This window comes from Natronococcus sp. A-GB1, from assembly GCF_029688845.1.
Taxonomy (GTDB): domain Archaea; phylum Halobacteriota; class Halobacteria; order Halobacteriales; family Natrialbaceae; genus Natronococcus.
This window is the reverse complement of record NZ_JARUKW010000007.1, coordinates 1-214,503: the sequence shown is the minus strand read 5'-3', so window position 1 is coordinate 214,503 and position 214,503 is coordinate 1. Positions and strand designations below refer to the sequence as shown.

Annotated in this window: 217 protein-coding genes and 4 tRNA genes; 110 read left to right on the top strand and 111 right to left on the bottom strand. The window is 64.9% G+C overall.

Going from position 1 to position 214,503, the window contains the following annotated elements; all coding sequences use genetic code 11:
* The first annotated feature begins 137 nt into the window (after positions 1-137).
* Positions 138-938, top strand: a complete 801-nt coding sequence (locus QA600_RS10475; protein WP_278291880.1) for an NAD(P)-dependent oxidoreductase — start codon at positions 138-140, stop codon at positions 936-938.
* Positions 939-992: 54 nt separating this feature from the next.
* The gene (locus tag QA600_RS10470; RefSeq protein ID WP_278291879.1) at positions 993-1,217 is read left to right on the top strand and encodes a hypothetical protein; all 225 of its coding nucleotides are present in this window, start codon (positions 993-995) and stop codon (positions 1,215-1,217) included.
* Between the two features lie 38 nt (positions 1,218-1,255).
* On the opposite strand, the gene QA600_RS10465 is transcribed toward QA600_RS10470, so the two are convergent.
* Positions 1,256-2,263, bottom strand: a complete 1,008-nt coding sequence (locus QA600_RS10465; RefSeq protein ID WP_278291878.1) for a glutathione S-transferase family protein — start codon at positions 2,261-2,263, stop codon at positions 1,256-1,258.
* Between the two features lie 47 nt (positions 2,264-2,310).
* Positions 2,311-3,297, bottom strand: coding sequence for a calcium/sodium antiporter (locus QA600_RS10460; RefSeq protein ID WP_278291877.1), 987 nt, complete (start codon positions 3,295-3,297; stop codon positions 2,311-2,313).
* A 110-nt stretch (positions 3,298-3,407) separates the two neighbouring features.
* On the opposite strand from QA600_RS10460, the gene QA600_RS10455 reads away from it, so the two are divergent.
* From QA600_RS10455 to QA600_RS10445, 3 genes are read left to right on the top strand one after another with little or no spacing between them, the layout of a single operon-like run.
* A complete protein-coding gene (locus QA600_RS10455) occupies positions 3,408-4,979 on the top strand; it encodes a Na+/H+ antiporter NhaC family protein (protein ID WP_278291876.1) in 1,572 nt (523 codons plus the stop codon).
* Positions 4,976-5,251, top strand: coding sequence for a TRAM domain-containing protein (locus QA600_RS10450; RefSeq protein ID WP_278291875.1), 276 nt, complete (start codon positions 4,976-4,978; stop codon positions 5,249-5,251). The genes QA600_RS10455 and QA600_RS10450 overlap by 4 nt, the downstream gene beginning before the upstream one ends.
* A gap of 51 nt (positions 5,252-5,302) precedes the next feature.
* Positions 5,303-6,334 carry a DNA methyltransferase gene (locus QA600_RS10445; protein WP_278291874.1) on the top strand — a complete coding sequence of 344 codons (1,032 nt, stop codon included), beginning with the start codon at positions 5,303-5,305 and terminating at the stop codon, positions 6,332-6,334.
* A gap of 126 nt (positions 6,335-6,460) precedes the next feature.
* Here QA600_RS10445 and QA600_RS10440 read toward each other — a convergent pair whose 3' ends face one another.
* Complete coding sequence (locus QA600_RS10440) at positions 6,461-7,123, bottom strand: TrkA family potassium uptake protein (protein ID WP_278291873.1); 663 nt, start codon at positions 7,121-7,123, stop codon at positions 6,461-6,463.
* A 172-nt stretch (positions 7,124-7,295) separates the two neighbouring features.
* Here QA600_RS10440 and QA600_RS10435 point away from each other — a divergent pair, with 172 nt between their 5' ends.
* Both QA600_RS10435 and QA600_RS10430 read left to right on the top strand, forming a co-directional pair.
* Positions 7,296-8,777 (top strand): NCS2 family permease, encoded by a 1,482-nt coding sequence (locus QA600_RS10435; protein WP_278291872.1) that lies wholly within the window; start codon positions 7,296-7,298, stop codon positions 8,775-8,777.
* Positions 8,778-8,847: 70 nt separating this feature from the next.
* A complete protein-coding gene (locus QA600_RS10430; protein ID WP_278291871.1) occupies positions 8,848-9,093 on the top strand; it encodes a glutathione S-transferase N-terminal domain-containing protein in 246 nt (81 codons plus the stop codon).
* Positions 9,094-9,138: 45 nt separating this feature from the next.
* Here the strand turns inward: QA600_RS10430 and QA600_RS10425 are convergent, their stop codons facing one another.
* Positions 9,139-10,260 carry an MBL fold metallo-hydrolase gene (locus QA600_RS10425; RefSeq protein ID WP_278291870.1) on the bottom strand — a complete coding sequence of 374 codons (1,122 nt, stop codon included), beginning with the start codon at positions 10,258-10,260 and terminating at the stop codon, positions 9,139-9,141.
* Positions 10,261-10,354: 94 nt separating this feature from the next.
* Positions 10,355-11,542 (bottom strand): MFS transporter, encoded by a 1,188-nt coding sequence (locus QA600_RS10420; protein WP_278291869.1) that lies wholly within the window; start codon positions 11,540-11,542, stop codon positions 10,355-10,357.
* Between the two features lie 339 nt (positions 11,543-11,881).
* Between QA600_RS10420 and QA600_RS10415 the strand changes: the two genes are divergently transcribed.
* The 3 genes from QA600_RS10415 to QA600_RS10405 all read left to right on the top strand — a co-directional run bounded on the left by QA600_RS10415 (position 11,882) and on the right by QA600_RS10405 (position 14,677).
* On the top strand, positions 11,882-12,742 hold the full coding sequence (locus QA600_RS10415) for a ParA family protein (RefSeq protein ID WP_278291868.1): 861 nt from the start codon (positions 11,882-11,884) through the stop codon (positions 12,740-12,742).
* On the top strand, positions 12,739-13,119 hold the full coding sequence (locus QA600_RS10410; protein WP_005555918.1) for a hypothetical protein: 381 nt from the start codon (positions 12,739-12,741) through the stop codon (positions 13,117-13,119). Before QA600_RS10415 ends, QA600_RS10410 begins: the two co-directional genes overlap by 4 nt.
* 292 nt (positions 13,120-13,411) lie before the next feature.
* On the top strand, positions 13,412-14,677 hold the full coding sequence (locus QA600_RS10405; protein WP_278291867.1) for an MFS transporter: 1,266 nt from the start codon (positions 13,412-13,414) through the stop codon (positions 14,675-14,677).
* 32 nt (positions 14,678-14,709) lie between these two features.
* On the opposite strand, the gene QA600_RS10400 is transcribed toward QA600_RS10405, so the two are convergent.
* The 4 genes from QA600_RS10400 to QA600_RS10385 all read right to left on the bottom strand — a co-directional run bounded on the left by QA600_RS10400 (position 14,710) and on the right by QA600_RS10385 (position 20,193).
* Complete coding sequence (locus QA600_RS10400; RefSeq protein WP_278291866.1) at positions 14,710-16,140, bottom strand: FAD-dependent monooxygenase; 1,431 nt, start codon at positions 16,138-16,140, stop codon at positions 14,710-14,712.
* Between the two features lie 53 nt (positions 16,141-16,193).
* A complete protein-coding gene (locus tag QA600_RS10395) occupies positions 16,194-16,736 on the bottom strand; it encodes a cupin domain-containing protein (RefSeq protein ID WP_278291865.1) in 543 nt (180 codons plus the stop codon).
* Positions 16,737-16,935: 199 nt separating this feature from the next.
* Positions 16,936-17,604, bottom strand: a complete 669-nt coding sequence (locus tag QA600_RS10390; RefSeq protein WP_278291864.1) for a helix-turn-helix domain-containing protein — start codon at positions 17,602-17,604, stop codon at positions 16,936-16,938.
* A 444-nt stretch (positions 17,605-18,048) separates the two neighbouring features.
* On the bottom strand, positions 18,049-20,193 hold the full coding sequence (locus tag QA600_RS10385) for a bacterio-opsin activator domain-containing protein (protein WP_278291863.1): 2,145 nt from the start codon (positions 20,191-20,193) through the stop codon (positions 18,049-18,051).
* Positions 20,194-20,379: 186 nt separating this feature from the next.
* Between QA600_RS10385 and QA600_RS10380 the strand changes: the two genes are divergently transcribed.
* On the top strand, positions 20,380-20,727 hold the full coding sequence (locus QA600_RS10380) for a hypothetical protein (protein WP_278291862.1): 348 nt from the start codon (positions 20,380-20,382) through the stop codon (positions 20,725-20,727).
* 194 nt (positions 20,728-20,921) lie between these two features.
* Here QA600_RS10380 and QA600_RS10375 read toward each other — a convergent pair whose 3' ends face one another.
* Entirely contained in the window at positions 20,922-21,887 is a 966-nt protein-coding gene (locus QA600_RS10375; RefSeq protein ID WP_278291861.1) for a transcriptional regulator, read from the bottom strand.
* A gap of 160 nt (positions 21,888-22,047) precedes the next feature.
* Between QA600_RS10375 and QA600_RS10370 the strand changes: the two genes are divergently transcribed.
* Positions 22,048-23,340, top strand: coding sequence for a tRNA(Ile)(2)-agmatinylcytidine synthase (locus QA600_RS10370; protein WP_278291860.1), 1,293 nt, complete (start codon positions 22,048-22,050; stop codon positions 23,338-23,340).
* 41 nt (positions 23,341-23,381) lie between these two features.
* On the opposite strand, the gene QA600_RS10365 is transcribed toward QA600_RS10370, so the two are convergent.
* Positions 23,382-23,585, bottom strand: a complete 204-nt coding sequence (locus QA600_RS10365) for a hypothetical protein (protein WP_278291859.1) — start codon at positions 23,583-23,585, stop codon at positions 23,382-23,384.
* A gap of 173 nt (positions 23,586-23,758) precedes the next feature.
* Between QA600_RS10365 and QA600_RS10360 the strand changes: the two genes are divergently transcribed.
* From QA600_RS10360 to QA600_RS10325, 8 genes are all read left to right on the top strand, one after another.
* Positions 23,759-24,874, top strand: coding sequence for a GTP-binding protein (locus tag QA600_RS10360; RefSeq protein ID WP_278291858.1), 1,116 nt, complete (start codon positions 23,759-23,761; stop codon positions 24,872-24,874).
* A 113-nt stretch (positions 24,875-24,987) separates the two neighbouring features.
* The gene (locus QA600_RS10355; RefSeq protein WP_278291857.1) at positions 24,988-26,730 is read left to right on the top strand and encodes a Na+/H+ antiporter NhaC family protein; all 1,743 of its coding nucleotides are present in this window, start codon (positions 24,988-24,990) and stop codon (positions 26,728-26,730) included.
* 83 nt (positions 26,731-26,813) lie between these two features.
* Positions 26,814-27,611, top strand: coding sequence for a VOC family protein (locus QA600_RS10350; protein WP_278291856.1), 798 nt, complete (start codon positions 26,814-26,816; stop codon positions 27,609-27,611).
* Between the two features lie 100 nt (positions 27,612-27,711).
* A complete protein-coding gene (locus QA600_RS10345) occupies positions 27,712-28,461 on the top strand; it encodes a phosphatase PAP2 family protein (RefSeq protein ID WP_278291855.1) in 750 nt (249 codons plus the stop codon).
* Between the two features lie 5 nt (positions 28,462-28,466).
* Complete coding sequence (locus tag QA600_RS10340; protein ID WP_278291854.1) at positions 28,467-29,069, top strand: hypothetical protein; 603 nt, start codon at positions 28,467-28,469, stop codon at positions 29,067-29,069.
* Entirely contained in the window at positions 29,053-29,556 is a 504-nt protein-coding gene (locus QA600_RS10335; RefSeq protein ID WP_278291886.1) for a metal-dependent hydrolase, read from the top strand. The genes QA600_RS10340 and QA600_RS10335 overlap by 17 nt, the downstream gene beginning before the upstream one ends.
* Before the next feature lie 382 nt (positions 29,557-29,938).
* Entirely contained in the window at positions 29,939-32,368 is a 2,430-nt protein-coding gene (locus QA600_RS10330; protein ID WP_345782017.1) for a BGTF surface domain-containing protein, read from the top strand.
* A gap of 909 nt (positions 32,369-33,277) precedes the next feature.
* Entirely contained in the window at positions 33,278-33,475 is a 198-nt protein-coding gene (locus QA600_RS10325) for a hypothetical protein (RefSeq protein WP_278291852.1), read from the top strand.
* Positions 33,476-33,477: 2 nt separating this feature from the next.
* Here the strand turns inward: QA600_RS10325 and QA600_RS10320 are convergent, their stop codons facing one another.
* Together QA600_RS10320 and QA600_RS10315 are read right to left on the bottom strand one after the other, a co-directional pair.
* Positions 33,478-34,842, bottom strand: coding sequence for an FAD-dependent oxidoreductase (locus QA600_RS10320; protein WP_278291851.1), 1,365 nt, complete (start codon positions 34,840-34,842; stop codon positions 33,478-33,480).
* A gap of 68 nt (positions 34,843-34,910) precedes the next feature.
* A complete protein-coding gene (locus QA600_RS10315; RefSeq protein WP_278291850.1) occupies positions 34,911-36,206 on the bottom strand; it encodes a TIGR00341 family protein in 1,296 nt (431 codons plus the stop codon).
* 93 nt (positions 36,207-36,299) lie between these two features.
* On the opposite strand from QA600_RS10315, the gene QA600_RS10310 reads away from it, so the two are divergent.
* From QA600_RS10310 to QA600_RS10295, 4 genes are all read left to right on the top strand, one after another.
* A complete protein-coding gene (locus QA600_RS10310) occupies positions 36,300-36,587 on the top strand; it encodes a DUF357 domain-containing protein (protein WP_278291849.1) in 288 nt (95 codons plus the stop codon).
* 177 nt (positions 36,588-36,764) lie between these two features.
* Complete coding sequence (locus QA600_RS10305) at positions 36,765-37,742, top strand: transcription initiation factor IIB (protein WP_278291848.1); 978 nt, start codon at positions 36,765-36,767, stop codon at positions 37,740-37,742.
* 97 nt (positions 37,743-37,839) lie between these two features.
* Positions 37,840-38,019 (top strand): hypothetical protein, encoded by a 180-nt coding sequence (locus QA600_RS10300; RefSeq protein ID WP_278291847.1) that lies wholly within the window; start codon positions 37,840-37,842, stop codon positions 38,017-38,019.
* Between the two features lie 281 nt (positions 38,020-38,300).
* Positions 38,301-38,537 (top strand): UPF0058 family protein, encoded by a 237-nt coding sequence (locus tag QA600_RS10295; protein ID WP_005555888.1) that lies wholly within the window; start codon positions 38,301-38,303, stop codon positions 38,535-38,537.
* A gap of 107 nt (positions 38,538-38,644) precedes the next feature.
* Here QA600_RS10295 and QA600_RS10290 read toward each other — a convergent pair whose 3' ends face one another.
* Complete coding sequence (locus QA600_RS10290) at positions 38,645-39,118, bottom strand: DUF555 domain-containing protein (RefSeq protein ID WP_278291846.1); 474 nt, start codon at positions 39,116-39,118, stop codon at positions 38,645-38,647.
* Between the two features lie 124 nt (positions 39,119-39,242).
* Here QA600_RS10290 and QA600_RS10285 point away from each other — a divergent pair, with 124 nt between their 5' ends.
* On the top strand, positions 39,243-40,124 hold the full coding sequence (locus QA600_RS10285) for a DNA glycosylase (protein WP_278291845.1): 882 nt from the start codon (positions 39,243-39,245) through the stop codon (positions 40,122-40,124).
* 2 nt (positions 40,125-40,126) lie between these two features.
* On the opposite strand, the gene QA600_RS10280 is transcribed toward QA600_RS10285, so the two are convergent.
* Positions 40,127-40,375, bottom strand: coding sequence for a hypothetical protein (locus QA600_RS10280; protein WP_278291844.1), 249 nt, complete (start codon positions 40,373-40,375; stop codon positions 40,127-40,129).
* A gap of 103 nt (positions 40,376-40,478) precedes the next feature.
* Between QA600_RS10280 and QA600_RS10275 the strand changes: the two genes are divergently transcribed.
* The gene (locus tag QA600_RS10275) at positions 40,479-40,757 is read left to right on the top strand and encodes an acylphosphatase (protein WP_278291842.1); all 279 of its coding nucleotides are present in this window, start codon (positions 40,479-40,481) and stop codon (positions 40,755-40,757) included.
* Here QA600_RS10275 and QA600_RS10270 read toward each other — a convergent pair.
* Entirely contained in the window at positions 40,751-41,272 is a 522-nt protein-coding gene (locus QA600_RS10270; RefSeq protein WP_278291841.1) for a hypothetical protein, read from the bottom strand. The two genes, QA600_RS10275 and QA600_RS10270, sit on opposite strands and share 7 nt — an antisense overlap.
* A gap of 75 nt (positions 41,273-41,347) precedes the next feature.
* On the opposite strand from QA600_RS10270, the gene QA600_RS10265 reads away from it, so the two are divergent.
* Together QA600_RS10265 and moaC are read left to right on the top strand one after the other, a co-directional pair.
* Positions 41,348-42,775, top strand: a complete 1,428-nt coding sequence (locus tag QA600_RS10265; protein WP_278291885.1) for an NAD(P)H-hydrate dehydratase — start codon at positions 41,348-41,350, stop codon at positions 42,773-42,775.
* Positions 42,768-43,307, top strand: a complete 540-nt coding sequence (gene moaC, locus QA600_RS10260; RefSeq protein ID WP_278291840.1) for a cyclic pyranopterin monophosphate synthase MoaC — start codon at positions 42,768-42,770, stop codon at positions 43,305-43,307. Before QA600_RS10265 ends, moaC begins: the two co-directional genes overlap by 8 nt.
* Before the next feature lie 166 nt (positions 43,308-43,473).
* On the opposite strand, the gene QA600_RS10255 is transcribed toward moaC, so the two are convergent.
* The 5 genes from QA600_RS10255 to QA600_RS10235 form a co-directional block, all read right to left on the bottom strand.
* The gene (locus QA600_RS10255; RefSeq protein WP_278291839.1) at positions 43,474-44,217 is read right to left on the bottom strand and encodes a beta-ketoacyl-ACP reductase; all 744 of its coding nucleotides are present in this window, start codon (positions 44,215-44,217) and stop codon (positions 43,474-43,476) included.
* A gap of 139 nt (positions 44,218-44,356) precedes the next feature.
* Positions 44,357-45,742, bottom strand: a complete 1,386-nt coding sequence (phaC, locus tag QA600_RS10250; protein ID WP_278291838.1) for a class III poly(R)-hydroxyalkanoic acid synthase subunit PhaC — start codon at positions 45,740-45,742, stop codon at positions 44,357-44,359.
* Positions 45,739-46,284, bottom strand: coding sequence for a poly(R)-hydroxyalkanoic acid synthase subunit PhaE (locus tag QA600_RS10245; protein WP_278291837.1), 546 nt, complete (start codon positions 46,282-46,284; stop codon positions 45,739-45,741). The genes phaC and QA600_RS10245 overlap by 4 nt, the downstream gene beginning before the upstream one ends.
* A 42-nt stretch (positions 46,285-46,326) precedes the next feature.
* Positions 46,327-46,812, bottom strand: a complete 486-nt coding sequence (locus QA600_RS10240; RefSeq protein ID WP_278291836.1) for a hypothetical protein — start codon at positions 46,810-46,812, stop codon at positions 46,327-46,329.
* The gene (locus QA600_RS10235) at positions 46,809-47,129 is read right to left on the bottom strand and encodes an AbrB/MazE/SpoVT family DNA-binding domain-containing protein (protein WP_005555868.1); all 321 of its coding nucleotides are present in this window, start codon (positions 47,127-47,129) and stop codon (positions 46,809-46,811) included. The genes QA600_RS10240 and QA600_RS10235 overlap by 4 nt, the downstream gene beginning before the upstream one ends.
* Positions 47,130-47,362: 233 nt before the next feature.
* Between QA600_RS10235 and QA600_RS10230 the strand changes: the two genes are divergently transcribed.
* From QA600_RS10230 to cdd, 7 genes are all read left to right on the top strand, one after another.
* Positions 47,363-47,992: a MaoC family dehydratase gene (locus tag QA600_RS10230; RefSeq protein ID WP_278291835.1), complete on the top strand. Its 630-nt coding sequence runs from the start codon at positions 47,363-47,365 to the stop codon at positions 47,990-47,992.
* A gap of 222 nt (positions 47,993-48,214) precedes the next feature.
* Positions 48,215-49,582 carry a phosphomannomutase gene (locus QA600_RS10225; protein WP_278291834.1) on the top strand — a complete coding sequence of 456 codons (1,368 nt, stop codon included), beginning with the start codon at positions 48,215-48,217 and terminating at the stop codon, positions 49,580-49,582.
* A 186-nt stretch (positions 49,583-49,768) separates the two neighbouring features.
* Positions 49,769-50,821 (top strand): BMP family ABC transporter substrate-binding protein, encoded by a 1,053-nt coding sequence (locus tag QA600_RS10220; RefSeq protein WP_278291833.1) that lies wholly within the window; start codon positions 49,769-49,771, stop codon positions 50,819-50,821.
* 7 nt (positions 50,822-50,828) lie between these two features.
* Positions 50,829-52,439, top strand: coding sequence for an ABC transporter ATP-binding protein (locus QA600_RS10215; protein ID WP_278291832.1), 1,611 nt, complete (start codon positions 50,829-50,831; stop codon positions 52,437-52,439).
* Positions 52,439-53,665: an ABC transporter permease gene (locus tag QA600_RS10210; protein ID WP_278291831.1), complete on the top strand. Its 1,227-nt coding sequence runs from the start codon at positions 52,439-52,441 to the stop codon at positions 53,663-53,665. Before QA600_RS10215 ends, QA600_RS10210 begins: the two co-directional genes overlap by 1 nt.
* The gene (locus tag QA600_RS10205) at positions 53,658-54,734 is read left to right on the top strand and encodes an ABC transporter permease (protein WP_278291830.1); all 1,077 of its coding nucleotides are present in this window, start codon (positions 53,658-53,660) and stop codon (positions 54,732-54,734) included. The genes QA600_RS10210 and QA600_RS10205 overlap by 8 nt, the downstream gene beginning before the upstream one ends.
* 48 nt (positions 54,735-54,782) lie before the next feature.
* Positions 54,783-55,172, top strand: coding sequence for a cytidine deaminase (gene cdd / locus QA600_RS10200; RefSeq protein ID WP_278291829.1), 390 nt, complete (start codon positions 54,783-54,785; stop codon positions 55,170-55,172).
* Between the two features lie 15 nt (positions 55,173-55,187).
* On the opposite strand, the gene QA600_RS10195 is transcribed toward cdd, so the two are convergent.
* Together QA600_RS10195 and QA600_RS10190 are read right to left on the bottom strand one after the other, a co-directional pair.
* The gene (locus tag QA600_RS10195) at positions 55,188-55,922 is read right to left on the bottom strand and encodes a glucose 1-dehydrogenase (protein ID WP_345782016.1); all 735 of its coding nucleotides are present in this window, start codon (positions 55,920-55,922) and stop codon (positions 55,188-55,190) included.
* A gap of 83 nt (positions 55,923-56,005) precedes the next feature.
* A complete protein-coding gene (locus tag QA600_RS10190; RefSeq protein ID WP_278291828.1) occupies positions 56,006-56,434 on the bottom strand; it encodes a DUF488 family protein in 429 nt (142 codons plus the stop codon).
* A 58-nt stretch (positions 56,435-56,492) separates the two neighbouring features.
* Here QA600_RS10190 and QA600_RS10185 point away from each other — a divergent pair, with 58 nt between their 5' ends.
* Positions 56,493-57,317, top strand: a complete 825-nt coding sequence (locus QA600_RS10185; protein WP_278291827.1) for a nucleoside phosphorylase — start codon at positions 56,493-56,495, stop codon at positions 57,315-57,317.
* 57 nt (positions 57,318-57,374) lie between these two features.
* On the opposite strand, the gene QA600_RS10180 is transcribed toward QA600_RS10185, so the two are convergent.
* Both QA600_RS10180 and dacZ read right to left on the bottom strand, forming a co-directional pair.
* Complete coding sequence (locus QA600_RS10180) at positions 57,375-58,139, bottom strand: mechanosensitive ion channel domain-containing protein (RefSeq protein WP_278291826.1); 765 nt, start codon at positions 58,137-58,139, stop codon at positions 57,375-57,377.
* Between the two features lies 1 nt (position 58,140).
* Complete coding sequence (gene dacZ / locus QA600_RS10175) at positions 58,141-58,965, bottom strand: diadenylate cyclase DacZ (RefSeq protein ID WP_278291825.1); 825 nt, start codon at positions 58,963-58,965, stop codon at positions 58,141-58,143.
* Between the two features lie 153 nt (positions 58,966-59,118).
* Here dacZ and QA600_RS10170 point away from each other — a divergent pair, with 153 nt between their 5' ends.
* Positions 59,119-60,345 (top strand): type I restriction endonuclease, encoded by a 1,227-nt coding sequence (locus QA600_RS10170; protein WP_278291824.1) that lies wholly within the window; start codon positions 59,119-59,121, stop codon positions 60,343-60,345.
* Between the two features lie 117 nt (positions 60,346-60,462).
* On the opposite strand, the gene QA600_RS10165 is transcribed toward QA600_RS10170, so the two are convergent.
* The 5 genes from QA600_RS10165 to QA600_RS10145 all read right to left on the bottom strand — a co-directional run bounded on the left by QA600_RS10165 (position 60,463) and on the right by QA600_RS10145 (position 62,751).
* Positions 60,463-60,951 carry a Pycsar system effector family protein gene (locus tag QA600_RS10165; protein ID WP_278291823.1) on the bottom strand — a complete coding sequence of 163 codons (489 nt, stop codon included), beginning with the start codon at positions 60,949-60,951 and terminating at the stop codon, positions 60,463-60,465.
* A 3-nt stretch (positions 60,952-60,954) separates the two neighbouring features.
* Positions 60,955-61,707 (bottom strand): adenylate/guanylate cyclase domain-containing protein, encoded by a 753-nt coding sequence (locus QA600_RS10160; protein ID WP_278291822.1) that lies wholly within the window; start codon positions 61,705-61,707, stop codon positions 60,955-60,957.
* Between the two features lie 395 nt (positions 61,708-62,102).
* Entirely contained in the window at positions 62,103-62,324 is a 222-nt protein-coding gene (locus QA600_RS10155; RefSeq protein ID WP_278291821.1) for a hypothetical protein, read from the bottom strand.
* A 122-nt stretch (positions 62,325-62,446) separates the two neighbouring features.
* A tRNA-Leu gene (locus QA600_RS10150) sits at positions 62,447-62,531 on the bottom strand.
* A 46-nt stretch (positions 62,532-62,577) separates the two neighbouring features.
* The gene (locus QA600_RS10145) at positions 62,578-62,751 is read right to left on the bottom strand and encodes a hypothetical protein (protein ID WP_169330925.1); all 174 of its coding nucleotides are present in this window, start codon (positions 62,749-62,751) and stop codon (positions 62,578-62,580) included.
* Positions 62,752-63,004: 253 nt separating this feature from the next.
* Here QA600_RS10145 and QA600_RS10140 point away from each other — a divergent pair, with 253 nt between their 5' ends.
* Complete coding sequence (locus QA600_RS10140) at positions 63,005-63,313, top strand: transcription initiation factor IIB family protein (protein ID WP_278291820.1); 309 nt, start codon at positions 63,005-63,007, stop codon at positions 63,311-63,313.
* A 139-nt stretch (positions 63,314-63,452) separates the two neighbouring features.
* On the opposite strand, the gene QA600_RS10135 is transcribed toward QA600_RS10140, so the two are convergent.
* Positions 63,453-63,938, bottom strand: a complete 486-nt coding sequence (locus tag QA600_RS10135) for a phosphopantetheine adenylyltransferase (RefSeq protein ID WP_278291819.1) — start codon at positions 63,936-63,938, stop codon at positions 63,453-63,455.
* A 135-nt stretch (positions 63,939-64,073) separates the two neighbouring features.
* Between QA600_RS10135 and QA600_RS10130 the strand changes: the two genes are divergently transcribed.
* The 3 genes from QA600_RS10130 (at position 64,074) to QA600_RS10120 (ending at position 68,274) form a co-directional block, all read left to right on the top strand.
* Complete coding sequence (locus QA600_RS10130) at positions 64,074-66,332, top strand: NADP-dependent malic enzyme (protein WP_278291818.1); 2,259 nt, start codon at positions 64,074-64,076, stop codon at positions 66,330-66,332.
* 79 nt (positions 66,333-66,411) lie between these two features.
* On the top strand, positions 66,412-67,830 hold the full coding sequence (locus tag QA600_RS10125; RefSeq protein ID WP_278291817.1) for a PQQ-binding-like beta-propeller repeat protein: 1,419 nt from the start codon (positions 66,412-66,414) through the stop codon (positions 67,828-67,830).
* Positions 67,831-67,902: 72 nt separating this feature from the next.
* The gene (locus QA600_RS10120) at positions 67,903-68,274 is read left to right on the top strand and encodes a 30S ribosomal protein S8e (protein WP_005555833.1); all 372 of its coding nucleotides are present in this window, start codon (positions 67,903-67,905) and stop codon (positions 68,272-68,274) included.
* Positions 68,275-68,338: 64 nt separating this feature from the next.
* Here QA600_RS10120 and QA600_RS10115 read toward each other — a convergent pair whose 3' ends face one another.
* A complete protein-coding gene (locus QA600_RS10115) occupies positions 68,339-68,563 on the bottom strand; it encodes a hypothetical protein (RefSeq protein WP_278291816.1) in 225 nt (74 codons plus the stop codon).
* A gap of 149 nt (positions 68,564-68,712) precedes the next feature.
* Positions 68,713-69,708 carry a phosphate uptake regulator PhoU gene (locus tag QA600_RS10110; RefSeq protein ID WP_278291815.1) on the bottom strand — a complete coding sequence of 332 codons (996 nt, stop codon included), beginning with the start codon at positions 69,706-69,708 and terminating at the stop codon, positions 68,713-68,715.
* Between the two features lie 199 nt (positions 69,709-69,907).
* Here QA600_RS10110 and QA600_RS10105 point away from each other — a divergent pair, with 199 nt between their 5' ends.
* The 7 genes from QA600_RS10105 to QA600_RS10075 all read left to right on the top strand — a co-directional run bounded on the left by QA600_RS10105 (position 69,908) and on the right by QA600_RS10075 (position 76,369).
* A complete protein-coding gene (locus QA600_RS10105; protein WP_278291814.1) occupies positions 69,908-70,882 on the top strand; it encodes a PstS family phosphate ABC transporter substrate-binding protein in 975 nt (324 codons plus the stop codon).
* Positions 70,879-71,889: a phosphate ABC transporter permease subunit PstC gene (gene pstC, locus QA600_RS10100; RefSeq protein ID WP_278291813.1), complete on the top strand. Its 1,011-nt coding sequence runs from the start codon at positions 70,879-70,881 to the stop codon at positions 71,887-71,889. The genes QA600_RS10105 and pstC overlap by 4 nt, the downstream gene beginning before the upstream one ends.
* Positions 71,886-72,818, top strand: coding sequence for a phosphate ABC transporter permease PstA (pstA, locus tag QA600_RS10095; RefSeq protein WP_278291812.1), 933 nt, complete (start codon positions 71,886-71,888; stop codon positions 72,816-72,818). The genes pstC and pstA overlap by 4 nt, the downstream gene beginning before the upstream one ends.
* A gap of 204 nt (positions 72,819-73,022) precedes the next feature.
* A complete protein-coding gene (gene pstB / locus QA600_RS10090) occupies positions 73,023-74,018 on the top strand; it encodes a phosphate ABC transporter ATP-binding protein PstB (protein ID WP_278291811.1) in 996 nt (331 codons plus the stop codon).
* 176 nt (positions 74,019-74,194) lie between these two features.
* Entirely contained in the window at positions 74,195-74,866 is a 672-nt protein-coding gene (gene phoU, locus QA600_RS10085; protein WP_278291810.1) for a phosphate signaling complex protein PhoU, read from the top strand.
* A 600-nt stretch (positions 74,867-75,466) separates the two neighbouring features.
* Entirely contained in the window at positions 75,467-75,934 is a 468-nt protein-coding gene (locus tag QA600_RS10080) for a hypothetical protein (RefSeq protein ID WP_278291809.1), read from the top strand.
* 3 nt (positions 75,935-75,937) lie between these two features.
* Positions 75,938-76,369, top strand: a complete 432-nt coding sequence (locus QA600_RS10075) for a hypothetical protein (RefSeq protein WP_278291808.1) — start codon at positions 75,938-75,940, stop codon at positions 76,367-76,369.
* A gap of 87 nt (positions 76,370-76,456) precedes the next feature.
* Here QA600_RS10075 and QA600_RS10070 read toward each other — a convergent pair whose 3' ends face one another.
* From QA600_RS10070 to QA600_RS10050, 5 genes are all read right to left on the bottom strand, one after another.
* Entirely contained in the window at positions 76,457-76,846 is a 390-nt protein-coding gene (locus tag QA600_RS10070) for a hypothetical protein (RefSeq protein ID WP_278291807.1), read from the bottom strand.
* Positions 76,846-78,516, bottom strand: coding sequence for an FAD-dependent monooxygenase (locus QA600_RS10065; protein WP_278291806.1), 1,671 nt, complete (start codon positions 78,514-78,516; stop codon positions 76,846-76,848). The genes QA600_RS10070 and QA600_RS10065 overlap by 1 nt, the downstream gene beginning before the upstream one ends.
* Positions 78,513-80,093: an electron transfer flavoprotein subunit alpha/FixB family protein gene (locus QA600_RS10060; protein ID WP_278291805.1), complete on the bottom strand. Its 1,581-nt coding sequence runs from the start codon at positions 80,091-80,093 to the stop codon at positions 78,513-78,515. The genes QA600_RS10065 and QA600_RS10060 overlap by 4 nt, the downstream gene beginning before the upstream one ends.
* Before the next feature lie 2 nt (positions 80,094-80,095).
* On the bottom strand, positions 80,096-80,959 hold the full coding sequence (locus QA600_RS10055; RefSeq protein WP_278291804.1) for an electron transfer flavoprotein subunit beta/FixA family protein: 864 nt from the start codon (positions 80,957-80,959) through the stop codon (positions 80,096-80,098).
* Between the two features lie 248 nt (positions 80,960-81,207).
* Positions 81,208-82,086, bottom strand: a complete 879-nt coding sequence (locus tag QA600_RS10050) for a polymer-forming cytoskeletal protein (protein ID WP_278291802.1) — start codon at positions 82,084-82,086, stop codon at positions 81,208-81,210.
* A 123-nt stretch (positions 82,087-82,209) separates the two neighbouring features.
* Here QA600_RS10050 and QA600_RS10045 point away from each other — a divergent pair, with 123 nt between their 5' ends.
* Positions 82,210-82,419 (top strand): DUF5800 family protein, encoded by a 210-nt coding sequence (locus QA600_RS10045; RefSeq protein WP_005555805.1) that lies wholly within the window; start codon positions 82,210-82,212, stop codon positions 82,417-82,419.
* A gap of 72 nt (positions 82,420-82,491) precedes the next feature.
* Here QA600_RS10045 and QA600_RS10040 read toward each other — a convergent pair whose 3' ends face one another.
* Positions 82,492-83,037: a hypothetical protein gene (locus tag QA600_RS10040; RefSeq protein WP_278291801.1), complete on the bottom strand. Its 546-nt coding sequence runs from the start codon at positions 83,035-83,037 to the stop codon at positions 82,492-82,494.
* 103 nt (positions 83,038-83,140) lie between these two features.
* Here QA600_RS10040 and QA600_RS10035 point away from each other — a divergent pair, with 103 nt between their 5' ends.
* Entirely contained in the window at positions 83,141-83,494 is a 354-nt protein-coding gene (locus QA600_RS10035) for a DUF192 domain-containing protein (RefSeq protein WP_278291800.1), read from the top strand.
* Here QA600_RS10035 and hpt read toward each other — a convergent pair whose 3' ends face one another.
* Complete coding sequence (gene hpt, locus QA600_RS10030) at positions 83,495-84,055, bottom strand: hypoxanthine/guanine phosphoribosyltransferase (RefSeq protein WP_278291799.1); 561 nt, start codon at positions 84,053-84,055, stop codon at positions 83,495-83,497.
* A gap of 243 nt (positions 84,056-84,298) precedes the next feature.
* On the opposite strand from hpt, the gene QA600_RS10025 reads away from it, so the two are divergent.
* Positions 84,299-85,825, top strand: a complete 1,527-nt coding sequence (locus QA600_RS10025) for a (R)-citramalate synthase (RefSeq protein WP_278291798.1) — start codon at positions 84,299-84,301, stop codon at positions 85,823-85,825.
* A 184-nt stretch (positions 85,826-86,009) separates the two neighbouring features.
* On the opposite strand, the gene QA600_RS10020 is transcribed toward QA600_RS10025, so the two are convergent.
* The 4 genes from QA600_RS10020 to QA600_RS10005 all read right to left on the bottom strand — a co-directional run bounded on the left by QA600_RS10020 (position 86,010) and on the right by QA600_RS10005 (position 89,331).
* Positions 86,010-86,207 carry a hypothetical protein gene (locus tag QA600_RS10020; protein WP_278291797.1) on the bottom strand — a complete coding sequence of 66 codons (198 nt, stop codon included), beginning with the start codon at positions 86,205-86,207 and terminating at the stop codon, positions 86,010-86,012.
* 46 nt (positions 86,208-86,253) lie between these two features.
* A complete protein-coding gene (locus QA600_RS10015) occupies positions 86,254-87,675 on the bottom strand; it encodes a 4Fe-4S ferredoxin N-terminal domain-containing protein (protein ID WP_278291796.1) in 1,422 nt (473 codons plus the stop codon).
* Between the two features lie 738 nt (positions 87,676-88,413).
* A complete protein-coding gene (locus QA600_RS10010; RefSeq protein WP_278291795.1) occupies positions 88,414-88,773 on the bottom strand; it encodes a hypothetical protein in 360 nt (119 codons plus the stop codon).
* Between the two features lie 473 nt (positions 88,774-89,246).
* Positions 89,247-89,331 (bottom strand) — tRNA-Ser (locus tag QA600_RS10005).
* A gap of 125 nt (positions 89,332-89,456) precedes the next feature.
* On the opposite strand from QA600_RS10005, the gene QA600_RS10000 reads away from it, so the two are divergent.
* Entirely contained in the window at positions 89,457-90,428 is a 972-nt protein-coding gene (locus tag QA600_RS10000) for a MoxR family ATPase (protein WP_278291794.1), read from the top strand.
* A 226-nt stretch (positions 90,429-90,654) separates the two neighbouring features.
* Here QA600_RS10000 and QA600_RS09995 read toward each other — a convergent pair whose 3' ends face one another.
* Positions 90,655-91,065: a hypothetical protein gene (locus tag QA600_RS09995; RefSeq protein ID WP_278291793.1), complete on the bottom strand. Its 411-nt coding sequence runs from the start codon at positions 91,063-91,065 to the stop codon at positions 90,655-90,657.
* A gap of 190 nt (positions 91,066-91,255) precedes the next feature.
* On the opposite strand from QA600_RS09995, the gene QA600_RS09990 reads away from it, so the two are divergent.
* Positions 91,256-91,483 (top strand): hypothetical protein, encoded by a 228-nt coding sequence (locus tag QA600_RS09990; protein WP_278291792.1) that lies wholly within the window; start codon positions 91,256-91,258, stop codon positions 91,481-91,483.
* Between the two features lie 23 nt (positions 91,484-91,506).
* On the opposite strand, the gene QA600_RS09985 is transcribed toward QA600_RS09990, so the two are convergent.
* The 5 genes from QA600_RS09985 to QA600_RS09965 all read right to left on the bottom strand — a co-directional run bounded on the left by QA600_RS09985 (position 91,507) and on the right by QA600_RS09965 (position 99,849).
* On the bottom strand, positions 91,507-92,160 hold the full coding sequence (locus QA600_RS09985) for a DUF3267 domain-containing protein (protein WP_278291791.1): 654 nt from the start codon (positions 92,158-92,160) through the stop codon (positions 91,507-91,509).
* A 153-nt stretch (positions 92,161-92,313) separates the two neighbouring features.
* The gene (gene ppc / locus QA600_RS09980) at positions 92,314-95,004 is read right to left on the bottom strand and encodes a phosphoenolpyruvate carboxylase (protein ID WP_278291790.1); all 2,691 of its coding nucleotides are present in this window, start codon (positions 95,002-95,004) and stop codon (positions 92,314-92,316) included.
* 575 nt (positions 95,005-95,579) lie between these two features.
* Positions 95,580-96,554 (bottom strand): electron transfer flavoprotein subunit alpha/FixB family protein, encoded by a 975-nt coding sequence (locus tag QA600_RS09975; RefSeq protein ID WP_278291789.1) that lies wholly within the window; start codon positions 96,552-96,554, stop codon positions 95,580-95,582.
* Positions 96,551-97,318 carry an electron transfer flavoprotein subunit beta/FixA family protein gene (locus QA600_RS09970; RefSeq protein ID WP_278291788.1) on the bottom strand — a complete coding sequence of 256 codons (768 nt, stop codon included), beginning with the start codon at positions 97,316-97,318 and terminating at the stop codon, positions 96,551-96,553. Before QA600_RS09970 ends, QA600_RS09975 begins: the two co-directional genes overlap by 4 nt.
* 2 nt (positions 97,319-97,320) lie before the next feature.
* Positions 97,321-99,849 carry an FAD-dependent oxidoreductase gene (locus QA600_RS09965; protein WP_278291787.1) on the bottom strand — a complete coding sequence of 843 codons (2,529 nt, stop codon included), beginning with the start codon at positions 99,847-99,849 and terminating at the stop codon, positions 97,321-97,323.
* A gap of 306 nt (positions 99,850-100,155) precedes the next feature.
* Between QA600_RS09965 and QA600_RS09960 the strand changes: the two genes are divergently transcribed.
* On the top strand, positions 100,156-101,871 hold the full coding sequence (locus QA600_RS09960) for a formate--tetrahydrofolate ligase (protein WP_278291786.1): 1,716 nt from the start codon (positions 100,156-100,158) through the stop codon (positions 101,869-101,871).
* Between the two features lie 4 nt (positions 101,872-101,875).
* Here QA600_RS09960 and QA600_RS09955 read toward each other — a convergent pair whose 3' ends face one another.
* Complete coding sequence (locus tag QA600_RS09955) at positions 101,876-102,448, bottom strand: hypothetical protein (RefSeq protein ID WP_278291785.1); 573 nt, start codon at positions 102,446-102,448, stop codon at positions 101,876-101,878.
* A gap of 122 nt (positions 102,449-102,570) precedes the next feature.
* On the opposite strand from QA600_RS09955, the gene fdhF reads away from it, so the two are divergent.
* On the top strand, positions 102,571-104,706 hold the full coding sequence (gene fdhF / locus QA600_RS09950) for a formate dehydrogenase subunit alpha (protein ID WP_278291784.1): 2,136 nt from the start codon (positions 102,571-102,573) through the stop codon (positions 104,704-104,706).
* Positions 104,707-104,772: 66 nt separating this feature from the next.
* On the opposite strand, the gene QA600_RS09945 is transcribed toward fdhF, so the two are convergent.
* Complete coding sequence (locus QA600_RS09945) at positions 104,773-106,629, bottom strand: BCCT family transporter (RefSeq protein ID WP_278291783.1); 1,857 nt, start codon at positions 106,627-106,629, stop codon at positions 104,773-104,775.
* An 80-nt stretch (positions 106,630-106,709) separates the two neighbouring features.
* A complete protein-coding gene (locus QA600_RS09940; protein ID WP_278291782.1) occupies positions 106,710-107,936 on the bottom strand; it encodes an NAD-binding protein in 1,227 nt (408 codons plus the stop codon).
* Positions 107,937-108,097: 161 nt separating this feature from the next.
* On the opposite strand from QA600_RS09940, the gene QA600_RS09935 reads away from it, so the two are divergent.
* The 4 genes from QA600_RS09935 to QA600_RS09920 all read left to right on the top strand — a co-directional run bounded on the left by QA600_RS09935 (position 108,098) and on the right by QA600_RS09920 (position 109,849).
* Positions 108,098-108,535 (top strand): universal stress protein, encoded by a 438-nt coding sequence (locus tag QA600_RS09935; protein ID WP_278291781.1) that lies wholly within the window; start codon positions 108,098-108,100, stop codon positions 108,533-108,535.
* A 441-nt stretch (positions 108,536-108,976) separates the two neighbouring features.
* A complete protein-coding gene (locus QA600_RS09930) occupies positions 108,977-109,147 on the top strand; it encodes a hypothetical protein (protein ID WP_278291780.1) in 171 nt (56 codons plus the stop codon).
* A 37-nt stretch (positions 109,148-109,184) separates the two neighbouring features.
* The gene (locus QA600_RS09925; RefSeq protein ID WP_169331733.1) at positions 109,185-109,340 is read left to right on the top strand and encodes a hypothetical protein; all 156 of its coding nucleotides are present in this window, start codon (positions 109,185-109,187) and stop codon (positions 109,338-109,340) included.
* 86 nt (positions 109,341-109,426) lie between these two features.
* Complete coding sequence (locus QA600_RS09920; protein WP_278291779.1) at positions 109,427-109,849, top strand: universal stress protein; 423 nt, start codon at positions 109,427-109,429, stop codon at positions 109,847-109,849.
* A 94-nt stretch (positions 109,850-109,943) separates the two neighbouring features.
* On the opposite strand, the gene QA600_RS09915 is transcribed toward QA600_RS09920, so the two are convergent.
* A complete protein-coding gene (locus QA600_RS09915) occupies positions 109,944-111,740 on the bottom strand; it encodes a BCCT family transporter (protein WP_278291778.1) in 1,797 nt (598 codons plus the stop codon).
* Positions 111,741-112,046: 306 nt separating this feature from the next.
* Positions 112,047-112,352 (bottom strand): hypothetical protein, encoded by a 306-nt coding sequence (locus tag QA600_RS09910; RefSeq protein WP_278291777.1) that lies wholly within the window; start codon positions 112,350-112,352, stop codon positions 112,047-112,049.
* A 229-nt stretch (positions 112,353-112,581) separates the two neighbouring features.
* Between QA600_RS09910 and QA600_RS09905 the strand changes: the two genes are divergently transcribed.
* Positions 112,582-113,952: an aminomethyl transferase family protein gene (locus tag QA600_RS09905; RefSeq protein WP_278291776.1), complete on the top strand. Its 1,371-nt coding sequence runs from the start codon at positions 112,582-112,584 to the stop codon at positions 113,950-113,952.
* Entirely contained in the window at positions 113,952-114,818 is an 867-nt protein-coding gene (locus QA600_RS09900) for a methylenetetrahydrofolate reductase (protein ID WP_278291775.1), read from the top strand. Before QA600_RS09905 ends, QA600_RS09900 begins: the two co-directional genes overlap by 1 nt.
* Here QA600_RS09900 and epsC read toward each other — a convergent pair whose 3' ends face one another.
* Complete coding sequence (epsC, locus tag QA600_RS09895) at positions 114,819-115,676, bottom strand: serine O-acetyltransferase EpsC (protein WP_278291774.1); 858 nt, start codon at positions 115,674-115,676, stop codon at positions 114,819-114,821.
* Positions 115,677-115,785: 109 nt separating this feature from the next.
* Between epsC and QA600_RS09890 the strand changes: the two genes are divergently transcribed.
* Entirely contained in the window at positions 115,786-116,667 is an 882-nt protein-coding gene (locus QA600_RS09890; RefSeq protein ID WP_278291773.1) for a tetrahydrofolate dehydrogenase/cyclohydrolase catalytic domain-containing protein, read from the top strand.
* Here QA600_RS09890 and QA600_RS09885 read toward each other — a convergent pair.
* Complete coding sequence (locus QA600_RS09885) at positions 116,664-116,834, bottom strand: hypothetical protein (RefSeq protein WP_278291772.1); 171 nt, start codon at positions 116,832-116,834, stop codon at positions 116,664-116,666. The genes QA600_RS09890 and QA600_RS09885 overlap by 4 nt on opposite strands.
* A gap of 325 nt (positions 116,835-117,159) precedes the next feature.
* Here QA600_RS09885 and QA600_RS09880 point away from each other — a divergent pair, with 325 nt between their 5' ends.
* The gene (locus QA600_RS09880; RefSeq protein WP_278291771.1) at positions 117,160-117,615 is read left to right on the top strand and encodes a hypothetical protein; all 456 of its coding nucleotides are present in this window, start codon (positions 117,160-117,162) and stop codon (positions 117,613-117,615) included.
* On the opposite strand, the gene QA600_RS09875 is transcribed toward QA600_RS09880, so the two are convergent.
* Positions 117,600-118,289: an O-methyltransferase gene (locus QA600_RS09875; RefSeq protein WP_278291770.1), complete on the bottom strand. Its 690-nt coding sequence runs from the start codon at positions 118,287-118,289 to the stop codon at positions 117,600-117,602. The genes QA600_RS09880 and QA600_RS09875 overlap by 16 nt on opposite strands.
* Positions 118,290-118,333: 44 nt before the next feature.
* Positions 118,334-119,599, bottom strand: a complete 1,266-nt coding sequence (locus tag QA600_RS09870; RefSeq protein ID WP_278291769.1) for a Zn-dependent hydrolase — start codon at positions 119,597-119,599, stop codon at positions 118,334-118,336.
* An 89-nt stretch (positions 119,600-119,688) separates the two neighbouring features.
* Between QA600_RS09870 and QA600_RS09865 the strand changes: the two genes are divergently transcribed.
* Both QA600_RS09865 and QA600_RS09860 read left to right on the top strand, forming a co-directional pair.
* A complete protein-coding gene (locus QA600_RS09865; RefSeq protein WP_278291768.1) occupies positions 119,689-120,159 on the top strand; it encodes a dCTP deaminase in 471 nt (156 codons plus the stop codon).
* A gap of 301 nt (positions 120,160-120,460) precedes the next feature.
* Positions 120,461-120,979, top strand: coding sequence for a hypothetical protein (locus tag QA600_RS09860; protein WP_278291767.1), 519 nt, complete (start codon positions 120,461-120,463; stop codon positions 120,977-120,979).
* Between the two features lie 123 nt (positions 120,980-121,102).
* On the opposite strand, the gene QA600_RS09855 is transcribed toward QA600_RS09860, so the two are convergent.
* The gene (locus QA600_RS09855; RefSeq protein ID WP_278291766.1) at positions 121,103-122,164 is read right to left on the bottom strand and encodes a DMT family transporter; all 1,062 of its coding nucleotides are present in this window, start codon (positions 122,162-122,164) and stop codon (positions 121,103-121,105) included.
* Positions 122,165-122,402: 238 nt separating this feature from the next.
* On the opposite strand from QA600_RS09855, the gene QA600_RS09850 reads away from it, so the two are divergent.
* Positions 122,403-123,017: a universal stress protein gene (locus QA600_RS09850; protein ID WP_005555743.1), complete on the top strand. Its 615-nt coding sequence runs from the start codon at positions 122,403-122,405 to the stop codon at positions 123,015-123,017.
* A 28-nt stretch (positions 123,018-123,045) separates the two neighbouring features.
* Here QA600_RS09850 and QA600_RS09845 read toward each other — a convergent pair whose 3' ends face one another.
* Positions 123,046-123,684 (bottom strand): hypothetical protein, encoded by a 639-nt coding sequence (locus QA600_RS09845; RefSeq protein ID WP_278291765.1) that lies wholly within the window; start codon positions 123,682-123,684, stop codon positions 123,046-123,048.
* Positions 123,685-123,920: 236 nt separating this feature from the next.
* Between QA600_RS09845 and QA600_RS09840 the strand changes: the two genes are divergently transcribed.
* The 3 genes from QA600_RS09840 (at position 123,921) to QA600_RS09830 (ending at position 127,027) form a co-directional block, all read left to right on the top strand.
* The gene (locus QA600_RS09840; RefSeq protein WP_005555739.1) at positions 123,921-124,322 is read left to right on the top strand and encodes a MoaD/ThiS family protein; all 402 of its coding nucleotides are present in this window, start codon (positions 123,921-123,923) and stop codon (positions 124,320-124,322) included.
* Positions 124,323-124,666: 344 nt separating this feature from the next.
* Complete coding sequence (locus QA600_RS09835) at positions 124,667-125,767, top strand: TIGR04053 family radical SAM/SPASM domain-containing protein (protein ID WP_278291764.1); 1,101 nt, start codon at positions 124,667-124,669, stop codon at positions 125,765-125,767.
* Positions 125,768-125,806: 39 nt separating this feature from the next.
* Positions 125,807-127,027, top strand: a complete 1,221-nt coding sequence (locus QA600_RS09830; protein ID WP_278291763.1) for an FAD-dependent oxidoreductase — start codon at positions 125,807-125,809, stop codon at positions 127,025-127,027.
* Here the strand turns inward: QA600_RS09830 and kynU are convergent.
* Positions 127,024-128,319: a kynureninase gene (kynU, locus tag QA600_RS09825; RefSeq protein WP_345782018.1), complete on the bottom strand. Its 1,296-nt coding sequence runs from the start codon at positions 128,317-128,319 to the stop codon at positions 127,024-127,026. The genes QA600_RS09830 and kynU overlap by 4 nt on opposite strands.
* Positions 128,320-128,438: 119 nt before the next feature.
* Between kynU and QA600_RS09820 the strand changes: the two genes are divergently transcribed.
* A complete protein-coding gene (locus QA600_RS09820; RefSeq protein WP_278291761.1) occupies positions 128,439-129,398 on the top strand; it encodes an alpha/beta hydrolase in 960 nt (319 codons plus the stop codon).
* A 14-nt stretch (positions 129,399-129,412) separates the two neighbouring features.
* On the opposite strand, the gene QA600_RS09815 is transcribed toward QA600_RS09820, so the two are convergent.
* The gene (locus QA600_RS09815) at positions 129,413-130,081 is read right to left on the bottom strand and encodes a type 1 glutamine amidotransferase (RefSeq protein WP_278291760.1); all 669 of its coding nucleotides are present in this window, start codon (positions 130,079-130,081) and stop codon (positions 129,413-129,415) included.
* A gap of 237 nt (positions 130,082-130,318) precedes the next feature.
* On the opposite strand from QA600_RS09815, the gene QA600_RS09810 reads away from it, so the two are divergent.
* On the top strand, positions 130,319-130,525 hold the full coding sequence (locus QA600_RS09810; protein ID WP_278291759.1) for a dodecin family protein: 207 nt from the start codon (positions 130,319-130,321) through the stop codon (positions 130,523-130,525).
* 60 nt (positions 130,526-130,585) lie between these two features.
* On the opposite strand, the gene QA600_RS09805 is transcribed toward QA600_RS09810, so the two are convergent.
* From QA600_RS09805 to QA600_RS09790, 4 genes are all read right to left on the bottom strand, one after another.
* Complete coding sequence (locus tag QA600_RS09805; protein ID WP_278291883.1) at positions 130,586-132,415, bottom strand: acetyl-CoA carboxylase biotin carboxylase subunit; 1,830 nt, start codon at positions 132,413-132,415, stop codon at positions 130,586-130,588.
* A gap of 109 nt (positions 132,416-132,524) precedes the next feature.
* Positions 132,525-133,283, bottom strand: coding sequence for a hypothetical protein (locus QA600_RS09800; RefSeq protein WP_278291758.1), 759 nt, complete (start codon positions 133,281-133,283; stop codon positions 132,525-132,527).
* Positions 133,284-133,480: 197 nt separating this feature from the next.
* On the bottom strand, positions 133,481-133,798 hold the full coding sequence (locus QA600_RS09795) for a hypothetical protein (RefSeq protein WP_278291757.1): 318 nt from the start codon (positions 133,796-133,798) through the stop codon (positions 133,481-133,483).
* A 1-nt stretch (position 133,799) separates the two neighbouring features.
* Entirely contained in the window at positions 133,800-135,344 is a 1,545-nt protein-coding gene (locus QA600_RS09790; RefSeq protein WP_278291882.1) for an acyl-CoA carboxylase subunit beta, read from the bottom strand.
* Between the two features lie 157 nt (positions 135,345-135,501).
* Between QA600_RS09790 and QA600_RS09785 the strand changes: the two genes are divergently transcribed.
* Both QA600_RS09785 and QA600_RS09780 read left to right on the top strand, forming a co-directional pair.
* The gene (locus tag QA600_RS09785; RefSeq protein WP_278291756.1) at positions 135,502-136,875 is read left to right on the top strand and encodes a sodium-dependent transporter; all 1,374 of its coding nucleotides are present in this window, start codon (positions 135,502-135,504) and stop codon (positions 136,873-136,875) included.
* 198 nt (positions 136,876-137,073) lie between these two features.
* A complete protein-coding gene (locus tag QA600_RS09780) occupies positions 137,074-138,330 on the top strand; it encodes an ABC transporter substrate-binding protein (RefSeq protein ID WP_278291755.1) in 1,257 nt (418 codons plus the stop codon).
* Positions 138,331-138,403: 73 nt separating this feature from the next.
* On the opposite strand, the gene QA600_RS09775 is transcribed toward QA600_RS09780, so the two are convergent.
* From QA600_RS09775 to QA600_RS09750, 6 genes are all read right to left on the bottom strand, one after another.
* Positions 138,404-139,108: an ABC transporter ATP-binding protein gene (locus QA600_RS09775; protein ID WP_278291754.1), complete on the bottom strand. Its 705-nt coding sequence runs from the start codon at positions 139,106-139,108 to the stop codon at positions 138,404-138,406.
* A complete protein-coding gene (locus tag QA600_RS09770; RefSeq protein WP_278291753.1) occupies positions 139,108-139,959 on the bottom strand; it encodes an ABC transporter ATP-binding protein in 852 nt (283 codons plus the stop codon). Before QA600_RS09770 ends, QA600_RS09775 begins: the two co-directional genes overlap by 1 nt.
* A complete protein-coding gene (locus tag QA600_RS09765) occupies positions 139,952-141,385 on the bottom strand; it encodes a branched-chain amino acid ABC transporter permease (RefSeq protein WP_278291752.1) in 1,434 nt (477 codons plus the stop codon). Before QA600_RS09765 ends, QA600_RS09770 begins: the two co-directional genes overlap by 8 nt.
* On the bottom strand, positions 141,382-142,527 hold the full coding sequence (locus QA600_RS09760; RefSeq protein ID WP_278291751.1) for a branched-chain amino acid ABC transporter permease: 1,146 nt from the start codon (positions 142,525-142,527) through the stop codon (positions 141,382-141,384). Before QA600_RS09760 ends, QA600_RS09765 begins: the two co-directional genes overlap by 4 nt.
* 109 nt (positions 142,528-142,636) lie before the next feature.
* Complete coding sequence (locus QA600_RS09755) at positions 142,637-143,359, bottom strand: SDR family oxidoreductase (protein ID WP_278291750.1); 723 nt, start codon at positions 143,357-143,359, stop codon at positions 142,637-142,639.
* A gap of 71 nt (positions 143,360-143,430) precedes the next feature.
* Positions 143,431-143,931 carry a response regulator gene (locus QA600_RS09750; RefSeq protein ID WP_278291749.1) on the bottom strand — a complete coding sequence of 167 codons (501 nt, stop codon included), beginning with the start codon at positions 143,929-143,931 and terminating at the stop codon, positions 143,431-143,433.
* Between the two features lie 216 nt (positions 143,932-144,147).
* On the opposite strand from QA600_RS09750, the gene QA600_RS09745 reads away from it, so the two are divergent.
* Positions 144,148-144,816: a glycerophosphodiester phosphodiesterase gene (locus QA600_RS09745; protein WP_278291748.1), complete on the top strand. Its 669-nt coding sequence runs from the start codon at positions 144,148-144,150 to the stop codon at positions 144,814-144,816.
* Here the strand turns inward: QA600_RS09745 and QA600_RS09740 are convergent.
* The 5 genes from QA600_RS09740 to QA600_RS09720 form a co-directional block, all read right to left on the bottom strand.
* Entirely contained in the window at positions 144,813-145,823 is a 1,011-nt protein-coding gene (locus QA600_RS09740) for a HEAT repeat domain-containing protein (RefSeq protein WP_278291747.1), read from the bottom strand. The two genes, QA600_RS09745 and QA600_RS09740, sit on opposite strands and share 4 nt — an antisense overlap.
* Before the next feature lie 65 nt (positions 145,824-145,888).
* Complete coding sequence (locus QA600_RS09735; protein ID WP_278291746.1) at positions 145,889-147,916, bottom strand: SpoVR family protein; 2,028 nt, start codon at positions 147,914-147,916, stop codon at positions 145,889-145,891.
* Positions 147,909-149,243, bottom strand: a complete 1,335-nt coding sequence (locus tag QA600_RS09730; protein WP_278291745.1) for a YeaH/YhbH family protein — start codon at positions 149,241-149,243, stop codon at positions 147,909-147,911. The genes QA600_RS09735 and QA600_RS09730 overlap by 8 nt, the downstream gene beginning before the upstream one ends.
* The gene (locus QA600_RS09725) at positions 149,234-151,519 is read right to left on the bottom strand and encodes a kinase anchor protein (RefSeq protein ID WP_278291744.1); all 2,286 of its coding nucleotides are present in this window, start codon (positions 151,517-151,519) and stop codon (positions 149,234-149,236) included. Before QA600_RS09725 ends, QA600_RS09730 begins: the two co-directional genes overlap by 10 nt.
* A 1-nt stretch (position 151,520) precedes the next feature.
* Positions 151,521-153,593: a serine protein kinase PrkA gene (locus tag QA600_RS09720; RefSeq protein WP_278291743.1), complete on the bottom strand. Its 2,073-nt coding sequence runs from the start codon at positions 153,591-153,593 to the stop codon at positions 151,521-151,523.
* A gap of 555 nt (positions 153,594-154,148) precedes the next feature.
* On the opposite strand from QA600_RS09720, the gene QA600_RS09715 reads away from it, so the two are divergent.
* Positions 154,149-154,559 carry a DUF5820 family protein gene (locus QA600_RS09715; RefSeq protein ID WP_278291742.1) on the top strand — a complete coding sequence of 137 codons (411 nt, stop codon included), beginning with the start codon at positions 154,149-154,151 and terminating at the stop codon, positions 154,557-154,559.
* 229 nt (positions 154,560-154,788) lie between these two features.
* Here the strand turns inward: QA600_RS09715 and QA600_RS09710 are convergent, their stop codons facing one another.
* Complete coding sequence (locus QA600_RS09710) at positions 154,789-155,112, bottom strand: hypothetical protein (protein ID WP_278291741.1); 324 nt, start codon at positions 155,110-155,112, stop codon at positions 154,789-154,791.
* Here QA600_RS09710 and QA600_RS09705 point away from each other — a divergent pair.
* The 3 genes from QA600_RS09705 (at position 155,102) to QA600_RS09695 (ending at position 156,467) form a co-directional block, all read left to right on the top strand.
* Complete coding sequence (locus QA600_RS09705; protein ID WP_278291740.1) at positions 155,102-155,224, top strand: hypothetical protein; 123 nt, start codon at positions 155,102-155,104, stop codon at positions 155,222-155,224. The genes QA600_RS09710 and QA600_RS09705 overlap by 11 nt on opposite strands.
* A complete protein-coding gene (locus tag QA600_RS09700; protein WP_278291739.1) occupies positions 155,221-155,538 on the top strand; it encodes a DUF5783 family protein in 318 nt (105 codons plus the stop codon). Before QA600_RS09705 ends, QA600_RS09700 begins: the two co-directional genes overlap by 4 nt.
* A gap of 77 nt (positions 155,539-155,615) precedes the next feature.
* Positions 155,616-156,467 carry a translation initiation factor eIF-2B gene (locus QA600_RS09695; protein ID WP_278291738.1) on the top strand — a complete coding sequence of 284 codons (852 nt, stop codon included), beginning with the start codon at positions 155,616-155,618 and terminating at the stop codon, positions 156,465-156,467.
* A 36-nt stretch (positions 156,468-156,503) separates the two neighbouring features.
* Here the strand turns inward: QA600_RS09695 and QA600_RS09690 are convergent, their stop codons facing one another.
* The gene (locus tag QA600_RS09690; protein ID WP_278291737.1) at positions 156,504-157,199 is read right to left on the bottom strand and encodes a ThuA domain-containing protein; all 696 of its coding nucleotides are present in this window, start codon (positions 157,197-157,199) and stop codon (positions 156,504-156,506) included.
* A gap of 330 nt (positions 157,200-157,529) precedes the next feature.
* On the opposite strand from QA600_RS09690, the gene QA600_RS09685 reads away from it, so the two are divergent.
* Positions 157,530-158,663, top strand: a complete 1,134-nt coding sequence (locus tag QA600_RS09685; protein ID WP_278291736.1) for a Gfo/Idh/MocA family oxidoreductase — start codon at positions 157,530-157,532, stop codon at positions 158,661-158,663.
* 352 nt (positions 158,664-159,015) lie between these two features.
* On the opposite strand, the gene psmB is transcribed toward QA600_RS09685, so the two are convergent.
* Both psmB and QA600_RS09675 read right to left on the bottom strand, forming a co-directional pair.
* The gene (gene psmB / locus QA600_RS09680) at positions 159,016-159,747 is read right to left on the bottom strand and encodes an archaeal proteasome endopeptidase complex subunit beta (protein WP_278291735.1); all 732 of its coding nucleotides are present in this window, start codon (positions 159,745-159,747) and stop codon (positions 159,016-159,018) included.
* Positions 159,748-159,918: 171 nt separating this feature from the next.
* Complete coding sequence (locus QA600_RS09675; protein WP_278291734.1) at positions 159,919-160,092, bottom strand: hypothetical protein; 174 nt, start codon at positions 160,090-160,092, stop codon at positions 159,919-159,921.
* A gap of 272 nt (positions 160,093-160,364) precedes the next feature.
* Here QA600_RS09675 and QA600_RS09670 point away from each other — a divergent pair, with 272 nt between their 5' ends.
* Together QA600_RS09670 and QA600_RS09665 are read left to right on the top strand one after the other, a co-directional pair.
* Positions 160,365-160,718: a DUF555 domain-containing protein gene (locus QA600_RS09670; protein ID WP_005555691.1), complete on the top strand. Its 354-nt coding sequence runs from the start codon at positions 160,365-160,367 to the stop codon at positions 160,716-160,718.
* A 50-nt stretch (positions 160,719-160,768) separates the two neighbouring features.
* Positions 160,769-161,308 (top strand): CBS domain-containing protein, encoded by a 540-nt coding sequence (locus QA600_RS09665; RefSeq protein ID WP_005555689.1) that lies wholly within the window; start codon positions 160,769-160,771, stop codon positions 161,306-161,308.
* Positions 161,309-161,338: 30 nt separating this feature from the next.
* Here QA600_RS09665 and QA600_RS09660 read toward each other — a convergent pair whose 3' ends face one another.
* Genes QA600_RS09660 through QA600_RS09640 form a run of 5 tightly spaced genes read right to left on the bottom strand, consistent with a single transcriptional unit; the run spans position 161,339 to position 166,079 of the window.
* Positions 161,339-162,037: an ABC transporter ATP-binding protein gene (locus QA600_RS09660; RefSeq protein ID WP_278291733.1), complete on the bottom strand. Its 699-nt coding sequence runs from the start codon at positions 162,035-162,037 to the stop codon at positions 161,339-161,341.
* A complete protein-coding gene (locus tag QA600_RS09655) occupies positions 162,037-162,816 on the bottom strand; it encodes an ABC transporter ATP-binding protein (protein ID WP_278291732.1) in 780 nt (259 codons plus the stop codon). Before QA600_RS09655 ends, QA600_RS09660 begins: the two co-directional genes overlap by 1 nt.
* Positions 162,816-163,931, bottom strand: coding sequence for an urea ABC transporter permease (locus QA600_RS09650; RefSeq protein ID WP_278291731.1), 1,116 nt, complete (start codon positions 163,929-163,931; stop codon positions 162,816-162,818). The genes QA600_RS09655 and QA600_RS09650 overlap by 1 nt, the downstream gene beginning before the upstream one ends.
* Positions 163,928-164,809: an urea ABC transporter, permease protein UrtB gene (gene urtB / locus QA600_RS09645; RefSeq protein ID WP_278291730.1), complete on the bottom strand. Its 882-nt coding sequence runs from the start codon at positions 164,807-164,809 to the stop codon at positions 163,928-163,930. Before urtB ends, QA600_RS09650 begins: the two co-directional genes overlap by 4 nt.
* Before the next feature lies 1 nt (position 164,810).
* A complete protein-coding gene (locus QA600_RS09640; protein WP_278291729.1) occupies positions 164,811-166,079 on the bottom strand; it encodes an urea ABC transporter substrate-binding protein in 1,269 nt (422 codons plus the stop codon).
* Between the two features lie 477 nt (positions 166,080-166,556).
* On the opposite strand from QA600_RS09640, the gene QA600_RS09635 reads away from it, so the two are divergent.
* Positions 166,557-167,969 (top strand): zinc ABC transporter substrate-binding protein, encoded by a 1,413-nt coding sequence (locus QA600_RS09635; RefSeq protein WP_278291728.1) that lies wholly within the window; start codon positions 166,557-166,559, stop codon positions 167,967-167,969.
* A gap of 378 nt (positions 167,970-168,347) precedes the next feature.
* Positions 168,348-169,865: a sodium:solute symporter family protein gene (locus QA600_RS09630; RefSeq protein ID WP_278291727.1), complete on the top strand. Its 1,518-nt coding sequence runs from the start codon at positions 168,348-168,350 to the stop codon at positions 169,863-169,865.
* A 475-nt stretch (positions 169,866-170,340) separates the two neighbouring features.
* Here QA600_RS09630 and QA600_RS09625 read toward each other — a convergent pair whose 3' ends face one another.
* On the bottom strand, positions 170,341-171,453 hold the full coding sequence (locus QA600_RS09625) for an agmatinase family protein (RefSeq protein ID WP_278291726.1): 1,113 nt from the start codon (positions 171,451-171,453) through the stop codon (positions 170,341-170,343).
* 246 nt (positions 171,454-171,699) lie between these two features.
* Positions 171,700-172,734, bottom strand: a complete 1,035-nt coding sequence (locus tag QA600_RS09620; RefSeq protein ID WP_278291725.1) for a phosphate uptake regulator PhoU — start codon at positions 172,732-172,734, stop codon at positions 171,700-171,702.
* A gap of 344 nt (positions 172,735-173,078) precedes the next feature.
* Here QA600_RS09620 and QA600_RS09615 point away from each other — a divergent pair, with 344 nt between their 5' ends.
* From QA600_RS09615 to QA600_RS09575, 9 genes are all read left to right on the top strand, one after another.
* Positions 173,079-173,492, top strand: a complete 414-nt coding sequence (locus QA600_RS09615; protein ID WP_278291724.1) for an urease subunit beta — start codon at positions 173,079-173,081, stop codon at positions 173,490-173,492.
* Positions 173,489-175,195 (top strand): urease subunit alpha, encoded by a 1,707-nt coding sequence (gene ureC, locus QA600_RS09610; protein ID WP_278291723.1) that lies wholly within the window; start codon positions 173,489-173,491, stop codon positions 175,193-175,195. Before QA600_RS09615 ends, ureC begins: the two co-directional genes overlap by 4 nt.
* A 91-nt stretch (positions 175,196-175,286) precedes the next feature.
* Complete coding sequence (locus tag QA600_RS09605; protein WP_005555671.1) at positions 175,287-175,727, top strand: urease subunit gamma; 441 nt, start codon at positions 175,287-175,289, stop codon at positions 175,725-175,727.
* The gene (gene ureG, locus QA600_RS09600) at positions 175,727-176,347 is read left to right on the top strand and encodes an urease accessory protein UreG (protein WP_278291722.1); all 621 of its coding nucleotides are present in this window, start codon (positions 175,727-175,729) and stop codon (positions 176,345-176,347) included. The genes QA600_RS09605 and ureG overlap by 1 nt, the downstream gene beginning before the upstream one ends.
* Positions 176,344-177,273, top strand: a complete 930-nt coding sequence (locus QA600_RS09595; protein ID WP_278291721.1) for an urease accessory protein UreD — start codon at positions 176,344-176,346, stop codon at positions 177,271-177,273. The genes ureG and QA600_RS09595 overlap by 4 nt, the downstream gene beginning before the upstream one ends.
* Positions 177,273-177,953 (top strand): urease accessory protein UreE, encoded by a 681-nt coding sequence (ureE, locus tag QA600_RS09590; RefSeq protein ID WP_278291720.1) that lies wholly within the window; start codon positions 177,273-177,275, stop codon positions 177,951-177,953. Before QA600_RS09595 ends, ureE begins: the two co-directional genes overlap by 1 nt.
* Positions 177,943-178,677, top strand: a complete 735-nt coding sequence (locus QA600_RS09585) for an urease accessory UreF family protein (protein ID WP_278291719.1) — start codon at positions 177,943-177,945, stop codon at positions 178,675-178,677. Before ureE ends, QA600_RS09585 begins: the two co-directional genes overlap by 11 nt.
* Positions 178,678-179,198: 521 nt before the next feature.
* Positions 179,199-179,642, top strand: a complete 444-nt coding sequence (locus QA600_RS09580) for a DUF4870 domain-containing protein (protein WP_278291718.1) — start codon at positions 179,199-179,201, stop codon at positions 179,640-179,642.
* Between the two features lie 753 nt (positions 179,643-180,395).
* Positions 180,396-180,833 (top strand): DUF6653 family protein, encoded by a 438-nt coding sequence (locus QA600_RS09575; RefSeq protein ID WP_345782015.1) that lies wholly within the window; start codon positions 180,396-180,398, stop codon positions 180,831-180,833.
* Between the two features lie 109 nt (positions 180,834-180,942).
* On the opposite strand, the gene QA600_RS09570 is transcribed toward QA600_RS09575, so the two are convergent.
* A complete protein-coding gene (locus QA600_RS09570) occupies positions 180,943-181,917 on the bottom strand; it encodes an aldo/keto reductase (protein ID WP_278291716.1) in 975 nt (324 codons plus the stop codon).
* Positions 181,918-182,187: 270 nt separating this feature from the next.
* On the opposite strand from QA600_RS09570, the gene QA600_RS09565 reads away from it, so the two are divergent.
* On the top strand, positions 182,188-183,225 hold the full coding sequence (locus QA600_RS09565) for a hypothetical protein (protein ID WP_278291715.1): 1,038 nt from the start codon (positions 182,188-182,190) through the stop codon (positions 183,223-183,225).
* 43 nt (positions 183,226-183,268) lie between these two features.
* On the opposite strand, the gene QA600_RS09560 is transcribed toward QA600_RS09565, so the two are convergent.
* The gene (locus tag QA600_RS09560) at positions 183,269-183,649 is read right to left on the bottom strand and encodes a hypothetical protein (protein WP_278291714.1); all 381 of its coding nucleotides are present in this window, start codon (positions 183,647-183,649) and stop codon (positions 183,269-183,271) included.
* Positions 183,646-186,063, bottom strand: a complete 2,418-nt coding sequence (locus QA600_RS09555) for a penicillin acylase family protein (RefSeq protein ID WP_278291713.1) — start codon at positions 186,061-186,063, stop codon at positions 183,646-183,648. The genes QA600_RS09560 and QA600_RS09555 overlap by 4 nt, the downstream gene beginning before the upstream one ends.
* A gap of 133 nt (positions 186,064-186,196) precedes the next feature.
* Between QA600_RS09555 and QA600_RS09550 the strand changes: the two genes are divergently transcribed.
* Both QA600_RS09550 and QA600_RS09545 read left to right on the top strand, forming a co-directional pair.
* Positions 186,197-186,616 carry an SRPBCC family protein gene (locus QA600_RS09550; RefSeq protein WP_278291712.1) on the top strand — a complete coding sequence of 140 codons (420 nt, stop codon included), beginning with the start codon at positions 186,197-186,199 and terminating at the stop codon, positions 186,614-186,616.
* 76 nt (positions 186,617-186,692) lie between these two features.
* Positions 186,693-187,052: a helix-turn-helix domain-containing protein gene (locus QA600_RS09545; protein WP_278291711.1), complete on the top strand. Its 360-nt coding sequence runs from the start codon at positions 186,693-186,695 to the stop codon at positions 187,050-187,052.
* A gap of 236 nt (positions 187,053-187,288) precedes the next feature.
* Here the strand turns inward: QA600_RS09545 and QA600_RS09540 are convergent, their stop codons facing one another.
* Positions 187,289-187,735, bottom strand: coding sequence for a UPF0179 family protein (locus tag QA600_RS09540; protein WP_278291710.1), 447 nt, complete (start codon positions 187,733-187,735; stop codon positions 187,289-187,291).
* A gap of 219 nt (positions 187,736-187,954) precedes the next feature.
* On the opposite strand from QA600_RS09540, the gene QA600_RS09535 reads away from it, so the two are divergent.
* The 4 genes from QA600_RS09535 (at position 187,955) to QA600_RS09520 (ending at position 190,695) form a co-directional block, all read left to right on the top strand.
* Positions 187,955-188,611, top strand: a complete 657-nt coding sequence (locus QA600_RS09535) for a TRIC cation channel family protein (RefSeq protein ID WP_278291709.1) — start codon at positions 187,955-187,957, stop codon at positions 188,609-188,611.
* A 75-nt stretch (positions 188,612-188,686) separates the two neighbouring features.
* A complete protein-coding gene (locus QA600_RS09530) occupies positions 188,687-189,760 on the top strand; it encodes an Mrp/NBP35 family ATP-binding protein (protein WP_278291708.1) in 1,074 nt (357 codons plus the stop codon).
* Positions 189,757-189,987, top strand: coding sequence for a hypothetical protein (locus QA600_RS09525; protein WP_278291707.1), 231 nt, complete (start codon positions 189,757-189,759; stop codon positions 189,985-189,987). Before QA600_RS09530 ends, QA600_RS09525 begins: the two co-directional genes overlap by 4 nt.
* A 57-nt stretch (positions 189,988-190,044) precedes the next feature.
* Positions 190,045-190,695, top strand: coding sequence for a uracil-DNA glycosylase family protein (locus tag QA600_RS09520; protein WP_278291706.1), 651 nt, complete (start codon positions 190,045-190,047; stop codon positions 190,693-190,695).
* A gap of 11 nt (positions 190,696-190,706) precedes the next feature.
* On the opposite strand, the gene QA600_RS09515 is transcribed toward QA600_RS09520, so the two are convergent.
* Positions 190,707-190,925 (bottom strand): hypothetical protein, encoded by a 219-nt coding sequence (locus QA600_RS09515; RefSeq protein WP_278291705.1) that lies wholly within the window; start codon positions 190,923-190,925, stop codon positions 190,707-190,709.
* Between the two features lie 91 nt (positions 190,926-191,016).
* Here QA600_RS09515 and QA600_RS09510 point away from each other — a divergent pair, with 91 nt between their 5' ends.
* On the top strand, positions 191,017-191,754 hold the full coding sequence (locus QA600_RS09510) for a hypothetical protein (RefSeq protein ID WP_278291704.1): 738 nt from the start codon (positions 191,017-191,019) through the stop codon (positions 191,752-191,754).
* Positions 191,755-191,795: 41 nt separating this feature from the next.
* Positions 191,796-191,879 (top strand) — tRNA-Ser (locus tag QA600_RS09505).
* Between the two features lie 332 nt (positions 191,880-192,211).
* Here the strand turns inward: QA600_RS09505 and QA600_RS09500 are convergent.
* The 7 genes from QA600_RS09500 to glmS all read right to left on the bottom strand — a co-directional run bounded on the left by QA600_RS09500 (position 192,212) and on the right by glmS (position 198,334).
* A complete protein-coding gene (locus QA600_RS09500; protein WP_278291703.1) occupies positions 192,212-192,400 on the bottom strand; it encodes a hypothetical protein in 189 nt (62 codons plus the stop codon).
* Positions 192,401-192,481: 81 nt separating this feature from the next.
* Positions 192,482-192,703 (bottom strand): hypothetical protein, encoded by a 222-nt coding sequence (locus tag QA600_RS09495; protein WP_278291702.1) that lies wholly within the window; start codon positions 192,701-192,703, stop codon positions 192,482-192,484.
* 272 nt (positions 192,704-192,975) lie between these two features.
* The gene (gene citE / locus QA600_RS09490; RefSeq protein ID WP_278291701.1) at positions 192,976-194,025 is read right to left on the bottom strand and encodes an L-malyl-CoA/beta-methylmalyl-CoA lyase; all 1,050 of its coding nucleotides are present in this window, start codon (positions 194,023-194,025) and stop codon (positions 192,976-192,978) included.
* Between the two features lie 49 nt (positions 194,026-194,074).
* Positions 194,075-195,157 carry a 2-methylfumaryl-CoA hydratase gene (mch, locus tag QA600_RS09485; RefSeq protein ID WP_278291700.1) on the bottom strand — a complete coding sequence of 361 codons (1,083 nt, stop codon included), beginning with the start codon at positions 195,155-195,157 and terminating at the stop codon, positions 194,075-194,077.
* The gene (locus QA600_RS09480; RefSeq protein ID WP_278291699.1) at positions 195,150-196,427 is read right to left on the bottom strand and encodes a methylaspartate ammonia-lyase; all 1,278 of its coding nucleotides are present in this window, start codon (positions 196,425-196,427) and stop codon (positions 195,150-195,152) included. Before QA600_RS09480 ends, mch begins: the two co-directional genes overlap by 8 nt.
* Positions 196,417-197,868, bottom strand: coding sequence for a methylaspartate mutase subunit E (locus tag QA600_RS09475; protein ID WP_278291698.1), 1,452 nt, complete (start codon positions 197,866-197,868; stop codon positions 196,417-196,419). The genes QA600_RS09480 and QA600_RS09475 overlap by 11 nt, the downstream gene beginning before the upstream one ends.
* A gap of 10 nt (positions 197,869-197,878) precedes the next feature.
* A complete protein-coding gene (glmS, locus tag QA600_RS09470; protein WP_278291697.1) occupies positions 197,879-198,334 on the bottom strand; it encodes a methylaspartate mutase subunit S in 456 nt (151 codons plus the stop codon).
* 137 nt (positions 198,335-198,471) lie between these two features.
* On the opposite strand from glmS, the gene mct reads away from it, so the two are divergent.
* The 8 genes from mct to QA600_RS09430 all read left to right on the top strand — a co-directional run bounded on the left by mct (position 198,472) and on the right by QA600_RS09430 (position 204,899).
* Positions 198,472-199,662, top strand: coding sequence for a succinyl-CoA:mesaconate CoA-transferase (gene mct, locus QA600_RS09465; RefSeq protein ID WP_278291696.1), 1,191 nt, complete (start codon positions 198,472-198,474; stop codon positions 199,660-199,662).
* Between the two features lie 93 nt (positions 199,663-199,755).
* On the top strand, positions 199,756-200,076 hold the full coding sequence (locus QA600_RS09460) for a DUF5785 family protein (RefSeq protein WP_278291695.1): 321 nt from the start codon (positions 199,756-199,758) through the stop codon (positions 200,074-200,076).
* 60 nt (positions 200,077-200,136) lie between these two features.
* Positions 200,137-200,898: a GTP cyclohydrolase III gene (locus QA600_RS09455; RefSeq protein ID WP_278291694.1), complete on the top strand. Its 762-nt coding sequence runs from the start codon at positions 200,137-200,139 to the stop codon at positions 200,896-200,898.
* A 132-nt stretch (positions 200,899-201,030) separates the two neighbouring features.
* Entirely contained in the window at positions 201,031-201,633 is a 603-nt protein-coding gene (locus QA600_RS09450) for a CBS domain-containing protein (protein WP_005555610.1), read from the top strand.
* A gap of 80 nt (positions 201,634-201,713) precedes the next feature.
* Positions 201,714-202,223, top strand: coding sequence for a GNAT family N-acetyltransferase (locus QA600_RS09445; protein ID WP_278291693.1), 510 nt, complete (start codon positions 201,714-201,716; stop codon positions 202,221-202,223).
* Between the two features lie 11 nt (positions 202,224-202,234).
* Positions 202,235-202,308: transfer RNA gene (locus QA600_RS09440), tRNA-Thr, on the top strand.
* Positions 202,309-202,921: 613 nt separating this feature from the next.
* Entirely contained in the window at positions 202,922-204,331 is a 1,410-nt protein-coding gene (locus QA600_RS09435; protein WP_278291881.1) for a hypothetical protein, read from the top strand.
* A 286-nt stretch (positions 204,332-204,617) separates the two neighbouring features.
* The gene (locus QA600_RS09430; protein WP_005555604.1) at positions 204,618-204,899 is read left to right on the top strand and encodes a HalOD1 output domain-containing protein; all 282 of its coding nucleotides are present in this window, start codon (positions 204,618-204,620) and stop codon (positions 204,897-204,899) included.
* A gap of 62 nt (positions 204,900-204,961) precedes the next feature.
* Here the strand turns inward: QA600_RS09430 and QA600_RS09425 are convergent, their stop codons facing one another.
* A complete protein-coding gene (locus QA600_RS09425; RefSeq protein WP_278291692.1) occupies positions 204,962-205,714 on the bottom strand; it encodes a ribonuclease H-like domain-containing protein in 753 nt (250 codons plus the stop codon).
* A gap of 114 nt (positions 205,715-205,828) precedes the next feature.
* On the opposite strand from QA600_RS09425, the gene QA600_RS09420 reads away from it, so the two are divergent.
* Positions 205,829-206,557, top strand: a complete 729-nt coding sequence (locus QA600_RS09420) for a hypothetical protein (RefSeq protein ID WP_278291691.1) — start codon at positions 205,829-205,831, stop codon at positions 206,555-206,557.
* Here QA600_RS09420 and QA600_RS09415 read toward each other — a convergent pair.
* From QA600_RS09415 to QA600_RS09375, 9 genes are all read right to left on the bottom strand, one after another.
* On the bottom strand, positions 206,536-206,946 hold the full coding sequence (locus QA600_RS09415; RefSeq protein ID WP_278291690.1) for a nucleic acid-binding protein: 411 nt from the start codon (positions 206,944-206,946) through the stop codon (positions 206,536-206,538). The two genes, QA600_RS09420 and QA600_RS09415, sit on opposite strands and share 22 nt — an antisense overlap.
* Positions 206,943-208,100, bottom strand: a complete 1,158-nt coding sequence (locus QA600_RS09410; RefSeq protein WP_278291689.1) for a thiolase family protein — start codon at positions 208,098-208,100, stop codon at positions 206,943-206,945. Before QA600_RS09410 ends, QA600_RS09415 begins: the two co-directional genes overlap by 4 nt.
* Positions 208,101-208,193: 93 nt before the next feature.
* Complete coding sequence (locus QA600_RS09405) at positions 208,194-209,447, bottom strand: PQQ-binding-like beta-propeller repeat protein (protein ID WP_278291688.1); 1,254 nt, start codon at positions 209,445-209,447, stop codon at positions 208,194-208,196.
* Positions 209,448-209,507: 60 nt separating this feature from the next.
* A complete protein-coding gene (hflX, locus tag QA600_RS09400) occupies positions 209,508-210,809 on the bottom strand; it encodes a GTPase HflX (RefSeq protein WP_278291687.1) in 1,302 nt (433 codons plus the stop codon).
* Positions 210,810-211,066: 257 nt separating this feature from the next.
* The gene (locus QA600_RS09395) at positions 211,067-211,792 is read right to left on the bottom strand and encodes a ribosome assembly factor SBDS (protein WP_278291686.1); all 726 of its coding nucleotides are present in this window, start codon (positions 211,790-211,792) and stop codon (positions 211,067-211,069) included.
* A 55-nt stretch (positions 211,793-211,847) separates the two neighbouring features.
* Positions 211,848-212,606: an archaeal proteasome endopeptidase complex subunit alpha gene (gene psmA, locus QA600_RS09390; protein WP_278291685.1), complete on the bottom strand. Its 759-nt coding sequence runs from the start codon at positions 212,604-212,606 to the stop codon at positions 211,848-211,850.
* A gap of 4 nt (positions 212,607-212,610) precedes the next feature.
* Complete coding sequence (locus QA600_RS09385; RefSeq protein ID WP_278291684.1) at positions 212,611-213,096, bottom strand: Rpp14/Pop5 family protein; 486 nt, start codon at positions 213,094-213,096, stop codon at positions 212,611-212,613.
* Positions 213,093-213,725, bottom strand: a complete 633-nt coding sequence (locus QA600_RS09380; RefSeq protein WP_278291683.1) for a class I SAM-dependent methyltransferase — start codon at positions 213,723-213,725, stop codon at positions 213,093-213,095. The genes QA600_RS09385 and QA600_RS09380 overlap by 4 nt, the downstream gene beginning before the upstream one ends.
* Positions 213,709-214,413, bottom strand: coding sequence for an RNase P subunit p30 family protein (locus QA600_RS09375; RefSeq protein ID WP_278291682.1), 705 nt, complete (start codon positions 214,411-214,413; stop codon positions 213,709-213,711). Before QA600_RS09375 ends, QA600_RS09380 begins: the two co-directional genes overlap by 17 nt.
* Positions 214,414-214,503: the final 90 nt, after the last annotated feature.

Here is a 214,503-nt window from a genome sequence, read left to right as displayed (position 1 = left end):
CTCTCTAAGCCCGCACAGCAACGGCTGTGTGGGCTTTCCGTATTTATTGCACACTCGAGTAGAGACGACTGCGGATCAGCAGGAGACCGGAACCCGCCGGCCCGACCTATTTGCTGTCGGACGAGGTACGCTCGAGCGTGACAAACATCGCGATCACCGGTGCATCCGGAAGCGTCGGCAGGGAGGCGATCGACGCCCTCTCCGAAGCCGAACTGACGCTGTTTTCCCACAGCGAGTCCGAGGATCTCGAGACGACGCCGATCGAGGTCACTGACCGCGAGGCGGTGTTCGACGCCCTCGAGGGACAGGACGTCGTCGTCCACCTCGCGGCGAATCCCGATCCCAGGGCGGCGTGGGACGAGGTCTCCGGGCCAAACGTCGAGGGAGTCTACAACGTGTTCGCGGCCGCGGTCGAACACGATCTCGAGCGGGTCGTGTTCGCGAGTTCCAACCACGCGGTCAACATGGGAAACACCGTCTCGCCGACGCGCCCGGAGTCGACGAACGGCCAACCCAAGGTCGTTCGCCCGACGGACGAGCCCGATCCCGACACGTACTACGGCGTGACGAAGGTCTTTGGCGAGGCGATGGGGCAGTACTACGCGAACCGCCACGGGCTCGACGTAGTCAACCTCCGAATCGGCTGGCTGCTGACTCGGGACGAACTCAGAGATGCGGTTGCGAACCGAGACGGGGCCGGGGAGCGGTACGCCCGCGCGATGTGGCTCAGTCCGGGAGACTGTCGGCGGGTCATTTACGCGGCGGCAACGCGGACGCTTCCCAAAACGCCGTTGACGGCACACGGCATCTCCGACAACAGCGAGCGGTTCCTCTCACTCTCGGAGACAATGCTCGATCTCGACTATCGGCCACAGGACGACGCTGCGGCGGTTCTGGACGACGACGAGGCCTCGAGAGACGGGCTCGAGACCGCCTGACCGCTCGCTCTCGAGACCGAAAGACCGAATACTAGAACGGTTCTATGCCGACGTATGTCAACCAAGGTGGCGGAGTCGACGGGCTACGGACCGAACAGCCAGATGTCGCTGTTCGGATACATCGTCGCGTTGCTCATCGCTCTCGTTCTGCTTCCACTGTGGCCCGTGTTCGCGCTCGGCTGGCTCGTCTGGCGGGCCTTTTTCGCCGAAGAGGAAGAACACAGGTTCGAGCAGTGGCGCCGCGACCGCGAACCACGCCAGCCCCCAAGTGGCTCCTGAAGGTACGTACTATCGTGCCGAACTAGCGCCGGTCCGTGTCAGTCGTCCGAACTTGCCGCCTCGAGCGCCGTCGGCGGTGAGCCCGGCAGCTCGTCCCGGTCGTGGGGGGCGTCGAACGCGAGATCCGGTCCGCGGGCGACGATTCGATGCGGGTTCACGTCCGGATGTGTCGTGTAGTAGTGTTCGTTGATGTGGTCCATGTCGACGGTGTCGGCGACGCCTGGCGTCTGATAGAGGTCGCGTAGATACGGCCACAGGTTCTCGTAGTCGCGGATCTGGTTGACGTTACACATGAAGTGGGTGTGGTAGACGTTGTCGAATCGGACCAGCGTCGTGAACATCGCGATATCCGCCTCGGTCAGTCGGTCACCCGCGAGGTACCGCTGGTCTTCGAGGATGCCGTTCCAGTGGTCGAGCGCCTCGAAGAGCTCGTCGATCGCCTCGTCGTAGGGATCCTGCTTGGTCGCGAAGCCGGCTCGATAGACGCCGTTGTTGATGGGCTCGTAGATCTCGTCGATAATGCGGTCGACCTCCTCTCGGTAGCCGTCGGGGTAGAGGTTGACGTCCCGGGAAGCGACCGAGTCGAACTCGGTGTCGAGCATCCGCATGACTTCCCTTGACTCGTTGTTGACGATGGTGTCCTCCCGCTTGTCCCACAGTACGGGGACCGTCACGCGGGCGGTAACGTCGGGGTCGGCGCGGACGTACAGCTCGCGGAGGTAGTTGACGTCGTGGACGTGATCGTGCGTGCAGTCCTCCTTTTCGGGAGTGAACTGCCAGCCGTCCTCGCCGCGATACGGGTCGACCACGGAAACCGAGATCGCATCCTCGAGACCCTTCAGCGCGCGCGTCACGAGGGTTCGGTGGGCCCACGGACACGCGTAGGAGACGTAGAGGTGGTAGCGGCCCGCCTCCGGCTGAAACTCGGCGTTGGGGTCGTCCCGGATCCGGTCCCGGAACGTCGTCTCCTGCCGGTCGAAGGAGCCGTCGTCGTCCGTCGCTTCGTAGGCGTCGGTTCGCCACTCGCCGTCGACAAGCATGTTCATACCCGTCGTAGGTCTCGGGGGTACAAAGGCTCGCGCTGACGTCGATGTCACCCGGACGGCCAGCCGACGGCGCTCGCGAGCCAGTAGCTGGCCGCGACTGCGAGCAGGACCGCTCCCTCGGGCCGGGTCAGCCGTCTGCCGGTCACCAACACGACCGTCGTGACCGCGGTGATCGCACCGAGCCAGACGAGGCTGGCGGGTACCGCGGGATCGACAGTCAACGGTCGAATCGTCGCTGCGACGCCGAGAACCCCGAGGAGGTTGAACACGTTCGAACCGATGACGTTCCCGGCCGCTATCGCGACGGCGTTTCGACGCGCGGCGACGATCGACGTTACGAGCTCCGGGACGGACGTGCCAGCGGCGACGACGGTGACGCCGATCGCCCACTCGGAGACGCCGACGGCGAGTCCGAGCGTCGTCGCCGAATCGACCAGCAGGTGACCGCCGCCGACTACCAGGGCGAGTCCGACGAGGAGCCGTCCCGCATCCGGTCCGAGTCGAATCGTCGGTTCAGTGGCCTCGAGTCCGTTCTCCTCCGTTGATTCGGAGGACACCCGGCCGGTATCGTCGGCTTCCCGACGTGCGACAACGCCGAGTACGACGAGGTACCCCGCCAGGAGTGAGACGAGAACGAGACCTTCGGGTCGCGAAACAACCCGATTCGCGAGAAGCCCTGTTGCGACCGCGGTGGCGACGGCCATCGCGACGGCGTCCCGACGGAGCATCGTCTCGGTCGCTCGAAACGGGGCGAGCAGGGCGACAGCACCCAGTACAACGCCGAGGTTGAACACGTTCGAGCCGACGACGTTGCCGACGGAGACGTCGCCGCTGCCCTCGAGGGTAGCGACAATCGAGACGGCGAACTCCGGTGCGGACGTCCCGAACGCGACGACGGTGAGGCCGATCACGAGCGGCGAGATTCCGGCCGCGCTCGCGATATCCGAGGCTGCGTCGACGAGCCAGCGCGCACCGATCCAGAGTCCGAGTACCGCGGCGGACAGGACGACGACGGTCTCGACGGACACCGACACGTCAGCCCTCTCTCGAGGAGAGAACAAAAGTGTACAGTAACGGGTAGCGTTCGGTCAGTATTTGATAACATTTATCCGCCAGAGTTGGGATACTACCGTCGTGTGTTACGATGAGTACTGAGAACGGCGGACCGGGTGAGTCCGACCCGAGCGAGTCGTTCACCCAGGGTACCGAAGACGACGAGCCGCGGATCTCGTTCTACGGCGGACGGGGTATGAGCGCGTTCCCGATCGCCTTTTTCATCCTCTGGGCAGTCGCTCAGACGGCCCTCTGGCGGATCTCCGATACGGGCGGGCTGGTCGTCGGAATCCTGCTCGGGCTGATCTTCGGAATGTTCTTCGTCCGCGGGAGCTGGAAAACGTACGCGAACACGATCTTCGAGGGGATGACCCAACCGGTCGCAGTGACGGCGATCGTCGCCTGGATCTGGGCCGGTATGTTCGCCGAGCTGCTACAGGACGGTGGCTTCGTCGACGGCCTGGTCTGGCTGGCCGACGTCGGGGGGATCGGCGCGACGCTGTTTCCGGCAGCGACGTTCGTCCTCGCGGCGCTGTTTACCACGGGAATCGGGACCGGGTACGGCTCCGCGATCGCGTTCGTCACGCTGTTTTTCCCTGCGGGGCTTCTTCTCGGGGCGAACCCGATCTTGCTGTTCGGCGCGATCCTCTCGGGGTCGATCTTCGGCGACAACCTCGCACCCGTAAGTGACACGACAATCGTCAGCGCCGTCACCCAGGATGCCGATATCGGGGGCGTCGTCGCTTCCCGCTTCAAGTACGTGATCATCGCCGCGATCATCGCGTTCGGCGGCTACCTCGTCGCCGGCCAGTTCATGGGCGGGCTCGAGATCGGCGGCGACGCCCAGGAACTGCTCGTCGCCCAGAGCGAACCGATCGGCCTGATCCACCTCGTTTCGATGGGCGTCGTCATCGGCGCCGCGGTCGCGGGTCGACACATCGTCGAGGCGATCTCGTGGGGGATCGTCGTCGCTGCCGTCTCGGGGCTCACGCTCGGACTGCTCTCGCTCGGAGATATCGTCATGTTCAACGCACCCGAGGACGCCCCGCTCGCCGAGCCCCTCGAGTTCCTCCCGATCCTGACGATCGTCGAGGACCCCGACGCGGTCAACGTCGATGGCAGCCTGATCAACGGCGCGGCGGGCTTCTTCGAACTCGCGATCCTCGTCCTGTTGATCATCGCTGCGGCCCAGATCATGATCCGCGGGGGAGCCTTCCAGGCGATTCTCGACTGGTCGATCGAGAACCTTGCGACGAACGTCCGCAACGCCGAACTCACGATGGTCGGTTCGGCGGCGCTGATCAACGCCGTTATCACGATCAACACGGCCGCCGAGGTCGCGATCGGCCCGTACATCTCGAAGATCGGCGAGCGGTTCAATCTGAACGGCTACCGGCGAGCGAACATCCTGGACGCCCAGACCGCAGCACTGGGGTACATCTTCCCGTGGTCGGGCGGCGTTCTCGCCGGATTTACGGCGATGCAGGATCTCCCCGGCGAGTACGACTGGCTCACGGCTGACATGCTCGCGACGCCGATCGAGGTCGTCCCGTTCGTCTTCCAGGGCTGGCTGCTGGTCGCCGTCTTCGTGGTCGCGGCGATCACCGGATTCGGTCGCGAGTACGTTATCGACCGCGAGAGCGAGGAGGTGGCACGACTATGAGTTTCCTGCAAAAGTATCTCAAGGGCTGGCGGTTCCGCGAGACGAGTCCGTCGCTCGAGGTAGGCGACGTGGTCGACGTCTTCGTGGCGGAGTCGAACGGTGCGACCGAAGGACACGTCTACATCGGCGACACGCACCTGATCGTCGAGGGTGCGGGGCCGGAGACGGTCGAGAAACAGGTTCGCGTTCGGGTAACCGAGTTCGACGGAACGACGTCGACGGGACGCGGGGAGTTCCTCGAGGTCGTCGGCGAGAGCTCCTACACCAGCTAACCCCGCGGAACGCGCTTTTAAGTGGTCCTGGCGAACAGTCGAGGACGTGCCATGGACGACGGGGACTGTCACCGACAGAGCCGACTCGTAACCGACGACGACGGCGCGTTCGACGCCGAGCGCGCCCAGGAGGAGTCGCTGCCGATCGAAGACGGCGAGGTGATCGACACGAGCGAACTGGCCGATCACCAGTGCTACGTCGAGGGCCGGGGCGTCTACGACGAGCGAAACCGGGTCAACGACCTCACCGGCAGGGAGTGGAAGTATGCGACGAAGTCGGTTATCGCCGAGGGGTATCCGCCGGACGTCCAGCACGACCTGCGCAGCGAGCACGGCGGCCAGAAACCGCCGCGGCTCTGTGCCGATCTGATCGACCGGTTCAGCAAGGCCGGCGACACCGTCCTCGATCCCTTCGCCGGCGTCGGCGGCACCCTGCTGGGAGCAAGCTTCTGCGAGCACGAGGGTACCGGACTTCGCGAGGCAATCGGGTTCGAACGCAACGAGCGCTGGGTCGACCTCTACGCGGAGGTCCTCGAGCGCGAGAACGAGGAGCGACGGGCCCGCGGGGAGCCGTCGCTGGCCGAACAGGAGCTGCGATGCGGTGACTGCGCCGACCTGATCGACGGAATCGAGGACGACAGCGTCGACCTGCTGCTCACCGACGTCCCTTACTGGCACATGGACGAACTCGAGCAGACCCGAAACGAGCACGAGACTCGCGAGAGCAAGTTGGGGGCGTTCGACGGCGACGAGGAGGCCGACACGAGCGCGAACGGCGACGGCTCCGGAACGAAGGCAGAGTGGCTCGAGGACATGGCCGCCAAGTTCGATCGGTTCGCCGACGCGGTCACGCCGGAGGGCCACGTCGTCGTCTTCATCGGCGACATGTACCGCGAACAGTCCTACGAGTTCCTCTCGGCGGAGCTGGCGCGAGCGATCGAATCGACGGCCCCGCTGACGCTCGCCGCCAACCTCGTCTGGTACGATCCCACGAAGGATCTGCACGTCTACGGCTACCCGTTCTCGTTCGTCCCCTCGATGGTTCACCAGAACATACTCGTCTTCCGCCTCGAGGATGAGTAGCGTCAGCCGGCCGTCTGACGTGGTTTTATTGGTCGGAGCGTGGACGGATACGACGGACGCGCCGAACGATACCCCATCCCATCTCGACTGCGCGTCCACGGCTCTCTGCGCCGCCCGGTTTTTTGCTCAGGCCGACGCCGGTAGCAGCGCGGCTTGAAGCTCGTCTATTCGTTCGGTTTCCGCGACGACGGCGACCTCGTCGCCAACGGCGAGTTCGGTTCCCGGAAGCGGGATCGTTAGCGCCTCGCGAGCGCGGCCGTGGGCGTAGATCCGGGCGGACTCCGGAAGCTCGAGTTCGCTCATCCGCTTGCCGACCGCGGGGGAGCCCTCCCGGATCTCGAGGACGGTCAGCTGGAGGTTCGCCGCCAGATCGGCGACGACGTTGAAGTCGCCCCCGAGCATGGCCGTCTTCGCACCCGCCGCACCGAGGCGCTCGGGATAGACGATGTCGTCGACGTCCTCGGCGTAGCGCTCGTAGATCTCCTCCCGGTAGTCCTCGTCGATGCGCAACACGGTCCGACAGCCGTGGTGGTTTCCGACCATACAGGCCGCGAAGTTGACGTTGAGATCCGGCGTGAAGGCGCCGATAGCGTCCGCCTCGTCGACCCCTGCCTCGAGCAGTACGTCCTCGTCGGCACCGTCGCCTTCGACGGTGTCGAACCCGTTGTTGGCCGCTCGTTCGACCCGATCGGGATCGTCGTCGACGACGACGAGGTCGTGGCCCTCCTCGTGTAGAATGCGCGCAGTGTGCGAGCCGACTCGACCGTACCCCACGATGACAAACCTCATGATGATCGGATACGATCCCGGGGGTCAAATACGTTCGTTCGGGTTCATCGGGACGATTCGTTTCGGATTTCTCACCCGAGTATCAAAAATGTATACACGGACGTGTATTAGTGAGGTGGATCCAAAGACGTGAACTTTAACTAATCCGTCTGGGTATGCCTGAACATCCAACATGGGGGCTTTCGATCGTATCGGCGCGTACTTCGGGTTCGACGAGCACGACACCGATTTGCGGACGGAACTGATCGCCGGAATCACGACGTTCCTGGCGATGGCGTACATCATCGTCGTCAACCCGACGATCCTCAGTCAGGCGATCCTCTGGGATCACGAGGCCGGCGAGTTCCAGAGCGAAACGACGATCAACGGCACGGTCTACGGCCAGGGTGATGTCATCCAGATGCTCGCCGTCGTCACGATCCTCGCGTCGATCGCCGCGATACTGGTGATGGCGTTCTACGCCAACCGGCCGTTCGGACTCGCCCCGGGGATGGGGCTGAACGCGTTCTTCACCTTTACTGTCGTCGTCATCCTCGGCGTTCCGTGGCAACTCGCGCTGGCGGCCGTCTTCGTCGAGGGCATTATATTCATCGCGCTGACAGCTGTCGGCGCACGGCGGTACATCATCGAACTGTTTCCGGAACCCGTCAAGTTCTCCGTCGGCGCCGGGATCGGCGTCTTCCTGCTCTTTCTCGGCTTACAGGAGATCGAACTCGTGGTGCCGTACGACGCGACGCTGGTCACGCTCGGTAACGTCCTCGAGAGCCCGGTCGCCGCGCTCTCGCTCGCGGGCCTGGTTCTGACGCTGTTGCTCTACGCCAGAGGGCTGCGTGGCTCGATCATCATTGGAATCGTGACGACGGCAGTCGCCGGCTGGGCGTTGACGCTCGCTGGCGTCGTCGGTCCCGACGTCCTCACCCCGGAAGGATCGTACGACGAGGTGACGAACGAGGGACTCGGCTCGATGATCGCGTCCGTCCAGTACGACTTCACGCCGCTGTTCTGGGGGTTCGTCGACGGCCTGGGAATGATCACCGACGACCCGCTCGTGTTCGCGCTGGTCGTCTTTACGTTCTTCTTCGTCGACTTCTTCGACACCGCGGGAACGCTCATCGGCGTCTCCCAGATCGGCGGGTTCCTCGACGAGCAGGGTGATCTGCCCGAGATCGAGAAACCCCTGATGGCCGACGCGGTCGGCACCACGTTCGGCGCGATGATCGGCACCTCGACGGTGACGACGTTCATCGAGTCCTCGGCGGGCCTCGAGGAGGGCGGACGAACCGGCTTTACGGCGCTCGTCGTCGGCGGGCTGTTCGGACTCGCGTTACTCATCGTGCCGCTGATGCAAGCGATCCCCCAGTACGCAACCTACCTCGCGCTGGTCGTCGTCGGGATCATTATGCTTCAGGGGGTCACCGATATCGACTGGCAGGATCCCGCATGGGCGATCAGTGCCGGACTGACGATCACGATCATGCCGCTAACGACCTCGATCGCGAACGGGCTGGCCGCCGGGATCATTAGCTACCCGCTGCTCAAGGCGGCGATGGGCGAGAAACGGGACGTGTCGCTCGGTCAGTGGATTCTGGCGTTCGCGTTCATCGTCTACTTCGTCGTCTACTTCGCCGTCGAGGCCGGCATGGTCGTCTTCTAGACGCGTCGCGGGTTCCGGCAACTCGTCGGCCGACCGGTGGCCTCTTTGGTGTCTATCGGCTACAACAGGTATGTCCGACATCACGCTGTACGAACTGCCAGGCTGTCCGTTCTGTGCGAAGGTTCGAACCAAACTCGACGAGCTCGAACTCGACTACGACGTGATCGAGGTTCCCCGCTCCCACGAGGACCGCACCGAGGTCGAGCGCGTCAGCGGCCAGAACGGTGTCCCGGTCATCTCGGACGAGTCCCAGGACGTCGAGGGAATGCACGAGAGCGACGATATCGTCGAGTATCTCGAGGAGACGTACGCCTGATAGCTCGCCCGGTTCGCTTTCCATCTCCAGAGTCGAGACGCGCCGTCAGTTCGCCGCGCAGTTGTTCGGCCCCAGCTCGAGTTCCTCGACGTCGTCGCCGGGCTGGCTCTTCCCCCAGTTGATCTGCTTGATCTCGTTGTAGTTCGCCGGCTCGTCGGCGAGGCTCTCGACGATTGTCTCGACGAACGCCTCCTCGTCGCTCTCCTCGACGTAGCCCAGCAGCTCGTTCGTCGTCTCCTCGCGGAGCTCGCCGAGACGGGTCGCCAGCGGGCGGATCGACTCGTCGCTGAAGTGACCGGGTAGCACGATCCGGTCGCCCTCGAGTTCGAGCAGCCGATCGAGGCTGTCGAACAGCCGGCTCGAGGCCTTTCGGATCGCGTCCTCGTCGCCGTCCTCTAGGTCGGGTCGACCGACGCTGCGGAGAAACAGCGTGTCCCCGGATAGCAGTGCGTCGCCGAAGGTAAACGAGACGCTTCCGGGCGTGTGTCCCGGGGTATGAACGACCTCGACCGATCGGTCGCCGACGGGGATAGTGTCGCCGTCCTCGAGTTCCACGACTCCCTCGAGCTCGCCGGCGTCGTCCCCGTGGAGGTGGTAGGGGACGTCGAGTTCGCCGGCAAGCCGCCGCGCGCCCGAGACGTGGTCGGCGTGGGCGTGAGTGTCCGCGACGGCGACGATCTCGAGGTCCCGTTCGTCGGCCTCGCTCAGGTAGTAGTCGACGTACTGGCTCGGATCGACGACGACGGCCGCCGTCCCGTCGTGGACGACGTGGGAGACACAGCCCGTCCCGGGACGGACGATCTGGACGACGCCGTCGGCGCCGTTGACCTCGTAGGAGCGATGGACCCGGCCCCAGCCGTTCATCCCGTCGTCGATCGACTTCGCGTCGAACCCGTGCTCGCGCAGGAAGTCGGCGGCTCGTGCCGACGTGATCCCGGCGATACAGACCACGGCGATCTCCCGATCCTTGGGAAGGTCCTCGAGGTGGTCCTCGAGCGTCGAGTAGTCGTGGTCAAGTAACTCGTCGTAGATCGGGAGGTTCGTGCTGTCTTCGATCCGCCACTTCTCGTAGTCGTCCTCGTTTCTGACGTCGAGCACGAAGAGATCCTCGTCCCCTTTGTCGATGCGGCGAGCGACCTCCGCCGGTTCGAAGTCGATGTTGCTCATACACCACAATATTGCGCACGTCGACCCTTAACTTCGCTGCACGAAACCGCCACGACCGACTGTAGTTTGCACCACGTCGAGAACGCGCGTTCGGTCAGTACTCGAGCCCGAGCAGCGAGTTGAGCGCGAGCGCCAGCCCGACCGCACCGAGCAACGCGGCGAGGAAGCCGAAGGAGACGGCCCAGCCGAACAGGTCCGCGAGGGCGCCGACGACGACCGACCCCATCGCGGCCACGATCATGTAGACGGTGCGGACGAGCCCGAAGCCGGCGTTCTGTTCCTCGGCCGAGAGCTCCTGTAAGAATCGGGGCATAAGCGCCGCCCCGAAGCTCATCCCGACCCCGACGAGCACGATCCCGGCGACGATCGGGAGCGTACTCGAGGACGCGATCAGCACCCCGAACCCGACGACGCCAGCGAGCATACAGAGACCGATCGACCGGTCCCGTCCGATCCGATCGGAGAGGGCGCCGACCCCGATCTGGGCGACGCCCTGCACGACGAAGTACGCCGAGAACAGCGCCCCGGCGAACGTCGTCGAGGCGCCCTGGTGTTCGATGAGAAACGTCGGCAGGAACGAGGCGGTTCCCTGCCAGGCGAACTCGCTGACGATCGCGACGAACAGCGTGAACGCGATCGGCGGCCGCGAGAGGAGCTCGAGGACGGGCGCGACCTGAAACCGATCTCGGAGCGGCGTCTCCGGTCGACGGGGCTCGGTTGGACGGACCTTCCAGGCGAAGAGGATCGCCGACGGGATTCCGATCAGCGCCACGGCGGCGACGGCGACTCGCCATCCGAATCGGACGGCCAGCCAGGCGACGGCGACCGGCGTGACGAGCCCGGCGATCGTCGCGCCCGTGTTGTGGACGCCGACGGCGGTACCGACGTTGTCGTAGGTTCGGGCGAGCAGCGTCGTCGCGACGCTGTAGTGCAGCCCGGCGACGGCGCCGAGGGCGATCGTCCCGAGGAAGAACAGCGCGAACGCGGGCGTGAGCGAGACGGCGAGTGCGGCCAACGCCGAGCCGCCGACGGCGACGAGGATGATCAGCCGCTCGCCGTAGCGGTCGGCCAGCACGCCGCTCGGGTACTGCGCGAGGCCGTAGGCGAGCCACATCCCGCTCAGCGAGAGTCCGACGACCGCGTTCGAGACGGAGAACGTGTCGACGATATCGGGGATGATCGGGCTGATCGCCAGTCGCCCCACCATCGTGACGAAAAAGGCGAGCGTACACAGCGCCAGCACCGTCTCCCGGTACCGCCAGCGTGTCGAAATCGTTCCCACTCGTTTCGATCGAAACGTGTACGGCTACTTATCGGACCCGATTCGACGCAACGAGTCGCTTTCCGAGCGGACTGACAGACTCGCTTACCCCCGATGCGAGCCGGCCTCGAGTCGCCGATAGCCGCCTTCGCGAACCCCGTATTTCGATCGTCGGTTTGGATTGTGTATAGCGATATCAGATTTGTCGGCGGATTCCGTGGGTTCGCTTCGGCCGTCTCGAGCCATCGTGTTCGGCCGCATTCGTGGCTCCACGAGCTGTGAGCGATTGCCGAGCGCCGTTCTGTACGCGTCTGACGAGCTTTTATATTAGATGCAAACGCTTGCGCAAACGGATACGGAATGGAAGCCAGCACTAATCGAGCCGCGACCTTTCTCGACAAGGGAGGCACCGGAAAGACGACCTCTGCGGCCCACCTCGGCGTCGCACTCGCCGAAGCGGGTGAGGACGTCCTGCTCATCGACCTCGCCGGCAAACAGGGCGACCTGGCGAAACACTTCGGCGTCTGGTCGGAAGTCCAGGAAGATATCGAGAACGACGACGACTGGCCGAACATCTCGACGGTGTTCGCCGAGGAGTGGGATCAGATCGCCTCGAAACTCGGCGACGCGGCCGTCGACAGCCTGATCGTCGAGACCGACGAGGGCGTGGACCTGATCCCCGCCCACCCCGGGCTCGACTCGCTCGACGCCGACCTCGGCAACATCGACGACGCTCGAGAGCGCTACTCCCGACTCGAGCGGTTCCTCGACGAGTACATCGACGGCCGGTACGACACCGTTCTCATCGATCTGCCGGGACTGACGAACAACGTCACCTACAACGGGCTCTGGGCGACCCGGAACGTCGTCGCGCCTGTCGAGATGGGCCCCTTCGAGAGCGAGCAGGCGACAGCCCTCGAGCGCGATCTGGCGAAGATCGACGACCAGTTCGGCGTCGACGTCGACCTCGCGATGATCCTGCCGAACAAGGTCGACACTCGAACGAAGCTCGCAACCGAGTACCTCGAGGGGTTCGGCGAGGAGTACGAGGGCGCCATCGCACCCGAACACGTCCCCGCGAGCCAGGATATCCGGAACGCCGCTGACGAGGGGCGAACGGTGTTCGCGCTCGAGGAGCCCTCGACGACCGCCGAACGCGCTCGCGAGGCGTTTCTCGACAGCGCCTCGGTCCTCCAGCGGCGACTGGGTGAGCGACAATGAGTGACGAACTCGAGGAACTACGCAAGAAGACCGAGCGCGGCGACCGGAACGACGAGATCAGAACGGAGGCCGACTCCGCGTTCGTCGACGAACTCGTCGATGCCATCGAGGCGGTCGACAGCGGTGAACGCCCGAAGACGGTCGCCGTCCGCGACCAGCCCGTCGCGGCGCTTCTGGCGACTCTCGACGAGGACGACGCGGAGATGACCGCGGTCGGCAACGCCTTAGAGGAGGCGCTCGGACGCGAGTGCTCGGAGGGGTTCGACCGGAGCGAGATCGTCCGACTGGCCGTCCGTGTCGGGCTCGAGACCGCGACGCCCGAGAAAACCGAACAGCTCAGCGACGCGGTCGGGCGCCACGCCCAGCAGAACATCTGAGTCTGTTTGCGGTTGCGATTGCGTTTTCGTTTGCGTTTGCACGCTTCCTCGAGCTGCGGTAGGCTGGACTGACACTGCACTATCTCGACTCATGCTTGTCGGCGCGTCGACGAGGAGCCAATCACACGCCAGTAAACCATATTTCGCTTCACCATCCCGTGTTCCGGGCGAGATCGTAATTGCTTTGAGCGCTAACTGACTAGGCAGTCAGGATGAGGGCCGACGAACAGTTCGAACCGATGCGGACGGGACGCCAGGACCGAACGCACCCGGATAGCAGCAGCGAGACCGGATGAACGGTCCGGTATCGCGATCTATCGACCGGCTGAGCGGAGCGGGTGACGACCGGTATGTCGTTATTGGGGCCGTGATACTCAGTACGTTCTTCATCGGCTTCGGCGGCGGCGTGATCTTCCCGATCCTGCCGAATCTCGGGGTCATTCTCGGCATCTCTCCGTTCATGGTCGGCGTGATCCTCAGCGCGAACCGCTTCTCGAGACTGGTCGCGAACGCGCCCGCCGGAATCCTTGTCGACCGAATCGGGACGCGAACGCCGTTCGTCGTCGGAATGTTCGTCCAGGGGTTCGCCACCCTCGGGTACGTCGTCGCTATCCCGGCGCCCGTTCCCGAGGCGTGGTTTCTGACCGCGCGGTTCCTGTGGGGCGTCGGCAGCGCGCTCGTGTTCGCGACCGCCTACACGATCGCCTCCGACGTCAGCGACGGCGGCTCGAGGGGAACCAGTATGGGGCTCATCAGGGGCGGGGTTCTCTTCGGGGCGCCGACCGGGATGGTCGTCGGCGGCGTCGTCAGCGAGATCGGCGGGGAGATCGCGGCGTTTCTCCTCGCGACGGTGTTCGCGTTCGTTGCCAGCGGTCTGGCGTACGCGACGATCCCGGAGACGCACGTCGAGGGCGACGCTCGCCAGTCGGTGAAGCCGTGGGACGTCGACACGAGCGTTCCCGCAGTGACGGTCGGGCTGATCAACTTCGCCGTACTCTTCGTCTACTTCGGCGTCCTGTTCTCGACGCTGGTCCTCTTTCTCGGCGAGAACGACATCGGGCTGCTCGGCTTCGACGCGCAGGGGACCTCCGGGCTGTTCATGGCCATCACGGTCGTCACCGCGGGGCTGTTCATGTTCCTCGGCGGCTACGTGAGCGACCTGCAGCAGTCGCGGGTCCCGGTGTTGCTGTGCTTTCTCGGGATCCTGTTCGTGGGGTTCGTCCTCCTCGCGTCCGCCGACTCGGCCGGGACGCTCGCCGTCGCCTGTCTGTTCATCGGCGCCGGACAGGGAGGGACGAGCGGTCCGATGATGGCACTGCTCGGCGATCTCACCGACGACGGTCGGATGGGCCGTGCCGTCGGAACGAACAACGTCCTCGGAGACGTCGGCGGCGGCGTCGGCCCGATCGTGTCGCTTCCGGTCACCGAACTCGTCGGATTCGGGCCCGTGTACCTCGCCTGTGCGGCGCTTCCGCTGGTCGCGGGGGTGGTCCTTCTCGGGGGCGTCTACCGGCAGACTGGACAGTTCCTTCCGGCGACCGAGCTTCCGAACCTGTAACGGCGGTGTCCTCTCTCCGACCTACTGTCGGGTCAGCGTCGGTTCGATCGCCGAGGGGAGAGATCCGGTTTCCTCTCGCGAGCCGAAGGCGGTCGGTTCGGAGAGTCTCGAGCCGATCGGTTGCCGCCGTATCTCGGAGCGAGCACGCGCCACGCGACGCTGGCGCGGAGCAGCGAGGACGGAGGCCGTTGCATCGAGAGGACCCCCAGAAAGGCGTCGGTCAGCATTCCGTCGGTGTGGGCCCTCCGAAACAGTCGAGACAGGTACCAGTCGAAGACCGCGGTTCCCCGGGGAACGTCACCCCGCGTCTCGGGAAAGGCGCTGTCGGCCCCGATCGCCAGCATCCATGCGGGGTCGACGATCGCTGCCATGCGGTCGAAAAACCGCATCGGAATCCCGCTTCGCCCCTCTCGGAGCGTGCGCCCGAGCGCCAGTGCCTCGAGCGCGGCCACCGACATCCCCTGGCCATAGATCGGATTGAAGCTGGCGACCGCGTCGCCGACCACGACCAGCCCGTCGGGGAACCGCTCGAGGGCCTCGTAGCGGTAGCGTCGATTCGAGGGGAATGGGTAGTGATGACCCGTCTCCGCCAGCGGCGGACACTCCTCGAGTAACCGGTCGAACGTGGGCGTCGGAAGGGGTGCAACGAACTCGCCGATCCCGTCGACGTCCGTCGGCGGGTGATCCCCGTGGACGCCGTGGACGTTCACGAGCCATCGGTCGCCCTCGACGGGTAACACCGCCCCGCCCCTGGTTCGGGGTGGCTCGGCGAGCATCCCGATCATCCGGCGGTCGTCGGGCGGGCGCTCGAGGGCGACCGTCGTGTAGGCCAGATCGATCGTCACCTCGTCTGTCGGGGGCCGTCCGTAACCGTTTCGCGCCAGCCAGGCCGGGGTTCGACTCTTCCTGCCGGTCGCGTCGACGACCAGCTCTGCCGGACGCACCGTCCGCTCGGCACCTCGAGAGCGAACGCGAACGCCGGTTACGGCCGTTTTGGTTTCGTCGGTTTCGTAGTCGACGAATCGGCAGTGCGGCCGGAGTCTGATTCTCTCGAACTCGGCGACCCGACGCCGGAGGAGCTGCTCGTACAGCGGTCGGCTCGCGGCGTACAGCGGGAAGGACGACGTCCCCGTTGCCAGGAACTCGCCCTGACTGTACAGGTGCAGATTGCGCTGCCCGTCGATGGCCACGCCGCCAGCGGTACGCAGCTCCTCGGTGTACCCCGGAAACAGCTCCTCGAGCGCCGATCGGCCGGCTTCCCAGAGGATGTGAATCTGGTTGGCCTGGGGAACCCCCGACCGTGCGACGGGCTCGTCGGGCAGCGCATCACGGTCGATTACCGTCACTGAATCGAACGAGTCCGCGAGGACGCGGGCCGCAGTCAGTCCGGCGACGCCCGCCCCGACGACGATCGCCCGTCCGCTTCGGTCACCGTCGCCTCGCCGAACAGCCGCGGCGGTCACGGCTCCAGTCCCCCCGTTTCCCGACCGACCGGGTGTGGGTCGCTCGAGGTCATTCAACAGTCGACCGGCTCGACCCACTCGGTCGGCGGCTCGTCCTCGGGAATCCCGAGGAACGTCACGTAGGCGAACGCGCCGTCCTCGCTGTCGGCCCTGTGGACGTGGCCCGGATCGATCCACGCGTCCCCAGCCGCGTACGTCCGGGGGACGCAGTCGTCTTCCATCGTGTGCTCGATCTCGCCCTCGACCATGTGGACGACGGACATTCCCGGGTGGCGATGCCAACCCGACCTCGCCCCAGCCTCCCAGGTCGCCTCCGCGACGACGACCGTCGAGGCGTCCTCGAGTTCGACGACGGTCGGATCGTCCGTCTCGCCGTCCGCGTAGGTGAGTTCGAACGTCGCGGCGACGTCGTCAACGAACGGAGCGTGTTCCCCTAGGACCGTCACCTCGAACCCGTCGGGCTCGTCGACGTCGTTCGTCTCGTCGTCGGTGTCGTCGGCCGCGCTCGCGGAGCCGCTCACCGCGAGTACCCCCGCCGCCGCGCCGGCTTTCAGTACCGTTCTGCGCAGAATTCCGCCCGCCGTGTTCGTGACCATGATGGTTTCCTCACGGGAGAGACGGGCTCGAGCGGCAGATAGCTACCCGATGACGGGTCGCCAGACGGTGGAACTTTTGCAGCCACTGCCGATCGAGCGCCGACTACAGTCGTGACCGCGAAGCTACAAATTGGCAGTCACAGGAGCCGACGATAGCCTTCCGACGGGCTCGAGTCAGAGTGGCAGAATGGTCGTCTTCTTACTCGTCGGGATCGCTCTCCTGACCGATGATGACGGTGTTCTGGACGAGGCTGCGGTGAGCTCGGCGGAGCCGTTCCGAGAGCGCCTGGTGGGAGATACCCATCTCCTCGGCCAGCGCCATCATGTCGGCATCGCGAGGTATCTCGTAGTAGCCGCGCTCGAAGGCCATCTCCAGGGTGTCTTGCTGGTCGTCAGTAAGACCGAACCGCCCCTGACGACCCTCCTCGAGACTGTAGACGGAGTGGAGCTGGAACTGGATCCCGTTCGATCGGCAGTAGTCGTTCGTCCGCGACAGGCTGTCCCGGTCGGGAAACAGCAGCCGGAACCGCCAGCCGCTGGCATCGCCGACCGCCGAGAGCACTGTCCCTTCCTCCTCGACGAGTATCTGTACGAGCGCGTCGACCCGTCGGACCCAGTCCATCTGGTAGAGCTGTTCGCCGTCGACGTCCGCAAGCAGTCGGACGTTGTCGACGGTTTCGTCGTCCTCGAGCACGTCATCGAGCCCCTCGAGGTCGGGCGCGTCGACCCAGAGAAACGGTATGACGTCGCCGTCGCCGTTCGCGACGACTCGTTCGGCCTCGCACTCGAGTCCCTCGACGGCGTTGATCGTCTCCTCGAGGACGAACTCCGAGGGCGAAAGTTCGATCTCCGCAACTGTCCCTCCCATACGTTCGCATAGGATCGAAACGCCTTGGTTTCGTCGGACTCTCGGAGCGGAACCGCCGATCCGCGGAACCGGGACGGCCATCCTCGCAAACGTTTTCGAAAACGTTTGCGTGATCGTTTGCGGTTACTTTCGTGGAGCGGACTCTTCCTCTAGAACGGTGAGTCCGTCGCTCTCGAACCGGAAGTCGGTTCCGTCACAGCCGGGACACGTACGATGTCGCGCCGGTCGCGGTCGCTCGGCGCTCGACGCCAGGAGTATGAAATCGCACTGTGTGCAGCTAATATACCTGTCCATATAGGGTTAAAATACTCTCGAGAGCATAGTTTCGATACCACATCAATTTGGAACTATATTATTGTATTTAAAATGAGCTCTGGTGCGAAGTAGACAAAAGGGTCGCGACCCGAGGGGAGGGGGCATTCAGCATTTCACTCCTCGAGTCGTTCACGATCGCTCCTCCGGCTCGTCCGGCGGCGAAAACAGCGAGTCGAACACCTTCCGTTCGCCCTTCCGAAGGTGCTGGTGGAACGTCGGTGCGGCGATGTCGAGCGAGTCCGCGAGTTCCGCCGCGGACTTCTCGCGGGGCCACTCGAAGAACCCCGCGTAGTACGCCGCGGAGAGGACAGCATGTTGCCGATTGGTAAGTTCGCTAGCGAGACGGCGTTGCACGGGTCGCGGGTCGTCTCGCGGTCGCGTAATCTGGCGGTGACAGCGCAGTTCGGCGTCCGGGTACGCCGACTCGACCGCGTCGACGACGCGGTGAACGTCGACGCTCGGTGCGAGGTGGATCGTCAGTCGAAAGTCACCGTTCTCGACCGACGCGCTATCGATGTATCCACTGAGCGATGCGACAACCGAGAGTACCGGGGGATCGGTCATCCGAATCTCGAACCCGGGAGGGGTCGCTTCCGAGTGGACAGTGACGTCCGTCTCTCCGTCAACCGCCGCTGCGAGATCGTGGACGGTCTCGACGGCGTCCGGCGTGGCGGTGCCGTAGACGAGAAACTCGTCGTCCCCGATCGGGACCGTATGGTCGAACGTGATCTTCCCGGCTGTTTCGTTCGAAACGCCCAACGCTGCGAAGACGTTCCGAATCTGGAATTCGAGTTCGACGAGATCGTCGCTCAACAACGACTGCTTGCGCTCGGCGGCGGCGATCGCGTGACCGATGACCTCGCCGAGCTGTGTGATCTGTCTTCCTTCCTGTCCCTCGAAGGCGTACGGACGCTCCGCGTAGACGTTCAACACACCGTAGATAGCGCCCTCGTGAGTGATCGGGATCGCCGCGGACGACTGAACTCCGTAGGGTTCGATGTAGTCCCGCCAGGGCTCGTACCGAGGATCGGCGTCGACGTCCCGCGTTGTCTGCACCTCACCGAATCGAAACGCACGTCCGGTAGGCCCCCGACTCCGGTCGTCGTCCGGATCGACCGAGATCGTGGTCTCGTCAAGGTAGCCCTCGACGCCGGCTTCGGTTCGGAGATCCACGGTCTGCGTCGCGGTGTCGATCTCTCCGATCCAGGCGAACAGGTACGAATTGGAGTTCGCGAGGTTCTCACAGACCGTGTCCTCGATGTCCGCCCGGGTTGGCTGTCCGATGATCGCATGGATGATCTCGTTTGCGATCCCGCCGATGCTGGTCACCGCCGCCAGCTGCTCGCGCTGGTGTTCGAGTTCCCGTTCGTAGTCGACCCGATCGGTCACGTCGCGGACGACGCCGACGCGTCCGCGCTCGCCGTCCTCGAGTTCGAGCCGACTGAGCCGACTCTCCACGATGAACGACTCGCCGTCGGCGCCGTGTAGCTGCTCCTCGAGGACGGCGACGCTCCGGTCGGAATCGGTCCAGGTCTCCTCGAACTCGCCGCCGAACACGTGTTCGGCGGAGCTCCCGAGTAGCTCCTCGCGGCCGTATCCCGTCATCGAGACGAACGCGTCGTTGACGAACGTAAACCGGTCGTCGCCGTCGAGGACGTAAATTCCGTCGCCGACCGTTTCGACGATGCGCTCGTACCGTTCCAGGGTCCGTTCGCGCGCCTTGCGTTCGGTGACGTCTGTGAAGTAGATCGACAGCCCCGACGGCGACGGGTGGACGATGTCCCGGTACCAGCCCTCGAGTGGCGGAAAGTATGCTTCGACGATGGTTGCCGTCTGAGTCTCCATTGCCTCCCGATAGGCCGTCTCGAAGGCGGTGTCGACCAGTTCCGGCGCAACGTCCCACAGGCGCTCGCCCAGTAGCTCCGACCGAGTTTCGTCGAACATCGACGTGTGGACCTCGTTGAGATAGGTGAGTCGCCACTCGTCGTCGACTGCGAAGAATCCGTCGCTAATCCGGGCGACCACTTCCTCGAGCCCCCTGGAGTTCGCTTCCGTTACCTCACCCGTCGACGGCTGCCACCAGACTCGAGCGTTCGCGCCGACCTTCTTGGTCTCAAGGCAGCCTTGCTCGGCGAGTCGTTCCAGTCTGGCGTACGCGCTTCGTCGACCCAACTCGAGCCGTTCGGCGACCTCGGGTGTGGTCCGGGGTTCGCCCGATCCGTCGAAGACCGCGAGCGTCTCCCGGAGCGCGTCGGTTAGAGATTCCGATCGCATCGTTCCATGTTCCATGCTTTCATGCATCAATATTCCGCCGACGGAGTCAACCGCTCGAGCCCGGCGCGAAACTGCAGTCGAAATCGAAGCCCTCGCTGGCTCCCGCCGGAATTCGACCTAAGTGGTTCTAGTCCGTCGTTATCGTCGAACGACTCGTCATGTAGATCAATCCCAGGTGAGCATGAAGTGGATCGAACCTCGAACGATGCGGCCGACAAGCGTGTAGGGAGAGGTGAGCTATCCGAACGTGAGCGTCACGAACTCCTCGCGGCGGATCGACGCCGAGTCGCAGTCTCGATCCTCGCCGAGCACACCGAGCCGTTCGGGATCGACGAACTGGCCGTCGCGGTCGCGAACCGCGAAGCCGAACTCGAGACCGGCGACGAGGGGAGACCGGCCGTCGAACGGGTCGCGCTTACGCTTCACCACGCACATCTCCCGCGACTGGCGGACGCGGGCGTCATCGAGTACGAGCCCGAGAGCCGACGGATCGATCCCGGAGACTTCTCGCTCGAGTCCCTGCGCCGAAACTGATCGCTCGCGAGTCGCTCGAGCGCCCGATCGATAGTCGACGGATGCGGAAACGTTTTCATTTGCGTAAGCGCAAACGAGTACAGTATAGCTCGAGCCGCTACGCAACAAGCGAAGGCTCCGACCGATCGGCCTGGGCAACACCGTGGCGATCCAGCTCCGATAGTCGACGTCGGGCTATTGTTCCGGGTCGCGTCTCAGACGGCTTCCTCGCGCTCGGCCCGCTCGCGAATCACCGCACGGAGATCGTCCGCATCGCGGAGCTCCTCGAGTTCCTCGCGTTCGACGAGGGCGGTGCCGTCGACGGACTCCTGTTTTGCGCGGTCGACGACGTACACCGACTGCGTACGGGTAACGCGGCCGATCGAACTCATGATCCGGGCCCGCTTCTCGGCAGCCTCGGTAAACTCGGAGTGGCCGGTGAGGACGACGCCGCTGTCGCCCTCGTCCTCGCTGACGGCCTTGAACGGGGAGCGGACAGTGGGATGGACTCGGTAGCCGGCTCGCGTCAGGACGGCGACGACCTGTTCGTCGGTCGGATCGGCGTCAGGATCGTCCGGGGTCGACTCGATCTCGTGAACCTCGTCGGCGCCCTCGAGGACGTCGACGGGACTGGTCAGGGAGGCGTCGAACAGCTCTTCCAGTGCCATCGCGATCTCGACGGAGGCGTTCATCCCGTCCTCGTACTTCGAGACCGTTCGTCGGGAGACGCCGAGCTGGCTGGCGAGCTGTCCGAGGCTGAGTTCGTGACCTTCGCGTTCGTCGGCCAGCAGGTCGCCGTCGATGTTGACGTACAGTCCGCCGGGCGCCGCGTAGATCAGCGGGGGAACGTCCTCGATGAACAGGTTGTACGCCGTGTCGGGGCTGAGGACGGGGACGCCGTGGCGGAAGTAGGTAACGTCGGGTTTGAGATCCTCGTCTCGGCTGCGCAGTCCGATCACCAGCGGCGTCGCCTGCAGGTAGGTTCCCAGGCGCCGCATCTCGTGGCCGGTCTCCTCGTTGAAGGCGTCGATGTTGCCCAGGATCTTCACGAGCAACAGGTTCTCGCCGCGGCGCGCCGCGACGTCGAAGCTCTTCGGGCGGATCGCACACCGGTCGCTGACCACGAACCCCGCGTCCTCTAGCATCGCGGTGACGTTGCCGACCAGTGCCGAACGGGACATAGGGGGATGTAAGTGAGCCCATCTATATGAGTGTTGTCCCGCCGATCACCGGCCGCAGGGTGGCGATTCGACCGGAATCCGACGGATACGCTTTTATACGATCGGAACTCGTCGTCGCCCGTTCGAAAGGGGTTACTCCCCGGCCCGGTAACCTCCGTCGATGACCGTCGTCGGGCTCGACGATACCGACTCCCGCGAGCGAGGGATGTGTACGACCTACGTCGCGAAGACGATCGCCGAGCGACTGGAACGGTCGGGCGCGTCGGTGTCGCGGCTGATCCTCGTCCGGCTCAACCCTGCCGTCGAGTACAAGACCCGCGGCAACGCCGCGCTGGCGATTCACACCGATTGCGCTCCTGCAAGCGCGTTCGAAATCGCCCGCGAACGCCTCGAGCGCCTCGCCGAAACGGCCGACGAGCGGACCCATCCCGGGCTGGTCGTCGCCGACCACGACCCCGAGGAGTCGCCGACGGACGTAAGCGAGTTCTCTCGACTGGCGATCCGAACCCACCTCGAGCGAGCCGACGCGACAGCCCTGATCGACGGCCACGGCTACCGCTCGTGGCACGCCGGCAACGGCCGCGGCCGGATCGGCGCCCTCGCCGCGATCGGCGCCCGGAACGAACTCGAGGAGTGGACCTACGAACGGATCTCCTACCGGGAGTCCGAACGGTGGGGAACGCCCCGCGAGGTCGACGCGGAGAGCATCTTCGCCGCGGCCGACCGCGAGTATCCGAGGGTCTGGGACACCGTCGACCGCGGCGAGGGTGAAACGGTCTGCGTTCCACATACACCCGGTCCAATCCTGTACGGCATTCGGGGCGACGACCCCGACGCAATCAGTCGGGTCGCCGAAGGAATCGAGAGCGAACCCGTCGCCTCGAGCCGGCTGTTCGTCACCAATCAGGGAACGGACGTCCACCTTCGGGACGGATCGATCGAGTCGGTCCGGGACGGGCGAGCCTACCGGGTCGACGGCCGGGTCGCGAGCGAGCCCGAAACCAGGCGGGGCGGCCACGTCTTCGTCACCCTCGACGGACTCGACGACGACCGCGACCGGGACGAACGGCCGTCGCTCGAGTGTGCCGCCTTCGAGCCGACCAAGCGGTTCCGCGACCGAGTGCGAGCGCTGCGAGTCGGCGACCGACTCACGGTCTGCGGGGAGGTCACGCGGGGGACGCTCAAACTCGAGAAGTTCGCTCTTCAAGAGCGCGTCGAGACCGAACGCGTCACGCCGACCTGCCCCGACTGCGGGCGGACGATGGAGAGTGCCGGGCGGAATCAGGGGTATCGGTGTCGCGACTGCAAGACGAGTGCACCGGAGAAGGAGACGGTGGCGCTCGAGCGCGACCTCGAAGAGGGATGGTACGAGGTGCCGCCGTGTGCGCGCCGCCACGTCGCGAAACCGCTGGTTCGGGGCGGGTTCGACGCGCTGACACACCCCGAGCGATAGCCAACGTAGGTTCCGCTGTCCTGCGAGCGTCGGTGTGTCGGCTACTGAACGACGACACCGCGACGAGTGAGGAACTCGCTTACGTCCGTGATCTCGACGGGGCTCCCGATGATCCGGCAGCGATCGTCGTCTTCGGGAACGACGGTGACGGTGAACTCCTCGTCGAGGCGCGACTCGAGTCCCTCGAGGGTTTCACGGGGGAGCACGATCTGGGTGCTGTCTCGCAGCTGTGCCGGTTCCGGCATCTCTGTGCGACGCTACCGCCGCCGACCGTTTATGGGTGTCGAACTTCATCGTCAATCGTGCTGAAACCGAGTGGTACACCTCGGTGGTGGCAGGCTCCGAGGACGATCGGTCGAAGCCGGGGCGCGGGTCGCATGGAAAGCGTTTTTCGGTCCGCCCGGTTGAGTACAGACAAATGGGGCTCGAGGACGATATCGAGGAGATCGAAGAGGAGATCGCCAACACGCCCTACAACAAGTCGACCGAGGCCCACCTCGGCCGGCTGAAGTCCAAGCTCGCCGAGAAGAAGGAGAAACTCGAGAATCAGCAGTCGGGCTCGGGGGGTGGCGGCGGCTACTCCGTGGAAAAACACGGCGACGCGACGGTCGCGCTCGTCGGATTTCCGAGCGTCGGCAAGTCGTCGCTGTTGAACTCGCTGACGAACGCCGAGAGCGAGACGGGCTCCTATGAGTTCACGACGCTGGACGTCAACCCCGGAATGCTCAACCACCGCGGGGCGAACATCCAACTGCTCGACGTCCCCGGGCTGATCGAGGGCGCGGCGTCCGGGAAGGGTGACGGACAGCAGGTGCTCGCGGTCGTCCGCAACGCCGACCTGATCATCTTCGTGCTCTCGGTGTTCGAGATCGACCAGTACGACCGGCTCCAGGAGGAACTGTACGACATCAACATCCGCGTCGACCAGGAGCCTCCGCGGGTGACCGTCCGGCCGAAGATCAAAGACGGGATCAAGATCACCTCGAGCACCGATCAGGATTTAGACGAGGAGACGATTTCGGACGTGCTCCGCGACCAGGGCTACGTCAACGCCGACCTGAACCTCCAGGAGAACGTCACCATCGATCGGTTGATCGACGGGCTGATGGAGAACCGCGAGTACATCCCGTCGATCACCTGCGTCAACAAGGTCGATCTGATCGAACCCGACTACAAGCAGCAGGTCGACGAGCAACTGCGCGAGCGCGGGCTCGACCCCGAGGAAGAGGTGACGTTCATCAGCGCGGAGGCCGAACGCGGTCTCGACGCGCTCAAGGACCGTATCTGGGAGAACCTCGGACTGATCCGGGTCTACATGGACAAACCAGGACGGGGCGTCGACTGGGAGGAACCATTGGTGATCGAGGAGGGATCGACCGTCGGCGAGGCCATCGAGAAACTCGGTGGCGAGATGGAGGAGCGATTCCGATTTGCCCGCGTCAGCGGCCCCAGTGCGACCCACGACGAACAGCAGGTCGGCACGGATCACGTCCTCGAGGACGAGGACGTACTGAAGCTCATTCTGCGGCGGTAGTTGTTAGCTTGATCGGTCCGACTCGACGAGAACGACCCGAGCATCGCGACCTCCCGCTGAAATATTCGCTTTCGTACAACAGTATTATCAAAGGGAGTGTGAAACCGTAGACTATGTCGGAGTTCGGCGCTCTCTCGTTGTTACCGCCGTTGTTAGCAATCGTGTTGGCGATCATCACGCGAAAAGCGGTGCTGTCGCTGTTTCTGGGAATCTGGTCCGGGGGAATCCTCTATGCCGGCGGTCCGAACCCGCTGGCGGATCCAGTCGCCTGGGGAGAAGGCGTCGTCGCCTCCGGATTCGGACTGGTTCCGACGTTCGACTGGATCGTGGGCGCGATCATCGCCGACGACGGCTTTCACGCGCAGATCCTGCTGTTTACCCTGCTTCTGGGCTCGGGCGTCGCTATGATCTGGAACCTCGGGGGATCCTACGCCGTTCGGGATTGGGCGCTCTCGAAACTCGACACGCAGCGCCAGGCGGGCGCGACCACCTTCGCACTTGGCATCCTGATGTTCTTCGACGACTACGCTAACTCCGCGATCGTCGGCAGCACGATGAAAGACGTCTCCGACCAGCTGCTCGTCTCCCGCGAGAAGCTTTCCTACATCGTCGACTCCACCGCCGCGCCGATCGCGACGCTCGCGATCTCCTCGTGGGTCGCGTTCCAGCTCGGGCTCATCGCCGACGCCTACGACGATCTCGGACTCGAGGAGCATCCGTCGGCGTTCGAGGTCTTCCTCAACTCGATACCATACAACATGTACGCGATCCTCGCGATCGTGATGGTCGGGATCATCGTCGCGACCCGACGGGACTACGGCGAGATGCTCGACGCCGAGCACCGGTCGTGGGGGACCGGGAGGGTCTACCGCGAGGACGCCCAGCCGATGCAGGACGTCGAGGCCGATCTCGGTGACCCGGCGGCCTCGAACCCGCGGCTGGTGAGTTTCTTCGGCCCAGTCGCCGTGCTCATCGTCGTCACTGTCGGTGCGGCACTGTTGACCGGGTACGAGCCCGGCGCCGGGCTGTTCGATATGGTTACCGAGGCCGACTACGCCGCGGCGCTGATCTACGGCTCGTTCGCGATGGTCGCGTCCGGGTTCGTCCTCGGGAAAGTATACGGCATCTTCGGTCTGGGCGATGCAACGGACACGACGATCAACGGGTTCGGGATCATGCTCACCGCAGTCTCGATCCTCGTACTCGCGTGGGGGATCGGCGAGGTCGTCGGCGAGGACGCACTCGGGACGGGCGACTACGTCGCCGGGTTCGTCGGCGAGTTCCTCCCGCCCGAGCTGCTTCCCGCCGTGGTTCTCCTGACCGCGGCGTTTATCGCCTTCTCGACCGGGACCTCCTGGGGGACGATGGCGATCCTGACGCCGATCGCAATCCCCGTCGCCTGGGGACTGACGAACGACCACACGATGGTCGCCGCGATCGTGGGGACGATCTTCTCCGGCGCCATCTTCGGCGATCACTCCTCACCGATCTCGGACACCTCGGTGCTGTCGGCGACGTTCACCGGTGCCGACCTCATCGATCACGTCCGCACCCAGCTGTACTACGCGGTCACGGTCGGTCTCGTAGCGGTCGGACTGCTCGTCGTGTGGGGCTACCTCCGGATCACCCCGCTGCTCTTGCTCCCGATCGGCGTCGTGATCCTCGTCGTCCTCGTCTACGGGCTCTCCGAACTCGACGCCCGACGTAAGGGTGTCGAGCCGGTAGCGGTGGCCGGCACTCGATCGGAGCGAGACGATCCGGTGAAACCCGCGGCCGCGTCCTCCTCGGAGCCGCCGTCCGATTTGGACGCCGATCCGACAGACACGACGGACGACGGGACCGACCCTGACGAGTGACGAAACCGGGGAGCTGTCCACGGACGGCCGAGTAGACCGCCGGCTTCGCCACGCTTTTGAGATTTCCCGGCGTTGGTCCGGATATGGAGGGCACGCTCGATCACGTCATGCTTCGCGTCGGCGACCTCGAGGAATCGCTCGACTGGTACCAAACCCACCTCGAGTATGAGGAGAAAGATCGTCACGAGGGCGACGGGTTCACCATCGTCTACCTCGGCCCCGAGGAGATGCACGAGGAGGAGGCGATGCTCGAGCTCACCCACAACGAGGGCGAGGACGACCTCGAGGTCGGCGACGCCTGGGGCCACATCGCCGTTCGAGTGCCGGAGGGCGAACTCGAGGAGCACTACGAGCAGCTGATGGACGAGGGCGTTGACGACTATCGGGACCCCGAGTCCTGTGGCGGCCGGTACGCCTTCGTGAAGGATCCCGACGGCCACGAGGTCGAGATCGTCCAGCGCGATCCCGAGCAGGGCGCGACCTGGTCGCTCGACCACACCATGATCCGCGTCGAGGACGCCGACGACGCGCTGGGTTTCTGGACCCGCAAGTTCGAGTACGAACACACCGGCCGCTGGGAGTCGGACTCGTTCGCGAACTACTTCATGAAACCCGAGGGCGCCGGCGAGGAGGCGATGGCCGTCGAACTCACCTACAACTACGACGGCCGCAGCTACGAGTTCGGGGACGCCTGGGGCCACCTCTGTGTCCGCATGGACGACCTCGAGGAGGACTGGGACCAGCTCATGACGCGCGAAGCGGCGGACTACCGCGATCCCGAGAGCAACGACAACATGTACGCCTTTACGAAAGACCAGGACGGCCACGAGATCGAACTGCTCGAGCGGGATCCCGACGCCGACTCGCTGTTCCCGTTCTAGGTCGTTTTTGGTCCAGATTTTTCGAGCGAGGCTCACGCCACGAGCGCTGGCGCGCGACTGAAACGCGAACCGTTTATCCGGTGGCGTCCCGTCTTGCGGTATGAGCCGCAGCGTCGGCGCGACCGAACTCCTCCGCGACTTTCTCCCCGAGTGGACGACGCTGCTGTTCGTCGCGCTCTCTCACCCCGGGAAGCTGACGCTGCTCGTTCCCGTGCTCGGAGTGTTCTACCTTCAGGACGTCGGCCGAACGCTTCGAGCGGGAGTTTCCGACGGGCGACCGCTCTGTTCCGATCGAACCGCGTACGTTCTCGCGGTCGCGCTCGGGGGGCTCGCGTTCGTCGTTCTGGTCAAGGGGGCGTTCGCGCTTCCCCGCACCGATCCCAGCCTGCACGCGGTGTCCTCGAGCGAGCACGGCTTTCCCAGCGGCCACGTCATGGCGGCGGTAAGTACCTGGGGTGCGCTCGCGCTGTGGACGACCCCCAGTACCCGCGCCCGACGGCTGCTCGCCGCTGTCACGGTGGTCGTCGTCGTCAGCTTCGCCCGACTCGCACTCGGGATCCACTACCTCGTTGACGTCCCCGTGTCGGTCGTCCTCGCCGTCGCGTACCTGGGCGGGATCGCCTGGCTCGCTCGCGGCGACCCCTGGCGGGCGTTTCTCGTGGCGATCGCGATCGCCGTCCTCGCGGTTCTCGTCGACGCCGCCAGCACGAGGGCGCTGCTCTCCCTGGTCGGCACCGTCGGCGCCGTCGTCGGCTGGCGCACCCTCGAGGCGTCCCCGATCCGTCGGCGGCTCCGGGCGCGCTTCGGTGAGGAGAGCGCAACGCCTATGGCGAGTCGCCCCCGCGAGTGAACCGAATGTCGAGCCGAGAGCCGTTCGGGCAGGGCGTTCGCCTCGCCGCGATCGTACTCGTCGTCGCGGCCCTCGCCGGGCTGATCGTCTGGGCCGGCGCCAGCCCCGCCGAGCCGATGGAATCGGAGCTCCCCGACGAGACCGAGGTGCCCAACGACCGAGCCGACTACGTCGGCGAGGAGGTCGTCCTCGGCGGTGAGGTCGTCGAGACCGATCCGGTCGTCATCGCGACGCGCGCGAGTGGTTACGGCCAGTTCACGGTGCTCGAGGCCAACGCGGCCGTTCAGAACACGGACGATCCCCTCGAGGTCGGCGACCAGGTTACGGCCTCCGGGACGCTCGAGGACGAGGAGACCCTCGCCGCGGAGCGGGCGACCGTCCAGGAGCCCGGCGACACGCGGTACATGATGCTGATCTCGTTGCTTGGCGGGTTCCTGGTCGTCGGCCGCGTGCTTCGGGACTGGCGGTTCGACCTCGAGCGACTCGCGTTCGTTCCGCGCGAGCGTGCGCGATCGCGTGGTTACTCCAGTGACTCGGCCGCCGAGGACGGCCGTGAGCGGACCGACGACGCCCTCGAGGCGCCCGCGGGAGGTGATCGCGGTGGCTGACGTCCTTACGCACGTCCTCGTGGGCTACGTACTGGGGATGGTGCTCGCCTTCCGCTACGACTGGATGGGGCCGGCCCACGTCACGATCGTCATGGTCGGCGCGCTCGCACCGGACTTCGTGAAAGCCGAGATCTTCCTGCCCGATGGCCTGATGCAACACCTGCTGGGGATTCCCTTCTCCTGGGCGCCGCTGCACACCCTCGGGGGGACGATCCTGCTCGGGCTGCTGACGGCGCTGTTGCTCGCGCCCGAGTACCGTCGTCAGGCGTTCGCGCTGTTTCTGCTCGGCGCCGCCTCCCACCACGTGCTGGACGTCGCGCTCATCACGCCGTCGGGCCAGGCCTACGCCGTCTTCTGGCCCCTGCTCGACTACCGCCCGCCCGCGGGCGGACTCTACCTGAGCAGCGATCGCTGGCCTGCGCTGGTCGCGGGACTCGCGTCCGTCGCGGTGTGGGCAGCGCATCGGTATCGGGACGCTCGAGGGTAGGCGTCGACGGTCGGCTCTTTTCGCGCGTGGTTTTCTCTGTTCTAGCGGGGGTTGTGGTTGTTTGGTGTTCTCGAGGTGATGGCTCGAGGGCGCCCTCAGTGATTGATGCCATTATTGAACTAACTATAATAGTCCTCTAAAGTTGCATCTAGATCTTAATCATAACTAAGAAATACGTACGCTAGAGGCGTAGAATCAGCCAATCAGTAGTTTACAGTATAGTGCTACAGGATATCCGAAAGACTTCAAAGAAGCCTCAGATGCAACTATCGAACGTTATTGGACATATTAGGAATCAGAGTGGTCGTTCAGAAAGCTTATTACACAGTTGCCAAAAGAGGGGATTACCCCTACCCGGGGCGAGTCGGCTGCGACACCGCTGATGGTTGACTCGCTCTCCGCTCGATCGCACGCAAACCAACCAACAAGACAACAACAAATGACAAGCGAAACTTCATTCCGCGAAAAGGGACGTGCAGTGTTCCTTGCCGCGCTGATGGTTATGTCTGTTTTCGCGATGGCGGCGTCCTTCTCGGGCGCTGTCGCTGCAGACGAGCCTGATGCGCAATTCGATGCAGACGATATCGGAGATGTATGGATTGGACAAGAAGTCGAAATCAGCGGCCTCGACTCGGGCGCTGACCTGATGCAGGGCGACGACGTCGTTGCGAACATCCGTGTCGATGACGATGGTGTTGCAACTCTCGACACGAGCGAACTCGACGAGGCTCGATACCACATCGACGGTGTCGACATCGAGGACTACGACCCTGATACCTCCAACAACTTCTGGGTCAACGAACACGAAATTGACGTTGACTTCTCCGACGATGCCATCGAATCGAGCGACGACGTTACGCTCGATTACGAGGACGTCAGTGAGTACGAGCGAGATCTCGTCGACGTTCACGTGAGCGGTGAACACGAGAACGAGTCGATCGACGAGGACGACCTCGCGGAGATCTTCGACGCTGAGGACGACCAGAAGCTCGAGGATGCGATCCTCATCGAGGACGTTGAGGAGGACGAGAACGACTCCTTCGATGCGGACTTCTCTGACCAGAGCACCGGTGACTACGAGTTCACCGTTGAAGTGACTGACACGACGGCCGAGGACATGGCCGAGATCTCGGTCGGCGAGGAGCCGGAGATTGACGCGCAGTTCAGCGACTCCACCTACGAGCAGAACGTCGGTGACGTCGCCGAGTTCGAAATCGAACACGACGCCACTGACGACCTCACGGTCAACATGACCGACGAGGAAGAATTCTACAACGCCACTATCGAGATCGAAGGCGTTGACGGCGAGGACAACGTGACGGTGCAGTACAACACGTACCTCGCGGGTCAGGGCAACGGTGACGATGTCGTTACCCTCCTCGACGAAGAAGGAGAGGAACTCGACGTTGACGACGTGACTGTTACGGAAGAGTTCGACGGTGACGATGAGGCTACGCTCGAGGATGACGAGCGACTCCTCCCCGGTGACTACGAGCTCGAAGTCACGCCTGACACCGACGAAGAAACTGACGCCGCGGTCCTCCTCCTCGAGGAGCGATCGACCGGTGACATGAGCACGTGGAACCTCGCGGGTGACGAGTTCGATGCGGAAGACGTTGAACTCGACGACATCGAAGACTCCGCGACCTCCACTGACTCCGTCGCCGACGAGGACCTCCTCGTTGTCGGCGTTGAAGCGTCCGGTATCTACGGCTACGCTCTCGACGACGGCGAGTGGGCCGGTGACGACACCCTCGAGCTCGAGTTCGAGGACACTGAAGAACCACGCTACGGTAGCGCTGACAGCTTCACGCTGGACGAGAACCTTAGCAGCGACAACGTCGTTGTCGACGAGGACGAGAACCGATTCTTCGTCGTCGTTGACGCGACCGAGGACGAGATGGACGCTGACGAGACCTGGGACGTGACATTCACCGTCGACGATGAAAACCCGTACGTTGACGAGGACGAGACCGCTGACGCTCAGGTCAACATCGAGGAAGCCTACGTCGAATTCGTCGGCGACCAGGACGAGGACGACCGCTTCCAGATCGAAGCTGACAACGAGTCCGAGCTGACGGCCGAGACGAACCTCGCGCCCAGCACGGACGGTGACTTCCGACTCCGCACGACCTCCGAGGTCTACACCTCCGACGCCGAGGTCGACGGTGACGGTATGCTGATGACGACCTTCAACCTCAGCGAGCACGAGGAAGGTGACGAGATCCGAACCCTCCGCGTGACCGCTGGCGACGAGCCTGAACACGAGGCCGAGGGCGTCTTCGTCTCCGCTGACGACGATGAGGAGGAGAAGAAGGACGGCTTCAAGATTGACGCCGACGCTCCGTCCGAGGTTAACGTCGACGACGACGCCAGCCTCGACGTGACCGTCGTGAACAACAACGACGAGGCCGGCAACGCGACGCTCGAGGCCACCGTCGGTGACGAGGAGTACACCGAGGAGCTCGAGCTCGACGCCGGTGACTCCGTGACCGAGTCCTTCGACTTCGACACCAGCGAGGAAGCTGACATCGACTGGTCCGTCGAAACCGGTGACGACAGCGCATCCGGTACGCTGACCGTCAGCGACGAGGACGACGCGAACGGTGAGAACGGCGAGAACGGCGCCAACGGTGAGAACGGCGAGAACGGTGCCAACGGTGAGAACGGCGAGAACGGTGCCAACGGCGACGACGCCAACGGTGCTGACGACGCCGCCGACGACGACGAGACCGTGCCCGGCTTCGGTGTCGCCGTCGCCATCGTCGCACTGCTCGGCGCCGCGATGCTCGCGCTCCGCCGTCAGAACTAACGCCGACTAACTACCGGACTCCGTCCGGCCCTTGCGATTCGCGGTATTCCGCCTTTTTTGAACCCTCACGTCCCGAAGTGGCGACGCTGCGCAGTAGTTTCCGATTCTGATCACCGAGGCACAGGAGAGTCGTGATTCAAACTTGGTGGACGAAGAGTGCAGACTTGACATCCTCTCCGCCCTGAAGGGCGAAGATTCCCACGGCACCGTACCGCTGAGTTGGGATGTTTAAGGTTTGTAGCGGCCCTGATGACGGCTACTGGCTGTGCCAACCAGCCGTTACTCCTATCCCGGCATGGGAGTCGGAGCTACTTTCTTGCTGCACCCCGAGCCCACAACAGAAAGAGGTTCTTTCTGCGTGAAATCGGGGAATCCCGATATTGTCCGATTAGTGGGGCGGGTAGACCGCCTCGGACACATGATAATCCGCAACCATATGACTTAAAATATCTGTGTAGCACGTCAAACGTGGTTCACGTAGATTTTGTCGGATTCATCCCCGCCGTGAACGGCGGGGCTTTCTCCTCGAACTTCCGTAATGGCTCGATCTACTACTGTGGCTGACAATAGAGTACTGTGGCCGACAATACCGTTCTGCTACTTCTGGACACGCGGGATTGCCACGCCCTCCCCAGCCGATTCTCTCAGTCACTCCGTTCCCTCGTTCATCCCTCACACGATGTTGACGATCAGTTCTCGCTATTGCTCGACCTGATCGCCAGCGCGCGCCACCGCAGTGTGGCCCGGGTAGTCTCGGAGAAGAGGACTGTTCCTTATCTATGCAATCGGTTACCGAACGAAGACCGAGCGGCGAACGTGACGCAGTTCGGACTCGCTCTCGCTGAGACGAACGGATGTTTCCTCGAGCCGACCAGTACCCTCAAGCCGCCGTCGAACCCACGTCCGGTAATGAACGAGACGGGCGAGGCAATGACCGATCGGGAACGGACCGTGAAGGCCCTCGCCGTCGGGCTCGCCTGCGGGGTCGTCATCGCCGTCGGGTTCGTCGCCGTCTTTGACGACCTCCTGTTGGGTGCGTCGTCGGGACTCACGTTCGGCGTCGTAATTGCAGCGTTACTGGCCGATCGCTGGGAAAGCGAGAACTGAGTTCAGTCGTCGGCCGCGGCCGCCTCGGTCTCGGCGCTCGACTCGGCGCGCTCGAGATCCTCGAGGTACTCGTCGGCGTCCAGTGCCGCCTTCGAGCCCATTCCGGCGGCCGTGACGGCCTGCTGGTAGTGGTAGTCGACGACGTCGCCCGCGCCGAAGATGCCGGGGACGTCGGTTTCGGTCTGGCCGCCGCCGTCGCCGCCCTGCGTACGGAGGTAGCCCTCGTCGTCCATCGTGACGCCGGTGCCCTCGAGGTACGCCGTGTTCGGCGTGTGGCCGATGGCGAAGAAGACCGCGCCGACGTCGAACTCGAACTCGTTGGTTTCGGGGTCGTCGAGTCGGTCGGTCGGGTGGCCCTGCTCGTTCTCGACGAGGGTGACGTAGTCGACGCCTTCCTCCTGGGAACCGTGGATCTCGGTGACCTCGGTGTTTTTCATAATCTCGATCTCGCCCTCCTCGACCTTCTCGTGGACGCGGTCGATCCAGTACTGCTCGGCGCGGAACTCCTCGCGGCGGTGGGCGATGTAGACGGTGTCGGCGAACTTTGTGAGGAAGGTGGCTTCCTCCATGGCGGCGTCGCCACCGCCGACGACGAGCATGTCTTCGTCGCGGAAGAACGCGCCGTCGCAGGTCGCACACGTCGAGAGCCCGTAGCCCATCAGCTCGTCCTCGCCAGGGATGCCCAGCGTGCGGGCGCTGGCGCCCGAGGCGGCGATGAGCGCGTCGGCGGTGTAGACGTCGCCGTTCGTGAGTTCGACGCGGAACGGCCGCTGGTCGGCGTTGACCGATTCGATGATGCCGTTTTTGAGCTCGGCGCCGAACTGCTTGGCCTGCTCTTTCATGTTGTTGACCAGGTCGGGACCGCTGATTCCCTCGGGGAAGCCGGGGTAGTTGGCGACGTCGGTGGTGAGGGTGAGCTGGCCGCCCGGCTCGTCGCCCTCGATGACTAGCGGCTGGTTGTCCCCTCGGCCGGCGTAGATCGCCGCGGTGAGACCGGCGATCCCGGTGCCGGCGATGATCAGCTTGCGGTGTTCGGCCGCTTCGGCGGCTGCGCCGCCTTCGTCTCGATGCCCCGTCGGCGCATCGCTCCCACCGTCGGTAACGAGCCCGAGCTTCTCGTCGAGTTCGCCGGTTTCCTCGAGTGCAACGGTCTCGTCCCAGCCGCCGATCAGTTCGTCGTCGATGAAAACCTCGGGAGCGGTCTTGCGACCCTCGGCGCGTTCGACCATCTCCTCGAACAGCTCGTCGTCGCCGGTGACGTTGTACGTCTCGTACTCGATACCCTTGTTATCGAAGAGGTCCTTCGCCTTGTCACAGTAGGGACACTGCGTCTTGGTGTAGATCTCGACGCGTGGCTGCTCGCTCATACACCGTTGTTAGGAAACTGGACCTAAACCCCTTGCGTTCCCAGCGCCGCTCGCGGCGTACAACCGGTCTACCCGTCCGCAGCCGCTCCCTCGATGAACTCGAGGATAACGGACACCTCGTGATCCGTCTCTGCTTCGAGGCGGTCCTCGAGGGTCGTCGCGAGATCGGGATACGGGACGTCGGCGGGGCGTCGAACGGCGACGGTTACGCCCGTCTCGTTGCTGATCGCACCGCCGTCGTAGAACTCCGTCTCGAGTTCGACCAGTTCGAGTTCCTCGTACTCGTCGTCGTCGAGTACCGATCGAACTTCGTCGTTGACCTCGCTTTCGAAGACGACGTGTTGGCCGAGCACGACGCCGGCGCCGGCCAACACTACGATACTAATGAGGGCCATGACGGCGACCGTGCTGAGTCGATCCTTGGTGATGTTCGCCCGGAGGTTACCGCGAGTCCACCCGTCGGGCCGGTAGCCGAGATACCAGAAAACGACGAGTCCAGCGAGCAGGATCGAGGTGGCGTTGATCGCGACCAAGACGAACGCGCCGATCGCGACGCCAGCATCGCCCCAGGCGAGCCCGATGCCGACCGCCGCAGCCGCCGGAATGAGCGCGGCGGCGATCATCACGCCGACCAGCGAGACCGGAATCGCCGTCGCGAGCCCGAACGCGCCCGCGGCGCCGGCACAGACGCCCACCACGAGCGCGAGCAGTCCCGGGGAGATCCGGTTCTGGACCTGCTCGATCGCCGTGATGTCGATAGTGCCCGGAACGACGCCGCCAGTTCGGACCAACCAGGCGAACGCAAACGCCCCGAGCATCGCCGCGAGCAGTCCGATTACCATCGCCGATACCCCGTCGACGAACATTCGGCGATCGTCGAGGACGAGTCCGACGGTCCCGGTCAGTGCCGCACTGATCTGTGGCGCGATCACCATCGAGCCGACGACGACGGCGGGCGAATCGAGCAGCAAGCCTGCGGTCGCCACGATCGCGCTCAGCAGGGTCATCGCGTAGTAGGTGACGGGGCCCGGCGTCATATTCAACGCCTTCGACCGGATCTCCGCTTTGGCGATGCTGTCGTCCTCCTCGCGGCCGTTGACGAACCGCTCCTCGAGCTCCTCGATTCGGGGCGTGCGGGCGGTTTCGATCGCGGAGACGACGATGAACTCGTCTTCGATCCCGGCCTCCCGCAGGGAGGTCAGCACGTGGTCGACGGCCTGGGTCGGAACCGGCAGCGTGATCAGTTCGGCGTCGACGTCCTTGCTGCACTCGCTGGTTCGAACGTAGTCGAGCCCCTCGTCGTCGAGAACCCGAAGTGCTTCGCTCCGCCTCTCGTCGGGAACGAGCACCTGGAGAAGTCGCATTCCCAACTCGTCTCTTGGCCATTCGGAAAGGCATATCGTTCCGTTTCCGACGCTTGACGACGCACTTACGGTCTCGAGCGACGAGACCCGACCATGACCGCGGACCTCGAGGAGAAGACGGACCGGTACGGCGAACTGCTCGCGGAGGCGCTCGAGGCGGCGTCGATCGCGCCGCCGGGCGGAACACCGATGGCCGACGCTGCAGAGGACTGTTACGGGATGGCGGCGTCCTACCTCGAGGACGGTCGCCACTTCCGCGAGCAGGGCGACCCCGTCAACGCGCTCGCGTCGTTCTCGTACGGTCACGCCTGGCTCGATGCGGGCGCTCGGATCGGCCTCTTCGAGGTGCCGACGGAGGGCCATCTGTTTACCGTCGAGTAGCTCGGGAGACGTACACGATCAATCACTATGTAACCGAAACGTATATACCAAAAGTACCGGTCAGTTTATAACGTAGGCGAAATCTTTATATGGGTTACGGTCTTACAATATGTTAACTGAGGCAGCCGGGTTTCTTCTGGCACCCCCACCCGGTAGCCCCGAGTAACCATCCCAACCATGACAGACAACATTCGAACCTACACCCGAGAGGACGAGACGACGACCGAGGAGGAGACGCGAACGGAACAGGGCGAAAAGGAGCAGTGTCCGGAGTGTGGTGGCCGGGTCATCTCGGACACCGAGCACGCCGAGACGGTATGTCAGGACTGCGGGCTCGTCGTCGAGGAAGACGAGATCGACCGCGGCCCCGAGTGGCGCGCCTTCGACGCCGCCGAGAAGGACGAGAAGTCCCGTGTCGGCGCCCCGACGACGAACATGATGCACGACCAGGGACTGTCGACGAACATCGGCTGGCAGGACAAGGACGCCTACGGCCGCTCGCTCTCGAGTCGCCAGCGCCAGAAGATGCAGCGTCTTCGAACCTGGAACGAGCGCTTCCGCACCCGCGACTCCAAGGAACGCAACCTCAAGCAGGCCCTCGGCGAGATCGACCGCATGGCCAGTGCACTCGGCCTCCCCGAGAACGTCCGCGAGACAGCAAGCGTCATCTACCGGCGGGCCCTCGAGGAGGATCTGCTGCCCGGCCGATCGATCGAGGGCGTCGCAACCGCCGCGCTGTACGCCGCGGCTCGGCAGGCCGGCACCCCCCGGAGCCTCGACGAGATCTCCGCAGTCAGCCGCGTCGACAAGATGGAGCTGACCCGCACGTACCGCTACGTGATCCGGGAACTTGGACTGGAGGTCAAGCCCGCCGATCCCGAACACTACGTGCCGCGGTTCGTCAGCGACCTCGACCTCTCCGACGAGACCGAGCGCATGGCTCGCGAACTGCTCGACTCGGCCCGACAGGAGGGCGTCCACAGCGGCAAGTCGCCGGTCGGGCTCGCGGCCGCCGCCGTCTACGCCGCGGCCCTGCTCACCAACGAGAAGGTCACACAGAACGACGTCAGCGAGGTCGCCAGCATCTCCGAGGTCACCATCCGCAACCGGTACAAGGAACTGCTCGAGGCCTCCGACTCGGCGGCCCCGGCCTAACAGACGTCGTCGTTGGGAGCTGGTTCTCGGCTGCGGATTTCGCACCCGGAGTGCGACTGCGACAAAGCTTTTCATCTCCGGTGTGAAACGGTGTGTCATGGACGAAACGACCGTTCAGTTGTTGTGTCCCGAGTGTGCCAAAGACTGGCAGGTGTCCCCCAGCGAACTTCCAGATCCTGCGGAGATGTTCCACTGTCCGAACTGTCATGCGTCCCGTCGGACCGCGGAGTTTACTCGGACCGACCGTGACCTGCAGACGTTGAAACAGCTCGGTTAACCGACGACGACCGTTTCAATTTTCCCGTCCGCCCTCGCCAGAACGTTCATGAATAGATGAAAGTTTAATAATCAACAAAATACTCCTACGAGAGTGAACAGAAATATCCAGTTACGAATCGAATTGTGCTGTTGTAGTCGGTCCTTTCCGGGAGTTTCCAGGCGGTTCTACGGTGGTTGAATCCGTTCTCGAACGTGATACGTGCCGAATGCGGCTCCAGGGTCGTGCTAACGAGACTCAAGATAATAATATAACCCTGCAGCGGATAGGAATGGATGGTTATGAAGAAACAGGAGCTCATTCACCTTCACGGACTTCTTGCGGAGGTATCCAACCAGTGTGCGGAGTGGGAAAACTGTCAGATCGACCTCGAGGAGTACGAGTCGCGCGGTATTCGACCGACATCGATCCACAAGTCGAAAACTGACCACAAGGCCGCTGTATTTGCACTTGCAGGCGGAATCACCACCAACATGCGCGAGGACGAGCAGGAAGCAGTCGCCGCCACTGCAGACTAGTTGTCACGACGTCTCCTTCGATCGTTACCGGCTACTGGTGAGACCGTTTCTTATCGTTTCGTCTCTGTTCGGGCTCCTGAATCGAACTGAACTGATCGAAACCCGGCTTACTCGACGAGGTCCTCGAACTCCGGCAGGATCTCCTCGTCGTCCTCGTCCGTTTTCGCGTCGTCATCGCCGTTGCCCTCGTCTGTCGCCTCGTTCGAGTCCGTCGACTCCGTTTCCGAGTCCTCCTCGTTGTCCTCGTCCTCGATCGTCTCGACCTCGAGTACCTCGAGCGGGATGTTCTCGAGGCGCTGACCGATCTCCTTGCGGGCGATCCGGGAAGCGTGTTCCTCGCGCTCGACGTTGAACACGGTCATCTCGAGTTCGAGCGCGACCAGTGCCTCGTCGGCTGCGATAAACGCCGGTGGCAGCTCCTCTCCCTCTGGGGAGGTTCGCTCGCCCATGTTGATCTCCACGTAGTTCAGGTCAGGGTTCAACATCTCGCCGGTCTTCGAGATGGCGATACGGATCGCCTCGTCTTCCGTCTCGACGTCGAACACCGGAACGGCAGCCTCGACGACAACCCTGCAGTGCATACGAAAACGTACTGTCGCCTACAGTATCAAGGTTCGCCCCGGTCGCCGATTCGCCGTGCAGGTCTCGGTCGAGACCGGTTTCGCTCCGAAAGGCCCAAGCCGTCGCTCCCGAAGACTCCGACGGATGGAGACCGGCGAAATCGAACTCGAGGAGCTCTCCGGCGGACTCGATCTGTACCGCACGCTCGAGAGCGGGCAAACCTACCTCTGGCGGCGTACCGACGGCGAGATGTACGGCGGCGAGCCGGCGCCCGACGAGTGGTACTACACCGTCGTCGACGGCGCCGTCGTCCGTGTCCGGAGTCGAGATGGCGTCCTCGAGTGGGAGTCGTCGATCGACGCCGACCCGCTCGTTCGGCGGCTGCTTCGTCTCGAGGACGACCTCGAGGCGATCGTCGCAGCCGCACCAGACGATCCGCTGTTAGACGAGGCCTACGAGGCCCACCGGGGGCTCCGACTCGTCGACGACCCCTCCTTTGGCACCCTGATCTCGTTCATCTGCTCGGCCCAGATGCGGGTGAGCCGCATCCACGGAATGGTGTCGACGCTGGCCCGCGAGTACGGCGAGCCGATCACGTTCGACGGCGAGACCTATCACGCCTTTCCGACCCCGGAACGGCTCGCGACGGCGACCGAGGACGAGTTACGCGAGTTAGGACTGGGGTATCGCGCGCCGTACGTCGTTCGCACCGCGGAGATGGTCGCCGACGGCGAGGCTCACCCCGAGGAGGCCCGAGACCTCGCGTACGAGGCCGCCCGCGAGTCGCTGAAACGGTTCGTCGGCGTCGGCGACAAGGTCGCGGACTGCGTCCTGTTGTTCTCGCTCAACTTCGACCAGGCAGTGCCGATCGACACCTGGCTTCGGACCGCGATCGAGGAGTACTACCCCGACTGCGACCGGGGTTCTTACGACGAGACCTCGAGAGCGCTCCGTGAACGGTTCGGCGGCGAGTACGCTGGCTACACGCAGACGTACGTCTTTCACCACCTGCGAACTCGAGAATAGTTTCACTCACGGTAATCATTTCGTCCGGTAATCGCCCAGTACGCCTGTGAAACGATCGTAATCGCGAACACGATAGCGAGTCCCGCGGCGACGTACGTCGCGATCGTCGCGTCCAGCAGGTACCACGTCAGCGCGCCGGCGACGAGGACGAACAGTACGGCGCCGACGAACAGCTCGAGCAGCTCCCGGACCGTCGCGCGGCTCGTCGAGACGTCGAGATACTCCTCCTCGAAGCGTTCGATGGGACCCATCTGCTATCGGTTGTCGCTCGAGGGTTCTTTCGGTATCGGTTCGAGGCCACGACTCGCAGGCCGGACGGCTGGATTTTTCCCGATCGACGACGACGCCATGCACATGACGGACCGGACCCGGGCACACGTCTTCGTTTCCGGAAACGTACAGGGCGTTTACTACCGCGCGACGACTCGCGACACGGCCCGCGAGGAAGGCGTCGACGGCTGGGTCAAAAACCTCGAGGACGGCCGGGTCGAGGCGGCGTTCGAGGGTCCCGAGAGCGCGGTCGAGTCGATGCTCGAGTTCTGTCACGAGGGGAGCCCCGCGGCCGACGTTGACGACGTCGAGGTCGAGTACGAGGACCCGCAGGGCGAGGACGGGTTCGAGATTCGCTACTGACTACGGCGCTCGGTCTGCGCGCCGAGTTCCTCGAGGTGGTCGGCGAGCCACGGCGGTTCGTCGGTGTGAGCCCAGGTGGCCCACTCGGCCTTCTCGCCCGCGTAGTACGTCCGGTAGGCCGCGACGGGGTCGTCGGGCCGTTTGTACTCGTCGGGCATCGCCTGCGGGCGCGGCGTCGGCTCCTCCGTAGGAAATTCGATTTCGTCGGGGTCGATTTGCTCGATAACGTCCCAGCTGGCGTGATCGCCGTCCTTCTCGTAGCGCTCGACGAACTCCGCGTTGAGTGCCTCGGCGTGTTCGCGCAGGCGAAGCCAGTTCGCCCGCGACTCCGTCGCCCACTCGGTGACGGGATGCCCGGTGTGGGTCGCCGCGTACAGAAACTCGTCGTCCCGGCCGTTCTCGCGGGCCGCGGTACACAGCACCTGCGCGGCCTCGAGCAGTAGCTTGTTGACGTGCTCGTCGCAGTGGTACCGCGCCGCGAGCCGGGGGTCCTCGTCGAGCCAGAAGACGTTCACGGCCGACGTACGAACGCAACCCGATTGAGCGTTTCGTCCGCAATCTTCAACGGCGGCCCCCGCAAACGAACGGTCATGATCACGGGCGAACGGATGGCCGCCGTCGACGAGAACGCCGCAGCACTGGGCGTCTCGCAGAAGCAGCTGATGGAGTCGAGCGGGAACGCGGTCGCGCGAGCGGTCCGCGAAGTCGCGGAGCCGGGCTCGAGCGTTGCCGTCGTCGCCGGACGCGGGAACAACGGCGGGGACGCGTTCGTGGCCGTTCGGTTCTTGGAGAAGTACGACGTCACCACGCTCCTGCTCGGACGCGCCGACCGAATCGGCACCGACATCGCTCGCGAGAACTGGAGCGCCCTGCAGAACGCGGGCTACGACACGCGAGAGATCACGGACTCGAGCGGGTTCGACCTGCCCGACTGCGATGTCGTCGTCGACGCGATGCTCGGAACGGGGATTAGCGGCGACCTCCGCGAACCCGCCGCGACCGCGGCCGAGGCGATCAACACGGCCGACGTGACCGTCGTCGCCGTCGATGTCCCCTCGGGGTTCGACGCCGACAGGGAGGAGATCGCCGACAACGCCGTCCAGGCGGATCGGGTCGTCACCTTCCACGACGCGAAGCCCGGCCTCGCCGAGCTCGAGGCCGAACTCGCGGTCGCCGACATCGGCATCCCCGCGGCTGCCGAGCGGGACGTCGGCCCCGGCGACATCTCCCTCGCTCGTCCCGACGGCCGCGAGGGCCGACCGTACGTCATCGGCGGCGGCCCCTACACCGGCGCGCCCGCCCTCGCTTCCCAGGCCGCGCTGCGGGCGGGCGCCGAACTCGCCTTCGTCGCCGCGCCCGAGTCCGTCGCCGGCGAGATTCAGGGGTACGCCGAGGATCTCATCGTCCAGCCCTACGAGAACGAGATCCTCACGCCCGACGTGGCCGCGGACCTCCTCGAGACCGCCGAGGAGTACGACAACGTCGTCGTCATCGGTCCCGGCCTAGGCACCGATGAGGAGACGCTCGAGGCAACGACGGAGTTCCTCTCGTCGTACTCGGGGACGGCGGTCGTCGACGCGGACGCCCTCGAGGTCGTCCCGGAGATCGAAACCGACGCGACGCTGGTCTGTACACCGAACCGCGGTGAACTCGCGCGGATGGGCGGGCCCGACACCGACGACCTGGCCGCGGTTGCCGACGAGATCGAGAGCTTCGCCGCGGATCTCGGTCATCTCGTCCTCGCGAAGGGCGAAAACGACGTGATCACCGACGGCGAGCGAACGCGGATCAGTCGCTCGGGGACGGTCGGGATGAAGGTCGGCGGCACCGGCGACACGCTCGCCGGAATCGTCGCAGCGCTGCTCGAGTACGCCGAGCCGATGGACGCCGCCGCGGCGGGCGCCCAGGTCAACGGGCTCGCCGGCGAACGTCTCGCCGAGCGCCACGACCACGGCTACTTGGCGTCGGAACTGCTCGAGGAGCTTCCCGCGGTGCTGTGGGGTGGTGACGATGAGTGAGGATCCGTCCCCTGCCGAGGGAACGAACCCGGACCCGCGGAGCGGCGACGACTCCGGTGCCGAGGAACTCACGCATACCACCGACGAGGGCGAGGTGCAGATGGTCGACGTCGGCGACAAACCCGACAGCGAACGACGCGCGGTCGCCGCGGGCGAGATCCGCCTGCGGCCCTCGACGGTCGAGGCGATCCGCGACGACGAGATCGGTAAGGGCGACGTGCTCGCGACGGCCCGGATTGGCGCGGTCCAGGCGGTCAAACACACCTGGGAGACGATCCCGATGTGCCACCAGATCCCGATTACGAACGTCGACACCGCGTTCGAACTCGGCGAGGACCGGGTCGAGTGCGAGGTAGCTGTCGAGACCACCGGAAAGACGGGCTGTGAGATGGAGGCCCTCGAGGGCGTCACGACGGGCCTGAACGTCGTCTGGGATATGGTCAAAGCCGTCGAGAAGGACGACGATGGGCAGTACCCCGACACGGGGATCGAGAACGTTCGGGTGCTCGCAAAGGAGAAGCGAACGGGCTGAACGGCCTCGCGTTCGTTTTTCGAGCGGTCCCGTGTAACGACGATTTGAGCGGTCACCGTCCGCCTCCAGACGGGCACGCAAACGAAAACGCAAACAGAACCGTAAACGGAGACGACACTCGAGGATCGATGCATCGACGGCAACCAAAAAGCGAGCGAGTCGGTATCTACAGGTCCATTCCGCCGTTGACGTCGATCACCTCGCCCGTAATGTAGGAGGACTCCTCGCTCGCGAGGAAGCGAACGACGGCGGCGATGTCCTCGACCTCAGCCAGCCGCTCGAGGGGAATCCCCGAGATGATCCGCTCTAAGACCTGGTCGGGAACGCTCTCGACCATGTCGGTCCGGGTAAAGCCGGGCGCGACGCAGTTGGCTGTCGAGCCGCCCTGCGCGAACTCGAGTGCAATCGTCCGAGTGAAGCCGAACATTCCGCTTTTCGCGGTCGCGTAGTTGGCCTGCCCGAAGTTCCCCTGCTTGCCGACGACGCTCGAGATGTTGATGAGCCGTCCCTCGTTGGCGTTCCAGATGTCGTCGTAAAACGTCTGGGTGCAGTTGAACATCCCGCCGAGGTTGACGTCCATCACCCGATCCCACTCCGCGCGGGACATCTCGGTGAACTGCTTGTCGGCGGTAATACCGGCGTTGTTGACGAGGACGTCGGCCGGTCCGAACGCCTCGTGGCAGACGTCGCGCATGTGTTCTACCTCCTCGGAGATCGAGACGTCGGCCTGGGCCGTAATCGCTTGCCCGCCGGCATCCTCGATGGCCTCGACGGCCTCGTGTGCGGCCCCCTCCGACGACCGGTAGTTAATGACGACGTTCGCTCCCTTCTCGCCGAGGTGTTCCGCGATTCCGCGCCCGATCCCGCGCGCCGAGCCTGTGATGATACAGGTACGTCCCTCCATGGACATCGTTACCCTACACTGCACCACCGACTGTTATATAACGACCTGTTGGGTTTCGACCCCTACTATGGTGAATAAAAAACAGCCGTGTCCGACTTGGAGCCGGGAGGGCAGCGGCGCGGTTGCGCCGGAACGTCAGCGGACGTTATCGCTCGCCGGCCTGGTCGATCCAGTCCTCGAGGCGGGCGACGGCGATCTCGGTCTCGTCGGCGATCTCCTCGGCGTCGGCGTCGGCCAATTCCTCGAACGAGGTGATGCCGACCGCGGCGAGGTCGTTCGCGTAGGACTGGCCGATGCCGTCGATCTCGGTGAGATCGTCGACCTCGGTCTCCTCGAGGGCCTCCTCGGAGAACTCGTCGAGGCCGGTCTCGTCACCCTCGACGTCGCCCGCGAGGGCCGCGTCGGGTTCGTCGGGCTCGGGGGTCTCCGGCTCGGCCTCGGTCTCGGCGCTCGAGCGGGCCTCGAACCATTCACAGACGTCGGGCCAGAGTTCGGCGTGGCTCCGGGAGGACACCGACATCCCGATGTGGCCGGTCGCGAACTCCATGACTTCGGTGTCGTCGGAGGCGACGGCCTCGTTAAACGGCTTCGAGGCCTCCGGCGGGATGAGGTGGTCGTACTCCGCGACGATCTGGAGGACGGGCATGTTGATCTCGGTGAGGTCGACCTGCTTCCCATTCAGCTCGAGTTCGTTCCCGATCAGCTTGTTCTCCTGGTAGATGTCGCGGATGAACTCCTCGTAGGCCTTGCCGGCGACGTCGATCCCCTCGTCGAGCCACCGCTCCATTCGGCCGAAGTTCTCGACGAAGTCCTCGTCCTCCATATTGTCGTAGAACCGGACGTACTTCGTCACATTGTTCGCGACGGGATCCATCAGCGCGAATCCGACGTCCAGGAAATCGGCGGGAACGTTGTCGAACGTCTCGGTGACCGTCTCGGGATCGTAGTAGTCCTCGCTACCCCACAGCTCGAGGACGCCGCCCTCACCTGCAAAGCAGAGGCCGGCGGCCATCAGCGCGAGGTTCTCGACCTTCTCTGGGTGGAGCGCGGCGTACATCGCCGACATCGTCCCGCCCATGCAGTAGCCCAGGACGTTGATCGCGTCCTGACCCGAGCGCTCGCGGACCTCGTCGACGCAGTTGTCGATGTAGCGGTTGACGTAGTCGTCGAGTCCGAGCGTCCGGTCGAGCTTCGAGGGCTCGCCCCAGTCGATCAGGTAGACGTCGAAGCCGGCCTCGAGCAGCGTCTGGACGACCGAGCGGTCGGGCTGCAGGTCGAGGATGTACGGCTTGTTGATCAGCGCGTAGACGATGAGGATCGGGATGTCGTGTTGCTCCTCGGTCTTCGACTCGTAGTGGAGCAACTGGAGCTTGTTCTCCTCGTAGACGACCTCGCTCGGGGTCTGACCGACCTCGACGTTCTCGAGGGTCTCGGTTCGGTCGGGTGCGACCTGACTCTTCTCGGCGAGGCCGGCGGCACCCTCCCAGGCCTGGCGTTGCATCTCCAGGGCGGTCGCGTACGGATTCTTCATTGCTCCTCGAGGTGCTCGAGAACGCGGTCGAGTTTCTCCTCGACGGCGTGCTGGCGGCGCTCGAGCTCGACGAGACGGTCGCCGACCTCGACGACGTCGCCCTCGGTCGGGAAGCCGAGCGAGTGCAGCGTCTCCTCGGCGGCCTCGTCGGCCTCCTGCTGGAGTTCGAGGACGTCGCCGACGGTCTCGCCGGTCATCTTCGCGAAGGCGGTCGTCGACATGACCTCCTTGAACGCCTCGTTTGCCGTGTTGAGCCAGACGTCACGGAACTCCTCGAGTTCGACGTCCTCGCCCTCGAGCTGGTCGTTCGCTCGCTCGACCATCTGCTGGGAGGCGTTCATCCAGGCCTCGTAGGCGCGGGCGTAGCCCTCGACGCCCTCGGAGAGTTCGGCGTCGTCGCTCATCTCGCCGACGGTTTCGGCCCAGCTCTCGACGAATTGGGCCTGTGCTTCGACGTTGTTCTCGAACGCCTCGAGGAACTGCTCGTTCCACTGCTCGGCGAACGCGTTCCAGTTCTGCGCCTGTGGTGGTGTGTCTGTCATTGTAGGGGAAAATTGGATCGTATGGACAAAAGGCTATGGTCGTTACGCCGAAACGTCGAACTCCTCGGCGACGGAGTCGACGTTCTCGGTCATCACCGACATGTTCTCCTCGGCCTGCTCGTGGGCTTCGAGCATGGCGTCGAAGCTGGTGTCGACGACCTCGGCGTAGCTGGCGGAGAACTCGTCGTAGGCGGCCTCGGACTCGTGAAGAGCCTCGGCGACGGCGGAGATCGACTCCTGCTGGGCGTCGGTCATCGCGTCGATGTTCTCCTCGAACTGCGAGTGGAACTCCTCGAGGTCGACGCCGTCCTCGGGCATCGACGCCTCGACGGCGTCGAAGTAGGCCGCGACGGCACCCTTGGTGAACTCGGCGTTTGTCTCGACGGCCGAGCTCGAGGACTCGACGGCGTCGACGAAGGCGCCGAAGGACGTCTTCTGGGCCTCGAGGGCGTCGTGGGTAAGCTGCTGGCTCTGTTCGATGGCGGTGCGCTGTGCGGTAAACATGGCGGTGAATGGGTTCTGTGTCATTGGTCTGTCTCGCGGTTTCGTTTGACGGGAACGACGATCGTCTGGACGATATCTCCCTCTTCGATGTCGAGGGCTTCCCGTTCGGGTTCGGGAATACTGATCCGACCACCGCTCTGGACTCGCGCCTTGAACGTCGCCGTTCCCATGTTCATCGGACCGAAGCTCGAGGCGTTCTCGAGCGGGTTCGCGGAGCTTGCCTCCATCAGCTGTTTCAGCATCTCCTGCTGGGATTCGGCGACCTGCTCGCCCGCGTTCTGCATCTGCTCGGCGAACATCGTCGGCGGAAACCAGGGCGATCGGTCGGAGTCGTCCGTCATCAACACAGTCAATGCGCTCCGCACTAATAAGAGTTTCCGATCTCTACCATTGAGTGGCAGTAGATGGTTTCGAGTGCACTTCGGGGGTCATCATCGCCCCGTAGTGCGGTTTTCCGCCTCGAGCCCTCGTTCGGGCACTCGAAAGCGTCCGTTACCACGCTGTCGCCGGCACGGATAACCGCGCATTGTGCAGCCAAAGAGGTATAACGGGCTCGTCCCTATAGCGAGAGTAGATGTCCCACCAGAACGCCGGCGAGAACGGGTTTGGCGCCCTGGCCAACGCCTGGTCCACCGCGACCCGATCCGTCCTCCGGAGTGCGACCGCGGCCAACCGCGCCGCCGTCGCCGCGATGGATTCGACCCAGACGGAATCGAACGGTAACTACACTGACGCCTCGATCCCCTCCCTCGAGTACGCCGACGCTGACTGGAGCTTCGAGCGGACTGTTGAGGATCCGGCGGCACTCGGTCCTGGCGATCAGGTCACCTTCGAGAAGGAACTTTCCGACGACGACGTGCGTGCGTTCGCCGAGATCAGCGGCGACACGAACCGCCTCCACCTCGACGACGAGTTCGCCGCCGACACCCGGTTCGGCGAGCGCATCGTCCACGGCACCCTCGTTTCGGGACTGATCAGCGCCGCGCTGGCCCGGCTTCCCGGGCTGACGATCTACCTCTCCCAGGACCTCGAGTTCGCCGGCCCCGTCGGCATCGGCGATCGGGTCTCCGCCCGCGTCGAGGTCGTCGAGGACCTCGGCAACAACCAGTACCGCCTCGAGACGGTCGTCCGCGACGAGGACGACGACGCGGCGGTCGTCGACGGCGAGGCGGTCGTTCTCATCGACGAGATGCCCGACGCCTGAGACGGATTGCTGTCCCGATCTACAGGCACAACCGAAGTACGGCTCTCGGCCGTGCCGGAAAGCGACGGACAGCGGTTCGTACGAGACGGGCTGCCGTGTCTTTTCTCGTAGACCAGCAACACCTCAAGGCCACGCCGAAACCGTCCTCCTGGAGGGCGCACTCGAGTTCTCGCCCCGCGAGAGGGCAGACAGTATAAGTAGTTCCTCGCGGAACGGGCCACCATGACACTGTTCGGGACCGCAGGGATCCGCGGCCCAGTCGAGACCGTCTCACCATCGCTTGCGCTCTCGGTCGGCCAGGCCGCGGGCGAGTCCGGGACGACGTTCGTTGTGGGTCGGGACGGGCGGGAGACGGGACCGGCGCTGGCCGCGGCGATGGAGGCCGGCCTCGAGAGCGCCGGTGCCGACGTCCGTCGCGTCGGTCGCCTGCCGACGCCGGCTCTCGCGTTCGCCTCTCGAGGTCGGCGCGGCGTGATGCTCACCGCGAGTCACAACCCACCGACTGACAACGGAATCAAGCTGTTCGTCGACGGCGTCGAGTACGACAGCGACGCGGAGACGCTGATCGACGAGCAGGTCGGTGCTGCCGACCCCGGGCTTGCTTCCTGGGAGGAGTGGGGACGTTCGGAACGAGCCGACGTCCTCGGCGAGTACCGCAACGCCGTTGCGGACTACGTTCGCACCCAGTTCGGCGGCGAGTCGCCGCTCGCGGGACTCTCGATCGCCGTCGACTGCGGGAACGGCGTCGGCGCGCTGGCGACGCCGCAGGTACTCGACGACCTCGGTGCCGACGTCGTCGGCGTCAACGCGAACGTCGACGGCCACTTCTCCGGCCGGGACAGCAAGCCGACCCCCGAGACGCTGACCGAGTTCAGCGAGTTCCTCGCCGAGGGAGCCTTCGATCTCGGCCTGGCCCACGACGGCGACGCCGACCGGCTCGTCGTCCTCGAGCCCGACGGGGAGGTCGTCCACGAGGATACTGTCCTCGCGCTCGCCGCAGCCCACTACACCGAGACGAGCGACGCCACCGACTCGGTCGTCGTCACGACGCCGAACGCCTCGGCCCGAATCGACGAGCGGGTTCGGGACGCGGGCGGACGCGTCGAACGAGTCCGCCTGGGTGCCCTCCACGAGGGGATCGCCCGGGAACGCGATCGGGCCGGGGACGACGCCGAGGTCGTCTTCGCGGCCGAACCCTGGAAGCACATCCACACGAGCTTCGGCGGCTGGATCGACGGCGTCGCGAGCGCCAGCGTCGTGGCCGCACTTGTCGCCGACGCCGGGAGCGTCGCTACGCTGCGGGAGCCGGTCACCGAACGTCCCTACCGGAAGGTCAGTGTCGACTGTCCCGATCGGCTCAAGGCCGACGCGATGGCCCGCCTCGAGTCCGACCTCCCGGAGGCGTTTCCCGAGGCGAGCGTCGACACGAGCTACGGCGTCCGCCTCGAGTTCGCGGACGCCTCGTGGCTGCTGGTCCGTCCGAGCGGCACCGAACCCTACGTTCGGCTCTACGCCGAGAGCGACGAGGTCGACGACCTGGTTGCGGAGGGGCGAACCGTCATCGAGACGGCGATCGAAGCGACCCGTTGAGACGGTTTACTGTCCGTCAGTTCCGGCGCGACCGTCACCCGGGCGGCGGTTGTGACGGGAGCTCGGTACAGCAATCCGTATGAGAGTCATCGAACGTAATCAACGATCAGTCCAGATACACGTCCGTCCAAGCTCGAGTAGTATTTCGCACCATTTAACCCACCTTCGTGGACTAGCAGTACCACGATGGCACGCGAGAGACGGGAGGTTCTGCGCTCGGCCGGGGTAACCGGCTGTGTCGCGCTGGCCGGCTGCGTCAGCGGGTTCGACGAGGCCGGCAGGGATCCGGACGTCACCGTCGGGGTGGTCTACGCCTCCGGCGGCCTCGGTGACAACTCGTTCAACGACATGGCCCAGCAGGGCGCCATGCAGGCCGAGGAGGAGTTCGATATCCTGTTCGATCAGGCCGAACCCGAGTCGGAGGGCGAGTTCGACGGCACGCAGCGGAACTTCGCCGAATCGGGACGGTACGATCTGATCTGTTGTATCGGCTACGCACAGGAGGGAGCCCTCGCCGAGAACGCCGAGGCCTACCCTGACCAGGAGTTCATCATCGTCGACTCGGTCGTCGAGGAGCCGAACGTCCGAAGCTACGTCTTCGACGAGCCCGGCGGCTCGTTCCAGGCCGGCCACCTCGCCGGCCTGCTGACCCAGACGGAGTTTTCGGCGGGCGACGGCTCGACCAACCCCGACGAGTCGGTGGTCGGCTTCGTCGGCGGGACCGAAACGCCGCTGATCGAGTCGTTCCACGCCGGCTTTGCGGCCGGCGTCGAGTACGTCGACCCCGACATCGAACTCCTCTCGAGCTACGTCGGCGACTTCAACGACACCGCGGCCGGCCAGGAGACCGCGCGCCTGATGTACGACCAGGGCGCTGATGTCGTCTTCCACGCGGCCGGCCGCACCGGCGTCGGCGTCTTCCAGGCGGCCCAGTCGGAGGGCCGGTTCGCGATTGGCGTCGACGACGACCAGTCGATGAGCGAGGACGACTACGCCGACGTCATCCTCGCGAGCATGGTCAAGCAGGTCGACCGGGCGGTGTTCACCGCGATCGAATCCGCCGTCGAAGGCACGTTCGAGGGCGGCGAGGTCGAGGAGCTCGGGCTCGCAGACGACGGCGTCGACGTCGTCTACGGGCAGTCGATCGGCGACGAGATTCCCGACGAGATCAGGACCGAACTCGAGGACTCCCGCGAGCAACTCATCGAGGGCGAGATCGACGCCCCGGGGGAGCTGTGAGCGATCGATGACCGGATCCGAGACGGCCACAAACGACGCGCGGGCCGACGAGGAGCTTGCGGTTCACCTCGATGGCATCACCAAGCGGTTCCCCGGCGTCGTCGCCAACGACGACGTCGACCTCCGGGTCGAACGCGGGAGCGTCCACGCGCTGCTGGGCGAGAACGGGGCCGGCAAGACGACGCTGATGAACGTCCTCTACGGGCTCTACGAGCCCACCGAGGGACGGGTACTCGTCGACGGGACAGAGCGGTCGTTCGACAGGCCTCGAGACGCGATCGACGCCGGGGTCGGGATGATCCACCAGCACTTCATGCTGGTCGAGACGATGACCGTCGCCGAGAACATCGCGCTCGGCAACGAGCCCAGGAAGTGGGGCGGACTCGCCGTCGACCGCGGGCGCATCGATCGCGAGGTCCGGGACCTCTGCGATCGGTACGGGTTCGACGTCGACCTCTCGGCGACGGTCGCCGAACTGAGTGTCGGCGCCCGCCAGCGCGTCGAGATCCTGAAAGCGCTGTACCGAGGCGCCGACGTACTGATCTTCGACGAGCCGACGGCCGTGCTCACCCCCCAGGAGGTCGAGGACCTCTACGGCGTCTTCGAGGAGCTGACCGAGCGCGGGAAGACGATCGTCTTCATCACCCACAAGCTCGGCGAGGCGATGCACGCCGCCGACGGCGTCACCGTCCTCCGGGACGGGCGGGCCGTCGCGAGCGTCGAACCCGCCGAGACCACCCGCGAGGAGCTCGCGGAGTTGATGGTCGGCCGCGAGGTACTCCTTGAGGCCGACAGCGATCCCGTCGAGACCGGGGACCCAGTCCTCTCGGCCGCCAACGTCACCGTCGAGGACGACCGCGGGGTCGAGGCGGTTTCGGGGATCGACCTCGAGGTGCGTGCCGGCGAGGTGTTCGGCATCGCGGGCGTCGACGGCAACGGCCAGAGCGAGCTGATCGAGGCAATCACGGGGCTGCGAACGCCGGATGGCGGGACGGTTCGCTTCGACGGCGAGGACGTCACCGACTGGTCCCGCCGTCGCCGGATCGAGGGCGGCATGGCCCACGTCCCGGAGGATCGCCACGAGCAGGGGCTCGTCATGCCGTTCGACCTCGTCGAGAACGCCGTCCTCGGCAGCCAGCGCTCGGCGCGGTTCGCCCGAAGCGGGCGCATCGACTGGGCCGACGTTCGGGACCACGCCGAGGACGTCATCGGAACCTACGACGTCAGGCCGCCAGACGCCGACGCCCACGCCGAGTCCCTCTCGGGCGGCAACCAGCAGAAGTTCGTCGTCGGCCGCGAGCTCGAGCGCGATCCGGAACTCGCGGTCGCGACCCACCCCACGCGGGGGGTCGACATCGGCTCGACCGAGTTCATCCACGAGCGGCTGCTCGACCTCCGTCGGGAGGGGAAGGCGGTGCTGGTCGTCTCCTCGAATCTCGACGAGGTGCAGGCGCTCTCGGACCGGCTCGCGGTGATCTACGAGGGCGAGTTCGTCGCCGTCACGGATCCCGACGACGTCACCGAGGAGGAGCTCGGCCTGTTGATGGCCGGGGAGCGACCGGACGAGAGGACACAGCCCGCGAGGGCAGGGAGCGCCGACGCCGGAGGTGAGCGCTGATGCGTGAGGACCTCGAACGGCTGCTCGAGCGACTCGTCCACGCGTCGGTGCTCGAGCGCGTCGCGATCAGTTTCGCGGCGCTGCTCGCGGCGATCCTGCTCGGCGGCGTCCTCGTGTTCGTCTCGGGCGCGTTCGCGACCTGTCGGTCGGGGCTTGACCTCGCCGGGGCGACGTTCTGTTACAACCCGATGCAGGTCTACTACGAGCTGTTCCTCGGCGCGCTGGGTCACCCGCTCGAGGGCGGCTGGGAGCTGCACAACTACAACCTCGCGACGACGCTCCGCCAGACCACGCTGTTAATCTTCGCCGGGCTGTCGGTCGCCGTCGCCTTCCGGGCCGGGCTGTTCAACATCGGAACGCAGGGCCAGCTCGTCGTCGGCGGGCTGACGACCGCGGTGACCGTGCTGTTCGCCGCCTCTTACCTCCCCAGCGGCTTCGTCGGCACCGTTCTGCTGGTGCCGATCGGCGTCCTCGCGGGCGCCGTCGGCGGGGGGTTCTACGGGGCGATCCCCGGCGCGCTCAAGGCCTACGCGGGCGCCAACGAGGTCATCACGACGATCATGCTCAACTTCATCGCCGTCGGCGTCACCTCGACGCTGCTGTCCTGGCGGTTCCAGGACCCGGCAAGTGACAACCCCCAGACTCGGGCCGTCCCCGAGTACGCTGAGATCCCGAACCTGCCGCTGGTCGGGTTCAGCCCGCGGATGAACTTCTCGCTGCTCGCGCTTGGCTTCGCAATCGCTCTCATCGTCGGGATCGCCTGGCTGCTCGCCCGGACCGCCTTCGGCTACGAGCTGCGGACGACCGGGGTCCAGCCCGCTGCGGCCGCCTACGGCGGCGTCGACGAGAAACGGATGACCGTCGCGAGCATGACCCTCTCGGGCGCGCTCGGCGGCATCGGCGGCGCCTTCTGGGTCCTGATGGAACACGGCCGCTGGCTCGAGAACGTCCCCGACCTGGGCTTCGACGGCATCGCCGTCTCGATCCTCGCGGGGAACAACCCGCTCGGGGTCGGCTTCGCGGCGTTCCTGTTCGGCGTGCTCGACAGCGGCTCGAACTCGATCAACACCGCGACCGACGTCCCGCCGGAGCTCGTCGGCGTCCTCTCGGGGACGATCATCCTCTTCGTCGCGATGCCCGAGTTCTTCCGCATGATCGGCCGACGCTACGTCGATCTCGAGGATTCCGTCCCGGCTCGCTCGACCGGAGGTGAGGCCGATGATTGAGCTTCCGTCCCGGCCCGGCCGCCGAACGCTGCTGGTCGGTCTCGGCGCGATCACGGCGGTGTGGATCGCCGCCGGCCTCGCGTTCCCCGACTCGTGGGCCGGCGCGCTGCTCTCGATCGCGGCCAGCCCGAGCACACATACGGCGATGCTTCGCCTCGCCGTCCCGATCGCGCTGGCGGCTATCGGCGGCATCTTCGCCGAGAAGAGCGGCGTCATCAACATCGGTATCGAGGGGCTGCTCATCGTCTCGGCGTTCTCGGCGATCCTCGTCACGTTCTGGCTGGGCGCCGGCGAGTCGACGCTCGCGCTCTCCCACCACTGGTGGGGCTTCGCCGTCGGCGTCCTCGTGAGTACGCTCTTTGCCCTGCTGTTCGCGATCGTCTGTATCGAGTTCAAGGCCGACCAGATCATCGCGGGTCTCGCGGTCTGGCTGATCGCGCTGGGGCTGGCGCCCTTTGCCTCGCGGATCGTCTTCCAGAGCCCAAACACGGCGGGGGTCGGTCGCTTCGAGAACGTCACGATCCCGGTCCTCTCCGAGCTACCGGTGGTCGGTTACCTGCTGTTCGACACGCCACCGCAGGTGTATATCATGCTCGGAGCCGCCGTCGTCGGCTGGTACCTGCTCAACCGGACGGCGTTCGGCCGCTGGGTCGTCGCCAGCGGCGAGAACCCGAAGGCGCTGGACACGGCGGGCGTCGACGTTCGCCGGGTCCGGTACGCCGCAGTCCTGCTCTCGGGCGTGTTCGCCGGCCTCGGCGGCGCCGGCTTCGCGCTCGGCCAGCTCGGCACGTTCGCCGGCAGCGGCGAGACGGCCATCGGCGGCCGGGGCTTTATCGCCATCGCGACCTACCTCTTCGCGAACTACCACCCGATCGGCGCGCTGCTCGGCTCGTTCCTCTTCGCCGGCCTCGAGTCGGTCCAGATCCAGCTCCAGAACCTGGGTTATGCCGTCCCGACGGAGCTCATCCGGACGGTGCCGTACGTGACGGTGATCGTCGTCCTCGTCTTCGTCGGCAAGACCCGGCTCCCCGAGGCCGCCGGCGAGTCCTACGACGCCGACGAGGACTGATCGGCTTCGGGTCGGTGGCTTCTTGCGTTCGGTCGAACTATCGCGATCATGGACGAGTTGATCACTGCCGCCCGAGAGATCCAGGACCGGGCTCACGTCCCGTACTCCGAGTACCGCGTCGGCGCGGCTCTCGAGACCGCCAGCGGCGAGGTGTTCGTCGGCTGCAACCTCGAGAACGCCAACTTCAGCAACAGCCTCCACGCCGAGGAGGTCGCGATCGCCGAGGCCGTCAAGAACGGCCACCGCGACTTTTCTCGGCTCGCGGTCAGCTCTGACCGACGGGACGGCGTCACTCCCTGCGGGATGTGCCGCCAGACGCTCTCTGAGTTCTGCGACGGCGACCTGGTCGTGCTCTGTGACGAGGGAGATAACGAGGTCACCGAGTACACGCTCGAGGAGTTGCTGCCGAACACGATCACGCAAGAAACACTCGAGTAGCACCGGGCCGACCGTTTACCGCGCCGTGAAGCCGCCGTCGATAGGGTATGCGGTTCCGGTGACGAACGAGGCCTCGTCGGAACTGAGCCAGACGACGGCGCTGGCAACCTCTTCGGGCTGGCCCATCCGACCGAGCGGCTGCATGCCGACGAACTGCTCGATCTCCTCGGCCGCTTGTTCGACCATCGGCGTCTCGATGACGCCGGGACAGACTGCGTTGACGCGGACGTCGGCTTCCGCGTACTCGGTCGCAGCCACGCGTGTCAGTCCGACGATCCCGTGTTTGCTCGCGGCGTACGGCGCCGCTCCGGCGGCCGAGAGTCCGGCGATCGAGGACGTGTTGACGATGCTTCCACCGCCGTTGGCGGCCATCTCCTGCAGTTCGTACTTCATACACAGCCAGACGCCTTTGAGGTTGATATCGAGGACCCGGTCCCAGTTGGCCTCGGTCTGCTCGGCGGTCGGATCGTTCTCGCCTTCGATACCCGCGTTGTTGACCGCGACGTCGAGACTTTCGTACGCGCCGACGGCTTCCGCCACCATCGCCTCGACCGCGTTCGGATCGCTTACGTCGGTCTCGACGAAGCTCGCGGTTCCACCGGCCGACTCTATCTCCTCGACGGTCGCTCGCCCCTCCACGTCTAGTACGTCGGCGACGACGACGTTCGCGCCCTCTCGCGCGAGTCGTGTCGCAGTCTCCCTGCCGATTCCGGACGCGCCCCCGGTCACGATGGCCGTCTCTCCATCCAAAACGCCATGCGTCTCCTGTCCACAAGCATCGCGGTAAATCTGCGGGGTGGTTCTTGGCGCTCGGGAACGAGCGCGGAGCACTCCTACGACTCCTCGAGTTGCTCCCGCAGAATCGTCCGGTGACACCGCTTCTTCTCGGTGTTCTCGTAACAGACCAGCGCCAGCGACTCGTCGTCGCCGAGTCGGTCCGCGAGCTCTTCGAGGTCCGCCTGCGCCTCCGGAGACTCCTCGAGGTGCTCCTGATAGCGCTCGCCGAAATCGACCTGGTCCCAGGCGGCGTTGTGCGCTCCCTCGTCGCAGAGCCCCTGTCTCTTGAGGTCCTCCTCCGTACCGCGGACCGCCTCGAGCAGGTCCACTGGCGGCCCCAGTTCGGGGACGTTCTCGTCGACGGCGGCGTGGAACCACGGCGCTGGCTTCCGGACGACGCCGACGCGGGTCGCTTCGTCCGGCAGGTCCGCCAGGTCGTGCTGGATCGCGGCGACGTAGGTGTCCGCGAGCGTGCCGTCTGCCATATCGGCGCTACGGGAGCCCGGCATTTATATACACCGCGGGTGCGAATCGACGCGCCTGATGCCGGGAGACAGCGAAGATCCGAACGCCGACGTACAGTACCACCTCGAGGTCGCCGCGGAGGATGTCGCCGACACCGTTCTCCTGCCGGGGAATCCGGAGCGGCTCGAGGTCATCGTCGACTACTGGGACGACCACGAGATGCGGGCCCACCACCGCGAGTACCGCACCGCGACGGGCAGCTACGAGGGGACGCCGATCTCGGTCACCTCGACGGGGATCGGGAGCCCCTCCGCGGCCATCGCGGTCGAGGAGTTGGCTCGCGTCGGCTGTGACACCTTCATCCGGGTGGGCTCCTGTGGGGCGGTCCAGCCCGAGATGGACGTCGGCGACCTCGTCATTACGACCGGCGGACTCCGCCAGGAGGGAACGAGCGACGAGTACGTCCGCGAGGACTACCCCGCCGTCGCCGACTACGAGGTCGTCAGCGCGCTCGTCGCGGCCGCCGAACGACTCGGCTACGACTACCACACCGGCGTCACGATGAGCGCCGACTCCTTCTACGCCGGCCAGGGGCGGCCCGGCTTCGAGGGGTTCGAGGCGGCAGGCTCCGCCGATCTGGTCGAGCAGCTCGCCGACGCGAACGTCAAGAACATCGAGATGGAGGCCAGCGCCATCATGACGCTCGCGAGCGTCTACGGCCTTCGTGCGGGCGCAGTCTGTACGGTGTACGCCGACCGACAGGGCGGCGAGTTCAGCACCGAGGGTGAGTCTCGGGCGGCCGAAACCGCTACGTTGGCGACCCACCTACTCGCGAGGATGGACGAGAAAAAACGGGAGGCGGGCGTCGACCGCTGGCACGCCGGCCTCTCGCTCGAGGACTGATCCGCCGGCGCAACCCTCGGTCACGTGGCGCTCTCGGGTCCCGAAGCCAGCGCGGAACTACTCCCGAATCCGGACGATCCCGTCTTCGAAGACCTTTCGGTTGGGGACGATGTACTCCTCGGAGTCGTCCTCGATCTTCGTGACGAACAGATCGACCTCCTGGACGATCCCCGTCTGGTCGCCGACGCGAACCCGGTCGCCGATCCCGTATGGCTGGTTCAAAAGCAGGTAGATCCCGGCCGCGCTCGAGACGAGAAAGTCCTGAAACGCGTAGGTGCCGACGACGACGACTCCCGCCGCGTACACGGCAAGCAGAATCAACAGCGCGAGGATGTGGACCCCGATTTGTCCCAGCGCGATGATCAGGGCGACGTACAGGACGGTGTACTTGACGACCTTCGGGATGACCGCTACCTCGGGCAGTTTGACGCTGCGAAGGTACTCGCTGACGACCAGCTCCGATTTGTCCGCGACGATGAAGCCGACGATCATCACGAGCACCGCGACGAACACCTGCGGGATGAACTCCGTTACCCGGAGCCAGAACGCGTCGGTGTCCAGCAGCTGTGCGATGTGGATCGCGGTCAGGACAGCGATGCCATAAATGAACCACGCGCTCAGTCGGGCAACGATTTCGACCGTCGAGGTGCCGAGCGACTGGGCGGTCCGCTCGAAGGGGGTCCCCTCGACGGCTTCGGGAACCCCCGAGGCCGTCAGCAGCTCCTCGTTGAGCCGCCCAACCAGGTAGCCGATGACGACTCCGAGGATCAACACCGCCGTCGCTATTACCGCCGGCTCGTCGATGAGCGTCTGCCAGTCCATGTTAGTACGCCTCCGGATCGACCTCCAGGATGATCTCGCCGGCCTTGAACGCCCGGACGAGACCGTCGCTCTCCGAGAGCACGATCGCGATCGCGTTCGTGTCCCTGGTGATCGCCCCGCCGGCCATGTGGCGGGCGCCTAGCCCCTTCGGGATGTCGACACCCTCCGCGGAGGGCTCGAGGTACCGATACGCGGAGACGATCTTCCCCGCGTCGGAGATGACGAAAGCGCCGTCGAGCCGCGAGAACTCCTTCAGCATGACGTCCACGATCGGATCGCCGACGTGGACGTGGGACTTCTCGAACGGGTTGTACGACAGCGGTCGAGACTTGTTCATCACCTTTCCCGCGTCGCCGACGACGAACAGCGCGCCAACCGGTTTCCCCTTCTGTCCCTTTTGTCCGAGCTCGATCGCCAGCTCCAGTACCGACTTGACGACCTCCGGATCCGCCCGCGAGCGGGCGAACAGGTCGTAGATCCCCGTTCGTGAGTCGGCGTCGGCGCGAACGCGGGAGACGGTGTCGATGTCGTCGCTAAAGACGCTCGTCGCACACGCCAACGTGTCGCCGTCGTCGATGATATCCTGATCGAGCGCTCCCTCGAGCCCGAACCGGATCCGATCGGAGATGTTGTCGAACTCGAGGGGAAGCTCGACGAACGTGTCCGCGCCGACGTCGTTTTCGGTGCCGACGACCAGTAACTCGAAGTCGTCGTCCTCGTCCTCGAGGTCGGTGAACCGTTCGTAGTACGATCCGCTCGGAGAGAAGAGTGCAACTGCGTCGACGCCCGAAAAAAGATCACCGAACACATCGTCTAAGCCGGCCATTGATCATACAAGCCGCTTCCGCGCGAATAAGCGTTGTGGAGTGTCTGACGTCCGTCTTGCCAACGTTTGGCACGGTATCGAACGATCGCCGATCGGTGGACTACAACTCCGGTTTCCACTCCCTATTAGTAGTATCGTTAGTACGTAGGTCACATGGACGGGGACGACGTCGACGACTACGTGACGCGGTGCCGGCAGCTCATCGAGGCCTCACCGCAGATGGACGAAGAGAACACGAAGGTACGACTCGTCCAGCCGTTTCTCGAGCTCCTTGGGTGGGACTTTCTCTCGACGGAGGTTGAACTCGAGTACACGGTTCCGATGGCATCGGGCAGTACCCGAGTCGACTACGCGTTACTCGTTGGTGGGTCACCCGCCGTGTTCGTCGAGGCGAAACCCGTTCGTTCGGCTCTCACCGAAAGCGACGCTCAGCAGCTGAAAAGCTACATGCGACAGGAACTCGACGTCGACTGGGGAATCCTTACGAACGGGAAGGAGTTCGAGGTGCTGACGAAAAACCGCGAGCGAAGCGGCGGCGAGGAAGTTTCGGTCATCCAGTTCGATCTGGACGATCTCACCGAGAATCCTACCGTTCTGGAACTGCTTTCGAAAGAGTCGATTCGATCCGGACAGGCGGACGAAATCGCCGAACAGGTAGCCCGGACCAATCGAGCGATCCGACGACTTCAGGAGAACGAGGACGCCGTTACCGAGGCCGTTACGGACTCCGTCGGGGGTGAAGTCGGCGACCTCCCGATCGGCCTCGAGGAACAGGCGCGCGAGTTCGTTCAGAATCTCGTTTCCGTCCTGTCCGAACAGCGCCAGTTCGCCAGCGACGGACCACCGCTCGAGTCCGACCGGTCGACCAACGAGATCGTAGACGCGGACGAAACCGAGACTCCGGCGGAAGAATCGGTCGCAGCGAACGGTACCGGCGAACTCGCACCGCTCGAGAATCACGTCTCCGGGACCGTGTCGCGGGAGGAACTCGAGGGAGACGATTCGGCGACCGTCGCGGTGTTTCCGACTCGAGAGTCGGGACTGCCGTTCCTGAAGGAAAACGAAGCCTGGGGGTTCGTTCGGGTGGGCAGCGAGTTCGAGTACGTCGCGATGTACGTGACGGGGGACGTTCGAGAGGTGAAGTATCTCGCGAGAGTCGATGCAATTCTCGAGCCGGACGACGCCGATCTGTTGCGTGATCCGTTGGACTATCGGGACGGAGCGAAGATTGCGGACGGGAAGAAGGTGATCGCGTTCGAACCGGGCTCGCTCTCCGAACTCGAGGACCCGATACCCTACGATTCGAAGTACCCGCAGGGACTCCGATACACGACGCTCGGCGCCATCAGAGACGCGGAGACCACGGACGACGTTTTCTAAGCAGCTTCTCGAACGGCGGTTTTACTGCGCGAGACCAGATTCGAACCGGCAGACCTCTACGGGACAGTGTCCTAAGCACTGCGCCTAGATACTCGTTGGCGGTCAACGGCGGAGCACTCACCCAACCCAGAACATGGAAACCGTAGATAATGTAGCGAAAAACACAGTCCCCGCTGTCGAAACCAAAGAAATCTTCAAACGCCAATATTTGTTCGATGCGACTTCCGCTAACAAGCGATTCTCCTCCATTATCTCTCCCAACACTGCATCCTCGTCCAAATTCTTGATCTCAGACTTGTAATCATTGAGAGACTCCGCGTTGATGTTCTCCCAAAATAGCAAAGCCTCGCCAGAAGGCTCTGTCTGCGGGTAAATCACCCAGCCTGCGAACACCCCTGCGAGTAAGGTAGCCCCGATTGTCACCGCTGCGAGGACCTTGAACTCAATGCCGGCCCCAGCCCAGTTTCCGTCAAGGACGTTAACGAACAGTCCGAGAAACGCTAACTGCCCTGTTAGGAGGACAGACGCTTTCTGGTCAGCGAATTTGATGTACTCGTTCAGATGAGAGAGTGTTTGTGTCGAAAAATCAGTGGGCGGTGACGACATAGGTTACTCTTGCCAAATCCCGGTGAACTTGTAGTACTGAGCGGTGTCGTTCCCTTTCAGCGGACTTCCCCAGGTATACCCGTTGTGCTTACCAACATGTTCCACGTATTGTCCCCATCCGTTCTCGTCGTCTGAATACTCGTAGACGCCATCGTTCACGTAATGCTGGTCTGTTCCTGCCATCGCTTCAAGCTCTGACGCGATATTCGCACCAGTTGAAACTGCTGTTAACCGGTTCATCCGCTGGTTGCCGCTGTGAGCACCGATGCGTGAGATGTAGACTGTGTCGTACGCTGACCCGGTACTAATCGATATCGTCTCAACGTCGTTGTCTTCCAGTTTCGGATTGACATGGTACTTCAACGTCCATTTGACGGTAGCGATGTACTCTAACAGTGTTTTGACCGCATCTCCATCATCTTCACCTGCACCGAAATACGCGAGAATGCCGTCACCTGTGTTCTTTTCAAGTTTCCCATCGAAATCACGGACCAGTTCCATGATCTCGGGGATAAATACATTCAGCATGAACAGTGTGTCCTCGTCGTCATTTCTACTCATGTAGTTGCTGAAGTCGTTGATATCGACGAAAACAATCCCGAGGCGGTATTTCTTCGCAGAATGGATTGTGAGGTCTTCTAACGAGGGATTAGTTCGGCCTCGGGAGATTTCTTCAAGTCGCTCTTCGACGGTCTCTGCTCTTTCCTCAATTCGTTCGGTGATTTCCTCTTGATGAGAGTCCGGGAAATTCGGCATTCTGTTCTCTGACAGTTCTTATTGGAGGTTTGTATAGTTACGCGAAGCGTAGTGAAAGTATAGCTGTAGCTCGTTGGGATGGGAGCCGTTAGTTTACCTCGTCGGCAGGAGAGACACCCGGTTTGTAGAATCAATTGTTGCCAAGATCTTCTGTAACCACGCTCTCTCAAGTACATGGTGTGTAAGCCGCTGTGCTCATCTGTAGATGCGAATACCCGACGAGTTTGACCTGTGATTTCGTGAGCGAGAGATACTACTTGTTCCAAACAGAATCGGCTATTGGCGCAAGTATCGAGTTCTACAGATGAGCGCAGTAGAATTGGCCACCGATCCGGAATTGACGACTGAAGTAGCAGCTACCGCCACTTTGAATCGATACTTGTCCGATGGCGAAGTCAAAGAACGGAGGTATTGCAGCAGTCCTTAACGTCTACGAGTGGATAGCGATCACGGACATCCTCTAGGTTTTCTTGCGACTTAATGAGGTGTGTCAGCGCGGCGTCAATACCTTTCCTCATTGATGGATTATCGGACGAGTCAGCCGATACGATCTCTTCTGCCTGTTCAAGCAATCGCTTCCTTTCGTCGCTGAGTTGCAACGTGTCACGGTCAGTCATAGGACCTCAATGCGCGGGACCGGATTCGAACCACGGTCGTTCTGCTCACTTCGTTCGCGCCACTCCCTGATTCGAACCGGCCGTACGATTGCTGTCGCTCGCGAGTTTGCTCGCGACAGCAATGCGCGGGACCGGATTCGAACCGGCGGACCCCTACGGGACAGCGTCCTAAGCGCTGCGCCGTTGGCCTGGCTTGGCTACCCGCGCTCGTTCCCTGGTTTTTTCGAACCGAGTAAGAAGCTGTCGATCCGGCTCACTCGTGTTTGACCGGCTCCTCGGGCGACCAGTCCGGCGGAACGATGAAGGTGACGTGTTCTGCGTCGCGAAGCTGGTGGAGTTCGGCCGCCTGCTCGGCTAGAGACCGATCCCGGTACGGCATCTCGAGGCCGCAGCCGGTACACACCAGCTTGCATGTTGGTTCTTTCATGGGAGTGCGGACGGCCGGCCCGGTCGGAGCGGCGGACGTCGATCCAGGATTCAGCGGAGTGGGGCTTTAGTAGTCGCGTCCTAGTGAAATCCGCGGAGAACGGCCGTTTCGTTGAGTCGTTCGTAGCTGAATGTTGTCACGCCTAGCCGGCTATTGGAACTGCGAACCGAACCGGTGGGCCGGGATTACCGTTTCGAGTCGTGACCCCGCCGTGGGCCGCAGGTTTATTTCCGGCGAACGGGTACGGTGGGGTATGCATAGCGCCCGGGATCGCATCGAGTACGAACCTTGGCTCGAGGACCTCGAGCAGGCCGCCGACCGACTGGAGCTCTCGAGCGAAGCCCGATCGTGTGCGGCGGAGCTGTTCCTGCTCGACGTTCCCGAGGCCGATCGCTCGAAGCGAGCGACGCTGGCGGCGAGTCTCTACGCGGGATCGCTGGTCGCCAGCGACGGCCGAACCCAGAGCGACGTCGCCGAGGCCGCGGACGTCTCCCGGCTCTCGATCCAGTCGCGCTGGAAGGACCTCCTCGAGGAGGCCGGACTCGAGCCGCCCCGGTGGTAAGACCGGCCATCGCTCTCGGTGCGGACCGTTTCATCGTTTCTCTCGCTCGTAAGTGTACGATACGCGGCCGAAACCGAGCCGAACGATCAGACTACTGAACTGAGCGTGATAGCTGCGGCGAACGAATCGACACCGGTCGTCAGTGCTGCTCCGTTTCCGCGCCGCCCTCGAGAACGGTACCGTGCTCGTCGATCTCGCCCTCGACGATGCGGGTGCTCGAGATGATATCGCCGTCGTCGGCCAGGGCGTGGGGAACGACGACGATCTCGAGGGGGTCGTGGCCGCGCTCGTGGCGGAGTTCGTTGATCCGTTTTCCGCCTTCGATCGTCTCGGGCGAGACGACGAGGTAGTCGAACTGCGGTTCGGTCGCGATCCCCGTCGACTCCTCGAGGGGGCGGATTTCGAACGCGCGATCGTGTTCCTCGGCGAGAGGTTCGAACTCGTCCTCGAGAGTTCGCTTTCGTTCCTCGAAGGAGTTGACGTGTCGCTCGACGTGGCGAGTCTTCGGCGCGAGCTCGTCAGTCGTGAGTCCGACGGTTACGTCCCCGAGTTCGAACGCCCGCTCGAACAGTCGGCGGTGACCGTCGTGAACGGGGTCGAACGTCCCACCAAGCGCGACGTCCATACCCAACCCACTGGAGCGGTGCGTATAAAACGGTCGACTCCGAGAATCGCCGTCCCGCCGCGCTCGAGCGGTGTTCGACGATCGTCGATTGTGCCTTTCACATTGTTTTTAGTAGTGCCCCACAGTCCCACCGGTATGGGACTGGACGAGGACTCACTGGAGTATCACCGGACGGATCCGCCGGGAAAGATCGAAATATCGACGACGAAACCGACGAATACACAGCGGGATCTCTCGCTGGCGTACTCGCCCGGCGTCGCCGCCCCGTGTATGGAAATCGCCGACGACGAGACGGATGCCTACTCCTACACGGCGAAGGGTAACCTCGTCGGCGTCGTCTCGAACGGGTCGGCGGTGTTAGGCCTCGGTGACATCGGCGCCCAGGCCTCGAAGCCGGTCATGGAGGGGAAGGGAGTGCTGTTCAAACGGTTCGCCGACATCGACGTTTTCGACATCGAACTCGACGAGGCCGACCCTGAGGAGCTCATCACGGCCACGAAGATGATGGGGCCGACCTTCGGCGGGATTAATCTCGAGGACATCAAGGCACCCGAGTGTTTCACCATCGAGGAACGGCTCGGCGAAGAGATGGATATCCCCGTCTTCCACGACGACCAGCACGGCACCGCGATCATCTCCGGCGCCGCGCTCGTCAACGCCGCCGACATCGCGGGGAAAGAACTCGAGGAGCTCGAGGTCGTCATCTCGGGGGCGGGTGCGAGCGCGATCGCCTCCGCGCGGTTCTACGTCTCGTTGGGCGTCCGACGGGAGCACATTACCATGTGTGACTCCTCGGGGATCATCACCGAGGAGCGCGCTCGGGCGGGCGACGTCAACGAGTACAAGCGGGAGTTTGCCCGGGACCTACCCGAGGGCAGTCTCGCGGACGCGATGGAGGGGGCGGACGTCCTCGTCGGACTCTCGGCCGGCGGCATCGTCTCCCAGGAGATGGTACGGGCGATGGCGTCGGATCCGATTATCTTCGCGATGGCCAACCCCGATCCCGAGATCGGCTACGAGGAGGCGAAAGCCGCCCGCGAGGACGACGTCATCATGGCCACCGGCCGTTCGGACTACCCGAATCAGGTCAACAACGTGCTCGGCTTCCCCTTCATCTTCCGGGGCGCGCTCGACGTTCGGGCGACCGAGATCAACGAGGAGATGAAAGTCGCCTGCGCCAGAGCGCTGGCCGACCTCGCCCGCGAGGACGTTCCGGACGCGGTCGTCAAGGCCTACGGCGACGAGCCGCTGCAGTACGGCCCCGAGTACATCATTCCGAAACCCGTCGATCCGCGGGTGCTGTTCCGCGTCGCCCCCGCCGTCGCCGAGGCCGCGATGGAAAGCGGCGCCGCCCGCACCGAGATCGACCTCGAGGAGTACGAGGAACAGCTCGAGGCCCGACTGGGCAAGTCCCGCGAGATGATGCGGGTCGTGCTGAACAAGGCGAAAAGCGACCCCAAGCGCGTCGCCCTGGCCGAGGGAGAAAACGAGAAGATGATCCGGGCAGCCTACCAGATCCAGGAACAGGGGATCGCGATGCCGATTCTCATCGGCGACGAGAGCGAGATCCGCCAGACGGCCGCGAACCTCGGGTTGGACTTCGAGCCCCAGGTTGCTGACCCATCGGTCGGCGACTACGAGGAGTACGCCAACCGGCTTCACGAACTGCGCCAGCGAAAGGGGATCACCCGGACCGAGGCGGGCGAGCTCGTCGAGACCGACTCGAACTACTTCGGCAGCGTGATGGTCGAACAGGGCGACGCCGACGCCCTGCTGACCGGGCTCTCGTATCACTACCCGTCGGCGCTGCGTCCGCCGCTGCAGGTGATCGGCACCGCCGACGACGTCGACTACGCCGCCGGGGTCTACATGCTCACCTTCAAGAACCGCGTGATCTTCATCGCCGACGCGACGGTCAACCAGAACCCCGACGCCGACGTCCTCGAGGAGGTCACCAAACAGACCGGCAAGCTCGCGCGCAGGTTCAACGTCGAGCCCCGAGCGGCCCTACTGTCGTACTCGAACTTCGGCAGCGTCAACAACGAGGGAACCCGCAAACCCCGTCGAGCTGCTGCTCGGCTCCAGGACGACCCCGAGGTCGACTTCCCCGTCGACGGGGAGATGCAGGCCGACACCGCCGTCGTCGAGGAGATCCTCGAGGGCACGTACGGCTTCTCCGAGCTCGAGGAGCCGGCGAACGTGCTCGTCTTCCCGAACCTCGAGGCGGGCAACATCGGCTACAAGCTGCTCCAGCGTCTCGGCGGCGCGGAGGCGATCGGACCGATGCTCGTCGGGATGGACGAGCCGGTTCACGTCCTCCAGCGGGGCGACGAGGTCAAGGACATCGTGAACCTGGCGGGCGTGGCGGTCGTCGACGCCCAGCAGGACGAGTAGTCGAGTTCACGAAGTCGGAACCGGACACCGAGATTCTTTTGTGGGATCGATCCCTCGAATTTTCACAGAACCTCCCGCCATGCCACACCGATCCCAGTCTCCGGTCGCCGGCTCCGAATCGAACGGCTCGCGTCACCGCAGGCGATTCCTCCAGACCGCGGGCGTCGCCGCGACCGCAGGGCTCGCGGGCTGTGCCCTGTGGGAGCCGACCGACGACGACGAGCCCGGCGCGACCGGCGACGAACCGGACGTCGCCGACGACGTCTCGTCGTACGCGACTCACCCCGACGACGACGTGAGGATGTTCCGTCGCGGCCTGCGACGGCTCGGCTACTTCCCCGACGAGACCGTCCCCGACTCGGTCAGCGTCAACTGGTCGTTTCCGATCAACAACGTCGGCCACACCGCGGCGAAGTCGAGCCCGCTGCCGACGCCCGACGGCGAGACGATCGTGATCGCCGGCGACACCGGGTTCGTCCACGGCGTTCAGCCCTCCGGCGAACCCCGCTGGCTGACCGAGACGGGCGCGACCGATCTGGGCTTTCACGGCTCGCCGGCGATCGTCGACGACACCGCCTACATCGGCGGCTACGACGGCGACCTGTACGCGATCGACGTCGAGACCGGCGAGATCGTCTGGCGTACCCGGTCGCATGAACTCGAGGGGACGCTGGCGATCGGCTCGAGTCCTGCCTACTACGACGGGACGCTATACGTGATCGCCGAGTACGGGAGCCCCTCCTCGGGGGCGCTGTGGACGTTCGACGCGGCGACGGGCGAGCCCACCTGGCACGACGACCGCATCTGGGGCCAGCCCCACCCCTCGCCGACGATCGATCTCGAGACGGGCCGGATCTGTGCGGGCTCGAACGACGGCGTCGTCTACTGCTGGGAGTTCCCCGACCTCGAGTTCGCCTGGGAGTACCAGACCGGCGGCGAGGACGGTCCCGATGGCGAGGAGAGGGCCGACGGCGAGTTCAACCTGGGCGCGGAGATCAAGGGGACGATCGCGGCCCACGACGGCTACGGCTACGTCGGCTCCTGGGACGAGCGCTTCCACTGCATCGATCTCGAGGACGGAACCGAGGAGTGGACCTTCGAGTTCGAGAACCGATCGATGGCCAACCCCGCGCTCGATCCCGAGGAAGACGTCGTCTACACCGGGAGCAACGACGACCACGTCTACGCGATCGACTGCGAGACCGGCGAGGAGCTGTGGGCGACCGATATCGACGGCTCGATCATCGGCGCGGTGACCGCTACCGCCGGGACGATCCTCGTCGGCTCCTACGACTCGCACCTGTACGCGTTGGACAAGGAGACCGGGGAACGGCGCTGGCGGGTACAGAACCGAGGCCACGTCACGAGCGCGCCGGTTCCCCACGACGGTCGGATCTACTACGCCGAACGGGGCGTCTTCACGAACTACTGGGACGACGACGAGGAGACGATCCTCGAGGAGCCGGGCCACGCCTACTGTCTGGTCCCGGAGGAGTAAGCGTCAGCCGGCCGAAATCGCCGGCCGATCCGAAAGCGTGGATTCAAGTATCCGCCGGGCCGTTGTCCGGGTATGCAAAACCAGGGACGCTCTACGCGAAAGCGAACCGGTGGCCGACTGAAGAACGTCCGAAAGCGCCGCAAGAACGAACTCGGTCGACTCCCGACCGAGACGCAGGTCGGCGAGCCCCGCTTTCGCGTCGTCGACGTTCGCGGTAGCAACACGAAGACCCGCGCCCTCGCGACGAACGTCGCGAGCGTCAACAAGGACGGCGAGACCGTCACCGCGGAGATCGAGGACGTCGTCGAGAACGACGCCAACCCGAACTACGTCCGACGGAACATCATCACGAAGGGCGCCGTCGTCGAGACCTCCGAGGGCCAGGCCCGCGTGACGTCCCGACCCGGCCAGACCGGTCAGGTCAACGCCGTTCTCCTCGAGTAGATCGCGAAAACCGTTCTCTCGGGTACTCGCTCCGTGTAGCGACGGCGTTGCGAGGCGAAACCGTTCACCGCCACGCCTCGAGGTCGACGAACGTGTCTTCGGTCGCGGTCAGCCACGCCGTTCGCGTCACGTCGTTCGAGCTGTCGGCCGGGTAGACGGTCAGTCGATCCCGCCGGTTCTCCTCGCTGACGACGACGGCCGCGAGTCGTTCCGTCGTCGGTCTCGAGGGGGCAGCGTCGGTCGGTCGCTCGCGGGTCGGTTCGTCGTCGGAGGTCGTGGGTTCGTGCATGGTCGGTCTGGCACCTGGTGCCACGTCCGTTCGGAGGCGAGATCGGAAGAAAGTGATTGCTAGTTGTGGTATCGATCCCTCCGTACCCGTCACGTTCGGACAGTACGGGTCCGTATCGACGACCGCAGTGTGAGAGCCGGGACTCGAGCTCAGGGGCGCGGCGCCGCCTTCTGCAGTGCGGTCTCGGCGATGTTGCCGCCGTAGTCGGCGCTTCTGGACAGCGAGTCGACGATCAGCCCCAGCGACTGGGCCTGCACCGGCTCGAGATCCCGAAGGATGTCGTCGATGTAGCGGGTGTGTTCGTCGATTTCGAGGACGGCCTCGCGGGCCGCGTGGCCGAGCCGGTTCGCCTCCTCGGTCTCCTCGGCGAACAGCGCGTCCATCGCCTTCTCGAGGACGTCGGCGGCATCCGTCCGCAGGGCGATCAGCGCCTCGGCGACCTCCTCGGGGATCGCCTCGAGCTTGAGCGCGAGGTTCGAAATCTTGGCGGCGTGGTCGGCGACGCGCTCGAGCTGGCGGGCGCTCGAGTGGAAGTCGAAACAGTCCTCGCGGGGAACGCCGAGCTCCTCGGCGGCCCGGGGCGAGCGAAGCGTCGCCCGGAAGATTCGCGAGACGACCAGCCAGAGGCGGTCGACGTCGTCGTCGCGCTCGATGACGTCCTGTGCGATGTCGTCGTCGTTCTCGACGAGAGCGGTGACCGCGTCGGAGAGCATCGAGGTCGCGATCAGGCGCATCCGCGAGACGGCGTTGACGATCGAGAGTTCGGAGGAGTCGAGCAAGTCCTGGATGACGACGCTGTCGGTCGTCTCCTCGAGAACCTCGACGCCGACGAGGCTTTGGGTCGCATCGCGGATCGCGCGGCGCTGGTCGGTCGTGATCCGGGTCGCCTCGAGGCGGATGATGTCGAACCCGCTGACGTACATCGTCATCACCGCCCGGGTGAGTCGCTCGCCCTCGAGGTCGGAGACGTCGAGGGTTCCCTCCTGGCGGTCGACGTCGCTGGCCGGCGTCAGCAGCAGCGAGTCGTCCTCCGGATAACACTCGACGGTGGTACCGGCGCTGACGCCGTTTTCGGTCGCCCAGCTCTTCGGCAATGAAACCGTGTACGTAGAGCCGCCAGTCACCTGCACTTTGCGGGTTTCCATACCCCGGGGTTAGGTGCTGAACGTATAAACGCCACCGATCTATAGAGCCTCGAGCTGCCGGATCCAACCGTCGACCGGGGCCGTTCGTGCCGCCTGGCTCGTCTCGATGGCTTCCCCGATACTGTGAACTGGTGTCGAACATAGAAATATATAGAAAACATAGCAGGGTACTTAGACGCCATCCGCTAGGAGAGCACTGATGGGAAACGATCCGGGATCCGGTTCTGGCGGTGCGCTCTCGCGTCGCCACGTACTGCTCGGTACCGCCGGGGCGGGGCTGACGAGCCTGGCGGGGTGTCTCGTCCGCGGCCAGGACAGCGGTCTCGAGGGCGAGATCGTCGTCGACGGCTCGGACACGCTGTTGCCGAACAGTGCCGCGGTCGCGAGGCGGTTTCAGTGGGAGAACAACCAGGTTCGCGTCTCGGTCAGCGGCTCCGGAACGGGCGCCGGCTTTCAGAGCCTCTGTCGCGACGAGATCCACCTCAGCGACGCGAGCCGCGAGATCTACGAGGAAGAGGAGCAACTCTGTGCCGACAACGGCGTCGAGTGGCTCGAACTCGAGGTCGTGATGGACGGGATCGCGATCATGAAACACCCGGACAACGACTGGTGTGAAGAGTTGACGACCGAAGAGCTCAACGCACTCTGGGAGAGCGGCTCGGCGATCGAAACCTGGAGCGATCTCGACGAGGAGTGGCCGGACGAGGAGATCAGCTTCTACGGCCGGGACTCCGCCTCCGGCACGTTCGACTACTTCACCGAGGCGGTCAACGGCGAGTCCGGGAACATCCGCTCGGACTACACCGGCACCGCCGACACGAACATGATCGTCCGAGGCGTTCGGGGCAACGAACACGCCGTCGGCTTCGGCGGCGCCGGCTTCTACTACGAGAACGAGGACGAGGTCGACCTGATCGCCATCGACGACGGCGACGGACCGATCGAGCCGACCGAAGAGACGATCGAGGACGGCAGCTACTCGCCGCTGTCGCGGCCGATGTACGTCTACGTGAACCTTCAAGAGCTCGCCCGGGAGGAGTTCCGGGAGTTCATGCGATTCTACCTCGATAACACCCAGGAGACGGCCCTCGACGTCGGCTTCTACGGGATCCCCGACGACGTTCTCGAAGAACAGCGCGCGGAACTCGAGGAAGCGATCGAGAGGTACGCATGAGCTCCGAACGGATGGACCTCTCTCGAAACGGCAACGACGTCGGCACGCTCGGCGATCGGGTCGCCCGGTACGCCTTCTTCTCCTGTGCGTTCGTCACCGTGCTGACGACGATCGCGATCATCCTCGTGTTGATCAACGGCGCCGTCGGCTTCTTCCGGCAGGCGACGCTGGTCGAACTGCTCGGCGACGCCGTCTCGGCCGGCTCGGTCGGCGGCGCCGCCGACGCGATCGGCGAGGGGCTCGCCGCGCAGGTAACCGTCACCGAGTTCCTGTTTGGCACCGACTGGTCGCCGCTGATCGAGCCGACGAGCTACGGCGTGCTCCCGCTGGTCTGGGGGACGCTCGTGGTCACCGTCGGCTCGGCGCTGATCGCGGTCCCCGTCGGCACGCTGACCGCGATCTACCTCTCGGAGTACGCCGACGAGCGCGTGCGCCGCACGCTCAAGCCGATCCTCGAGATCCTCGCCGGGATCCCGACGATCGTCTACGGCTTCTTCGCGCTCTCGTTTATCACGCCGATCATCCAGTTCTTCTTCCCGCAGACGGGGACGTTCAACGCGACGTCGGCCGCGATCGTCGTCGGGATCATGATCATCCCGATGATCTCCTCGCTCTCCGAGGACGCGATGAGCGCGGTGCCGGACTCGCTTCGCAACGCCGCCTACGGGCTCGGCGCGACGAAACTCGAGGTGTCGACGCAGGTCGTCCTCCCCGCGTCGCTATCGGGGATCCTCGCCGCCTACGTCCTCGGACTCTCGCGGGCAATCGGCGAGACGATGGCCGTCGCGCTCGCGATGGGGATGTTGCCCCAGATCACCACGAATCCTCTAGAGGAGATGCAGACGATGACGGCGTACATGGTTCAGGTCGGGATCAGCGACGTTTCGGTCGGTTCGATCCAGTACCAGAGCCTGTTCGCCGTCGGGCTGACGCTGTTCGCGATGACGTTCGCGATGAACGTCCTGAGCATGTGGGTTCGGTCGCGCTACCGGGAGGAGTACCAATGAGCACGGATACCGACGGGGAGTTCGAGTTCGACGGATCGGCCATCGAGCGCAAACGTCTCTACGGGAAGGTCTTCCTCGGGCTGTGCGTCTCCGCGGCGATGGTCGGCATCGTCGCCCTGATCGCCCTGCTTGCGGACGTGATCTACGAGTCGTGGGGGTGGCTCACCTGGGAGTTCCTTACCTACCCGCCCTCGCAGGTCGCCGAGCACTTCGACCCCGAAAACTACGGCGCTCTCGACACCGGACCCGCCGGGATGTATCCGGCCATCGTCGGCTCGATCTACCTGATCGTGCTGACGGCGGTGTTCACGCTCTTCCTGGGCGTGGGTGCGGCGATCTATCTCGAGGAGTACGCCCCCGACAGCCGCCTCACGCGGTTCATCGAGGCCAACATCACGAATCTGGCGGGCGTCCCCTCGATCGTCTACGGCCTGCTCGGCCTCGCGATGTTCGTCCGGGCGCTCCAGACGGGCGCGAGCCTGATCGCTGGTGCGTTGACGCTGACGCTGCTCATCCTGCCGATCGTCATCGTCTCCTCCCAGGAATCGCTCCGTGCGGTACCGGACTCGATGCGCCAGGCCTCCTACGGGACCGGGGCGACGAAGTGGCAGACGATTCGCAACGTCGTGCTCCCGGAAGCGGTTCCCGGCATCATGACGGGGATCATCCTCTCGCTGTCCCGCGCGATCGGTGAGACGGCCCCGATCCTGATGGTCGGCGCGGCGGTCTCGATGTTCACGCCACCGGATCTGACCTCGCCGACGGGTGCGTTCAGCGCGATGCCGATGATGATCTTCGAGTGGGCCTCCCAGCCCGACGCGGCGTTCCAGCATATCGCCGCCGCGGGGATCGTCGTGCTCCTGACGATTCTCCTGTTGATGAACGCGGCCGCCGTCCTCATCCGAAACAAGTACGATCGGCGAGCCTGACTTCCTTCCACGACTGAAGTCGTGGGCTTTCTCCTCGAATCTCTGTAACGCACTGCCTCTATACTCCGCTCCGTTCGGTCGATCGCCGCATATTCCCCGGAGCGGGCGACAGAGGGAGCCAGCCGCCAGAGAGTCGGTAAAAACTATAGCACTATATAGAGGACATAGCATGGTATTTAGGGATACCACGCCTTCACCGACGTGATGAGCGACGAGACGGGCGACCGACGAACCGGGCTACGATCGACGCTCGCATCGGTCGGCTCCGACCGCGGGCGTTTCGCAATAGGTAACTTGCTCAGCACCAATGCCGAGACAACCGGCATGACTGCAAACAGCGGCTCGAAGGCGGCCGAGACGACGGCAGCCGAACGAACGACCGACGCTGGCGCCGACTCCGGAGCCGAGATGTCGGCCGCCGACAGACCGCTCGGCTCGCCTCGTGTCGACGACGCGATCATCGAGTCTCGAGATCTCGACGTCTTCTACGGAGACACGCAGGCCCTTCAGGGGATCAACATGGACATTCCCGAGAAGCAGGTGACGGCCCTCATCGGCCCCTCGGGCTGCGGGAAGTCCACCTTCCTGCGGTCGATCAACCGGATGAACGACCTGATCGACGTCGCTCGCGTTGAGGGCGAACTCCACTTCCACGGAAAGAACATCTACGACGACGACGTCGACCCCGTCGCCCTCCGGCGAAAGATCGGCATGGTCTTCCAGAAGCCCAACCCGTTCCCCAAGTCGATCTTCGACAACGTCGCCTACGGCCTGCGCGTCCAGGGGAAAGACGACGATATCGAGGAGAAGGTTCACCAGGCACTCGAGCGCGCCGCGCTTATCGACGAGGTCGAAGACAAGCTAGACGAGAGCGGTCTCGACCTCTCGGGCGGACAACAACAGCGGCTCTGTATCGCCCGCGCGATCGCGACCGATCCGGAGGTTATCCTGATGGACGAACCCGCCTCCGCGCTGGATCCCGTCGCGACCTCGAAGATCGAGGACTTGGTCGAGGAACTCGCCCAGGAGTACACCGTCGCGATCGTCACCCACAACATGCAGCAGGCGGCCCGGATCTCCGATAAGACCGCCGTCTTCCTCACCGGAGGCCACCTCGTCGAGTTCGACGACACGAACAAGATCTTCGAAAACCCCGAAAGCGACCGGGTCGAGGACTACATCACCGGCAAGTTCGGTTGATCGCTTCGGTCGAGTTCGGTCGTCCAGTCCGTTCTCCCGATCCCCGAGAACGGCCGCTCGTTCGATAGACCACAGCATCGAGATCACTCTATTTGATACCGTACGCTTCGGTTTGCGGCCGGGTCGGTGGTGCTACAGGCGCAAGCTACATCAAGACGGAACGAACTGTGTCTGGTATGGCCAGAAAGTCGTATCAGGAGAAACTCACGGAGCTCCGCGGTGACGTCCTCTACATGAGCGAGGTCGTCATGGAGCGGCTCCGAATGGGACTGTCCGCCCTCGAGCAGAAGGACACGGAGCTCGCCACGCAGGTAATGGAGGGCGACAGCGAGGTCAACGAGCTGTACCTCGACCTCGAGCAGGAGTGTATCGAGCTGCTGGCGCTCCAACAGCCCGTCGCCAGCGACCTGCGCTTTATCGCCTCGACGTTCAAAATCATCACCGACTTGGAGCGGATCGGGGATCTCGCGGTCAACCTCGGCGAGTACACCCACGAGGCCAAACACGACCGGTTTCCGGACGTCGACGTCCAGGCGATGGGCGAGCTGACCCTCGAGATGATCGAGGACGCGATGCTCGCGTACGACGAGGAGGACACCGATGCCTGCCGGGAGCTCGCGGAGCGCGACGACAACGTCGATCAGTTCGCCGAGCGGGCAAGCGGGGTCGTCGTCCGGGACCTGATCGAACGGGAGCTCGACTCACCAGACGAGGTCGAGCGGATCCTGCAGGACGTCTCGCGGCTGCTGCTGACGATCCGGGACTTGGAGCGGGTCGGCGACCACGCGGTCAACATCGCCGCCCGCACCCTTTACATGGTCGAGAACGACGACGAACTCATCTACTGACGATTTTGTAACTAGCAACTTGATCCGTTACGGCTGTTCTAGGACGTATGGATCGACTGCCAGCTTCTCAGTAAAACTGGTTTCTTATTCCACAAAGTACTTCCCATCAGAATTACTAGAAAAATATAATGAGTTTTTATTTTAAATATCAATAGTAGAATATGTGTGGGTATGGGTAGAAGGGATAACCCACTGACCAGACGTAGCGTACTGAAAGCGACGAGCGTAGTCGGGTTTACTGGCACAGCGATTGGAACTGTATCAGCCGATGCAGACACGGATGAGGGCGCAGAGACGGGTTCAGTATCGGGATCGATGACTCTGTCTGCAAACAATGCTATGTCGAACAACGAGTTTGGGCAGTACGTGAGTGACGTAGTCCGAAACAACCCACCAGGACAGGCTCGAAGACTGCTACCACCAGACGTTCCCGTTCCAGAACAGGCTGGTACAGCCAGTTTTGACGACGACAACAGCGTCGACTCCCTCTCGAACTCCAGTCCGAGTGAGAGAAACTTCGCACGCCAGGAAACATGGGATTCAGATGTTAAGGAAATTCACTCGGACAATACAGGCCAATAAATGGGATCGACGCGGCATATGGCGACCCTGTACGAAGGAGAATATACTGATCCGGACGGGAAGAACGTCTTTTCGATCTGGCATATGTCGCGGTCGGATTTCTCCGATGCTACGACGAACACGAAAGTAGAAGAGATGGATAATGGGATTGATCTCCCCTCAAGTAAGGAGTTGTATACGTACGAGCCTCAGGATACGATTTCTTCTGATGGGATGCCGATCGATATCGAAGTTTCCCGTGGGCTAATGAGTCTCGAAACCACGATTAATGCTGGCGGTGGAACAATCAAACCGTCCGCCTGGACCTCGACAGGATATGGTTCCTCGTACGATCTTCTGTTTAGAGGCTGTACGACGGGCGATGACGGTACTGTACTCATGAACGGGCTCACACTGATTACGACGGACGATACCTACGTCTCCAGATGGGGAAGTGACTGGGAATGGCATACACTTTTGAACGCGAGCTTAAATTGTTTCTATTGAAGGATGGAAAAATATAGTTCGATAAGCCGACGCACTGTGCTCGGCAGCGGCGTCGCAGCTGTTGCCGTAACTGGAGGCTGCCTGGGTCAAACGTCCAGCGAGTCGAGTACGGAGTGTTCGTTCCCGAACGAGACGCCGTTCGAGACCGAGGCGATCAGTCAACTGACCGTTCGATCCGAACGGCTCGCGGCCGATTCGGAGACCGACTTCGGAATCAGCGCCGTCCTCGAGACGGATCCCGACTCGGTCGACCTCCTCGAGGTCAGAGCGACGGACGGAACTATCCGAGCCGCAACGGCGGTCACCGAGGCCGAGACGACGATCACCTGGCGGCACGGTTCGGAGCCGCCGTCCGGCGTGCGCTACGACCTGTACGCGCGCTGGGCGGGCGAAACCGTCGACCGATCGACGATCTCGGCGACCTGTTCGGGCTGACGAGCGTCTGTAGCGAACGTTCGCGTCCGACCCCTCGAGTCAACCCTCGGCCCGCCGTCGGCGAGTCGATCCTCGGCGCACCGACGACTACCGACTCGCCCTCGCCGATCGGGTTCGCCGCTCGGGAACGCCCGTCAGCAGCTGGGCCGTATCGACGACGTTGCGCGTCTCGAGCAACAGCTCAGCGGCCTGGCGGACCGTAAAGTCGGCCTCGAGTTCGACGCCGTGACACCGGGCGTAACACTCGAGCCAGTCGTTCATCGCCCGCTCTATGGCCGCAAACTCGGCTTCCGAGAACGCGACGAGCCGGCCGCCGGTTCTGGCCTCGACGTAACACCAGATCGCCTGGCCCGCCCCCTCGCGGAGGTACTCGCGGGCGGCTTCAGGGTCAGCGGCCGACTCCTCTGTCTCGAGGCGTTTCCGGTCGCGTTCGGCCCGTCGGGCGAGCGCGGCGATCCTGGGTCCGTACCGACTCATCACCCTTGGCGGTACTCGACGCCCTTCCCGCCGCGGGGGTGCTCCCAGGCAGTGTCGGCGACGATCGCGCAGGTGCCACACTCGACGCAGGGCTGGGTGTCGAGGCTGACGAGGGTTTCCTCGTCGCCGTTCGTCTTCACCTGCTCCGTGCGGTAACAGCCCCCACCGAACGCCTCGGCGCTGACGGGGCAGGCGTAGACGGCGGCTCCGCTGGCCTTGACGGAGGCATCGCGCAGCTCGATGTGGGGGTTGCCGACGTCGGTGTCGTAGGTGAGGTCGCCGATCCGTTCCTCGAGGGTCGGCGGCTCGGCGTCGTTCTTCCAGCGGATGCTCTTCCCGCGGGCCTCGCCGATCACCGTCGGCACCGTCGTGTACCCGGTCCGGGTGTCGGGTAGCATCGACACCAGGAACGGCGAGTTGTACGCCCGCTCGAGGACGCGATCGGCCAGCGGGTTCCCGAGCGCGACGCTTCCGAGCGGGGACTCGAGGACCCGGTCGACGACGTTCGTGACCGTCTCGCGCTCGCCGACGGTCCGGGCGAGTTCGTACTGCTTCGGGCGGAGCTTTGCCATCGTCCCCGAGTCCTCGAGCAGTTTCGCGTAGCGCCGTCCCGCGGCCTCGGGGTCGGCGTTGCCCCGCGTGATCGCGAAGGCGTCGGCCGCCAGCGCCCCGGCCGTAACGGCGTGGTTCATCCCCTTGATGATCGGCCCCTGGGCCTGCATCTGGCCGGCGGCGTCGCCCACGAGGACGAGCCGATCCCGATAGGGCTCGCGGTGGGCGACCTTCTTCGAGTCGGGGACGAGCTTCGCGGCGTACTCCCGCTCGTCGTACCCGTCGCCGATCCAGTGGGCCATCACGGGATGGGTCAGCAGGGCGTCGAGCAGCTCGTGGGGTTCGGCCTGCTCGGCGACGAGGCTATCGAGGTGGAAGACGGTCCCGATCGACAGCGACTCCTCGTTGGTGTAGAGAAAGCCACCGCCGCGGACGTCCTCGAAGAGATCGCCCGAGAACAGGTGGGCAACCCCCTCGTTGTCGTCGATCCCGAACCGGTGGTTGACCGCCTCGGGATCCATATCGACGACGGCCTTGACGCCCTGGAACCACTCGTCGGGCTCCTCCCAGTCCATGAGCCCGGCCTCACGGGCCAGCTCGGAGTTGACGCCGTCGGCGGCGACGATCAGGTCGGCCTCGATCGGGTCGAGTTCGTCGCAGGTGACGCCGACGATCTCACCGTCTTCTCGGAGGAGGCCGTTCACCCGAACGTTCGTCAGGACGCCCCCGCCCGTCTCGCTGGTCTTCTCGTGGACTCGGGCCTCGAGCCAGGAGTCCATCTTCCGGCGGAGCACGGCGTCACACCAGTCGGTGTCGTGCTCGTGGAGGTCGGTTAGGTCGTACGTCTTGACCTTGTCGCCGGCGATGTTGTGGATCCGGTAGTCGGTGACGGGGCGTTCGGCTGCTTCCTCGCGGAAGCCGTCGAACAGGCCGTCGATCGTGTAGGGGGCCGAGTCCTCGGCGTAGATCAGCCCGCCGGAGACGTTCTTCGAGCCCGCCTCGACGCCCCGCTCGAGGACGAGCGTCTCGACGCCGTGTTCGGCGAGCCTGGCCGCGGCGGCCGCACCGCCCGGACCGCAGCCGACCACGACGGCCTCGTAGTGTTCGTACTCGCTCATTGCTGGTCACCCCCACTCCCGTCGGCGACGGCCTCGAGTCTCGTCTCCCCGGATTCGACCGCTGCCGTGAGCCTGGGGAGGACCTCGAACAGGTCGCCCTCGATGTAGTAGTCGCTGAAGTCCCGGATCCGCGCGTCGGAATCCGTGTTGATCGCGACGATCGTGTCGGACTCGTCCATCCCGACCTTGTGCTGGACCGCCCCGGAGACGCCCGCGGCGATGTAGAGGTCGGGAGCGACGACTTGGCCGGTTTCGCCGATCTGGCGTTCCTCCTTCGAGTACTCCTCGACGTGGCCCTCGAACTGGTAGGCCGAGGTGACGATCCCCCGTGTGATGCCGAGTTCGGCGTCCTCGAAGGCGCCGACGAGCTCGAGCCCGAGCTCCATCCCCCTGGTTGGGTCGTCGGCGATCCCCCGACCCAGACAGACGATCACCTCGTGGCCGGCCAGGTCGATCCCGGCCTCGAGCTGATCGTGCTCGGTGATTTCGACGCGGAACCAGTCATCCTCGAGCTCCATGTCGTGCTCGATCACGAGCCCCTCCCGATCGTAATCGGGTTCGATCGGGTCGAAACTCCCGGGAATGATCGAGGCCCCCTGCGGGTGGAAGTCCCGACCCGGATTGTCGAGACAGAGGATCGTGGAGTACTCGAACCCCGAGAAGTCGGGCCGTTTCATGTGCAGGACCTTCTCGAAGGTCTTCTTGACCCCCGGCTCGCCGGTCTTGACCGGATTGGAAACCTCGTTCTCCTCGATGTAGAGGTCCGAACAGTCGGAGGCGAGCCCGGAGTCGAGCTCGGCCTGCACCTTCGCCGAGAGATCCCGCCCGTTGTTCGTCGCCGGGAACAGGACGTAGCGGGGCTCGTCGTACTCGCGCCAGTCGGTGCTCTCGACCGTCCCCTGGCCGCGGGCCATGTGGGCCGCGATCTCCGTGTAGGGCTTGTGCAGGAACCGCTCGAGACGAGTATCGTCGTGGTAGACCGCGACGTCGGCGCCGTAGGCGATACACTTCTCGGCCAGGTCCTCGCAGTCGTCACCCATGAGGAAGGCGACGACGCGCTCCTCGCTTCCGTAGTCCTCCTCGAACTGGTCCATCAGCTCTCGAGCCTTGCCGAGCATCTCCCGCGAGACCTCGAGCAGCTCTCCCTGCTGAGTTTCGCAGAACACCCACATATCGGCGTACTCGCCGCCGTCGAGCGCCCGAACGTGTTTCTTGTCCCGCGTCGGGTGGGAGAGGCCGTCGTCCTCTTCCTCGCCCTCGGCTGCCGATTCGTCGTCCGCGCCTGCGTCTTCGTCTCCTTCGTCGACCTTCTCTACCTCCTCGCCTTCCGCTTCGTCGCCGACGTCTTCTTTCGTCTCCTCGTACTCGCCTTCCGTCTCGGTGTCACCCTCGAGCCCCTCGGCCTCGCCCGCTTCGCCGAGCGCCTCGAGCCGACGGTGGATCGCCTCGCGGGCGGTCTTGCGGTCCTTGCCCGCCTGTTCGGCCTCGAGGACCGTCTGCAGTTCGTCGACGTCGTCGAGCGTCTCGAGCTCCTCACCCAGTTCGTCGGCTGTGTACTCGTCGGGATCGAGTGCCATCGTCAGTCACCTCCCGCAAACGGTTGCAGTTCCTCGAGGACGGGCTCCATCGCCGCGCCGTCGTCGGGGTCGATCATCGTCGCCTCCCGCTCGGAGGGCGCCTTCGGGATCGGGTCGACCGAGGAGACGATCGTCGGCGAGCCGTCGAGCCCGATGTAGTCTGGATCGAGATTGAGATCGGCGTGATCCCACGTCGTCAGGTGCTCGTCGTGCTCGGCGGCCCGCTCTTGTGTCTCCGCCCGAAGCCGTTTGTGGGTCAGCCTGTGGGCAGCCTTCCGATAGGTGGGCTCGAACTCCGGATCGGTGACGACCATACATGGCAGGGGCGCCTCGACGGTTTCGATCTCGTCGACGTCGCCCTCGACGAGTCGCTTCGCGCGGAGTCGGCGTTCGTCGGGGTCGATATCCAGCGCGATGACGTGGGTGACGATCGGCCACTCGAGGGCCCAGCACGTCTGGGGCCCGGTCTGACCGGTCTCTCCGTCAGCGGTTTTGAACCCCGCGAAGACGAGGTCGACGTCGGCGACCTCCTCGCGGTACTTCTCGATCCCCGAGCTGACGGTGATCGCCGTCGCCCACGTGTCGGAGGCCGCGAGCTCCCGGTCGGAGAGCAGGTAGCTGTCGTCGGTGTATACCGACTCCATCGCCCCCTCGAGCACCTCGGCGTAGCCGGGCGGCCCCATGCTCATCCCGCTGACGTGACCCCCGTGGCGGACTCGAGTCTGGAGTGCCGCCTCGAGCGCGAACGCGTCGTTGGGGTTCATCACCGTCGGCGTCTTCCCCCGTTCCAGGTGGCCGTCCTCGTCGAAGGAGACCGCGCCCTCCGAGAAGTCCGGTACGCCTTTCGTCAACACGATCGATCGCACGATCTCACCTCTCTTTGGTAATTGATCTCTCGCACCATACTCGACTCGTGCTAACGCAACTGACACTATTAAGAATGCGGGTCGAAATCGCCAGGAGAGAGATCGGTTGGAAATCGATCCGAGACGATCGAAACCGCTCGGTCGAGGACTTCCGACTCCTCCCGGTGGACGAACGCCGGGTTCTCAGCCTCGAACGTATCGAGAACGTGTCTCGAAGGCGACCTCCCGTGCTTGCAACCGCGTCCCGATTACTCGAGGTCGCGCTCGGTCGTCCCCATCGTGATCTCGCCGTCGGCCCGGATCGAGCCGTCGACCTCGGCGCCCGGACCCAGCTCAAGGTCCGAACAGGAGACGTCACCCAGGATCCGCGCGCCGGGCTCGACGACGACGTCGCCGCTGCGAGTGGTCAGATCGCCGTGGATGCGGGTCCCCTCGCCGACGGTCACGTCCTCGCGGGCCCGCAGGCTGCCGAAGATATTGCAGTCCTCGCCGACGTCGATCGACTCGGCGCGGATGTTGCCGTGGAGCCGACAGTCGTCACCGATCGTCGCGGGCGTCGAGACGCGCCAGGCGTCGTCGCTCACCGTCGCGTTACGGGGGACGATCAGTGGGTCGGGAACCGGCTCCGCCTCGGCGTCTTCGTCCTCGTCCTCATCGTCGTCGACGAGCTGGGAGACGAGCCGCTGGGCCGCGTCCTCCTCGCCGATCAACAGGAGCTGTTTGAGGTAGACGAACAGAAAGACGATCGTCGGCATCGGGTTCCGGATAACGATCCAGCCGTTGGCCTCGAACCCCTCGTCGATCTCGACGTCGTCGCCGATATCGAGGTCGCCGGCGACCTTCATCTCGCCGCCGATGTGGACGCGCTCGCCGATGTAGGCGTCCTGACCCACCAGAACGTTGTCGGCGACGTCACACCACATGTCGAGCCGACAGTCGGCCTCGGCCTCGATGTCCCCGCCGAACTCGGCGCTCTCGCCCGCGAGGACGTTCCGGCCGCGAACGCCGAACTCGACGGTCGAGCGGGCGCCGACGAGGACGTCACCGTCGGTCTCGAGGGCGACCTCCTTGGCTTCGGTCCCGTCGGGGACGACGAGTTCGTCGAGCGGATCCCTGCGAAACGCCACGTTCGCAATCAATGTGAGTACCAGGTAATAAATCTCGCGCGATTCGACGGCGGGTGCGGCAGCGTCCGAGTCTGCGCGACCACAGGCGTCCGGTTTTTATCGGGGGATCGCCTACGGTCGAGTATGACGACGCTTGCGTTCGACGACGATGGAGTCGATGTCGTGTACGAAGGCACCGAGTTCCGCCTCGAGCGGGAACTCATCGAGGAAGCCACCGAAAAATCCTACTACGACGTGACCGACCACGAGGTGCTCAAGATCGTCGCCGAGCAGCCGAACCTGCAGGGCGAGCCCCGGCGGGTCGGCGACATCCTGCCGCGCGGGAACAACTGAGTTCCGTTCTCACATCGACCGTACGTTCTCGCGCGATCGTGTGACTGCGTTCGACGACCCACAGCGGGACGCTTATTCGTCGGCGTCGTATCGTTCGGCCGCCGACTCGAACCCGAGCTCGTCCAGTTCGCGTCCGCGTCGGCCCTCGAGTTCGGCGACTGCCTCCGGCTCCGGTGTGACGTCGTCGGTGAGACGGGCCCACGAGCTGTGGACCTTCGCGTGACACCACCGACAGAGATAGACCGTGATCTCATGTGAGAGTTCGTCGGGCTCGCTCGCCGACGCGCTCCCGTCGGCGTACGAGAGGTGGTGTTCCTCGAGCAGCGGTCGCTCGTCGTCGTGAGCCAGCCGTTTCTCCTCGAGGCCACAGCGGACACACTCCCGATCGCGGTTTCGCGACCGAAAGTGGGGACAGTCGGCCGGCGTCTCCTCGCGCTCGGGGTCGTGGACGGGACAGGCGTACTCCTCGGCTGCGCGCTCGCGGGCGAACGCCGGGTCAGCGTCGGGCCGTTCGAAGGCGTACCGACACCGTCCGTCGTCGGTACAGCGGTCGCAGACGCCGGCGAATGCGTAGGGGTCGTCGACGCCGACGGACGTTCCTCGCGGCGTTTTCTCCATCGCCGTCCCGTTGGCGAGCGCGACGTTTCAATCCCTCGCCACTCACCGCTCACCGCTCGAGTTCGACGGGAAGCTTTTACCGCCGCGGTGGGCACTCGAGGCCGTGCGACTGCGCCACCACCCGAAGACAGGAGCAGCCCGCCAGCTGGCCGGGACCGTCGAGACGGCAGACTCCGCGCCAGCTCAGCTCCGCGGGCTCATGTTCTGTCGCTCGCTTCCCGAGGGATACGCGCTCGCGTTCCGGTTCGGGTCGGCGCGGCCTCGCGACGTCCACATGCTGTTCGTGTTCGTTCCGCTCGACGTGATCTGGGTCGTCGACGGCGTCGTCGAGCGCGTCGAACGGCTCCAGCCATGGCGGGGGATCGCCCGTGAGCGGGCCGACCTGCTGCTCGAGCTGCCCGCCGGGGCAGCCGACGGCGTCGAGCCCGGCGACGAGCTGGTTCTCGAATCGGCCTGATCACTCGGCGATCTCGAGTCTGCCGTCGACGACCCGGACATCGAACAGAGCCGTTACCGATCTATCGAAGGTTTCGCGGTCGCGGTCGACGCGCCGGAGGACGACCGCGACGTCGACGAGGTCCGCGCCGACGTCCTCGAGGGCCGCACAGACGGCCTCGATCGTGTGGCCCGTCGAGAGGACGTCGTCGACGAGGACGACCCGATCGCCGGCCTCGACCCCGTTCAGGAAGAGTTCGCTCTCGCCGTAGCCGGTCTTCTGGTGGATCGCGACCTCGTCCGGGAAGCCGTAGGCGCGCTTGCGGACGACGACGAAGGGGATCCGGGTCGCCGTCGAGAGCGCCGTCGCGTGATGGATCCCCATCGCCTCGGGCGCGACGAGGACGTCGATGTTTTCGAAGTCGATCCGCTCGCGGAAGCCGGCGGCAACGGCCTCGAGGACCTCGGGCTCGACGATCGGAATGCCGTCGGTGACGCCGTGGACGAAGTAGTCGTAGCCGTCGCGGTCGACGACGGGTGCCGAACGGAGCGACCGCGCGAGCGGCTCCAGCGTAGGGTCCATGCCGTGGGCTACGCTGGGCTCCCCGATGGTCGTTGGGGTCCCTCGCGTCGAACACCGACGCCGATGTGACAGTTCGTTAATGGATGCAGATGGTGCCGTGACCGGCGAGGTTAAGTCGTCCCGTCCGAATAGGTCGGGATACGATGGCACGAGATTCGTTCTCAACGCCGGAGTCCGAGGATAGAGGAAGTCGGGGCAACCCGGCTGGGCGCGAAATTCCAGGGCGGAAATAACCCTTCCTTCGTGACTACGACTCCGGAGCAGACGATCGCAGCCGACCGTACAGTGCGCCTTCTCGATACGACGCTTCGCGACGGCGAACAAGCCCCGGGTGTCTCGCTTTCCCCCGACGAAAAGGTCGAGATCGCCCGCGGGCTCGAGCGAGCCGGCGTCTCGGTCGTCGAGGCCGGCAGCGCCTGTACCGGCGCGGGCGAGCGACAGGCGATCTCGCGGGTGACCGACCTCGACCTCGAGGCGACGGTCACGAGCTTCTGTCGCGGGATGGCCGGCGACGTCGACCTCGCGCTCGACTGTGACGTCGACGGCGTCCACGTCGTCGTCCCCGCCAGCGACCGCCACGTCGAGGGGAAGGTCGGCACCTCCCGCGAGGACAACCTCGCGAAGACGGCCGATCTCGTCGAGTACGCCACCGACCACGACCTCTGGGTCGAGGTCATTGGCGAGGACGGCTCCCGGGCCGATCTGGACTACCTCGAGGAGCTGATGGGGACGGCCCTCGATGCGGGCGCCGATCGGACCTGCTTCGCCGACACCGTCGGCCACACGGGTCCCGAGCGCACCGCCGAGGCCGTCTCCCGTCTGGCCGAACTGGGTCCCGTCAGCGCCCACACCCACGACGATCTGGGTCTGGGCGTCGCGAACGCGATCTCGGCGGTCTCGGCTGGTGCAGACCTCGTTCACTGCACGGTCAACGGACTGGGCGAGCGCGCCGGCAACGTCGCCCTGGAGGAGGTCGCGATCGCCCTCGAGCACGTCTACGGCGTCGAGACGGTCGCGCTCGAGGAGCTGTACGACCTCGCACAGCGCGTCTCGCGGGCGACGGGCGTCCCGCTACCGCCGAACAAGGCCGTCGTCGGCGAGAACGCCTTCACCCACGAGAGCGGGATCCACACCGACGGCACCCTCAAGGACGACAAGATGTACGAGCCCTACGCGCCCGAAACCGTCGGGCGAGAACGGCGGCTCGCACTGGGTAAACACACGGGCCGGGCCGGCGTCGCGGCGACGCTCGAGGAACACGGCGTCGAGGCCAGCGGCGACGAAGTCGCCGAGATCGCCACCCGCGTCACCGAACTCGGTGATCGTGGCCGCCGGGTTACGGACGCGGACCTGCTGGCGATCGCCGAGGACGTCACCGGTGACGACCGCGAGCGCGTCGTCGAACTGCTGGACCTCACCGCGACCAGCGGTGGCGCGGTTCCTACCGCGAGCATCCGCCTCGATGTCGACGGCGAGGAACGGGTCGCCAGCGGTACCGGTTCCGGACCCGTCGACGCCGCCGTCTCTGCGGTCCGGGAGGCGCTTGGCTCGATGGCCGACGCCGAACTCGAGTCCTACCACGTCGACGCCGTCACCGGCGGGACCGATGCCGTCGTTACCGTCGAGGTAACGATGGTTCGGGACGATCACTCCGTGACCGTCGCCCGTAGCGAGGCCGACATCACGCGGGCGAGCGTCGAAGCGATGGTCGACGCGCTGGATCGGCTGCTCGGTCATGACACCCAGCCGCTCGCACCGGCCGACGACTGATACGGTTCACTGTACGTCAGTCCCGGCGTACCCGCGACCCGTGCGGCGGTTGCGCCGGGACATCGGTACAGCAATCCGTATGAGGCGGGCTGCTGTTTCGATCTCCCGGCACGACCGCGGGACGGCTCGCGGGCTTCCGGGCTGACGGGCAGTACTTCGTCCCGACATCGGCACGACTCGATTTTTAGTGGAAGGGCTGACGATCGAGCACGCCCCAGGGGTTGAACAGGTAGACGCCCGCGAGAAAGAGTGTGAAGACGAGCACGAACAGCTGGAGTACCGCGTCGATCCCGAACGCCGTCACCGGGTACAGCATGTACGCGATCAACGCCGCGACGGCGACCCACAGCGTCCCGACCGCGACGCGCTGGCGGAGTTCCATACCGGGGGATTCCCCTCGAGCGACATGAAGCTCTCGAAGGCCGCCCTCACAGCGAGAGATCCGTGTCGCCGACGGTTCCCTCGTCGAGGACGTCCTTGCGGTTGTCGAGCTGTCCGACGTCGTCGTAGGCGACCGGGCCTGGAACCTGCTCGGCGTCCGGCCCCGGCTCGTTGCCGAGGTAGAGGACGTTCGGATCGGTGTTGTACTCCTGGAGGAGCCGGAACGTCGAGTCGGGCTCGCCGTACTCGCCCCGTAGGAGCCGCTCGGCCTCCTCTTCGGTCAGCCCGTCCTCGTCGTCCTCCTCGGCGGGCTCCTCCTCGCCCTCGAGGACGGCGATGGCGTCCTGTAGCTCCTCGTCGTCCGGGTCGTGTTCGATGGCGCGAGCGAGCGGGACGTTGTCGACGTAGCGGCGGGGGTCGCTGTCGGGATCGTTCATGTCGCCAAACTGAATCGCCCCCGGCGGACAGGCCTCCTCGCAGGCCGTCGTGCCGACCATCTCGTCGCCCATGTTGCCGTCCTGACGGGCCGGATCGAAGACGCACTTCTCCATGACGCCGCGAGGACCCCGGCCGCTGACCCAGCGGTCACGCTGGTCGAACATCATCTCCTCCTCGAGCTCCTCGGAGGGGGCGTCGACGTCGGGTTCGCCCCACTGGAAGTAGTTGACGCCGTAGGGACAGGCGACCTGGCAGTACCGACAGCCGATGCAGACGTCGTAGTCGGTGAGCACGAGCCCGCCCTCGTCGCGGGTGTGACGTGCCGTCGTCGGGCACACCTTCTCGCAGGGGGCGTCCGTACAGTGCTGGCAGGGTCGGATCAGATAGTTGAAATCCCGCGTCCCCTCGAAGTCGTCGGCGTCGGGCGACTCGACGGTGCCGTCATCGTAGGCGAGGATGTAGATCCAGTTCGCCCCCTCGTTCCAGTTGTGCTCCTGGTTGCACGCGACCACACAGGAGAGACAGCCGTCGCAGGTCTCGAGGTCGAGCGCCATCCCCCACTGAACGCCGTCACCATCTTCCCCATCCTCGCCTTCGTTTTGGGCCGCGACGATGCCGGGTTCCGCCCCGTCCCCGTTCTCAGCCGTGCCCCAGGCGCCCAGTCCGACGGCGGCTGCACCGGCACCCATCTTCTTCATCGCCCCTCGGCGCGAGTCCTCGCCGCCGTCTCCGAACCGCTCGAGCATTCCCGAGAGCGTGCCCTTCGCCTCCCGTTTAGCGTTCTCGTAGGCCTCCTTCGTCGGCCGCTCGTCCTCGCCGAACTCCTCGAGGACGTCCTCGTGATACCGCTCGTGGAACGCGGCCTCCGAGAGCTCGCCCTTCGTGACCCGCATGGCGTCCTCGGCCATCGCCATCCCGAGATCGGCGTCGTACTCGGTCTCCTCGAGCATGGCCCGGAAGTCCTCCTCGGCGGCGTCTCCGAGTGGGTGGAACGGGTCGTCCCCGAGGCCGCCCTCCTCGTCGGAACTCATCGTGGTCGCTCACCTCGTCTCGCCGTCGGGAAGTTGCTCATTTCTGACATTGGGTCCGCTCGGGACTCCCTCCCATAGCTGCAGGGATAAAGCGGTCCCCTGCGAGTGATGGGTTCCCATACCGAGGTCGGCGAGTAGTACGGAGCCGAACGGTCGGTGGAGGGCTCGAGCGGACCGCTCGGTGGATTCCGAATCGAGATCCGTAGTCGATACGGCGCGCACCATTCGGAGCAGCAGTCGGACAGTTACTTCGCTCCCAGACTCCTGTGGAGACTCCTCTCTGTGCGGCGAACGAATCGTCGAGGGCTGCTTAGTGAAGAGCGACAACCCGCTACGTATCCATGATCGCCGCTTCACGGTCTTCCTCGCGGCGCTGACGACTCGAAACGTGAGAAAAGAAAGCTCCTAACGGAGATAGGTCTGAACTACGTCCACGATACGCTCGGTGCAGCTCCCGGTGAGACGGCCTTGCCACGCAACGAGGTCCTCACGACGCGGAGAGTGTACCGCCCACGGAGAGGCAAAGAACTCTCGCGGGACACCACCCGTCTCCCAAACCGCTGGCCGAAGCGCGATGGAGTGATCGTACTCCTTGGCCGAGATCGCGACTGCAAGATACTGTTCCTCGCTGAACGGATGCTTCCGGTTGCTAACGACCAGCCACGGCCGCTGTTTCTCACTACCGAGTTTAAACGGATCTCGGCTTCGAACGACATCACCTCGTTCGGGCCGTATCGATTAGGAGTCCTCGTTCGGGTGTGGTGTATCGGGAGCGGCCGCATCCCACCCTTCGGGATCGATACCGCCATCGTCCTCATCGAGACGAGCGCTCGCAGTACGAAGATCATATGCTGCGGCAACTCGGTCCTCATCCTCTGTGAGGGCCCAATACTCGCCTTTGTGTCGCACGAGGTTGCGTTCTTTGAGCCTCGAGAGAGCGGTTCCGACGGTGTTTGGATCGGCATCGATCGCTGCCGCGATTTCGGCTCGAGTGAAGGCTTTGTCCCGCTGTCCGTACAGGTAGGTGACCACCGCTTCCGGTACGCTCGGGCCCTGTGGGAGGTCACCGGATTCGAACTCGTCGATACTCACGGGCATATAACGTACTTTGTGTGCTAATGTAATTAGTGTGCTGAAGTATCAGCTTACTTCTATTTTTGTTGATATTAAGTCTCACGCTCAGTTTGACCGTCACCGTTTCGGACGTTAGCGCGAGTTGAACCACAGAAATTCCGCTCGCGTCACTCCCTGGTTCAAACTCCCCAATGTCGTTTCTGTGCTGCTGAAAAGCGCCGAGAGGGAGATTTGAACCACGGTCGTTTCGCTCGCGGCGCTCGCTTCACTCTCTAGTTCAAATTCCGTCGTCGCTTTGCAGCAACGAGTAGTTCGCGCCGCTACGCGTCGCTCACGGGGTTGTTGCTTCAAAAGCGCCGAGAGGGAGATTTGAACTACGCCCGAGAACCTGCGCGAAGCGCAGAACCTCGGTCTAATTCAAATCTCTGACGTCGTTTACAGCGACCAGATGACTCGCGCCGCTACGCGTCGCTCGTCGGTTGTGGTCGCTGCAAAAGCGCCGAGAGGGAGATTTGAACTCCCGAGTCCGTGAGGACAGCAGATTTCGAATCTGCCGCCTTGGCCGGGCTAGGCTATCTCGGCTCACCCCTATCTACCGCGGTGACGTTTTTATCCGTTTCGAATCGTCGCGCCGTCTGGGAACCGATGGCTTGCGGACGTGACAGCCGGGGGAAAGACGTTTCACGCGAGCCTCCGAGGTCGACGCCATGGACGTCACCCAGGCCAGCCGCGAGTGTTCGGCAGTCCTCGAGGAGATCGGCGACGCCGTCGTCTGTGACCGCGACTTCCTCGAGGAGGTCCTCGTCGGCGTCGTCGGACGGGGCCACGTTCTCCTCGAGGATGTCCCCGGGACGGGCAAGACGCTGACGGCTCGCAGCGTTGCTACTGCGCTCGGACTTTCGTTCTCCCGGATTCAGTTCACGCCCGATCTGTTACCGACCGACGTCACGGGTACGCACGTTTTCGACGAGCGCGACCGAAGCTTCGAGTTCAACGAGGGCCCGCTCTTTGCCAACATCGTGCTCGCCGACGAGATCAACCGCGCGCCGCCGAAAACCCAGGCCGCATTGCTCGAGGCCATGGAGGAGGGCCAGGTCACCGTCGACGGCGAGACGCGCCCGCTGCCCGATCCGTTCTTCGTCATCGCGACCCAGAACCCCGTCGAGCAGGAGGGAACGTTCCCCCTTCCCGAGGCGCAGGTCGATCGCTTCCTCGTCAAGACGTCGATGGGGTACCCCGACGCCGAGGGCGAGGTCGAACTGCTGCGACGACGCGCGAGCCGCGAAGAGGGAAGTCCGACCGTCTCGACGGTGCTCGAGCCCGAAAAGATCGACGCGCTCCGACAGGTTCCCGAGACGGTCCGGGTCGAGGCGGACCTGCTCGAGTACGTCACGGCCGTCGCCCGCGAGACCCGCACCGACGGCCGCGTGGAGGTCGGCGTCTCCCCGCGGGGCACCCAGCGGCTGTTCGAGGCCGCCCGCGCGTACGCGGCGCTGGTCGGTCGGGAGTACGTCACGCCCGACGACATCAAGCGAGTTGCGGAACCCGTCCTCGCCCACCGGCTCGTGTTGACCCCCGACGCGACGGTCAACCGGGTAGAAAAAAGCGCAGTCGTCGAGAGCGTCCTCGAGAGCGTGCCGGTACCGACGCTCGAGGTATCGGAGTCCGGTGATTCGTGACGGGCGATGGGATCTCCCGCGGCGGAATAGCCGGACAATTATCCTGTGGCACCGGTGAAAACCGTTGACACCGATAGGAGCCGTGTACTGATACTGATGGACAGAAGTCAGTGAGACGTCGATCGCGAATTAAACATCGGAAACGACAGGAGGGAAGCCGCACCGAACCAACCACCGATACTGAAACTGTCTGGTAGCATCTACCCGATCGCGATACCACCTCCAATCAACACAGCGGCCAAGACAGCGTAGATCCGCATTCCGTATAAAATACGAACGGAAGATAGTGAGCTCCAACGACAAGTAGAAACGCTGGGTAGAACCAATTTACGTTGTAAATAGTCGCTGCACCGATGACTGGAATCAAAATTGGGACGATGAAAGCGACTTGCATCGCCAGCCCACTGAGCGGGTTTTCGCTATGAACCGTAGTTGGGCGACCACTGATTCGTAGTACAAGTTGTGTGAGTGGAAAGATAAAAATTCCTCCGATCACGAGTGTAATAATCCCGACCTGAACCGATAGCAACGTCCCGAGGCTAGCAGAGAGTAGCCAAACCACACCCGAAACAGCTTGCCCAATGGTTCCGTTGGCATATACTGTACGCATTTCTCGTTGAGCATGGGTGACTTCCATAGCCCGTTTGTTATCTACGAGTTGTAAGACTCTCGTCACATGGCAGGAGGCTGAGGTCGTGAGTCGTGGACAGATGGCTCTGTTGAAAACCATGCGTGATTGATAGAAATCGCACGCTGCATACAGAGCGCGTATGCAGCGGCGGCAAAATTAAATAACTCTATTGAGATATAACGCGCGATATACACAGATGGCACTAGATGCTCTCAATGCATATCAGATCGCTGGAATTGCCCTGATGGGTGCTGGCGGAGCGAATTTCGCGCTGAATGCCAGGTGGGGTGAGGCCTTTGCCGAACACGGAACGGAGGTTGTAGCGTCGATCATCGCTGGCGACTTGCTTGCCCTCACCGTGTTCGTTGGCCTCGGCTATCTTGTCTACAAGCGCGGAGATAAGAAGAACCGCGATGAAGGATAAAACACCCCTGCGTCTTTGGCACATCAGTTCGGTTCGAACACGTACATGGTATCTATGTTGACATCGTAGAAGACTGTTCCCTGGGGCATCCGATAGAACCGCCAGAAAGCGTAGATGTCGCCCATCGAACCGCCGGTATTCAATGCCAGGGCGAACAATGCCGACGTGGCAACCAACGAGTTGGGCACCGCGAGCAACGGCAGACAGACGACCGTAATAATCGTCAACGGTGCGATCCCAACCCAAAGATTGTGCTCGCGGGTATGGAACTGGTGAAACACCGCTGCGTACACCGCCCCAAACTGCCAGTAGACACCGTAGTTCACGTCGTAGCCGTAGCGCTGGAACACCACGCCGTGGAGCAGTTCGTGGACCACGGCGACGGTCAGAAACGCGACTACCAGGGGGATCGCCATCCAGACGAGATCGAAGCCGGTGCCGATCCCCTCCTCCGTCTCGATTTCGAAGACGAAAACCAGTGCCTCCTGGCCCTGTAACTGGAGCAAAAGCCACCCGTAGACGACGACCGAGAGGATCCCGAGTACCGTCGAACCCACAACGAGGACCAGTTTGGGATACTCGAACTGATAGGGGTCGTTGTACCCCTCTGGTGTCGGTGGAGGAGAGACGCCATCCGCTTCGGCTTCAGCCGCAGCAATCGGATCCTCGTCAGTCATCGTATACTACCTGTATCTAATCGAAAATTACTCTTTGTGTATATCCAACTGTTACGCTCTCTGGAATCGCCGAACTCCTCTCCGTGCTGTGTACCTCCTCTGCATGCAACACGACACGCAAACCCTCTCACCGGTTGAGGGTTTCATCAGCGCCTATCCGGTGTTCTTCATCCCCGCGGCGATCCCCTTCACCGTCAGTCGCAGGGTTCGCTCCTCGATGTCGGTGCGGTGGGTGCGATCGAGCAGGTAGACCTGCAGCAGGTTCAGCGGATCGACGTAGGGGTTTCGTCGCTCGAGGTTCTCGCCGAGCCAGTCGCGGGTGTGAAGCTCCTCGCGCCCACCGATCGTCGTCACTAGCTCGGCCGCACGCTCGTACTCCTCGCTCAGCCGCGGGAAGAACCGATCGCGGAGGTCGGCGTCGGCCATTCCCGCGTAGGTCTCGGCGATCTCGAGTTCGGTCCGGGACAGCGAGAGCGCGGCGTTGTCAAGCGTCGTGCGGAAGAACGCCCACTCCTCGTACATCTCCTGGAGGGTCTCCTCGGAGCCACCGTCCTCGAGGTAGGCATCGATCCCCGTCGCGAGGGCGTACCAGCCCGGCAGGATACACCGCGACTGCGTCCAGGAGAACACCCACGGGATCGCCCGCAGGTCCTCGACGGTGCGCTCGCCGGATCGCGAGGCGGGTCTGGAGCCGAGGTCGAGATCCTCGATAACGGTGATCGGCGTCGCCTGCTCGAAGTACCGGACGAACCCCTCGCTCTCTAAGAGGTCGCGGTACTCCTGGCGGGCGGCGTCGGCCATCGTCTCCATCGCCTCGATCCACTCCTCTTCGATCGCCTCCTCTGGCCGTTGCTCGGCGTAGAGGCGGGCCCGGAGCTGGGCGTTCAACATCTGCTCGATGTTGCGCTCGGCGATCCGTGGGTTGCCGTACTTCTCGGCGATCGCCTCACCCTGTTCGGTGAACTTGACCTGGCCCGTCACCGTCGAGTTCGGCAGCGCGAGCAGCGCCTCGTTCATCGGTCCGCCGCCTCGCGAGATCGAGCCCCCGCGGCCGTGGAACAGCCGCATCGTCACGTCGTAGTCGTCGCAGATCTCGCCCAGTCGGCGCTGGTTTTTGTACAGGGACCAGTTCGCCGCGAGGAAGCCGTTCTCCTTGTTCGAGTCGGAGTAGCCGAGCATAATCTCCTGCGTGTCGCCGCGAGCCTCGAGGGCCTGGACGTACGCCTCGTTCTCGAACAGCGTCCCCATGATCCGGCGGGCGCCCGAGAGCGCGTACTCGGTCTCGAGCAGCGGGACGATGTCGAGCCCGCAGTGTTCGGGCAGGGAGACGACGCCGGCCTGGTCGGCGAGGAAGAGGACCTCGAGGACGTGGCTGGGCTCTTCGGTCATCGAGATGGCGTAGGTGTCGATCGCGTGGACGCCGTACTCGGTCTGCCAGTCGCCGAGCTCGTCGAACAGCGTCAGTACCCGCTCGGAGTCCTCCGAGAGCCCGTCGGTGTCGGTGAGGTCGATCACCGGGTCATCCTGCAGGACGGCGTCGGTCAGGAGTTCGACGCGCTCGTCCTCGTCGAGCCCGTGGTAGTCGATCCCCTCGCGCTCCAGTGCCGCGGCGATGGCGTCGGTGTGTTTCTGCTGGTGGTCCCGCAGGTCCATACTGGCGAGCGAGAAGCCGAACGTGGCGACCCGCCGCCGGATCGGATCGACGTGGGCGTCGACGACGCTCTCGGCGCCGTTGTTCCGCAGACTCTTGGCGACGACCTCGAGGTCCTCGAGCAGCTCGTCGACCTCGTCGTAGCCGCCTGGACGGACGTCACCGACGCGATCGAGACGCTCTCGCATGAGCTTGAGCTTCTGACGGTACGGCTCGCCCGGGTATCGGTCCTGTGCGGTGCGGGCGCTACCGGGAAGCAGCTCTCGGTCGTCCTCGAGGCTGGCCTCGAACTCCGGCCCGACGTCGATCCGGCTCCCGTCCTGGCTCAACACGCCCGAGAGTCGCTTGAGCTGAGTGCGGTACTGCTCGAGAACGACCTCCCGTTGGCGCTCGAGGGTGTTCGCGGTCACCTCGGGGGTTACGTAGGGGTTGCCGTCACGGTCGCTGCCGGCCCACGAGCGAAACTCGAACAGCTTCGGAATCTCGAGGCTGTGGCCGACCGCCTCGTCGATGGCGTCGTCGAGTTCGTCGTACACCTCGCCGACGACGTCGAACAGCGTGTTCTCTAGGTACCACTGGACGTTGCGGGCCTCGTCGGCGACCTCCGGCTGGCGCTTGCGGACCTGGGGAGTCTGCCAGAGGCTCGTCACCTCGGCGTCGACGTCCCGCCAGACCTGATCGCGCTCCTTGTCGGTCAGCAGCCGTTCGTCCAGGGTCTCGAGGTGGGTGGCGATCGTCCGCAGCTTCGATTTGACCGTCTTGCGCCGGGCCTCCGTCGGGTGGGCGGTGAACGTCGGTTCGATCAGCACGTCGTCGAGGACCTGCTGGACCGTCTCGACGTCGGTCTCGGCGAGCTCGGCCGCGGCCGTCTCCAGACTGTCCTCGAGGGTCTCCTCCTGGGAACCGGTTCGGATCGAGCGGACGCGTTCGCGTTCCTCGGCGAGGTTGATCAGCTCGAAGTACGTGGTAAAGGCCCTGGCGACGACTCGCTGCTGATGGGGCGAGAGGTTGTTGAGCTCCGTAGCCAGGGGCTCGCGGGACTCGAGGTCCCCCGAGCGGTAGTCGATCGCGGTGGTCCGGCACGATTCGACGGTCTCGAACGCCCGTCGCGAGGTCTGATCCTCGAGGACGTCTCCCAGAAGCGCCCCGAGCTCGCGGACGTCACGGCGAACAGTCCTGTTATGCAGTGTCATTGCAGGGTCGTACGGACCGTAGCATAAAAATCCCGGGAGCATCCCGAAGCATTGCCTCACGCATCTTTTTCCCTGATAGTTGCGCCAGGCGGCACGAACTCGGCGGTCCCGAGTTCCGAACGAGCCCTCTCGAGTGTCGTCATCTCGATTTATTCTCTCAGTAGACTTTCTGAAAAGGCTATTGATTTGTTATTCTATGATTCTACGAATTGGACAGAAAAATAGAATGGAATTTCGTCGTAGATATCGTCCTGGTGTCTGAATGTCGTATATCCGAATCTGGGCTTCATTTCTGCTACTGGCCGCCAAAGGACATATTTCGTACGCGAACAGCTTTCTTGGCAACGATGCTGTCGATGGCTTGCTGAATATCTATCGAAAGTCATTACTGAATCCTTTAGTTAGAAGTAGTTAGTGTATGTGTTTAATTACGAATGTACATGCGTAATAACAGAGCCCTCAAGCTGAAATAATTGGCCATCAGACAGATCGAGGATCGGATGGGACGGCGCCGGGAGCGCCTACTCCGATCGTACGGTGGAGTCGGACTTCGACCGATTGAGGGGTCGACTCGCTCAGGCCGCGTCGCGCAGGACCTCGTTCAGTTCCGGCACGACCTCGTGGAGGTCGCCGATCACAGCCCAGTCGGCCTTCTGGACGATCGCGGCCTCGGAATCCGTGTTGATCGCGAGCAGTGTGTCCGCGCCCTTGCAGCCAACCATGTGCTGGACCGCGCCGCTGATCCCACAGGCGATGTAGATGTCCGGGCTGATCTTCGCGCCAGTCTGGCCGACCTGGTCGTCGTGTGGACGCCACCCCTCGTTGACCGCGGCTCGAGAGGCGCCCACCGTTCCGCCCAGCAGCTCCGCCAGCTCCTCGAGCTGGTCGTAGTCCTCGGCGCTGCCGACGCCCCGGCCGCCGCCGACGACGACCCGGGCTTCGCCCAGTGGGATCCCCTCCTCGTCGCCCGTCTCGACGCGATCGACCTGTACCGCGAACAGGTCGTCATCGACGTCGGGTTCGAACGTCGAGACCGACGGTTCGGTCGGCGACGCGGCGGGTTCGATCGGGAACTCGTGTTCGGCCGCCGTCAGCAGTTTGTGCTCACCGTCGAGGCGAGCGTGTTCGATCAGGCTGCCGCCCCAGCGGTTGCGCCGCAGTTCGTAGGCGCCGTCGTCGGCGATGTCGACCGCGAGACAGTTCGTCGCCATCGGCGCGTCGAGGGAGGTGCCGACGCGAGCCAGCACCTCGCGGCCGCGGTCGGTTCCCGGTGCCGTGATCGTCTTCGCCTCGCGCTCGGACGCGAGCTGGACGACGCTCTCGGCCCAGGCGTCGGGCGCGTAGCGCTCGAGGTGGTGGTGAGCGACGCAGTGAACCGCCTCGACGCCGTACTCGCCGAGTTCGTCGCCCAGCGCGTCGGCCTCGTCGCCGAAGGCGACGGCCTCGAGCGAGTCGCCCTCGGCGGTCGCCAGCTCGCGGGCCATTGCGAGCGCCTCGAGCGAGAGCTCCTCGGGTGTTCCCTTGTCGTGCTCGACGAGCGCGAGGATCATACGACCTCCACCTCCTCGGCGAGGATCTCGACGATCTCGGGCACCGCTTCCGACCCCTCGCCCAGGATTTCCGCGGGCGAGTCGTCGGTCTCGGGCGCCTCCAGACGGACCTTCTCGAGCCCGCCCGCCCTCGTCTCGGCCCGGGGCTCTACGCTCTCGATCTCCTGGCGGCGCGCCTGCATCTTGGCTCGCATCGAGGCGTACCGGGGCTCGTTGAGCCCCTCCTTGACGGTCACGACGGCAGGGAGGTCGACCTCGTACACCTCCTCGCCGCCGGAGATCTCGCGTTTCGCGATCGCGGTTCCGTCCTCGACCTCGAGGTCCTTGATCCCGGTGACGCAGGGGTAACCCAGCTCGCTTGCGACGCGGACGGCGACCTGGTAGTTGGCCGCGTCGGCCGACTCGTTGCCGAACAGCAGCAGGTCGAATCCCTCGTCGTCGAGGCGATCGATTCCGTCCGCGAGTGCGTCGGCGGTCGCCCGCGGCGACCACTCCTCCTCGTCGGTCTCGAGTAGGGTCGCCTCGTCGGCCTGCATGGCCAGCCCGGTCCGGAGCTGTTCGTCCGCTTCGGGTGGACCGAGAGTGAGCACGTGGGCCGACCCGCCGTGGGTTTCGACCTGCGCGACGGCCTCCTCGATCGCACACTCCTCGTGGGGGCTCATGGTAAAGCCCAGTCCGCTCGTGTCGATTCGCTGCTCGTCCTCCGTGAGAACGATCTTGGCACCCGTGTCAGGGACGCGTTTGATACAGGCGAGTACCTTCATGATTAGCTCCGGATGCGGTCGTTCTCGGGGTCGAACAGCGGTTCGCTGCCGGCGATCTCGACGGTGACGGGGTACTGCTGGCCCATGTACTCGACCGCGAGCTCTCGGCCCTCCTCGGCGTACTCCGGCGGGAGGTATGCCATCAGGAGGTGTTTGCCGACGGTGGGCCCCGTCCCAGCGCTGGTGACGTACGACTCGCGGCCCTCCTCATCGACGATCACCTCGCCGTCGTCGAGGATCGGCTCGCCGCCGAGCATGAACCGAGGTTCGCCGCCCTCGGGCGCGTGGTCGGCTACGGAGAGGGTACACAGGGTCGCCGCGTCCTCGGTCTCGAGGGCCTCCGCGTAGGCCTCCTTCCCGACGAAGTCGGCCTCTTTGATCCCGTGGAACGAGAGGCCGGCCTCCGAGGGGTCGTACTCGAGTTCGAGTTCGTGGCCGTGGAGGCGGTACCCCTTCTCCAGGCGCCCCGTAGTGCCGTAGACGCCCATCCCGACCGGGCGAACGTCGTGGTCCTCGCCGGCCTCCTCGACGAGCTCCCAGAGCCGCCGGCCCTGACCCATCGGCGCGTAGAGCTCCCAGCCGCGCTCGCCGACGTAGGAAAGTCGCATCGCCCAGGCGTCGACCTCGCCGATAGTGACCTCCTGGGCGGTATAGGGAGGAAAGGCCTCGTGGGAGACGTCCTCCTCGGCGACCGACTGGATGACCTCGCGGGCCGATGGCCCCCAGACGCCGAGCGTGCACAGCGACTCGGAGTTGTCGATCATCGTGACGTCGGCGTTCTCGGGGATGTGACTCCCGAACCAGGCTCGATCCGAACCCGCGGCGGCTCCGCCGGTGATCAGCCGGAAGTGGTCGGGGCCGAGCCGGGCGATCGTCAGGTCCGAAACGAAGCCGCCGTTTTCGGCCAGTATCGGCGTGTACACCGTCTTGCCGACGTCGACGTCGATCCGGCCGACGGCCATTCCCTCGAGGAACTCGCAGGCGTCCTCGCCGACGAAATCGAAGATGCCGAAGCCCATGTCGCCGACCATCGCGACCTCGTCGCGCATGTGGAGGTGTTCGGCCAGAATAATGGGAGACCACCACCGCGAGTCCCACTCGTTGGGTCGCTCGAGCCCCTCGAGCTCCTCGGCGTAGCGCTCGAGGAGGTCCTCGTTGGACTCGTACCACTGGGGCCGTTCCCAGCCCGCGGCCTCGAAAAAGCGCGCCTCGAGGTCGTCCTGGCGGTCGTAGAACGGACTCGTGCGCAGGGGACGCGAGCTCTGCCACTGCTCGTGGGGGTGGACGATGCCGTAGATCTTCTGGAACCCCTCGTGGGCGCGGTTCTTGACAAACTGTCTGGAGTTGCCATACTCGTAGAATCGGTTGATATCCGAGCCGTGGAGATCGATGTCCGACCAGCCGCGGGTCATCCACTGGGCGACGGCCTCGCCGACGGCTGGCGCCTCCTTGATCCAGACTGCGGCGCAAGACCACAGCCCGTCGACGTCCTGTAGCGGGCCCAGCAGGGGCGCGCCGTCGGGCGTCACCGACAGCAGCCCGTCGATCTCGTGACGGACGCCGGCCTCGGGATCGTCGAGCAGCTCGGGGACGATCTCGAGGGCGTCGTGCATCGACTGCTCGAACGCGTCGTCGGTCAGCGGCGGCTGGGTCGGCGACAGCGGCGCCTCGTCGATCGAGGGGATTTCGTCGACGTCCCAGAGGATCGGGCGGTGCTGGTAGGAGCCGACCTCGAGGTCGTTGCCGTGCTGGCGCTCGTACATCTGGGTGTCCATGTCCCGGACGACGGGGAAGGAGATCTCGCCCTCGTAGTCCTCGAAAAACGAGATCGGGCCGACGCTGACCATCTGGTGGACCGCCGGCGTCAGCGGGATCTCGACGCCGGCCATCGCGGCGATCTTCGGACTCCAGAGCCCGCAGGCGATGGCGACCTCGTCGGCCTTGACGGTGCCTCGATCGGTCTCGACCGCACTGATCGCGCCGTCCTCGACGTGGAGGTCCAACACCGTCGTGTTCGGCGACACCGTCAGCCCGCCGTCGGTGTACTCGTCGGCTCGTGCCCGCATCACCTCGCCGGCACGCAGCGGATCGCAGGTCCCCGCACCCGGGCTGTAGAAGCCGCCTTTGATGATGTCGGTGTTGAGATAGGGAACCATCTCCTCGATCTCCTCGACCGAGAGGAGCCGCCCAGGCTCGCCCCAGGCCGCCGCGGACTGGACGCGTCGTTCGAGTTCCGCCATCCGCTCTTCCGTTCGAGCGACCTCGAGCCCGCCGCTGTTGGTGAAGGTGTCCATGTCCTCGTACTGCTCGATGCTCCGACGGGTGAGGTGGGTTATCTCCTTGGAGTGTTCGACCGGCATCAGGAAGTTCGAGGCATGACCTGTCGAGCCGCCGGGATCCGGCAGCGGCCCCTTGTCCAGCAGCAGGATGTCCTCCCGACCCTGATCCGCGAGATGGTACGCGAGGCTGTTGCCGACGATCCCTGCGCCGATGACGACGGTATCCGCACTCGAGGGAAACGCATCGCTCATCGGCGATCGCCTCGCTCGACGCTGTTCCGTCCCGTTCCGTTCGAACATCGTCCACCCGATCTATGTGTGTTGTTATCTGCCATGCTTTCCCGATATCCTGTCAACGATACCCAGGATATTAAATTACCGTAGTAGGCGCGAAAACGCCGAGTTATGGGCGAACAGGTTCGGCCAGCATTCCCTTGGTGACGTGACGGTCGCCGGAATCGACGGGTCGGGCGAGCGTGGGTCCGTCGGGACCTCGTCGTATCCGGAACGCTACAGATGAGCTAACACTTATCACTGATTCGGGAAAACGTACGCTAGATGACGGATTCGAACCAGGACGGGGCGATCCCGACCGACTACGAGATCGCACAGCACGCCGAGAAACGTCCGATCACCGAGGTCGTCGAACCGTTCGGGCTCGCGGACGACGACCTCGAGCCGATCGGGGATTACAAGGCGAAGGTTTCCTTCGAGGCGATCGAGCGGCTCCGGGACGAGCGAACCGACGACGGGAAGCTGATCCTCGTCACGGGGATGACGCCGACGCCGCTGGGCGAGGGGAAGACGGTGACGACTGTCGGGCTCGGCCAGGCGTTCAATCACATCGATCGGGACGCGCTGATCGCGATCCGGGAGCCGTCGCTGGGGCCGGTCTTCGGCGTCAAGGGCGGCGCCGCGGGTGGCGGCTACTCCCAGGTGCTTCCGATGGAGGACATCAACCTCCACTTCACGGGCGATCTGCACGCGCTGACCTCGGCGCACAACCTGATCTCGACGATGCTCGACAATCACATCAAGCAGGGCAACGAGCTCGACATCGCGGTCAACTGGGTCAACTGGCCGCGCGCGATCGACATGAACGATCGGGTGCTCCGGGAGACGGTGATCGGCCTGGGCGGCGAGGTCACCGGGGTCCCCCGCGAGGACGGCTTCATCCTGACGGCGGCTTCCGAGATGATGGCCGTGCTCTGTCTCGCCGACGGTCTCGAGGACCTCAAGACCCGTATCGGCCGGATCATCGTCGCCTATGCCGACGACGGCGAGCCGGTCACGGTCGACGATATCGGCGCAACCGACGCCGCAGCGATCCTGCTGAAGGACGCCCTCAAACCCAACGTCGTCCAGACGATCGAGGGAACGCCCGCGTTCGTCCACGGCGGCCCCTTCGCGAACATCGCTCACGGGACCAACTCGCTGATCGCCGACGAGGTCGCCGCTCACCTCTCGGAGTACCTCGTCACCGAGGCCGGCTTCGGCTCCGATCTTGGCGCCGAGAAGTTCATGAACATCGTCTGTCGGTTCGGCGAGATGGAGCCCGACGCCGTCACCCTCGTCGCGTCGGTACGGGCCCTGAAGTACCACGGCCAGGAGATGTGGCCGCCGAACCTCGAGGAGTTGGAAGACGAGAACGTCGAGGCCGTCGAGCGCGGCCTCGAGAATCTCGACAAACACGTCTCGAACCTCCGGAAGTTCGGCGTCCCCGTCGTCGTCGCGCTCAATCGGTTCCCCGACGACGCCGACGCGGAGGTCGAGGCCGTCCTCGAGCACTGCCGCGAGGACCTCGAGGTGCGGGCGGCGGAGTCGACGGTGTTCAGCGACGGCGGCGAGGGCGGCGTCGACCTCGCCGAGAACCTCGTCGACGCCGCCGAGACGGAGTCGTCGTTCGAGCCGCTGTACGACCTCGACGTGTCGATCGAGGAGAAGATCGAGACCGTCGCGACCGAGATCTACGGCGCCGATGACGTCGAGTACCACAGCGACGCCGAGAAGGATATCGAACGGCTCACCGAACACGGGTTCGACGACGTGCCCATCTGCATCTCGAAGACGTTCCACTCGCTGAGCGACGACGCGAGCCGCAAGGGCGTCCCCGAGGACTGGACCCTCGAGGTCAACGAGATCTATCCCTCCGCAGGGGCCGGATTCCTCGTGGTGTTGACCGCGGACGTGCTCACCCTCCCCGGCCTCCCCGAGGAGCCGGCGGCCGCGAATATGGAACTCCACTCGGACGGGAGCATCGACGGCCTCTTCTGACCGCCTACTCCCCGTTTTCTGACCGGTGGCCGAGCAGCCACAACGCCCGGTAGCAGTCCCAGAGTTCGCAGTTACAGCGGTCGGCGATCGTCCGACAGCGCTCGAGGTAGCGCTCGTACTCCCCGCTGTCCGGTGACTCGGGGTACGGTTCCTCGAGCTCCCCGTGCTCGAAAAGCACCGCCCACTCGCGGGCGCTCATCACCAGGTACCGCTCCGGCTCGAGGAACTGCAGGAACGCCGTTCCGATCGGGACGTCGACCCCCTCGAGTGCCGTCAGTGCCTCGAGTTTCGCGCGCGTCGTCTCGGCCGCGAGGGCGCCTCGGATCGCGGTCTCGAGGGCTTCGTACTCGTTGTCGCCGAAGCGCTCCTCGGCGGCTCGCCGTTTCGCGTCGGGGTACCGACCGAGGAAGCGCCGGAAGTACCACTGGACGATCCACTCGACGTCGCGCCAGCCGTACGATCCCTCGGCCAGGGTCGCGGGCAACAGCTCGCGGTGTTCGTCCTCGACGGTCGCGAGCGGCTGTTCGTCGGGATACTCGTCGGCGAGCGCTGTGACCGTATCCGCGGAGAGAGCCATCGTTCGTCGGTTATCCGGCGGGCAGTGTGAACGTTTTCCTCGGGAGTCCGGGAGAAACTTTCATACCTCGTCGAGGGAAACGGTACACTAGATCATGAGCAACTCCGACACAGGTGGTTCCGATGGCGACTGAGGAGTCCGAGCCCGTCAAGACGATCTGTCCGTACTGCGGCGTCGGCTGCGGTATCCAGGTCAAACAGGGCGAGGAGCCCGGCGACGTACAGTTCATGCCCTGGGGCGACGCCCCGGTCAACGAGGGACGGATCTGCATCAAGGGCGGCGCGGCGACGGAGGTCGTCGACCACGAGGACCGACTCACCGAGCCGCTGATCAAGGAGGACGGCGAGTTCCGCGAGGCCACCTGGGAGGAGGCCTACGACCGCATCGTCGACGAGCTCGAGCGCATCCGCGAGGAGCACGAGCCCGACGCAATGGGCTTTTTCGGCTCCTCGAAGACGATGAACGAGGAGAACTATCTTCTCCAGAAGCTCGCGCGGCGGTACGGCACCAACAACGTCGACAACTGCACGCGGATGTGTCACGCCTCGACGGTGTGGGCGCTGCGGACGAGCCTGGGCGCCGGCGCGATGACCAACAGCATGGCCGACCTTGAGGAGTCGGCCGACGTCTTCTGGATCCAGGGAGCAAACCCCGGCGAGCAACACCCGATCGCCAACAGCCAGTACTTCCGCCAGGCCGTCCTCGAGGGAGCGACGGTGATCCAAGTCGACCCCCACGCCAACAAGACGACGAAGTCGTTCCAGATCGACGACACCGATCGCCACCAGCACCTCCAGCTCGAGCCGGGGACCGACATCCCGCTGTTGAACATCGTCATCAAGACGATCCTCGAGAACCACGAGGACGATCCCGACGCGGGCTGGATCGACGAGGAGTTCATCGAGGAACGAACGGAGGGGTTCGACCACCTCAAGGAAACCCTCGCCGACTTCGACAAAGAGGAGGCCGCCGAGCAGTGTGGCGTCCCGCTCGAGGAGATCGAGATGGCCGCCGAGAAGTACGCGATGGCGAACAACGCAGCCATCTTCACCGGGATGGGGATGAGTCAGCACACCTGCGGCGTCGACAACGTGCAAAACGAAATCAACCTCGCGCTGATCACGGGCAACCTCGGCAAACCGGGGACGGGCGTCAACCCGCTCCGCGGCCAGAACAACGTCCAGGGGACCTGTGACGTCGGTGCGATGCCGAACGTCCTGCCGGGCTACCAGCTGGTCGACGACGACGAGGCCCGCCAGTCCGTCGAGGAGGAGTGGGGCTTCGAGGTGCCCGACGAGCCCGGACTGACGAACGTCGAGCTCTCCCACGAGTTCGGCAACTCGGTCAAGGGACTGTACGTGATGGGCGAGAATCCGGTCGTGAGCGAACCCGACGCCAACCGGGTCATCGAGCGCATTCAGGATCTCGAGTTCATGGTCGCCCAGGACATCTTCATGACCGAGACGGCCGAGTACGCCGACGTCGTTCTGCCGGCGACGACCTGGGCCGAACGCGGCGGCACCGTCACCAACACGGACCGCCGGGTCCAGCGGATGCGCGGCGTCGATAAGGTCCACGAGAACACGAAACACGACCTCGAGATCCTCATGGAGGTCGGCAGCCGGCTGTTCAGCGAGGACGAGTTCCGCTTCGAGGACGAGGAGGCCGTCTTCGAGGAGCTCCGGCAGGTCTGCCCGAGCTACTACGGGATGACCTACGACAGCCTCGGCGAGGAGGGGATCCAGTGGCCCTGTTACGAACTCGGTGACGAGGGCGACCAGTACCTCTACGAGGACAGCTTCGACACCGACAACGGTCTCGGGAAGATCGAGGGCGTCACCCACCAGCCGCCCAAGGAGACTCCCGACGAGGAGTACCCGCTGATCCTGACGACCGCCCGGCTCGAGGAACACTACAACACGGGGACGATGAGCCGTCGCTCGCCGACGCTGAACCGCCAGACGCCAGAGAACTTCGTCGACATCCATCCGAACGACGCCGAACGGTACGGGATCGAAGACGGCCAGCAGGTCCGTCTCAAGTCTCGACGGGGCGAGATCACCGTCGAAGCCCAGGTCACCGAGGCGATCAAGGAGGGGTCGGTGTGGACGACGCCGCACTTCGCGGCCGCCTCGGCGAACAAACTGACCAACGACGTCTTAGATGAACGCGCGAAGATCCCCGAGTACAAGGCCGCCGCGGCCGAGATCGAGGTCGGTATCGAGCCGGCCGACTCGGAGGCGCCGGCCGACGACTGACGACTGACGACTGCCGATTCCACCGTTTTTTCGCCGCCGCTCGAGGGACTGACGAGTTCGCGCGTTTCAGTCACCCCCATCCTCGGTATCGTCGCCGACCTTCGCCCACGCCGCGCCGACGATCGACTGCCGACCGCGTTCGTGCCGACGGAACGCCGCGACGAGCCCGACGAGCGAGACCAGAACGAGCAGGGCGAACGGGGCACCGGTCAGCACGGCCGTCGCCTGCAACACCTCGGCGCTGTCGGTGACGAGGACCGAGACGGCGACGAGCCCCTGCACGATCCCCCAGAAGACGATCGCACCGGTCGTCGGGGCGAACTCCCGTTTCGTCGCCAGCACGGCGACGGCGAGCGTCGAGGTGTCCGCGGAGCTGGCCATGAAGACGACGATCAACGCCAGGAAGCCGAACACGAGGAGCTGGCCGATCGCGAGGCTCTCGAGGATCGGGAAGCCGGCGACGGCCTCGGAGCCACCCGCAGCGTCGATCGCCCCGAGGACGTCCACAACGCCCGTTTGCTGGAGATGTAGCGAGAACGATCCCAGGAGGAGAAACCAGGCCATCGTCGCCAGCGAGGGCGCGATCACGCCTGTCAGAACAACTGTCCGGATCCGCCGCCCACGGGACAGCGCAGCCAGAAAGAGACCCGCGAACGGGGCCCAGGAGAACCACCACGCCCAGTTCCAGATCGTCCAGTCGGCCACCCACGCGCTGGCGATCGGGCCGTTCCCCAGATAGATGCTCATCGGGATCGCGTGAACCGCGGAGTTCCCGACTGCTTGCGAGGAGTACTCGAGAACGGCCGTTCGCGGGGCAACGGCGACGAAAAGCGCCGCGAACAGCCCGAACAGAACGAGGGTAACGGCGGCGATCCGCCTGATTCCCCGGTGGACACCGCTCTGTGCCGAGACGACGAAGACGAACGTCAGGCCGGTGACGAACAGCACCGAGCCGACGGTGTCGGACGCGACACCCCACTGAAACTCGATCCCTGCGAGGAACTGGTCCCCGACGAGCGCGATCGAGGTGGCGATCCCGCCGATCGTCGCGAACACCGCGAGCAGGTCGACGAGCCGACACCAGATCGAATCGAGGTTTTCGACGCCGAGAAACGGCGCCAGGATCGTCGAGACGCGCAACGGTGCCCCCTGCTGGTAGACGTAGTAGGCGATCGGGACGCCGACGGCGACGTACGCGCTCCAGGCGGAGATTCCCCAGTGAAACAGCGTGTAGGTCAGCGCCGCCCCGGCGGCTGCCTCCGACTGCGGCTCGACGCCGAAGTAGGGCGGCGGCGTCTCGTAGTGGAACAGTGCCTCGGCCGGCCCCCAAAGGACGATCCCGGCGGCGATTCCGGCCGTAAAGAACATCGCGAAGTAGACGGGGTAGGTGTAGGCCGGCTCAGCGTCCGGGCCGCCGAGTTTCACCGTTCCCCACGGCCCCACCAGGAGGTACAGCGAGATCAGTACCGAAATCGTCATCACGGCGGCGAACAGCCAGCCACCGTAGATCGTGACGGTCCGCTGTGCGGCGTCGACGGCACGGATCGTTTCGGCGGGCACCAGCAACTGCCCGGAAAAGAAGAGGACGAACGCGACAACCGGGATCCCGAACGCGATCGGATCCTGTCGAGAGAGGAACTTCTCGAGGGTGTCGGCCACTCCGAGCCGCCGCACTCGGAGCAGGGACTCCGGATCGAACGCGCCGGCATCCTCGTCGGATTCGGCCGGCAACACGGCGAGATAGGCCAACCCGGAACCAAAGAACACGAGCGAAAGGAGGAGCCACGTCGGCCCGGAGACCGCTTCCACGACGGGATCGGGGAAGAAAAAACCCGCCGTAACGACGGCCCCCGAAAGGAGACAGAGCGGCCCCAGTAGCGTGCGGAGCACCCGTTCGACCGGTCCGACCCCCTGAAGACCCATGTCAACAACTTACACGCAATGTCCGTTAGTCCTTCCCCCACAGATCTCGACGGAATCCTGGTCGACAACCCGCAACGTCCTCACTCCGTGTCGTCGTCGGCGTCGCCGAACAGCGAGTCGGCCGACGTTCGATCGAGGACGGAGCGGCCGAGGAACCGACCGCCGATCTCCGTCGGGCTGATAACCTCGTCAGCACCGACCGCCTCGAGTTTGTCGACGTGCTCTCGGTCGTTCGCGGCGGCGACGATGCGGACCGCCCGGTTCGCCTCCCGCGCCGCGAGGACCGTCAGGACGTCCGTGGCGTCGTCCCGGGTCGCGACGACCACGCCCGCGGCCTCGTCGATCCTGGCCTCGTCGAGCGTTTCGGCGAGGGTCGGGTCGCCGGTGACGACGGTAACGTTCCGGTCGTCGAACTCGCCAGTGTCGTCGCTGTCGGACGCGACGACCACGACGTCGACCTCGGTGCCGAGTTCGTCGAGCAGCGGTTCCGTGATGTCGTCGTGGCCGAGAACCAGCACGTGATCCTCGAGCAGTGTGAGTTCCGTAGGGGTCATGGTTCCGAACGCGGTGGCTATTCGCTTCTCGATGGCCGGGACGACCAGTGCCCCGATCGCCACGGTGAACGCGCCGGTTCCGAAGACGATGACCGAGAGCGAGAACCACTTCGCCTCGGTCGTCAGCGGCGTGATATCGCCGTAGCCGACGGTCGCGACCGTGACGATGACGTAGTAGACCGAGTCGCTCCAGGTCTCGAGACCACCGAACTGGTCCCGGAGCGCGTACGAGCCGACCGTTCCGTACAGGCCGACGCCGATAATCGAAGATAGCGCGGCGATCTGCAGCGAGGAGAGTTCGAGTCGCCGGTCAAACGCCGACCGATTGACGAGCAAGAGCGGGAGCGTCGCAAGAATCGCAAGCAGGAGTGGAACGTCCATTGGCCGAAGCGTCGTCAGGGGCAACACCGAAGCCAGCGGAAGGACAGCAAGCGTGAGGTACCACGCGATCCGTTTCCGACGCCGGAGGCCGAAAACGAGGAGCATGAGGACGAACGCGAGCAAGACACCGGTGAACTGCAGGAAGACGGGCTCGGCGGGGAGCGCCCCCGCCAGCGGCCCGTCGAAGGCCGGGTCCGGCTGGCTGAGGTTCGATAGCCCGGTGACAAACGAGAGGATTGCGACGAACTCGGTCAGCCACACCGCCGCGTTCGCGCCCGAGAACTCCTCCCAGTGGACGAACCGTACCCTCTCGGAGCGGTAGAACAACCGCTCGAGTGCGGGCTCCGACGGGTCCGGGGTATCGGCCCCCATCCTCTAGCTGTAACGGGAACGAGCTATTTGATGTCTTCCCTGCCCCTCGGTCGGTACATCGATCCTGCCGAACTCTCGCCGAGGTCGTGTTGTGTGGTAACAGAAGCAAGTACTATGTGAGTGACCCTCGATGTTTCAGACGAGTACGAGGACGAATACACATGTACGACAACGTTCTGATCGCGACGGACGGCAGCGACGAGGCCGAAGGGTGTGTCGAACACGGACTCGATATCGCGGAGCGAGTGGGTGCGAAAGTACACGTGCTGTACGTGGTCGAGACGAAGGCGAGCTACATCCTGACGGTCGGTATCTCCGACGACGAGCTTCGATCCTACCGAAAGTACGGCGAGGAGGTCGTCGGCGAGGTGATCGAGCGCGTCTCCGAACGCGGTCTTAGCGGCGAGGGCGTGATCAGAACCGGTCGGCCAGCCGAGGAGATCGTCGAGTACGCCGACGAGAACGACGTCGACCTCATCCTGATGGGGAAACAGGGCCACGGGGCAATCGACAGACACCTCGGAAGCACCTCCGAGAAGGTCATCCGAATGGCCGACGCGCCGGTAACGGTTGTCGCGGGCGCACAGTGGATGGCGTGAACTACTCCGTCCTACCGCGCCCGAGCCTACCCGGCCCTCGCTTGTTGAGGACGGGGCCTCCTGTTTCTGTGTCGACACTTGCAGGAACAGGCTCCACAGCGTCCACGAGAGCGAAGCTCTCGTACGGCCCGGCAGAACCGAAGGTTCTGCGGACGGTTCCAGACTCCGCCCTTTACAGGCGGTTCGGAGTGTCCAACTCCTACCGAATCGACACTCGGCCACAGCCGACGATGCACGCTTTTGTCGTCGTTCGAAAGACCTCCGGTCTTTCGTGAATTACAGCTAAATCCGTCAGGGCCACTCGAGTCGTCCCCCGAACGAGCCGTTTCGTGCGCCGTGGACGGAGTCGTGCAGGCGCCGACCGATGCCGACGCGTCTCGCGACCTCTCGTCCTCGAACCGTCAGCTTTGAGCCGCTTCCGACCGAAACGGCTCCCAACGCATGCGTTGGACCCCGCGGACCTACCTTCGACTGTTCCTGCTCGGCGGCGGCCTCCTCCTGTTGGGTAGCGGGCTCCTCGGCGGCGAACTCTTCGAGATTCTCATCGGCTCCGCTGGCGCGGTTCTGGGCGGAATCGGTCTCGTCGCGGAGTGGCGGGACGTCTCGGACTGACGACACGCATAAGTCGTGTCCGGACAGTGGCCTCGGTATGTCCAGATTCGTCGCGATCGCCGCAACGATCCTCGCGGTAGTGCTTGCAGTCGCGAGTCTGCTGTTGTTGCTGGCGGGTCGACACTTCATCGCCGGAACGCTGCTGACGTTCGTGGCGTTCTCGATCTACCTTCGCGAGATCAATCTCGAGTAGTCCGTCCATCAGTCGGCAGTGTCTCCGAGCGCAGTTCTCGACCCAAACTATTTGCGCGCGTCCTTCGAAGAGGCGGTCTGAGGAGGATGTTCGACAGGATACTGATCGCGACGGACGGAAGCCAGAAAGCGGCGGCGGCGATCGACCACGGACTGGATCTCGCGGAGACGTTCGGTGCCGAGGTCCACGTGATCTACGTCGTCGAGACCAAGGCGTCGTACATTCTGAGCATCGGCGCAAGCGAGGAGGGGCTCGAGGAGTACCGCCAGTACGGGGAGGGGATCGTCGGCGAGGTCGTCGACCGGGCCGAGGAGCGGGGGCTCGACGGCGTCGGCGTAGTGAAATCCGGGAAGGTTGGACGACAGATCCTCGACTACGTCGAGACGGCGGAGATCGACACCGTCATCATGGCGGAACGCGGCCGAGGGACCCTCGAAAGGTATCTCGGCTCCAACGTCGAGAAGGTCGTTCGGCTCTGTTCGCAGCCGGTCACCGTCGTCCGCTCGTAGAGCGACATCGGGGCCGTACGATCTCCCAAACATCGTCGCCGGTACGACCGCGAACCCCTGCGGTCGCATCGGCGAACAGTTATAACAGTCCGTCTCAGTCGTCGCCGACGTCGACGACAGTTCCGTCCCTGGTTTTGACGTGCGTAACGAGATCCCCGGTCTGACTCGTGACGACGATCTCGTCGTCCTCCTCAAGGTCGTCTATCAGCTCGGCGAACTCGTCGGACTTGAGGGTCTTGTACTCCCGTCTGAGACCGATCAAAACGGCGTACATCATGAACAGCAGGATGAGCGTGAACGGAAGCCCGCTGGCGATGGCAGCCGCCTGCAACGCCTCGACCGCGGCGTCGCCGCCAGCGATCAGCAGCGTCGAGGCGACTAATCCCTCCGAGGCAGCCCAGAACACCCGGCCGGTCGGGGGCGTTTCGTGTTTTCCGCCGGTGCTCAGATGCTCGAGAACGAGCGACCCCGAGTCCGAGGAGGTCACGAAGAACGTAGTAACGAGGACGATCGCGAGCACCGACAGGATCAGGGTGCCCGGCATCAGGTCGAACATTGCGAACATCGCGAGCTCCTCGCCGACCTCGAAGATCGGGCCGCTGATCGCGCCCTCGGTCGCCCCGCTCAGTTCGAAGTTCAGGGCGGTTCCGCCCATCGCCGAGAACCAGGCAAACGAGAAGATGACGGGGATCAGGAGCACGCCACCGACGAACTCCCGGATCGAGCGTCCCTTCGAGATCCGTGCGATGAACATTCCGACGAACGGCGACCAGGAGATCCACCAGGCCCAGTAGAACACCGTCCAGTCGACGAGGAAGTTACCTTCGCCCTCGCCGCCCGGCCCGTAGAACTCGGAGCCCTGGAAGTAGTGGTTGTCGAAGGTGTTCCCGAAGAACGAGAGTTCGAAGAAGTTCCCGAGGTAGCCCCCGATCGCCTGCGGGAGCGCGCCGAGAATGAACAGTGTCGGTCCGAGGACGAACACCGATCCGAGCAGGAGCATCATCAGCGTGAGGTTCAGATTGCTGAGCCGTCGGATCCCCTTGTCGAGACCGAGGTAGACCGAGATCATTGCCAGCACGGTGACGAACCCAATGATGGCGACGGCGACCCAGACCGAGTCGGGGACGGCCGGAAACGCCCCGACCTCGTCACCGACGAACGTCAGCCCGGCGTTGATCTGCAACGCCCCCAGCCCCAGCGAGGTAACGAGACCGAACAGCGTCGCGAAGATCGTGAAGACGTCGATGACGTGTCCGGGCCAGCCGTAGATTCGGTCGCCGAGCACGGGGTAGAACACCGATCGAAAGGTCAGCGGAAGTCCGCGATTGAACGAGAAGAAGGCGAGTCCGAGCGCGACCAGCGCGTAGATCGCCCACGGGTGAATACCCCAGTGGAACAGCGACACCGCAAGTGCTACTTCGCCGGCACCCTCGGTCCCCGCCTCCGCGCCGAGATGTGGGTCGAAGAGGTGAAACACCGGTTCGGCAACGCCGAAGAACATGAGGCCGATCCCCATCCCCGCGCTGAACAGCATGGCGACCCAGGAGATATCGCTGAACTCCTTTTCGCCGTCGACCCCGCCCAGACGAATCGAGCCGTACTTGCTGATGGCGAGGTACACCATGAAGATGATGAACGAGTTCGCCGCCAGAATGAACAGCCAGTCGAAGTAGTCCGAAACCGCGACTCGGGTGTCCTGGTACACGGTCCCCGCCTGGTCCGGGAACACGAGCGAGAGGACGATAAAGAGGACGATCAACCCACCCGCGATGAGGAAGACCGGCGGGTTGATGTCGAATCCGAACCCCTGCCAGTTCCTGTCGCCCGGTTCTCGATCCGTCTCCGCGTGGAAGAGATTTTCCTGTATTCCGCGCTTATCTTCGTCTGCCATAGTTTCCCTCAATGTTCGTGCCGCCGTAGTTGTGCTGCCCGAAGCCGTACGCCGAGCCAGTTCGATGCGGTAGTTCGTGACACTCCGATCGAACCGCTCGATCCGACCTGCCGACTCCGATCGCTCGAGCCGTCGTCAGGGCGCTACCGTGCGAACACGTCTCGAGTGACATGTACTACCAATCCCATTATACCGATTCCCCGCTGTCAGGTATATAGCTTTGGTAACTATCGGTGTGATTGTCAAAGGATCACACCGGCTGATAGTCCTTTCGACCTACAGCTCTCGTGACTGCCGGCGTAGCTGTCAGAATCGAGTGAACAGGAATCCGAACCGGGACGGAGTAGCGAGAAACGAGACGAGAAACGTTACCACGGCGAGTCCGAACGAGACGGCCGCGAGCCCGGTGAGAAGCGGTGCAAGCCCGGTCCAGACGGGGATCGAGAGCACGATCGCCGTCATCGAACAGACGACGATCATAAGGAACCCCATCGAGACGCGCAATCCCATCTGCCGGGGGTTGAACCCACATCGAGGACAGCCTTCCTCGTCCCCCTCGAGTTCGCACCCGCATCGGTTACAGTGCGGAACGCCACCCGTGAACGGAACCATGGCGTACTGGTCTCGCCGAAGCGACAAAAAGACGCGGCTCCGCACCGATAGGTCGCTTGAGTCCGGCGCTGGAGGCTGATCCGGCGTCGGTCGGAGTCTCGGTCAGGATGGGACGGTTCCTCGAGGGCTAACCACAACAGTCCGGAACACTGTAATGTAGAGTTTCTGCAGCGGTCGTCTCTGGCCTCAACTCCTACATTTATGTGCTCCCGAAGACACGTACATGGTAATGTCTGACAAGGAAGCAGGACGGACCGAGAACCACCCGAACTACCCGACAGTCGACCAGTCCGATCGAACCCTCCCCCGGAACCTCCGCCAGTCCGGCGACCCGGGGATCGAGATGCTCGTCTCGACGCGCGTCCGGAAGTCGCCGTTCTTCCACAAGTCCTTCGTCGAGAACGGCGCCTGGCGAGCAACGGTCTACAACCGGATCTACCACCCGCGCGGGATGCTGAAACCCGAAGAAGGAGGGATGATGGAAGAGTACGACGCGCTCGTCAACCACGTAACCCTCTGGGACGTCGCGGTCGAACGCCAGATTCGTGTCAAGGGACCCGATGCGGAGGCGCTCACAAACTACGTCATCACGCGGGACGCGACCGAGATCGAGCCGATGCACGGGAAGTACGTCATCCTCTGTAACGAGGACGGCGGCATCCTGAACGATCCCGTCCTGTTGCGCCCGGCCGAGGACGAGTTCTGGTTCTCGCTCTCGGATTCGACGCTGATGCAGTGGCTCCAGGGGGTCAACGTCGGGAAGAACTTCGACGTCGAGATCGACGAGATCGACGTCGCGCCGATGCAGGTCCAGGGACCGAAGTCGGTCGACGTGATGGTCGATGTCGTCGGCGAGGAGGTCAAGGAGATTCCCTACTACGGGCTGATGGAGGCCGAAATCAACGACGTCTCGGTGCTGGTGAGCCAGACCGGCTTCTCCGGCGAGAAGGGGTTCGAGATCTACGTCCGCGACGCGACGAAACACGCCGAGGCCGTCTGGGATCCCGTCTACGAGGCCGTCGTCGACCACGGCGGGATGCAGGTCGCCCCAGCACACCACCGACGTATCGCCGCCGGCATCCTCTCGTGGGGCCAGGACATGGACCACGAGACGTCGCCGTTCCAGGTCAACCTCGCCTACCAGGTCCCCGACGACAAGGACGCCGACTACGTCGGCAAGGAGGAACTCGAGCGCCAGCAGGAACTGATCGAGGACGGCGAGTACCCGTTCGTCCACAAGATGGTCGGGCTGAAGCTGGCCGGCGAGCCGATCCGGGACTACGCACCCGACTTCTGGCTCATCTCCGATCCTGAGACGGGCGATGAGTGTGGCTACGTTACCTCGCCGTGGTACAACCCCGAACTCGAGACGAACCTCGCGCTCGGGTTCGTCCCCGCCGAGAAGCTCGACGGCGACGTCAGGGAGGTGTACGACGGCGACATCGAGACGGAGTTCCAGGTTCATCTCCCCGACGAGTACGCCGAAGAGCCCGGCGAGCCGGTGTACGCCAAGGTATCCGAGGTGCCGTTCAAGCCCTCGGTCAACCCGAGTGCGCGCGAACAGGCGAAACTGAGCGCTCGCGAGGAGGCCTCCGAATAGTGTCCGGAGAGATCCAGTCCATTCCGACCGCCGAGGGGATGGTCGAGCTCCTCGAGGAGCCTCGCTTCGAGCTGATGCCGTTCGAGAGCATCGACGAACAGCTCGGCCACCTTCCCGAGGGCTCGGAGATCGCTATCACCACTTCCCCGACCCTGGGTCTCGAGGCGACGATCGAGTGGAGCGAGCGGGCCAGCGAGCGCGGCTACGAGATCGTCCCTCACGTCGCGGCCCGCTACGTCGAGGACCGGGACCACCTCGAGGAGATCGCCCGGCGGCTCACCGAGGCCGGCGTGACGGATATCTTCGTCCCGGGCGGGGACCGCGAGGAGCCGGCCGGCGATTTCGAGTCCGCACTGGAGCTGCTGGTCGCCCTCGAGGAGCTACCCTACTCGTTCGCGGAGGTCGGGATCACGGGGTATCCGGAGGGCCATGCCTTCCTCGACGACGAGACGCTGGCCGAGTCGATGGCCGAGAAGGAGCCCTACGCCACCTACGTCGTCACCCAGCTGTGTTACGATCCCGACGCGATCATCGAGTGGATCGAAGAGATCCGCGCCCGCGGCGTCGAGCTCCCCGTTGAAATCGGTATCCCGGGCGTGATGAAGTACCAGCGGCTGCTCGGGATCTCGAAGAAGGTCGGCGTCGGCGACTCCGTCCGCTTTCTCAAGAAGACCAGCGGGATCATCGGCTTCGTTCGCCAGCTCGTCGGCTCCAGGGGAACCTACTCTCCCGACACGTTGCTCGAGGGGCTCGCGCCGTACGCGACCGATCCCCGATACAACGTTCGGGGCGTTCACATCTACGCGTTCAACCAGGTGCCCGATCTCGAGTCCTGGCGGGCCGAGACGCTCGAGAAGCACCGCTGACTACCCGTTTCGTTTTCGCTCCTGTTCGGGGTGTTCGGAGACGAACACGCTGGTGTGATCCGGGATGTCCTCGGTCACCCAGGAGTTTGCGCCGATACTGACGTGATCGCCGACGGTGATCGCGCCCAGCACCTTCGTTCCGGCCCCGATCACGACGTTGTCGCCGATGTCGGGGTGGCGCTTGTACCCCTTCTTGAGGGCCTTCTCGTCGTCCTCTTCCTCCTCGAAGTGAAGCGCCCCCAGGGTGACGTCCTGGTAGAGCCGGACCCAGTCGCCGATCGTCGCCGTCTCGCCGATGACGACGCCCGTGCCGTGGTCGATGAAGAAGTGGTCGCCGATCCGTGCCCCCGGATGGATGTCGATCCCCGTCACCGTCTTGGCGTACTCCGTGAGCTCCCTCGCGTACTCGGGGACGCCGGCCTCATAGAGGCAGTGGGCGACCCGCTGGACCATGATCGCCTGCAACCCGGGGTAGGAGCGAACGATCTCGACGACCGACCGCGCGGCCGGATCGCCCTTGTAGGCGGCCTCGACGTCTTTTTCGAGGGTTCGGCGAAGCTCCGGGAGCCGATCGAGCACGTCGGTCGTCGTCCCGGCCGGATCCGACCCGGAGTAGGCTCGGATCCCCGACTCGTAGTGTAATCCCAGCTCCGTGAGCGTGTTCCGAACCGCCGACTCGTCCTCGAGTAACCCGTCGGCGTTCCAGCAGCCGGGAAACAGGAGCCGCCTGAGCAGGTTCAGCTCCGGCCGCCTGCGGTCCTGCGGGAACGGTGCCGTCGACTCCGGTCCCGTGGCGGCGTCGGTGTCGTACGTCTCGAGGAGACGCGCGGCGGCATCACCCGTGTACTCGTATGCCATAGTCGGATACTCGAACGGGAGGACCAAATGCTTTCCAACCGTTCCCGTTTCGGACCCGTCGGCTCGAGGGCGGCGAACGCTACAAGGCGTCGGTCGACGAACCACGAGTGTGTCACCCGAACTGCTTCGCGGTGAGCCGGTCGCGGCGCCAATTCGCGAGCGCGTCGCCGACCGGGTCACCACGCTCCGGGAGAGGGGGACGACGCCGACGCTTGCGACGGTCCTGATGAGCGACGAGCCGGCCGACGAGCGATTCGTGGAGCTAAAACACGAGACCTGCGCCGACGTCGGAATCGCCACCCGCGACGTTCGGCTCGAGCCCGACGCCCCTACCGAGCGGCTGTACCGAGAACTCGAGCGACTGGGCGGGATTTCGGCGATCGACGCCGTCTTCGTCCAGGTCCCCCTCCCGGACCGCGTCTCGCTGGCGGCGGTCAGGCAGCGACTCGAGCCGACGAAGGATGTCGACTGCCTTCACTTCGAGAACGTGGGGCGACTTGTCGCCGGCGAGCCGCGATTCGTTCCGGCGACGACGGCCGCGGTGTGTCGGCTGCTCTCGGCGTACGACGTCCCGGTCTCGGGAGCCGACGTCGTCATCATCGGCCGGTCCGACGTGATCGGCAAGCCGCTGGCGAACCGGCTGCTGCAGAAGCGTTCGTGGGGCAACGCGACCGTCACGGTCTGTCACTCGCGGACGAGCGACATCGCCGCGCACACGCGCCGAGCCGGCGTCGTCGTCACCGCAGCCGGGACTCCGGGAGTGGTCGACGGTTCGATGCTCTCGAGTGGTGCCGTCGTCGTCGACGTCAGCACGAATCGAAAACCGGATGGAGACGACGGGGTCGTCGGCGACGTGGCGTTCGAGAGCGCGGCAGAAAGAGCGAGCGCGATCACGCCCGTTCCCGGCGGCGTCGGTCCGTTAACCCTCGCGGCACTCGCCGAAAACGTCGTTCGAGCCGCGACGCAGCGGGTCGGGGACTGCCAGAGTTAGCGGTTCGTCCGCTCGCGCTCTCGTTCCGCTCCGATCCGTCCACGCGGACGGAACAGCCGATTGAGGGCTTCAACCAGGTTGGCCGGAGTTTCGAACGCCGTGGGTGTCCCTGGAAGGTAGTAGTCGACACCGTACTGGTCGTCCGAGGTAATACGGGTACGTTTCATACTCGAACGTCGAGCCTCGATCGGATTAAGAATTTTGTATCGCACATAATTCGGGGTTATCGATCCGCTATCCTTCTATTGTCCCGAGTTATTTGAATATAATGGACACAGATATTCGGATAGTTGGATAGTATAAAATCTGCAGGTGAGAACGATCCGTTCCCGGTCTGTCGCGGTCGTACCGTGCGGCGATTCGAAGCCGACGTCGAGTGGCATGACGCTCGACCCTCGCGTTCACCGTATTTCGGTCGCTGCAGGACGAATCCACGCTGCTCGGAGGCAGCCAACAGGTATTTGTACGGTCGAGTGTTGCTCCCAGGAAACGGTGTTCGACGTGCTTCCGACAGTTCCTCGGTCCGATCGGCGCTTGCTCGCCGTCTCGTTCGCCCTCTTCGCCGGTGCCGGCGCGGCGACCGCCGCGGGCGTGGGTCCCGCGATGACCGCGGGTGCGACCGCGCTGGCGGTCGGCGGCGTCTACTGCGCGGCGCTGTACGCCAACCGGGTCTCGCGCCCGACGCTGGCCCGACTCTCGCTCGGGCTCTGGATCGCCTTCCTCGGCGTCGCGGGACTGCACCTCGTCGGTCTCGAGACGATCGCGGGAGCCGCACCCGGGTCGACGACGGCGGGCGTCCACTCGCTGTCGGCGCTGACCTGGGCCTCGCTGCTGTTGCCCTGCTCGACGACGGTCTTCCTCGGTTTCCGGGAGTACGCGAGTTCGGGCGCCGACGTCGCCGACGAGCAGGCGCTCGAGGGCGAGGCCTCTGACTACTCTACCCGGTAGCTGATGGCGATCCCCTCGCCGAGCGGGAGGACGACGGTCTCGAAGCTCGAGTCGCCGGTTACGCGCTCGAGGTAGGCCGCGATGCCGCGGGTGTGTTCGTTGGCCGAGTCGGGAATCGTCCACTCCCCGCGCTCGTCGTTCGCTTCGACGACCTCGAGTAGCGTCTCGAACTCGATCGGCCCTGCGGTGATCGCATTGTCCGCGACGACGACGCCGCCGACGGGGATCTTCGGACGGACGGCCTCGAAGGCGTCGACATAGCGGTGTTTCTGATGGTCGATCAACGCGACGTCGAACGGCCCCGCGTATCCCTCGATCGTCTCGAGGGCGTCGCCGAGTTCGTACCGGGCTACCCCGTCGTAGCCGCCCGCGGCCATGTACTCGCGTGCCAGCTCGAGTTCGTCCTCGTCGACCTCGGTGAGGACGATCTCGCCCGTCTCCGGAAGCGCGTCCGCGAACCAGTACGCCGAGTAGCCGTAGCCCGAGCCGAACTCGAAGATCCGCTCGGCGCCGACGACGCGGGCGAGAAACCGCAGGAAGCCGCCCACCTCGGGTCCGACGTGGGGGAAGCCGGCCGACTCGGCGTACTCGTCCATCTCGCGCAGGGTCTCGCCGGGCTCGGGTCCGACCGCGCGAACGAACCTTGCCATCTCCTCGCTGAGAACGTCGGTCATACCTCCCCTTGCGGGAGGGTCTACCAAAGCGTTCGGGGAACCGGTTAGCTCTCGTCGGCGCCCGCGAGTTCCGCGAGCGCTCCCGCGAGTACCTGCGTCGCTGTCGCACAATCCTCCCAATCGGTCCACTCGAGGGGCGTGTGCGAGAGCCCGTCCTCGGAGGGGGCAAACAACATCCCCGCGTCAGTCACCCGCGAGACCCGCATCGCGTCGTGGGCTGCCCCCGAGTGCAGCTCGACGGTTTCGATCCCTGACTCGGCGCCGGCCCGCTCGAGGGCGTCCCGACACCGCTGATCCATCGGCGCCGGCTCGACGCCGATCTCGCGTTCGAAACTCGTCTCGACACCACGTTCGGCCTCGAGTCGCTCGAGGGTCGTCGTCGCGGTCTCGATGATCGACTCCATCGTGTCGTACTCGACGTCCCGTACGTCGACGCCGAGCTCGACCGTCCCGGGGACGACGTTCGTCGCGTTCGGCCGAACTTGGCTCTTGCCGACGGTCGCGACGGCTGTCCCCTCGCCGGCCGCGGCGTGCTCGCGGCCCGCCGACTCGACGTTCAGCACGAACTCGCTGGCCGCCGCGAGGGCGTCTGTCCGCTCGTCCATCCCCGTCGCTCCGGCGTGGTTCGCCTCGCCGACGAACTCGGCGGTCGCGTGGGCGATCCCGGTGATCGTCGTTACGATCCCGACCGGAACGTCGCGCTCCTCGAGGCGCGTATCCTGCTCGACGTGGAGCTCGAGGAAGGCGTCCCACGCGCTCGCATCGAGGACCCCCTCGCCGCGGTAGCCGATCGACTCGAGGGCGTCCTCGACGGTGATCCCCTCCTCGTCGGTTGCGGCGAGGGCGTCCTCAACGCTCCGGCGACCCGTGGCGACCGACGAGCCGAACATTCCTCCGCCGAAGCGGGTTCCCTCCTCCTCGGTGAACGAAACGACCGTAATCGGGCGCTCGAGGCTGTGCTCGAGATCGGTCTCCTGTAGCGTCCGGACGGCCTCGAGCGCGCCGTAGACGCCAAGCGGTCCGTCGAAGATCCCGCCTTCGGGGACCGAGTCGAGGTGGCTGCCCGTTGCGACCGGGGCAGCCTCGGGATCGGCGTCCTCGGGGAACCAGGTCGCGGCGACGTTGCCGACGGCGTCGACCGAGACCTCGAGACCCACGTCCGCACAGCGATCGAGGAACCGATCCCGCGCCTCTCGGTTGGGTTCCGTCCCCGCGAGGACGGTCCGTCCTCGTCCCGTCTCGGCGTCGGTCGCCCCGAACGCGGCGTTCTCCTCGATGTCCCTGCGGAGTCGTTGCCGATTGACGTCCATGCGTCGCCGTTCCTCCCGACGGTACGATACCGTTTCGCTCTTCGCGGGCAGCACATTTTTTGCCGCTCGAGACCGTCGGTTCGACCGATATGAGCGACGACCACCCGCTCGCCGACGCCGTCGACAACCTCGTGTACGAACCGGTGCAGGTCCACGACCGCGGGATCGACCTGACGGTGAGCGCGATCTACGAGGTCGCCGCCCCCGGAAGCCTCGATTTCGGCGGCGACGAACTGGCCGACGCCGACCTCGAGCCGGTCGAAACCAGCCGGCGCGACCCCGACGACGAGTACGGCTGGTGGTCCCTCGAGGGCGGCCGGTACGTCCTCCAGCACAACGAGTTCCTCACCGATCTCGAGGAGCCGCTGCTCCTCCAGCCGAACAACGAGTTGCTGGCTCGCGGGGGGGCTCACCCGACCGTCCAGGTCAGCTCTCACCTCCCGCTGCTCCCGCTCTCGGTTCCCGACGGCGGGCTCGAGATCAAGGAGAACGCTCGCGTCTCGACGCTCTCGCCCGTCGGGGGCGGGCCGACCGAGGGGAATCGGGCCGAAAGCCAGTAGCGCCGTCGGGTTCCTTCTCGAGGGCGAGTCGGCGACTGTGCCTGCCGTTCGAGCTCAGTGGCCGGCTCCGTGTCCTCTCATCTTTCTCACTGAGCGGCGAAAATGGGCCTCGCTCGAGCGGCCTCGAACCGGGTTCGGTTCCGTTACGCACCGTCACTTCTCGAGCGCAGCGAGGCCGAGCGAATACACAGCCGCGAAACGTGGCTGACCGGGGCTGTCCAATCGTCGCCACGGACCGCCGACGAACACGACGGTGATCGTGGGCCCGAAGATACTTACTCCGATGGGAGACTCGTCAGCTATGCATCGACGGGGCGTCCTCACTTCGCTCGGTTCGGCGTCGATCGGTGGCGCCGCGGTCTGTGTCGCCGCCCTCGGTAACCGGGGCGAGAACGTCCATCTCGGCCGAGTCATCCTCACGAACCAGACCCAGCGCGAGCGAACCGCTCACGTCGACGTTTACCGGGGCGAAGAGCGCGTCTTCTCGACGACCGAGACGGTCGCGGCCTACGAGGACGAAGCGGGAATCATCCCTGGAACGGAGGTCGGCTGTGGCTGGCCGTCGGCGCCCGGACGGTACCGCGTCGACGTTCGATTCGACGACCTCGAGACGGCGTCGATCCGGGTGTTCGAGACGGAGTCGGCCAGGGACGCCGACGACGGTGAACGGCCGGACGACCGCGAAGACGATCGAGCGGTCGACTGTTACGCCGCTGTCGCCGACCTGTTGGCGTACGACGAGACGAGGACGTGGTTCGCGCGGTGTCGGTCGACGACCTCGCATCCGTCGGCGGACGTGTGTCATCTCGAGGCAGAGTGACCGTAACTCGCCTCGACGATGGGGGAGTCGAGTGTCAGGTCCGATCCGTCGGAACCTCTCCGCGATCGGACGGACCCGGAGAAGGCGACAGGACGATTCGCGTTCGTTCTCGATACGAGCAGCTCAGTCGTCAGCTACCGGTTGGGCGGTTCCGTTCCGGCCCTCGGACGGACCGTACCCCTGACCCGTGCTGACACGGGAGCGCTCGAGGGTCGGCTCCTCGAGGACGTACTCGTTGCCGCGCACCCGAACCGTTCCGCCTTCGACGGGGACGCGCCGCGAGCCCCGAATGCCGCGAACGAGCCGCCAGAGGGGGCGGATCTGGCAGAGGGCGAACCCGACGGCGATGAGCGCAAACCCGAGCACCATCACGACCGTGATCGGTTCGCCCAGCAGCGCCGCGCCGAACACCGCCGCGACGATCGGGATCGCGTAGCTGACGAGGCTCGCGTTGGTCGGCCCGACGCGCTCGAGCAGCGCGAAGTACAGCAGGAAGCCGCCAACAGTGGAGACGACGCCGAGGTAGGCGATCGCCACGATCGCCCCGCCGCTCCAGTCGACTCCCGAGAGCGTCTCCGAAGGGTGGGCGAGGCTGCCGGCGTGAAGGATCGCCGCGCCGACGAGCATCGACCAGGCCTGCAACGAGACCAGCGGGAGGGTCCGGGAGAACCGCTGGGTGAGCACGGAGCCGAACGCGAACGTGACGGCCGCGCCGAATAGGAGCGCGATGCCGGCGAATCGACCGCCGAGGGACCCACCCGCGACGGCGATGGCGGCGACGCCGACGAATCCGACGAGCAAGCCGAGAACGTCCGTCGCTCGAATCCGGTGGAACGGAAGGACCGCGAGCGCGATTGCGGGGGTGACGATCGGCGCGAAGCTCAGCACGATCGCCGCGACGCTGCTCGAGACGTGGCGCTGTCCGAGAAACAGCAGGGCGAAGTGGGCCCCGATCAGGAAAACTCCGGTCGTCAGAACCAGCCAGATGTCGTCGCGGCTCCCCGGGCGTAACCGGGCACCGCTGGCGACGACAAGCGCGAAGAAAACCAGCGCAGCGGTATCGAAACGAAACGCCGCAAACAGCAGCGGCGGCAACGAGTCCAGTCCGATCTCGATCGCGGTAAATCCAGATCCCCACACGACAGCTAACAGTCCGAATAGGAGTACATCTCTTGTGTTCGTCATTTGCACCTTGCGCCCACCCGCAGGAAAGGCGACATATTAGATACGCAGTACTAAAATAAAGGAATGTCGAGAACTGTGATATCGTATCGCACCGATCCGAGAGTCCTCGAGGTGACTCCGGTTCGGGGGGATCGTCGTACTCCGCGAGGCTCGTCGGGCGACTCGCGCCGACGAGCGGACCGAGACCACCGACTGCCGGCCCGGGCTATTTATCCCCGCCACGCTAACCTTCGGCCCGATGTACCAGAACGTCCTCGTGCCGACGGACGGGAGCGACGGGACCCGACGAGCGATCACGCACGCGCTGACGATCGCGGACCGCTTTGACGCGACAGTCCACGCGCTGTCGGTCGTTCCAGAGGGGCCGCTCGGCACCCTCGAGGATCGGGCGGACGTAACCGCGGGCGCACGACGAGCGGTCGAACGGGTCGAGACCGAAGCCGTCCGCGACGGGGTCTCAGTCACGACCGCGGTCGAGAGCGGCGTTCCCCACGAGGAAATCCTCGACTACATCGAGGAGGCGGGGATCGATATGGTCGTTATGGGAACGCAGGGCCGGACGGGACTCGACCGTGTGTTGGTCGGGAGCGTCGCCGAGCGGGTCGTCCGGCTGTCGGACGTTCCGGTCGTCAGCGTTCGACTCACCGACGAGATCGAGATCGAAGCGCCCGAGGCGGCCGAGCGCATCGCCCGCACGAAGGCGACTGACGAGGGGTACGCCGAGCTCTCGCTGCTGGAGCAGCCGTATCGGACCAGCGGAACATGGACCGTCACGCTCGAGACCGACCGTGGACCCGTCGCGATCGACGTCGACGCGGTTACGGGAACGGCTCGAATAGCAGAAACGGAGTAACAGACACCACCCTTTCGTTCTCGAGTCCCTACTCCGAGAACGGGCCGAACGACGGCCTGTAGTTCGTTCCGACCAGCAGTGCGAACGCCGCGGTGGCGATCGTTCCGACCGCCAGGCCGGGGATCGCGATCGCGCCGATGACGGCCGCGAGCGCGAAACTCGTCGCGGCGGCGTTGACGGCGGCGTAGACGCCGATCGCCGAGGCGAGCAGCAGGCTCGCGCTCGTTACGGCGAGGACGGTCTCACGGCGCTCGAGCTGGCCGGCGTCGGTGTCGCCCTCGCCGTCGGCGCCGGGCAACTCGAGGTACGGACGGAACAGCTCGAGCGTCTCGGTCGGGCGCACGATCCCGCGGGACTTGTTGTACTCGATGATCCCCTCCGAGTCGAGTTTCGGGAGGTGAGACTGGTACAGCGGGATGTAGACGCGCTGGCGCTCCGTCGAGTTCAGCTCGGCGACGGTCGTGTCGTTTTCTATGGCGGCGACGTACTCGGCGACGTCGCGCATCTTCACCGGTTCGTCGTGCTCGAGGAGGTACCGGATCGCATCTCGACGACGGTTCGTCTGAAGGATGTGGAAAATGTCGTCGTCGTCGAGCGATACTGGCTTCGCGTCGGCGTCTTGCCCGTCCTCGGCGGGACGCGGTGGGTGGTCTGTTTGGAGGGACATCGTCTGCACTCAAACGCAGCAATCAACGATACATAATCTTTTTCTTCCTTTGCCTAGGCTGAAATACTGTTTGTTTCTTACTAAATGTTGCATGAAGTTCCGTCGTTCTTCAAAAGTAGCCAACAGTAACCGATTCGAGAAACCGCCGTACTGAGGGGGAATGTGGTCGATGCGATCTCGGGACGGAGAACATGTTCGGCAGTATCCGTTTGGCCGATCGGCCCGTCCTTTCAGGTATGACGACAGAGACGACCGCTGCGGTCGACCAGCAGGTGCAAACGACGACCGTCGACGTTCGGTGTACGGGCCACGTCCGCGACGCCGTCGGCGACCACGACCTCGAGTTCACCTTCGAGGGGACGACCCTGCGGGAGTTCCTCGAGGCTTTCTTCGAGGAGTACGACGTCGAGGAGCTGCTCATCGCCGAGACCGAGGCCGATGCGACGGCCAGGGGCTGGGCGCCGGTCCCCGACGAGCTACCGGGAACCTGGCGGAAGAACCCGGAGGGCGACCAGACCCGCCCCTACGCTCGAGTCTGTATCAACGGCCGGTTCAACGAGCATTTCGAGGGGTTCGAGACCGAACTCGAGGCGGGCGACCGGGTAGCGCTGATCTATCCGTTCATGTTCTGTTGCTGAGTCGCGCCGTCGTTCATACGGTTTACCCTAAGTCAGTTCCGGCGCAACCGTGACCCGGGCCAACCGAACAGCCGCGAGGCGTGCTCGTGGGCCGTCACACCGTCAGCTGCGACCACGCCCCTGCGTAAGTCAGCGGATCGGATGCCTCGTCTCGAACAAACACCTCCCAGCGGGGCTCGACCTCGAGAACTCGCCGTCGATCCTCGAGCAAACCGTTTTCTCGACCATATGGGAATCGAGTCGGCGCCTCCCCGAAGACGCTTGTGGCGAACATCTTCCGCCCGTTCCCGGGCCTCGAGAACGCGAGGTCCGGTTTTGTCCCCGCCGCGACCAGTTTCGAACCGATGTACCACGTCGATACCTCAGAGCGACCGGTCGTGCTCATCTGGGAGGTCACCCAGGCCTGCGGCCTCTCCTGTGACCGCTGCCGGGCCGACGCCCAGCCCGACCGCCACCCCGACGAGCTCTCGACCGCCGAGGGGAAACGGCTGCTCGAGGAGGCGGCCGCGTTCGGGGAGGGACAGCTCGTGGTTCTCTCGGGCGGGGATCCGCTCGTCCGGGACGATATCGCGGAGCTGGTGGCCTATGGCGACGACCTTGGACTGCGAATGACGATGACCCCCAGCGGGACTTGTTCGCTGTCGACCGACCGGGTCGAGGCCCTCGTCGACGCGGGGCTCAAGCGAATCGCCGTCAGCCTCGACGGTGCCTCCGCGGAGCGCCACGACGCCTTCCGCGGCGAGACGGGCAGTTTCGCGGAGACGATTCGGGCCGTCGAGGACGCGCGAAACGTCGGCATCCCGGTCCAGGTCAATACGACCGTCTGCCGGGAGACCGTCGGCGAGCTCCCCGCAATCCAAACCCTGCTGACCGAGATCGGGGCGGTCATGTGGAGCGTGTTCTTCCTGGTCCCGGTGGGTCGGGGACGGCTCCTCGAGCCGATCGATCCCGCCGAGGCCGACGCCGTGATGCGGTGGCTCGCGGCCGTCGACGACGAGGAGCCGTGCGGACTCAAGACCACCGAGGCGTCCCACTATCGCCGCTTGGTCGCCCAGCGCGGCGCGGACGGCGCGTCGGACGCGAATGGACGCAGGGACGAAGACAAAGGTGGACGAACCGGGGTCATCGCGGGCAACGGCTTCGCCTTCGTCAGCCACACCGGCGAGGTCTACCCCTTTGGCTTTCTCCCACAGTCGGTTGGCTCCGTCTGTGAGCGGCCAGTCCACGAACTGCACCGAGAGACGCCCCTGTTCCGCAAGTTACGCGATCGTGACGCACTCGAGGGGAAGTGTGGCGCCTATCCCTACCGAACGGTCTGTGGCGGCAGTCGCTCGCGGGCGTACGCCCACACCGGAAACCCGCTCGAGAGCGATCCGCTCTGTCCGTACGTTCCGCCGGGGTACGACGGCCCTCTCCCGTGGGAGTCCTCGAGCCCTACTGCGTGAGGTGAAAGGCATGTCCCTCCGCGGTCCCTGGGACGGAATATGAACAACCGAACCGACGTCCTCGTCGTCGGCGGCGGCGCCACCGGCACCGGAATCGCCAGAGACCTCGCGCTTCGGGACGTCGACGTCACCCTCGCCGAGCGCGGCGGGCTCTCGGCGGGTACCTCGGGACGTTCTCACGGCCTGCTCCACAGCGGCGCCCGGTACGCCGAGGCCGACGGCCCCGAAGCCCGGGCCTGTCTGGAGGAGAGCCGCACGCTCGCCGAGATCGCAGGCGCTTGCGTCAGAGAGACGGGTGGCCTCTTCGTCCAGCTGACCGGGGACGATCCCGCCTACTTCGAGGCCAAACGCGAGGCCTGCGAGGAGGTCGGCATCCCGACAGAGGTCGTCGACGGCGACACCGCACGCGACGAGATTCCCGACCTGAGCGACGACGTCGAGCGGGCGATGCGCGTCCCCGACGGCGTCGTCCTCCCCTCGCGGCTGGTCGCGGCGAACGCGGCCGACGCCCGCGAACACGGTGCGGAGATTCTGACCCACGCGCCGGTCACTGACATGCACCGCGAGAACGGTCACGTTACCGAGGTCGACCTCGGCGGCGAGGTCGACGAGACGATCGAGCCGACGTACGTCGTCAACGCCGCCGGCCCCTACGCCAGCGACGTCGCCGCGCTGGCCGGGGCGACCGTCGCCCTCCGCCCGACGCGGGGCGTGATGATCTCGGTCGACTACGACCGCCTCGAGCCGGTTCTCAACCGCTGTCGGGATCCGGACGACGGCGACATAATCGTCCCCCACGACGACGAGGTCGTTCTGGGCACGACCAGCGTCCCCGTCGACGATCCCGAGGAGTACGAGCGCGCCGACTGGGAGGTCGAACGCTCCGTCGAGGAGTGTGCGAAGATGCTCCCCGCGGTCGCCGACGCCGCCCACCTGCGGACGTGGTGGGGCGTCCGTCCGCTCTACGAGCCCGAGGAGGCGGCCCTCGACGCACGGGGGATCTCGCGGGGCTTTCACCTGCTCGACCACGCCGACGAGGACGTCGCCAACCTCGCGACGATCGTCGGTGGGAAGCTGACGACCTACCGGCGAATGGCCGAGGCGACGGCCGACCTGGCCTGTGCGGACCTCGGCGTCGACGCCGACTGCGAGACCGCGACCCGACGGCTCACCGCCGCGGACGATCCCGAGCGTCTCGACGCGCTCGTCGAGGAGTTCGACGGTCAGGGGCCGACCGACGAGGACGTCGTCGGCGTCTAGCTCACGCTCCCGGCGGGATCGACGTCCTCGTAGGTGCCCGTCTCGAGGACGTCCCGGAGCTGGGCGACGAACTCGTGGACGTCGACGAAGCCGGTGTACAGCGGCGCCGGACAGACACGGATCACGTTCGGCGGGCGGAAGTCGACGACGACGTCGCGCTCGCGCAACGCCTCGCTAACTCGTTCGGCCTCGGGGTGTTCGATCGCCACGTGACCGCCTCGATCCTCCGGCGCCCGCGGCGTCCCGACCGTACAGCCGTACTCGGCGAGCGTCTCGTCGACGAGCCGGATGAGCGTCGCCGTCAGCGCGAGAGACTTCTCCCGAATCCGATCGATGCCGGCCTCGCGGACGATCTCGAGCGAGCCGGCAAGCGGCGCGGCGGCGAGTACCGGAACCGTCCCGATCTGCCACGCACCCGCGGACTCCGCGGGCGTAAACCGCTCGCGGAGCTCGAACTGCGTCTCCTTCTCGTGGCCCCACCAGCCCGCGAGCGACGGCGTCTCGCCGAAGTGGCGCTCGTCGACGTAGAGCCCGGCGATCGCCCCCGGGCCGGCGTTGAGGTACTTGTAGCTACACCAGACGGCGAAATCGGCGCCGTGTGCGGAGAGCTCGTGGGGAACGACGCCGACCGAGTGTGCGAGATCGAAGCCCGCGAGCGCGCCGTGTTCGTGGGCCGCCTCGGTGATGCGCTCGATATCGAGCAGCTGCCCGCTCCGGTAGAGCACCGAGGGCATGAACGCGATGCCGACCTCGCGGTCCTCTAGGGCCGCGACGACGTCGTCCTCCGCGATCGTTCGGCCGTCCCGGCTCTCGACGACGTGGAGGTGCTCGTCCGGATCGTGCCCGCGCTGGCGCAGCTGGGACCGGATCGCGTAGTGGTCGGTCGGGAAATCGAGCTCGTTGACCAGGACTCCGGGCGGGCGGTCGTCCCGCGCGTCTAGGAAGGTGCCGACGAGCGTGTGGATGTTGACCGTCGTCGAGTTGGCGACGACGACCTCCTCGCCGTCGGCGCCGACCAGCGCCGCGAGCTCGTCGCCGAGGGACTCGCCGTACCGGAACCAGGGTCGGTCGGCTTCGGTCCACGCCTCGATACCGAGCTCGCGCCACTCCTCGAGGGCGCGCTCGAGCGATCGCTCGGCGGCGTCCGAGACCGGGCCCAGCGAGTTCCCGTCCAGATAGAGCTCGCCGGGGACGTCGAACCGCTGCCGGAACTCGGCCAGGGGGTCGCTCGCGTCCCGTTCGCGGGGGTCGGCTGCGTCGTCGGATCGATCCGGATCGAAGCCGGGGTCCATGCCCGACAGTTGGGGAGTGTCCACTGGAAGGTTTCGGCACCGCGCCGCAGTCGCGGTCGTGACCGCACGAGCCGACGGCTCGACGGTACCGCTACTATCCTCCGGGACTCAGTCGGCGTATGGACGACGAGGCGACTGCGGAACTCGACCCTCAGCTCGCGGAACTCCTCCAAAGCGGCCGGATGGCGGACCTTCCCGCGTGGCACGAACTGTCCGTCTCCGAGGCGCGACGCATCGAGGACGAGGTCTTCGCCGCAGGGGACGGACCGAGGCTCGAGCGGGTTCGAGACCGCCGCCTCGAGGGACCCAACGGTGATGTGCCGATACGGATCTACCGTCCTGGTCCACAAACCGAGCGGAATCCACCCCCGGCGCTGGTCTTCTGTCACGGCGGCGGCTGGGTCCTCGGCACGCTCGGTTCGGCCGACGACCTCTGTCGGGAGTTCGCGGCGCGGATCGGCGCGGTCGTGGTCTCGGTCGACTACCGGTTGGCGCCCGAACACCCGTTTCCGGCCGCCCTCGAGGACGCCTGGGCCGCACTCGAGTGGACCCGGGACGAGGCCGACCGAATCAACGTCGATCCCGACCGCTTGGGTGTCGCCGGAACCAGTGCCGGGGGCGGGCTCGCCGCCGCGCTCGCGCTCCGGGCTCGCAAGCGGAACGTGTCCCTCGCCGCACAGTTGCTCTGTTACCCGATGCTCGATCGCGACCTCGAGCGATCGTCGTACCGCGAGCACGCGGACGCACCATTGCTCTCCCGTGCGGACGTGGCGTGGTTCTGGGAGCAGTACCTCGCGAAGCCGGTCGACGCCGAGGATTCGCTCGCGGCCCCGCTGCGAGCCGACTCGCTCGCGGGCTGTCCGCCCGCGGTGGTCGCGACCGCCGGCCACGACGTGCTCCGATCGGAAGGGGTCGCCTACGCCAACCGATTGCGAGCCGCCGGGGTCGAGACAAGCCACTGTCACTCCCCGTCGCTCGCTCACGGGTACCTGAGTCTCACCGACGAGGTCGACCGCGCCGGCGCCGCCATGGACGACGTGGCCGACGCTGTCGGCTCACTGCTGAATCGTGATTCCTGACCGCAGCCTCCCGATCACTCCCGTCGCTCGTCGACCAGCGCCAGGAAGTTCTCGCAGACCCTGTCGGCCGAGACGTCGTCGAACGAAAACGGCCGCGACTCCCAGTCGAAGTCCTCGACGAGGCGGTCGCGGACGGCGGCGGTGATCTCCGGGTGGAACTGGACGGTCCACAGCGGAACCGACCGATGGCGCGTGCCGAACACGGGGGCGTGGTCGGCCGCGGCGATCACCTCCATCCCCTCGCCCGGCTCGGTGACCGCGTCGCCGTGGACCGCGGGGACCACCGGTCCGACCCCCTCGAACAGTGGGTCGTCGGCGAGGTCGGTCTCGACGAGCGTCGCGGTCGCGCCGACGTTCTCGACGGTCCCGCCGAGCGCCGCGTTGGCTACCTGGTGGCCGAAACAGACCCCGAGCGTCGGAATCTCTCTATCGACGAGCTCGCGAACCAGCGCCTCCTGGTCGGCGATCCACGGCCGACGGTCGGCCTCGTAGACGGCCGCGGTACTTCCCGTCAGCACGACGCCGTCGACATCCTCGAGCGGAGGCCGTTCGCCCGTGACGAAGTCGATCTCGGTGGCGTCGGGAAACTGCGCGGCGAGCGCGTCACAGTGGTACTCGCAGTCGGGATCGACCTCGCTTCGAACGACGTAGAGTGTCGACGAACTTGTAGAGAAGATGTTCATTCGTACACCACTAACCCGGCTGATAGCCCATAGTGGTAGTGATTTTGGTCTCTCTTGTGTCGTCGTGATCTCGGGCGGCGTCGGACTCCCCTCGAAATCAGGGTGCCGTTCGCCTCGTCGGGTTCGCTGGCCGATCCTCGTCGAGCGGTAATCGACACAACCGGGTCGCAGGGGGTTCGGCGAAGCGACCGCACCCCACAGCTATATCTTTCGTAGTGGTATCAGCTACCACGCACCATGACAGAAACTGCCAAGATAATCAAACTCGTCGGCAACTCGAGCGAGTCCTGGGAGGACGCCGCACAGAACGCACTCGACGACGCGGACGAGACGCTTGAGAACATCAGCGGTGTCGAAATCGACTCACAGACGGCGGACGTCGAGGACGGAGAGATACAGCACTACCGAACCACCGTTCACGTGTCGTTCGAGCTGCAGCGATAGCGCGCCGGCCCGCACTCGCGGCCAACGCGACGCCGACTGCGGGGACCGAGGGTCCGTCGGCTACTCGAGGACGACCAGCATGTCACCCATGTCGACGCTCTCGCCCTCCTCGACGGCGATCTGAGAGACAGTGCCCCCGCGGGAGGCGACGATGTCGTTTTCCATCTTCATCGCTTCGAGGACGACCAGCACGTCGCCGGCCTCGACCTCGTCGCCGACCTCGACCTCGACGCCGAGGATCGTCCCCTGCATCTCGGCGTCGACGGTTTCGCCGTCGCCGTCGATCTCGGCTTCGGCCTCGCTGGAGCCGCCGGCGGGTTCGGGCGGGCCGCCCGCCTGAGCCTGGGCGCCGCCGTTCCCCGCCGGAATCGCGGGCGCGCCGTGTTCCTCGAGGTTGACCTCGAACCGTTTCCCGTTGACCTCAACGGTGAACTCCCGTTCGACGACCTCCTCGTCGTCGCCCGCGTCGGCGCTCTCGGAGCCCCACTGGGCCTGAGCCTCCTCGATCCGGCTCTCGTCGAGCTCCTCGTCGAGATACTTCGTCGTGTGGGTGCTCTCGACGAACCGCTCGTCGGAGAGCATCAGCCGGTGGAACGGGATGATCGTCGGGATCCCTTCGATCTCGTACTCCCGAAGGGCCCGCAGCGAGCGCTCGAGACACTCCTCGCGGTCGGCGCCCCAGACGACCAGCTTCGCGATCATCGAGTCGTAGTCGGTCACGAGCTCGTCGCCCTGCTTGAGCGCGTCGTCCATCCGAACGCCGATCCCGCCCGGCGGGTCGTAGGTCGTCAGCTCGCCGCCGGTCGCGGGCGCGAAATCCTTCGCGGCGTTCTCGGCGTTGATCCGGAACTCGATGGCGTGGCCGTCGATATCGACGTCGTCCTGGGCGAAATCGACCGTTTCGCCCGCGGCGATCCTGATCTGGCGTTTGACGATGTCGATGCCCGTGATCTCCTCGGTGACGGTGTGTTCGACCTGGATCCGCGTGTTGACCTCGAGGAAGTAGAAGTTGGTGTCCGGCCCCAGCAGGCCGTCCCGGCCGAGGTCCTCCTCGACAAGGAACTCGACGGTGCCGGCGTTGGTGTAGTCGGCCGCGGCAACTCCGCGACGGGCGGCCTCGCCGATCCGCTCGCGGAGCTCGTCGGTCAACGCCGCGGACGGTCCTTCCTCGATGACCTTCTGGTGACGGCGCTGGAGCGAGCAGTCCCGCTCGCCCAGGTGGCGGACGTTGCCCTCGCCGTCGGCGAGGATCTGGACCTCGATGTGGCGCGGGTTCTCGAGGTAGCGCTCCAGATACACGGAGTCGTTGTCGAAGTACGCCTCGCCCTCCCGCTTTGCGCTCTCGAGTTGCTCCTCGACCTCGCTTTCGTCCCAGACGACCTTCATCCCGCGGCCGCCGCCGCCACCTTCGGCCTTGATGGCGATCGGGTAGCCGTGTTCCTCACCGAACGCCCGAACCTCCTCGGGGTCGGTGACGGGATCCGTGGTGCCGGGAACGATCGGGACGTCGGCCTCGCTCATGATCTTCCGGGCCTTGGTCTTCTCGCCAAGCGACTCCATCGCCGAACTCGAGGGACCGATCCAGGTGATCCCGTCGGCGTCCTCGACCTTCGCCGCGAACTCGGCGTTCTCCGCGAGGAACCCGTAGCCGGGGTGGATCGCGTCGGCGTCGGCCTTGCGCGCGGCCTCGATGACCGCCTCGTGATCGAGATAGGAGTCGGCCGCGCGGGCCGGCCCGACGTTGTACGCCTCGTCGGCGTAGCGGACGTGTCCCGAGTCCTTATCCGCCTCCGAGTAGATCGCGACGGTTCCGACGTTCAACTCCTCGCAAGCCCGCATCACCCGAACGGCGATCTCCCCGCGGTTCGCGACGAGAACCTTCCTGAACATTGCTGTCAGAACCGTCACGGGGCGCCTACCTTACTTTTTCGCAACGAATCAGTCAACCGACGAACCCCTTCCAGTTGACAGCCCTCGGCCGAAGCGGCCACACGCGCCGTCAGTCGTCGTGTTCGGCGGCGGTCTTCTCGCGGGCCTCCTCGAGCCACGCCGGCTCCTCGGGTCCGGTCTCGGTCGGCTCTAGGAAGAACTCCTCCTCGACGGTCGTCCGATCCGTCGCGAGGACGGACTCCTCATCGTCCGGCAGGATTCCCTCGAGTGCGTACGCCTCGAGATAGCCCTCCTCGGCGAGGACGAGCGTGAACGACACCGACTCGTAGCTCCCGAGATCTTCGGTGGTGCCCTCGAGGACGTACCGCTCGCTCGAGTCCTCCTCGACCGCGACCGAGTCGACGGCGTCGTAGGCGTCGTCCAGCGGGATCGGCGGCGACGGATCGACCGACTGGTGACCGCCGACGTCGTAGGCGACGGAGCCGGACTCGTTGTGTCGCACGAGCGGCGTCTCGGGCTGGATCCACTGGTCGTACTCGACCGTCCCGGTGTCGTCCTCCAACACCGTGCGCTCGCGGGCCGGCGCGCCACCGGCTGCGACGGCCTGTGAGACGTGTTCTGCTCCGACGGCCGTCCCGTCGTCGACGACCGTTCGCTCGAGTTCCGTCCGGAAGGACCGGTCCTCGAGCTGGCTGCGGTGTTCGTTGACCAGCAGGTTGGAGTCCGTTACACCCGACTCGGTAAGCCCGGGTGCCAGCTCGTGGTCGGCGCCCTCGTCATCGTCATCTCCGTCGTCGCCGACGAGTCCGCCACAGCCCGCGGTCAGCACGACGAGCACGACCGCGAACAGTGCGAGCCGTCCCCTCATTCGACGTCGACCCGGTTCGGGTCGCCTCGTTGTACCGATCCGATTCGCTCCGTGCCGTGTGTTCGTACTGCTGACATCTTCGCTGTCGGACGGTTCTCGAGTCGGGAGTATAGCTCTACCATCGAGGGGACGGAACTTCACTCTCTACCGCTTCGAAGCGAGCGGCGAAAACGAGAGATCGGTGGCTCGAGCCTCGCTCAGAACCGGTCGGTTCGCCCGGCGGCCGACCAGGGATCGGTCGGCGCGTCGAGCGGAACGCGGACGGTACGTTGCTGCTGGGCGCGCACGCGGCCGGCGAAGGCCCAGCGGCGGTCCTGCCAGCTCTCCTCCTCGTCTGCCGCGGCGGCCGCGGCGGCCAGCGCCTGGTCGTGGAGGTGGGCGCCGATCGCAGCGACGATGGCCGCGGCCTCCTCGCTGTCGGCGTCGTCGGGCAACTCGAGCTCGACGCCTTCCGGGAGCGCGCCCAGCGGATCGGGAACGCCGGAGTCGGCGTTCGGCTGATGCTGTGCGGTCATCTCAGAGCGGGATGTTGCCGTGTTTCTTGTCGGGGTTGTCCTCGCGTTTCGTCTCGAGCATCTCGAGGTCGTCGATCAGTCGCGGGCGCGTCTCGGTCGGGAGGATGACGTCGTCGAGGAAGCCCTTGTCCGTCGCGGTGTAGGGGTTGGCGAACTCCTCGCGGTACTCCTCGATGAGCTCGTCCCGGAGCTCGTCGGGGTTCTCGGCCTCGGCGAGCTCCTTGCGGTAGAGGATGTTGACCGCGCCCTGGGGACCCATGACGGCGATCTCGGCGGTCGGCCAGGCGTAGTTGACGTCGGCGCCGAGGTTCTTCGAGGCCATGACGCAGTAGGCGCCGCCGTAGGCCTTGCGGGTGATGACCGTCAGCAGCGGCACCGACGCCTCGGAGTAGGCATAGAGTAGCTTGGCACCGTGGCGGATGATCCCGCGGTGTTCCTGGTCGGTGCCGGGCATGTAGCCGGGGACGTCGACGAAGGTGACGATCGGGATGTTGAAGGCGTCACAGAAGCGGACGAACCGCGACCCCTTCATCGAGGCGTCGACGGTGAGTGTCCCAGCGTTGACGCGGGGCTGGTTCGCGACCAGGCCCACGGAACGGCCGTCGAGGCGGCCGAAGCCGACGACGATGTTCTTCGCGAAGTTCTCCGCGACCTCGAAGAACGAGCCCTCGTCGACCACCGAGTCGATAACGTTCGTCATGTCGTAGGGCTTCTGCGGGCTGTCGGGGACGATCGAGGTGAGGTCGTCATCACGCCGATCCGGGTCGTCCCAGGGGTCGACCCGTGGCGGGTCCTCGACGTTGTTCTGCGGGAGGTAGGAGAGCAACCGCTTGATGTCGTCTAAGGCCTGCTCCTCGCTCTCGCAGGCGAACTCGGCGACACCGGTCTTGTCGGCGTGGGTCATCGCTCCCCCGAGTTCCTCGTGGGTGACGTCCTCGCCGGTGACGGTCTTGGTGACACCGGGACCGGTGATGTACATGTGACTCGTGTCCTTCACCATGAAGATGAAGTCGGTGATCGAGGGGGAGTAGACCGCACCGCCGGCACAGGGTCCCATGATCCCCGAGATCTGGGGGACGACTCCGCTCGCGCGCTGGTTGCGGCGGAAGATCTCCGTAAAGCCCGCCAGGCTCTTAACGCCCTCCTGGATGCGCGCGCCGGCGGAGTCGTTGAGCCCGACGATGGGGGCGCCGACCTCCATCGCCATATCCATCACCTTGCAGATCTTCTCGGCGAAGACTTCGCCCAGCGAGCCGCCGAAGACGGTGAAGTCGTGTGCGAAGACGAAGACGGTCCGACCGTTGACCTCGCCGTAGCCCGTGACGACGCCGTCGCCCGGGATTTTCTTTTCTTCCATCCCGAACTGGCTCGTCTGGTGGGTCCGAAGCTGGTCGAACTCCGTGAACGTGTCCTCGTCGAGGAAGTAGTCGATCCGCTCGCGGGCGGTCATCTTCCCCTTGTCGTGTTGTTTCTCGATTCGGTCCTCACCGCCGCCCATCCGCGCTTCTTCCCGGAATTCCTCGAGTTCCTCGATACGATCCTCCATCGTCATGCCGAGATCACCGCCGTGGGACGCATACGCCGTTGTGTGATGACCAACAGGAAAAGAATTCCGTAACCTGCCACAATTATCGGGAACGTCAACCCGCCGCGTGAGGACGACCACGAAAAGTTATATATGGTAGTCTTTTAAACACGCAGTCATGGTAGAACGTGAAACATGGGCCACGAGGACAGGGTTCATCCTTGCCGCGGTTGGGAGCGCGGTAGGGTTGGGGAATATTTGGCGTTTTCCGTTCGTCACGGGTGAAGGTGGTGGTGCGGCGTTCCTCTTCGTCTACCTCCTGTTCATTGCCCTGGTTGGGTTTCCCGCAATTCTCGCGGAGTTCGTCGTCGGCCGGAAGACCAAGCGCAACCCCGTCGGCGCGCTGAAGGAGTACGGTGGGGGGATCTGGACATACGTCGGCGGGATCTTCATCGTTACCGGGTTCGTCATCCTCTCGTACTACAGCGTCGTCGCCGGCTGGTTCATTCGCTATACTCTCGAGGGCTTCCGGGGAAGCTACGCTGCTCGCATCGCCGCCTACGAGGGCGACCCCGAGATCATGTTCGGAGCGCTTTCGACGGGACTCGACGCGTTCGTCCTGCACACCGTGTTCATGGCGCTGACCGTCGGCATCGTCGCCCTCGGGATTCGACAGGGGATCGAACTTGCGGTGAAGGTGATGGTTCCAGCGATTATCCTCCTGTTGCTGGGACTCGCGGTGTGGGCGTTCACGCTGCCCGGCTCCGGCGGCGGCTACGCCTACTACCTCTCGCCGGACTTCGGCGCCATCACCGAGAACTGGGCCGAACTCCTGCCGGCCGCGGCCGGACAGGCCTTTTTCACCCTCTCGCTGGGGATGGGTGTGATGATCACCTACGCCTCCTACCTGGGTGAGGACCGGAACCTCGCGTCCGACGGAACCGCGATCATCGGCTTCGACACCGGGATCGCGTTCCTCACCGGACTCGTCGTCTTCCCGATCATGTGGGCCGGCGACATGACCGATCCGGGCGAGGGCGGCGCCGGCGAGATCTTCGTCGCGCTGACCCAGGCGTTCGCCGAGGTTACGGGCGGCCAGTTCCTCGGCCTGCTGTTCTTCGCGACGGTCTCGCTCGCCGCGCTCTCGAGTGCGATCTCGCTGCTCGAGGTCGTCACCTCCTACGTGATCGATGAGAAGGGGATCGAGCGGTGGCAGGCGGCTGTCGGGATGGGTGGGGTCATCTACCTGCTCGGAGTGCCGGTCACGTACGACCTGATCTTCCTCGACCTGCTCGACCTGTTCGCCGACGCAATCTTGCTGGTGTTCGGCGCGTTGATGCTGACGATCCTCGTCGGCTGGATCGCGCCGAAGGCGGCGATCGACGAACTCGAGAAGGGGATCGGTCCCCTCGACGGCCTCGGCCAGGCCTGGATCTGGGCGATCCGCGTTCCGATTCTCATCGTGCTCGTCATCTCGCTGTACCTCGGCGTCGTCGACTACGTCGAGTTCCTCACCGGACCGTTCGCCGAGTGGATCGACGCGAACCTCTAACCGACCGCCGTTCGGCTTTTTCGGCATTCACCCGTTTCTCGAGCGGGTGTGCCGGTCATAGTCCACACGAAACGACCGACTGGGCGTCGACCACCGCGACGGCTCGCTCACCGGTTCTGCCATTGGACTTTCTTTCTCGAGAAAATACGCGTTATCGTTCACAGAAACTCTTTATATCGGAACGTGGCAACGTACCACATGGTTGGGGAGCTCAACCGGCGGCAAGTACTGGGGGGAATCGGTGTAACAGGAACGTTCTCGCTCGCGGGCTGTCTGGACGCGCTCGGCGCGGGCAACGGCGAGGCCGACGCGGACGACAACGGTGACGCCGACGCGATGGTCGGCGTCCTGCAGCCCGAGTCCGGAGACCTCGGCGATCTGGGAACGCCGATCGCCGACGCGGCCGAGCTGCCGGCGATCCAGCTCGCGGACGAGGGCGTCGACTTCGAGATCGACATCCGGCGTGAGGACACCGAGACGACGCCCGACGTCGGGGTCAGCCGCGCCGAGGCGCTGCTCGACGCGGGGTATCCGGCGGTGACGGGCGCGGCCGCCTCGGACGTAACGATCACCTGCGCGGAGGACGTCTGGTACGACAACGAGGTCGTGGCGATCTCGCCGGCGAGCACCTCGCCCGACATCACGGAGATGCCCGGCGACTACCTGCTCCGGACCGCGCCGAGCGACGAGTGGCAGGGTGACGCGATGGCCGAGATCGCCGTCGAGCAGGAGGGCGCCGAGTCGGTCGCCACGATGTACCTGAACAACGACTACGGTCAGGGCCTCAACGACGTGTTCGTCGCGGGCTGTGAGGACCGCGGCGCCGAGGTTCTCGAGGAGGTGCCGTTCGAGCCCGAGCAGGCCTCCTACGACTCCGAACTCGAGAGCACGGTCGGGGAGGAGCCGGACCTGCTGATGGTCGTCGGCTACCCGGAGAGCGGTCAGGTCATCTTCCGGGACTTCTACAGCGACTTCGACGACGGCACGACGATCCTCGTGCCGGACGGTCTCATCGATCCCTCGCTGCCCGGCCAGGTCGACAACCCGATGGAGAACGTGATGGGGACCGCACCCGGCGCCGGCGGCGACGGCGCGGACCACTTCAACGAACTGTACGAAAACGAGTACGACAGCTCGCCGGGCGTGTTCAACGCCCAGGCCTACGACGCGACGGCGGTACTCATCCTCGCCACCCTCGCAGCGGGCGAACTCGACGGCGCAGCTATCGCCGAACAGGTCCGGGAGGTCGCCAACCCCGACGGCGAGGAGGTCACGCCAGAGAACCTGGCCGACGGTCTCGAGATGGCGGCTAACGGCGACGATATCCAGTACCGCGGCGCATCCGGCCCCGTCGAGTTCGACGACAACGGCGACCAGGAGGCGGTCACCTACGACATCGGTCGCTACCACGAGGACGGCTACGACGTCGAGGACACCGTCGAGTACGAGGCCTAGCGGGACGGCGATCTCTTTTCGGTGCCGCGAGTACGACTCGAGCGACGACCAGCCGGCTCGAGCCGATCCGCACCTAGCCGCCCAGGAAGTCCTGGCGAACCTGTTCGTTCGCGAGCAGCGCCTCGCCGGTGTCGACGTACCGGTTCTGTCCCTGGACCAGGACGTATCCCCTGTCACAGCGCCGGAGCGCCTCCTTGGCGTTCTGTTCGACTAACAGGACGCCGGTGCCGTCCGCGTTGATCTGGTCGATCCGGTCGAACATCTCCCCGACGAGGTCGGGCGCGAGCCCGGCGCTCGGCTCGTCGAGCAAGAGAAGGTCGGGATCGAGCATCAGCGCCCGTCCCATCGCCAGCATCTGGCGCTGGCCCCCGCTCAGGTCGCCGGCCGCCTGCGAGCGGCGCTCCTCGAGGATCGGGAACCGATCGAAGATCCGCTCGAGTCGGTCCTGTGGAACGTCGTCTAAGATGTACGCGCCCATCTCGAGGTTCTCGAGCACCGACAGCGACGGGAAGACGTTGTCGTTCTGGGGGACGTAGCCGATCCCCGTCGTGATGATCTGCTCGGGCCGGTAGCCGCTGATCTCCTCGCCGGCGAACTCGATCGAGCCGCCCATGTGGACGGTCAGCCCGAAGACGGACTTCATCACCGTCGACTTGCCGGCGCCGTTGGGGCCGACGATGGTGACGTACTCGCCCTCGTCGACGGTGAGGTCGACGTCATCGATGATCTGGAGGTCGCCGTAGCCGGCGTCCAGCCCGGCGACCTCGAGTACGGCCATTAGACCTCACCCCCGAGGTACGCCTCGATCACCTGCTCGTTCGCCTTGATCTCCGTCGGCGAACCTTCGTCGAGGACGGCTCCCTGGTGCATGACGATCACGCGCTCGCAGTTGTTCATGATGACGTCCATGTCGTGTTCGACGATGAGAAAGCTGTACCCCTGCTCGCGGAGCTTGTGGATGTGCTCGAGGAGTTTCTTTTCGAGGGTCGGGTTGACCCCGGCCATCGGTTCGTCGAGCATGAGCATCTCCGGATCCGTCTGCAGGGCTCGCGCCAGTTCGAGTAGCTTCCGCTGGCCCCCCGAGAGGTTCTTCGCGTACTCCTCGGCCAGATGGTCGATCTCGAAGAACTCGAGGGTCTCCCAGGCCCGCTCGCGAAGCTCGCGTTCCTGCTCGATCACCTCGTCGCGGAAGTACGGCAACACGGACCGCCACAGCGACTCGCCGCGCTGGCCCTTCGGTGCGAGCATCATGTTCTCGAGGACGGTCATCTCCGGGAGTTCGCGGGCGATCTGGAACGTCCGCACCAGCCCGCGGTTCGCGACCTGGTAGGGCTCGTCGCCGGTGATCTCCTCGCCGTCGAACGCGACTCGCCCGCCGTCGGGCCGGTGGACGCCGGCGATGCAGTTGAACGTCGTCGACTTGCCGGCCCCGTTCGGCCCGATCAGCCCGGTGATCGATCCCCGCTCGACTACGAAGCTCGCGCCGTCGACCGCGACGATGCCGCCGAAGCGCTTCTCTAACGCCTCGACCTCCAGCACCGCGTCCTCGACGGCGCGATCCGTCCGGTCGTCCGCGTCGCCCTCGGTGGAGGCAGCTTCCGTATCGGCACCTCGCTCGAGGTCACTCATCGCGGTCACCTCCGTTCGTCGCAGCCGGGTCGTCCGTCTCGCCCTCCGTACCCGCACGGTCGTCGCTTCCGACGGCAGGTCGTCCGCCGTCGGCGACCGGGCCGCGCCGGCTCAGATCGACGCCGGCTGAAATCTCCTTGCGGTGGCCCAGCAGTCCGTCGGGACGCTTGATCATGAGGACGATGAGCACGACGCCGAGGACGATGTATCGGACCTCGTCGGCCTGCTGGTAGAGCACGTAGCCGATCAGGGCCGACGGATCGCCGGCGCCCAGTTCGGCGAACGCGCCGTGGGCGGTTCTCGGGAAGTCGGTTCCGAGGTTCGCCCGGACCATCGTCCGGACGAACCGCGGCCCCTCGAAGATGAACGCGGCGAAGGCGAACCCGCCGATGACGCTGCCAGTGTTCGAGCCCGCGCCGCCGACGATCAGCGCGACGAAGACGTAGAACGTGATCAGCGGCATGAAGTTGTCCGGGCTGATGTGGGTTCGACTCCCCATCCACAGCGTCCCCACGAGGCCCATCAGCGCACAGCCGAGCGCGAACGCCGCGATCTTGGCGCGGTCGGTGCGTTTACCCAGCGACTTCGCTGCGAGTTCGTCCTCGCGGATCGCTTTCAGCACTCGGCCGAACGGGGAGTGGGCGATCCGGGTCAGCAGGACGTAGAAGGCGACCACGAACAGGATCAGGACGAGCGTGTAGATCCCTCGCTCCAGAACCGACGACGCGATGCCGACGGTCTCGCCGAGCACGATGAGAACGCCGCCGACGTCGCCGACGATCGGCTGGTCGAACAGCCAGCCGACGACGCTGTCGACCGGCGTCGCCCGGATCCCCTGCCCGCCACCGGTGCCGTAGGCCGTATCGCCGATCTGGCGGAGGCTCCGGGACTGCACAGAGAGTCGGACGATCTCCGAGAAGCCGAGCGTGACGATCGCGAAGTAGTCCGCCCGTACCCGCAGCGTCGGGATCACCAGCACGAGCCCGGCGAGGCCGGCGGCGATCGTTCCCAGCACGATGCCGACCGGGATCGGGAGCCCGAAGCCGGCCGGAGAGCCGTCCGGCGAGGCGACGGCGATCGACAGCGTGTAGGCACCGATAGCCATGAAGCCGGCGATGCCGATGTTGAACATCCCGGTGTACCCCCAGTGGAGGTTCAGCGCCAGCGCGCCCAGCGCGAAGATCGCCCCGAAGAAGGTGATCGACTGGATCGTGCCGACCGTCGCGTTGACGCCCGCGCCGGAGAGCACGCCGACGACGAAGAAGCCGACGTACGTCGCGAGCACGACCTTCGCGACCAACAGGAGATCGGAACGCCACTCCGGGCGGATCATGGCGGACGACTCTTCTGGGTCGTCCGGCCCCTCGTCGTCGGGTACCGCCGCGGTATCGGTTTCGGGGTCGCCGTCGGGATCGGGGTCGCTCATGCCGTCTCAACACCCCCGAGCAGCCCGTCGGGTTTGACGATCAGTATCAGGATCATCAGCGTAAACGCCGCGATCTCGTTCAGGTCGGCCGGGATCCAGATCAGCGAGACGTTGATCGTGAGTCCAATCACGAGCGAGCCGACCAGCGCGCCGTAGATCGAGCCGATCCCGCCCAGAATCACCGCGGCGAAGATCAGCAACAGCAGGAACCAGCCGATGTTGATCGAGAACTGGCCCCGATCGAGGACGATGAGATAGCCCGCGACACCGGCCAGCCCCGCGCCGATCGTCCAGGTGGCGAAGATCACCCGCTCGGTCGGAATACCGGTGATCAGCGCGAGATCCTTGTTGTCGGCCATCGCTCGCATCGCCTTTCCCAGCTTCGTGTACTGGAGCAGGAGGTGGAGCCCAACGATCAGTCCGACCGCCGTCACGACGAGGGTGAGCTCGTGGAGGTTGAGTCGCTCGAAGGGCAACCACGCCGGGATTTCTTCGAGAATCGGCGCGCTCGCCGTAGCCGAGTGGGACTCGACGGTCCAGAACACCCCGATGATGTACCGGAGCGCGAGCGCGACGCCGACGCTCGCGATGAGCAACGAGATGCCGCTCGCGTTCCGCATTCGCCTGTAGACGAGACGGTCGATAGCGAGGGCGATAGCGACGGTCAACAGCGCGGCCGCCACGAGTCCGACCAGGATCGCGACGGGCGAGGCCAGCACGTTCATTCCCAGTTCGCCGCCCGTCGGTCCCGCTGCGGTCGGACTGAACAGGACGAGTTCGCCGATGCCGTAGACCCCCCAGCCACCGATCAGCCACGCGACCGCCCACCCCGAGAACGCGCCCGTCGTTACCAGGTCGCCGTGCGAGAAGTTAGCAAACCGGAGAATGCTGTAGGTCATCGAAAGACCGATCGCCGCCAGCGCGATGTACAGCGAGTCGACCAATCCGTTCCAGGTGTACCGCCACAGCCGGCCGAACGCCATCTCGCCGGTGGCGAGCCGCCGAACGAGGTCGAGTGCGAGGACGACGATACCGAGGACGATCAGTAGCGCGAACAGTTCCTGGCTGGACGGCGACGAGAGCCGATCCCTTACTTCGTCGACGAGCTCCGAAACCCCCTTGCCTGTGTTACCAACACCCATATCACGTTGAGTGATTACGTCCCGGAGTATATAGTTCACGCCACTCGTCATCAAGGAGCACGAGATCCGAAGCGAAGCGGCTCCGCCGACTCTCGTCGACCGTCGGCGCTTATGCCTCGCCGTACACTGGGACGGCCGCCCCGCTGGTCACCGCCGCCCCGTCGCTACAGAGAAACGCCATTACGTTCGCGATATCGGCGGGATCGACCCACTTCTCGGGGTCGGCGTCTGACATCATCTCGCGGTTCATCGGTGTGTCGATCACGCTCGGCATCACGCAGTTCGCCCGGACGACTCCCTCGTTCTCCTCGGCCAACGTCTCGGTCAGCAGTCGGATACCGGCCTTCGTGATCCGGTAGGGGCCGTCGCCCTCGCCGCCCTCGAGCGACGAGCGGGCGCTGATGCTGACGATCGCCCCTTCCGACTCCTGGAGGTGGGGTAAGGCGTGTTTCGAGGCCAGGAAGGCCGTCTTCAGGTTGACGTCGACGAGCATGTCGAACTCCTCGAGGTCGGTCTCTTCGATAGGCTGGCCGCCGCGCCAGGTGCCGGCGACGTTACAGAGGTGGTCGATCCGGCCGTGGTCGTCGACGATGTCCTCGACGAGGGCCGAGACCTCGCTCTCGTCGGTGAGATCGGCCTCGTAGAAGTCGGTTCGGTCGTCGGGATCGAGCAAGCTGTCCTCGTCGTCGGGTCCGACGACGTCGACGGCACAGACGGTCGCGCCGGCGGCTCGGAAACGGTCGGCGACCGCGCTGCCGAGCGCGCCGCTCGCACCTGTGACGACCGCGACGGTATCCGTGAAGTCCACGTCGAACGTCGTTTGTGGGCTCATACCATCCCCCTCGAGGGCCACGTAGATCAATCTCGGGGCGGAGCACCCGTCGCAGAACGGCAACTCGGCAGTTAGAATCCGTGTGGCGGAAGCGAAACCCGCCGAAACCAGAAGCGCTCGATGGCGCCCGCTACCGTCTCGAACTCGTCGGGATCGGAGGGCTTCGCGAGATAGGCGTTCGCGGCCCGCTCGTAGCTGTCGTTGACGTCGCTGGAGGCGCTCGACTCCGCCAGGACGAGCACCGGCAACTGGACGAGATCCTCGTCATCTCGAACGGTCTCGAGGAACTCGAACCCGTCGACCTCCGGAAGGTCGAGCGCCAGCAGGACGAGATCCGGAATCGGCTCCGACTCCTCGACCCGGTCGCACAGGAGTTCGAGCGCGGCCGAGCCGTCGGTCGCCACCTCGATCTCGGTGTCCGTCGTGACCGTCTCGAACGCCTCCCGGGCCCGTCGCGCGTCCTCCGGGTCGTTCTCGATCAGCAGCAGCCGGACGCGGTCTTCGGACCCGGCCTCGTACTGCGACCGCCCCAGCGCCGAGACGTCCGGAGTCGAGAACTGCTTACTTTCCATGGTTTCAATCTCTGATAATTATATGTATTCCTATCCTATATAAGCTTGTTTGCCAGTAGGATGTGCTGTATTCAATGAAGCATATCTTGTGAATACTATCGCGCGAGCCCCGGTTCGGCTCTGTGGGCAGCTTTCGGTGCCCGATCGGTTCACACCGGGTCCGAAGGTTCGGAGATCCGCGGTCTATTTATTACCCGCGACCTAGCCGTCACTCGAATGCGTCTGATCGCCCACCGTGGTTTCGCCGCGACGGCACCGGAGAACACGATCGCCGCGGCCCAGTCCGCGGCGGCACACGCCGACGCGGTCGAGTTCGACGTCCGGCGCTGCGGGTCGGGCGAACTCGTCGTCGTCCACGACGAGACGACCGACCGCGTCACGGGTGTCGAGGGAGCGGTCGCCGACACCCCGCTCGAGGACCTCCGCTCGTTGTCGGTGCTCGACTCCGGGGAACGGATCCCGACCCTCGAGGAGATGCTCGCGGCCGTCCCCGACCACCTCGAGATCAACCTCGAAATGAAAGCCGAGGGGATCGCCGGCGACGTCCTCGAGGCCCTCGAGGGGATCGAGAACCGGGTCGTCGTCACCTCCTTCCTGCTGCCCGAGCTACGCGCGATACGGGAGTTCGACCGGGAACAGCCGACCGGGCTGCTCGTCAGTCGCCGGCTCGGGACCCCGGTGACGACGGCGGTCGAACTCGACTGCGACGTGATCGGCGCGAACTACTGGCGGTGTCTGACGACGCGGCTCGTCGACCGGGCGAAGCAGGTCGACCTCGAGATCCACGCCTGGGCGATCGAACGGTGGACGACGGCGCGGCTGCTCGGGCTATGCGGGGTCGACTGCATCTCGGCCGATCGACCGATTCAACTCGAGGAGTACTAGGAGAGTTCGCCACAGGCCCACGCCGCCCGATCGCGGACCGTCGGTTCCGGATCGCCGGTCGCGAGCGTCGAGAGCCGGTCGCGCGCTTCGGCGACGTCCCCGTGACCGAGCGCGATGCAGGCGTTCGCCCGAACGTACTGGTGGTCGTCCTCGAGCAACTCCAGTAGCCGCGAGCGAACCGGCTCGACGACCGACGGGTCGGTGGCGGCGACGCGGCCGATCGTCACTGCGGCGTTCGCCCTGGCTTTCGGATCCTCGCTCTCGAGGGCCGCCCGGACCTGCGAACGGGCCGGCTCGACAGCCTCGGGTCGGCGGTGGGCGACGTCGGCCAGACAGCCGATCGCGTTGCGCCGAAGCTCCCCGTCGTCGCACTCAAGGAGGTCGACGGCGTGTTCGACGAACGCGAGCGAGGAAAGCTCCGCCTCCGAGCGGGCGAGCCGACCGAGCACGGACAGCGCCGGAACGGCGCCATCGCCCGGTGCCGACGCCAGCGTCTCGGTCAGCAACTCGAGGGCGGGCTCGAGGGCTTCCGGCCGCGCCCGAGAGATGTGCGCCAGCGTCCGAATTCCCCACTCGTCGTCCCGGACCGCGGTAACGTCGACGATCTCGGGGACGTGATCCGCGAGCGCGGTCGGGCGTTCGGCGGCCACGGCGGCGAGACACCGGAGCAGCTCTCCTGTCGCCGCCGTGTCCGGGTTCTCGGCTGCGACTGCGACGAGCGCGTCGGCCGAGGGGGCGACGTCGGAGGGGGCTTCGACCGCCAGCTCCGCCAGGGAGAAGGCAACCGCCTTCCGGAGTTCGAACTCCGGTTCCCGGAGGAGTTCGCGGAGCTTCGGAACGGTCGGCACGTACGTTCCGGGCTCGCTTTCGACCCCGTCGCGGACGGTCCGGACGGCCTCCCGTCTGGTCGTCGAATCAGTCGCGTCGAGTCCGGCGAGTACGAACGGTAGATCTACCGACTCGGATCGCTTCCGCTCTTCGACGGTTTGGCCCCCATCCCAGTCCATCTCGTCTACCCTATGTCCGAAAATCAATAAAAGCGTTACGACTGTCCGCCGCTCGAGAGTGCCAGCTAGGCGAGCCAGTCCTCGGGCTTGGTGTCGTAGTCGACGTCGTCGGCCGCGAGATGGTCGACCTCCTCCCAGGCGACGCTCTCGGTCGTCACCTCGCTGCCGTCGTAGCGGATGAGCTTCCCCCGTTCCTCGGGCTCCGGCTCGCGGTTGCGCCGCTTTGCGACCTCGATGTCGTGTTCGTCGACCTCCTTGACGATCGTCAGCAGGTTCACTGGCCGCCCCCAGAGCTCGAAGATCCGTTTTAAGGTCTCACGGGCCTGGCCCAGATCGAGCATGACGCCGTTGTACTGGTGGCCCAACAGGAGTTCGTTGGCGTTGTTGTAGTTGCCGTCGTAGACCGCGATCGTCGGCTTCCCGAAGTTGGTGAACTGCAACAGGAGCTTCTTCTTGACGTCTTCGGCGGCGTCGCTGGCGACGTGGAACTGTCCCGTCGCCTGGGAGTGTTCGTAGGTGAAGTAGTTGTTCTCCGTGATGAACTCCTGGGTGAGGAACTCGTCGAGGAAGGTGACGTCGTTGTGGCTCTCCCGGACGTCGTACATCCGATCCCAGCCCGCGGCGAAGTCGACGTCTTCGAGGGCCTCCTCGACCGAGGCGTAGCGCTCGTCGTCGAAGAGGTACCGGCCGATCCGCTCGAGTTCGTTCTGGTTTGCTCGGCTCAGGAAGCCCCGATGCTGGCGTTTGACCAGCGAGTAGTGCCGGCGGGCCAGCCCCTCGTAGCTGAGTACCTTCCAGGGGTAGCGCTCGACGTCGATCTCACCGTCGCGAGCGCGCTCGAGCGCCTCGCGGTCGAGCCACTCGTCGGGCAGCTCGGCGAGTTCGTCGAGCCCGTCGGCGTCGATGCTCGCGAGCGCCGCAGGCGGCTCGAGGGTCTCAAGCACCGCGTCGAAGTCGACGACGTCGGCCAGGTTACGCCAGGAGATCCCCTCGACGCGCAGCAACCGTTCTAAGACCTCGCGGCGATTGGTGGTGTTCTCGACGTACTCCCACAGCTCCATGCCGAGGCTGTATGGGTTGAGGCCACCCGATGCCAGGACCTTCGCCATGTGGTCGGCGTAGTTCAGGAACTCGTCGTCGCCGGCGAAGCGCTCGTCGGTCATCATCGTCGACTCCCAGTAGGCGGCCCACCCCTCGTTCATCACCTTCGTCATCTTCTGGGCGGCGAAGTAGTACGCCTCCGCGCGCATCATATCGAGGACGTCGCGCTGCCAGGGCTCCATCTCGACGGCCCGACCCGCCTCCTCGTCGTATTGTTTCCCGTGTTCACGGACGAACGACAGCACGTCCTTCTCGGGCTTTTCGGGGAAGTTGACGGGGCCGTCCTCGCCCTCGAGCTTCTCGAGCCACTCGTCGTCGAACACCTCGCCCTTGATCTCCTCGGAGAGGCCGAGCTCGTCGAGTTTCGCCGCCAGGTCCTCGTCGATCTCCTCGGCGGGACTGTCGGTCTCGAGCCGGCGGCTGAACACCTGGTGCTGGTCGATGTTGTCCTCGAGGCTGAGACAGTGATCGATCCACTTCTCGACCTCGGCGCGTTCGATCTCGGGGTCGGACATGTACTCGTCGATCGCGCGAGCGTGGCGCTCGAGCATCGCGGCGGCGTTGACCTGCCCCTCGTCGGACTGACCGCGGGTGAAGAGGCCGAACCACTCGTTTTTCGCGAAGAAGTCGGAGTGGGCCTCGACGTGGGTGATAACGGCCTTCTGGTCGGCCAGCGTGTTCGACTCCTGTAAGAAGGCGTGGGCCGGGTTGTCGTTGTTGACGATCTCAAAGGCCTTCCCGCCGCCGTACTGGCCCTGTTTCTGCTGGCGGTCGTACTGCATGCCCCACCGCCAGTGAGGGTACCGCGACTGGAACCCGCCGTAGGCGATGAGTTCGTTCATCTCGTCGTAGTCGACGATCCAGTACTTCACGGGGTAGGGATCGAGACCCAGCTTCTCGGCGAGGTTGCGCGCCTCCCGGACCGGCTCCTCGAGGTCGCTCGCGATCGCCTGTTTGCGGAACCTGTCGGCGTTGGAGTTCGAGTTAGTCATCTGCATCACCTTCCGTGCTGAGGATGTCGTAGATCGCGTCGGTTACGTCGTCGGCGCCGTTGACGTACGCCACCGCGACGTCCTCGGCGTCCCGGCCGAAGTGGCGCTCGAGCTCCTCGGCGTGGGTGGCGTTGATCGCGTTGCCGCTGGGCTGGGTCTCGACGTAGGCGTGGAGGTTCGCCGGGATCGACTCCATCAGCGGGATTACCCGCTCCTCGGTGTCGTTCGAGGAGTTCTCCGAGTCGCCCGCGGCGAACACGTAGCGGTTCCAGTCGCTCCAGGGGTACTCCTCTAACAGCTCCTGGGCCAGCTCGTACGCGCTCGAGATCTTTGTTCCGCCGCCGCTACGAATGCCGAAGAACTCCTCGCGTTCGACCGCCCAGGCCTCGGCGTCGTGGGCGATGTAGACGAACTCGGCGTTGTCGTACTTCCCCGTCAGGTACCAGTCCAGCGGGGTAAAGGTGCGCTCGACGAGCTCGCGTTTCTTCTCGCGCATCGAGCCCGAGACATCGCGGATGTTGACCACGACGACGTTCTTCTCCTTCTCCTCGATGATCTCGGGGTGGCGATACCGCTCGTCTTCCCGCCGGAACGGGACATGTTTGATCCCCTCGCGGCGGATCTTCCGCTGGATCGGTTCGCGCTCGACGTTCGCCTCGAGCTCCTCGATCGAGGCCCACGTGCCGCGTTCCTCGGGTGGAACGTCGTCGTAGGCGTCCTCGATCCAGGCCATCGACACCGGGATGCTCTCGCCGCGGGCCCACTCGAAGACGTCGCGCGGGCCGAAGTCCTCGACCTTGCAGACCTCCCGCAGGAACTCCTCGTCGAAGTCCATCGCGAGCTTGCGCTTGAGCCCCTCCTTGAACATCCGCTCGAAGTCGAGCGTGCTGTCGGGACCGGTGCGGGTGAGGTCGGTGAACGGCCCCTCCTTCTCCTCGACGACCTTCTTACCTTTCGGCTCCAAGTCGAGGCCGAGTTCCTCGTCGAGTTCCTGTGCGAACTCTTCGGGGTCCATCTCGTAGTACTCGTGGTCGCCGCCCTCCTCGCCGGGCTCGTCGCCGTCGCCATCGTCGTCGCCGTCACCCGGCTGGGGCTGTGGCTGGCCGACCGGCTGGCCGACGTCTGGGGTGTCGCCATCGCCCTGGCCGACGCCGCCCTGATCCCGACGGTCGTACTCGAACTCCGGCAGCGAAATGATCTTGACCGGGATCTGGATCTGATCGGGCCGGCCGCCACCGAGGTCGCCGTACTTGATGAAGTCGGCCAGATCCTCGCGACGCTGTTCGCCTACTTCGCGGAATCGCTCGAGGTCGTCTCTCAGTCCCATCTGTAACACACCTGTCCCATGACGTGTCTGCTGGTCAGTTCGGCCGACGCAGGGGAGTAGTCGAACTGCTCGACCATCGTCTCGATCGTCCGTTCCTTGACGGTTTCCGTCTCGGTCCCGCTTGGGGGATCGTCCCACTGGCGCGGATCGAAGTCCTCGAATGTTCGTTCGACGTCGTCCCAGTCGTGGCTCTCGAGGACGGACTTGATCACCGGAATCGCGGTGAGATCGACGTCCTGGACCGAGAAGTCCTCGTCGCGGTGTTCCCACGCGTGGCGGTTCAGCGAGGTGATCACCTTCTCCCGACGGAAGTTCCGCACGCTCTCTCTGGGGAGGTTGCCCTCGTACTCGGCCTCCGAGAAGCGCCCGAGATGTTCGACCTCGAACAGCTTCATCTTGAGCGGGTCTGGCTCGACGCGCTCGCCGCGGTCGTTGTGAAGTGGCTCATCGGTCTCCCAGGCGTAGACGTGTTCGACGTACTCGGCGACGGTCTCCTCGTCGACGCGCTTCTCGTGCATGATCGCCTCGATGACGTCGCTTTCCTGCTGGTCGAAGACGTAGTTCTTCACGGGAACGACCCGGTTCTCGAACTCCGAGCGTTCGCCCGTCGAGAACACGGGGGCCTCCGAGAGCCCCTCGGCCATCGCGTTCAGCACGTCGCGTGGCATGACGACGTTCTCGACCGCCAGCTCCGAGTGGTGGCGGTCCCGGTCGGTCTGAAGCAACTCGGCGAGGGTATCTCTGGTGTACGTAACGGGGATCCCGCCGTCGCCGTCGCGGCCGTCGCCGTCGAAGTCGAACTCGTCTTTTTCGCGGCGGCTGTCACCTTCCTGGAGGTAGCCCTGATCGTAGATCATCGCCTTGTCGACGAGATCCAGTCCGTTGGGCAGGTCCTCCTGATCGAGACGGGTGACGACGGCGTACAGCGCCGCGGCCTCGAGCGCGTGGGGAGCGAACTCCTGGCGGCTCGGCTCGCCGTCCCGATCCTTGACGGTCACCGTCACGGGCTCGCGGATGCGGTCGGCGAGGACGAGGTAGTGGTCGGCCTCCCAGACCGACGTCTCGTTCGTCAGCTCCCGCCGGATGAGTTCGGTCTCGAGACTCAGGTTCGTCAGATAGCCGAACTGGTGGCGGTCGAGCCGCCGTTTCAGTGCTTTCAGCGGGTCCATTCCGTTGCGATCGGAGTGCTGGTTGAGCTGCGCCTCGAGGTCGGGGTTCGAGATGATCAGCATCTGCGTGTCGATATCCATCCCGATCCCCTGGTCGAGTTTCACCGACTGCTCGTCGGGGACGTTCAACAGTTTCTGGAGCAGGTCGGCGTGTTGGGCCGCGTCCTCGACGATCGAGAGCACGCCGTTGCCCTGCGAGAGCACGCCGTCGTAGCTAAACGCCTGCGGGTTCTTCCGACCTCGCGAGTCCAGCTCCTGAAGCATCCCGTGCATCCAGGAGCCGACGAGGCGTTCCTTGGGTCGGCCGTCGTCCTCGCTGTGGAGGACGCCGACGCCCTGGCCGATGTCGACGACGTAGTTCTTCACCCGGAGGTGCTGATCGTCGGCGATCGCCGAGAACAGCGCCTCCTTCCCCTCGCGGCGGTAGTGTTCCTCGAGGTAGCCGTACGCCTCCCGGGAGAACGGGTCGAGTGCGGCGTCGACCCGAACCGGGACGTGGTCCTCGAGATCGTCGTTCAGCTCCTCGAGTAGCTCCTCGCGGACCGCGTCGGGGAACACCGACAGCGGGTGGGCCTGAACCGGACTCTCGTACCAGTGAGTGTCGTCGACGGTGGCCGGATCCGCGCCGTAGCTCAGCCCTCGCTCCTCGACGTCGGCCGTCGTGATGTTCCACTCGACGGTGTACCGGCGCCCCTCGGGCGTTTTCGAGTACTCGCGCAGGCCGTTGACCAGACAGCGCTTGAGTTCGGATTTGCCCGTCGCCGTGGGCCCCTCGAACCAGATGATCTTCTCGTCTTTCGCCCGTCCCGCGGCGATCGATCTGAGGTCGTCGACGAACCTGTTGAGCACCTCGGTGTTGCCCAGAATCGCGTGCTCGCCGTCGTTGTGCGGGTCGTCGAAGAAGCGGTAGCGCTCCTTCTCCTCACCTTCCTCGACGACGGTTCGGGTACCGGCGGCCTCGATCGCCTCGAGCAGGTACTTCGAGGCGTGGGAGGCGATCGTCGGGTTCTCGAACACCCGCTCGACGTAGGTCGCGAGGCTCATCGGCTCCTCGTACGTCTCCTCGAGCGTGCGGTCGGCCTCGTCGACGTAGTCGCGTTCGGTCATGTTAGTCTTCCATCTCGGCTTTGGCGACCTCCGCGCCGGCGAACTCGAGTACTTCCTTGGCCCCCTCCTCGGAGTAGCCCTGTTCGATCAGCGCGTCGATCCACGACGAGCGCTCGTCGTCGTCGAACTCGTTGGCGCTCACCAGCGCCGAGAAGTTGATGTTGTGCTTCTTGTCCTCCCAGAGCTTGCGCTCGAGCGCGCGACGCAGCCGTTCGTTGTCCTGGGGGTTGAACGCCTCGCCCTCGCGGGCCCGGCGGGAGACCCAGTTCGAGACCTCCTGGCGGAACGACTCCTTGCGGTCCTCCGGGATGTCGAGTTTCTCCTCGACCGACCGCAGGAACGTCTCGTCGGGCTCCTGCTCGCGGCCCGTGAGTTCGTCCTCGATCGTGTCGTCGTCGATGTAGGCCATCACGTGGTCCATGTACTTCTCGCCCTGGCGCTGGATCTCGTCGAGGTCGTAGGCTAAGGCGTGGCGGACGTCCTCGATGGCCCGCTCGCGGTACTCCTCGCGAACCGTCTCGAGGTAGCGGTAGTACTTCTCGAAGTTGTCCTCCGGGATTGAGCCGTGGTGTTCGAGGTTCTCCTCGAAGAAGTTGAACACCGTCAGCGGCGAGAGGAAGCCCCGGGAACGGTGTTTCGAGTCCATGATCGCCTCTGCGATCTCGTCGCCGATGAACCGAGGCGAGACCCCGACCATCCCCTCGCCGATTTCGGCCTTCTCGGCGGCCTCCTCACGGAGCTTCTTCGTGTCGATATCGTCGCCCTCGTCGATCTCGCCGTTGTACGCCTTCGCCTTCGAGAGAAGGTCGACGGTTTCGGTGTCGGGCTCCTCGATCCGCGTGAGCACGCCGAACAGTCCCGCCATCTCGAGGGTGTGAGGTTCGACGTTGATGTCGGGGACGTCGGCGTTGTTCAGCATCTTGTCGTAGATGAGCGACTCGTCCTCGTAGGACAGCACGTACGGGAAGTCGATCCGCTTGGTGCGGTCGTTGAAGGCCTCCATCTTCTCGTCGCCCTTCTTGTCCTTGTACTCGGGCATGTTCGTCCGCCCGACGATCACCTGGTCGATGTCGATCCGCGGGTTGCTCTTGGGCTTGATCGTCTGTTCCTGGGTCGCGTGCAGGAAGTCGTAGAGGAACTCCCGCTGGAGCTTCAGTAGTTCCTCGCCGGAGAACACCCCGCGGTTGGCGTTACAGAACGCCCCCGAGTAGTCGAACGCGCGCGGGTCGCTCTCGCCGTAGATGGCGATCTTCGAGTAGTTGACGTCGCCGGTCAGTTCGGTCTCGTCCTGGTTTTTCTTGTCCTTGGGTTCGAACGTCTCGAGGGCCTGGCGCTTGTTCTCGTCGGCGACCAGCCGGATGATCTCGACGTGGTTCTCCAGGACCTGCTGGAGGTCGTCCTCGTAGTAGGCGAGCAGCTTGTCCATGTAGAACTCGCTCTCGGGGTCCAGCGCCTGCTCGTTCTGGATCGTGTAGGGCGCATCGAGGACCTCGTTCAGGTCGTCGATCACCCGCTGGCGCTGCTCCAGTGGCAGGAGGACGAGCGGATCCTGGTTCATCGGCGAGCGGACGACATCGTCGGCCGGATCCTGGTCCTGGATGACGTCACAGAGGTTGGTCCACCGGAAGGTGTACATCCGCCCCTCCTCGCGGAGGGTGTAGTCCTCGAAGTACTTCCGGACCTGCTTGTCGAAGTGGGACTTCCCCGACCCCACCGGACCGAGGAGGAGCTTGATCCGCCGTTCGGGGCCGAGCCTGCGAGCGCCCGATTTCACCTTGTTGACGAACTCGTGGATCGACTGGTGGATCACCCTCCCGTAGAAGGTGTTCTCGCCGTTGCCCAGCGGGTCCTCGGAGGCGAGTTCGTACTCCACGACCCCCTCGGTCTCGTCGTAGCTGGTGCCGTAGTAGTCGAACATGTCCGCCACCCGCTGGTGGGCGTTGCGGGTGATCTTGGGGTCCTCGTAACACTCCTCTAAGTACCAGTCGAAGGACTTGGTCTCCCGCAGGTCTGCGGGCATCGATTCCTTGTAATCCGTACTGAGTTTCTCGAGCGTCTCGATGTCACCGTTCATGGTATCATTGCCAGTTTCGGTCTCCCCCGTCGTATCGGAACGTCGCTCGACCGGCCTGACCCGTCGCGCGGCCGGACCGTCAGCGATCCGTCGTTTCGGACGACTCGACACGGACGCCACGTTCGACGTGCGCTGCGAACCGCTTGCAGCACGCGCGAACCGGCGCGGGCGGCATCGTGTCGTGCCATATGTGATCGGGTACCACTACCGTCGCCGAGAGCCGGGGTGTCGGGTTCGGTCGACGGGTGCGCCGGGGACGGGCGCGAAGTGGATCGGTCCGGCGAACGGATACCGATAGTATTTAATGAGTGAGTAATCCATCTACTTAAAGTTAGCCCCAAAAGGTATTTACCAGTACATGTTTTCATACCACTTTCGGAGAAATATAGTTGGTTGGGTAGAGTTCACATACCAGGGCTCCCGTCCAGTTATATAACTGGCCTGCTTGCAGCACACGGGATGGCCGGTGCGCGGCGGACGAGCGCTTAAATACGTCGCCGAAGCGGACGGTCGGCGGGCGACGCCCATTTAGGACGGTCGCGCCTACGACCGACCATGAGCGACCTCGAGTCCCTTCCCGAAGCCTGGTCGGTCTGGTCGGTCGAGGACGACGGGCGAGTCGTGCTCGCGTACCGACCCGACGTCTTCGACGGCGAGGAGTTCCCGGCGGCCTGTCTGCCGACGCTGTACCTGACTCACGGAAAGCGAACGCGCAGACCCGGAACCAACCCCACCGACCGAACCCTCGAGCAGGACTGGTTCGTCACCTTCTACCTCGAGCCGGACGTCTCGCTGAACGAGACGAACCGGTTCGAGACGCGCGCCGAGGGACTCGAGCGGACCGTGGAGCTCGCCCGCCAGTTCGACGACGGCGAGATCGACTACCGGGCGCTGTACCAGGTCCCTCGAGAGGCGTACTTCGATCGACTCGACGACCTCACCGGATCGAACGCGACGGAGTCGTAACGCAGAGTCCGTCGCGATCGTTACATAGAGCATGCGTATGGAACACTGCGGGAAGTGCCGAGCATCCGTGAGCGAAGCGGAACGGTTCACCGCCGGAGCGGGGTGAAACCCCGCGACGGCGGCCTTTTTTCATCGAAGTTTTTTGCCGGGGGTTGAGGCTGACGCCAAAGGCGTCAGCCGATGCTCCCGGTAAAAAAGTTCGCTGTGCGTAACGGTTCGGCCGGAGAGTTTACGCATTAAAATCGAACCGTGGGCCGCCGTACGTCGGCGGATCGGGCTCGAGTTCGATCCCGTGTTCGTACCGAACGAAGTTGAGGTAGAACGGTCGGCCACAGCCCTCGACCGGTTCGCCCTCGAGATCCGTCGTCGGGCCGTCCTCGCCACAGACGAAGGCGATCCCGTCGGCGGCCTCTCGGTCGGGATCGTCGGGGTCGGTGTACTCCCAGCCCGGCTGTGCGAGTTTCGTGACCGAGCGGTCGGCGAGATCCGGCGGGCGCTCGAGGCTGTGGACCGCGTCGCAGTGGGGACAGGTGTAGCGGACGGTGACGCTCATCGACGGCTCTAGGGAGTTCGAAGACGTAAGCCTACGGGACGGGTTCGCGGGGTCGCCGTCAAAACGGTCTTCCGAACCGTTTACCGACTCGCTGCCCGACGAGGGGATATGACCGAGTTCGACCCCGAGCAGTTCGACGAGAAGTACGTCCACTACTTCGAGGAGCTCGAGACGGCGTACTCGAACGCGTACAACCAGCTCCACGGCCAGTACGACTCCGAGATCCTCCGCGCGATCGATCGAAAGGTCCTGAGCGAGAGCGAGCCCGTCTACCTCGGCGAGGGGGAGTTCCGAATCGACCTCCCCGAGGAGCGCGTCGAGACGGTTCGGGCCGCGGTCGGCGACCCCGAGCAGTTCGACGCCGTCCTCGAGGAGTTCCGCGAGCGCATCGCAAACGAACTGGTTCGGACCTTCGAGTTCGACTGACGAGCGCCCACTCCGTCCCGCCGTCGGCCCGCGAGACACCCGGAACACCTTTTGCGGTTACGGGAATTCGTAGAGGTATGATCGACGAGACGGTCGAGGAGATCAAGGACCTGCAGACGCACAGCTCCTCGGTGGTTGCCGTAAACGCGACGCGAGCGCTCGAGGAACTGCTCGAGCGGGAGTTCGCCACGCTCGAGGAGTACGAACGGGCCCTCGAGCAGAACGGGTCGGTGCTTCGTCGGGCGAACCCCTCCCACGCCTCGCTACAGAACGCCGTCCGGGAGGTCGTCGGCGACGTCACCGAAGCGGACGTCGACACCGTCGACGAAGCGAAGCGACTTACCCAGGAGCGGATCGACGCCGTCGTCTCCAAGGTCGAAGCCGGCAAGGATCTGGCCGCCGAGAACGCCGTTTCCCACCTCTCCGACGGCGCGACGCTGTTGACCCACGACTACTCCTCGACGGTGCTCGAGGCCCTAGAACGGGCCGTCGAGGCCGGCAAGGAGTTCGACGTCTACATCACCGAGGCCCGCCCGCGCTACATCGGTCGGAAGACCGCCAGGACACTCGCCGATCTCGAGGGCGTCGACGCGACGCTGATCACCGACAGCGCCCACGGACTCTACCTCGAGGACTGCGACCGGGTGCTCGTCGGGATGGACTGTATCGTCGACGAGACGCTGTACAACCGGGTCGGAACCTTTCCCATCGCCGCGACGGCGGCCCAGCTCGATGTTCCGGTCACCGTCGTTGGCTCGGCCTCGAAGATCGTCGAGGAGGGGTTCGTCTTCGAGAACGAGTACCGACCGGGAAGCGAGGTCATGTCCGAGCCGGCCGAGGGGTTCGCGATCGAGAACCCCTCCTACGACGCGACGCCGATCGGGTTGCTCGAGAGCGTGATCACCGACGAGGGCCGCCAGGTGCTGTAGCGGGGCTCGAGCCGATTCGATCCAGCATCGGTGCCCTCACTCGCGCTCGCCGAACGTCCGCGGCGAGCCCGCCGTCGGGCTCGCCCAGTCGACCGCGTTCCGGAGGACCCGCTGGATCTCCTCGTTCTCGTAGATCGGATAGGTCTCGTGGCCCGGTCGGAAGTAGAAGATCTGGCCGTTCCCGCGTCGGTAACAGCAGCCGCTGCGGAACACCTCGCCGCCCTCGAACCAGCTCGTGAAGACGAGGCGGTCGGGCTTGGGGATGTCGAACGGCTCGCCGTACATCTCCGTCGTCGGGAGCTCGATCGACTCCTCGAGCCCGTCGGCGATCGGGTGGCCGGGGTCGACGACCCACAGCCGCTCGCGACCGCCGTCCTCGCGCCACTGGAGGTTACACGTCGTCCCCATGAGCCGCTTGAAGACCTTCGAGAAGTGGCCGGAGTGGAGGACGATCAATCCCATCCCCTCGAGCACGCGCTCCTGGACGCGGTCGACAATCTCGTCGTCGACCTCGTCGTGGGCGATGTGGCCCCACCAGAACAGGACGTCGGTCGACTCGAGGACGTCCTCGGTGAGCCCGTGTTCGGGCTCGTCGAGGGTGGCCGTCCGCACCTCGTGGTCGTCCTCGAGGACGCCCGCGAGGGCCTCGTGGATCCCGTCGGGGTAGACCGCGGCGGCGTTCTCGTCCTCCTGCTCGTGTCGGAACTCGTTCCAGATCGTGACTGCGACCATCGGCGGAAGCTCCAGTCCCGACGTCCTTAGCTGGACCGATCGCCCCGGTTTGCGTCCGCGACAGCGGGTGACAACAGACGGTTTCTTCGCGCAATCGCGACGTCGACGGCGGTAATGTCGGTGTTCTTTCCGTATTCGTCGGTGGTCACACGCCCGAATACTGTAGTGAAACGTATATGACTCCGTGTTGTACACATTTTCGGGACACAATACTTATCTCGATCGCTGCCCGCGTTGCGATATGAACCGGGATCGCACGCAAACGACAGCGAAATTCGGGGTTTTTGAGGAAGAAACGGAATCGACGGGTGAGAAACGGGGGGTTTCCCGGTGATCGACGCCGAGATCGGCGTCGGTATCGTCGGCCTCGGCGGGATGGGGCAGCTCCACGCTCGCAACGTCGAGGAGTTCGGCGCCGACGTCGTCGCCGGTGCCGACCTCGTCGAGAACCAGCGCGAGGCGTTCGCCGCCGAGTTCGGGGCGACGACGTACGAAACCCACGAGGGACTGGTCGTCGACGCGAACGTCGACGCGGTTATCGTGACGACCCCCAACCGGTTTCACGAGCCGATCACGGTCGACGCACTCGAGGCCGGTAACCACGTTCTCGTCGAGAAACCCCTCGCTCACACCCTCGAGAGCGCCGAACGAATCGCCGACGTCGCGCTCGAGGCGGACGGGATCTGCATGGTCGGCTTCCACAACCGCCACGCCGCCTCGATGGCGATGTTCGACGAGCAACGTGACCGCTTCGGCGAGCTCACCCATGTCGAGGCGAACTACGTTCGACGGCGCGGCGTTCCGGGCCCCGGTTCGTGGTTCACCGATCCCGACCTGGCCGGCGGCGGCTCCCTGCTCGACATCGGCGTCCACGCGATCGACCTCGCGCTGTACGCGATGGAGTTCCCCGAGGTCGTCGAAGTCAGCGGCGTCGCCCGCTCGACGTTCGGCATGGACGACGACTACGCCGACCCCGACGGCTTCGGCGACGCCTGGGACGGGACCGCCGAGACCTACGAGGTCGACGACTCCGTCAGCGCCTTCATCCGCTGTGCGGACGGGCGAACGATCTCGCTCGAGGCCGCCTGGGCGACGAACCGCGAGCCGAGCATGGACTTCCGGGTTCGGGGCACCGACGCGGGTGCCCAGTTCGATATCGGTTCGACCGATATGGAGATTCTGGAGGCCAGTACGGCCGGCTGCGATCACTACGCCGACGTCGATCTCACCGGCGACGCCTCGCTGACGGGCCACCAGGAACAGGACGCCCGGTTCCTCGAGACGATCGCCGCGGGCGTCGAACCCGAGACGAACACGGTCGAGGAGGCGCTGACCGTCCAGCGCGTGATCGACGCGATCTACCGCTCGAGCGAGACGGGCCGAGCACAGCGCATCGAAACCGTCGACCTCGCGGAGCGTGAGGCGGCCGGCGCCGAGGTCGAGGCGCCTCAACAGACGGATTGAACCGGTAGACCGCGCGACGTCGTTTTCGCCCGATCGGTAGCGTCCTGAAGGTCGGTACGTCGATTGTTCCGGCCGTCCTTTTCGGCAGTTCCTCGCAGAGCACTGTCTCCCACAGAGACGCGTCTGCGGGCATCACTCGCCAACGCGGGTCCCGGCACGTTTTCCACCCTTCAAGGAGTCGGTCGTCTCGCCGGGAACGACGTCAGCCTGGCGACCACCCATACTGACGGTCGGTTCGAGGACGGTCGCAGCCTCCGGAACTGCATCGGCCGTCCCGACCGAGGGTTCGACGGACGAGATAGACGCGACGCTTGCGGGTCGAAAAGAACGAAAGAACGGAGCGGCAGTCGCGTTATATGACTTCGTCGAAGTCGTGGTGGCCCTCGATCTCGACGCCCTCGTCGGTGATCTCACAGAGGAAGACGCCGTTCCCGGAGCCGGTGTCGCGCTCTGCAGCGGACTTGATGCCGCGGGCGGCGACCGTCTTGGCCTCGTCGTTGGACATGTCGTCGTCGTAGGCCTGCTCTAGGTGACCGTAGGCCAGCTGCATCCCGGAGCCGGTGACTGTGTAGTCGTCCTCCATGACGCCGCCTGCGGGGTCGATGCTGTAGACGTGGCTGCCTTCCTGGTCGACGCCGCCCAGGATCGGGTGGATAGCGAAAAACGGACCGCCGCGGGCGAAGTTCCCCGCGAGCGTCGCGAGCGCGTCGATGCTCATGACCTCGCCGCGACGGGCCTCGTTGAGGTTGACCTCGGCGCGGAGGCTCTTGATGAACGACTGGGCGCCGCCGACGCTGCCGACCATCGTCAGCGCGCCGGTGGGGTGAATCTGCTCGACCTTCTGGACGTTCTTGTTCGAGACGAACCGGCCGCCGAGGCTGGCGCGCATGTCCGTCGCGATGACGACGCCGTCGGCGGTCGTGATGCCGATCGTCGTCGTTCCGGTCTTGTTGACGTTGTCGAGATCGGACGCCGAGATGTCGTTCTGTGGCAGCGAGCCGAGTTCGGGTTCGTAGGGGTTCATTTCGGCCGACAGCTGACTGCTCGTTCGGGAAAAGTCCGAGTCGTGAGTAGGCGTACGCATTGACCGAAGGTTACGGCCGGGACCATATAAAACATCGGCGGTAACAACCCTCGTTTCCGCTACCGACGGTCCGTACGGCATCGTGGCTCGAGGGCGGGTTGTAGCCGTCGGGAACCGTGGCTCGAGAGCGGGTTGTGGCCGTCGCGGACGGGCGGAAAACGATCGCTTAGTTCACTCCCGGCGGACCTCGTCATACGCCTCGCCGACGTTCTCGATCAGCCGGTGCAGCGGGAGGGTGTAGCCGACCTGTCGGGTCGCCATTGCGAGCGGCATCGCGAGGATGCCGACGACAATGCAGAGCTGGTACAGTGCGAACAGCGTCGCGTGGTACACGCGGGATTTCATCGACGTTCACGCGTTGGGAGATCGAGGGAGTATATAAGTGTTCTTGCTCGGAAGAGAGTGTAACGATCGGTAGTGTAGAACGAGGTCGACGCTGTCTTGCGATTAAAGCTGGCTTGTGTACCGAACAACTTCGCCTGTCTCCCGACCGAGATTCGGCTATCCAGGTTCGAATCGACGCGGTCAATTCTCGTAACTTATGCGCATTATCGGCTTCGCGTGCGCGCCGCGGTCGGAATCGCAAAGCAGGAAACCCCCCGGGCCGACCATCCGGTATGGGAAACTACCTCGTCGGGATGGAAGCAGCGTGGTTGGTTCGTGACGTCGACGAGATCGACGACGCGATCGGCGTCGCGGTCAGCGAAGCCGGAAAGCGGCTCAACAGCGAGGGCCTCGAGTACGTCGAGGTCGAGGTCGGCGCGACGGGCTGTCCGGCCTGTGGCGAACCGTTCGACTCGGCGTTCGTCGCGGCCGACACCGCACTCGTCGGACTGGCTCTCGAGATGGAAGTGTACAACGCCGATAGCGAGGAACACGCCTCCCGGATCGCAAAGAGCGAGGTCGGCGGCGCCCTGCGTGACGTTCCGCTGTCGGTCGTCGAGATCGTCGAGACGGCCGAGGACGAGTAGCGAGCCGGACCACCCAAACACCTTTCTATAACCCGTAGTTATTGGGTCGTATGGAGCTGCCGACGCCAGCGGACCTGCGCCAGCGCCGCACCGAACTCGGGTTGACCCAGAGCGAACTCGCCGAGACCGCCGAGGTCTCCCAGCCGCTGATCGCCCGGATCGAGGGCGGCGACGTCGATCCCCGCCTCTCGACGCTTCGGCGGATCGTCAACGCCCTCGAGACGGCCGAGAGCGACGTCGTTCGCGCCGAGGATCTGATGAACGAGGCGGTCGTCAGCGTCGCCCCCGACGAGGCGGTCGCCGAAGCCGCCCGCAAGATGGAGGAGGAGGCTTACTCCCAGCTCGCGGTGATCCAGGACGGTATTCCGGTCGGCTCGATCAGCCAGAGCGACCTCGTCCATCTCGACTCCGAAGCCCGCGACGAGCCGATCGAACAGCACATGAGCGAGAGCTTCCCGACCGTCTCGAAGGACGCGACGTTGGACGAGATCAGCAACCTGCTCGAGCACTACAAGGCGGTGATGATCACCGAGGCCGGCGAGACGGTCGGGATCATCACTGAGGCCGACGTCGCCGCGCGCTTTTCGTAGCCGAGGGCGATCGACTCGAGCCGGAGCGGCTTAGACCGCGAGGTACTCCGTCACCGCCTCCCGGGACTCGAGTCGATCGCCCTCGAGTTCGTCGACGATCGTCCCCTTGTCGATCGCGTAGCAGCGTTCGGCCAGATGCTGGACGACGTGGAGGTTCTGTTCGACGAAGAGGATCGTCGTTCCGAGCTCCTCGTTGACCCGTTTCAGGTCCCGCGTGACGTCCTGGACGATCGAGGGCTGGACGCCCTCGGAGGGTTCGTCGAGCAGGAGGAGTTCGGGGTTGCCGACGAGCGCGCGGCCGATGGCGAGCATCTGACGCTGGCCGCCGCTCATCGTCCCCGCCTCCTGATCGCGGCGCTCCTCGAGGATGGGGAAGTAGTCGTAGACGGCCTCGTACTGCAGCCGATCGTCGCCCTCGTTGATCGTTTCACCCATCCGCAGATTCTCCTCGACGGTCAGCTCGGGGAAGACGTCCCGGCCCTGCGGAATGTAGCCGATTCCGCGACGGGCCCGGACGTCGGCCGGCTCGTCGGTGACGTCGGCCCCGTCGAAGCGGATGCGTCCCTCGTCGACCTCGAGCAGACCCATGACGGCCTTGACGAGCGTCGTCTTGCCGACGCCGTTTTTCCCCATGATGCCGACGATCTCCCCCTCGTCGACGCCGACGTCGACGCCGCGGAGGATCGGTGTCTTGCCGTACGACGTGTGCAGGTCGGTAAGTTCGAGCATCAGTGATCCTCCCCCAGGTAGATCCGCTTCACTTCGGGATCAGCCTTGATCTCCTCGATGGGGCCCTCCCGGAAGATCGAGCCCCCGTCGAGGACCGTGACGCGATCCGCGATCGTTTCGACGAAATCGATGTCGTGTTCGATGACGATCAGGGCGACACCGTCGTCGTCGGCGATCTCCCGGAGGAGTTCCGCGATGTCCGCGGTCTCCTCGATCGAGAGCCCCGCGACGGGTTCGTCGAGCAGCATGAGCTTCGGCTCCATCGCCATCGCCATCCCGATCTCGAGTCGCTGTTGTTGGCCGTGAGAGAGCTCCCCGGCGACGGTCCCCCACTGCTCGAGCAGGTCGAAGCGCTCGAGGATCTCGCGCGTGCGGGCGTCGAACGCGTCGGGCTCGACGACCTGCTGGAGTGGTATCCGCAGGTTTTGGGCCACGGTCAGCCCCTCGTAGACGCTCGGAACCTGGAACTTCATGCTGATTCCGCGTCCGACCCGCTCGTGGGACGGCAACCCCGTGATGTCGGCGCCGTCGTAGTAGATCTCACCGGCCGTGGGAGCGAGTTGGCCCGTGAGCAGGTTGAGGAACGTGCTCTTGCCGGCCCCATTGGGGCCGATGAGACAGCGCAGTTCTCCTTCCTCTAGAGTGAAATCGACGGCGTCGGTCGCGGTGAGCCCGCCGAACTCCTTGCGCAGCCCGCGCGTCTGGAGGATCCGCGAGGAGTCCGCGCCGGTTTCGTCGACCGCCGGCGTGGTTTTGACGCTGGGATCGCTCGTCGCCATCAGTCGCTCACCTCCTCGGTGGCCGCGGGCGGCTCCCGTGGAACGGGTGACGGATCGGCGTCCTCGCGGTACTCGAGGACGTACTCGTGGAGCCGTGGGGCGACCCCCTCTGGCATGAGGAGGACGACGATCACGAGCAGCGAGCCGATCAGCACCAGCGCCCACTCGCTGCCCGAGAGCGCGAGCCGGTAGTCGACGAACTGGATCGCGAGCGCGGCGCCGACGGTGCCGAGCAGCGAGGTTCGGCCGCCGACGCTGGCCCAGACGACCGGCAGTGCGGCCGCGGTGATACCGAAGACGCTCGGGTCGACGTAGTTGTTCTGTGTAGTAAACAACACGCCGCCGAGCCCGGCGATCGCCCCGCCGATCGTGAAGACGACGAGCTTGATGAACGTCGTGTCGTACCCGAACATCGCCGTCCGATCCTCGTCCTCGCGGGTCGCGACCATCGCGTAGCCGAACTGGCTATTGACGAGCGCGCGCAGCCCGAGGTAGGTCGCCACGAGTGCTCCCAGCGTCACGTAGTAGTGGCCGAGCAGTCCGATCTCGACCCCGGTCGAGCCAACTCCGACGGCGAGATCCGGAACGCCGCTCATCCCGTTGAATCCGCCCAGCCGGGCGTCGCCGACCGCCCACTCGCCGCCCGCGGTCTGACCCATGAACGTGTACAACACCAGCGCGACGACGAGCGTGAGGATCGTCACGTAGACGTCCCGCACCCCGCCGTAGAACATGAAGTAACCGAGTGCCGCCGCGAAGACCGTCGAGACGGCGATCGAAGCGATGAGAGCGACCGTCAGCCCAGTCAGCGTCGCGACGTTGATCGCGACGATCCCGAACGCGTAGCCGGCGACGCCGAAGAAGGCAACCTGCCCGAAGCTGAGGATGCCGCAGTACCCCCAGATGAACGCGAGGCTCATCCCGAGCAGGGCGTAGGCGAGAAACACCGCGCCGACCTCCGCGGCGTAGAGCCCGAAGAGAACGGGCATCGCCGCGAGGACGGCGACGGCGACCGCGAGGCCGAGCCAGAACGCCGGTGAGTTACCCATCGTGTTCGGCCCCTCGAACGGTCGCCGGACGGCGGCGAGTGGCCCGTCGCTCGAGTCGACGCTCACTGGCCCTCACCCCGGTTCTCGCGCCAGTCGGCGAGCAGCCCCGTGATCCCGTCGGGCATCAGCCGAATGGCGACGATCGCGGCGATCAGCATCGCGACCTGTCCCATGAAGGTGCCGGCGACGTTGGTCACCGCAGCGTTGACCGTGCCGAGGAGGCCGCTGGCGAGGACCGTTCCCACGAGGACGGAGGCGCCGCCGACGACGACCGCGACGAACGCCTCGATCAGGAACCCGGTGCCGTACTCGGGCGTGATCGTCATCACGGGCGCGTACAGCGCCCCCGCGAGGCCCGCCAGTCCGGAGCCGACGGCGAACGTCGACATGTACATCCGGTCGGTGTCGACGCCCATGCTGCGCGCGGTCGCCTCGTCCTGCATCGTCGCGCGGGCGCGGATCCCGAAGTCGGTCCACATGAACAGCGCGTACAGCCCGCCGAGCACCCCGACCGCGACGACCGCGAGGACGAGGTAGTAGACGGGGCCGTCGACGATCGGCAGCTGGCCGAACGGAATCCCGATCCCCGGTGCGGTGTTGCCGAAGACGATCCGCGTGAGCTGGATCATCACGAGACTGATCCCCCAGGTGACGACCATCGAGTCGAGCAGTCGACCGTAGAGGTGGCGGATGATCAGGCGCTCGAGGACGAGCCCGTACACCGCCGTCAACACGACGCCGGTGAGCATCGCAAGCGGCAGCGGAGCGCCGGCGGCGAACGCGAACGTCGTCGCGTACGCGCCGACGAGGATGAACTCGCCGTGGGCGAGGTTGATGATCCCCATCATGCCGAAGATCACCGCCAGCCCGACCGTCGCCAGCACGATGAACGCGAAGATTTCGACGAACTCGAAGCCAAAGTTCAGCAGACCTGCGCCCGCCATCTCAGGCCTCCTCGTAGAACGCTTCTGGCTCGTACTGGGTCTGTTCCGCTTCGCTCGTCAGATCGCAGCCGGCTTCCTGGAGGAAGACCGGCTCGATCGTCCGCGGTTCGTCGAAGCTGATGTCGTGATTCTCGTCGGCGTGTGCGACGCGCATGGTGTGTTCTACGTGGTGTGTCTCGGGGTCGAGTCTGATCTCGCCTTCCGGGGCCTCGACCTCGAGGCCCGACTCGAGGGCCTCGATCACGGCCGACTGCTCGAACGTCCCCGCGCGCTCGACGGCCTCCTTGTAGAGGTAGACCGAGAAGTAGTTGTTCTGCGCTTCCTGGTTGATGTACTCCGCGTCGTCCCAGCGCTCGTAGTAGCGCTCGACGAACACCTCGTTCCGGTCGGTCGGCAGCTCCTCCATGTAGTTGACGCCGGCGTAGACGTCCTCCAGGGCGGGTGGGTCGATCCGCAGGTGTTCGCGCTCCTGGGCCATGTTCGTCGAGGTGCCGACCGGGATGTCGGTGAGCCCGCTGGCCAGGCGCTGTTCGTAGAACGCCGAGTGATCCTGGCCGACGAGCATCGACATCACGAAGTCCGGCTCCGCCGACTGGATGTTGTTGATCGTCGAGCCGAACTGAGATTCCTCGAGCGGGATGTACTCCTCGCCGACGACCTCGGCGCCGTGTTCCTCGGCGATGATCTTCACCCAGTCCCCCGAGAGCTGGCCGAAGTTGTAGTCCGCGGCGACCGTGTAGATCTCGTCGCCGTACGTCTCGATCATGTGGGGGACGACGGCGCCGAGCTGCTGGCGGGCCGTCGCACCCAGCGGGAAGACGGTCTTGTCGCAGACCCCACCCTCGTACTGGGTCGTGTAGAAGTACAGCTGCTCGTGTTCGTTGATCAGCGGCCGGATCGCTTCCCGGGTCGCGCTCGAGTAGCCCGCCCACAGGACGTCGGCATCCTCCTGGTAGATCGCGTGGCGGGCGAGATCCTGGTAGCGCATGTTGTCCGACTGCGGATCGGGCGCGAAGACCTCGAGCTCCTCGCCGAGGAACCCCCCGTCGCGGTTGATCTCCTCGATCGCCAGCAGCGTCGTCCGGTACTTCGCCGTGCCCGTCAGCGCGAACGTTCCGGATCGGTCCTCGAGAACGGCCGCTGTCGGGTTCGTGCCGCCGTCTCCCATTCCGAGGACGGCGCCCTCGCCGACGCAGCCGGCGGTGGCCGCCAGCGAACCGGCCGAGCCGGCCGCGAGCACCGAGCGTCGGGTAAGCGACCGTTCGGTCACGAACACACCTCCGAACACGTATCTCGGCTTGCCAAATATGCTGGTCCGTCAACCAAAAGGCCAAATTCGGGTGACGTTTGTCCAGATATCATCTCTGTTCGTCGGACTCCGCTACTGACATAAAAACGTTCCCTGCCAACAGTACAACGTCTCCCCCGATGGGTAGTCGTCGGTAATGATGATATAATATTGAACAGACGTTATTTTGAATAGCAACCAGACTACGCCCCTCAAATTTTGGACGCGGGCTCGTCCGGATTCAGGATCTCCGTCGAGTTCCTCTGAGCAGCAGGGAGAGCCCTCGACGAGACGAAGCTCTGTACCGAACGCTGCCGACGTTCGAGCCGCCGGCTTCGGCGAATTCTGGACGGACATCGAATACGACTATCGCCGTCGAAACTCAGCCCAACGGCCGTTTTGAGCAGTATTACCCGAGACGAGGGATCTATGAGGAACCGGTGGCGAGCAAGGGTATCGATGAACTACGGACGACGCGACGTGTTAGGTGCGGTGGGTGGGTGCTGTTCGGCCGCTCTCGCCGGCTGTCTGGACGAACCGGCAGGCGACGATGACGCGCCGGACAGCAACCTGTACGCGTCGTTCTTTACACTCGCGGAGTTCACCGCCGCGGTCGCCGGCGACGAAACGGCGGTCGAGAACGCCGTCCCCGACGGCGAACACGGCCACGGCTGGGAGCCGCCGTCGACGCTCGTTCCCGAAATCTCCGAAGCCGATGCCTTCGTCTACCTCGACGCCGAGGGGTTCCAGCACTGGGTCGACGACGCCGCCCCCGAACTCGAGGACGAGTCCGACCTCGCGCTGATCGACGCACTCGCGGGGATCGACCTGCTCGAGTACGACGACGACCACGGCCACGACCACGGTCACGGCGAGGACGACCGCGTCGAAGAACTTGGCGTCAGTGAGTTCACCCTGCTCGAGGACGGCGAGACGGTCGCGTACGCCCACGGCGGCCACTGGCACCACGATCCGTTGGCGCTCCCGCTCGACGAGGGGCGGGCGCTGACTACACTCGTCGAGGAGGACGACGGCGAGGAGATCCCGCTCGGCGACGAGTACTCCCTCGACGTTCGGGCCGAAGGTGACGACGTCGACGCGTTCCTCGAGTACGACGTCGACAGCGATTTGATGACCCTTCGAGGCACCGACGACGGCTTCGCCGAACTCACCTTCGAGGTGCGCGAAGACGACGAGGTCGTCTACGAGGCGCCGGCGCTCAAGACCGAGGTCGGCGAGCACCACCACGACCACGGCGATCACGCGGACGACGACCACGGCCACGATGGTACGGACGACGACGGCCACGGCCATGATCACAGCCACGGCGAGTACGACGCCAAGTTCTTCGCCGACCCCGTCCTCGCTCAGCGCGGCGTCGAGAACGTCCGCGACGGACTCACCCATCTCGATCCCGATAACGAGGCGATCTACGAGGAGAACGCGGCGGCCTACGTCGAGGAACTCGAGGAAATTCACGAAGCCTACGACGAGCGCCTCTCGGAGCGCGAACACGACGCCGTCGTGCTCGCCGGCCACGACTCGTTTCAGTACCTCGGCGAGCGCTACGGCTTCGAGATTCGGACTCCGATCGGGCTCTCGCCCGACGCCGAACCCTCGAGCGAGGAGATCGCCGACACCGTTGCTTTCCTCGAGGACGAGGGGATCGAGTACGTCCTCTGGGACTATTTCGACGGCGACCGCTTAGCCGAGACGATCGCCGAGGAGGCCGACAGCGTCGAGGACACCCTGATGGTGTCGCCGATGGAGAGCACGATCGAGGAGTGGGACGAAGCGGGCTACGGCGACTACCTCGGCCAGATGCGCGAACTCAACCTGCCGGCGTTCGAGAAAGCGCTCGGTGCGGAGTGAGACCGGCCATCGGCAACTCCGGGGTTGTTTATTTATTCCGCTATTAACCCGCCAGTTATTCACTTTTTGAGGATATATTAGGTGTTAGTGTGGACGGGGAGAGGATCACAGTCTATGAACGGTACAGGGGCGCATGTCCGAACAATATTTGTGTTGTACAGGGCCGAATTCACCATACAATACACTGAAAAAGCTTTTTGTAGGTTATTGATTCTGAAGTGCTGTGTCGAAAATGGTCTCGATCGTAAACCGGGGACTTACCAACCAACGACTCGCAGGACGTGATCGGAAACGCGGATCGACGGGTGTGGCGGCGATCCCAGCACCAACCAGCACGGGAACCAGGCGAGCGAATAACAAGTTCGGAGAGGTGGGCAGATGACCGACGTACTGATAGTTCTCGGTGTCGGTCTCTTTCTGGGGGTATGTATCTCGATCGGGCTGTACATGGCCCGAAACGTCGACGGCGACAGCGAGAACTACATCGTCGCGGGTCGCGGCCTCGTGTTGCCGATCGTTGCGGCGACGCTGATGGCACAGTCACTCGACGCGAACGCCACCCTCGGGAACACGGATCTCTCCGCGGAGTTCGGGTTCTGGGCGGGCGCAGCACTGCCGGTCGGTCTTGCGGCCTGTCTGCTCATTTGTGGGTTGTTCTTTGCAAAGCCGCTCAACCGGATGAACCTGCTGACACTGCCAGACTTCTTTCGTCGTCGGTACAACCGAACAGTTGAGCTGTTCGCGTCGCTTGTGACCTCGCTTTCGTTTACGATCCTACTGGCTGGCAACCTGGTCGCAGGGGGCTTTCTGTTCGAGACGTTCCTTGGAACGAGCTACGTGACCGGTATCGTGATTCTCGGGGCGATTATCCTCCTGTATACGCTCACTGGCGGGCTGTTCGCGGTCGCGTACACCGACATCATTCAGGCTGCCGTCGCCCTCGTCGGGTCGCTAGCGCTGCTCGGCTACATCCTCGTCAACTACGGGTTGACGGTTCCGAGCGGGATGGGTCCGACAGCGACGAGCCAGCTCACCGATCCGGAGTCCGGCGCGGTGATCAACTGGGCGCAGATCGTTGCGCTGGCGTTCGGCAACCTGGTCGCACTTGATTTCAACGAACGCGTCCTGTCCGCTGAATCGCCAAAAACGGCTCAGCGAGCCTGCTTTGCAGCTGCGGGCGGAACGCTTCTCATCGGGATCCCGTTCTCGATCGTCGCGCTCTCTGCGCCGGACATCCTCGCACAGTCAGGCGTCGACCCCGGTGATACGCCCGTTCTCTACGCGCTTATGCAGGACGTGATGCCGACCAGTCTGGCGATTCTCGTCCTCGCGGGCGTCATCGGCGCGTCGCTGTCGACCGGTGACGGTGCGGTCCTCGCGACCTCGTCGGTGATCGCTCGCAACGTTCTCGGCTACCGTGTCGAGGAGTCCGACGTCGAGGCGACCGATATGGACAAATTGCTCCTCGTCACGCGGACGCTTACCGTACCGATCGCCATCATCGGCGCCTTCTTCGCAATCCGGCTCCCCGAGACGGGCCTCCTCCTCGTGCTCGCGTTCGACATCAGTCTCGCTGGCGTCGTCGTCCCCTACGTACTCGGGATGTATTGGTCGAAGGCGAACGCTACCGCTGCGGTCGCAGCGATCGCTGTCGGTGCAACCAGCCGTATTGGCCTGTTTGTCCTCATGCCGGAGACGTACGGACTCGAGAACACGCTGCTGTACGTTCCGAACGACGTGTTTACGGCCGCCTTCGACGGCTATCCGACGTTCATTTGTCTGTTGCTCGCGCTCGTGACGTTCACCGTAGTATCTTTCGTCACCGAAGACAGCCAGGATTCGGCTTCGTCGGAGGATCTCGGACGCCAGCCTGCGCTCACCTTCGGCGACGACTAATCGTCCCAACGGTAGAACGCATATCGAACGTTCGTCTTTCTGCGTCCCAAAACGCCGACACGGCACCTACCGGCGTCGAGACCTCGATTGCGACGCTGTCCGGATTGTGATGACCGTTTATCGGCCTCGAGCCAGTTGCGTTTTTGCCGCCATCGAAGTTATCGATTCCGCTCGTCCTCGGCATGAGCAGCCGTTGCTCGGACCGGCGCTCTCCGTGTTCTTCCCATCAGTGCAGGTCCGGGTTTGGTCTGGGCGTCTCAGATCGATGGCTGTCGAGGAGCGTCTCGATCGGTCTCTATGTTGTAGTGACTGATGGAGACACAGACCGCCGTGAGTGCCCAGCAATCGATCAGGTCGAGGGTCGGCCGGTCATGTGCGGTCCCTCGGTGGTGTCGCCGTCGGTACCGAGCCGAGGCTATCGGATGATTGGTGTGTGGGTCGATCAGCCGGAAAAACAGGTGGTGTGGAACTGCAATCAGTCGTCGGCCGGCGCCTCGGCGTCAGTCTGCGGTCCAAGCGGTTCCTTGGGCTTGATCGGGTCCCCAACGGTCTTTCCCTCTGCTGCGAGTGCCATGCTCGCCATGACCTCGATGATCAGGCGGTTGGCAAAGCCCGAGGTGATGCCGCCGTTATATGAGTTGGTGTCGCTGACGTCATACTGGGGAGCGACTTCGACGACGTCGAAGCCGAACCGGTCGGGATCGAGGCTAGTGACGGTGTCACGGACCATCTTGATGGCCTCGCGCGGGATCAGTCCGCCGGGTTCGGGCTCACCGGTCCCTGGACAGTACGCCGGCTCCATTACGTCGACGTCGAACGAGACCCAGACGGCGTCGGTGCCATCTGTCGCACGCCGAACTGCGTCGGCGACGATCTCCTCGAGATCGAACTCGGCGACCTCCATCGCGGTGTACCATTTCATCCCAGCGTCGCGCATCTCTTCGTACGTGTCGGGACCAGGCCAGAAGCCGCGTGGGCCGATGAGCGTGTAGTTTTCGCCCGCGACGAGATCGTCGTCGTACACCCGCTTGACCCAGGCACCGTGGTCGTACTCGAACCCACAGAGGCCGTCATCACCGGTGTCAGCGTGACAGTCGAAGTGAATCAATCCGACATCTTCGTACCCGTTGGCCTCCGCCCAACCCTTGATATCCGGATACGAGATCGAGTGGTCGCCGCCGATGACGATCGGCGTCGCGCCTTGCTCGGCGATTTCGGCGACCGCGGCCTCGATGTTTTTTTGACTCCGCTTGGTGTCGCCGGGTGAAACCGTTGCGTCACCCGTATCGACGACGTTGTAGCTGTCGAACGGGTCGACACCCGTTTCTATATTGAAGTGACGGTACGGTGGCGAGGGGACCGTCGAAGCAGCGCGTACGGCTCGTGGTCCGTATCGTGTGCCCGGACGGATCGTAGTGGCCGTATCCAGCGGGGCCCCAAGGATCGCCACGTCGATGTCTTCGTCGGCCAGTTGGTCGCGGTCGACCTGCGGAAGCTTCAGAAACGAAGGTATCCCTGCAAAGATGGGTTCGTTCGCTTCGTCGTACGATTCGCCATATATTTCGCGCCCAGATTTTTCGTCTGTCATTGTCGTAGTTCGTGGATCTTAGTCGTCAAGCGTTGATCGAATGTCCTCTGTTTCGAGAGACAAGTGTAGATGTGAAACCGTGTTGAAAAAGATTGCTTCGAATGTGTACTACAGTCCCCCTGATCGGTCGAGGGGGGTCATACGGTTGAGGGACATACGTACTGATTATATATCCTAATACGCGCGTCTGTTGATGTTGGGCTCTATGGGAGTATAGTCGGCATTCGAAGAGAGTTCCGCTGTCGGTTACGACCGGCCGTCAGGGTCACTAACGACATCGGGCTCCGATCTCGCGGCGAGATGACCGGCGACGTCGAGGCTGTCTGCGGCGTGGTTGCCACTCGACCGGAGCGCGGTGAGGCTGCGCTGGAGTTCGAGCAGGGGCTCCGGCCGCTCGGTTTCGAGGTAGGTCTGTGCGTCGTCGACGGCCGTCGCGAGCTCGTCCATCTCGTTCCGTGCGTCGGTGACGGCTCTATGAGACGGGGCGGAAACAGCAGATCGGGTGGCGTCGGCTGCTCCCTCGAGAGCGGCTGACACCGATAGAAACCGATCGGTAGTCTCGTCGTTCGGTGGGGACGAGTCGCTCTCGACGATCATCGTCGCGATCTCGCGGGCGCACTCGGCCATCAAGACGACGTCCTGTGCGACCGATCGATAGCCGATCAGCGGAAAACCGGTGTCGAGACCGACCGACTCGTTCAGTCGTGGGTTGCGGTACGTGGTGAATATCAGCCGCAAAAAGAGGTAAAACAGGGTTTCAAGCTGGCGCTCGTGGTGGATCGTCCGCTGTGCAGCGTCGGCGTCGCCGTCGAGCAACGCCGTGACGGCGTGTTCGCGCATGGTCGCCTCGGTCCGCCAGAGCCGCTCGAGCAGTGTGGGAAGCTCGAAGTCGCCGGGTGCGATCGAGCAGCGGATCTCGACGCGATCGATCGTCTGCTCGACGATACCGAGTCCCATCAGCCCTCGCTCGATGTCCGCGACGGTCTCGAGAGTGTCGGTGTCGAGGGCGGTGTCGCTCTCGATTCGAACGAGCGAACGACCGAGGACGTACTGTGCGAGGATCGTACGCTCGAGTGCATCGACGTCGAGTTCGTCGGCGTCAACGGAGACTGCATCGCCTGTGGTCCCCGGAGCGTCCGGAATGATCAGCAGCGAGCCGCCGCTTTCGTCGCTCTGGACGATCATCTCGTCTCCTTTCTCGACGTCGTTCGCCCTGGCCCACCCTGCAGGGAGCGTAACTGCCAGCGTCGACGATCCCAGTTGCTGAATCTTTCGTTTCACTCGAATGTCGTCAGTAACCATCATCAGTCACCGGTCGTATAGTCGGATCCGTTGGCTTTTGTTGCGCTCATTTGTCAACCCTTCTTCGTTGGTAGCTATTTACCACCTCTGGTTGCTGTAATCACTTTTTTGTGCAGGTGTTTTAAACGGACGCCCACTTATCTCGTAAAGTTCATGCTTGATGCGATTGTCTGTTAAATTCCGACCGATTAGGCCTGGGAAGGGTATATATGTGGGCAAATATTGGCTAACAGGCAGAGGTTTACTTCGATCGTCTCGCTACTGCGCCACATGATGAAACGGTGTCTCGTCGACGGATCGAACGTCGTCGCGGTGATCGATCGATGAGCGGGATCGTCCCGGGCGAGTTGCTGCCGGCCGACGACCCGGTCCGAATCAATGAGGGACAGGAGACGACGACCGTCACGGCCGAGAACACCGGGGATCGACCGGTACAGGTCGGATCGCACTTTCACTTCTTCGAGGTCAACCCGCGACTGCGGTTCGACCGGGAACGGTCGTACGGGTTCCGGCTGAACGTGCCGGCCGGAACGGCGGTTCGATTCGAACCGGGCCAACAGCGGGAGGTCGAACTCGTCGCGGTCGGCGGCGACCGGATCGTCCGTGGGATGAGCGGGCTGGTCGACGGCCCGCTCGACGACGAGGACGTCCGGGAGCGAGCGCTCGAGCGGGCTCGGGAACGGGGATTCCTCGGGATCGACGCGGAGGATTCGGCGGCGGGGGACGACGAGCCATGAGCCGCGAACTCTCGCGGCGCGAGTACACGGACCTGTTCGGCGCGACCGAGGGCGATCGCGTCCGGCTGGGCGATACGAACCTGCTGGCGAGGATCGAGACCGACTACGGAACGCCCGGCGAGGAAGCCGTCTTCGGGGGCGGGAAGACGATGCGCGACGGGATGGGGATGCAGTCGGGGACGACACAGGCCGAAGGCGCCCTCGACTGGGCCTTTACGAACGTCGTAATCGTCGACCCCGTGTTGGGCGTCTGTAAGGGCGATATCGGCGTTCGGAACGGGCGGATCGTCGGCGTCGGGAAGGCGGGTAACCCCGACACAATGGACGGTGTCGACATGGTGATCGGCCCGAACACGGACACGATCCCCGCCGACGGGCTGATCGCGACGGCCGGCGCGATCGACGCACACGTCCACTTCAACAGCCCGCAGCTGGTCGATCACGCCCTGGGTGCGGGGGTCACGACGATGCTCGGCGGCGGCTTCGGCGGCGGCGCGACGACCTGTACCCCTGGGCCCGAGAGTATCACGCGATTCCTCCAGGCCGCGGAAGACTGGCCGGTCAACGTCGGCTTCTACGGGAAGGGAAACGCCAGCGAACCGGAGGGCCTCCGCGAGCAGATCGAAGCGGGCGCCTGCGGGATGAAGCTCCACGAGGACTGGGGCTCGACGCCCGCGGCGATCGATACCTGCCTCGACGTCGCCGACGAGATGGACGTGCAGGTCTGTATCCACACCGACACCCTGAACGAGTCGGGGTTCGTCGAGGACACGTTCGACGCCATCGACGGCCGGACGATCCACACCTTCCACATCGAGGGCGCCGGCGGCGGCCACGCGCCGGACGTCCTCGAGCTGATCGGCTTCGAGCACATGCTCCCCTCGTCGACGAACCCGTCGATGCCCTACACGGAGAACACGTTCGACGAGCACCTGGACATGGTGATGGTCTGTCACCACCTCAACCCGGACGTCCCCGAGGACGTCGCCTTCGCCGAATCGCGCATCCGCGCGGAGACGATCGCCGCGGAGGACGTCCTCCACGATACGGGCGCCATCTCGATGATGACGACGGACTCGCAGGCGATGGGACGGATGGCCGAACTCGTCTCCCGCACCTGGCAGACGGCCCACAAGATGAAGGCCCAGCGCGGCCCGCTCGAGGCCGACGAGGGAACCGACGCGGACAACGCCCGCATCGAGCGCTACGTCGCGAAGTACACGATCAACCCCGCGATCACGTCGGGGATCGACGACTACGTCGGCTCGCTCGAGCCGGGCAAGCTCGCAGATATCGCGCTGTGGGACCCCGCGTTCTTCGGCGTCAAGCCGAAGGCCGTCATCAAGGGCGGGTTCCCCGTCTGGTCCCAGATGGGCGAGGCCAACGGCTCGCTGATGACCTGCGAGCCGATCCTCGGTCGCGAGCGCGCCGGCGCACAGGGACGGGCAAAACAGGGTCTCACGATCTCGTTCGTGAGCAACGCTGCCTACGAGAACGAGGTCGGCGACGCCTACGACCTGAAGACGCCGGTCCGGCCGGTTCGAGACACTCGATCGGTCGGCAAGTCCGACATGCTGCACAACGACCACTGTCCGGACGATATCGAGATCGACGCACAGACCTTCGAAGTGGCCGTCGACGGCGAGCACGTCACCTGCGACCCCGCCGACGAACTTCCCCTCGCCCAGCGATACCTCCTGTGATTCCGATGAGCCACCTACACACGACTGCGACAATGTTGCCGAGCCGAGTGCCCGACACCAGACCCGTCTCCGTCCCCGAGGTGAGCGGCCGATGATGCTCTCGCCGAAGGAGATGGAGCGGCTGACGGTGTTCATGGCCGCCGAACTCGCCCGCCGGCGGAAGGACCGCGGCGTGAAACTCAACCACCCTGAGACGGTGGCGTACGTCTCCGATTGGTGTTGCGAGGCCGCCCGCGAGGGGAAATCGGTCTCACGAATCCGTTCGGAGGCGACCCAGCTGCTCACCCGCGACGACGTCATGGACGGCGTCCCCGAGCTCGTGGGTATGATCCAGGTCGAACCGGTCTTCCCCGACGGAACGAAGCTCGTCACCGTCCACGATCCGATCCGGGCCGATACGCGCGAGCAGCTCGAGACGGTCGATCCGGATCCCGGTGCGGCGCTCGATTTGGAGGGTGTCGACGAGCACACCGGCGATCCTGAGACGGATCAAACCGGTGGCGGTCCGGAACCTACGGAGGGTGACGACTGATGGGCTACCGCGACGTCGCCAAGGTCGGCATCGGCGGCCCCGTCGGCTCCGGAAAGACCGCGCTGGTTCGTCGACTGGTCCCGGCACTGGTCGAGGACGGCAACGAGGTCGGCGTCATCGCCAACGACATCATGACCCAGGAGGACGCCGACGTCTTCCGCGAATCGTTCGCCGATCTCGTTCCCGCGGATCTCGTCGAGGGGGTCGAAACCGGTGCCTGTCCTCATACGGGCATCCGCGAGGACCCCTCGATGAACCTCGCGGCGATCGACGAGTTTACCGAGCGCCACCCCGATCTCGACGTCGTTATCGTCGAGAGCGGCGGCGACAATCTGGCCGCGACGTTCAACCCCGAACTCGCGGACTACTTCCTGTTCGTCATCTCGGTCGCCGAGGGCGAGGACATCCCCCGGAAACGAGGTCCCGGCGTCACGCAGGCGGATCTACTGGTGATCAACAAGACCGACCTCGCGCCGCACGTCGACGCCGACCTGGACGTTATCGAGCGCGATACGACCGAGGTCCGCGGCGACGACCCGTTCGTCTTCACCAACTGCAAGGACGGCTCGGGCGTCGGGGAGGTCATCTCCCACGTCGACCGAGAGGTGCTGTTCGCGTGAGCGCCGCCCGCGGAACCGACCCAGCAGTGGTGATCCCGCCGGCGTTCGAAGCGTACGCCGACGAGTCGCTCGCACAGGCACCGGCCGGCGGCCCCGGCAAGAACGGGCTGCTCGAGGCGACGTTCGCTCGCACGGGCGAGCACCCGACCCGGCTCGTCCACGACCGCGTGAAGGTGCCGTACCACCTGACGGGCACGCTCGACACCGATCCCGCACCCGGACTCACGACGCTGGTCACCCAGGAGCCGACCGGCGGCGTCGCCCAGGGCGACCGCCACCGACTGGTCGCCGAGGCCCGAGCGGGAGCGCGCGCGCACGTAACGACCCAGAGCGCGACGAAGGTCCACAGCATGCGGGCGAACTACGCCCACCTCGAGGCGACGCTGCGGGCCGAGGCGGGCAGTCACCTCGAGTACGTCCCCGGCGCGACGATCGTCAACGAGGACGCGCGCTGTCTCCAGACCGTCTCGATCGAACTCGATAGGGAGGCGACGGTCGTCGTCGCCGACGTGCTCGTCCCCGACGGCCTGAGCGACCACGAGCCGTTCGCGTTCGACCACTATCACGCTCGCGTCGAGGCCGAGTGTGAGGGACGACTCGTCTGTGCCGACGCCGTCGACCTGCGACCCGCAGAGCGCGATCCGCAGGACCCGGCCAGCGTCGGCGAGTACGGTGTCGTCGGCTCGCTGTACGCGTTCGTGCCCTGGCTCGATGACCTCCCCGACCTCGTCGAGGCGATCGACGACCGGCTCGCGGAGTCCGAGGGAACCCACGCGGGCGTTTCGACGTTACCCTGCGAGGTCGGCGGGATCGTCCGCGTCCTCGGCCGTCGGGAGGCCGACGTCACGGCAGCCGTTCGCGCGGCCTGGGACGAAGTGAGAGAACACTCCCTGGGGGTCGGCGTCCCGGCCGACCGGCGGTACTGATGAAGCGCATCGACGGCGTCGTCGGCAACGTCCACGCCAACGACGACCTCGCCGCCCGCTTCGAGGCCCACGAGGCTGCCGGCACGCTCGAGCGAGTTGTACTGAAAGCCGAGAATCGGCGCCGATCCCGGTTCCGGGCGACGACCGATCGAGGAACCGAGGTCGGGGTCGTCCTCGATCGACCGGCCGTCTCGTCGGGCGACGTCCTGCTCGACGACGAGGAGCGGATGATCGTCGTCGCCTTCGAACCCCTCGAGGCGATAGCTGTCTCGCTGCCCGACGCGACTCCCGACGCACTCGAGGCCGCGGTCGAACTCGGCCACCGCGTCGGCAATCAGCACTGGGACCTCGCCGTCGAGGATGGCGTGGTCTACGTCCCGCTCGCGGCCGACCGCCACATCGTCGAACGAGTCGTCGACGGCGTCGTCCCCGGTGCCGAGCTCGAGGGAACAACCGTCGAGGCGGATCTGTTCGTTACGGATCGGCGAGACGGCGAGGAGGGCCACGGTGGCGATCACGAACACGGCCACGACGATCACGAGCTTTCCCACTCCCACGGCGATCGCGCTCACGGTCACAGTCACGAACACGACGGCGATCACAGTCATCGGCACGATCACGACCACGACGACCACAGCCACGGGCAGGATCACAAGCACGACCACGACCATGGAAACTGAGCCAGGAGCGTTCCTGACCGCCCTGCGACTCGGGGACTCGTTTCTCCCCGTCGGCGGCTACACGGCTTCCTACGGCCTCGAGCAGTACATAAACGAGGATCGCATCGAGGACGGCGACGATCTTCGAGCACTACTCGCGGCCTACCTCCGGCGGGTCGTCGGCCCCTGCGAGACCGTCGCGCTGGCGAACGCCCACGCCGCGGCGCGGGCCGGCGACCTCGATCGGCTGCTCGCCGTCGACGAACGCCTGCACGCCGTGACGATGCCCCGCGAGTTCCGCGAGAGTTCGACGAAAGCGGGCGCGAAGCTCTGTGAGGTGTTGCTCGCTGGCGAACTCGAGGGAGGAGAACCGGACGACGAGGCCGACGCGGATCGCGAGGGGTTCGCCACGGCAGTCGCCGACGCCGTCGACCGCGACGAGACGCCGGGGCACTACCCGGTCGTCTTCGGCGTCGTCGCCGCCGATCGGGGCCTCCCGCGACTCGAGGCCTGTCTGACTCACGCCTACTCGTTCGTCACGGGGTTGCTCGGGGCGGCCCAGCGCCTCGGTCGGTTCGGCCACACGGAGATCCAGACGGTGCTCGCCGATCTCGAGCCCGTGATCGAAGCCGTCTGCGAGCGCCACGTCGACGACGACGTCGCCGCGATGACCTCGTTCGCCCCGCTGGCCGAGATCATGGGGATGCGCCACGAACGGGCCGGACGCCGGCTGTTCATGAGCTGAACGGGTTCTCAGACCGTTCGGCGTTGAGATTTTCCTTTAAGTGCTTCTGGCTACAAGGTAGAGATATAGTAGGAAGTCGTTTTCTCGAATTTCGGTGCTCGTCAGTACTCCGACCAGCAACTCGCGAGTTCGGAGACGAGGGTTCGGGATCAAATAGTCGGGTCGTAGTCCACACCGTTCGTTCTTTAAGTAGTTCTGGCTACAAGGTAAAGATATAGCAGGGAGGCATTTTCTCGAGACTCGATCCTCGTCGCACAGGTCCTTGTTGAGCACCGGCTGTAGTAACAACTGAAACTGTTTGCACACCGATCGCACAGCCGTCGTGCGGTCGAGTGCGCATTACGATCGCGGACCAGTTTATAGGGTGTACCCCGATGTCGGTATCTCAAGCGGGTAGCAGTGGTCAGTGACACGGTTTCGCTGTTCGGTCCGCTGTTGATTCTGAGTTGGCCGGTTCGTTACCTGTAGAAGCGAACTGAGCAAGAAAAAATACATAGAACGAGACTGGTTATTGAAATGTAATGTCCACCACACCAATACAGTCTAGCTCCGATCAATCCGAGAATCGTTCTTTGGGTGGGATTTTCGTCCACGTATTGGCGCTTTTCACCAGTTTCGTCGGCCCCGCTATTATGTATGCCATCTCAGACCACGAATTTACGCGAGAGAACGCCCGAAATGCGATTAATTGGCATATCACCGTTATTATCCTGGCGGTTACTGCGTTCGTGACAGGCTTCCTTGGTGCCGACGAAGTAACAATCAACGGTGAGCCGACTGAACTGTTGGCGGTACCGTCACCCCTCGATACAGTATTTACCTTCATTGGCATCCCCTTGCTACTCGCGGTGGTGGTCGCGGTTTTCGCTACATTTGGATTTGCTGTCGTTGCCACACAGAAAGCGGCGTCCGGGTCAGCGTGGTCGTATCCCGGTTCGATTAGTCTTATCGAATGGTTCCGATAGTCGCTCTGTTGAGTGTGGGTCCCTTCCAAACCGGATAAAGACGAAGCGATAATAACATAGTGCTAATACTAATTACCTTTAAATTCAAGGCCAAAGTAAATGATTGAAGTGTTTGCAGCAGGCGTAGTTCTCTTAGCAGCACTGGTAATTTTCTTCCTGCGAAGTTGGGCAGTCAGCCAATGGCAGCCCAACAGACAAGACGGGCAACCATCGACTACGACAACGAGTGTGTCTCTCATAGGTGACCGCAGTTTGGAGATCGAGCCGTTCCTGGAGTCGGTCGGGATTTTAGTTGGGATACTTATCATCGTACCTGCGATTGGGTTATCGTTAGAAGTAGCGCCTCCCGGCAGAGATGCAACTTTGGCGTACTTCTTATCCAGAGCGCTTTGGTGGGGTAGTGTCTTTGCGTTCTTCTATTATGTTACAAGTACAAACAGTGGAAACGAATCGTAAACTGGTCTGCTTGAAAGGAATTAGGCAGGTGAAGTCCCCTTCTTGCGCTTGACGCGTAACCCGGATTCAGATAATGGGTGTATTGAGTGCCATTAGACCAAACAGTCCTCCTTCAAGTGCCGGAAATCCTATGGAAGGAGGTAGTAGATACCAACACGAGAGCGTGTCATAGAATCGTTCTTGTAGAGTTGCTCTCCTTCCTATTCCAGCGAACCAACCGGTACGTAGATGGGCTTATTGAACGCTATGGCGGAATGTTAATATGATAGTGGAGCTCTCACTTCCGAGAGAGTCGATATGCTCGAAGAGTCGACGGCGATAGAGAATATGTGGGCCAGACACTCCAACCCGAAGAGCGGGTGGAGTCGAATGGCAGCGGGGTTCGTGGCCGTGGGCGCACTCTACCATCGGCAATGGACGTTATTGGGGCTCACTCTCCTGTTCTTACTCGTCAATCCGGTGTTATTCCGTGAACCAAGTGAAGAGTTGGATGACTGGATGTACAAAGTCGTACGTGCTGAAGAACGCTGGACTAACGACGGGCACCGCCTCATTGGTCTCGGCTATCCACAGATCCTAAACACCGTAAGTATCCCAATCGGGATCTATGGCCTCTACGCGGCGTACAAACGCAAGCCTGTCTCAACGTTGGTTTTCACACTCGCATCACAAGGACTCAACCAATGGTGCTTGAAGGAGATTATCGAGTACTACGAAGAAGTCGATTCGCAGTAAGAATAGATCCCATACTGATCCTCCGCTCAGAACAATACGTGCTTCACCCGTACGGAACGCGAGTTTCACCGTTGACTCGGGCTGAAAAACGTGCTACTACCGGCCCCGCTCAACTGTGTCCCGACACCGGCACCGGCTCGTAGGGCTCCTCGAGGTAGGCGATATCCGAGGACGACAGCGAGATCTCGAGGGCCTCGACGGCCTGCTCTAAGTGTTCGACGCTCGTGGTGCCGATGATCGGCGCGTCAACCCACTCCTTGTGGAGCAGCCACGCGAGCGCGATCTGGGCCATCGTGGCGCCCTTCTCGGCCGCCACCTCGGCGACGCGCTCGTTGATTTCCTGGCCGCCGCCCTCGCGGTAGGGGTGGTCGTACATGTGCTCTTCCGTCTCGCCGCGTGTCGTCGCGTCGATCTCCTCGTGGGGACGCGTGAGGTAGCCCCGGGCGAGGGGCGACCACGGCATCACGCCGACGTCCTCCTGCTCGCAGAACGGCAGCATCTCGCGTTCTTCCTCCCGATACACGAGGTTGTAGTGGTTCTGCATCGTCGCGAAGCGCTCGAGTCCCAGCCGGTTGCTGGTGTGGAGGGCGTCGGCGAACTGGTGGGTCCACATCGAGGAGGCGCCGACGTAGCGAGCGTGGCCCCGGCGGACGGCGTCGTCGAGGGCGCGCATCGTCGTCTCGATCGGCGTGTCGTCGTCCCAGCGGTGGATCTGGTAGAGGTCGATCGTGTCCATCCCCAGCCGCTCGCGACTGGCCGCGAGCTCCTGTTCGATCGCCTTCCGGGAGAGCCCGCCCGAGTTCGGGTCGTCCTCGCGCATCTGAAAGTAGCCCTTCGTCGCGACCACGGCCTCCTCGCGCCGTCCCTCGAGCGCGTTCCCGAGGATCCGCTCGGACTCGCCCTTCGAGTAGAGGTTCGCCGTATCGAAGAAGTTGATCCCGAGGTCGATCGCGCGGTCGATGATCTCGTGGCTCTCTTCCTCTTCGAGGACCCACTCGCGCCAGTCGCTCGAGCCGAAGCTCATACAGCCCAGACAGAGCCGGCTGACCTCCATCCCGGTCGAGCCGAGGGTGGTGTACTCCATGGCGGCCCGTACTCGACGGGACGGCAAAACAGTACGTGGATCGGCAAGCGACGACGTGCTGGCCCGCCGTCAGTTCCAGGTATCGTTGATGTGCCTGCAGAGTAGGTGCGTCGCTGTTCCAGCCATCCGAAGCCAGCTACTGGGAGAGAGATGGAACGGTCGTGAGGGGCAACGATTGGCTTAGCCTCAGTGGACGGTACAGCCCCGCTTTTGTCTCTCTGTAATCGTGCACTACCCGGGTTTTTGTAACGAGGAAAAGAACAGGTCGGCATGGCAGCCAATCGTCGTTCTTCGCTCTCGACGACCGATCGCCCGCAGTGGGGGTTGGCCTTTCTCGGGTTGTTTCTCCTTGCAGTTCCGGCGATGATCCTGGTAGGGCTCGCGGTGGGAGGTGCCGTCCTCGAGGCAGAATCCATCGCTCTCGGCAGCGTTCTCCTGTCGCTTGCGCTGCTCGCCCTCCGCGGTATCGCGTTCGAATTCCGAACGGTTCGAGCGGCGCCCGAGATCGAACCGATCGACCCGACCGAGATGATCGGGATCGCAGGCGCGATTATGATCGGTGGCTTCGTGACCTTCGTGCTCGTCGTCGAAGGTGGGCTCACACCGGTGGTTGCCGCGAGCGTCACCGGCCTCTTGGCGGTCGTCGTGAGGCGGCCGCTCGCCGTTCCGGCCTACTGCGGGGCGTTCGTCGGTATGACGTCGCCGATCGTGTTTCCGACCTACTGGCAGGGTCTCGTGGCGGCAGCACTGGCGGTCGCCGTCTACCTCCTGGCCCAACCGGTGTTTCACGGAGTCGGCGGGAAACTCGGTACTACCGCCTTCGTCGGAGCGGCCCTCACAATCCTCGGAACGCCGACGTCGTTTCTCGGCGATCAGCTGCCGGCCTCCGATACCGTTGCCCTCGCCGTGGGTTTCTCCGTCGTCGCTGCGGTGGTCACCTTCACGCTGCATCATCGGTCGCCACTCGATCCGGTATCAGCGTCCGGTGTCGTCGGTCTGCTCGGCGGCGTCGCGCTCCCGTGGCTGTATCCCGCGGTCGGCGGCCTGCTGGCAGCGGCAGTGTACGCGGCTTCGTTTGCGGGTATGAGCGACTCCACTCGTATTCCGGACGAACGATGGATGGCGCTGGCGGGTATCGTGGTCGGGCTCGTCGTAGCGTTCACCGAACCGTACCTGGGCGGGTCCGGTGGGAAGCTGGGGACGATCGCCTTCGTCTCCTGTCTCGCGGTCTATGGGTTGCTCGGAACGCTTCACCAGATGATCGTAAAGATGCACGTCGAGCGGTTACCTCGAAGGGACGTTTCCTGATCTGTGACGCGTGTCCCCGCGCTGGCTCTCGTACTCGTCGAGGTCAGACGACGCCCCGGAACAGCGCGCCCAGCGCGGGCAGCCCGAGCGCGCTCGCGACCGTGACGTAGACGGCGGGCGTCATCTCGAGGACGCGCCAGGCCGAATCCCCGAGCCCGATCGCGAACGCTGCGAGGACGAGGACGCCGACCCCGAGGGCGCCGGCGAGTCCGTGCCACACGGTCGGCGAGATGAACCCCACGAGCGCCCCGGCGACGACGAGCCCGAGCCAGTGGAGCCACGCGAGGAAGAGGCCGATCGGGACGACGACGAGGACGGCCAGCCAGTGAGCACGGGGTTCGGTTCGGACTCGCTCGAGCGCGGCGTCGATAGTCCGCTCGCGGTCGCCGCCCGCGTCTCCGTCGCTCCGATCGGTCGCGGTCACGACGATCCCTCCTCGAAGACGACGTCGGGCTCGGCATCGTCGTCGAGCGTTCGATCCATCGGCGTCTGGTCGTTGGCGAGCCAGCCCTCGAGCTGGTCGCCGTAGTGATCCGAGAAGTAGTCGCCCGAGTTCCCGCCCGGCAGAACCGCCGTCGCCGCACCCCCGGGCTCGACGACCATTCGCCAGCTCGCGCCGACCGCCGAGTCGACGCGGTAGTTTTTCACCGTCGCCCGCGATCCGTCCGCGGGCAGTTCCGGATAGTTCAGAAACGGCGCCTCCGCGCCGAAGGGGTGTTCGATGACCCGCGTCGAGTTCCAGTCGCCGTAGCGCACCCATCCGGCGTCGTCGATCTCGTCGAGGGCGTCCTCGAGCGCGGCGACCATCGTCTCGTCCCGCGAGCGCTCCTCGAAAAACTGGCTGTCGGCGGGAAGCGTCGCGATCACCCAGTCGTCGGGGTAGTACGACTGGTCGAGGTCGACCTCCTCGAACTTCGGTTCGACGACCAGTCGCCGAAAGCGGTCCATCCAGCGGGCGAAAAGGAGCGCGCCGCGAGAGTCGGCGTCCATCCGGTAGTTCCAGTCGGCGAGGGTCTCGCGGGCGTCCTCGAGCTCGCTCCCGCTTTCGGGTTCGTCCTCGTTCTCGATTCGCTCCTCGAGCGCCTCGAGCAGCTCCGGCACCAGCTGTTCGGCCCGGCCGTCGTAGACGTCGTTCTGTAGCTCCCGGTGGAACTCGAGGTCGGTCGGCTCGCCGGACTCGACGGCGTCGTCGAGGCGGTCGTAGATCCGGGCGCCCCGGTAGGGAGTGGCGTAGTCGACCCCGATGTAGTGCTCGGAATCGTCGACGACCCGCTGGTTGGCCGTCGCGAGCACGTCCGGGTCGATCGCGTGGGGTTTCTCCTCGAAGGGGACGAACCCCTCCCAGGACGACTCGCCGAACGGCTCGAACCCCTCCCACTCGCCCTCGCCCGCGGAGCCGTCGAAGAGCCGGTTGCCCGAGACCGTCTCGCCGTCGACCTCCCGAATCGGCAGTTTTCCGGTGGCGTAGTACAGCGTTCGCCCGTCCGCGTCGGCGTAGACGAGGTTCTGGGTCGGCAGATCGAACTTCCGGGTGGCTTCGAGCAGGTCCTCGAGGCCGTCGCTGCGCTCGTACTCGTAGATTGCCTCGGTCGTCCGCGTCGCCGTGTGGCCGGTCCAGGCGACACCGACGGTTCGTCCCTCGCGCTCGAGGACGGGCCCGTGGACCGTTTTCCTGACCTCGAGGGTCCGATCCTCGCCGCCCGCGACGGCGATCTCTCGCTTCTCGCGGTCGAACTCGCGCCACTCTCCGTCGTAGCGGTAGCGCTCGCCATCGTCGTCGATCTCGTAGGTGTAACAGTCGAGGACGTCCGCGCCGACGTTCGTGAACGACCACGTTCCCCGATCGTTCGCGCCGGCGATGACGAACGGTACCCCCGGAAAGGTCGCGCCCCGAACGGAGGTCCCGGGGGTCTCGACGTGCTGTTCGTACCACAGCGGCGGCGTCATCAGCGCGAGATGAGGGTCGTAGGCGACGATCGGTCGGCCGCTCTCGGTGTGCTCGCCGGAAACGACCCAGCTGTTCGAGCCGACGCCGGTGGGGGACTCGAACCTCGAGAGCCAGTCGGTCAGTGCCGGATCGATGGCGTTCTCGCCCGAAACCGAGCCGACATCCTCGGTCTCCTCGAGCGTTTCGGCGTCGACCGACTCCCGCAGTATCGGCACGTCGTGGTCCAGCCGCTCGGGGAACAGCGCCTCGAGGACGTCCTCGCCGAGTCGGTCGGCGATCAGCGCGCGGCGGAGCTCACCGAAGTTCCCGGTCAGATCCCACGAGATCTGTTTTTCCATCAGCATCGAGTCGACCGGCGTCCAGGGCTCGGGTTCGTACCCCAGGAGCTCGAACTCGAGCGGCAGCTGTTCGCCTTCGATGGTGGCGTTGACGCCGTCGGCGTAGGCCTCCACGAGCGGGCCTGCGGGGGTCTCGGCGACGTACTCCCAGGTCGCCTCGGCCGTGCCGGCGAAGTCCATCGCGACGTGGAACTCGTCGTCTGCGAGGGTCCCCTCGCCTGCCAGCTCCGACACCTGTCCCCGCATGACCCGTCGCTGCAGGTCGAGCTGGGCGAGTCGGTCGAACGCCTGGACGTAGCCGACGGCGAAGTAGGCTGCGGGCTCCTCGTCGGCCTCGATGCTCGGCACTCCGTACTCGTCGTAGCGAACGGTCGCCTCGCCGTAGGGGCTCGCAACGCGCTCGGAGAGCGACCTGTCGGCCGCATCCCAGACGGTTCCCGAGAGTGGCGCGAACTGGTCGAGCAGCTCTCGAGCGCCGGTCAGCGTGAGTCCGCCGACGCCAGCGGCGAGGGCGCCGGCGAGGAGACCGCGGCGCGTGGTGGAGGATGGCACTGGCTTACGATTCGGCGCTATCGTCATAACTGTCAGCGTCGAAACCCGACGGCACCGCCGACGGGTCGCCGAATCGGACCGCGAACGGTTCCTCGGGCAGAACGTCCTTGTCGCTGGCTCGCGTCGTCCGAGTATGACACGGCTCCAGTTTGCGTCGACGCCGGACGGCCGTCGGCTCGAGGCCTCTCACGTCCTCGCGGTCCCGCCGGCGACGGCCTGGGAACTGCTCGTCGACACCAGGCGGTGGCCGGAGTGGTCGCCGCTGATCAGCGGGGTCGACGCGACCGACGCCCGCGTTCGAGCGGGAACGACGGGGCGGGTACGGCTCCCCGGTGTCTGGCTGCCGTTCAAAGTAGTCGACTGCGCGGACCGGCGATGGACGTGGCGCGTGGCTCGAATCTCCGCGACCGGCCACCGAGTCGACGAACTCGCCGCGGACCGCTGTCGGGTCGTCTTCGAACTCCCGCTGGGCGGGGCGGGCTACGCACCGGTCTGTCTGCGCGCCCTCGAGCGCATCGAGTCACTGCTCGAGGACGGCGTCGGGACGCCGTAGCGTCGTGTCGAGGTGTCTTTTGGTTAGCTGGTTCGGATCCGAACTGCTATACGGCGGGCTGTCCTACAGCCGGATAATGGCAACCCCGCAATCGCAGGACTCCGCCGAGCGCCAGGAGGAGGCCTGTCCGGTCGTCGAATCGATCGAACAGATCGGCTCCCAGTGGCGACTCGCTGTCCTTCACACGCTGCTCGAGGGAGAACACCGATTCAACGAGCTCAAACGAGAGACGGGCGCCAACGCCCGCACCCTCTCGCGGGTGCTCGACGATCTCGGGGAGATGGGATTCGTTGAGCGCCGTCTCGAGGAGGACGCCCCGATCGCGACCTACTACAGCCTCACCGAGAAGGGGGAGTCCCTCGAACCGGTCTTCGAGGAGATCGCCTGCTGGGCCGACAGCTGGCTCGAGAGTGAGGCGCTCGAGGTCGACGGATAGCGACGGGACCGATTCTCCGGCGGCGACCACTCCGTCACGAGCGCCAGCGTCGCCGGGTCGCGTCGGCGAACGCCGCCGCCTCCCGGTAGTACAGCCAGGCCAGTTCGACGGCCACGTTCCACTCGTCGTTCGACGACCCGTCTACGCCCGCCGGATGCGTCTCGAGTTCGTCGTCACCGTCTTCGAAGAACCGTTCGGGTGTCTGTCCTATCAGCGCACCGACCCGGACCCAGCGCTCAGTCGTTCGCTTCGAGTTCGACCAGCTGGAGCGAACGATCCAGATGACAGACGTCGTGTGGCGGATCGCCGATGATCTTCCGGATGCGGTACTCCTCGTCGAACTCGACGCCGTCGGGCTCGCAGTACTCGTGGCTCGGACACTCGACGTACGGACAGGGACCCTGGAGGCTCGCCTTGCTGCCGGCGAAGGCGCCCTTCGTGGGAATGTTCGCCCGCACGGGGACCGGTTCGACCTCGACTGCGCGAACGCCGCCGTCGTGCATGGCACACTCGAGGGTCTGGGCGTTCTCGCGGACCGAGGTGACGCGGTACTTCGTGTCTGGCGAGAGGTTGAGACACTGGCTGCGGTACGGACAGCCCGCACAGCCGTCGGCCTCGCCGTGGTAGACGAACTCGGTCCCCGGCTCGGCCAGGCGGGAGCCGATGAGCGTAACGGTCGACATACGAATCGGTAGTCGCGGACGGCGGTTAAGCCTCACGTCCCGCGGTCCGAACGCAGTGAGAAATTCCGAGGCGAAAAGCGGTACGTAGGCATCTCCCTGCAACACGGACACCGCGAGAGTCGAGCCGATCGCCGGTAACCACGTTCGAGTCCCCGAGCGAAACCGCAACAATTCTCGTATACGTAGCGTTCAAGGCGCCTTTGCTCGTAGCCGCGGGCAGTGACGCAGGATCTCGTTGCGGTGTTGTTCGGCGACCCGTTCGCCGTCATGAACACGATCGGGCTGGTCGCGTTCGCACTCGTCGGGTCGAGCAAGGCGATCCGGGAGCGGTTCGACCTGTTCGGGATCGCCGTCGTCGGACTGGCGATGGCCTTTGCCGGCGGCGTGACGCGGGATATCTTCGTGGCCCGCGTCCCGTTGGCGCTGCAGTCGCCGGTCGAGATCGCGCTCGGACTGCTCGGTGTGAGTCTGGCGATCGGCCTGAGCGTCGTGTTGCGCTCGCCGGACGATCATCCGATCACGCTCGTCTCGGACGCGATCGGACTCGCGGCCTTCGCCACGACCGGAGCGATCGTCGCGACGGAGACCGGCGTCTCGGCGTTCGGCGTCGTCGCGATCGCGACGATCAACGCGGCAGGGGGTGGTGCGGTCGCCGATATCCTCCTCGATCGATCGCCGTTCATCCTTCTCGAGGACTTCTACGCGAGCTGTGCGGTTCTGGGCGGATGCGCCTACTGGCTCGTCGGAACCCTCGGGGGGACCGCGGGAACCGCTGCCGCGGCGTGTGCGGGAGTGACGCTTGTAACTCGGCTGGTCGCAGTGACCTACGACTGGAGTCTCCCGACAGCACAGCGGCTGGAATCGGTCGGGAGGTAGCCCGAGCTCACCGCTTCCCTCGAGGATCGGTACCCGAACACAACCCTTTTCGACGGCGGGCCACACCCTTCGAGCATGAACGAAGACGCCGTTCGCGACCGCCTTCGGACGGTCGAGGATCCGGAACTGGGCGAGGATATCGTCTCGCTCGGGCTCGTCAACGAGCTCTCGGTCGAGGGTGACGAGGTCGACATCGATCTCGCGCTCGGGGCACCCTACTCCCCGACCGAGACCGACATCGCCGGCGAGATCCGGGAGCTCCTCCTCGAGGAGGGGCTGGAACCGAACCTCTCGGCGAGCATTCCCGACCGAGATAGCGGAGGCGACGAACAGGTACTTCCGGGAGTGAAAAACGTCATCGCCGTCGCCTCCGGAAAAGGTGGGGTCGGGAAGTCGACCGTCGCGACGAACCTCGCGGCCGGACTCTCCCAGCTGGGTGCCCAGGTCGGACTGTTCGACGCCGACGTCTACGGACCGAACGTCCCGCGAATGTTCGACGCCGACGAGCCCCCGATGGCCACCGAGGACGAGACCCTCGTCCCGCCCGAGAAGTACGGCGTGAAGCTGATGAGCATGGCCTTTCTCACCGGCGAGGACGACCCCGTCATCTGGCGGGGGCCGATGGTCCACAAGGTCATCACCCAGCTCACCGAGGACGTCGAGTGGGGGAACCTGGATTACCTGATCATCGACCTGCCGCCAGGCACCGGCGACACGCAGCTGACGATGCTTCAGACGATGCCCGTCACGGGCGCCGTGATCGTCACGACCCCACAGGACGTCGCGCTCGACGACGCCCGGAAGGGCCTCGAGATGTTCGCCAAACACGACACCGTCGTTCTCGGCATCGTCGAGAACATGTCGACGTTCGCCTGCCCCGACTGCGGCGGCGAGCACGACATCTTCGGCTCGGGCGGGGGCGAGGAGTTCGCCGAGACCCACAGCATGCCCTTTTTGGGTTCGATCCCGCTCGATCCGACCGTCCGAGAGGGCGGCGACGGCGGAAAGCCGACCGTCGTCTCCGACGACGGTGAAACCGGAGACGCGTTCCGAACGATCACCGAAAACGTCGCGAACAACACGGGGATCGTTCACCGACGCGGCGCCTCGCAGCCGAGCGGGACGGGAACCCGCGTCTCGGAGCAATGACCGACCCCGACGATACCGAGTTCGAGCCCGACCCCGAACGGGTCGCCGCGCTCCGAGAGACCGCCGACGAGATCCGCGGCGACTCGAGCGAGCGCAAACAGCTCGCGAATATCCTCTACCGGACCAGCGACCTCTACGACGAGCACGAGGACACCTCGCCCGAGGAGATCGTCCGTAACGTGAAGTTCATCCTCGAGGTCACCGAGCGTGGCGGGCTCGATCGGTAGCCCGCTCTCGCCGGCGTTGGGCGCGTCGCTTTTGGTTCCCTGCACCGAGACCCAACTGTGGACGCGAATCAGCGAACCCGCGTGAACCCGTACGGCATGGACGAGGACTGCCGGAACTGTCCGGCGCTCTGTGAGACCCGCACCCAGGTCGTCCACGGCTACGGTGACGTGGGAGCCGACTTCCTGTTCGTCGGCGAGCGGCCGACCGCCAGGGCCGACGAGGTCGGGGTGCCGTTTCTCGCCGAAGGTGAGTCGGAAGATGAGGACGAGGGAACCTCCCTGCGCCGACTCCTCGAGCGGCTGGCGCTCTGTGATTCGACCTCGCCCGACGACCGACCCGAACTCGAGAACGTCTACCTGACGAACCTCACCCGGTGTCGCGATCCCGATCGGAAGCCGACCGACGAGGAGATCGGCAACTGCGAACCCTACCTCAACGCCGAGATCCGGATGATCAACCCCGAAATTATCGTCCCCGTCGGCGAGCGCGCGCTCTCGGAGATCGGCGTCGAGTACACGACGACGCCCGTCGAGGAGCTCGACCTCGAGGCCGATCACGCGACGACCGTCCGCGGTCGTGGGTTCGAACTCGTTCCGATGATCGAGCCCCGCGAGCAGACCGACGAGCAGACCCAGGCCTGGCTCGAGCGCTTCGTCGAGCTGATGGCTTCGGATTACAGGCAGACGAAGGGGCGACAGGAACGCTAGCGGCAGTTGGGCTACCAGTACGGGTTCTCCAGTCGCCGTGTCGATCCCGATCCGAGCGCGATCAGTGCGCCGACGACGACGGCAGCGACGGCCAGCGAGCCGACCGTCGGCGCGAGCCACTCGCCGGGCGAGTCGATGACGTAGCCGGCGAGGAAGCCGCCGACGCCGATTCCGACCAACAGGGCGATCGCGAGCGTTCCGACCAGTCCAGTGCTCGAGCGCGCGTCCATACCGGACGAGTGGTCGCCACCCACATAACTCTACGTCGCCGACGGCGTCCGGAGCCGTCGCGTTCAAGGCCCGCCACGCCCGAGACCGGGTATGATCGTCGTCGTCCCCGTCTCCCCGTCCCGCGAGGGACTCGTGCTGTCGTCGCTCGCCGACCGAACGGTGCTGACCGAGGCAGAGGCCGTCGAGCTCTACGAGGCTTCCGTCGTCGACGTCCTCCGCTCGGTCGCGGCGAGCGGCGGCGACCTGCTCGTGAACTACCGCGACGAGGAGACCCTCCCCGACTCGTTCTCGGGAGAGCCGAAGGCGGAGATCCGAGAGCTTGCTACCGCTGCGCTGGGCGACCTCGAGGACGTCCGGTTCGAACGCCAGGTCGGCTCGACCCGCTCGGCGCGGATCGGGAACACGGTGACCCACCTGCTCGAGCAGGAAGACGCCACCAGCGTCGGCGTCCTCGAGCCGACGGCGCCGCTGATCGGCCGCACCGAGATCGACGGCGCGGCGATGTCGCTGCGGCGCCACGACGTCGTCCTCGGTCCCTCCTCGGGCGGGCGAACGTACTTCGCCGGATTCGGCGAGCCGATCGACTTCACAGATGCCGACGCAGTACCCGAACTGGCGACGCTCGCCGAGCGGGCCGACGACGCCGGACTCGGCGTCGGGTTCGCCCCGATGCTGCCGACGATCGCGACCGAATCCGGCCTCTGTGCGACGATCGCGGGCGGCCGGGCTCGAGCGGTTGCCGACCGCTCCCAGGGAGCGACGACGACGGCGATCGCCGACGAGATCGGAGTGGGAGTCGGGGAAGGTGAGTCCCTCGAGCGCGAGTAGACCGATAACCCTTTTTGAACGGGTGGAGAACGTAGAGGTGAGGTGGGGTGGCAGAGCGGCCTAACGCGCCTGCCTTGAGAGCAGGTGGCTGTCAAGCCTCATGGGTTCAAATCCCATCCCCACCGTTTTTCGGCGAACAACTGCGACGAGCCTCGCGAGGAGCACGTGAGCCGAAAAACGAAACGGTGGGATTTGAATCAGGGAGTGGAGCGAGCACGGCGAGCGGAACGACCGTGGTTCAAATCCCATCCCCACCGCTTTTACGACGAACAATACGTGAGGAGCAAAGCGTGGACGATGGGTTGGAACGAGAGAAGACGCAGCCCGCACAGCGAACGGAGTGAGCGAGCGGGACCGTCCTCGCGTAGTTCGAATCCCATCCCCACCGTCTTTCCCTGCGATCGACGACGAACGAAGCGAGGACGCCGGTATGGACGGATCGGATGTGTCGTCCGACTCACCGCACCGAGGACGCCGATTCGGAGTGGCGCAACAGCAAGAACAGCCCCGGTGCGAACAGGATCGTCAGCGCGATCACGAACGACAGGACTCCAAACGGGAAGATAGCAGACAGCTGAATCGCGAGGAGGATGACCAGGAGTCCGATGATAACGTTCAGCCGAAGAAGGACGTCCTCGGCGGTCATTGGTTCCGGATTTTAGACAGAACGACAAGTGTCTTTGGGCCGCCGCGTAGCGGCCCGCAATCCGACCGAAGCGCGGTGTGATTAGCGGTAGACGTTCGCATAACGCTTGCGGTACTCGAGCACGCCGAGCCGGGCACGGCGCCGCGAGCGGAACCCGAATCCGACCGCGAGGCAGTCCGGCTTCTCGCACCCCCAGCTGAACGTCCCCGTCTGCGGGTTCCGCGCAACCGTGACGTCCGTATCGCACCGCGGACACCGCCACCCCCACCGGATGTTGCCCGCCGGCAGTCTCGAGTCCGTCATGCCAACCCGTCTCGAGGGAGGTGGACGGAACGGAAATCGATCGGGCTGTACATGGTGTCGCTATTTATCACGGCCGCGACATAGAATAGTGAGAATAACTGAATGTATGTGTGTTTTGTGGGTGATCGAGCCCGCTCGAGACTGGGTAGGAGGACGGCCCCGAGAACGGACTGCGGTATCGAACGCTAAATAGCGTTCCTCGAGTGCGCTACCCGCTAGATTCGCTCGGCTCGAGCCGAGATCGAACGAAAATCGGGACGACGACTCAGCGACTACCGATAGGAGAGTTCGAGCTCGAGCGCCCGCCCCAACAGCTCGTCGTCATAGCGCTTGTCGGTCTGGTCGGGTCTGCGGTCGTGGATCGCGCGGACCGTCCGAACGGTGTTGCGGAAGTTCTTGAACGTCGCTTCGTCGACCATCTGGCCGTCGATCGTCACGGCGCCGGTGCCCTCGCGTTTGGCCTCGTTGAAGCGCTCGATCTTGTGGACGTCGCGCTCGAGCTCCTCGGGGGTGGGCATGTGGATCGTGTTCGCCTGGATCGTCTGCTTGGGGTACAGCGACCAGGAGCCGTCGAGACCGACCTGGGCCTCGCGTTCGACCTGGTCGGCGTACGCGTCGGCGTTGTAGTAGGTCAGCCCCGCCCGCTCTTTGAACAGGTCGTCGAACGGCCCGCCGATCGCGAGCAGCCCGCCCGCGCTGGCCTCATTCGACAGCGCCTCGAGCAGGCCGTCCCAGCGGGGCATGCCCTCCCCGAGGTCGCGACCGCCCAGCTCGGCGGCGTAGTCGACCGGTCCGAAGATCAAGGCGGTGAGTCGCGAATCCTCGCCGAACGTCGCGATCTCACGGAGGTCCGAGCGGGCCCGCCCCGATTCGATGATGATCGAAAGATCGATCGAGCCGTCGGGGTAACCGTGCTCGCGCTCGGCCTCTGCAACGGCGGCAGCAGCTCGCTCGACGTCCGCCACGCGGCCGACCTTCGGGACGACCACGCCGTCGATCTCGTCGCCGATCTCGGCGACCAGGCGGTCGATCTGGTCGCGACCTTTCTCCCGGAACCGGTCGTCGTCGTAGGCCCACTCGACACGTGGGTGGATCTCGCCGGGGAACTCGTACTCCGGGACGCGATCGATCGTGTTCTCGAGCCCCTCGGCTTTCATGTCGGGCGCGGTGCCGTCCTCGAGGTCGGGGACGAGCCAGTCGGGCGCTTGGAACCCCTCGGCCTCGAGCGCCGAGACGAGGTACTTCGCCGTCTCCTCCTTGGGGACGGCGGCGGGTGCGGTCTGGAACGTGCGGCAGAGTCGGATCTCGGTATCGTCGGTCATACGTGTGGATGTGTCTGGTGTGGTCGGAAACGGGCGGTCGGCGGGCGGTTCAGCTCGAGCGCTTGCGGATCTCCGCGGTACGAGTGCCGGAGTAAACCGGTGTCTCGTCCTGGTTGAACGCGATGTGTTCGAAGCGGACGGTGCCCGCTTCGTCGCAGCTCGTCTCTTCGGCCTCGAGGACGCGGGTGAACGCGTAGACGGTATCGCCGGGCGTGACGAACGTGTGGAACTGTTCGTCGTCGAACCCGACCTCTCGGTAGGTGTCCTCGTCGGAGCGGGCGTGACCCAGCGCCGTCGATCGGGTGACGTCGCCGTAGGTGACGATGTCGCCCGACGGCGAGTCGGCCATGACGTCGGCGTTGTGGTGCTGTTTGGCGGTGTTCAGCGTCGCCAGCGGCAGCCCGGCGACGGTCGTGTCGTCCTGCGTGCGACCCCGTTCGTGGCGGTAGGCGACCGCGGCGTCCCGGTCGTCGGCGCGCTCAAGGGCCTCGCGGAAATCCTCGAAGGCGCCGCTGTCGGGAGTAACGAACTCGCTCGGAAGTACGGGCTCGTCGGGTTCTTCGGCCGCCGCAGCGCTTCCGCCGCTGCCGTCGGTCGCCACCGGCTCACGTCGCGGGATCATGTTCGTCCGCTCGTAGGAACACAGCACGTCGTCGGTCGCTGCGTCCATCCCTCGAGTACGCCAGGTGACGATCCCGTACTCGGGTCGGGAACTCGAGGTCGCCGTCGAGACGACCTCGCTCTCGACGCGCAGTTCGGTGTCGGCGTAGACGGGGGTTCCGGGGAACCGGACGTCGGTGCGCCCGAGGAAGTAGCCCCCCTTCTCGCTCAGGTCTTCGACGGTGATCCCCAGCGTCGCGGCGGTGAGGTAGTCGGGGTGGATCGGTGGCTCGTCGAACCCTCGATCCCGGGCGGCGTCGGTCCGCCAGTAGGCGGGATCGTGGTTCAGCGTCTGGCTCATCCAGGCCTCGTTGCCCCACCGCGTGAGCGTGAGTCCGGGATCGTGCTCGATCAGGTCGCCCTCCGCGAACGCCTCGAAGAAGTTCCCCTTCTCGCGGGTGTCGGCGCGCTCGAGCGCGCGCGAGAACGTCTCTGCATCGGTCCAATCGATCTCGGTCATCTCATCAGTCATCTGCAGTCACCTCGTCTGCGCTCGTCGGCCGCTGTTCCCGTGTTCGCCTAGCGACGGTTCGACGCATCTCGTTCTCGACGATCATGTATCCCTCGTCAAACCCCATCCCGGGTTTCGCGAGCACCTGCGCGGCGTCTGTTGCGAGCGCGACGTGTGCACAGGCGCGCGCGGACGTTTCCGTCTCGTTGCAGGTGCCGCCCAGGTAGGCGCGGGTGTCGGTCCCCTCGCAGTACCTGACCGCCTGCCCGCTGCGGTGGATCCCGCCGAGGTCGGGGGTTTTAATCTGGACGACGTCGGCCGCGCCCCGATCGACGAACGCCCGCACGTCCTCGAAGGTGTTACACCACTCGTCGGCGACGATGTCGACGCCGACGCCGGCGTCGGCGAGCCCCTCGCGGAGCTCGACCATCGCCTCGATCTGTGCTTCGCGGTCGCCGACGTCCATCGGTCCCTCGATCTGGATCGGGTACGGGGCCGCGGCGTTCTCGAGCGCCCCGAAGTAGTCGACGACTTCGTCGCGGTCGTAAGGGGGGCCGAAGATTTCCCCGATCATCCCGTAAACGTCGATGTGGAACCGGGGATCGTACCCCTCTGGCCCGAGTTCCTGTGAGCGCTCGGCGAGCCACTCGATGTACTCGAGTAAGGTCTCGCCGTCCTCGCCGATCTTCTCGACGCTGTTGATGAGACCGTGTGGCAGAACCGGGACACCTTTGACGAACATCTTCTCGGTGTTGACGTACCGGTCGTCGCCGGACTGACCGAACACGGGGACGGGCTCGGTCGCCGGCTCCGTGTCGAGTTCATCGGCGAGGACGTCGGTTCGCGTGGTTCCGGCGTCGTGGGCTGCCGCCGCCAGCAATGCCTGGGAGACGCCGTAGCGGATCGCCGTGTGGAGCCGATCCCCGTCGAACTCGCCGTCCTCGAGCAGGTCGGCGTTCTCGAGGAACTCGCTTGCCTCTCGACCGACGAGTTCCTCGGCGACGGGACCCTCGACGATCGGGGCATACTCGGCGGCCCGAAAAAGCGGATCGCGCCCGCCCGCGCCGGAGTACTGGACCGCCGCGCAGTCGCCACGGTGGACGCTGCCGTCTGCGAGCTCGACGTCGACGATCAGTGTCTCCCCGGCCTGGCGGATCTCGTCGAAGCCGTCGGTGACGGGGTCGCCGTCGTAGGTGAACCCCTCCTGGACAGCACCCTCCTTGATCGCGCGCTGGTCGTCGAAGAAGAACCCGCTGTAGCCCGGTGTGGCGTGGATCGCCTCAATCCGCACTGCCGACACCTCCCTTGTCCTGGGGGCGGCCGATGAGCTTTCCGTCGCTGATCGCGTCGACGTCGTCGGCGACCATACGGAACGACTCCTCGCGACCCTCGGTGGTGGCCCGCTGGGAGAGCCGGGCCTTGTGGATCTCCTTGATGTCGTCGTCCATCTCGAGGTCGGCCCACTCGAAGATCCGAACCCGCCCGTCGTCGTCGCGTGCGGGCAACACCGCGCCCTTCGCGCTGTCACTCGGGGCGAAGGGGACGTCGAGTGCTCCCGAGTCGAACGCCTTGATCGTTCCCTGAACGACGTCGCCGTCGCCGTGGCTGAAGATCGTGTCCATGAGACACCGGGTCTCGCGCTCGATCAACTCCTGTTCCTCCGCGATGCCGTCGATATCGATGTTCTGCTCGATCGCCATGTCGATGACCTGTCGCGTCGTGCGGAGCCCGGAAGCGTTTGCCTCCTTCGTCGGGACGCCCTGGAACTCCTGGGGGGACTTCGTGATGACCTTGTCCGGCTGGGCGATGGCGGCGGTCATCGCGCCGAGGCTGATGACGCCGTTGGCACGGGCCTCGTCGGGCGGGAAGCCGCCCATCCACTCGTGGAAGACCGTCGTCACGCACACCTCGTCGGGGAGGTACTCGTCGCCGAGCTTCTGTAAGGCGTTCAGGGCGGCGACGTCCTGGACGACGTTACCGACCTGGCCGTAGCCCAGCGTGATCGAGCGCACGCCCTGCGTGGCGGCGAGCTGGCCCTCGACGATCATGATCGCGATCGCGATCGACGGAGGCACGAGCGTCCCCGTCAGTGGGCCGAACGGCTCGCGGTTGATCCGCACGCCCCGTTCGGTGTACGCGCCCGCGAGTCGATCCACGAACTGCCACTTCTCGATGGTCTCCTCGAGCCCGTGGCGCTTGGTATAGGGGATGTTGTACGAGATCGGACCCCCCTCGAAGCTCTGGAAGCCGCCGGCGAAGGTGATCGCTGCCAGCAGACGGGCGTCGGGGGTGCCGTGGCGGACCTCGATCGGGGCGTCGATCGCCTCGATCAGCTCGCGACAGCCCTCGATCCCGTGGTTGACCGCGGGGAAGCCGTTGAGGGTGTCCTCGCCGGTCTCGCGGGCCTTCTCGAGACCCTCCTGGGCCTTCCCGTACTCGTTGTCACGCGTGTAGGAGTCGATCGTCGTCGGCAAGAGGTCTGCTTTCCCCTCCCCATGGAGGTACTCGAGCAGCTCGATCTGATCGCCGAGTCGCGGGACTCCCGCGCGCGGTTGCAGGAGGGGGTCGTCGGCCGACTCGAGGACGTCGGCGAAGCGTTTGCTCGCCGGCAGCGACTCGTGGTAGGCAATTGCCTCCTCGAAGTCGACGTCCTCGCCAGTGGACCAGCCGGACCGGATCTCGTCGTCGATGCGCCGTAGCTCGTCGGATGGAATGCGTTCGTCTCGTATCATCGAGGGCGGGCTATGAGGTGACCGTAACCTGATCGGACTCGGTGGTCGTAACGTTGAGGTCCCGCTCGAGGGCGGCGATGGCCTCCTCGGGGTCGGTCTCGGAGTCGAAGACCCGATCGAACCCGAGCTCTTCAAAGGTCGCGCGGGTCTGATCGAAGTCGTCCTGCCCGACGGCGAGGTTGCCGCCGATGTAGGTGAGGGCGTCGACGTCGGCCTCCGCGAGGACCTCGTGGAACCCCTGGCAGTCCTGCTCGGCGTGACCGTAGAGCGAGGAGACGAGTACCGCCTCCGCCGAGTGGGCTACCGCTGCCTCCGCAAAGTCCTCTTGGGAGGTCTGGACGCCGAGGTTGACGACGTCGAAGCCAGCTGCACTCAGGGCCTGCTCTAGGATCGTGATGCCAACGACGTGGGCGTCGGAGCCGATCACGCCGAGGACGACCGTTCGGGACATCGTGTGCAGAACCATGAGGAATACCCGTATAAAGTTAATGGTTGATCATGATAATACTCCTTATACAGCCTAGCATCACCCCCTTGAGAGACAACCACACCTTCATGATCTATTGCAAAGGTTTTTGCGCCTGTCCCCAGTCACTCGCTCTCATGGGCGCACTGTCGAATCTGCGCGTGATTGATCTGACGCAGGTGCTGGCCGGCCCGTACTGTACGATGTTGCTCGCGGATATGGGCGCCGACGTCGTAAAGATCGAGCGCCCGGGCGGCGACCTGATCAGATCGAACCCGCCGTTCGTCGACGATGCGGAAGCGGAAGCCTACGGCGGTTACTTCCAGAGCGTCAACCGCGGCAAGCGCAGCCTCGAGCTCGATTTCAACGACCCCGACGATCGCGAGGACTTCCTCTCGTTGGTCGAGGAGGCCGACGTCGTCGTCGAGAACTACCGCTCGGGGACGATGGAGAAGTACGACCTCGGGTACGAAACGCTCAAAGAGCGCAACCCGGAGCTGATCTACTCCTCGATCAGAGGTTTCGGCGATCCGCGTACGGGCGAGACCCACCGACAGGGTCAGCCCTCCTTCGACCTCATCGCGCAGGCGCTGGGCGGGGTCATGGAGATCACCGGACAGGAGGAGGGTCCGCCGACGAAGGTCGGGCCCGGCATCGGCGACCTCTTTACCGCGACGCTGAACTGCATCGGCATCCTCGCCGCAGTCAACCACCGCCACCGGACCGGCGAGGGCCAGTACGTCGACACCGCGATGTACGACGCGATGCTCAGCATGACCGAGCGAGCAGTCTACCAGCACTCCTACACCGGCGAGGCGCCCTCGAGGCGTGGCAACTCCCACCCGACGCTGTTCCCCTACGACGCCTTCGAGACTCGCGACGGCCACGCCGTGATCGCTGCCTTCGGCACGAACCACTGGAACGAGGTCTGCGAGGCGATGGGGCGGAAGGATCTCGCCGCGGAGTACCCCACCGCCGCGGACCGCCTCGAGCACCGCGAGGAACTTCGCGAGGAGATCGCCGACTGGGCGGCCGGTCTCGCAACCGCCGACCTCGTCGAGACCCTCGAGGGGCGGGTTCCGGTCGCGCCGGTCCAGAGCACCGACGAGATCTTCGAGGATCCCCACGTCCGCGATCGGGAGATGCTCGTGCCGGTCGAACAGCCCGGTTCCGACGAAACCGTCGAGATCGCGGGCTCGCCGATCAAGATGACCGAGACCCCGCCCGAACCCGGTGGACGGGCGCCACTGCTCGACGAACACCGCGAGGAACTGCTCGAGGACGGCGAACTCGAGCGAACCGACGCCGAAACGGCTGCGGACGACTGATCGGTGACGAGGGGGACAGCTCCCCGTGGAGCCCCCTCGAGGCGCTCGGATCGGAGGGTAATCCTTTTGCGGTCCCCACACACACCTCGGAGTATGGACTGGCCATTCGACCCCGACGGGGAACAGGGCAGCGAGGGAATGCGGAAGTTCGACATGCGGATCATCGCCGACAAGGTCGACGAGGAAGAGGACTTCCCGATGAACCGCGACGAGTTCGTCGCCGAGCACGGCGACGATCCGATCCGGATCAACTACCAGCGTGTCGTCCCGATGCGCGAGATCTTCGAGTACGTCGAGGTCGAGGAGTTCGAGACGATACTCGACATGCACAAGGCCGTCGGTGCGGCGATGCGGGCCGGCGACTTCTGGGAGTACCACCCGAAGGGGAGCGACCCGGAGAAAAAGCCCGCCTGAGCCGTCACGGATCTGGATTACGTACCACTTATATGACGCCGATCGAAACCTTCGGATACCGTGACGAACACGCAGGTTACGCTCCTCCAGATCGACAACTACGGTCCCTGGACCGTAACGCCCGAACCGCGCCGGGAAGCCGATCTCCAGACGCTCCAGTCGCGGCTGTACGCCGACGTCTCCCAGTTCGTCGGTAACCGCGACGGCTACGTCTTTTTCACCCGCTTCGACAACATGATCGCCGTCACGAACGGACTCTCACGCGAGGACCACGCGCTCCTCCAGGAGTCCGTCGGCAACCGGTACCCGGTGACGGTCAGCCTCGGCGTCGCGACCGGGACAACCCCAGTACAGGCGCTTTCGGACGCGACCGCGCTGATCCAGGAGGCCGGCAGCGCACAGGACAAGAACCGACGCGAGTGTCTCGAGGGCCGAACCATCGACGACGCCCACCGCACCGGCGCGGACGTCCAGATCGCACACTTCGACGTTATCGACGCGACGGGCGAGTACACCGACGAGCTCAACGCCTTCGATACGTTCATCGAGATCGAGCAGGGGTACGCCTCGCTTATGCGTCACATGCGGCGGGCCCACGAGAGCCTTGCCTTCTTCGTCGGCGGCGACAACGTCATCGTCGTCTGTCCGGACCTCGACGAAGCCCAGTACGAGGAGGCGATCTATCACGTCCAGGAGGACGTCGACGTCGAGCTTCAGGTCGGCGCCGGCCGAGGGAGAAGCGCCCACGAGGCGGGCATCGCCGCCAAACACGCCCTCGAGGACTGCCGTGCCGACGGAACCAGAATCGAACTGGGCTGGTGAGGTGGCTCGCGGTCACACTCGCGCCCGTTCTTGCGAATCTTCGCAGGCACTGTCGAACCTCATACGTTTGTCACGCGCTCACTTAACCGTGCCGGAGATAGTTTTTAGCCAGTCCGTGGGATGTGTACACATATGGAACCGGAACTGTCCGTCAGGGAGGTCCTGACGACCGAATACGTCGGTGTCAGCGAGTCGGATCCCGTCTTGGGTACCGTTCGACTGATGCGCGAAGAACGGGCGGGCTGTGCCCTCGTGGTTCGCGGCTCGGAGCCGGTCGGAATCGTGACCGAGTGGGACGTGCTCGGCCTCGTCGCCGAAGAGGACGATCCGGCCGAAACGACCGTCGGGGAGGTCATGACCAGCCCGGTAATCTCGATCAACGCGGGCTGGTCGCTGGCCGACGCCGCGACGACGATGAGCCGACAGAACATCCGGAACCTGGTCGTCGAGAACGACGACGAGGTCGTCGGCGTGCTCACCCAGCGGGACGTCATCACCGCCGCCGGCTCCTTCCAGGGGGCGGCGAGCAGCAGCCCCGACAACTCCCTCGAGTCGGAACGCCCCCTCGAGCAGTCCCGATCCTCGCGTCCCGGCGACGAGCTCGAGACCGAACTGTTGCCAAACGGCGGCGACGAGTTCTCCACACAGGGCGTCTGCGAGGCCTGCGGGTCGCTCGCCGACTCGCTGTGGGACGCCAACGGTCGGCTGGTCTGTTCGGACTGTCGGTCGGTGTGAGCTCACCGCCGAAAGCCCGTTCCGGCCGTGACGGCGAGAGATAAGAAGATCTTTTGAACGCAGCTATCGACCGGAGGACAATGACTCCGGACTCACCGGTCGTCGAGCCCGCAACACAGGGGGATCTGCCGGCGATCACCGAGCTGTGGGTGCGGCTGGCTCGTGATCAGCGCGACCACGGCTCGTTCGTTCGCGACGAGGAAAACCGGGAGACAATGCGGGAGACGCTCGCCGGACACCTTCACACCGACGGGCTCCTCGTCGCACGCGACGGGGAGTCGATCGTCGGCTTCGTCACCTACTCGCTCGAGCGAGGGTCCCTCGAGCTGGACGCGACCCGGGGGCTGCTCTCGAACATCTACGTCGCAGCCGCCTACCGTGACCGCGGGGTCGGAACAGCGCTGCTCGAGGCCGCCGAGGACGCACTCGCCGACCGTGGTGCCGAGGTCGTGATCCTCGAGGTGCTGTCGGACAACGAGACCGCGAGACGGTTCTACGAGGACCGCGCGTACGAACCCTACAGAGTGTCGATGCGACGGTCGCTCGAGGACCGATCGGAAAACGATACACACTCAAAGGAGGAACGGTAACTCACTGCTGCGCCAGGGGAGCATGGGCGGTTCATGCACTCGACTTGTAATCGAGACTTCGTGGGTTCAAATCCCACCCCTGGCTTGACGTCGCGAGCGCGAATCGAACTCTCACCGATCGGCTCGGCTTTGGTTATTCGACGGACACGTCCGTCCGCCTCGAGATCCCGTACCGCTCGAGTCGACTTTCATTTTCTTCGAGTTGTTCAGTCGTTAGTCAATGGCCGAGTCGTTTCGAACGCGCGTATGAGCCCCACCCGTTCCGATTCATGGCGGACTAATTCGGGGTCGGTCGGATATAGTTCCGCAATCGATCCGCTGAACCGGGTGAAAAACCCGTAGGAGGACTGTTTCAATACGCACAACTTCTTAGTCCGTATAAGTACTCGGCCCGATCTCTCACGAAACTGTTCTTCGCCGCGATTCACACGGTCTGACGCGCTTATTTCCGCGATAACCTCGGATTTCTCGTTCCACTCGCTGGGAACGTCTCGACCCGCTCCGTCGGGCTTGAAACTGTTGAGCGGGGTCGTTCGCGAGCTGAGATACTTTCAAGTCAAATTACTTCGAGTATATGTATAACCGACCCGTTTGTACGGAAAGTCGTAATGTCGAACGACTCTGGTAACTGGCTGACAGGTCGACGAACGTATCTGAAGGGATGTCTTGCGGGACTCGGAACGCTTTCCGTAGCCGGAATGGCGTCCGCATCCACGGACGCGAGTGCGAGCGAAAGCGACTACAGCAACGTAGTCGACATGGTTGAAGCGGGCGCCGATCCGAACGGCAACGAGTCGGTCACCCCCGTTATTCAGGAAAACATCGCAGAGGACACGCTCCTGAAGTTCCCCGAAGGGGAGTACTACATGGACGATCAGGTGCGGTTCACCGGATTCAACAACGTCGGGCTCGTCGGGGAGGGTGCAACGCTGGTTCCGGCGGACTACCACACGTTCGGGAGCTCGCAGGCCCGACTGTTCCGACTCGGGACGAGCGATATCCCCGGTGGCTCGGTCTGGTTCGAGGGCTTCGAGGTCGACCAGACCGCATCGGACACCGGTATCCGCGTGATCAGCGCCGAAGTCACGGACGAACTCGTCGTCCGTGACATTTTCGTCCACGGCGTCCACGATAGCGGTACCTGGGGTCCCGCGCTGTTCAACATCACGGATCCCGACGGCACCGGTATCGTCGACTGCTTCCACGCGTTCGACGGCGCGGTACACGTCGACGATACGCCGAACGGCGGTCGATGGCGCGGCGCAACGGGGATTATCCTCAACGACAACCACCAGGGAGATATCCGGTTCAAGGACTGCATACTCGGCGGATTCCCCGATAACGGTCTGTACGCGTCCGGCGACAACGGTCGAATCGACGTCGAGGGTGGCTGGTACGAGAACAGCGCCACCGCCTCGATCCGCCTCAGCGGAAACGAGGGTTCGATCGAGGACGCGATCATCGCCGTCGACGAGAACAGCGTTCAGGCGGAGGGACAGCACGCGATTCGCCTCGACCAGGCCAATCAGTTCACCGTCTCGAACGTCACCGTCGACATTCCACAGCAGAACGGCGAAGCGATCCGCATTATGCAAGGCGCCGAGTCGACCACGATCTCCAACACTCGAGTTTCCGTCGAGGGCCAGAGTGCGGCCGTCCGCGTCGACAGCGGTGCCGGCGAGGTCGACTTCGTGAACTCCGAAGTCGAAATCAACGGCAGCTCCTACGCCTTCCGCATCCTCGGTAACAGTCCCGGTGCCGTCTCTCTCGAGGACGTCAATATCCTCGGCAGCGCCAGCGGATCCCCGATCCAGCCGGCGATCTTCTGTGAGCGAAACAACTGCCAGTTCGAAGGACTCTCGGTCGAACAACTCGGCGACGGTCGCCGACGCGGACTCGAAGTTCGCGGTAGCGACTACCTCATCGCGGACAGCGAGTTCGAGACGAGTCACGTTCCGCTCACCGTCCACAATGCGAGCGACGTCACCATCGAAAACACCACCGCAGAGGCCGCAGACGGCAGCAGCTCGGTGCGCATCCAAAACGGCTCGGGCTCGGTCTCCATGTCGGGCAACGAGTTCTCCGACGGCGTCGACGACCGTCGATAACTCGAGCTAGGGAAGGGATCGAGAACCGATATCGATCGAAGGGTGGTTCGTTCTTTTGTTCGGCTCCTGACGTCGTCAGCGTCCGGACCGTACGGGTCGTCTGCGATAGCGTACGGTGTTTCTCTGAGAGGTATTCTCGGAAAAAAAAGCGTCTCAAATTCGATCCTTGTCTGATGTTCGAATATAGTCTCTGATGGGCGTATTTGTCGTATGATGTTCTTTGTTGTACTTCCAGGGCGAGTAGAGGACAGAGGGTTTATATATGGCGACGGAAAGACTCCGGCTAATGCTACTCTCAGTCGACCGTTCCGACACAGCCTCTGCCGCGTCGTTAAGTTACGAAGTCGTCGCCGCTGTCGCCGACCGAGAGGGTGTCGAGCCGACTGACATCGAACCGCCGAAGTACGACGCACTCTACGAGGTCATCAACCCCGAGGCGCTCGACTCGCTGTTTGCCCCTCGAGAGAACGGGATGCACCGGGCCAGCGGACGGATCGAGTTCGACTACTGTGGCTACCACGTCGTCGTAACTAGCGAGGGCGACGTCGACGTCAGGGAACTCGAGTAGACCGAACCGTTCGAACCGAGACGACTGTTTTCGCCCCGCCGTCGGTTGACGACGAGCGACGGTTACGCGTCCCGACAGGCGGTCTCGAACACCGACTCGTGGAGTCGGCCGGCGACCGTCTCTAGCAGCGGTTTCATGTTCTCGGTGTCGGCGCGGTTGTACTCGACGAGGCGCTCGAGAGCGGCGTCGTCGCCGCTCTCGTATTCGTGCCAGAGCCGAACCGCGTCCCGACCGCTGAGGTCGGGCATGTCGCGACCGATTCCCACCTCGCGTTCGATCGCCTTCAGTCCACCGTCGAGTCCTACCTTCTTGCAGGGATACATGAGGTCGACGTGAGGAACCGTCACGTCGATGTCGTAGCACGTCTCGAGGAACGGAACGTCGAAGCGTTGCCCGTTGAACGTCACCAGCAGCGCCGACTCCTCGAGTTCGGCCTCGAGGCGCCGGGCGGTCAGGTCCCGACCCTGGACGAACGTCTTCGTCTCGTCACCGCGGTGGATCGATACCGTCGTCACGTCGTTGCGATCGGCACTCAGGCCGGTCGTCTCGATGTCCAGAAAAGCGGTCTCCTCCCGGACGTTCTCGTAGAGTCGCCACCGGCTCGCGGCCGGCAGCGCCTCGGCGAACGTCGAGACGTCGCCACGCTCGAGGTGGTCCCACCCCTCGTCGATGAACGTCTCGATTCGGTCGGCGAGCGTGTCGCCGACCACGCTGCCGTCGAACTCCTCCCAGTGGGTAACCCCGTTCTCCCAGAGCCGGCGCTCGGTGGTCTCTCCGACGCCACGAACCGGGATGAAGCTGTTCTCGATTCGCACACCAGTGTAGGGGAGCCAGTCGGCCAAAAACGCTTGGTTCCGCGCGAGCGACCGGTCGGTTTTCCGACTGATACGAACGCCCGGCTTTTGGTCCCGGCCCGTGTAGAGCGGGGTATGGCCGATCCTGATCCCGACGACGAGGTCGCGGACGCGATCCGCGAGCTCACTACGACGATCGAGGAGCTCCGAACCGAACTCGAGGACCCCGCTCGCCGCCCTCGTCCTCGGTTTCCCGCGCCTCGTCCGCCGACGCCCCGGGAGCTGCTCCGAGTGGCCGACGAGGTCGCGATCCCGGCGCTACTGGCGACGCTCGAGTCGAGCGTTCGAACCCTCGAGGCCCTCCAGCGCGGCCTCGAAATCGTCCGCACCGAGCGGGAGGTCCGCGACCGCGTCGACGAGAGCACCGACCGCGTCGGAACGCGCGCGAGCGAGGTGCGCCAAACGACGCTCTCGCAGCTCGACACCGTCCTCGCAGAGCTCCAGCGGGCGGCCTCCGAGGGGACGTTACCTGCCGACGAGGACGCTCGAGAGCTGCTCGTCGAGGCCCGCGAACTCCGCGACGAGGTCGACGGACGGCTGCGACGCGCCGTCGAAGGCCGTGAGAAAGCCGACGAGGACGGCCCGATCCGAATCGACATCGAGCAGCCCGACGAAACGACGGAGACGGACGAGGACGGCAACGACCCCGACTCGAGCGTCGACGTGGACGCGGAGCTCGAGACGCTCAAGGATCGGTATTCGGAGGAACCCGAGAGCAACGACGACGAAGGCCGCAACGAAACCAGCGAAGAAGAACCCGAGGACTCTGGAGACGACGATCCTCAGACCGGTTCGAACCGGTAGCCGTCCCAGTCCTGGCTGTCGGGTTCTCTGATGCCGGCGCCGGGCTCGCGGAGCTCCTCGGTGTAAACCGGTTCGACCTCGTCGCCGGTTTCTGCCTCGTCGTCCGTGAGCTGGACGAGTGCTCGAACCGACGTCTCGACGTCCTCCCCGTCGTCGACCGCGTCGCCTTCCGAGGTCTCGGCGACCTCGCCGACATCGAACTCGACGATCGCGAGATGGTTGGGTTCCCGGACCCCCGGCGGCGTCGCGGTGCTGGTCGTCCACGTTACGACCTCGGCGGTGTACTCGCTGAGATCGATCGTCTCGACCGGTTCCGCGCCGTTCCGGCTGCGCGGGTGACCGGGGTAGCTGATCGTGCCGTCGTCGTATCGGGTCGCTTCCATCGTCATCGTGCTGCCTCCATAATTGTCGTAATCACACAGTTGCCGAACCCGCCGACGTTACAACAGAGCCCGACCTCCGCATCGACCTGGCGGTCGCCGGCTTCGCCCATCAGCTGTTCGTAGATCTCGACGCCCTGGGCGACGCCGCTCGCACCGAGTGGATGGCCCTTCGATTTGAGCCCGCCGGAGGTGTTGACCGGGAGTTCGCCCGTATCCCGTTCGGTGTACCCCTCCTCGACCAACTCCCAGGCCTCGCCCTGCTCGGCGAATCCCAGCCCCTCCATTTGCAGGAACTCGAGGATGGTGAACATGTCGTGGAGCTCGGCGACGTCGATATCGTCGGGGTCGCGCCCGCTCATCTCGTAGGCGCCCTCGCCGCTCTCGACGACGCCACCCATCACCGTCGGGTCCTCGCGTTCGTGGACGACGTGTGTATCGGTGGCGCCGTCGATCCCCGAGATGACGACGTACTCGTCCGTGTACTCCTGGGCGACCGACTCGGGACACAACATCAGCGCGGCCGAGCCGTCGGTGATCGGACAGAAGTCGTACAGCCGCAGCGGGTCCGCTACGATCGGCGACTCGAGGACGGTGTCGACGTCGACCTCCTTCTGGAACTGCGCGTGGGGGTTGTCGACGCCGTTTTTGTGGTTCTTCGAGGCGACCTTCGCCAAACTTTCTCGAGGCGCATCGAAGCGCTCGAGGTAGTGACGCGCGGTCATCCCGGCAAAGGAGGGTAGCGTCACGCCGGTCTTGTACTCGACAGGGTGGGTGAGCGAGGCGATGACGTCGGTGGCCTCGCCGGTCGTCCGGTGGGTCATCTTCTCACCGCCGACGAGCAGCGTCATCTCGCTGGCCCCGCTTGCCACCGACTGCCAGGCGGCGTAGATTCCCGCCCCGCCACTCGAGCTGGTCTGATCGATGCGCTGGGTGTAGGCCGGGACCGCACCGATGTCGTGGGCCAGCCCGTTCATCACGCCGGTCTGTCCCTCGAACTCGCCGCTGGCCATGTTCGAGACGTACAGGTGTTTGACCGTTTCGGCGTCGACGCCTGCGTCCTCGAGACACTCGAGCCCGGCCTCGGCGAGGAGCTCCTGAACCCACTCCTCGCGTTGCCCGAACTTGGTCATCGAGGCACCGATGATTGCAACGCGTTCCATACCCTACCCGACTCAAGTCAATGATTTATATTGGAGGGATTGCGGCAGCGTTCGTCGGCCGTCGGTGGCTTCGAGTAGGCGTTTGCCGTCGACTTACTCCCCCTCGAGTGCGACCAGGGTGCCGTCGGCACGGAGCGCGTAGACGAGACCGTCCGCGAGCGCCAGCCCGCCGTGCGTTCCGATCCTGTCGGTCGGCTCGGTACTCCAGCGGATGGTCTCGTCAGCAATCGATACCGCAAACACCGCGCTCCGATCGTCCTCGGCGACGTATACGGTCTCGTCGGTCGCGATCGGACTCGTTCGACCGACGGTCACCGTTCGCTCGTACTCCGAGTCGAGGTCGACGCGCCAGCGCTCATCGCCGGTTTCGGCGTCGAACCCGACCAGCGGCCCGCCGGCGAGGTAGACGGTATCGTCGGCGACCGCCGGTGACCCCTGGACGGACAGCTCCGACGTCTCGGCCTGCCAGCGCGTCTCACCGGTTTCGAGGTCGATCGCGGCGACGCCGCCGTCTTCGGCCTGATAGATGACGTCGTCGTCGGCGGCCGGAGTTCCACGGAGCCGATCCGTTCCCTCGAGGGACCATGCCTCCTCGCCAGTTTCGACGTCGACCGCATAAAGGATTGGCAGCGCCGTATTGCAGACGACCGTCCCTCGAGCGACCGCCGGCGCACTCGAGACCAGCCAGCCGACGGAGCCGTCGAACCCGTCGGCCGTTTCGGGAAGCGTCTTGGTCTCGAAGTGCCACCGCTCCTCCCCGCTTTCGGCGTCGATCGCGTAGAGCCCGTAGCCGCCGGCGTACACCGTCCCCTCGGCGACCACCGCCGGCGTCTCGATCCCGGATCCGGACTCGAGCGCCGTTTCCTCGAACGTCCACAGCTCCTCGCCCGTTGCTGCGTCCACCGCGTACACGCCGTCGCTGACGAGGTACAGCCGATCGCCGGCTACCGTCACCGCCCGGACCGGAACGTCGTCGGATCGGTGCTCGCTGTCGTCCAGATCCGCGAGCGTCGACCCGTCGCCGGTCTCGGAATCCAGCTCTCGGACCCGGCCGTCCTCGGTTCCGACGTAGACGGTTCCGTCGGCCACGGCGAGTGACGGATCGTCGAATTCGAGCGACACGCCGTCGAACGTCCACCGCGGTTCGACGCCGCTTTTCGGTCCGTCGGCCGGTGAGTGTCTCGTGTTCGTTACGTTGTGACCGGCCGCCGGCCACCCGTCCGGAGACGTCGTGTCGATCGTCGACTCGTCGTCGTCCGATTCAGAGCCGTTGCTCGCCGACGAACACCCCGCGACGCCGATCGCACCGACCGTCGCGAGCCACCCGCGTCTCGTTCGCTTGTTCATACGGTTCGTCCTCCCCGCGAGAATAAGTGTTTTCTCGGCGTAACGGGCTCGGAAAACGAGCTACGCCGACTCCGCCGCAGCCGTCTGTAGCTCGCTCGCTCGAGAACGGGCCTGCGAAATGACCGTGGGCCGGGCCTCGAACGCCACGAGGACGTCCTCGTCGCCGTAGGTGACGTCCTCGACGTGGGCGTTGTCGTGGAGCCAGGAGACCACGCTCATCGTGTCGTCGGTCATCGGCAGGACGAGCCGTTCTGCCTCCCAATCGGGTAGCTCCCGATCGATGCGCTCGAGCAGGCCGTCGACGTTCACTCCCTCCTTCGCGCTGACGGTAACCGGGTTCGGCGCGAGCGCGGCCAGCGCCTCGCGCTTCTCGGCGAGCTCCTCCTCGCTCACCTGATCAATCTTGTTCAACACCGTGACGATCGGCGCCTCGTTGCGCTCGTAGAGGGTGTCGTGGCTAGTCACGAGCTTCTCGTGGATCTCGTCGACGTCCTCGCTGACGTCGACGACGAGCAAGACCAGATCCGCCCGGTAGACCGAGTCCAGCGTCGACTTGAACGACTCGACCAGCCAGTGAGGGAGGTCGCTGATGAAGCCGACGGTGTCCGTGACCAGCACGTCCCGGGGCTCGATGTCGGCCTTCCGGGTCGTCGTCCCCAGCGTCGTGAATAACCGATCCTGGGACTCGGCGGTCGCGTCCAGATCGGGGTGAAGGTCCTCGTTCTCCTCGACCTCGAGGTCGGTCGCGAGTCGGCGAAGCAGCGTCGATTTGCCGGCGTTGGTGTAGCCGGCGAGCGCAACCAGATCGAACCCCGAGTCCCGACGGCGCTCGCGGCGGTGTTCCTCCGTCTGCTCGATCTGCTCGAGCTCGTCTTTGATGCGACTGATCTGGGCTTTGATGTCCCGCTCGCGGCTCTCGTCGTACTCGCCGAGCCCCATGAACCCGGGGTGTTCCTCGCGCTTGGCGAGACTCGTTTTGGCCTCGGCTCGCGGGAGCTCGTAGCGGAGTTCGGCGAGTTCGACCTGGAGCTGGGCCTTCCGGGTCTGGGCGCGCTGGCCGAAAATCTCGAGGATCAGGGTGAAGCGGTCGATGACCTCGACGCCCTCGGGCAGCAGCTGGCCCAGGTTGTACGTCTGGTAGGGACCGAGCCGGTTGTCGAAGATCACCGTCGTCGCCTCGGTCCGGTCGGCGACCTCGGCGAGCTCCTCGGCTTTTCCCTCGCCGAGCTGAAGCGCCGCGTCGGCGGTTCGAGACTGGGTCACTTCGCCGACGACGGTGTAGCCGGCCGCCGCCGCGAGCTCACGGATCTCGGTCGTGTCTGGCGTGCCGGAGTCGACTCGTTTGGCGATGATCGCGTTCATGCAGATACTCGTGTGTAGGTCGGTCGGTGGTCGCTCGAGGCGGCTCGCTCGGCGTCGGTGCGGTCGACCGCAGTCGTCCCGGGGCCGTCGCTCGAGCGACGACGCGCGCGTCCGGAGACGCTACTGATGGCGGTCGAACACCTCCGTTGAACGGTCGCGGAGCATACCCCTGCGTACGCGGCGGATCGTCTTGAATCCAGTGCACGACCGAGAACCGTCGACGGAGCCGGCCTCCGAGGAAGGAACGAGGACGCGGCCTACCGCGTGTTGAGGTCGTCCTTGTCCTTGATAAGTTCCGTCTCGGCCTCGCCGCTCGAGTGTTCGTTGACGGTGTCGTAAAACTCGTTCTGTAGCCCCGCGGGGAAGGTGAGCACGCCGATCCAGGAGCCGTCGGCCTGCCACTCCTCACGCTCGAGGTCGCCGAACTCGCGGATCTTCGACTGCGCGCTGCCGGCGTGCTCGGCGGGGATCTGGACTGCCATCGTCACCTCCTCGAACCGGATCGGAATCACGGGCCGCAGATCGTCGAGCGCGTCGTCGACCTGCTGCTGGGCGGGTTCCATCGGATCGACGGTGAAACCGGCCTCCTCGAGGGCGTTGTCGATCCGTTCGGGAGGGTGGGGGGCGTTGTCCATCTGCGGGTTGACCGCGTTGCGCGTGATCGTGTCGATCAGCTGCTTGCGCTTTCGCTCCTGCATCTCGCGGCGCTGGTCGGCCGTAATCTGGATCTCACCCTCCCTGATGACCTCGGGGATGATCTCCATCGGATCGGTCGTGCCGAACACCTTCTCGAGATCGTCCTCGGCGGGGCGGTCCCCGCGAGAGGCGTTCTCGAAGACGTCCTCGGCGGCGATGACGTCCTCGAGATCGTCCTCGAAATCGCCGCGTTTGATCGCCAGCGCTGCGTCCGGGTCGACAAGCACTTCGAAACGCGCCCCGTGTGACTCGAGTCGCGCAGTCACCGCCTCGTCGAGCGATATCATACCGGAGCATACCTCCGGCCGGGTAAAAGAGCTTTTCCTGCCGGCGTTTCGGCGATTACTCGTCGGCGTCGTCGTCCTCGCCGTCGTCGAGCAGGTCGTTCTCCTCGAGGTGGGTCTCGATCTTGTCGTGGTCGAACTGCTCGAAGGACTCGCTCTCGACGTCGATCGTGGCGAGTCCGACCTCGCTGGGCAGCAAGGAACCGTCGTTGACCGACGCGAGCGCGTCGAGCGCGAGGGCGATGCCGCCGTCGAGGTCGGCTTCGTCGTCGTAGTTCTCCTCCAGGTACTCCTGGAGTTCGCCGCGGTCCGAGCCGACCGCCAGAGCCTTCCACTCGTAGGGCGTCCCCGAGGGGTCGGTCTCGAACAGTCTCGGCTCGCCGTTGTCGATACCGCCGACGATCAGGGCGACGCCGAACGGCCGCGCCCCACCGACCTGGGTGTACTGCTGGATGTGGTCGGTGACCTCCTTCGTCAGCGTCTCGACGCCGATCGGTTCGCCGTAGCGGAGGTGGTTGACCTGCGCCTGCCGACGGGCGAAGTCGATCAGCTGGCGGGCGTCGGCCACGTGGCCGGCGCTCGCGATGCCGACGTGGTCGTCGGCCTTGTGAATCTTCTCGACGCTCGAGTCCTCTAGCAGCGGGGAGGGGACTCGCTTGTCGACGGCGAGGACGACGCCGTCGCTGGTTCGCACGCCGATGCTTGCTGTGCCTCGCTTGACCGCCTCGCGAGCGTACTCGACCTGGTACAGTCGGCCGTCGGGCGAGAAGATCGTGATGCCGCGGTCGTACGCCTGCTGTTGTTGTTGTCCCTGCATAGTATCACGCGAAACTGCAATCGAGGTCTGTCGCTCCCACGAACGCGTCATCGAGTCGCACGTCTGCAGACCCGTCGCGCACGACGGCGACTCGCTCCTCGTTCCGGAACACGACGTTTCTCTCCTTCGATTCTTGCCGGCGGCGTCCTAAATAGTTTTCTTCACCGGCACGGATCGTGCCACTGATACCGCGGACCCGAATCCCGACCGCAGCGCCGTCGACCTCGTCGATACAGGCGATCGCCGCCCTGGCAGGTTCGGTCTCGCCGCGGCGGACCCGAACGATCGCGGAACCGGTTCCGTCTTCGAACTCGAAACGAACGACCGTCAGATCGGCCGCGGCGCTGCCCGGATCGCCGAGCAGGTTCTGGCCCGCGTACCAACACTCCCGTTGGAACGCCCGCCGGCCGATCTCGGCGTCGGGCCAGCCCTCGAGTTCGAGGGCGAGGTAGCGCCACCGGGGCTGGAGGTGTTTCGGGAGGTGTTTCATTCGTCGGGAGCCTCGGCCTCGGCGACCGGACTCCGCTCGGCGACCAGCACGCCGACCTGGTCGTGGACCCGCTCGACGGCCGTCAGCGAGAAGCCTGCGCTCGTGAACGCGTCCGCGAGCGTACCGACCGTCGCCGGGTCGTCGACGTCGGGCGAGTAAAACGGCGCCTCGGGATCGGGCTCGCCGAAGAACATCACGTCGCCGAGGACGAACTTTCGGGGCTCGAGGCCGGCGATTACGTCGATCGCCTCCCGTTTCTCCTCGTCCGAGAGGTGGTGCATGGCGAAGTTCGACGTGACGATGTCGACGGGGCCGTCGTACTCGGGCTCGCGGAAGGTACCGCGGTCGAGTTCCACGTTCTCGAGACCCTCATCCTGGGCCTTCGTTCTCGCCTCGTCCATCATCCCCTCGCTGATGTCACGACCGACGACCCGCTCGGCGTCGGGCGCGAGCGCGAGCGCGATGGCACCCGTTCCGGTCCCCAGATCGAGGACGACGTCCTCGGCGTCGGGAGCGGCGTGTTCGATCACCAGGTTCGCACAGGCCCGGTACTCGTCGGATTTCGACTCGTCGTACTCGCTGGCTTTCTCGTCGAAGCGGGCGGCGTGTTCCTCAGGACTCTTCTTCATACCTCCCCCGTTCGACCCCCGGCTCAATGAACGACTCGGAGTGGACGTGACGATTGCGCTCCGCCAGTCGCCCCCACTCGGCGAGGCCGTCCTCGACGAACTCGCTCGAGAGGCCGATCTCCTCGCCTACCGCCCGCAGTTCGCGGGGTGCGCGCAGCTCGAGGTGCGACGCCGGGTCTGCGCTGGCGACGTAGGGGGCGTCGTAGTAGTCGACGATCTCCTCGAGCTTCCGCAGTGACTGGATCGCCCGCACTCTCCGGCCGCCGCTGGCCCGGAGCACGCCCGAGAGGTCGAACTCGATGCGGACGCCGTTCTCGGCGGCCGCCTTCGCCAGCACGTGGTTGACGTCGCCGTCGCCGGCCATCGGGCCCGCCAGCACGTCGATCTTCGCCTGCTCGACGGCAAACCGGTTCAGGGCGTCGGTCCCGCCCTCGAGCGCGAGGATCGTATTCGAGGGACGGAAGTTACCGACAGAGCCGCTCGCCTGCTCGGGGTCGTCGGCTCGGATCTCGACGCCGTCGACGACGTCGATCCCGTACTCGTCGGCGATCGCGTCGGCGTCGTAGTCGGCTCGAGTTCCGGAGTGGTTGCGAACGACCACGCCCTCGTAGCCGTAGTCGGCCGCCCGTTTCGCGAGCCTGGCGACCGTGCTCTGTCCCTCGGGATGGGCGCGGACGGCCTCGTACATACTCGGAATGCTCTCGCGGCCGCGACTTGGGGTTTGCGTCCCGAGACGAGGATACAACTGTGGCCGGGAGCGGGGGGGGCCCACAACAGC

Excerpts from the sequence above, each read along its gene's own strand:
- QA600_RS10470 (WP_278291879.1), top strand. The coding sequence starts at position 993 with ATGTCAACCAAGGTGGCGGAGTCGACGGGCTACGGACCGAACAGCCAG.
- QA600_RS10465 (WP_278291878.1), bottom strand. The coding sequence starts at position 2,263 with ATGAACATGCTTGTCGACGGCGAGTGGCGAACCGACGCCTACGAAGCG.
- QA600_RS10455 (WP_278291876.1), top strand. The coding sequence starts at position 3,408 with ATGAGTACTGAGAACGGCGGACCGGGTGAGTCCGACCCGAGCGAGTCG.
- QA600_RS10450 (WP_278291875.1), top strand. The coding sequence starts at position 4,976 with ATGAGTTTCCTGCAAAAGTATCTCAAGGGCTGGCGGTTCCGCGAGACG.
- QA600_RS10445 (WP_278291874.1), top strand. The coding sequence starts at position 5,303 with ATGGACGACGGGGACTGTCACCGACAGAGCCGACTCGTAACCGACGAC.
- QA600_RS10440 (WP_278291873.1), bottom strand. The coding sequence starts at position 7,123 with ATGAGGTTTGTCATCGTGGGGTACGGTCGAGTCGGCTCGCACACTGCG.
- QA600_RS10435 (WP_278291872.1), top strand. The coding sequence starts at position 7,296 with ATGGGGGCTTTCGATCGTATCGGCGCGTACTTCGGGTTCGACGAGCAC.
- QA600_RS10430 (WP_278291871.1), top strand. The coding sequence starts at position 8,848 with ATGTCCGACATCACGCTGTACGAACTGCCAGGCTGTCCGTTCTGTGCG.
- QA600_RS10425 (WP_278291870.1), bottom strand. The coding sequence starts at position 10,260 with ATGAGCAACATCGACTTCGAACCGGCGGAGGTCGCTCGCCGCATCGAC.
- QA600_RS10415 (WP_278291868.1), top strand. The coding sequence starts at position 11,882 with ATGGAAGCCAGCACTAATCGAGCCGCGACCTTTCTCGACAAGGGAGGC.
- QA600_RS10410 (WP_005555918.1), top strand. The coding sequence starts at position 12,739 with ATGAGTGACGAACTCGAGGAACTACGCAAGAAGACCGAGCGCGGCGAC.
- QA600_RS10405 (WP_278291867.1), top strand. The coding sequence starts at position 13,412 with ATGAACGGTCCGGTATCGCGATCTATCGACCGGCTGAGCGGAGCGGGT.
- QA600_RS10395 (WP_278291865.1), bottom strand. The coding sequence starts at position 16,736 with ATGGTCACGAACACGGCGGGCGGAATTCTGCGCAGAACGGTACTGAAA.
- QA600_RS10390 (WP_278291864.1), bottom strand. The coding sequence starts at position 17,604 with ATGGGAGGGACAGTTGCGGAGATCGAACTTTCGCCCTCGGAGTTCGTC.
- QA600_RS10385 (WP_278291863.1), bottom strand. The coding sequence starts at position 20,193 with ATGCGATCGGAATCTCTAACCGACGCGCTCCGGGAGACGCTCGCGGTC.
- QA600_RS10375 (WP_278291861.1), bottom strand. The coding sequence starts at position 21,887 with ATGTCCCGTTCGGCACTGGTCGGCAACGTCACCGCGATGCTAGAGGAC.
- QA600_RS10370 (WP_278291860.1), top strand. The coding sequence starts at position 22,048 with ATGACCGTCGTCGGGCTCGACGATACCGACTCCCGCGAGCGAGGGATG.
- QA600_RS10365 (WP_278291859.1), bottom strand. The coding sequence starts at position 23,585 with ATGCCGGAACCGGCACAGCTGCGAGACAGCACCCAGATCGTGCTCCCC.
- QA600_RS10360 (WP_278291858.1), top strand. The coding sequence starts at position 23,759 with ATGGGGCTCGAGGACGATATCGAGGAGATCGAAGAGGAGATCGCCAAC.
- QA600_RS10355 (WP_278291857.1), top strand. The coding sequence starts at position 24,988 with ATGTCGGAGTTCGGCGCTCTCTCGTTGTTACCGCCGTTGTTAGCAATC.
- QA600_RS10350 (WP_278291856.1), top strand. The coding sequence starts at position 26,814 with ATGGAGGGCACGCTCGATCACGTCATGCTTCGCGTCGGCGACCTCGAG.
- QA600_RS10345 (WP_278291855.1), top strand. The coding sequence starts at position 27,712 with ATGAGCCGCAGCGTCGGCGCGACCGAACTCCTCCGCGACTTTCTCCCC.
- QA600_RS10340 (WP_278291854.1), top strand. The coding sequence starts at position 28,467 with ATGTCGAGCCGAGAGCCGTTCGGGCAGGGCGTTCGCCTCGCCGCGATC.
- QA600_RS10330 (WP_345782017.1), top strand. The coding sequence starts at position 29,939 with ATGGTTGACTCGCTCTCCGCTCGATCGCACGCAAACCAACCAACAAGA.
- QA600_RS10325 (WP_278291852.1), top strand. The coding sequence starts at position 33,278 with ATGAACGAGACGGGCGAGGCAATGACCGATCGGGAACGGACCGTGAAG.
- QA600_RS10320 (WP_278291851.1), bottom strand. The coding sequence starts at position 34,842 with ATGAGCGAGCAGCCACGCGTCGAGATCTACACCAAGACGCAGTGTCCC.
- QA600_RS10315 (WP_278291850.1), bottom strand. The coding sequence starts at position 36,206 with ATGCGACTTCTCCAGGTGCTCGTTCCCGACGAGAGGCGGAGCGAAGCA.
- QA600_RS10310 (WP_278291849.1), top strand. The coding sequence starts at position 36,300 with ATGACCGCGGACCTCGAGGAGAAGACGGACCGGTACGGCGAACTGCTC.
- QA600_RS10305 (WP_278291848.1), top strand. The coding sequence starts at position 36,765 with ATGACAGACAACATTCGAACCTACACCCGAGAGGACGAGACGACGACC.
- QA600_RS10300 (WP_278291847.1), top strand. The coding sequence starts at position 37,840 with ATGGACGAAACGACCGTTCAGTTGTTGTGTCCCGAGTGTGCCAAAGAC.
- QA600_RS10295 (WP_005555888.1), top strand. The coding sequence starts at position 38,301 with ATGAAGAAACAGGAGCTCATTCACCTTCACGGACTTCTTGCGGAGGTA.
- QA600_RS10290 (WP_278291846.1), bottom strand. The coding sequence starts at position 39,118 with ATGCACTGCAGGGTTGTCGTCGAGGCTGCCGTTCCGGTGTTCGACGTC.
- QA600_RS10285 (WP_278291845.1), top strand. The coding sequence starts at position 39,243 with ATGGAGACCGGCGAAATCGAACTCGAGGAGCTCTCCGGCGGACTCGAT.
- QA600_RS10280 (WP_278291844.1), bottom strand. The coding sequence starts at position 40,375 with ATGGGTCCCATCGAACGCTTCGAGGAGGAGTATCTCGACGTCTCGACG.
- QA600_RS10275 (WP_278291842.1), top strand. The coding sequence starts at position 40,479 with ATGACGGACCGGACCCGGGCACACGTCTTCGTTTCCGGAAACGTACAG.
- QA600_RS10265 (WP_278291885.1), top strand. The coding sequence starts at position 41,348 with ATGATCACGGGCGAACGGATGGCCGCCGTCGACGAGAACGCCGCAGCA.
- moaC (WP_278291840.1), top strand. The coding sequence starts at position 42,768 with ATGAGTGAGGATCCGTCCCCTGCCGAGGGAACGAACCCGGACCCGCGG.
- QA600_RS10255 (WP_278291839.1), bottom strand. The coding sequence starts at position 44,217 with ATGTCCATGGAGGGACGTACCTGTATCATCACAGGCTCGGCGCGCGGG.
- phaC (WP_278291838.1), bottom strand. The coding sequence starts at position 45,742 with ATGAAGAATCCGTACGCGACCGCCCTGGAGATGCAACGCCAGGCCTGG.
- QA600_RS10245 (WP_278291837.1), bottom strand. The coding sequence starts at position 46,284 with ATGACAGACACACCACCACAGGCGCAGAACTGGAACGCGTTCGCCGAG.
- QA600_RS10240 (WP_278291836.1), bottom strand. The coding sequence starts at position 46,812 with ATGACACAGAACCCATTCACCGCCATGTTTACCGCACAGCGCACCGCC.
- QA600_RS10235 (WP_005555868.1), bottom strand. The coding sequence starts at position 47,129 with ATGACGGACGACTCCGACCGATCGCCCTGGTTTCCGCCGACGATGTTC.
- QA600_RS10230 (WP_278291835.1), top strand. The coding sequence starts at position 47,363 with ATGTCCCACCAGAACGCCGGCGAGAACGGGTTTGGCGCCCTGGCCAAC.
- QA600_RS10225 (WP_278291834.1), top strand. The coding sequence starts at position 48,215 with ATGACACTGTTCGGGACCGCAGGGATCCGCGGCCCAGTCGAGACCGTC.
- QA600_RS10220 (WP_278291833.1), top strand. The coding sequence starts at position 49,769 with ATGGCACGCGAGAGACGGGAGGTTCTGCGCTCGGCCGGGGTAACCGGC.
- QA600_RS10215 (WP_278291832.1), top strand. The coding sequence starts at position 50,829 with ATGACCGGATCCGAGACGGCCACAAACGACGCGCGGGCCGACGAGGAG.
- QA600_RS10210 (WP_278291831.1), top strand. The coding sequence starts at position 52,439 with ATGCGTGAGGACCTCGAACGGCTGCTCGAGCGACTCGTCCACGCGTCG.
- QA600_RS10205 (WP_278291830.1), top strand. The coding sequence starts at position 53,658 with ATGATTGAGCTTCCGTCCCGGCCCGGCCGCCGAACGCTGCTGGTCGGT.
- cdd (WP_278291829.1), top strand. The coding sequence starts at position 54,783 with ATGGACGAGTTGATCACTGCCGCCCGAGAGATCCAGGACCGGGCTCAC.
- QA600_RS10190 (WP_278291828.1), bottom strand. The coding sequence starts at position 56,434 with ATGGCAGACGGCACGCTCGCGGACACCTACGTCGCCGCGATCCAGCAC.
- QA600_RS10185 (WP_278291827.1), top strand. The coding sequence starts at position 56,493 with ATGCCGGGAGACAGCGAAGATCCGAACGCCGACGTACAGTACCACCTC.
- QA600_RS10180 (WP_278291826.1), bottom strand. The coding sequence starts at position 58,139 with ATGGACTGGCAGACGCTCATCGACGAGCCGGCGGTAATAGCGACGGCG.
- dacZ (WP_278291825.1), bottom strand. The coding sequence starts at position 58,965 with ATGGCCGGCTTAGACGATGTGTTCGGTGATCTTTTTTCGGGCGTCGAC.
- QA600_RS10170 (WP_278291824.1), top strand. The coding sequence starts at position 59,119 with ATGGACGGGGACGACGTCGACGACTACGTGACGCGGTGCCGGCAGCTC.
- QA600_RS10165 (WP_278291823.1), bottom strand. The coding sequence starts at position 60,951 with ATGTCGTCACCGCCCACTGATTTTTCGACACAAACACTCTCTCATCTG.
- QA600_RS10160 (WP_278291822.1), bottom strand. The coding sequence starts at position 61,707 with ATGCCGAATTTCCCGGACTCTCATCAAGAGGAAATCACCGAACGAATT.
- QA600_RS10155 (WP_278291821.1), bottom strand. The coding sequence starts at position 62,324 with ATGACTGACCGTGACACGTTGCAACTCAGCGACGAAAGGAAGCGATTG.
- QA600_RS10145 (WP_169330925.1), bottom strand. The coding sequence starts at position 62,751 with ATGAAAGAACCAACATGCAAGCTGGTGTGTACCGGCTGCGGCCTCGAG.
- QA600_RS10140 (WP_278291820.1), top strand. The coding sequence starts at position 63,005 with ATGCATAGCGCCCGGGATCGCATCGAGTACGAACCTTGGCTCGAGGAC.
- QA600_RS10135 (WP_278291819.1), bottom strand. The coding sequence starts at position 63,938 with ATGGACGTCGCGCTTGGTGGGACGTTCGACCCCGTTCACGACGGTCAC.
- QA600_RS10130 (WP_278291818.1), top strand. The coding sequence starts at position 64,074 with ATGGGACTGGACGAGGACTCACTGGAGTATCACCGGACGGATCCGCCG.
- QA600_RS10125 (WP_278291817.1), top strand. The coding sequence starts at position 66,412 with ATGCCACACCGATCCCAGTCTCCGGTCGCCGGCTCCGAATCGAACGGC.
- QA600_RS10120 (WP_005555833.1), top strand. The coding sequence starts at position 67,903 with ATGCAAAACCAGGGACGCTCTACGCGAAAGCGAACCGGTGGCCGACTG.
- QA600_RS10115 (WP_278291816.1), bottom strand. The coding sequence starts at position 68,563 with ATGCACGAACCCACGACCTCCGACGACGAACCGACCCGCGAGCGACCG.
- QA600_RS10110 (WP_278291815.1), bottom strand. The coding sequence starts at position 69,708 with ATGGAAACCCGCAAAGTGCAGGTGACTGGCGGCTCTACGTACACGGTT.
- QA600_RS10105 (WP_278291814.1), top strand. The coding sequence starts at position 69,908 with ATGGGAAACGATCCGGGATCCGGTTCTGGCGGTGCGCTCTCGCGTCGC.
- pstC (WP_278291813.1), top strand. The coding sequence starts at position 70,879 with ATGAGCTCCGAACGGATGGACCTCTCTCGAAACGGCAACGACGTCGGC.
- pstA (WP_278291812.1), top strand. The coding sequence starts at position 71,886 with ATGAGCACGGATACCGACGGGGAGTTCGAGTTCGACGGATCGGCCATC.
- pstB (WP_278291811.1), top strand. The coding sequence starts at position 73,023 with ATGAGCGACGAGACGGGCGACCGACGAACCGGGCTACGATCGACGCTC.
- phoU (WP_278291810.1), top strand. The coding sequence starts at position 74,195 with ATGGCCAGAAAGTCGTATCAGGAGAAACTCACGGAGCTCCGCGGTGAC.
- QA600_RS10080 (WP_278291809.1), top strand. The coding sequence starts at position 75,467 with ATGGCGACCCTGTACGAAGGAGAATATACTGATCCGGACGGGAAGAAC.
- QA600_RS10075 (WP_278291808.1), top strand. The coding sequence starts at position 75,938 with ATGGAAAAATATAGTTCGATAAGCCGACGCACTGTGCTCGGCAGCGGC.
- QA600_RS10070 (WP_278291807.1), bottom strand. The coding sequence starts at position 76,846 with ATGAGTCGGTACGGACCCAGGATCGCCGCGCTCGCCCGACGGGCCGAA.
- QA600_RS10065 (WP_278291806.1), bottom strand. The coding sequence starts at position 78,516 with ATGAGCGAGTACGAACACTACGAGGCCGTCGTGGTCGGCTGCGGTCCG.
- QA600_RS10060 (WP_278291805.1), bottom strand. The coding sequence starts at position 80,093 with ATGGCACTCGATCCCGACGAGTACACAGCCGACGAACTGGGTGAGGAG.
- QA600_RS10045 (WP_005555805.1), top strand. The coding sequence starts at position 82,210 with ATGACGACGCTTGCGTTCGACGACGATGGAGTCGATGTCGTGTACGAA.
- QA600_RS10040 (WP_278291801.1), bottom strand. The coding sequence starts at position 83,037 with ATGGAGAAAACGCCGCGAGGAACGTCCGTCGGCGTCGACGACCCCTAC.
- hpt (WP_278291799.1), bottom strand. The coding sequence starts at position 84,055 with ATGGACCCTACGCTGGAGCCGCTCGCGCGGTCGCTCCGTTCGGCACCC.
- QA600_RS10020 (WP_278291797.1), bottom strand. The coding sequence starts at position 86,207 with ATGGAACTCCGCCAGCGCGTCGCGGTCGGGACGCTGTGGGTCGCCGTC.
- QA600_RS10015 (WP_278291796.1), bottom strand. The coding sequence starts at position 87,675 with ATGAGTTCCGACGAGGAGGGCGGCCTCGGGGACGACCCGTTCCACCCA.
- QA600_RS10010 (WP_278291795.1), bottom strand. The coding sequence starts at position 88,773 with ATGCCCGTGAGTATCGACGAGTTCGAATCCGGTGACCTCCCACAGGGC.
- QA600_RS10000 (WP_278291794.1), top strand. The coding sequence starts at position 89,457 with ATGGACGTCACCCAGGCCAGCCGCGAGTGTTCGGCAGTCCTCGAGGAG.
- QA600_RS09995 (WP_278291793.1), bottom strand. The coding sequence starts at position 91,065 with ATGGAAGTCACCCATGCTCAACGAGAAATGCGTACAGTATATGCCAAC.
- QA600_RS09990 (WP_278291792.1), top strand. The coding sequence starts at position 91,256 with ATGGCACTAGATGCTCTCAATGCATATCAGATCGCTGGAATTGCCCTG.
- QA600_RS09985 (WP_278291791.1), bottom strand. The coding sequence starts at position 92,160 with ATGACTGACGAGGATCCGATTGCTGCGGCTGAAGCCGAAGCGGATGGC.
- ppc (WP_278291790.1), bottom strand. The coding sequence starts at position 95,004 with ATGACACTGCATAACAGGACTGTTCGCCGTGACGTCCGCGAGCTCGGG.
- QA600_RS09975 (WP_278291789.1), bottom strand. The coding sequence starts at position 96,554 with ATGATCCTCGCGCTCGTCGAGCACGACAAGGGAACACCCGAGGAGCTC.
- QA600_RS09970 (WP_278291788.1), bottom strand. The coding sequence starts at position 97,318 with ATGAAGGTACTCGCCTGTATCAAACGCGTCCCTGACACGGGTGCCAAG.
- QA600_RS09965 (WP_278291787.1), bottom strand. The coding sequence starts at position 99,849 with ATGAGCGATGCGTTTCCCTCGAGTGCGGATACCGTCGTCATCGGCGCA.
- QA600_RS09960 (WP_278291786.1), top strand. The coding sequence starts at position 100,156 with ATGACGGATTCGAACCAGGACGGGGCGATCCCGACCGACTACGAGATC.
- QA600_RS09955 (WP_278291785.1), bottom strand. The coding sequence starts at position 102,448 with ATGGCTCTCTCCGCGGATACGGTCACAGCGCTCGCCGACGAGTATCCC.
- fdhF (WP_278291784.1), top strand. The coding sequence starts at position 102,571 with ATGGCGACTGAGGAGTCCGAGCCCGTCAAGACGATCTGTCCGTACTGC.
- QA600_RS09945 (WP_278291783.1), bottom strand. The coding sequence starts at position 106,629 with ATGGGTCTTCAGGGGGTCGGACCGGTCGAACGGGTGCTCCGCACGCTA.
- QA600_RS09940 (WP_278291782.1), bottom strand. The coding sequence starts at position 107,936 with ATGGGGGCCGATACCCCGGACCCGTCGGAGCCCGCACTCGAGCGGTTG.
- QA600_RS09935 (WP_278291781.1), top strand. The coding sequence starts at position 108,098 with ATGTACGACAACGTTCTGATCGCGACGGACGGCAGCGACGAGGCCGAA.
- QA600_RS09930 (WP_278291780.1), top strand. The coding sequence starts at position 108,977 with ATGCGTTGGACCCCGCGGACCTACCTTCGACTGTTCCTGCTCGGCGGC.
- QA600_RS09925 (WP_169331733.1), top strand. The coding sequence starts at position 109,185 with ATGTCCAGATTCGTCGCGATCGCCGCAACGATCCTCGCGGTAGTGCTT.
- QA600_RS09920 (WP_278291779.1), top strand. The coding sequence starts at position 109,427 with ATGTTCGACAGGATACTGATCGCGACGGACGGAAGCCAGAAAGCGGCG.
- QA600_RS09915 (WP_278291778.1), bottom strand. The coding sequence starts at position 111,740 with ATGGCAGACGAAGATAAGCGCGGAATACAGGAAAATCTCTTCCACGCG.
- QA600_RS09910 (WP_278291777.1), bottom strand. The coding sequence starts at position 112,352 with ATGGTTCCGTTCACGGGTGGCGTTCCGCACTGTAACCGATGCGGGTGC.
- QA600_RS09905 (WP_278291776.1), top strand. The coding sequence starts at position 112,582 with ATGTCTGACAAGGAAGCAGGACGGACCGAGAACCACCCGAACTACCCG.
- epsC (WP_278291774.1), bottom strand. The coding sequence starts at position 115,676 with ATGGCATACGAGTACACGGGTGATGCCGCCGCGCGTCTCCTCGAGACG.
- QA600_RS09885 (WP_278291772.1), bottom strand. The coding sequence starts at position 116,834 with ATGAAACGTACCCGTATTACCTCGGACGACCAGTACGGTGTCGACTAC.
- QA600_RS09875 (WP_278291770.1), bottom strand. The coding sequence starts at position 118,289 with ATGACCGACGTTCTCAGCGAGGAGATGGCAAGGTTCGTTCGCGCGGTC.
- QA600_RS09870 (WP_278291769.1), bottom strand. The coding sequence starts at position 119,599 with ATGGACGTCAATCGGCAACGACTCCGCAGGGACATCGAGGAGAACGCC.
- QA600_RS09865 (WP_278291768.1), top strand. The coding sequence starts at position 119,689 with ATGAGCGACGACCACCCGCTCGCCGACGCCGTCGACAACCTCGTGTAC.
- QA600_RS09860 (WP_278291767.1), top strand. The coding sequence starts at position 120,461 with ATGCATCGACGGGGCGTCCTCACTTCGCTCGGTTCGGCGTCGATCGGT.
- QA600_RS09855 (WP_278291766.1), bottom strand. The coding sequence starts at position 122,164 with ATGACGAACACAAGAGATGTACTCCTATTCGGACTGTTAGCTGTCGTG.
- QA600_RS09850 (WP_005555743.1), top strand. The coding sequence starts at position 122,403 with ATGTACCAGAACGTCCTCGTGCCGACGGACGGGAGCGACGGGACCCGA.
- QA600_RS09845 (WP_278291765.1), bottom strand. The coding sequence starts at position 123,684 with ATGTCCCTCCAAACAGACCACCCACCGCGTCCCGCCGAGGACGGGCAA.
- QA600_RS09840 (WP_005555739.1), top strand. The coding sequence starts at position 123,921 with ATGACGACAGAGACGACCGCTGCGGTCGACCAGCAGGTGCAAACGACG.
- QA600_RS09835 (WP_278291764.1), top strand. The coding sequence starts at position 124,667 with ATGTACCACGTCGATACCTCAGAGCGACCGGTCGTGCTCATCTGGGAG.
- QA600_RS09830 (WP_278291763.1), top strand. The coding sequence starts at position 125,807 with ATGAACAACCGAACCGACGTCCTCGTCGTCGGCGGCGGCGCCACCGGC.
- kynU (WP_345782018.1), bottom strand. The coding sequence starts at position 128,319 with ATGGACCCCGGCTTCGATCCGGATCGATCCGACGACGCAGCCGACCCC.
- QA600_RS09820 (WP_278291761.1), top strand. The coding sequence starts at position 128,439 with ATGGACGACGAGGCGACTGCGGAACTCGACCCTCAGCTCGCGGAACTC.
- QA600_RS09815 (WP_278291760.1), bottom strand. The coding sequence starts at position 130,081 with ATGAACATCTTCTCTACAAGTTCGTCGACACTCTACGTCGTTCGAAGC.
- QA600_RS09810 (WP_278291759.1), top strand. The coding sequence starts at position 130,319 with ATGACAGAAACTGCCAAGATAATCAAACTCGTCGGCAACTCGAGCGAG.
- QA600_RS09805 (WP_278291883.1), bottom strand. The coding sequence starts at position 132,415 with ATGTTCAGGAAGGTTCTCGTCGCGAACCGCGGGGAGATCGCCGTTCGG.
- QA600_RS09800 (WP_278291758.1), bottom strand. The coding sequence starts at position 133,283 with ATGAGGGGACGGCTCGCACTGTTCGCGGTCGTGCTCGTCGTGCTGACC.
- QA600_RS09795 (WP_278291757.1), bottom strand. The coding sequence starts at position 133,798 with ATGACCGCACAGCATCAGCCGAACGCCGACTCCGGCGTTCCCGATCCG.
- QA600_RS09790 (WP_278291882.1), bottom strand. The coding sequence starts at position 135,344 with ATGGAGGATCGTATCGAGGAACTCGAGGAATTCCGGGAAGAAGCGCGG.
- QA600_RS09785 (WP_278291756.1), top strand. The coding sequence starts at position 135,502 with ATGGTAGAACGTGAAACATGGGCCACGAGGACAGGGTTCATCCTTGCC.
- QA600_RS09780 (WP_278291755.1), top strand. The coding sequence starts at position 137,074 with ATGGTTGGGGAGCTCAACCGGCGGCAAGTACTGGGGGGAATCGGTGTA.
- QA600_RS09775 (WP_278291754.1), bottom strand. The coding sequence starts at position 139,108 with ATGGCCGTACTCGAGGTCGCCGGGCTGGACGCCGGCTACGGCGACCTC.
- QA600_RS09770 (WP_278291753.1), bottom strand. The coding sequence starts at position 139,959 with ATGAGTGACCTCGAGCGAGGTGCCGATACGGAAGCTGCCTCCACCGAG.
- QA600_RS09765 (WP_278291752.1), bottom strand. The coding sequence starts at position 141,385 with ATGAGCGACCCCGATCCCGACGGCGACCCCGAAACCGATACCGCGGCG.
- QA600_RS09760 (WP_278291751.1), bottom strand. The coding sequence starts at position 142,527 with ATGGGTGTTGGTAACACAGGCAAGGGGGTTTCGGAGCTCGTCGACGAA.
- QA600_RS09755 (WP_278291750.1), bottom strand. The coding sequence starts at position 143,359 with ATGAGCCCACAAACGACGTTCGACGTGGACTTCACGGATACCGTCGCG.
- QA600_RS09750 (WP_278291749.1), bottom strand. The coding sequence starts at position 143,931 with ATGGAAAGTAAGCAGTTCTCGACTCCGGACGTCTCGGCGCTGGGGCGG.
- QA600_RS09745 (WP_278291748.1), top strand. The coding sequence starts at position 144,148 with ATGCGTCTGATCGCCCACCGTGGTTTCGCCGCGACGGCACCGGAGAAC.
- QA600_RS09740 (WP_278291747.1), bottom strand. The coding sequence starts at position 145,823 with ATGGACTGGGATGGGGGCCAAACCGTCGAAGAGCGGAAGCGATCCGAG.
- QA600_RS09735 (WP_278291746.1), bottom strand. The coding sequence starts at position 147,916 with ATGACTAACTCGAACTCCAACGCCGACAGGTTCCGCAAACAGGCGATC.
- QA600_RS09730 (WP_278291745.1), bottom strand. The coding sequence starts at position 149,243 with ATGGGACTGAGAGACGACCTCGAGCGATTCCGCGAAGTAGGCGAACAG.
- QA600_RS09725 (WP_278291744.1), bottom strand. The coding sequence starts at position 151,519 with ATGACCGAACGCGACTACGTCGACGAGGCCGACCGCACGCTCGAGGAG.
- QA600_RS09720 (WP_278291743.1), bottom strand. The coding sequence starts at position 153,593 with ATGAACGGTGACATCGAGACGCTCGAGAAACTCAGTACGGATTACAAG.
- QA600_RS09715 (WP_278291742.1), top strand. The coding sequence starts at position 154,149 with ATGAGCGACCTCGAGTCCCTTCCCGAAGCCTGGTCGGTCTGGTCGGTC.
- QA600_RS09710 (WP_278291741.1), bottom strand. The coding sequence starts at position 155,112 with ATGAGCGTCACCGTCCGCTACACCTGTCCCCACTGCGACGCGGTCCAC.
- QA600_RS09700 (WP_278291739.1), top strand. The coding sequence starts at position 155,221 with ATGACCGAGTTCGACCCCGAGCAGTTCGACGAGAAGTACGTCCACTAC.
- QA600_RS09695 (WP_278291738.1), top strand. The coding sequence starts at position 155,616 with ATGATCGACGAGACGGTCGAGGAGATCAAGGACCTGCAGACGCACAGC.
- QA600_RS09690 (WP_278291737.1), bottom strand. The coding sequence starts at position 157,199 with ATGGTCGCAGTCACGATCTGGAACGAGTTCCGACACGAGCAGGAGGAC.
- psmB (WP_278291735.1), bottom strand. The coding sequence starts at position 159,747 with ATGCGTACGCCTACTCACGACTCGGACTTTTCCCGAACGAGCAGTCAG.
- QA600_RS09675 (WP_278291734.1), bottom strand. The coding sequence starts at position 160,092 with ATGAAATCCCGCGTGTACCACGCGACGCTGTTCGCACTGTACCAGCTC.
- QA600_RS09670 (WP_005555691.1), top strand. The coding sequence starts at position 160,365 with ATGGGAAACTACCTCGTCGGGATGGAAGCAGCGTGGTTGGTTCGTGAC.
- QA600_RS09665 (WP_005555689.1), top strand. The coding sequence starts at position 160,769 with ATGGAGCTGCCGACGCCAGCGGACCTGCGCCAGCGCCGCACCGAACTC.
- QA600_RS09660 (WP_278291733.1), bottom strand. The coding sequence starts at position 162,037 with ATGCTCGAACTTACCGACCTGCACACGTCGTACGGCAAGACACCGATC.
- QA600_RS09655 (WP_278291732.1), bottom strand. The coding sequence starts at position 162,816 with ATGGCGACGAGCGATCCCAGCGTCAAAACCACGCCGGCGGTCGACGAA.
- urtB (WP_278291730.1), bottom strand. The coding sequence starts at position 164,809 with ATGGCGGGCGCAGGTCTGCTGAACTTTGGCTTCGAGTTCGTCGAAATC.
- QA600_RS09635 (WP_278291728.1), top strand. The coding sequence starts at position 166,557 with ATGAACTACGGACGACGCGACGTGTTAGGTGCGGTGGGTGGGTGCTGT.
- QA600_RS09630 (WP_278291727.1), top strand. The coding sequence starts at position 168,348 with ATGACCGACGTACTGATAGTTCTCGGTGTCGGTCTCTTTCTGGGGGTA.
- QA600_RS09625 (WP_278291726.1), bottom strand. The coding sequence starts at position 171,453 with ATGACAGACGAAAAATCTGGGCGCGAAATATATGGCGAATCGTACGAC.
- QA600_RS09615 (WP_278291724.1), top strand. The coding sequence starts at position 173,079 with ATGAGCGGGATCGTCCCGGGCGAGTTGCTGCCGGCCGACGACCCGGTC.
- ureC (WP_278291723.1), top strand. The coding sequence starts at position 173,489 with ATGAGCCGCGAACTCTCGCGGCGCGAGTACACGGACCTGTTCGGCGCG.
- QA600_RS09605 (WP_005555671.1), top strand. The coding sequence starts at position 175,287 with ATGATGCTCTCGCCGAAGGAGATGGAGCGGCTGACGGTGTTCATGGCC.
- ureG (WP_278291722.1), top strand. The coding sequence starts at position 175,727 with ATGGGCTACCGCGACGTCGCCAAGGTCGGCATCGGCGGCCCCGTCGGC.
- ureE (WP_278291720.1), top strand. The coding sequence starts at position 177,273 with ATGAAGCGCATCGACGGCGTCGTCGGCAACGTCCACGCCAACGACGAC.
- QA600_RS09585 (WP_278291719.1), top strand. The coding sequence starts at position 177,943 with ATGGAAACTGAGCCAGGAGCGTTCCTGACCGCCCTGCGACTCGGGGAC.
- QA600_RS09580 (WP_278291718.1), top strand. The coding sequence starts at position 179,199 with ATGTCCACCACACCAATACAGTCTAGCTCCGATCAATCCGAGAATCGT.
- QA600_RS09575 (WP_345782015.1), top strand. The coding sequence starts at position 180,396 with ATGCTCGAAGAGTCGACGGCGATAGAGAATATGTGGGCCAGACACTCC.
- QA600_RS09570 (WP_278291716.1), bottom strand. The coding sequence starts at position 181,917 with ATGGAGTACACCACCCTCGGCTCGACCGGGATGGAGGTCAGCCGGCTC.
- QA600_RS09565 (WP_278291715.1), top strand. The coding sequence starts at position 182,188 with ATGGCAGCCAATCGTCGTTCTTCGCTCTCGACGACCGATCGCCCGCAG.
- QA600_RS09550 (WP_278291712.1), top strand. The coding sequence starts at position 186,197 with ATGACACGGCTCCAGTTTGCGTCGACGCCGGACGGCCGTCGGCTCGAG.
- QA600_RS09545 (WP_278291711.1), top strand. The coding sequence starts at position 186,693 with ATGGCAACCCCGCAATCGCAGGACTCCGCCGAGCGCCAGGAGGAGGCC.
- QA600_RS09540 (WP_278291710.1), bottom strand. The coding sequence starts at position 187,735 with ATGTCGACCGTTACGCTCATCGGCTCCCGCCTGGCCGAGCCGGGGACC.
- QA600_RS09530 (WP_278291708.1), top strand. The coding sequence starts at position 188,687 with ATGAACGAAGACGCCGTTCGCGACCGCCTTCGGACGGTCGAGGATCCG.
- QA600_RS09525 (WP_278291707.1), top strand. The coding sequence starts at position 189,757 with ATGACCGACCCCGACGATACCGAGTTCGAGCCCGACCCCGAACGGGTC.
- QA600_RS09515 (WP_278291705.1), bottom strand. The coding sequence starts at position 190,925 with ATGGACGCGCGCTCGAGCACTGGACTGGTCGGAACGCTCGCGATCGCC.
- QA600_RS09510 (WP_278291704.1), top strand. The coding sequence starts at position 191,017 with ATGATCGTCGTCGTCCCCGTCTCCCCGTCCCGCGAGGGACTCGTGCTG.
- QA600_RS09500 (WP_278291703.1), bottom strand. The coding sequence starts at position 192,400 with ATGACCGCCGAGGACGTCCTTCTTCGGCTGAACGTTATCATCGGACTC.
- QA600_RS09495 (WP_278291702.1), bottom strand. The coding sequence starts at position 192,703 with ATGACGGACTCGAGACTGCCGGCGGGCAACATCCGGTGGGGGTGGCGG.
- citE (WP_278291701.1), bottom strand. The coding sequence starts at position 194,025 with ATGACCGACGATACCGAGATCCGACTCTGCCGCACGTTCCAGACCGCA.
- mch (WP_278291700.1), bottom strand. The coding sequence starts at position 195,157 with ATGACTGATGAGATGACCGAGATCGATTGGACCGATGCAGAGACGTTC.
- QA600_RS09475 (WP_278291698.1), bottom strand. The coding sequence starts at position 197,868 with ATGATACGAGACGAACGCATTCCATCCGACGAGCTACGGCGCATCGAC.
- glmS (WP_278291697.1), bottom strand. The coding sequence starts at position 198,334 with ATGGTTCTGCACACGATGTCCCGAACGGTCGTCCTCGGCGTGATCGGC.
- mct (WP_278291696.1), top strand. The coding sequence starts at position 198,472 with ATGGGCGCACTGTCGAATCTGCGCGTGATTGATCTGACGCAGGTGCTG.
- QA600_RS09460 (WP_278291695.1), top strand. The coding sequence starts at position 199,756 with ATGGACTGGCCATTCGACCCCGACGGGGAACAGGGCAGCGAGGGAATG.
- QA600_RS09450 (WP_005555610.1), top strand. The coding sequence starts at position 201,031 with ATGGAACCGGAACTGTCCGTCAGGGAGGTCCTGACGACCGAATACGTC.
- QA600_RS09445 (WP_278291693.1), top strand. The coding sequence starts at position 201,714 with ATGACTCCGGACTCACCGGTCGTCGAGCCCGCAACACAGGGGGATCTG.
- QA600_RS09435 (WP_278291881.1), top strand. The coding sequence starts at position 202,922 with ATGGCGTCCGCATCCACGGACGCGAGTGCGAGCGAAAGCGACTACAGC.
- QA600_RS09430 (WP_005555604.1), top strand. The coding sequence starts at position 204,618 with ATGCTACTCTCAGTCGACCGTTCCGACACAGCCTCTGCCGCGTCGTTA.
- QA600_RS09420 (WP_278291691.1), top strand. The coding sequence starts at position 205,829 with ATGGCCGATCCTGATCCCGACGACGAGGTCGCGGACGCGATCCGCGAG.
- QA600_RS09415 (WP_278291690.1), bottom strand. The coding sequence starts at position 206,946 with ATGACGATGGAAGCGACCCGATACGACGACGGCACGATCAGCTACCCC.
- QA600_RS09410 (WP_278291689.1), bottom strand. The coding sequence starts at position 208,100 with ATGGAACGCGTTGCAATCATCGGTGCCTCGATGACCAAGTTCGGGCAA.
- QA600_RS09405 (WP_278291688.1), bottom strand. The coding sequence starts at position 209,447 with ATGAACAAGCGAACGAGACGCGGGTGGCTCGCGACGGTCGGTGCGATC.
- hflX (WP_278291687.1), bottom strand. The coding sequence starts at position 210,809 with ATGAACGCGATCATCGCCAAACGAGTCGACTCCGGCACGCCAGACACG.
- QA600_RS09395 (WP_278291686.1), bottom strand. The coding sequence starts at position 211,792 with ATGATATCGCTCGACGAGGCGGTGACTGCGCGACTCGAGTCACACGGG.
- psmA (WP_278291685.1), bottom strand. The coding sequence starts at position 212,606 with ATGCAGGGACAACAACAACAGCAGGCGTACGACCGCGGCATCACGATC.
- QA600_RS09385 (WP_278291684.1), bottom strand. The coding sequence starts at position 213,096 with ATGAAACACCTCCCGAAACACCTCCAGCCCCGGTGGCGCTACCTCGCC.
- QA600_RS09380 (WP_278291683.1), bottom strand. The coding sequence starts at position 213,725 with ATGAAGAAGAGTCCTGAGGAACACGCCGCCCGCTTCGACGAGAAAGCC.
- QA600_RS09375 (WP_278291682.1), bottom strand. The coding sequence starts at position 214,413 with ATGTACGAGGCCGTCCGCGCCCATCCCGAGGGACAGAGCACGGTCGCC.